Raw genomic sequence first — 226905 nt, 5'->3', positions numbered from 1 at the left:
GACATCGGCCAACGCGCCCGCCGCCATCAGCAAACTGCCGAATGACAACATGAACGCATTGGTGATCCATGCCAGGGCAACGGGGCTGCCGCCCAAATCACGGCCAATGGCGGGCGTCGCCACCGCGCCACCGGTAAAACTCAAAGGCAGTACCAGTGCCGACAGGCACACGGCCGCGAGGATCAGCAGCTTGTTACGCGCGCCTTGCTGTTGAGCGACAGTTGTCATGCATTCATCCTTTAAAGAAATTGCCAGGCAGCGACTTTAAGGCCGTGAGATTGATGCGATAATCCCGGCAATTTTTCATGCCTTTATGAAAGGTATTCACAGATGAAGTCACCCTCGGCGGCAGACCTATCAGTATTCCTCTGTACGGCGCAGCACTTGAATTTCAGCAAGGCTGCCGTCGAACTTGGCCTCACGCCCTCAGCCCTGAGCCATTCGGTAAAGGCTTTGGAGAATCGCCTCGGTGTTCGCCTGTTCAATCGCACCACCCGCAGCGTGGCGTTGACTGAGGCCGGTGAGCGCCTGTACGCGCGCCTGAAACCGGCGTTCCGCGACATTGACGATGCACTGGAAGACCTCAACCATTTTCGCGACAAACCCACCGGCAACCTGCGTATCACCTGCGGACGCCAAGCGTGCGAACTGGTATTGCTGCCGATTGCCAGCGAGTTCTTGCAGACGTACCCGGATATTCGCATGGAGGTAGTCGAGAGCGAAGCATTGCTGGATATCGTCGCTGGCGGATTTGATGCGGGCGTGCGCTTTGGCGATCGACTGGAGGCCGACATGGTCTCGCTGCCGATTGGCCCGGCGATGCGTTCGGTGGTGGTCGCTTCGCCGGCATTCCTCGAACGCCATCCTGCGCCGCAAAAACCCGAAGATCTGCACCACTTGCCGTGCCTGCGCCACCGCTACCCCAGTGGCACGCTGTATCGCTGGGAATTCGAACGCGATGGCATCGCCCAGGAAATCGAGGTCAACGGCCCGTTGACCCTGGGCGACGTCAGCTTGATGGTCGGCCCTGCACTGCAAGGCCTGGGATTGGCGTATGTGTTCGATGACATGGTCAGCGAACACCTGGCATCGGGGCGTCTGTTTCAGGTGTTGGCCGACTGGTGCCCTTACTATCCGGGCCTGCATCTGTATTACCCGAGCCGGCGCCACGTACCGGCGCCGCTCAAGGCTTTTATCGACTTCGCGCGCGAGCGCAGCGGCCACTAAGGCTTACAGATACTTCAGCCAGGCAATATCGCGGCGCCGCGATTTCAGCGCGGAAAACCAGCGCACCGCCGGGTACAGCCCAACCGCCAACAGCACCGATACCAGCCAGATTGCCGGTACCGAGTCGAATCCGAAATGGCTGCCCTGATTCAGTCCGAACAGCGCCAGCGCCATCAGGTACAGCACCTTCAGCACGTACAGGTGCAGCAGATAGAAAAACATCGGTGCGGAACCGAAGACCGTCAGCCAGCGAATCCAGCGACGCGTTTGCAGCCGTTCGAACACCAGCAACAACAGCAATCCGACGCTCACCGTCAGGGTGATGAACAGCAATGATGGCGGATACTTGGTGATGTTGAAAAACGCCATCAGCGTTTGCACGGTCGTGTCTTCAACCGCCCAAGGCTTTTCGCCGTATCCGTTGAGCAGCCGCAGCCCGACGAAACCCAGCAGTCCGGCAATACCAGCCAGCAACAGACACTGCTGACGAACTCCGGCGTCGGCCGCACGGGCAAACCACGGGCCCAGCGCATAACCCAGACCGATCACGCCGATCCACGGCAACAACGGATACGAGGTGCGCAAACGCAGGCTGTCGCCGGCTTCGATCCAGCCGCGGTCATGCAGAATCGCCCATGGCACATGCAGTGCCGACTCCGGCGCGAAATGCAGCCCATCGAGCAGGTTATGCCCGGCAATGATCGCCAGACTCAGCGTCAGCAGCAGCCAGCGCGGCAGCCAGACCAGCAGCGACAACGCAATCATGCTCAAACCAATCGCCCAGATCACCTGCAGATAGATCACGCTCGGCGGCAACTGAAACGTCCAGGCGAAGTTCACCAAGCTGAATTCCAGCGCCACCAGAAACAGCCCACGCTTGAACAGAAAGGCACTGACATCGGCCTTGCCCGCGTACTTCTCGCCAAACAGCCACGCGGACAGTCCAGTCAGCAACACGAACGCCGGTGCACACAGATGCGCCAAGGTGCGACTGAAAAACAACGCCGGCTCGGTGCTGGCGATGTCCATCGGGTCGGTCACCTGGCGGTGCAACAGAAACGTTTCACGCACGTGATCCAGCAGCATGAACAGGATGACCAGACCGCGTAACGCATCAATGGACAGCAAGCGGCCGGTCGGCAGCGGGTTGGAACGGGCACACGCAATCGTCATGGAGATTTCGCCAACGAGTAAATGAATCAGGGGATCGCAACCGCACGCCCCGCCAAAAATTCGCGTTACTCTATAACATTAAAAGTCGATTCCCAACCCAAACGACATTTGCCCAATCACGCCGGGCTTCTATAGTGATCAGGCGCCCCCTGCCCTTTGCGCCTGCTGTCGAGCGTTGCCCATGACCTCAACCGAACACCTGATCATCTGCGAGCATTGCGATTGCGTGTACGAAAAAGTCGCGCTCGGCAAACACCAGAAAACCCTCTGCGTACGTTGCGGCGGCGTGCTGCAGCGCTATAACGGCTTGACCGTCGAGCAGCGCCTGGCCTTGAGTTTCACCGCGGCGATGCTGTGGCTGTTCGCCAATTTCTATCCGGTGATGAGCATCAGCATGAAGGGCCTGAAGAACAGCGCGACGCTGTGGGATTCGGTGCTGGCGCTGAGTCAGGGGCCAATCACGTTCATGGCGATGGTCGCGGCGATCTCGATCATCATCGCCCCGGCGTTTCAACTGGTGCTGTTGATCTGGGTGCTGAGTTTCGCCCTGTCGTCGCGCCGCGCGCCGGGGTTCAAGCTGTGCATGCGCTGGCTGGAAACGCTGCGTCCGTGGAGCATGCTCGAAGTGTGTCTGCTGGGGGCGATGGTCGCGGTGTTCAAACTGGCCGGGCTGCTCGATGTGCTGCCGGGTATCGGCCTGTTTGCCCTGGCCGTGTTGAGCCTGATGATGATCCGCATTGCCGGCCGCGATATTCGTGACCTGTGGGACATTCTATGAAACGACCCGCGACCGCCAGCGAACTGAATCTGTGCCTGTGCCACAGCTGCGGGCTGGCCTGCGATATGACCGATGAGCCGCACCAGTGCCCGCGTTGCGACGCGCCGTTGCATCGGCGCAAGACCAATTCTCTGGCGCGTACCTGGGCCTTCCTGTTTGCCGCGCTGGCGTTTTATGTGCCGGCCAATCTGCTGCCGGTGATGAACACCATGATGCTCGGCAACGGCGCCGACAGCACGATCATGAGCGGCGTGCTGGAGTTCTGGGAGGGCGGCGCGTGGGACATCGCGTTGATCATTTTCATCGCCAGCATCGCGGTGCCGGGCATCAAGTTCGTGGCCCTGTCGCTGCTGCTGATCACCGTGCAGCGCGACAGCGGCTGGGCGCGCCGTGAGCGCTCGAAGCTGTACCGTTTCGTCGAGCTGATCGGCTACTGGTCGATGCTCGACGTGCTGGTGGTCGCGCTGGTCGCGGCGCTGGTGAAGTTCCAGGCGCTGGGCGATATCGAACCACGCCCGGGCATCCTGTTTTTCGGCATGGTGGTAGTGTTCACCATGCTCTCGGCGATGAGTTTCGACCCACGGCTGATCTGGGACAACGCCCCGGACGACGAACCGCTCAGCGACGTACCACCTCAAGCAGCACCTGCAACGGATGGCGCAGCGCCCGATCCGACTGGCGCTTGACCTGACTGCGGCACGAATAACCGGTGGCCAGTGCTTCGCCCTGCTCCGCCGGTGCCTCGACCTGCCGCGCCCACGATTGCTCGTAGATCACCGCCGAGGTTTCACGGTTGCGTGCTTCATGGCCGTAGGTGCCGGACATGCCGCAGCAACCGGTGGCCTGCGTCGCCAGTTTCAAGCCGACCCGTTCGAACACTTGCTCCCACTGACGGGTGGCGGCCGGCGCGTTGGTTTTCTCGGTGCAATGCGCCAGGAGTCGGAATGCACTTGCCGATTTGTTATTCGCCTGCTCCGGCACCACCTTGAGCAGCCATTCCTGTACCAGCGCGACTTCCGGGCATTGGTTCATGCCGGGCACTTTCAAGTATTCCTGGCGATAGACCAGGGTCATCGCCGGATCCAGCCCCAGCAACGGTACGCCAACATCCGCCAGCTCTCGCAGTTGCCGCGCATTGCGCAGTGCCGCGCGGTTGAACGCCGACAGAAAGCCCTGCACATGCAGCGGCTTGCCGTTGGCGCTGAACGGCGCCAGATAAACCTGATAGCCCAGCCGCGAAATCAGCTCCACCAGATCCGCCAGCAGCGGCGCTTCGAAGTAACGGGTGAAGGCATCCTGCACCAGTACCACGCTGCGCTCGCGCTGGGCCTGGGTCAGCGTCGACAGCGTGGAAACCGTCGCCGGCTGCACCTTCCAGCGGCGCATCGCCGCGTGGAAATCAAAGCGGCTGAGCAACGGCACATCGACCATTCCACCGAGACGCTCCAACTGTTGGCGCACGAATGAAGCGCCCATCAAACCGTTGTACAGCGCCGGAATCCGCGCCATGTACGGAATGCTGTACTCCAGCGAAGCAATCAGATAATCCCGCGCCGGGCGCAGATAACGGCTGTGATACAGCTCAAGGAAACGCGATCGGAACTCCGGCACGTTGACCTTGACCGGGCATTGCCCCGCGCAGGATTTACACGCCAGGCATCCGGCCATGGCGTCATACACCTCATGGGAAAAGTCTGCGGCCTGCCCACGGCTGTTGCGCCAGCGCGTCCACAGGTTGCGGAAAAACGCCGGGCGGCGGATCGCATCCGACAGCACATCCACCCCTGCCTCGCCCTGCAAACGCAGCCATTCACGGATCAGTGAGGCGCGGCCCTTGGGCGATTGCGCACGCTCGCGGGTGGCTTTCCACGACGGGCACATGGCGTCGTCGGGATCAAAGTTGTAGCAGGCGCCGTTGCCGTTGCAATGCATGGCGGCGCCGTAACTCTGCCAGACCTTTTCGTCGATCTGCCGATCGAGTTCGCCGCGCAGGGTCACTTCGTCGATCTTCAGCAATGCCGCAGCGGTGTTGGCCGGGGTGGCGATCTTGCCCGGGTTGAACTGGTTGAACGGGTCGAACGCGGCTTTCAGTGCCTGCAACGCCGGGTACAGCTCGCCGAAAAAGGCCGGCGCGTATTCCGAGCGCAGACCTTTGCCATGTTCGCCCCACAACAGGCCGCCGTAGCGTTGGGTCAGCGCGGCGACACCGTCGGACACCGGACGCACCAGCGCCGCTTGCTGCGGATCCTTCATGTCGAGAATCGGCCGCACGTGCAGCACGCCAGCATCGACATGGCCGAACATGCCGTACTGCAAACCGTGGCTGTCGAGCAGTTCGCGCAACTCGGCGATGTACTCGGCCAAGTGCTGCGGCGGCACCGCGGTGTCTTCGACAAACGGCTGCGGCCGCGCTTCGCCGGCAACGTTGCCGAGCAGGCCGACGGCGCGCTTGCGCATGCCATAGACCTTGTTCACCGCCGCCTGACCCACCGCCAAGGTATGGCCGAGACGTTCGACGGTGGTGTCGCTGCTCAAGTGTTCGAGGAAAGCTTCGACCCGGCGTTGCAGATCTTCAGCATCGTCACCGCAAAATTCCACCAGATTGATCCCCAGTGTCGGCCGCTCGGCACTTTCCGGGAAGTATTCGGCGACGCCGTGCCAGACGATGTCCTGCATCGCCAGCAGCAACACCTTGGAATCCACGGTTTCAATCGACAGCGGCTTGAGCGCCATCAGCGCCCGGGCATCGCGCAACGCATCCATGAACCCGGCGTAGCGGATATTCACCAGCATCGTGTGCTTGGGGATCGGCAGCACGTTGAGCTTTGCCTCGACCACAAAGCCGAGTGAGCCCTCGGCGCCGCACAGCACGCTGTTGAGGTTGAAACGCTTGTCGGCCTCGCGCAGGTGCGCCAGGTCGTAGCCGGTCAGGCAGCGGTTGAGATCGGGGAAGCGCTGCTGGATCAGCTCGCCCTGCTCGTCGATGATCTGCCGCGCACAGCGATAAACTTCACCCACTCGATCTTCACGGGCGCACAGCGCTGTCAGGTCGTCTTCCGCCAGCGCGGCGCCGTGCAGGCGTTCACCGCCGCGCAGAACCATGTCGAGTTCCAGCACATGGTCGCGGGTCTTGCCGTAGGTGCAACTGCCCTGGCCGCTGGCGTCGGTGTTGATCATGCCGCCAACGGTGGCGCGGTTGGAGGTCGACAGCTCCGGGGCGAAAAACAGCCCGGCTGATTTCAGCGCGGCGTTGAGCTGATCCTTGACCACCCCGGCCTGCACCCGCACCCAGCGCTGCTCGACGTTGATTTCCAGAATGCGGTTCATGTGCCGCGACAGGTCGACGACGATGCCGTCGGTCAGCGACTGGCCGTTGGTGCCGGTACCACCGCCACGCGGGGTAATCACCACTTGCTGATACGCCGGCTCGGCGATCAGCCGTGCCACCCGCGCCACATCCTCCGCATCCATTGGAAACACCGCCGCTTGCGGCAGACGCTGGTAGATCGAGTTGTCGGTGGCGAGCACTACGCGGCTGGCGTAGTCGGCACTGATCTCGCCACGAAAACCACTGGCTTTCAGGGCGTTGAGGAACAGTTGGTAATCAGTGGTCAATGCAGCGGCGGGTGACAGCTGGGCAATCATCGGTGAGGAAATCTCGGTCAAAATCGGGCCGTGTGGCGGTGAACAGTTGTGCGCAATGAATGATTGCGTCACGCTCCCGCCATCTCATGGTGCTTATGTTCATTGCTTGGCGCCGTCGGGACAAACGTAAAATCGACCCGCAATCCATGACTAAAACGAATGAATCCGCGAACCCTCACCCCTTCCATGTCGTTATTGCTGGCCTTCGAGGCCGCCGCACGCCATGAAAGCTACACCCGCGCCGCCCACGAACTGTCGCTGACGCAAAGCGCAGTCAGCCGTCAGGTGCAGATTCTGGAAAAGATGCTCGGCATGCGCCTGTTCAGCCGCGAAGGTCGGCAAGTGGTGCTGACCGATGTCGGGCGCATGTATCAGCGTGAACTGGCCGAAGCCCTCGGGCAGATCCGCAGCGCGACCCTGCAGGCCATGGCGTTCGGTTCAGGCATCCACAGTTTGCGTCTGGCGACGCTGCCGACCTTCGGCTCGAAATGGCTGCTGCCGCGACTCAAGGACTTCTACACCGCGCACCCCGGCATGACCGTGCACTTGCATTCACGGATCGAAGCGATTGACTTCGACACCAGCGAGATCGATGCGGCGATCTGTGTCGGTGCGGGAGACTGGCCGGGCTTGAGTGCCCTGCCCCTGCACACTGAAGAACTGGTGGTGATTGCCAGTGCGCAGTTGTCATTGGCCGAACGTGATGAAGCGGAACAACACATCGCCGGGCAGTTACTGCTCAATGTCAGCAGCAACGCCCAGGCCTGGGCGGAATGGTTCACGCATCATGGTTTGCCACACCGCAGCATGCGCATAGGCCCGAGCTTTGAAATGACTTCGCACCTGATCCAAGCGGTGCGGGCGAATATTGGCGTCGGGCTGGTGCCGCGGATTCTGGTGGAGGATGAATTGCTTAACGGCGAGCTGCTGCAACTGGGGGAGCCGATCACCAGCCGGCGCAGCTATTACCTGGTGTATCCGCCGCGTAATGAGGCGTTACCGTCACTGAAAGCGTTCAGGGATTGGTTGGTGGATACGCTCTGACCGGAGATCCCACCAATGCACAACATAACGAAACGCCGCTCGATGAGCGGCGTTCGGTCAATCCCGGTACTGGCGCTTTAGCGGTGGCGGCGCACTCGGCCCTTTGACGAGGGGTTTGGCCAGCAGCTTGCCGTCCGGGCCATAAAAGAGGCGCCTGACGCTTGGCGGCATGGGAGTAGGCTCTTTTGCGCTCATGATGAAACCTCTTCGACAGAACTGAATTCGACCCACTGGACTTTCGAGGAATCTATCACCAATATTTCGGCGCCAAAAGGCAACGCCACGCCATCCTCCCCCAGCCAGCCTGGATTCAGCATGATGAACTGCCCCTCCAGGGGGCCGGAAGGCCACTCGACGGGCCAGCCAAACAATCGCCTTTCATCCGTCAAATGCAGCGTAACCAGCCGATTGTGGCGAGCAAAGGTGCTGTACCACTCGCTGGGGTAAGAGTTTTTATTCGTTACATTTTTTCTTCGTAACCATTTGTGCAATTTGTCATTCGAAGCCAGAGCACACGACAACAAGCCAAGCCCCATTGCAACCATAAACGCCCAAATAGCCTGGGCTTTGCCATCCCATTTCCCTACAGAAAAGCCCTTCGAGCCTATCCATAAGCCAATAGCCCCGATCCCCAACACCACCCCATGAATCACAAACGTAAAAATCAACGCCTGCACAATCTGCCCAAAGGTGTCAGGCCGCTTGAACGAAGTGAGCGTGTAAAAAATCCAGGTAGAAACAAATCCGGGAATCAGATACTGCAACAACGGAATAACTTCCTTGACCAGATCATCCATGATCCGTGGCTCCTTGAAAGACTTGCCGGCCCGATAAGTGACCGGCAATCAAAGCCTAGCGCACGCTGAAAAAATGCCGCCGCGCAACTGTCACAGCGCATTACGCCAGCCGCTAAAACCTACGCATCCTGCAAAATCAGATCAGCGCCCTTCTCCGCCACCATCAGCACCGCGGCATGCGTATTGCCCGAGGTCACGTTCGGGAAGATCGACGCATCGACAATTCGCAACCCGGCAAGGCCATGCACCTTCAGACGCTTGTCGACCACCGAAGTCTGCTCATCCGCCCCCATCGCGCAGGAACCACAGAGGTGATAGATGGAGCCACAGTTGTCGCGGAAGTACTGCAACATCTGCTCGTCGGTTTCCACTGCCGGTCCCGGCAGGACCTCATCAACGGTGATGCTCTTGAGCGCCGGAGCGTTCATGATCTTGCGCATCAGGCGACTGCCCTGGATCACCTCGTCAATGTCCTTTTGCGTGCTCAGATAGTTCGGATCGATCAGCGCCGCATCACGCGGATTCTTCGACGCAATTTCGACGTGGCCGCGACTGGTCGGCCGGCACGGGTTGAAGCACAGCAGGAAGCCCGAATACGGCTCCGGCTTGAGGCTGGCCTTGTTGTTTTTCGGAATCTGGTACGACAGCGGGTTGAAGTACAGCTGCAAATTGGGATGCGCCTGCTGCGCGTTGCCACGGAAGAAACCGCCCGCCTGATTGACGCTCATGGCCAGCGCGCCCTTGCGGGTCAGCAGGTATTTGATGCCGAGTTTGAGCTGGCCGAACAGCGAGCTCAGTTCATCGTTCAGCGTCGGGATATTGGCTTTGTAGTAGTAGCTCACGCACAGGTGATCTTGCAGGTTCTGCCCCACTGCCGGCAGGTGCCTGACCAGCGGGATCTGGTGCTTTTCCAGCAACGCGCGATCAGCCACGCCGGACAATTGCAGGATTTTCGGCGTGTCGACTGCGCCGGCACACAGAATCACTTCCTTGCGCGCGGTGAACGTCCGCACCACACCATGCTGGGTGATCGAGATGCCTGTGGCGCGCTGCTGCGTCTCGTCAAACAGTACGCGATCGACCAAGGCGTAATGCTCGACGGTCAGGTTCGGCCGGCTCAGTGCCGGATGCAAATGCGCGAAGCTGCTGGAGCAACGCTGACCGTTTTTGGTGTTGACGTCGTACAGGCCCGCGCCTTCGAATTTTGCCCCGTTGAAATCGTCGCTGCGCGGGTAGCCCAACTCTGAACAGCCTTCGAGGAACACATCGCAAATCGGGTGAGTCTGGCCCTTCATTGGAGTGATGCTGATCGGGCCGCTGCCGCCGTGGTATTCGCTGTCACCCAGCGGATGGTTTTCCAGTTTGCGGAAGTACGGCAGCACGTCCTTGAAGCCCCAGCCGTCGTTACCGTTGGCCGCCCAGTCATCGAAGTCGTGGGCCTGGCCGCGCACGTAAATCATCGCGTTGATCGAACCCGAACCACCCTGCACTTTGCCGCGCGGGGCGTAGATTTCGCGATTGCCCAACTGCTTCTGCGGCTGGCTGTAGTACATCCAATTGAAGGTCGGGTTGTAATACATTTTGGCGAAGCCGACCGGGATCCTGAACCACAGCGAGCTGTCCTTGCCACCCGCTTCCAGCAGCAGCACCGTGTATTGCCCGGAGGCCGAAAGCCGATTGGCCAGCACGCAACCTGCTGCGCCGGCGCCAGCGATGATGTAGTCGTATGTCATGCACGGTTACCGCGTAAGTCGTTGTACAAAAAATCGGATGAGCAACGCATGTCCCCTGTGGGAGCGGGCTTGCTCGCGAAGGCGCTCGGTCAACTGACATTTGTGAACCTGACACACCGCTTTCGCGAGCAAGCCCGCTCCCACAATGGGCCTCTGTCAGCCCTTGGCCGGCGAGGTGTCTTTGACGTCAACCGGAGTCGGTGCCATTTGCAGGTGCAGGCGCTCGCCGGTGTACGGCGAATGCTTGCGCACCACGTCCATGTTCAGCTCCACGCCCAGCCCCGGCTCGGTGGACGGGATGATGTAGCCGTCCTCCCACTGCAACGGCTTCTTCAGGATCTCGGCGTGGAAGCCGCCCCAGGTCTCGATGCTTTCCTGAATCAGGAAGTTCGGTGTGCAGGTCGCCAGCTGGAAACTCGCCGCAGCGCCGATCGGGCCGTTGTAAAGATGCGGAGCAATTTGCGCGTAGTAGGCTTCGGCCATGCTGGCGATCTTCTTCGCCTCGAGCAGGCCGCCGCAGCGGGCGACGTTCATCTGCAGAATCGACGCGCCGCCGGCCTGCAGCAGCTTGAAGAATTCGTACTTGGTGGTCAGGCGTTCGCCAGTGGCAATCGGAATGCTGGTCTTGGCCGCGACTTGCGCCATGGCCTCTTCCTGCCCCGGCGGCACCGGCTCTTCGAACCACAGCGGGTCGTACTTTTCCAGGCGCTTGGCCAGACGGATTGCCGACGACGGCACCATCTGCCCGTGAGTTCCGAACAGCAGGTCGCACTGGTTGCCCACCGCTTCGCGGATCTTGCGACAGAAGGTTTCGCAGCGTTCCAGCACCTGCAGCGAGATCTGGTGCCCGGAGTACGCGGTATATGGGCCGGCCGGGTCGAACTTCAGCGCAGTGAAGCCTTTGTTCATGTTCTCGACGGCGCATTCAGCCGCCAAATCCGGATCGTCGTAGTCGTATTCGCCACGGCTGTTGACCGGGTACAGGTAGGTGTAGGAACGCAGACGTTCGTTGACCTTGCCGCCGAGCAACTCGTAGACCGGTTTGTTCGCCGCTTTGCCGATGATGTCCCAGCAGGCCATTTCCAGACCGCTGACCACGCCCATCATGGTCAGGTCGGGACGCTGGGTGAAGCCGCTGGAATAGGCCTGACGGAAGAAGCGTTCGATGTGGTGCGGGTCATGATTGAGCAGGTAGCGCTCGAACACGTCTTCGATGATCGGCAGCATGGCTTTGGGACCGAACGTCGCCGCGTAGATCTCGCCCACGCCTTCGATGCCGCAATCGGTCTTGAGCTTGACGAACAGCCAGTACATGCCGCCGATGTGCGGTGGCGGAACGGCGACGATATGGGTTTCAAGGGCGATGATTTTCATGTCAGGCACCTGCTTTATCTGAAGTTTTGCGATTGATTCGGGCACGCAGGGTCACGGCAGCCAGGGTACCGATCAGACCAACGGAGGCGATGTAACCGAAGTACAGCTTGTAGCCGAGGGCGCCGGGGAAGTGCTCGGTGAGGTAGCCATTGATCAACGGGATGAAGGCATCCGGCATGTAGCCGACCACCGAGACGATGCCGATGGCCAGGCCGGTGATGCGCAGCGGAATGTTGCAACTGTCGAGAATCGCCCAGTACAAACCGCGAATCGCGTAAGTCATCAGGCCAATGAAAATCACCGTGGCGATCAGCAACCCCATGCTGTTGAGCGCCGGGAATACGATCAGCCCGACAATCGCCAGACTCGCCAGCAACAGCGCGACGATCAGCACCGAGATGTTCGAGAACTTGTCCCCCAGCCAGCCGCCGCCGATGCCGCCGATGGGGCGCATCCACAGCTTGATGGTGGTGATGGTGCCGGCCATGACCGCGGTCAGGCCGCTGCCTTGCAGGTAGTCCGAGAAACTGTAGGTCGCCCAGAAGATGTGATAGCCGCAGAACACGATGGCGGTGACCAGCCACAGCTCGGGAATCTTCACCAGCGTCGCCAGATCGGTGAGCAGGTTGAACTTGCCCTTCTCCACCGGCGGCGTGTCCGCCATCGACTTCGGATCCTTGATCAACACCAGCACACAGCCGATGGCAATACAGGTGAAGGCATAGAGATAGACCACATGCCTGAAGCCTTCGGCTGTGGACTCACCACGGCTTTCGGTGGCGAAGGCAAACAGCGCCAGGGCAACCGTTGCCAGCAACGCCTCGACCAGACCGCGACCACCGTCGAGGATGCCGAAAAAACGCCCTTGCTCGGTAGGGTGAGCAATCATCTTCACCCGCTTGAGCACCGAGGCCCAGAAGGTCAAACCGGTGGTCAGGCCCCAGCAACCGAAGATGATCATCAGCCCGGTCATCGATGGTGCCGTCGAGTACCACAGGCCTAAAGCGCCGGTCGCCACCAGCGAGAAGAAAATCAGAAAGCGTGGCGCAATGCGATCCGCCAACCAGCCGCTGGGCAAGTAGCTGAGGAGGAAAATCGTGCCGAGCATCGAGTACAGATAGCCCAGTTCACTGTGGTTGATCTGGAACACTTCGAGCATCGTGGTCTGGTAGACCTGACGCAGGTACAGAATCGGGTAGATCGCACCGGCGGCCAGCACCAGCAACATCAATTGGAAATAGCGACTTCCCTTGTCGCTCCGGCTTTTCACAGCCGAGTTGGAACCCTGAACAGCGGCAGCAGAGGATGCATGCTTGGACATTGAAGTGACCTCGGGCAACCCGTGCTCCGGGCGCCCCTGATAATTGTTTTTATAGGTGCAGCATGAGGCGTGTTGCGGTGTTTCAGTACTTCATGACCACGAGTCGGGTCTGGGTGAATTCGAGCATCCCGTGCTTGCCGTCATCACCGCCCAGGCCCGAGCGTTTCCAACCGGCGTGGTAGCCCTGATACGGGTCGGCCGGGGTGCGATTGACGTACAGCTCGCCGGCCTCGATGGCGTTGGCGACTTTCTGCGCGGTGCGGTAGTTCTCGGTGTAGAGCACCGACGACAGGCCGAACTGGTGGTCGTTGGCCATGGCCAATGCTTCGTCGATGTCGCGGTACTTGAGCACCGGCAGCACCGGGCCGAAGATTTCTTCCTGAACGATTTCCATGTCCTGGCGGCAGTGGCTGAGCAGGGTCGGCGGATAGAAATACCCCGGGCCTTGCGGCAACACACCACCGCTTTCGAGCACCGCGCCGTCGGCCATGGCACGCTCGACCATGGCGTGAATGTTCCGCTGCGAACTGGCGTTGACCAGTGGTCCCATCAGGCTCGCATCGGTGGCGCGGTCACCGAATTTCACCTCGGCGATTTTGGCCTTGAGCAGCGCGAGGAATCGGTCGTGGACACTTTCCTGCACGTAGACTCTTTCCACCGCCGTGCACAACTGCCCGCAGTGGGTGGTCTTGGAGGCGATGATCGCGCTGGCGGCGGCTTCGAGGTCGGCATCGGCTTCGATGATGGCCGGCGTCTTGCCACCCAGTTCCAGCGAAGGCTTGGCGATGTTGGCCTTGCAGTAATCGAGCACGATGCGCCCGGCATTGACGCTGCCGGTCAAGGTAATCAGGCCAACAGCCTTATGCGTGCACACCGTGGCAGCGGTGGCGTGATCCATGGTCAGAATATTGATCACCCCGGCCGGCATGCCCGACTGCTGCACCGCTTTGGCGATTTCGAATGCCGAGGTCGGGGTGTTGTTGCTCGGGCGCACCACCACGGTGTTGCCGGCAATCAGCGCCGGGGCAATTTTGCGCAGCAAGGTGTAGACCGGGTAGTTGAACGGAATCAGGCACGCGACGACGCCGATCGGCTCGCGGTGCAGAAACAGGTTTTCGTCGGGGCTGTCGCTGGGGATGATCTCGCCTTCGATGCGCCGCGCCCACTCGGCGTGGTAACGGGTGATCTGCGCGGCATAGCGTGCTTCGTTGCTGGCGTCGCTGAGACTCTTGCCGGACTCGGCGGCGAGCGCGGCGCCGATGGACTCGGCACGCTCCTCAAGCGCGGTGGCGAATGCGCGCAAGTGTTCGGCGCGCTCGATGCTGGTCAGTTTGCCCCAGACTTTTTGTGCGGCCGCCGCGGCATCGACGGCTGCGGTGGCTTCTTCGGCGGTGGCAGCCGAGACATGGCCGAGCAGCGCTTGAGTGGCGGGGTTGTACACCGCGATCATTGCCGCGCTGGCCGGCTCGATGAAGTGGCCGTTTACAAAGTTTCGCTCGATTCGCATGTGCATCGCCCATCGTTTGTTTTTATCAATGCCACCAGTCTTGTCATCGGTGGCGGGTTGAACAAACGATTTAAAGGGCGGGGAAACATTCGAAAAATGCAGGTTACCTTCGCATAAGCACACATCCCCTGCAGGCGTGAGCCTGCTCGCGACGGCGGTCTGACTGTGACGTACAGGTGACTGACACACCGCTTTCGCGAGCAAGCCCGCTCCCACAGGGGATTTGCGGGGTGTCAGGTGGCTGCGGTCGAAGGCTCCAGTTGGCGCTGCGCCAGCCAGATTTCCTCCTGCAGCCATTGCGCAAACACCTGCAACTGCGGCATCTCGGTCTGCTCCGGGCGGGTCACCAGCCAGTACGACTGATGCCCCTCCACATGCACATTCAGCACTTGCGTCAATTGTCCGCTGGCCAGTTCCGCCGCAACCATGTGCCAGTCGGCAATGGTGATCCCCAGACCATCGGTCGCTGCCTGAATCGCCAGGTCCAGCAAATCGAATTCGTAACCGCCCTGGGTATCGACGCCACTGATGTGCGCCGCGTCCAGCCAGTGCTTCCAGGTCAGGTAACGCTGATCTTCCTTGGCCAGCACATGCAGCAGGGTCAGGCGATTGAGGTCGATGCCCTGTTCGCTTCCCTCCCGTGCATACAGCGATGGCGCGCACACCGCGATATGCCGCTCCTGGATCAACAGCGAACTGTCGAGACCGTCCCACTCGCCGTCGCCAAAGCGGATCGCGCAATCGAGGGTACTGGTTTCCGCCAGGCTGTCCTGCAAGCGCGTGGTGATGCTCAGTTCCAGCTCCGGGTGCTGCTCGCGCAAACGCCCGAGGCGTGGCATCAGCCAGCGACTGGTGAAGGTCGGCGGTGCGTTGATGTGCAGACGGTTGGAGTGGGTTTTCTGCTGGATGCTGCGCACCGTCAGCTCGATCTTGTCGAACGACTGATGCAGTGCCCGCAGCAGGATCTTGCCGGCGGCGGTCAGCTCCAGATGGTGATGACGGCGCTCCAGCAGACTTTCGCCGAGCTGCTCTTCCAGTTGCCGCACCTGACGGCTGACCGCACTCTGGGTGACATTGAGCAGCTCGGCGGCGCGGGTGAAGCTGCCGGTGCTGCCGGCCACTTCGAACGCCTTGAGCGCGTTCAAGCCGGGCATTTTGCGTTTCATATCAAGGCACTCGAAAACCACTGACAAGTTGCAGAGCATCCCATGAGCGTACCGGACTGTCCTACAGGATTTTTTGAGTAACATGCATTCGATGCAGGTTTGCGCATCGTTTTTATCGTTTGTCCCACGCCCGGCGGATGGCAAGACTGCGCGGCATCTCTAATAAAAACAATCGAGAGCCGCTCCATGCCCTTCTCTGCTTCCTTGCGTTTGCGCACCACCTCAATCGTCCTGTTCTGCAGCGTTGCCGCTCCGGCGATGGCCGTGCAAGTTACCGACAACCTCGACCTGGGTGGCGCCATTCGTGCGCGCTGGGACCTGGACCCGGATCGCGACATTCAGAAGTTCGGTCTCGATACGGTTTTTCTCAGCGCCAAGTACAACTCCGATTCCTGGATCGGCGAGGCGCAATACCGCTTCTATGGTCGCTCCTACCCCTACCAGTACACGAAAAATTACGGCGACATTCAGTTCGCCAAATTCGCCTGGGTCGGCTACAGGTTCAACCCGGACCAGCAGGTGCAAGTCGGCCTGAACACCGTGCCGTTCGGCTTGCAGCCGTACTTCGGCAGCACCTTCTACGAGACCCTGGGCAACGTCATCGGCCTCGAAGACGTGCAACAGGTCGGCGCCAAATACGTTCAGCAAAGCGGCGACTGGAATATCCAGGCCGGTTACTACCTGCGCCCGGCGTGGCAAGGCAAAGGCACCAGCAAGGGCGTGACCTACTCCAGCGTCGTGTCCGAAGCCGACAGCTACGTGGCTGACGGCAGCGCCAACCAGGAACGCAACACCGTGGTGCTGCGCGTGGCGAAAGCCCTGGATCTGGGCCCATGGAAATCCGAAGTGGGGATCTCCGGGCTGACCTCGACCCTGGAAAACAAGGACACCGATAACGACGGTCGGCGCAACGCCGTGGCCGTGCACTACCTGGGCAAGAACGGCCCGTGGGGCGTGCAGTTGCAGGCGGCACGTCAGCAAATGTCGCCGCGCAATGCCGGCACCGATGAGCTGGTGACCCTCGGCGGTTACGACGGCACTTACAACGTCGCCAGTCGCGGCAATCTGTACGTGGCGGATCTGAGTTACGACGTGGCCGGCAAATACCTGTTCGATCAGATCAGCGGCGTCAAGCTTTACGCCAACTACAGCGCCTTCGACAAATCCGCCAGCGGCTTCAAGACCTCGCAACGAATGATCCTCGGCAGCTCGTTTTCAGTGAGCAAATTGTGGGTGGCGACCGAGTGGCTGTTTGGCAAGAACGATCCGTACATCGGTGGTAGCAGCTACACCCAGAGCCTGGGCGCGGGCGGGCTGGATCAGTGGGAAAATCAGGTGTATGTGAACGTCGGTTATTACTTCTGATCCGGATTTTACTGCGCCTGAAAGTCAGCCTTCGCGAGCAAGCCCGCTCCCACAATGGATTTATGTCAGGCACAAAACCTGTGGGAGCGGGCTTGCTCGCGAAGGCGTCCTGCCAAACAACACTTGCATCCGTTCCTCACCAATAGTCAGATAACCCCTACCAACAAAACCTACAAAAATAAAACCGAGCCACACGCTCGACCTGGGGTCCTACCTCCATGCGTCAACTGCCCTCGCTCAACACCCTGCGCGTGTTCGAAGAAGTCGCGCGGCATCGCAGTTTCAGTCAGGCCGCACTCGGCCTGAACGTCACCCAGGGCGCAGTCAGTCGCCAGATCAAACAACTCGAAGACTACCTCGGTGTCGCGCTGTTCGTGCGCACGCCGCAAGGCCTGTCGCTGACCGAGGCCGGCAGCAATCTAAAGCCGCATCTGGCCGAAGCCTTCGACCACATGGAACGCGCCCTGCAAGCCATTCGCGTGCCCAACCTGCGTCAGCGCCTGCGTGTTCTGGCGCCACCGACCTGGGCGACGCGCTGGCTGTCGCCGCACCTGCGTGCCTTCTGCCAGCGCTACCCGGACATCAGCCTCAGCGTGACCAATCAGGCCAGCCACGACAGCCTCGCCGAGATCGATTGCCACATCCGTTTCGGCCTCGCGGCGTCCCCCCAGTGCGCCAGCCAGTTACTGGTGATGGAACGGCACATCGCCGTCGCCAGCCCGGAGTTGTTCAACGGCGCTCAGCCGCCGGATCTGCGGCAATTTCCGCTGCTGCACATCCTGCACGACGGCAAGCGTTTGCAGGTCTGGGAGAACTGGCTGGCGGCCATGGGCCGCGATGATGTCGATGCCGGACAAGGCCTGGAATTCAGCACCCTGGATCAGGTGATCCACACCGCACTGGCCGGCGGTGGCCTGGCAGTGATCGACCGGCAGATGATCGAAAAGGAACTGGCCAACGGCAGCCTGCTGCCGATCACCCCGATTGAAGTGATCGGCCCTTATGGTTATTGGCTGGATGTGGCGAATGACAAGCAGGGTTTGTCGAAGGTGAAGCTGTTTACCGAGTGGCTGAGTCTGGTGAGCAATCCCTGACACAACAGTTACCCTGTAGGAGTGAGCCTGCTCGCGATAGCGGTGTGTCGGTCAGCATTGTTTCAAAAGACCTATCGCTATCGCGAGCAGGCTCACTCCTACAGGGGATTATGGGCTGGCAATCAGATCGGGCTGGCGACTTTGGTCGCGGTAATGACGCCTCCTTCCACCGGACTCTGCGCCTTGCACGCCTGACTCAACGTCAGCGACTTGGTCTCCGGCGCCCACGCCCACGACAGCCATGCGCCAATCGCCAGGATCGCCGCAAGAATGCCCATGGTCGGACTGAGGCCGATCCCCGCCACACTCACCGGCAACAGAAAGGTGCTGATCGCCGAGCCCAGACGACTGACCGCCGTCGCCAGACCAATGCCGCTGGCGCGGACTTCGGTGGGGAAGCTCTCGGCCGGGAACACCCCGACCAGATTGCTCACTGCCGACAGCACCAGGGTAAACACGCCGAACACCAGCACCATCAGCCACGCTGCACTGCCCGGCAACACCGCCAGCAGAAACAGCGCCACCGCGAGGATGATGAACGAGTTGATCAGGAAGCCGCGACGGCTGAACTTGATCGTGCACCAGATGCCGATCAACGCGCCGAGGATCAGCAGCATGTTCAACATCAGTTCGGTGCCGAAGCCTTCGGCCAGGCCCATCTTCTGCAGGATCGACGGCAAAAAGGTGTAGATCGCAAAGTACGGCATCACGATGCAGACGAAGAACAGGCAGTTGAACGCCGTGCGCTTGCGGTACTCACGACTGAACAGCACCGCATAGCCGGAACGGGTTTCCGTGGTGCGGGTTTCATCCAGTTCGACATTGTCACCCAGATGCTTTTTGACGATCGCCCGCGCCTCGGCGATGCGCCCCTGATTGACCAGCCAGCGCGGCGATTCCGGAGTGCCGATGCGGGCGATCAGAATCAGCGCCGCCGGGATCGCCGACGAAGCAAGCATCCAGCGCCAGGCATCGTCGCCAAGGCTGAGCATGGCCGTCCCCACGAACGTAGCGGCGACGTAACCGAAGGTCCAGATCACGCTGAACGAACCGAGCAACACACCGCGATGTTTCTTCGGCGAGAACTCCGCGAGCATCGCGTGACCGACGCTGAAATCGCCGCCCAGGCCAATGCCGATCAACACCCGGCAAAGGAACAGGCTCATCGCGCTTTCGACGTAGAACTGCATCACCGAGGCGATGGTGATCAGCACGAAGCTGACGAGGAAGATTTTCTGCCGGCCGACCTTGTCCGAGATCCAGCCGAAAAACAGACTGCCGAGAAACAGCCCGATCAACGCCGATGCGCCGATCAATCCCTGCCAGAACGCATCCAGGTGCATCTGCGGGCTGAGCAAGGTGAAGGCGATACCGATCAGGCCGAGGATGTAGCCGTCGGTGAAGTGTGCGCCGAAGGTCAGTCCGGCGATCTTGAGGTGAAACCGGCCGATGGGCAGGTCGTCGATTTTTACCGGTTGAGCGGACATGTTCGTCTCCAATTGTTGTTATTGACGGAGAAACGCAGAGCTCTTGCTTGGTTTATGTGGGAGCGGGCTTGCTCGCGAATGCGGTGTGTCAGTCACCATTTGCTCCAACTGATACAACGCTTTCGCGAGCAAGCCCGCTCCCACATGGAGATCTCGGTGGGGGTCAGAGACCACCCATCAACAGGTATTTGATCTCCAGATAGTCATCCAGTCCGTACTTCGAACCCTCGCGCCCAAGGCCCGATTCCTTGATGCCACCGAACGGCGCCACTTCCGTGGAAATGATCCCTTCGTTGATCCCGACCATGCCGGCTTCCAGCCCTTCGGCCATGCGCCAGACCCGACCGATATCGCGGCTGTAGAAGTACGCCGACAAACCGAACGGCGTGTCGTTGGCCCGCGCCAGTACTTCGGCTTCATCCTTGAAGCGGAAACACGCGGCCACCGGGCCGAAGGTTTCGTCCTGGGCGATCAGCATGTCGCCGTTGACTTCGGTGAGGATGGTCGGCTCATAAAAGGTGCCGCCAAGTGCGTGACGACGACCGCCACACAACAGCGTGGCGCCCTTCTCAAGGGCATCGCTGACATGGCTTTCGACCTTGGCCAATGCGGCGGTGTTGATCAGCGGGCCTTGCTCGGTTTCATCGTCCAGCGCACTGCCGACGCGCATCGCCGCAACCGCTTCGGCAAGCTTGCCGGTGAAGGCTTCGTAGACGCTGTCCTGAATGAAGAAGCGATTCACGCACACGCAGGTCTGCCCGGTGTTGCGGAATTTCGAGGCCATCGCGCCTTTGACTGCCGCGTCCAGATCGGCATCGTCGAAGACGATGAACGGCGCGTTGCCACCCAGTTCCAGCGAGACTTTTTTCAGGGTGTCGGCAGCCTGGCGCATCAGCAGTTTGCCGGTGCGGGTCGAACCGGTGAACGACAGTTTGCGCACGATGCTCGATGCTTGCAGCGCACCGCCAATCGCCACCGCATCGCCGGAAACGATGTTGAACACGCCTGCCGGAATACCCGCCTGTTCCGCCAACACCGCCAGGGCGAACGCCGACAATGGCGTCTCCTCGGACGGTTTGAGAATCATCGTGCAACCGGCCGCCAACGCCGGGCCGACCTTGCGGGTGACCATCGCCAACGGGAAGTTCCACGGGGTGATCGCCGCGACCACGCCAATCGCTTCCTTGACCACGATGATCCGCGCATCGGCCTTGTGGCTGGGGATCACGTCGCCATAGGCACGCTTGGCTTCCTCGCCGAACCACTCGAGGAAACTCGCGGCATAGACCACTTCACCCATGGCCTCGGCCAGCGGTTTGCCCTGCTCGCGACTGAGCAGCGTCGCAAGTTCCTTCTGGTTGGCGAGCATCAGATCGCTCCAGCGTTTCAGGCGCTGGCTGCGCTCCTTGGCGGTGAGCTTGCGCCACGCCGGCAGCGCACGATTGGCGGCATCGATAGCCAGATTAGTCGCCTCGGCGCCATCCTTTTGCACCTCGGCAATCAGTTCGCCATTGGCCGGGTTGCGCACCGCATAGGTCGCGCCGCCCTGCCCCCACTGGCCGTCGATGAAGTGGCCGTGACGGATCAGATCGCTCATGCCACCGCTCCCTGCAAAGTGAAGCGCTCCAGCCCCGGACGCGCGGTGCGCAGGATGCGTTTGCCGGCGGTGTAATCGTTGATCACGTCGCACGGGGTGTAATTGCGCTCCAGTTCGTGCAACTCGTCGGCATCCAGCTTGGTTTCCAGCGCTGCCAGGGCACTGTCGAACTGCGCCGTGGTGTCCGCGCCGACCAGCATGCAATCGACGCCCGGATGGTTGGCCACCCACGCCTGGGCGATCTGCGCGTTCGACACGCCACGGGCGCGGGCCACGCGTTGTACCGAATGCGCGATTTCGAAAGAGGCTTCGTCGCTGTACATCTGCTGGGTGAAGAAGTCGGTCTGGTTGCGGGTCGACTGCACGTCGCCGGTCAGCAGGCCGCGCGCCAGCGGACTGAACACCGAGACGCCGATGCCCTGATCGCGGCAGAACGGAATCATCTCGCGCTCTTCTTCGCGATAGGCACAGTTCAGTTGCAGCTGCATGTTGATCGGCTTGACCCAGCCATTGCGCTCGCAGGCCATGAGGATCTTCGCCAGTTGCCCGGTGAGCATGGTCGACACGCCGATGTAGCGGGCCTTGCCGGAGCGCACGATATCGTTCAATGCCGACATGGTTTCCTCGACCGGGGTGTTCACGTCGAAGTAATGCAGCATGAACACGTCGACGTAATCCATGTCCAGACGCTTCAGCGAGGCATCGATGCTGTCCATGATGTGTTTGCGCGAATGGCCGCTGGCATTGATCCCGCTGCGGGTGCCATAGCCGACCTTGGTGGTGATCACCAGGTCTTCGCGACGGGCCAGACGCTTGACGATGCGCCCCACCACTTCCTCGCCGACGCCGGCAGAATAGAAGTCCGCCAGGTCGATGAAATTCACGCCGTTGTCCAGCGCGTGAGCGACGATCGGCTCGCTCTGTTTTTCGTTGAAGATCCACGGTTTCCAGTCCGGGGTGCCCATGTTCATGGTGCCCAGGCACAGGCGGGAAACTTGCAGGCCGGAGTTGCCCAAACGGATGTATTGCATGGCGCGGACCTCAGGCTTTTGGCGTGTAGAAAGGGTTGCTGATGTGGTTGACCACATCGGCCAGTTGCGCGGTTTCCGGCTTGCCGGTCAGGGCGGCGCGGATCGCGGTGCGGCAGGCGTTGTAGTTGTTCAGGTACACCGCATCGAGGTCGTCGCAGGCCGGGTTGACCCAGTTGGCGGTAACGATGGCCCACTCGTCTTCGGCTTCCGGCGGCAAGGTGCCGTCGAGCAGTGCTTCGAGCACGGCTTTGGCGATCCCGGCCTGCGAGGCGCCCCAAGTGGCGTTGCCGTGCAGGTCACTGCTGATTGCGGCCTTGTTCACATACAGGGTCATCGGCTTGACCGGGATGTTCGGCTGGGCGATCACCATGAACGGGCAATGGCCCTGACTTGGCGACGCCAGGCTGTTGGCGAACGCCTGCCCGGCCGGGCCGTTGCGCGGGCCGATCAGAATGTTGATGTGTGCGGCGTTCACGCCCGGGCCTTCGAAACCTTCACCGATGTACAGGTCGAGTTCTTTCATCAGTCATTACTCTTGTGCGATACGAGGGATGTTCGATAGCTCACACGGGCCGAATGGCCGGTGCGCTCAATAACGGGCGTGGGGAGGTGCGGCGGGGAAAATGGGACATGGCTGCAAACGCTCTCTGGTTGTTATTGATGAGCTGTGTTTGCGATTTTTTAACACCGGGGCTGGTGCGGGCTGTAACCATTAAAAATCATGGGGCCATGAGTTTTGCTCATAGCCTGGGGGCGCAGCATCGCGGCCTGCGTGAAAAGCAAAAAAAAGCAGAAACCGACGATACGGTTTCTGCTTTTTTTACGGCTGGCTGCTAAAACTGAAGCGATGCGTCAGAGGCAGTCACGCACCGATTTGCGCAACGACCCGGACTTGGCCCATGGCGGCCCCTGATACAACGAGACCCGGCTGCCGTCCTTGTATTTGATGATGTCGAGAATCTCGTCAGCGGTGACGAGGCTCGGCGCCTTGATCCGGTAGCCGTTGGAAATGGAGGTCTGCGTGGTCTTCGGAATGTCCTGCTGCCACAATGGCAACAAGCACGCGGCATAGTCTTTAGGCGCTTTGGTGGTGGTCTTGCTGAGATTTGGCTCGCCCGGTACCAGCGACGCTGGCAATGAGCAACCTGCCAGTAATGCCAACGCCAAAATCCCGATCCATATCCGCATGGTGTTTCCCTGATCTGAAAAAAAGCGAATGTAACGTGTAACCGGGTGTACATCCACAGCGGACCACGCCCATACGGGGAATTGGACAAATATTTACATACGTTCCGCCGGGTGACAGACGAGCTGTAAAACATCGCCCGGAAATGCGGCTACTCTGTTCTACCGAGAATGTTCCGGAGGTGATCATGCGGCTCAATGAATACGAACACGAACTTCAGCGCGACCTGCAAGCCGTTGCATCGGATCTGAGATGGTCGGCGGTCGACCTCAAACGCATTGCCGAACAGCTGCGCAAGAATGGCAATGAAGCGGATGCCCAGGCGGTCCTGAGGTCTTGCGAGGTGCTGCAGAGTGATGAAGAACGATTGCAGTCATATGCCAAGGAAGTGAAAACCCGCTCCATCAGCCGAACCAAAGTTCACTGATACCGACCTTGCCCTCAACAAGAGCCCCGGCAAGTACCGGGGCTCTTTCGTTACATTTGCATCAACTCGCGGTGTGACTTCGCGCCCGCGCCAAGCGTTGTCTGTAGCCCGGCAACGCAGCGGCATAGGCCATTGATTCTTCTCTGCTACCAAACGATGCAAGCCGCACGCCCTGGCTGCAAACCGCCACGGGCCGTTACTTCGCAGCCAGCGATGTGCCAAATCGCTGGCACTTTCAGCCACGCCAAACGCTCAAAAAACCCGAGGGAACCTATAAACCGGGGCCCGGCTCGAATATTGCAGTTTTGTTTCATTAATGTGGCAAGCAGTGAACAGGTAACAGATGAAAGTACGCGCAACCGTCATTTGCGAGCAGGAACGACACGTTCTCCTGGTGCGCAAACCCCACTGTCGCTGGACATTGCCCGGCGGCAAGGTCGAGCCTGGGGAAACCAAGGCCGCAGCGGCGATGCGCGAGTTGCAGGAAGAAACGGCGCTGAAGGCCGAGCAAATGTTGTATCTGATGGAACTGCGCAGTGGCAGCACCCAGCATCATGTCTACGAGGCCTCAGTGCCCGATCTTGAGCAGTTGCGCCCGCAAAACGAGATCACCGAGTGCATCTGGCATCCGCTGGACGCGGTGCAGAATCTGCCCACCAGCGACGCGACGTTGCGCATCGTGCAGGCGTTTCAGCGGCGCTTGTAAGGTTTCAACCGGCGAATGCCCGGCGCCCGGCGCTCATTTCCGTGCGCAATTCACCAATGAAGTTGGAAATATCGCGGATCGTCACCAGATGTTCCGGCGACACGCCATTGAGCAACAACTCGACTCGACCGGAGTCAGGCTCGTAGACCTTGATCCGCAGCAGTCCCTGCTCCACTTGTGTGCATTCGCATTCAAGCGACGGAAAGCCGGATTCGACAATCCGGCAAATGTCGGCAATGGCTAGCATGAGCGCACGCCTCGCAGGCGATGAGTCGGTCGACCCGATGAGCATAGATGAGCCGTCGGCAACCTGCCGCCCCGGCAACTGCCAACCCGATCACATTTTCAGCGCAGGCTCAGTGGGCATCGCGATCCCAGATCCAGTTCCACATCCCCGGCAATTGCACCGCATCCGAACTTTGCTGAACCGTGCGCGCCAACGCCGCTTTCTGCAGCGCCGCGCGATCATCGTAGAACGGTTTGTCCGCCAGCCTCACACCAGTGGCGGCGGCACTGTCGAGCAGGATCTGCAGGTATTCGCGGGTGTGCCGCGCGGTGTAACGGTTGAGGTCATGAAAGGTCACCACCACCGGAATCACCCCGTCCACGGTAGGGAATTCGCCGAGGGCAATTCGCTCGCGGACTTCCGATAGCTGGCGCAGCATGTTCGCCCGACGTCGGGGGCTGGCATTGAAGCCCCAGATCTTGCCGTCGTTGGCGCTCAAATCGGTCAGCAATACATGCAGGCCGTGCTGTTGATAAGCGGCGAAGGTGCGCTTGTCGTAATTCCAGAATGGCGGGCGCAGCAGGATCGGCGCAGCGCCGGTAATCGCGGCGATATCCGCCGTGCCGTTGCTCAACGACTGCTCCAGCTCTTGCGGATCGAGCGAGCGATGATTGGTGTGCCAATGGGTGGCGGTGTGGAATCCGAGGATGTGCCCTTCGGCGTGCTCGCGCCGCATGATCCCGCGACCGATTTCACTGTTGCCCGCACGCGGCGCACGGGTCTGGACGAAGAACACCGCTTTGATGTCCGGTTGCACCGGGTTGACCTTCAGGCTGTCGAGCACTGTCGCCGAAGGGTTCCAGAAACTCGAAGCGCTAGGGCCGTCATCGAAGGTCAGCAGAAAGCGCACCGGTGCCTGGGCCTTGAGCCGGGTTTCGGTTTGTGCGGTCATCTCGATGGGCGCGGCAATGCAGCCGGCCAACCCAAACGCGATGGCCGCTGCACAGATAAGTTTGAACGCGTATTTCATGTTTTGCCTTTCGCCTGACCCTTGCGGCCCTGTTGTCGACTGGCAAAACCCCCTCGCCCTGATCCATCCCTGCACCCGGCCTCGCGAGCCAAGTCTGGATAGGGTACACAGGCTTTGGTTACGGCGCTCGCTCAGTCGGCCAATGCCCGCTGAAACGAGGTATCGATGACCCCGGCGGTAGCCAGCGGCGCCGGCAGTGCCTTGACCTTGAACAGGAAGTCCGCGGTGCCCTGCAGGTCTGCCGCCGCCTGTTGATCCACCGGCCCGACGGTCATGTGCGCCTGGCGCAACCAGTGTCGCGAAACTTCCTGATCGAGGTTGGCCTTCTTCGCCCACAAGTCTGCGTATTCGTCGGTATGGCTGTCGACCCAGGCTCGAGCGCGCTTCAAACGTCCTAGAAAATCGGCAATCGTTGCACGCTTGCTGTCGATCGACGGCGCCGACGCGGCAATCGCGCTGAGGCCCGGCATCAGGTTTTTCGCGGTGAGAATCGGCCGCGCACCGGAGAACACGATTTGCTGGGAGATGTACGGTTCCCACACCGGGAAGGCATCAATGCTGCCCTGCGGCAACGCAGCCGCCGCATCGATCGGCATCAGCTTGACGAAATCGACGTAATTTTCCGGCAGACCGCCCTGCTCCAGGGCACGCAAGGTCAACTGCTGACTCCAGGCGCCGGGCCAGTAGGCGACTTTCTTGCCCTTCAGATCAGCAATGGTTTTCACCGGCGAATCTTTCGGCACCAGTAACGCGATGGTGTCCGGGTTTTGTCGCGACACTCCGATCAGTTTTACCGGCGCCTGTTTGGCGGCGAGAAACAGGAAACCCGAATCGCCCAGAAAACCCAGATCCAGCGAGCCGGTCTGCAACGCCTCGGCCAATGGCGCAGCGGCCTGGAAGTGCTTCCAGTCAACGGTATAAGGCGCGTCCTTCAACACGCCCGAGGCTTCCACCGAGGCGCGAATGTTGTAGTAGTTCTGATCACCGACATGCAGTACCAACGGCTCGGCGGCGTATGCAAGCGGTGCGGCGAACAGGGCGATCATCAGTGTGCTGCGGAGCAAACGGGAGAGCTTCATGGGAGGTCCTGCGACGGGATTTTTCATAGACCATAACGCTCTTGATAAACCAATTTTAAATTCGATTAATGCATAAGCTCAGTGCTCCGAATGCTCACTGTCCGCTGCGCAACAGTGCGATACCACAGTGTTGCCCAAGCAACAGTTGAAAGGCGCCAAAACGGCTGAAAACCCCGTAACCATTGGCCAAAACGCACATGGCACAGAGCCTGCAATATTCCATTCATGCAGGACGCAGCCGATAAAAATATATTTTTGGACATAAAAAACAGTGCCTTCGCCGGAGCGCCCCCATGACATCGTTCTTTCCGTTTGCCCGCCTCAAAACGCTGCTGGTCGCCAGCGCCGTGGCATTGAGCCTGCAACCTCTGGCCCACGCCACCGAAGCCCCTCCCGCCGAGGTGCATCTGGATTACGCCTACTACTCCCCCGTGAGTCTGGTGCTCAAGCATTTCGGTTTTCTCGAAAAGGCTCTGCCACAGACCAAAGTCAGCTGGGTGCTTAGCCAGGGCAGTAACCGTTCGCTGGAATATCTGAACAGTGGTGGCGTCGATTTCGCCTCCAGCGCCAGCCTTGCCGCTGTGCTGAGCCGGGCCAACGGTAGCCCGATCAAATCGGTCTACGTCTACAGCCGCGCTGAATGGACTGCACTGGTGGTGCGCAAGGATTCGCCGTACCAGAGCGTCGCCGATCTCAAGGGCAAGAAAATCGCCGCCACCAAAGGCACCGATCCGTACCTGTTCACTTTGCGCAGCCTGCAACAGGCCGGGCTGAAGAAAGACGACGTGGAGCTGGTGCACCTGCAACATCCGGACGGCCGCACCGCGCTGGAAAAAGGCGATGTCGACGCCTGGGCCGGGCTCGACCCGCACATGGCCGCCAGTCAAGTGCAGGCCGGTTCGCGTCTGCTGTATCGCAATCCGGCGTTCAACAGCTACGGCGTGGTCAGCGTCACCGAGCAGTACGCCAAGGAGCATCCGCAAACCATCGACACGGTGATCAAAGCCTACGAGCAGGCGCGCGAATGGGCGCTGAAAAATCCCGAAGCGTTCGCCGCGCTGCTCGCCAAAGAGTCCGGTTTGCCGCTGGACGTGGCCAAACTGCAACTGTCGCGCACTGACCTGAGCAGCCCGCAACTGACCGCCAACGACGTGCAGGCCTCGAAGGCGGCGGCACCGATTCTGGTCTCTGAGGAACTGGTGCGGCGTGGGGTGAATGTCGATCAAGTCATCGATCAGTTGCTCGACAGCGGTGTGCAACAAGCCGTCGCCCGCCAGTAATCGACCAGACTCACAGCCCATCCGCGCCAGTTGCGGATGGACTGTGAGTGGAGCCAACGTATGACCACTCGCAGTAACGAACTGCCGGCACCTCGCAGCTTGTCGAGGCCCCGCCCTCCTCTCCACCCGACATGGCGCCGGCGCCTGAAGGGCCTGGCCCTGCCGCTGCTGATCGTGATCGCCCTGGAATTCATCGTGCGCATCGGCTGGCTACCGTCCTATCAGATGCCCGCCCCGAGCGAGATTGCCCTGACCCTCACCGACCTCGCCGAAGGCGCACTGTGGAAACACATCGGCGCGAGCCTGATCCGCGTGTTGCTGGGATTTGCGATTGGCGCCAGCCTCGCGCTGGTGTTTGCCGCCTGGGTCGGCCTGAGCCGTGAGGCCGAGGCGTATCTGGAACCGACGTTCGCCGCCCTGCGTTCGATTCCGAGCCTGGCCTGGGTGCCGCTGTTGCTGCTGTGGCTGGGCATCGACGAAACCTCGAAAATCGTGCTGATCGCCATCGGCGCGTTTTTTCCGGTGTACGTCAACGTGGTCGCGGCGATTCGCAACATCGATCGCAAACTGGTCGAGGTCGGGCATATCTATGGTTTCAGCCGCTGGCAACTGGTGCGGCGGATTCTGCTGCCCGCCGCCCTGCCCGGCCTGTTCACCGGGCTGCGCAGCGGCATGAGTCTGGCGTGGATGTTTCTGGTGGCCGCCGAGCTGATCGCCGCGACCAAGGGCCTGGGTTATCTGCTCAGCGACGGCCGCGAAACCTCGCGACCGGACATCGTGCTGGCGGCGATCATCGTGCTCGCCCTGCTCGGCAAACTCAGCGACGGCCTGCTCGCCATGCTTGAACGCCGCTGGCTGGCCTGGCGCGATACGTTCACCGGTCAGGAGGCGCAGGATTGATTGGCCGCAGCCAACTAAGCTGAAAGCGTCCAACCGGAGATTCAGCGCATGTGCGGAAGACTCTCGCAGTACCGTGGCATTCACGACTTTGTCGCGGTGCTGAGCATCCCCGATGCGCTGATCAATCATGTCGGCGATGCCGCGTTGGAGCGATATAACGCAGCCCCCACCACGTCACTCGCGGTCCTTCATCAACATGATCAACAGCTGTATGCCGACAACCTGCGCTGGGGCTGGCGCCCGCATTGGGCCAAGGACCGCGCCGCACCGATCAACGCGCGGGTGGAGAAAGTCGCCCACGGCCCGTTCTTCCGCGCGATCTGGCGCCATCGACTGATTGTGCCGATCGACAACTGGTTCGAATGGGTCGATACCGAGGAAAAACTCCGCCAGCCGTGGCTGATTCGACGAGCGGATAATGGGCCGATTTTCTGCGCTGCCATCGGTCAACTGCCGACACCCGATGCACCAGCACGGGAGGACGATGGTTTTGTGATCATCACCGCCGACAGTGCCGGTGGCCTGCTCGATATTCACGATCGGCGTCCGATCGTACTCTGCGCCGAACTCGCCCGAGAATGGCTGGACCCGGCCACGCCCGTCGAGCGCGCCGAACAGATGTTGCTGTTCGAAGGTGAAAACAGCGAAACGTTTCTGTGGCACAAAGTCAGCAAAGCGGTGGGCAACCCACGCAATCAGGGTGCCGAACTGATTCAAGCGCTGCCCTAAATAATGGTCGCCATGGCACGTGTATTAAATGTCGCAACGGTCGAAACCTTCGGCGGTGTCTACACATGACCTGCGTCACCATGCAAGTGAAACTGTTTCTTTACACTTAATGTTTCAATATCGATACATCAATTGAAGCAGTCGTTTGATTAAAACCAACCGCTTGTCTGACTCTTCAATCAGCTTAGATACATTTTGTAGCACTACGGATAGCATGCGCGCCGCATTTCCGTTTGGCATACCAGTTGACCAAAGAGTCAACAAAAAACCAGGAATCCCCTACAACTTTTACAAGCCTTGCAGAGAACTAAGTTGCGCGACGATTTTGCAATCAAACAGGCCAACGGCCTGGAGTGTATCTATCTGTCCATGACAGAACGCTTTCAACTCGACTGTTTTATCGGCCACTACATCAAGACCCGAAACCTGCGCTCAGTTCCCGACATTGAACGTATCTTGCGCACCACCCTCAAGAATTATCCCGGCCATCCGCCGGTGATGGTCAACGAGCTCAATGCCTGGATCGACAAAACCCTGGGATATCGGGCTGCACACCCCGATTTCACGCAGTTGGAAGATCTTTGAACCCAAGAAAAAACCCCGCACTGGCGGGGCTTTTTCGTATCTGATCGATCAAGGCTTCAGATCAGGCCATGACAGCTCTTTGCCATCATCGTGTTTCCACGTTTGTTCTTTGCGTTTTTCACGCTCGATCTCTTCTTCGCTCGGCTCATCGACATCTTCGTCTTCATCTGGACGTTCTTGCTCGGTCGTCATGCGCACCCCCGCTTGTATAAAAAGACTGTACATCCTTAAAGCGTAGAACAATTTTACCCGTCCAACTTACAGCCACCAGCGCAGCAAAAAGAAGAACGCCATGCTCAATAGCATGCTCAGCAAGGTATTACGGGTATAGATAACCAAACCTACTGCCACTAATGAACTAAGCAGGTACGGGTTATCCCACTGCAAATTCAGCTGTTTGTCCGGCATGAACACGATCGGCCCGCAAATCGCCGTGAGCATGCCCGGTACGGCAAACCCGAGAAACTGCCGAGCATTACTGCTCAAACGTACCGGCAGGCGCGGTTCAAGAAACACGTAACGGTTGAGGAACACCAGAATCCCCATGCCGAAAATCACTGCCCAGACCATCATGTGCGCCCCCGATACAGCTTGTTGCAGACAAATCCTGCGGTCATCCCGGCCAGCCCTGACAACACCAGCGCCGAGCCCCACTGCCAATAGCTGAACAACACCGAGCAGAACAAAGACACGGCCACGCACACCACGGTCGGCACGTTACGCACCACCGGGGTGATCAACGCGATGAAGGTGGCGGCAATCGAGAAGTCCAGCCCCAGGTGCTCAAGCCCCGGAATGCTGCTGCCCAGGACGATGCCGGCCAGGGTGAAGAGGTTCCAGGCGATATAGAACGTCAGGCCGACGCCCAATGCGTACCAGCGATTGAACTGCTGACGGTCATGCTGGCTGGTCAGGGCGAACAGCTCATCGGTGAGCAAAAAGCCCAGGCCGATGCGCCAGCGTCCGGGCAGCGGCGAAATCACCGGGCGCATGCTCATCCCGTACAGCAAGTGCTGCGAGGTCAGCAGCAGCGTGGTCAACAGAATCGAGAAAATCCCGGCACCGCCCTTGAGCATGCCGATCGCCACCAGTTGCGCGGCCCCCGCGAACACGATGCTCGACAGGCCCTGCCCCTGTAACGGCGTGAGATTGGCTTCAATCGCCATGGAGCCGGCCAGCAGCCCCCACGGCGCCGTCGCCAGTGATAACGGCATGATCGCCGCAGCGCCGCGAAGAAACGCACGGCGCGGCATAAGTGAGTCAGACATAACGCTCTTCAACCGAGGAAACGGTCGCAGACTCTGCCAGCAAATGCACTGTCGCGGCTTGAACAATCTTGCGCACTTGCGCTAAATCTCCGCGCCCCGGTGCGACTGTCGGCGTAGCATGGGAGCCTTCACAACCGCGTCAGGGAGACGACATGCTGTACCGAATCGCAGCCGACGGGCTGGTGCTGTTCCATCTGTCATTCATTCTGTTCGTGCTGTTCGGCGGGCTGCTGGTACTCAAGTGGCCACGCTTGATGTGTCTGCATCTGCCGGCGGCCGCGTGGGGCGTGGCAGTCGAGGTGTTGCACCTGACCTGTCCGCTGACCTACTGGGAAAACCTGATGCGCCACGCCGCCGGGCAGACCGAATACGCCGGCGGCTTCATCGAGCACTACGTCTGGCCGATCATCTACCCCGCCGGCCTGACGCCGCAGATCCAGTTGGCGCTGGGCAGCGTGGTGCTGGTGATCAACCTGCTGGTCTACGGGCGCCTGCTGCGGCGCTGGCAACTGCGCCGCGCCAGCCGTATTCCGTTTTAACGCGTGGCGGGTTTCAAGGCTTGCAGCCAGGCCGGATCCAGGCGCTTCTGGTCGATCTCCAGACCCAGCGCCTGCATCCGCTCCTTGTGCGCCTCGACTTCCCGATGTAATTGCGCATGATCGCTGGAGTTACCGTCCAGTTCGTGCATCTGGGTCAGCCCCAGATGATAGAAGCGCAGCACCTTCATCGCGGTCGGATCGTTCTGCTCCACCGCCGCCGTCACCTGATGCATCACGTTGGTCACGCTCATCAGGCTGCGCTTGAGCCGCCAGCTATAGACCGCCGGGGCCATCCAGGTCTGATGCCAGAACTGCCCGCGCATCAGCGCCGCCGTCAGCAGGAACGCGACGAACACCCCGCCGACATTGAAGCGCAGATTGTCGCCGCCGGGTTCGCCGAACAGCGCCACCGCCGCTGTCGAAAGCACCATCGCCAACACCAGAAACAGCACGGCAATGATCAGCGTGCTGCGGCGGGTCTGCTGGCGAAACGTTGCTGGGTCCATCGGCTGGATCTCGAACATCGGGCATGACTTCCTTGAGCGATAAAAAGGGCAACGGAAAAAACTCGCCGACGCATTATCGCCTCTATCGTAATGCTGTTCACTTAAGCATTTGAGTCTCAGCAGGGCTTACTTGAAAATCCGATGCCAGACCTCTGGCATCGGATTTTTTATGTCTGTTCAGCAAGACCTGCTCGACCTTGGCGATCTTTTTAACTTCTGCGATCTGAGTACCTTTACCCAACATATTCCGGTTGAGTGGGTAGCGTCTGCACTGGATCTCTCCAGTCAGGCGACCATTCGCCGACGTCGCTTGCCCGCCGATCAAGTGCTTTGGCTGGTACTCGGCATGGCGCTGTTTCGTGACGAGCCGGTCCACGAAGTGGCCAGGCGTTTGAACATTTGTGCCCAAGGGCTGGCCTCTGACCAGCTATTAGCACGAAGCGGTGTAACCGAAGCGCGTAAGCGGCTCGGTGCCGATCCTGTTGAATGGTTATTTCGCAAGACAGGTCATCAATGGGGCGCGGAGCGTTATACCGATGATGCTTGGCAGGGCCTGCAAGTGTTTGCAGTGGACGGTGCGCTTTTGCGTACTCCGGATACGCCCGAACTTCGAGATCATTTCGGGTCGGGAAACACCCGGACCGAGCGCCAGACTCCGTTCCCCATGCTGCGCTTGGTGGCGTTGATGAATGTGCGTTCGCACGTAATCCTGGATGCCCAATTGAGCCCTTACCGACGCAGTGAAATGCGCTTGGCCGACGAGTTTTTGCAGCAGGTTCCCGATCACTCGGTGACGTTATTCGATAAAGGGTTCTGGGGTGCCGAACTACTGTCGAATCTGAATAAAGCCGGTACACATCGGCACTGGTTGATTCCAGCCAAAAAAGGCACGGTTTGTGAGGAAGTGGCTCGTTACAACCCGCATGATCGCCTGGTGCGCATGAAGGTCTCACCGCAAGCCAGAGCCCGAAATCCGGCCCTCTCAACACATTGGGAGGCCCGCGAAGTCAGCTATGAAATTCAAGGCAAACTCAAGACAGTCATGACGTCACTGCCGGCGAGCACCTACAGCACCGAAGCCGTTGCCCGGCTTTATCAGGAACGCTGGGAAATCGAGTTAGGCTTCAGAGACATCAAAAGCTCAATGCAGCAGAACGCAGTGACCTTGCGTAGCAAAAAAGTCGACTTGATCTATCAGGAAGTCTGGGGACTGTTGCTGGCTTACAACGTGGTTCGTCGGGAAGCCAGTCAAGCGGCAGTTGCATTGGGTCGCCTCCCTTCGGACATCCGCTTCAAACCAGCCTGTCAGTACATCGCGGTCCAACTGATCGTAATGGCAGCAGCCAATCCGATTTCAGCGACAGGGAGGCGGCTATCAGAGTTGAGGGCAGGTATTGGAGGATTGTTTCTGGATCACCGCCCAAGGCCTTCGAGACCTAGGACGGTGAAAATTTCAAAGACCCGGTTTCCTGTGGATCGTAAGGCTGCTCCACTTAAGTGAACAGCATTACGCCTCTATCGGGGATTTAGCTATGCTGGGGGCCCTTTTCATCTTTTCAGCGTCCAACGGGGGACATGGCGGTACAGCGCAGATCGTGCCATCTTCATTCATGGATACACACTATTCGGATGCCATTTGCCTGCCACTGGAATGACATCGTTTTAAGGATCATTGCATGACCCAACGACACGTAATCAATGCCTCGGTCAGCCCGAAAGGCAGCCTGGAAACCCTTTCTCAACGTGAAGTTCAGCAACTGAGCGAAGCCGGATCCGGCAGCACCTACACCCTCTTCCGCCAGTGCGCCCTGGCCATCCTCAATACCGGCGCGCATGTCGACAACGCCAAGACTATCCTCGAAGCCTACAAGGACTTCGAAATCCGTATTCACCAGCAGGATCGCGGCGTGCGCCTCGAATTGCTGAACGCCCCGGCCGACGCCTTCGTCGACGGTGAAATGATCGCCAGCACCCGCGAGATGCTGTTCAGCGCCCTGCGTGACATCGTCTACACCGAAAATGAACTCGACAGCCAACGCATCGACCTCAGCTCCTCGCAAGGCATCAGCGACTACGTCTTCCACCTGCTGCGCAACGCGCGCACCCTGCGTCCGGGCGTCGAGCCGAAAATCGTCGTGTGCTGGGGCGGTCACTCGATCAACACCGAAGAATACAAATACACCAAGAAAGTCGGCCACGAACTGGGCCTGCGCAGCCTCGATATCTGCACCGGTTGCGGCCCCGGCGTGATGAAGGGCCCGATGAAGGGCGCGACCATCGCCCACGCCAAACAGCGCATCCACGGCGGTCGCTACCTCGGCCTGACCGAACCGGGAATCATCGCCGCCGAAGCGCCGAACCCGATCGTCAATGAGCTGGTGATCCTGCCGGACATCGAAAAACGTCTGGAAGCGTTCGTGCGTGTCGGCCACGGCATCATCATCTTCCCGGGCGGCGCCGGCACCGCCGAAGAGTTCCTGTACCTGCTGGGCATCCTGATGCACCCGGACAACGCCGGCCTGCCGTTCCCGGTGATCCTGACCGGGCCGAAACATGCCGCGCCGTATCTGGAACAACTCGACGCGTTCGTCACCGCCACCCTCGGCGATGCGGCGAAGCAGCACTATCAGATCATCATCGACGACCCGGCCGAGGTCGCGCGGCAGATGACTGCCGGCCTCAAAGCGGTGAAGCAGTTCCGCCGCGAGCGTAACGACGCGTTCCACTTCAACTGGCTGCTGAAGATTGACGAGAGCTTCCAGCGTCCGTTCGATCCGACCCACGAGAACATGGCCAATCTGAAACTGCACCGCGACCAGCCGCCCCACGAACTGGCGGCCAACCTGCGCCGGGCGTTTTCCGGGATCGTTGCCGGCAACGTCAAGGACAAGGGCATCCGCTTGATCGAAGAACACGGGCCGTACCAGATCCGTGGTGACGCGGCGATCATGCAACCGCTCGACGCGCTGCTCAAAGCCTTCGTCGCCCAGCATCGGATGAAACTGCCGGGCGGCGCGGCGTATGTGCCGTGCTATCGCGTGGTGGCGTAACTTTTCAGCCGCCGCATCGGCCAATGTGGGAGCGGGCTTGCTCGCGAAGAGGCCGTGTCAGTCAACAACAATGTTGCCTGACACACCCCTTTCGCGAGCAAGCCCGCTCCCACAATTGTTTTGAGGTCAATCCGATGCTGCCAATCAGCCTTTGTTTCTGACACAAAAGCCCCGTACATTCCTCACGACAGCCACCACCGGCCCGTACTAAGCTTCGCGATCAATTTTTCAGGGACGATTCATGAAACGGATTGCCGCGTGTCTGCTGTCACTCCTGGCCCTGGCGGCCGATGCGGCCGATCTGCAACTGCTTACCGACAACCACCCGCCCCTGCATTTCCAGCAAGGCGATCAATTGGTGGGTTACGGCGTGGATGTGGTGCGCGCGCTGGCCGAACAGACCGGCGACCGGATCGATCTGCAACAAGTGCCGTTGCTGCGCGCCCTGCGCACCGCCAGCGAAACACCCAACACCGGCGTCTTCACCGTCCTGCGTACCGACGAGCGCGATGACCGCTATCAATGGGTCGGGCCGCTGATTGAAGTCGAAACCGCGCTGTATGCCCATGCAAACAACCAGCCGCCGGTAAAAACCCTGCAGCAGGCGGATCAGGCCGGTCGTATCAGCGTGCCGCGCAAATGGCTGATCTACAGCTACCTGCAACAGCAGAACCTGAAGAACCTCGACGGCGTCGAAACCCCGGAACAGATGATGCGGCTGTTCAGCCTTGGCCGAACCGATTTCGTGGTCTCCGACACACTCTCCACCGCCGCGCTGGCCCGCACCCAGGGCATGGAACCGGGACGCTTGCAGTATCAGATTCCGCTGATGAAACAGGACACCTACATTGCCTTTTCGCTGCAGACCGATCCGGGTCAGGTGCAACGCTGGCAGCAGGCACTGGAAACCTTGCGCGCCGATGGGCGAATGGAACAGATTCGCCAGCGCTGGCTGATGAATGCACTGCCGAGATGACTGAGCTGCCCCGTTCAACTGCAGGAGTGAGCCTGCTCGCGATAGCGTCAGCCCCTTCAGCAATGAGGTGACTGACCCACCGCTATCGCGAGCAGGCTCACTCCTACAGGGATCTGTGCAAGCCGGTCTGCTTTCATTCCACCAGCCGCGCCGCCAGCGCCTTCGCCTGCAACGCCACATCCGTCACCGCCGTGCTCTCCCACCACATCCCGCGCAACGGTGGCCCCATCGCAAACAATAGGCTGCCGGTCTGCCCTTCAGCGTCCAGCACCGCACCGTCCACCGCCGCCGCAATCCCCAAGGCCAACGGCCCGGGGCGCACCAGCCCGCGCGCCAACAATTGCTGCGGCAGCGGCCGCGCGACGCGGCGCCAGTCGTACTCGATGCCGCTGGAATTGATCAGCGCTGCCCCCTGTACTACACAGGTTTCCACCTCGCCCCGGCGCCGAATCCGAATACTCACACCCTCGCCCGCCACCGGCTCAAGCCCCTTGAACGACGCCGCCTGAATCCGCAACCGCCCCTCGTTGTGCAAGCGCTCCACCAATGCCGCACTCAACGGTGGCGAACGGTGATGATGACTCTCCCACCACGGCCGTACATGACGTACGAATTGTCGACGCTGCACATCAGTCGCCTGACTCCACAGCCGTCCGATGTGCGCCCGCACCGTGTCCAGCGGCGCCTGCCAATCGATGCCCTGAGCGATCGCCTCGCGGCAATGCCTGCGCAGCTCGCGCAACAACTGTCGCGGCGTGCGAATGCTCTGATCCTCGGCGAGGAAATCCACCCACGCCGGCGGTTGTCGACGCACATGGGGCAACAGTCCATGACGGGAAAACACTTCGATCGGCCCGCGATGCCCGGCCTGCTCCAGCGAAACCACCGCATCAACCATGGTCAGGCCGGAGCCGATGATCAGCACGGTCGATTGCGGATCGAGTTGGCGCATGGCCGCAACATCCCACGGATCAAGCGCAGCGGCGTTCAGGCCACTGGACTCTTTCTGCGGCGTGCGGGCGGCGGGGAACATGCCCGTGGCGAGCACGGCGCGAGCACCGCGCAGCGTCTGCCCATTGCTCAAGCTCAGTTGCACTGAGTCGACATCGGTTTGCACATCGACGGCTTCGGCGCAGATGTGCTCGACCGTCGAACCGTGCTGCGCAACAACGAACCGCGCTTCGGCCAAGCGCTGCTGCACATACACGCCAAACAAGCCACGTGGCGGGAACAGCTCACTGATCGGCACGTTCTGCTTGGCAGATTGCGGCCAGCCGCCAGCGGCAATGTGCGCGGTCAGCCATTGAGTCAGATCATCGGGGTTGTCCGGGTCGACACTCATGCGCGCCGCATTGCCGTTGAGCGTATGCCCCAGTTCGACCGCGCTGTAAGCTTCACCGCGCCCAAGTTCAGCGCGTGGCTCGATGATCAGGATCTGGCGTTGGCCGGGCAGTCGCAGCAATTGCACGGCCAGCATCGTACCGCTAAGGCCCCCGCCGATAATCAGGATGTCTGCGTTCTGATTCATTTCAAATCACCACATTGCGCACAAACCGCACCGCGACCGCTCCGTCATTGCGATAGCCGTGCGGCTGGTTGCTGGCAAACATGAAAAACTCACCGGCAGAAATGGTGTTGGCCACGTCGCCAACCGTTAACGTCAAGCAACCCTCGAATACGTAAATCTGTTCGCTCCAGCCATCGGCGTCTGGTTGCGAGGGATAGACCTCGCCCGGTTGCAGGCACCATTCCCACTGCTCGACTTCACGGGTAGCGGTCGCCTTGGACAACAACACCGCTTTGCTGCCGGGAATCACTCCGGCCCACGCCACCTCGTTGATGCGGCTGGTATCGCGCGCGTCGGGGGCCTGGATCAGGTCGCTGAACGCCACGTCGAGCGCTTCGGCGACCCGGTCGAGGGTGGTCAGGCTGACATTCTTTTCCCCGGCCTCGATCGCCACCAGCATGCGCCGACTGACGCCGGACTTTTCCGCCAGCGCGGTCTGACTCATGTCGGCAGCGTGGCGCAGGCGCCGAACGTTGTGGCTGACGTGTTGCAGGACGGAGGCCCGTTGGCTGGAATCTTTGTGCACTATATTGCTCACTCGGTGGGGTTGGGCAGTATACTGCGCAACGTTGGGCGCATTGTGCGTCCTGCCTTTTATAGTGCGCAAGGTCATGACGTCAGTGAACGGTTCCTCCACCCCTCTTCGCTTCTCCCGCTTCAGCAAGGCCGAATGCGTGCTGGTGCTGATCACCATGGTCTGGGGCGGCACGTTCCTGCTGGTGCAACACGCCATGACCGTCAGTGGCCCGATGTTCTTCGTCGGCCTGCGCTTTGCCGCTGCGGCCGCCATTGTCGCGCTGTTCTCCTGGCGTCACTTGCGTGAACTGACCCTGTTCGAGCTCAAGGCCGGCGCCTTCATCGGCGTGGCGATCATGCTCGGTTACGGCTTGCAGACGGTTGGCCTGCAAACGATCCCGAGCAGCCAGTCGGCATTCATCACCGCGCTGTACGTGCCCTTCGTGCCGTTGCTGCAATGGCTGGTGCTGGGCCGTCGTCCGGGGTTGATGCCAAGCATCGGCATCATGCTGGCGTTTACCGGGTTGATGCTGTTGTCCGGTCCGTCCGGGGCTTCGCTGAATTTCAGCCCCGGCGAAATCGCCACGCTGATCAGCGCCATCGCGATTGCCGCCGAGATCATTCTGATCAGTACCTACGCCGGTCAGGTCGACGTGCGCCGGGTGACCGTGGTGCAGCTGGCGGTGACCTCTGTGCTGTCGTTCCTGCTGGTAGTGCCGACCGGCGAAGCGCTGCCGGATTTTTCCTGGACCTTGCTGGTGACCGCACTGGGTCTCGGCGCAGCGAGTGCGGCGATTCAGGTGGCGATGAACTGGGCGCAGAAGAGTGTTTCGCCGACCCGGGCGACCTTGATCTATGCCGGTGAGCCGGTGTGGGCCGGGATCGTCGGGCGGATTGCCGGGGAGCGCTTGCCGGCGATTGCCTTGGTTGGCGCGGGGTTGATTGTCGCGGCGGTGATTGTCAGTGAGCTGAAGACCAAGGGTAAGGTTGTCGAAGTGGACGCTGAGCTGGAGCGGGAAACCCAAGGTTAATCCGCAATATCTTGAGTGCCTGAACCATAGCTATCGCGAGCAGGCTCACTCCTACAATTGAAATGCGTTTCCCCTGTAGGAGTGAGCCTGCTCGCGATGAGGCCATCCCAAGCGACATCCATCTACCTGAAACAATGCCAAACAGAAAATTCCAGACTACTTTGTAGGATTCTGAGACATCCTCGGGTTTGGTAATCAGTGAGCTGGCACGTATGATGCTTCACAAACTTCCGCAGATTAGAAGCCTATGTCCCTGATAGTTCTACTGCTTCTGCCATTCATTGGCAGCTGTCTGGCAGCGGTGCTGCCACACAACGCGCGTAATACCGAATCCCTGTTGGCAGGTGTGGTCGCTTTGATCGGCACCGTGCAGGTAGCGCTGTTGTACCCGCAAATCGCCCACGGCGGGGTGATTCGCGAAGAGTTCATGTGGCTGCCCAGCCTGGGTCTGAACTTCGTCCTGCGCATGGACGGCTTCGCCTGGCTGTTCTCGCTGCTGGTGCTGGGCATCGGCGCACTCGTCTCTTTATATGCGCGTTATTACATGTCGCCGGACGACCCGGTGCCGCGCTTCTTCGCCTTTTTCCTGGCGTTCATGGGCGCCATGCTCGGGCTGGTGATCTCCGGCAACCTGATCCAGATCGTGTTCTTCTGGGAGCTGACCAGCCTCTTCTCGTTCCTGTTGATCGGCTACTGGCACCACCGCTCTGACGCCCGGCGTGGCGCCTATATGGCACTGATGGTCACCGGTGCGGGAGGATTGTGCCTGCTGGCGGGGGTCATGATCCTCGGCCATGTCGTCGGCAGCTATGACCTGGACAAGGTCCTGGCCGCCGGCGATCTGATTCGCGCACATGCCCTCTACCCTATTCTGCTTCCCCTCATCCTCATCGGCGCCCTCAGCAAAAGCGCCCAGTTCCCTTTCCACTTCTGGCTGCCGCACGCCATGGCGGCGCCCACCCCGGTTTCGGCTTATCTGCACTCGGCGACCATGGTCAAGGCCGGGGTGTTCCTGCTCGCGCGCCTGTGGCCGTCGCTGTCCGGCAGTGAAGAATGGTTCTACATCGTCAGCGGCGCCGGGGCGTGTACGCTGTTGCTCGGCGCGTATTGCGCGATGTTCCAGAACGACCTCAAGGGTCTGCTGGCCTACTCGACCATCAGCCATCTGGGCCTGATCACCTTGCTGCTGGGTCTGAACAGCCCACTGGCAGCGGTCGCGGCGGTGTTCCACATCCTCAATCACGCGACCTTCAAGGCTTCGCTGTTCATGGCCGCCGGGATCATCGACCACGAGAGCGGCACCCGTGACATCCGCAAACTCAGCGGCCTGATCAAACTGATTCCGTTCACCGCCACGTTGGCGATGGTTGCCAGTGCATCGATGGCCGGCGTGCCGTTGCTCAACGGTTTCCTCTCGAAAGAAATGTTCTTCGCCGAAACCGTGTTCATCAACGCCACCGCGTGGGTCGAAGCAGCACTGCCGATTGTCGCGACCATCGCTGGCACATTCAGCGTCGCCTACTCGCTGCGCTTCACCGTCGATGTGTTCTTCGGCCCGACGGCTACCGACCTGCCGCACACTCCGCACGAACCGCCGCGCTGGATGCGTGCGCCGGTGGAGCTGCTGGTGTTCACCTGTCTGGTCGTCGGGATCTTCCCGGCGCAAGTGGTCGGCCCGCTGCTCGCGGCCGCCGCACTGCCGGTGGTGGGCGGCACGCTGCCCGAGTACAGCCTGGCGATCTGGCACGGTCTGAATGCACCGATGATCATGAGCCTGATCGCCATGTCCGGCGGCATCGTGGTCTATCTGCTGTTGCGCAACCAGCTCAAGCGTGGCCGCTTCAAATACCCGCCGCTGGTGGGCCGTTTCAACGGCAAGCGTTTGTTCGAGCGCAGTCTGGTGATCATGATGCGCATGGCCCGTCGGGTGGAACGCCGACTCGGCACCCGACGCCTGCAGATGCAACTGTTCCTGATGGTCCTGGCGGCAGTGCTCGCCGGCCTGATCCCGATGCTGCACAGCAGCCTGAGCTGGGGCGACCGGCCGAAGATTCCGGGTTCCATCGTGTTCGTCACCCTGTGGCTGCTGGCGATTGCCTGCGCCCTCGGCGCGGCATGGCAGGCCAAGTATCACCGTCTCGCCGCCCTGACCATGGTCAGCGTCTGCGGGCTGATGACCTGCGTGACCTTCGTCTGGTTCTCGGCGCCGGATCTGGCCCTGACGCAACTGGCGGTCGAAGTGGTGACCACGGTGCTGATCCTGCTCGGCCTGCGCTGGCTGCCACGACGCATCGAAGAAGTCTCGCCACTGCCATCGAGCCTGCGCAAGGCGCGGGTGCGCCGCTTGCGCGACTTGCTGCTGTCGATTGCGGTCGGCGCCGGCATGGCACTGCTGTCCTACGCCATGCTGACGCGGCAGACGCCCAACGACATTTCCTCGTTTTACCTCAGCCGTGCCATGCCCGAGGGCGGTGGCAGCAACGTGGTCAACGTGATGCTGGTGGACTTCCGTGGCTTCGACACCCTCGGTGAAATCACCGTGCTGGTGGCCGTGGCACTGACCGTGTTCGCCCTGCTGCGGCGCTTCCGTCCGCCGAAAGAAAGCCTGCAATTGCCGGCCCAGCAACGCTTGCTCGCGCCGGATGTGGTCACCGATCTGGTCAACCCGCGTACAGCCAGCGACACCGCGCTCGGGTTCATGATGGTGCCGGCAGTGCTGGTGCGCCTGTTGCTGCCGATTGCGCTGGTGGTGTCGTTCTACCTGTTCATGCGCGGCCACAACCAGCCGGGCGGCGGTTTCGTCGCCGGATTGGTGATGTCAGTGGCGTTCATCCTGCAGTACATGGTCGCTGGCACCCAGTGGGTCGAGGCGCAAATGAGCCTGCGACCGCTACGCTGGATGGGCACCGGCCTGCTGTTTGCCACCGCCACCGGTCTCGGGGCGATGGCGGTCGGCTATCCGTTCCTGACCACCCACACCTGGCATTTCGCATTGCCGCTGCTGGGCGAGATCCATATCGCCAGTGCGCTGTTCTTCGATATCGGCGTGTACGCCGTAGTGGTCGGATCGACGCTGCTGATTCTGACCGCCCTCGCCCACCAATCGGTGCGTGGTCACAAGACCGCGTCGCTGCCCAAGTCCGTCGCCAGCAAAGGAGCCGTCTGATGGAAGAAGTCATCGCAATCGCCATCGGCGTACTCGCCGCGTCCGGTGTCTGGCTGGTGTTGCGGCCACGGACATTCCAGGTGGTCATGGGCCTGTGCCTGTTGTCCTACGCGGTCAACCTGTTCATCTTCAGCATGGGCAGCCTGTTCATCGGTAAAGAGCCGGTGATCAAGGACGGCGTGACCCAGGACCTGCTGCACTACACCGATCCGCTGCCGCAGGCCCTGGTGCTGACGGCAATCGTCATCAGCTTTGCCATGACCGCGCTGTTCCTGGTGGTGTTGCTGGCGTCGCGGGGCCTGACCGGCACCGACCACGTCGACGGCCGGGAGCCCAAGGAATGATGGCGATGACTCACCTGATCGCCGCACCGATCCTGCTGCCGCTGCTGACCGCCGCCATCATGTTGATGCTCGGCGAAAAGCACCGCCCGCTGAAGGCGAAAATCAATCTGTTCTCCAGCCTCGTCGGCCTGTTCATTTCGGTGATGCTGCTGCAGTGGACGCAAACCACTGGTGTGCCCGGTTCCATCGGCGTGTACCTGCCGGGCAACTGGCAGGCGCCGTTCGGCATCGTGCTGGTGGTCGATCGCCTGTCGGCGTTGATGCTGGTGCTGACCGGCATCATCGGTGTCAGCGCCCTGCTTTTTGCCATGGCGCGCTGGGACGGCGCGGGGTCGAGCTTCCACGCGCTGTTCCAGATTCAACTGATGGGCCTGTACGGCGCGTTCCTCACCGCCGACCTGTTCAACCTGTTCGTGTTCTTCGAAGTGCTGCTCGCGGCCTCTTATGGCCTGTTGCTGCACGGCTCGGGTCGGGCGCGGGTGTCGTCGGGGCTGCATTACATCTCGATCAACCTGCTGGCCTCGTCGCTGTTCCTGATTGGCGCGGCGCTGATCTATGGCGTCACCGGCACCCTGAACATGGCCGATCTGGCGCTGAAGATTCCACTGGTGCCGGAAGCCGACCGTGGCTTGCTGCATGCTGGCGCGGGGATTCTTGCGGTGGCGTTTCTGGCGAAGGCCGGTATGTGGCCGCTGAACTTCTGGCTGGTGCCGGCCTACTCCTCGGCGAGCGCACCGGTGGCGGCGATGTTCGCGATCATGACCAAGGTCGGCGTCTACACCCTGCTGCGCCTGTGGACGCTGCTGTTCTCGGGGCAAGCCGGGGCCTCGGCATTCTTCGGTGGTGACTGGCTGATCTACGGCGGCATGGCGACCATGGCCTGCGCGGCGCTGGCGATTCTGGCCGCGCAACGTCTGGAGCGCATGGCCAGCCTGAGCATTCTGGTGTCGGCGGGGATTCTCCTGTCGGCGGTAGGTTTCGCCCAGCCGAACCTGATCGGCGCAGCGCTGTTCTATCTGGTCAGCTCGACCCTGGCCCTGAGCGCACTGTTCCTGTTGGCCGAACTGATTGAGCGTTCGCGTTCGGCCAACGAAATCCCGCTGGAGGACGAAAACGAGTTGTTGCCACGCCCGCAGGAATCCTTGCAACCGCCCAAGGGCATCAACCTCGACGACGAACAGAAAGCGGTGGTCGGTCAGGTCATTCCGTGGACCATGGCGTTTCTCGGTTTGAGCTTCATTGCCTGCGCGCTGCTGATCATCGGCATGCCGCCGCTGTCCGGGTTCATCGGCAAGCTCAACCTGATCGGTGCCCTGCTCAATCCGTTGGGGCTGGGGACTGATGCTCCAATCTCGAATGCTGCATGGGCGTTGCTGGCGCTGCTGATCCTCTCCGGACTGGCCTCACTGATGGCATTCGCCCGTATGGGTATCCAGCGTTTCTGGACACCCGAAGAGCGCCCTTCGCCGCTGCTGCGCAAGCTTGAATGTGCGCCGATCTTCCTGTTGCTGGGGCTGAGCATCGCACTGACCTTCAAGGCCGAGCCATTGCTGCGCTACACCCAGGCCACCGCCGACGCCTTGAACAATCCGCAGCAATACGTAATGGCGGTGCTCGGCACTCGCGCCGTGCCAAGCCCTGAAGCCAAGGCCGCGATGCTGGAGGTGCAACCATGAAGCGTGTATTTCCCGCGCCGTGGCTGTCACTGGCACTGTGGGCCTTGTGGCTCACGCTGAACCTGTCTGTCAGCCCGGGCAATCTGCTGCTCGGTGCAATACTGGGGTTCGCGGCACCGCTGATGATGCGCAAGTTGCGTCCGAAACAGGTACGCATTCGCCGCCCGCTGACGATCCTGCGCCTGTTCCTGCTGGTCGGTCGTGACGTGATCCTCTCCAACCTGATCGTCGCCTGGGGCGTGCTCAACGCCGGTCGCCGACCGCCGCGTTCGCGCTTCGTCAAAGTGCCGCTGGACCTGCGCGACGCCCACGGTCTGGCCGCTCTGGCGATGATCTGCACCGTGGTGCCCGGCACCGTGTGGTCGGAGCTGGCGCTGGATCGCAGCATCCTGCTGCTGCACGTTTGGGATCTGGATGACGAGGCGCACTTCATCCACCACTTCAAGACTGCCTACGAGCAGCCGTTGATGGAGATTTTCGAATGAGCCCGCTGTTGTCGAACGCGATTCTGCTGACGCTGTTTCTATTCTCGCTGGCGATGGTCCTGACCTTGATTCGCCTGTTCAAGGGGCCTTCGGCACAGGATCGGGTACTCGCTCTGGATTACCTGTACATCGTCGCCATGCTGATGATGCTGACGTTGGGCATTCGTTATTCCAGTGACACTTACTTCGAGGCGGCGCTGCTGATCGCGCTGTTCGGCTTCGTCGGCTCGTTTGCCCTGGCGAAATTCCTGCTGCGTGGCGAGGTGATCGAATGAATGCTGAATTGTCGCTGTGGGTCGAGATTCCGGTGGCGATCCTGCTGGTGCTCAGCGGGGTGTTTGCGCTGATTGGTGCGACCGGATTGCTGCGCATGAAGAATTACTTCCAGCGCATGCACCCACCGGCGCTGGCCTCGACGCTGGGCGCCTGGTGTGTGGCGCTGGCATCGATCATCTGCTTCTCGGTGCTCAAGTCCGGGCCAGTGCTGCACGCGTGGCTGATTCCGATTCTGCTGGCGATTACCGTACCGGTGACCACGCTGCTGCTGGCGCGGGCGGCATTGTTCCGCAAACGCATGGCCGGGGATGATGTGCCGGCTGAGGTGAGTAGTCGCAGGACCGATAGTGGTAGTTAGTTTCTACACCTATGGTGTCTGAGCGGGCCTCTTCGCGAGCAAGCCCGCTCCCACATTTGGAATGCATTTCCCCTGTGGGAGCGGGCTTGCTCGCGAAGAGGCCGGTGCTGCCAACCCATGAACCGGGTCAGATCCAGGCCACCGCCAACAACCCCGCCCCCAACACCAGACAAAGCGGCGAATACACCCAGGTATCCAGCCGCGCAAACCGCGATCCCTTTACCTCCTTGAAAAAACCCACCAGATTCGAATCGCCGATCGCCCGGGCAAACATCAACAATGCAATCGCACTGATCACCCATTGCAACGCCTTGTGGTGCACCGCCGGCATGCCCCAGCCGACCCGCATGCACACCAGCGCGGCAATCGCCAATAATGCTGCCGCCACCACCAAGGTAATCCAGCCTGACGGTTTGAACGCCGGTCGCACCGTTGCCACCAGACCTTGCACCGGCACTTGCGGTACCGCCGCCACCGCCGCCCATTGTCCACCCAGCGCCCAATACACATGTACCAGGGCGATCACTGCAAATATCGTCACCAGCCATTGAGCCAACACAAAGGTCATGGTCGAGAATCCTTTCCAGGGATTTGAACAAAACATCCTAGTTGGCATTTTTTGAAGTGCACGACCGATCGGCGGTACGGTAAAGTGCCGCCCCATGAAATTCACCCGTTCCGATCGCTCACTGCTGGCCTGGATGCTCTATTGCTGCGTCCTGTTCAACGTGTTCGCCTGCAGCATCGGTCACGGGCAAATGGTCGGGATGCAGCTCAACGGTATCGGCGGCCAGTTCTGTACGGTCGACCCGGCCACTCAAGCGCCGCTGGCCAGCAATCCCACCGAAGAGCAACTGCCGACCCTGTCCAAGGCGTTCGGCTGTCCTCTGTGCTCGGTCGGCGGCGGCATGGGCCCGGCATTCAACTCCAGCCTGACCCTCGCGGTTCTGCCCGAGCAACACAGCCCGCCGCTGGCACCCATCGTCAGCGCCGATCTCCCTGCCCGCTTCACCTGGCCTTCGGCCAACCCTCGCGCCCCACCGCTCGCCTGAGTGTCTTCGCCCTTTTGATTGTTCAGCCCACTGCGCCAACGCGCGGCGTTCGCCTGTGCGCTGACTCCTAGACAAGCATTCAGGATTCAACGATGAAACATATTCCTCTGCTGGCGAGCCTGTGCGGCTGCCTGTCCCTTAACGCCTGGGCGCAATCCACCGTGGACCTGGCGCCGATCACCATCGACGGCGAATCCACCAGCGAACCGGGCCTGAGCCTCGATCAATCCAGCGGCATGGCCTCGCGCCTCGGCTTGAGCGTGCGCGACACGCCGGCCTCGGTGGCCGTCGCCAATCGCAACGACATCGAACGTCACGGCGCGCAAAACTTCCAGGACGCCGCCAATACCCTGCCCGGGGTCAATGCCAGTGCACCGCCAGGCTTTGGCGGATTCGTCTCCTACCGCGGCTTCACCAGCAGCCAGATTACCCAGATGTTCAATGGCGTCACCGTCTCCGGTGGCCTCGCCCGGCCGGTGGATTCATGGATCTATGATCGGGTCGAGCTGGTGGGCGGGCCTTCGTCACTGATCAACGGCGCAGGCTCGGTGGGAGGTTCGCTGAACTACGTGACCAAACTGGCAACTCGCGACGAACAAGCCGCTGAAGGTCGCGTCAGCTACGGCAGTTACGACACCACCGAAACCGCGTTCGGCCTCAATCACGCGCTGACCGACCCAAGCGCCGACGTGCAGCACTACGCGCGGCTCGATGTCAGCCACAACACCAGCAACGGCTACATCGACCGGCAGGAACGCGATGCCTGGAGCGTGGCGTTCTCGTTGCTCAGCGACCTCACGCCGGATCTGTCGCACACCCTGGCCCTGGAATATCAGGACGAACACGAAGACAGCCCGTATTGGGGCACGCCGGTGCTCAACCCCAAGGCCGGCGAGTTGAAGATCGACAAACACAACCGCTTCAACAACTACAACGTCGAGGACGGGCGCTACGAACAGCGCACGATCTGGGTGCGCTCGATCATCGACTACCGGATCAACGACAGCACCACCCTGCGCAACACGCTGTATCACCTCGACAGCCAGCGCGATTACCGCAACCTCGAGACCTACCAGTACAACGCCGACAACAGCGCGGTGAACCGCTCCACCGCCTATCAAGTACGGCATCAGGGCGAGCAGAACGGCAACCAGTTCGAACTGCGCCACGACAACACCCTGTTCGGCCTCGACACCACCTGGTCCGGCGGTTTCGAGTACAAGGTCAACCAGACCACCAACTCTCCGCTGAATATCAAAGGCGCGAGCACGGTCGATCCGAACCACTACCGTCCGGGGCATTTCTACGACATTCCCGGCACCAACCCGGCACTGATCAGCGACAAGACCAACGAGGTCACCACCAAAGCGCTGTTCGTGGAAAACCGTCTGGCACTGACCGACAAACTGGCGTTGCTCAGCGGCCTGCGTTACGACGACATCGACCTCGACGTGACCAACCATCGCACCGTGACGGCCGCCAATCCGAAGCACCTCAAACGCAGTTGGGAGCCGGTCACCGGGCGCGTCGGCCTGACTTACCAGTTCATTCCAGCGGCCAACGTCTACGTGCAATACAGCACCGCCGCCGAGCAGCCGAACGGTACTCAAGACTTCGATGTTTCAACGGGCAAACAGTGGGAAATCGGCAGCAAGTTCGACTACCTGAATGGCCGTGGTTCGGCGACGGTGGCCGCGTACACCATCGAGCGCAAGGACTTCGCCGTGACCGATCCGCTGGACCCGACCAGCAGCATCCCGGTGGGTCAGCAAACCTCGAAAGGCATCGAGATCGCCAGTTCCCTGCGGATCACCGACAAGCTGTTGGCCGAAGGCAACTTCGCCTGGGTCGATGCGCAGTACGACGACTTCACCGAAAAGAATGCCGCCGGCGTGGTGGTGTCGCGCAAGGGCAACACGCCGACCAACGTTCCGGATCGGGTCGGCAATCTGTGGCTGACTTATGATTTTTCGCCGCAATGGCAAGGCGGGGTCGATGCACGGTATGTGGCGTCGGTGTATGCGGATACGGCGAACACCATGACCGTGCCGTCGTACACGCTGTTCGGCAGTTTCCTCAGCTACAAGGTCGACTCGCACACCACCGTCACCGGTCGGGTGCGTAACCTGACCAATGAGGTGTATGCCGAGTTTGCGCATGTTTCGCCGGCGTACTACCTGGGTACGCCGCGCACCTTTGAATTGGCGGTGCAGACGAAGTTTTAAAAGCGTAAAAGCTTCGCGAGCAAGCCCGCTCCCACAATTGGAACGCGTCCTCCTGTGGGAGCGGGCTTGCTCGCGAAGAGGCCAGCGGACTCACCACCTACTTCAGATCAGCCGCCACCTTCTCCGCCACATCCTTCGGCACCCATGCCTGCCAGACCTCCGGATGCGCCTTCATGAACGCTTCCGCCGCCTGGCGTGGCGCGGTGTGCTTCTCGCTCATCTCGGCCAGCGCTTTGTTCAGCGGTTCGATAGGTAAATCCACCTTGCTGAAGAAAGCCGCAATCTGCGGATACTCTTTCTGGAACGGTGCAGAGACCCCGATCGACAGCTTCGACGCCAGCGAACGGGTCGGTTTCGGATTCGGGTTGTCGGCATCGGTCAACGTCTTCCACGCCTCGGCATCGAACGGTGGCTCCTCCAGCTGCACCAGTTTGAATTTGCCCAGCAGCGGCGTTGGCGACCAGTAATAGAACAGCACCGGTTTGCCCCGACGAATCGATGAGGTGATTTCGGCGTCCAGCGCCGCACCCGATCCGCTGCGGAAATTGGTGTAGTCATCCTGCAGGCCGTAAGCGGTCAGCTTCTGTTTGTTCACCACTTCCGAGGTCCAGCCGATCGGGCTGTTGAGGAAACGACCCTTGCTCGGGTTTTCCGGGTCCTTGAACACGTCCTTGTATTTCTTCAGGTCATTGACACTGCGCAAGTCCGGGGCCATGGGCTTGATGCCCTTGGCCGGATCGCCCTTGATCACGTATTCCGGCACCCACCAGCCTTCAGTGGCACCCTTGACCGTATCCCCCAGGCTGGCGACCTTGCCCTCGGCTTCGGCCTTGACCCACACCGGACTGCGCCCGGCCCACTCTTCGCCAATGACCTGAATGTCATTGTTGGCCAGGGCGGTTTCCAGGGTGATGGTGGTGCCCGGCAGCGTATCGGTCGGCAGGCCATAGCCCTTCTCGACGATGATCCGCAGAACATCGGTGATCAGGCTGCCGCTTTCCCAGTTCAGGTCGGCGAAATGGATGGGCGTCTGCGCCGCCGTTACCGGTTGCGCCAATGCCAGCACACCGAACGAGACCACGCTGGCGGCCAGTAACCGTCGAAATCCTTTCATGCTTTTGCACCTCGTGCTGTTCTCAGCAATAGCAGGATGGCCTGGCAGAAGACCGCAAGCCTCTGAATACTCAGTCAACTGACTGTAGCCGAGGTTCCTGCTTTTTCCGGGACCGGTTCCCGACGAGGTTACGTTTCAGACTTTTCCTGCAAGCTTTGCAGCTCGCGTCTGACCATGCTGGCGTATTCCGCAGGCCGCAAGGTGTAGATCTGCGCTGCCACCCAGTTCAGCCACGCGCCCTGCAACTCGGCTTTGGCGTGAAACAGCCGCAAGGCCTCTTCACGCGCGCGATCAAGGTTCTGCGAATGGAAGTCGGCGCGACTCAAACCACCGCTCACTCGCTGGCCTTGAACGTGATCAGTTCGCCCTTGCGCCACTTCGCCGCTTTACCGGTCACGGCTTTCAGGGTCTTGGTCAGGCCGTCCTGCAATTGCTGATGCGCGGCAAACACCGTCACCACGCTATGGCCTTCCTTGAACAGGATGGCGTGACCGTCCGCGGTATCGACAAAGGCATAGTCGCCCAGGCCATACACCGTCAGTTTGATTTCGCGAAAGCGAATATCCATCTTGCCGCCTTCACGGCTGGGCAGAACGGCCGCGCTGAAATGATCGCCGACCTTGAGCTTGAGCCCCGGTTTGTCATCGACTACCAACGCACTTTCGGTGTCGATCTCGGCCACATAAATGCCTTCGGCGTTCTGTTCGGTGATGTAAACAAAACGCGATTGAAACTGCTTGACCAGCTTTGCACGCAAATCACCCAACACGAACAAAGCATGCATATCGAGATTACTGACTGCCAAAGAAACATCCCCACATCTGAAAAGTACCCTGCGCCAAAACGCGCACGGCAAAAAAAACGGCCAGGCCGATGCTGTTACCGAATGACTTCAGTAAACCTGAAACAAGCAGAACGCCCATTCATCGCGAGTTCGCAAGACTACTGGAAAGTCACGCGAGAAACTTGGCTCGACGTTCGCCAGGCCTTGAAGGAAAAGTCCTCACTTAAGCGTAGTGAAGACGGACTACAAACTTTAGGGAAAAAGCTGACGAAAAAAAGCCTTTTTCCGACATATCACCGGTAAAAAATTGCTTTAGATAGACACCTGTCGCCAACAGGCACTGGCGATTCTAGAGCAGCGATGCTCCTTCCGACTACCCAAACCGACCTGTAACCGTCGGCTACCCCATGAAAAGGACTTCATATGTGCACTCTGACTCACTTTGCCCAGCCTTCCAACCCCGGCATCGATCAACCTTTCGTGCTGCAAGGCGCTGACTTACCGGACCTTGCACCCTACGCACGAAGCGCTTACGCGCCGCGATTTCAGGTAGTACCGGCGGGTAACGCGTTCTTTCATATCAAGGAATCGTCTACCGGACGTGTAAGAGGTTTCCGCGAAGACCATAACGAAGCGTGCGCCCTCGCCCGCTCGCTTGAATCACGAATCGAACTCTTGTCCAACGGCTGCCTCAGATAAAGAGCAAGCGACAGCGCCATTCCGGCACACGCAAAAGGAGTACACGATGGAACTGCCAGCATATGATCTGAAAACCCTGTTCGACCAACTGGGCCTGCCATCGGAAGACGGAGCAATCGACGATTTCATTGAAGCGCATCCGCTGGACGCCAACACCAAGTTGATCGATGCCGACTTCTGGACGCCGCAACAGGCGCAGCTTCTGAAGGAATGGCTGCGCGCCGACGGCGAAGAAGCGGTGATGGTCGATGAATTGAACGTACGCCTGCACGACGGCCGTTAATACATGTCAGTGCAGGCTGTCGCCAGGCTCGGCCATCAGTTGCGCGAGCCAGGCAGCCTTGCACTCCTCCGCCTCGTCGCGACTGGCGAACGCGGTGCCACGCCGCTCACCGTTGAGCAACACCACCCAGCAGACACTGCGGCCCATCGCACGCAATCCGGCGGGCACACCACTGCCAATCATCACTGCGACATCGACTCTGCACATACTGACCTCTCGACTTCATTAGCTACCTAACTAATAGCAATGTTAGTGACTTCGTCGCAGAGGAAACAGCAACGCCCGTGCACAGATTCATTGCACGAGCGGTAACAATCGATCAGCGCGGACTCTCCGGCTTATATCCCAGGCGCAGACCGCCCCAATGCCGCCCCTTGACCATGATCGGCACCGACAGGTCATGCATCAGCTCCCCGGTATCGCGGGTGTAAGTCTGCAGCAACACCGCTTGTTGATGGCTGCCGCAGCGAATCCCGGTGCGATCAGTGAACTTGCGTTTAGTGCGGCTGCCCACCGCGTCCACCTGCGCGTCGCCAGTCAACGGCTGACTGAACGCCAGGTTGTGCGTCGGCACATAACCCTGCTGCGTGCAGGCGATGGCGAACACCAAGCCCTCGTGGCGTGGCAGCAACGGCTCCTGAATCGCCGGCAGCACTTGATCGGTATAGCGATCAAAACGAGTCTGAAACTTCGCCGGTTGCGTGCCGGGAATCGGCTGATACTGACGGTCGAACAGATCCTCGAGGCTGATCCGCCCCTGATCGACATCCGCCTCGAACCGCGACGCAATCTGACTTGCGCCCTCACGCGCCAGGTCATAGACGCGCTGGTGATAGTCATCCAGACCGACTTCGGCCAGACGCTCGCTGATGGTTTCCGCCTGGCCTTCCATCTGTACGGCGGCCTCGGCCAGGCGCCGGGTCTGTTGATCGCTGATCGCCAGATCACTGCGCATCTGCTCAATGGCCTTGAACAGACTGTCGAGCTGCTCACGGTTGGTTTCTGCGCCACGGGCGATTTCACCGACCTGGGTTTCCACCCCGGCCGCCAGCCGCGCGATGTTTTCCAAATGCTGGCCGGTGTTTTCAACTTGTTCGACACCGGTCTGCAAATCGCTGGACAGCTCGCGGATCTGCTCCACCACTTGCGCCGTGCGTTGCTGAATATCGGCGACCATCTCCCCGACTTCGCCGGTCGCCGAGGCCGTCCGGGCCGCCAGACCACGCACCTCATCCGCCACCACTGCGAAACCGCGACCATGCTCGCCAGCCCGCGCCGCTTCGATCGCCGCGTTCAACGCCAGCAGATTGGTCTGGCTGGCGATGGATTGAATCACCAGGGTTACGCGTTGAATGTCATCGCTGCGCAGACTCAGGGCCTCGATCAACTCACGGCTGGCATTGGCGCGTTGACTGAGTTGATGCATACGCGCAATCGAATCCACCAGCTCGGTGCGCCCGGCCGCGCTGCTGTGATGCGCTTCGCTGGCAGCCTCCAGCGCTTCACGGCTGAGCTTTGAGGTGGCGTGTTCGGTGGCGATCATCACTTCGGCGTTGCTGACAATCTGCGCCGCCGCATCGAGTTGCGATTCCAGTTTGCTCGCCAGTTGCCTGACGGAAAACGCCACGCCGGCGGCTGACAGCGCGTTATGACTGGTGGTGTAGGAAAGATCGCGGGTGAGCTCGGAAATCGCACTACCGGTCTCGGCAGGCACAACATCGGCGACGGCACGCGAGCGCAGGCGCGGCAGCCAGACAATCAGCATCGCCAGCGGCATGCCGATGTACAGCGACCATCCACCCAGCGTCATGCCGGCGAGCAACAGCATCAGGGCGATGCTTTGCAGGGTCGGAGCGATCCAGCGGTTTTTCGGCAACAGCACTGGTGCGGGCATAGCCCCAACCAGAGATCCATCTCTCGTCATATCAACACCCCACGCTTGTTCTCATTGTTGTGACTGCATTAAACGCCACTAGAACGCCATTATCCATGGTCCGTTAGTCGTGGGGTCTGCAGCAGGTCAAAGGAACGGCGCGCGAAATATCGCAGACGAACAAATGCAAAGATCGCAGCCCCGTCAGCTCGTGGAGGAGCTGCCGAAGGCTGCGATCTTTTGCAGGCGCCCCCCATTCAGGGGGCAGCCATGGAATCAGGCCTGACGCTGGTGCTTGTCGATCTGCTCGTGACGCTCTTGAGCTTCGATGCAGTACTTGGTGGTCGGGCTGATCAGCAGGCGCTTCAGGCCGATGGCCTCGCCGCTGTCGTCGCACCAGCCAAAGCTGTCTTCCTTGATGCGCTCAAGGGCTTGTTCCAGTTGCGGCAGCATGCGCTGGTCGCGATCAATCGCGTTGACCAGCCAGGTGCGCTCTTCTTCAACCGAAGCCGCGTCCGCCGGGTCGGCCGGAGTGTCCAGGCTTTCGATGGCGATACGGTTTTGCTCAATGCGCTCGTGGGTTTCGACTTTCATGTTCTGCAACAGCTCAGTGAAGAAAGCGTGTTGCTCGGCATTCATGTAGTCATCTGCCGGCATCGCCAGCAACTTGTCCTTTGTCATTGATATCTCTATAAAAAAACGTGCATTAAGGCGAAATAGGGAGCGTTCCGGCGAACCGTGTCCGGTCGACGAAAAGGCATCGTTTATTGCAAACGCCACCCGGCACTCAATTTACGAAGGGGCGGCAGTCTAAGGCCCGTTTGAGGCCTCAGCAACTGTAAATACCGGGAATTTGTCCGACAACAGCCGTAAACAGCTCTGACACAGGCTTCATGGCGGTCATCGGAGTGCGTTTATAGCAAGAAATTCAGTCGAGCGGCTGTATATAGAAGACAAACGGCTAACCGGGCGGCAGTTGGTCGCATTTTTTTCAGCCATGCCGCCCGTGCAGTGCATCGTTTCAGCTGCGCAGACGCCGAAAATCTCCCCTGCCAACTGCCCGCACCCCGCCTATCATCAGGCACACCGCAAATAACTGTGGCGAGGGAGCTCGCTCCCGCTGGGGCGCGAAGCGGCCCTTGCTCTTCAACTTTAAAAAGCAGTGGGCCTGCTTCGCAGTCCAGCGGGACGGTGCGACGATTCGACAAGCTCCCTCGCCACAGCGTGATTTGATCAGCCCGAAGGATAACTTATGCCCCGCCCCGATCTGCCGGCCAACGACGAGCGCCCCCTCGCCAGCCCCCCGATCAATGCCGAGCGTCTGCTGCAACTGATCACCGACGAATACGACACCCTGCCGCGCCAACTCAAGCGCATCGCCACCTACATGAGCCAGCAAAGCGACCGGATCATGGTCGATCGCATCAGCGACATCGCCCGCGAATGCGAGGTGCATCCGTCCGCCATCGTGCGCTTCTCGCAGCGCTTCGGCTTCAGCGGCTTCAGCCAAATGCAGGCGCTGTTCCGCAGCGCCTACACCCATAAAGCCTCGCCAGTGCAGAACTACCAGCAACGCATCCGCAGCATGATCGCCAACCAGTCGCAGCCGGCCAGCGACGGCGACCTCGCCCGCGAATGCATCGACGCCACCCGCTCCGGCATCGAACGCCTGGGCCACGAACTCGACGACGTCGCGTTCGAGAAAGCCGTCGACCTGATCGTCAACGCCGACAACATCTATGTGGTCGGCGTGCGTCGCTCCTTCGCCGTCGCCGACTACCTCGTTTACAACTTGCAACACACTCACAAGCGGATTCACCTGGTTTCCGGGCTGGGCGGCAGTTATCGCGAACAGATGCGCAGCGTGCGTAGCGGAGATCTGGTGATCGCCATCAGCTTCACCCCCTATGCCAAGGAAACCCAACACTGCCTGCGCTACGCCCGCCAGCAACAGGCCAACACCCTGATCCTCACCGACAGCCAGCTCTCGCCTTTGGCTAAAAACGCCAACAGTCTGTTGCTGGTCAATGAGGGCAGCGCACTGGCTTTCCGTTCGCTGAGTGCGACCTTGTGTTTGTGTCAGGCGTTGTTCGTGGCGGTGGCGTATCGGCTGGAATTGAATGTGGACGAGATTCACGAACAAGCCGGTTTTGACGACTGACATTTGCCTCAGGCTCGGCTAGGTTATGCCTTCCCACCGGTTCGACTTGAAGGAACGCGTCATGAAACTGATCGGCATGCTGGACTCCCCTTACGTGCGCCGCGTGGCGATCTCCGCCAAACGCTTAGGCATCGACCTCGAACATGAATCGGTCTCGGTGTTCCGCCATTTCGAGCAATTCCAGCAGATCAACCCGGTGGTCAAGGCGCCCACGCTGATCCTCGATGACGGCGTGGTCCTGATGGACTCCACCCTCATCCTCGACTACCTCGAAGCCGTCAGCGGCAAAAGCCTGCTGCCGACCGACCTCAAACAACGCGCCAACGCGCTGCGCCTGATCGGCCTCAGCCTCGCCGCCTGCGAAAAAGCCGTGCAACTCTATTACGAACGCAACCTGCGCCCGGCCGACATTCAATACCAACCGTGGGTCGAACGCGTCGAAGGCCAACTCGCCGCGGCCTTCACCGCCCTCGAACAGGAACTGGAAAAAACCGGCCTGCCCACCGACGGCACCCTCACCCAGGCCGGCATCAGCCTCGCCGTCGCCTGGAGCTTCACCGACCTCGTCGTCCCCGACCAGATCGACACCCGCCGCTACCCGCACATCGCCCAATACACCGCCTACGCCGAAACCCTCGAAGCGTTCGTCAGCACCCCGATGACCTGACCATGAGCAGCACCGACACCGCCGCCCCGGCGTTAAAGGAAATCTTCAACGCCGAGCGCCTGCAACACATCGCCAGCGAAATGAGCGCCGTATACCCGGCGTTCAAGGCCAAGGCGTTTCTCAAGCACGCCAACCAAGGGCTGGCGGAATTGTCGGTGATGCAACGCATGGCCCGCGTCAGCGAAAGCCTGCACGCCGTGCTGCCACTGGACTACGAAGATTCCCTCGAAGTCCTGCGCGAACTCGCCCCCCGCCTCAACAGCGGATTCGTCAGCATGTGCCTGCCGCACTACGTCGCCAGCTACGGCGGTCACGCGTTCGATACCTCGATGCAAGCGCTGAAATACTTCACCACCTTCGGCTCCTCCGAATTCGCCATCCGCCACTTCCTGCGCAGCGACCTCGAACGCTCGCTGGAACTCATGCACGACTGGACCCAAGACCAAAACCACCACGTCCGCCGCCTCGCCAGCGAAGGCACCCGCCCCCGCCTACCCTGGTCATTCCGCCTGGAAGCCGTGCAAGCCAACCCGCAACTGACCGCCGGCATCCTTGATCGACTGAAAGCCGACGAGAGTCTGTACGTACGTAAGTCCGTGGCGAACCATCTGAATGACGTTACCAAAGAGCATCCGGAATGGGTGCTGGACACGATTGAAGGCTGGTCGCTGGAGAACAAACACACGGCATGGATTGCCAAGCATGCGTTGCGCAGCTTGATCAAACAGGGCGATCTGCGTGCACTAACGGTGATTGGTGCGGGGGCCAAGGCTGAGGTTGAGTTGCTGGACGTGCGGGTTGAGCCGGCGGTGGTGAGGTTGGGTGAGGCGATTACGTTGTCGTTTACGGTGAAGTCGACGGTGGCGCATGAGCAGCGGTTGGTGATTGATTATGCGATTGACTATGTGAAGGCGAATGGCGGGGTTTCGGGGAAGGTTTTCAAGTTGAAGACGGTGGAGTTGGCGGGGTTTGGGGAAGTGGTTGTGGGGAGGCGGCAGGTGATTCGGGATTTTACGACGCGGAAGCATTTTGTGGGGCGACATGGGGTTAGGGTTTTGGTTAATGGGGAGGTTTTGGGGGGTGCTGCGTTTGAGATTGTTGCTGATTGATACCGGTAATAGATTCGGTTGATTTGGCGGTACTCGGACTGATAGGGAATTACGGATGGGGCTGCTTTCGGCCAGAAGCAGTCGCTCACTCAACCGAAAACGTAGCATCTGGTTTGTTCAAGAGATCGCGTGCAAAATCATTGACCCCGTGAGATTTGCTGTCAAAACATCAAGCTCCCCACCACGATCATTATCCAACTGGAGCGTGGCTTCGCGATATTCAGCCTTTGTATAGGGGCCATGCGTTCAGACCTACCTCATGTAGGTTGGGCCTATCAAACGTTTAAATAAATGCTCAAGGAACAGAAGATTTGAATTATTTTTTAGACAGCGAAGCAGATCAAAAAACAACTGATTTCAAGGACGGAAAAGCCTACGGAAGAGTTGATGACGTGGAAGTGCTGGATGAGCAAAGCGGAAGCATCCTGGTCTCTTACAATGCTATTTTAAAATACGATCTGCATGAGTGTGGCATTCAAAGACGCAATAACTATAGGCTCAACGCTAGACTTAATAGCTTTCAAAATAATCCTTATGAGAAAGCAGTCATTTTTAGAGTGGAAATTGAAACCACTTTAAAAAAAGAAGGCTTCAAAGATCTCGACGCACTCGAGCGCTCATATGCGGATAGTTGGTTCAATATCGAAATACTCAAGCACGGTAGGGGGGCGGGTGACGCCAAGCTTTATACAAACATATTTCGCCCCCCTATTGATGCGCATTTATCATTCACAAAAATATACCCGCGCCACCAAAAAAAACTTAACGATGAATTCTCTCTAGCAACTGCTGACACAATTTCACATCTAGAACTTGAACAAGAAATATCTCGACGAACTCCAAGTGCTGAATATTTAGCTGTCTACGATGTAGGGCAAGGCAACGCCAACGCACTAATTTCAAGCGATTATGAAGAATGCCCAGTCATTTATTTTGACATGGGCTGTGGTGTGGGATCGCATGCTTCAACAACACCAGCGAATCTTACATTCTGCACTTGCAACAATCCTTTGGTGATTTTATCTCACTGGGACAAAGATCATTGGGCGGGTGCATTGCTCAGCAAATCCAAAACATTGCCTTTGACTTGGGTCGTACCTCGACAGCAGCTAGATGCTGCTCACAAGAGCTTTGCACATGAAATAATAGCCGCTGGCGGTCGCCTATTAGTTCTGGACATGCCTCAAAAAAATATGGGTGCGTCGACTTTATCTAATGGTCAGCATTTAAAATTTGCACTCGGTGAAGGCACGACCCGAAATGATTCAGGAATAGTATTGGCAATTGAAAACCCCGATGTACAGTTTCCTTCAAGCTGGCTTCTGACAGGTGACTGTTCATATCGATTTTTCCCGAAATCTTTCCAGTACTCGGCGCCGATTGCAGTGGTAGCCCCCCATCACGGGGGCATAACAAAATCAAACAATATCGCACCGTCACCCGCACCTTTTAATGGATATAATCGCTTAATCTACTCCTACGGACCGGATAATAAATTTAGAACCACCCAGCACCCGACTCCAAGCTCGATTAACATCCATAAACTAGCTGGCTGGGATATGGGAAGCTGGAATAGTGCTCCAGGACACTCGACCAGCACCGGAAACATACGAGCGACTTCCAAGCATAGCCCTTCTCCATTCGAGCGAGGTGGTGTAATGGTCGGCTGGGAGCCGATACCGGTTCTTCCTAAAGTATGCGTTCTAGGAGCACCTATATCTAAACACTAAAAACAGACTAAAAAATAATCCACATCCATAGCAACGAAGGATCTCAACACAACATGCTTCGGCTGCAAAGCCCACAGATAGACTGCTGGGCTTTGGGTACAGACAATTTCGAGAGCGGGTTCCGGCCAGAAGCAGTTGACCGACGATCATATTGATGCTCGTATTTCCAGAGACCGACCATTAACTTTGCAAAAGCACAAGCGGAGGGCTTCTCAAAGTCGCGTTCGAGTGACTCCACAATGCCCTACGAGTTGACATCGAGACTTCCAAAGCAGAAATGCCAACCATATCTGTAAATGGAGAAAAAATAAGAGAACGATGCTTCTGGCAACATACATCCAGAGGCATATCCTTATTTTCAGTAGTTTAAAAAGCCCCAAAAAATTTATAACTATTTCTGATTCTCCTCAAAGAAACGATGGGAACAACGATAGCTGCAACAGACAGCTATCGACTAAAAACAGACCTTCGGTTGATAAAGATGATTCAGTTTGCCACGTCATCTACTCAATCAGTGCTTTTGGATTGAGTTCAGCCCTATATCGCATCGCTTCGGCTTCTATGCCTTCGACCGTCCATCCGAATTTTAACCATAGGGGTTCAAGGATGGCTGTTAGTGCGGCATCAGCTTCGTGGAATAGGCTTATGTCTCCGTTCAAGCTGCTTACGACTTCATCAAAACCACCGGAGTAAAGCACGTCCATATTCTTCCGAAAAAAGGTATGGGCGAGGTAGTTTCGACGAGAGTTCGATCTGCGTATAAGGTCATCAAATGCGTCAGGAACGGTGGTCACTTTTTAATGAATGCACCAATGCACCGAAGGTCTTTAAGAAATTTCCATCGAAGAATGCCTCATACTCTTCATCAGTCCATTCGGTTTTTTTTCGAGGTAGAAAATCGAGGAAAAAGAGGGCATTCACTATTCCATGTTCAAGCACCTGTGCCATGTGCATAGCTGCTCCGTAGTACGCACAGACCTCCTTGAATTGGAGGGGGCGAGAGTCAATTTCATCCATTTAGGCGCTCCTAATTTAACCGTTTCAAAAAATCGTGAGTGAACAACCCTTCATTTGTAGATACTACGAAGTATCTTTTTTCCAATAGTGGAGTTGGAACGAGTTTAGCCATCGGTTATTAATTTTCAGGTAGTCTCGGAGGGAATTCACCAGTTAACGCTATTGTTTCGAAGCATGCAATGTATGAGAGAGTCCCCACAATCGCTGAATGCAGAGCAATATTTGACTGTTGCTTAGAAGGGGTTGTCTTGTTGGGTATAGGTGCACATGAAAGAAATCTTTGAATTTTCGCTTCTAATTTTTTTGGTTCCAGGGCGTGTGCTAGCTCATTCCTTAACGAGTTTAAAGCTTCGAGCATTCCCCACACGGTGTCGGTAAGAAGTAGGCCGTTTGGATGAGAATTTCCGATTAGGGCGCGCGCAAGTTTCGCTTTCAAGAAGAATCCAATTTCAATGCCGTCAAGAGCTTCAGGAAAGCGGCATTTGGATTTTATTAAATTTTCTAGGATCTCCTCCGCCAAAAGATGCCCCTTAAGAACCACTAGGGTTGGATCATCTGACGAAGGAAGGTGAGCATCAAAACGCTTGAAACGCTCTTGGACTTCCGGTGGGAGATTTTCAGTCATCTAAATGCCTATTTTTTGTTAACGGCAAATCTTAGCTCTCTAGAAAGTTAAGAACCGAGCAGCTTAAACGTTGCCGTTTTTTACCATGGTGATGCTCAGTGTAAGCCCTCTGGGCATTTGACGTCTTTCAAGTGACCGAAGCGGGCACGGTGCAACCTCTGCTGAGCGACCGCTTCTGGCCGGAAGGTGCCGCTCTAAAATGTCCGCTTCTGGCCGATCTCTAGCAGTTGCTCCCTCGTAGCGAAGGGCTGGAACCGACCATGACTATCATTCAGATAATTGACTGTTGAACTAGATGTACCAACATTTATCCAGCGTTCGGCGAGCTGTTAAGCTTTACAGCCATTGATAGGAAGCGCCGTTGACAAGCTGCTGTCGTGCTTTGTTCGATAGCCATGGGAATCCCGACGCGAGCCGAGCATCTGCAAGCGAGCAGCCATCGGCAAAGTCCTTGCTCGCAAGCCAACCTTCTCTCTCTATTGCAATACCCCAGGCACGCCGCAGTTGTTCGAGGTCATTTTTGTCGAGTGATGGTGCAGATGATATCGACTCATAAAACTCCCATGGCTGCTCCCAGCGATCAAACGCCTCTATTGCTGAAATCAACTTGCGATACGACTTCATTGTGGTACCTAAAGGTTAGAGAAGTGGGCATACGTGGAATCCTCATTGAATGACCCGCTGACGGCCATTTTCCGTCGGCCTTATCGCAAAAATTACTGTTTTGCCACTAGGCTGTGCAAGTACAGCTTTTGGCCGAAAACGGTAGGTCAGGTACGGCGGTTTCCGGCCACATAGCGGTCAGTCAGAAGTAGGAAGAATGCAGTTCAGAATCTGAAAATTCAGCTCGATAATCGCCTGCGTCAGTGCCGCTCCCTAAAACAGTGCATGCATTGACGCGCACGCCAAGTCCTCAACTGCCCTCCGCAGAATGAGCATCGGGCAATTTTTTGCTCGCAAAGAGGCCTCATCCGATGGCGGAAATATTCCCAGACAACATTAGGATCAATATTTTCTCGGAGGACTATCTCATCTACTACCGCCTGATCACCCTTCTCGTGGAAAGCCCCGATGATCGCTAGCGTTTCAATTGATGGACAGTAACCAGTAATTGAATCGCCGCATCGATTACAAACACGTTGACCATAGTCAGTAGTCATAAATTCGTTTCAGTGCCTGGAACTGGAGATGACCTTTTTACTAGACGCTGCGGGCAGTGACAACGTTCGCCCTGGGTCGATTTCGGTCGATTACGACAGACAGCTATTGGCCGAAAGCGAACCTTCGTTGAGCTCAGCATTGACGCGAAAGCTGTCAAAAAGGTGACTCACTCAAGACAACGTCATTAAAAGACAGGCAAGAGAAGTGTCGCCTACCAACTCCCATACGGAATGCCGTACTTTTCGACGTATCGTTTAGCCTTCTCACTTACCGGATAGGCATAACGACCACCGTGCTTCCCTTGTTCCGGCCCCAGAGGCTCTATCTCCCCTTGACCGCGAGAAATCTCAACAGGATTTCGACATGAATCTCTAACCCATGTTTTGAGCACGCCGCCCGGAGCGAGCCCCACGTAAAGTGACGCCATAAAGCGAGCAGTTTTCTCCGGTGTTTCCGGGCAGCGCTGGTGTGTTGACTTCACCATCAGTTGCCTGCCCTCTTCCGGAATTTCGATGAAGCCTTTGTAGGTTTTTTGCTCTGTTATGGATTGCCAGCGGACAAAGATCAGTTTTGGAAGATCGGCGCCTGTCACAGGCATCCCGCTCCCCGACACCGTCCCCCAACCACGGGCCGACTCTGTGCTGATATCGGGCTCTCCGCTGGCTGCAGTGCTCTTGCCAGCTCTAAAGAAGACTCTGTTATTGATGTCTTGGACGGAGCTGTCTTCTACCCAGACCTTCATGTAATTCGGCTGAACGAACACTAATTCCCACCATGGATATTTAGGGTCATTTTCGCCTGTTTCTGGGCCACTGCTTTGGCAGCCGGACAACAATAAAGCGCCCAGCAGTGCAATCGTTGCTTTCATTACAAATGATCCATTCAAGTATTTGTCACGACTACCAACTTCCATATGGAATGCCGTACTTGTCGATATACCGCTTAGCCTTTTCACTCACAGGATAGGCGTACCGCCCTTCGTTCTTACCTTGGCTCGGCCCCAGTGGCTCAATTTCCGCCTGTGCTCGCGCGACCTTGACTGGGTGATGACATGAGTCTCTTACCCAAACCTGCACGACACAGCCGGGAGCCAGGCCGAGATAAACCGATGCCATGAATCTTGCCTGCCGATCGGGAGTTCGCGGGCAGCGCTGATTGACGGACGTCACCATCAACTGCCTGGCCTCTTCCGGAATATCTACCCATGCTTGCCAGGTTTTCTGTTCAACGATTGATTGCCAACGGACCCAGATTCGAACGGGCAGGTCTGCTCCTATCACCCTCCTCCCGCTGCCGCCAACTCCACCTGCCCACCCCCGGGCTGATTCTGTGCCATCTTCAGGCTCTCCCCCAGCTGCGGTACCGCCACCGGTTTTGTAGAAAATCCGGTTGTTAACGTCTTGAACAGAACTGTTTTCAACCCAGACCTTCATATAGTCCGGCTCAGTAAACGCCAGCTCCCACCATTCGGACTTCGGGTCATTTTTGGCTGAGAGTGGATCAGTTTCTTGGCACCCTGAGATCAGCAAAACGCAAAGTATCGTTATGAGTTGTTTCATTGGCTTAAGAATTACCAACTCCCGTACGGTATGCCGAATTTATCGATATACCGCTTGGACTTTTCGCTGACTGGATAGGCATAGCGTCCGCCGTGCTTCCCCTGCTCCGGGCCTAGCGGTTCAAGTTCGCCCTGGGCATGAGCGACTTGGATCGGTCGGTGGCATGAATCTCTGACCCATGCTTGAAGTACCCCACCCGGGGCCAGTCCCACGTAAAGCGAAGCCATGTATCGAGCGGTCCTTTCAGGAGTTTCCGGGCAGCGCTGGTGCGTTGAATCCACCATCAATTGCCTCGCTGACTCTGGAATTTCAATGAAACCCTTGTAGGTTTTCTGCTCTGATATGGACTGCCAACGAACAAAGATGAGTTTGGGAAGATCGGCACCGGTTACCGGAATACCGGAACCACTGACCGTGCCCCAACCACGGGCTGACTCTGTGCCATCTTCTGGTTCACCTCCGGCGGCGGTGCTTCCGCCCGCCTTGAAAAACGTTCTGTTTTTGATGTCCAGGACTGAGCTGTCTTCTACCCAAACCTTCATGTAGTCCGGCTCTACAAATCCTAACTGCCACCAAGGAGATTTGGGGTCACTTTCGCCACTTTCGGCTGCGCCCGTCTGGCAACCCGCCAACAGAAAAATGCCCAATAGAACAATCAATGCTCTCATTACCAAAGCTTCCAATCAGGTACGTGTGGGTGTTGTACGCGAATTGCGTCTGCCGTCGGAGCGTTGATGTAAACGGCCTCGATGCCACTGCCGTCATTTCTTCCGAGGGGATGATTCCAGTTTGCAGAGGTGTGGATGTATTTCAGCTTAAGCAGTGTTTCTTCCACATCAGTGGTTTTGTAATCACCGGCAACAAAACGATCACACAAGGCTTGTAGTTCTTCCGGAACCGCGTACTCATCGCTGTCTGGCATGTCGATGAACTGGACACCCTTTTCCTTTGCCAGTTGATACATGACTCTCAAGTAAACCAGTGAAAGCTTACCGCTGACTGGCCTTTTGAGCTGCAGCGCGGCGTACACGCGTTTTTCTCTAGGAGCCAGTCGATCTTGGTTGTCCCTCGGGAGCACGAGCGCGGTGGGTGTCACAACTTCCAGAAAATGCTCAGGCCACCCTTTGGCAACCCACTGACTTTTCAGGCGTGCAGCATCCCGGTAGATCGACGTAGTCGCGACGTCAGTTTGGACAGAGACATCAAGGGCTTGCATGGGGCTGACCAGCACGCATTCCTCGACTTCATCGAGGTAGCTTCCACCGATATCCGAATGAACGCCGGGAAGGGTGTACTCCGGATGGTCGGGCTTAACACGGCTGAGCGCGAAGTTCACTCGGCACTCATCGCGAGCAACGAGATGGACAACATCTTTGAAGAACCTGCGGTCCAGGTAAAGCTTCACACCGGGAGCAATAGGACTTGTCACTTGACCAAGATTGGTGAAGCCGGCAATGGATGGCACTGTGTCGAACAGGCCTATAAATCCCATCTTGATACCGTTTCCGTACTGGCTATCAAAATTTCGGCTGAAATCTCGGGCGTAGATGTTCAGCAAATTCCCTAGTGAACCCTGCTTGCCTCGCACGATTTCATTAGAGAAGTGCCGGGCAGCTGCGGCGCCACGGCTGAAGCCAAACGTATCAAAAGTCAGAGACACTATTTCACTGCCCGAACTATCTTGCAGGGCCTCATCAATGGTTTGTTTGATTTGCGCGAAAGACGCCTGCACACGCGCTGCAACACCGGTATCACCTCGCCCCGTGCCGGCGCCCACTGTGCTGTCTTTTTTATTGCTGACGGTGCCTATTCCGTCAACATAGACAGGACGTGAAATGCATTTGAAGGCCCCTGAGCCCTCCGCTTTTTCAGTCTTTTTATACAGATCATGCAGTTTTTTAACATTCGTGAGGCCGGCGCCATAACTGCTATCCGGATCACTCATGTAAGGCATGCAACTCGCAGGAATATCCTGCGGCGCAATCGGATGCTGCGCACCACACAGCAACCCTGCTGCCGTGTTGTTCGCATTGTTACCAGTACCATCAAAGAACACCCCAATCCTCAACGCAATGCCGATTTTCTCAGGCTCGCGCGCAGGCTCTTTCCCATGCTTCTCATACTCCGCCCAGCGCTGGGCATGAATATCGACGGGTTTGGCTTCTTCGTAGCGGTAGTTTTTCGGGGGGTTGGGAACGTAGCCACTCAATCCTTGATTCCTTGTTCTGATCCTTGAAGAACGGGCCGAAGGGTGACAGCCGAGGCTTGGGGGTGCAAGCCGTGGCCGTGTGCCAGCTCGGTTGGAATTGCGGGGTGCGACGAGGGTTTAGGCTCGTCGCACCGGGGTGGTCAGTGGGCGATTTCGACGTTGTCGAGGGCCTGGTTTACGGCGAGTTCGCCGAGCATGACGACTTGGGCGATGCCCAGCGCGGTTTTGCGGTGGGAGGTGTCGAGCATGGCGGCGAAGTTGTTGAGCATTTCGCTGGCGGAGCCGAGGGTTTCGCTGGCGTTGGCGAGCAGGGATTCGGTGTCGCACTTCGGGTTGGCGAGGTACATGGGTTCGGGTTTGTGCGGGCTGGCCATGATTTGGGTGGCCGGGGACAGGTAATGGTCGAGGGCGCGTTCGGCGGCTTCGTGGAGTTTTTTGGAATCGAGGGATTCGTAGGGGGATGCGAGGTCGGTTTCTGGCGGGTTGGGTGTTGGTTTGATCATGGTGAAACTCCTGATTGTTCATTAGGAGCTACCGGCATCACTTGCAGATGATGGGTGGCAGCTGTGCGCGGGTCTGCAAGACCGGGAAACCAGGAACCCGGCAGACCCGAAGGTCTCCCGCACAAAGCTGCCATTTTGTAGACGCGAACGAGCGTCCATGTGGCGTGGCTATGCGACTGGTTTTCCGGCGGGCTTGCAGACCCGATCACTGATGAGCAGTGATAGGAATCAAGGTACGGAGGGCGCGCCAGACGCACAAGCCGGCGGATTCTGGCGTACTCGTAGGTAATGACGCAAGGCGTTGTAGGGCTTGGGTGGTTACGGGAGGCTTCGTTTAAACGGTGGTGATTTTTCTGTTTATTTCGGTCAGTGATTGATGGGGTGATTGGGCAGACGTCTTCGCGGGCAAGCCCGCTCCCACAGGGATTTTTGGCTGGATTGAGATTGGTGGGGGATGGACTGGCGCCATCGCGAGCAGGCTCACTCCTACAGAGGGAGGTGGTTCGAATCAGCGGGCATCTCGCTGGATTCGGAATACCAGGCTGGGGGCTTTGCCGGGGACATCGTCCAGTTCGCCGAAGCGGCACATGCCTATCTTTTCCAGGACGCGGATTGAGGCGGTGTGGTCAGGCCTGACCAGACCGAATACCTCGGGCAAGCCGAGATGATTGAAGGCGTGGGTCAGCGCATTTTGTGCGGCCTCTGTCGCATAGCCGTGGCCCCACGCTTCGACGGCGAAGCGATAGCCGAGGTTGATGACCTTTTTGCCCAGGTAGTCGTGGGCGGCGATGCCAGCGAATCCGAGGATGTGCTCAGGGGCTTGTGCGCTGCTGATTGCCCACCATCCGTAGCCGTGGGTTTCCCAGTGTTGCAGCCAGCGATCCAGCAGTGCTTCGGCTTGTGTGATGTCGGTCATGGGGCCGGCGGGGTTGAACAGGTTCGTTTGTGGGTCGCCGAAAATCGCGAAAACGGTGGGCAGGTCTGCTTGTTGTGGGCGTCGGTAGGTCAGGCGTGTTGTGGTGTTTGGCATGCTCGAGACCTTGGTGATTCAGCAGGTTATGTAGCGGTTGGGCGGGCGCCATCGCTAGCAGGCTAGCTCCCACAGGTTCCGCGCAAGGCTCGGGTGCCTGTGGGAATAAGGCGCCAGTGACGGTATCGCAAAGGAGTCTGACGGACTGTCAGTTCTTACAGGTCTCTTACAGTTTGCGCAGGGCTAAGCTAGCCCGACTGTAGGAAAACTGAGGAACTGATCATGGGCCGCATTCGATACTTGTTGCCACTGAGTGCTCTGCTGCTGGCCTTGCAGCCAATAATTGGCTATGCCGGTGCCACCTGGACGTACATTTCGCTCGAGGCGAATTTCCGCTGTGATAACGGCGTCACGACACAAGGCTATAGCGTCTATGCGGTGGGTGATCGGCCGGAGTTAGGGAATTGGGACCCGGCCAAAGCGGTTCGACTCACGCCATCCCCCTACCCCTCCTGGTCCGGAAAGATAAAATTCAGTAACGCAAAACCCGGTGATGTCGTGGAGTGGAAATGTATCGTCCGCAATGACAGCAACCCCAGCGACGCAACCTGGCAAACAGCCCCCAACAATCAAGTAACCATGGCTTTTAGTCCCACACCTCTGGCGACTGGAAGCTTCTGAATCGACCGTATGGTGCCGCGGCTACAAGCTCGAACTCTGGCCTCGACCGCGCGTCATGTTGATCAGCGCCACGCGTCTGCCACCCGGCGCCGCGCGCTCTTCGATGGAGAACGGCACGAAGCCGAGTTTCGGGTAGAGCAGCAACCCCGCCGTGTTTTCGTTGAAACAGGACAGCTGCACTTCCCTTGCCCCGTACTTTTCAAAGCCGACCGCAGTCATTGTTTCGACAATGTAGCGAGCGACGCCCTGGCCACGGGCGTAAGGCGCGACGATGACGTTGCCGATGCAGCAGATGCCGTCGTGTTCAGCGCGGTAGAAGTTGGCGAAACCGACGAACTCGCCGTTGGCCAGAAATGCCGTCGAGTCGAAGCGTTGGCTGATCGCGGTGTGCATTTGCTCTTCCGTCAGCGGGTACTGCGCTTTCGGGAACATGAAGTACAACTCTTGAACGCCCTGCGGAAAGCCGCACAGGGTTTTGACGTCGTCGGCCGTCACTGGTCGGTGGGTAAAGTTCATGGCTGCCCTGCCCTCACTGTTTGCCTGCGGCCAAATGGTGCGCGACCAGCGCGTTGGCATGGCCGTGGCCCATGCCGTGTTCATCCTTGAGCCACGCCACCAGTTCCATGTGTTTCTTGTCGGTGACGCCGGCGAGCAGGTTCAGCCAGTGATCGATGGGCTGGCCGTATTTCTTTTCGATGGAGGCGAAGTACGACGCCGGGCCTTTTACCTTGTTGTCTTCGCTCATGCTGCAAGCTCCTTTCGACGTTTGTGAAGGGACGGCTTCGCATTTTCACTTAATGAAGCCGGTCCTTCCTTTTTCAAGTGATTTCAAGAATTAGGGAAAAAGGTTCCCGAAACCATTGTGTATCTATACGGTAACCGCCCGCTAAGAATGAACGCGTGCTTGACAAGGTTGTGTGGAACCCGCTTCGGGTGCCGTCGTGACCGGCTCTTGGAGGTCATAAGCAGCCAGATCCAGATAGCGTTTTATCCAGCCTTTCTCATAGACCAGGTTGTGAATGCCATCCAAAAACAGCCAATAAATGAACAGCACAGCAAATCCCATTGCCAGCACAAATAAACCTTTTTCCCATTTAAACAGTGATGTGGACTTAATCACCTCCGTGGAAAGCGCAACCATAAAACCAATGAGCGAAGCAAAGCCTAAATTCTGTGATAAGGCCGGCCGCTGCGGCCTAGCCGTTAGATCCACGTATGCCGAAAGCTCTCGAAGCTTCGTAGCCGTATAGCCCTCCAACCGAACTATTTCCAGGAAAAAGGCGTAACAAAGGAAGTTTTCTTTTTCGCGCAAGGACTGCCGGTCGATGGCATGTGCAGCGAATTCGTTTGGAAAAACAGTGCGAAGTGCGTGAAGGCGCGTACGGTACGCCATTACAACCCAAGGAATCAGCGCACCGGCAGCGTAGGGAAGCAGCACCGGGTATTTGTACCCAAAAAATATGAAAACAAGAAATAGTATGGTTAATAGCAGCGCAACCCACATAGACCATGTTTTGCGCACGTTCGCCCACGTGAACAGAATTCTATTTGGTTGTTTCCGGCTAAGTTTGTATAGGGCTTTCAAGTCAGCCCATTCCTTAAGTTTCATGGCTAATATGTATCCTTTGAATAAGCGAAAATGGAATGCACCAAATATCCTAAGTGAGTTGCCTTGCGATTGCAGGCAGTACTATCCATACCGGCTGAATCAGCCATGCAGCAGCGCAGTCGCCGATGACACCACCAGCAACACCGCCAGAATCCGGTTCAGCCACTGCAACTGCGCCGGATTGCTCAGCCAGCGCGCCGCCCCACGCCCCAACAACGCCCAGGCGCCGAGGCACGGCAACGACACCAGAAAGAACGCCAGACACAGCGCATTCAACCCCTGCCCCTGCGCGGTAAACACGCTGATCACGGCAATCGCCATCATCCACGACTTGGGGTTCACCCACTGCAAGAAGGCTGCGCCGATCAAACCCAGTTCAGTCTTGGTTTCCCCCGCTTCCGGGTCGATGGCGGTAACGGGGGCAGTGAAGATCTGCCACGCCAGCCACAGCATCCAGCCCATCCCCAGCGCACTGATCACCGGGCGCACACCGGGCAGCATCAGCGTGCTGGCGCCTGCACCGGCCACCCACACCAACGACGCGGCGCCCGCCCCCGCGCCGAGAATGATCGGCAGGCAAGGCCGCCAGCCGCGTCGGGCGCTGGTGCTGAGTACGATGAGGTTGGTCGGCCCCGGGGTGATCGAGGCAACGAAGGCAAAGAGGATGAACGCAAGCATGGCACGGCCCTGTAGAAAGTCAGGGCTAAGTGTGATGGTCGAGCAAGGTGACGGTCTTGAACGTTTGTTCAGCGTCGAAAGGTGCCGATGGCGCGTTGCTGATAGGCGCCCGGCGTGATGCCGTAGGCACGCACGAACCAGCGGCCGAGATGGCTTTGATCGGCGAATCCGAGGCGGCCGGCCACTTCCACTGGCTGCATGCCGGCGGCAAGCATCTGCCGGCCACGGCTCAGACGCAGCTGGATCAGCCACGCGTGCGGTGCGAGTCCATAGGCTGCCTTGAACGCGCGGGTCAGGCGAAAGCGGTCGGTGCCGCAGACGTCGGCCAGGGTTTGCAGGCTGATGTCCTGTTCGTGGTAGGCCACCAGGTAATCGCGTGCCTGCCGGGCGATCAACGGTGCGCGGTTGGCAGCGCTCGGTTGAGGTCGCCGGTACAGATGAATCGCCAGTCGTTCGAGCAAGGCATCCAGCGCCACGTCGCGCACCATGCGTACGTCCTGCTGATGCAGCGCATTGAACGCAAACAAGGTGGCCCGGGCCAGTTCGGGATCATCGTTGAGCACACTGCCGATCCCCGGCAAGCCACTGCCATAACTGCCCAGATGCACACCATCCAGCGCCTGCTCCAACCATGCCGGTTGCAGATAGAGCATGCGATAGGTGAAGCCGTCCGGGCTCGGCGCATCGCCGTCATGGATGTCGCCGGGTTCCAGCATGAAAACCTTGCCCGGCGTGCTGTCATGCCGCGCCCGACGGCTGTTGAAGCGCTGCACGCCCTGCTCGGTGAAGCCGATCAAATACGTTTCATGCCAGTGCGGATCGTAGGCATGCGCGTGCCCGGCGAAATGCGCGTGCAGGGTTTCGATGCCGGTTTCCCGGTCGCGGGCAAGGTCGATCCAGTTGCTCATGGCGTGCGTACAGTGGTGGGCTGGGGCCAGTAATCCACAATCGGCGGGTTGAGGCTAGAAGGTTTGTGCATTTCAGATCGAGCGCTGATTGACCCGCGCCATCAGTTGCTCGGCACTCTCCTTGCGTTCGGAGTAGCGATCCACCAGAAATTCCTGGCGGTCGCGCAGCAGCGCGGTGAACTTCACCAGCTCTTCCATCACATCGACCACGCGATCATAGAACGGCGAAGGTTTCATGCGCCCCGCCTCGTCGAATTCCGTAAAGGCCTTGGGCACCGAAGACTGATTGGGGATGGTGAACATGCGCATCCAGCGCCCCAGCACGCGCAATTGATTGACCACGTTGAACGACTGTGAACCGCCGCAGACCTGCATCACCGCGAGAGTTTTGCCCTGAGTCGGACGTACCGCGCCGAGCTCCAGCGGAATCCAGTCGATCTGCGCCTTGAACACCGCAGACATCGCGCCGTGGCGTTCCGGCGAACACCAGACCTGACCTTCCGACCACAGCACCAGCTCGCGCAGTTCCTGGACTTTGGGATGGTCGACCGGGGCGTCATCCGGCAATGGCAAACCGGACGGATTGAAGATGCGCGTCTCGGCACCGAAGTGCTCCAGCAAGCGTGCGGCCTCCTCCACCAGCAGACGGCTGAAGGAGCGTTCGCGGGTCGAGCCGTAGAGCAGCAGGATGCGCGGTTGATGTTCGTGCGAAGGTGATGTGATCCGGCCTTCGAACAGGCTGTGATCAAGATTGGGCAGATGCTCTGACATATGTCCTCCGGCTCAGAGGGAGCCAATGCGATCAAGTTCGCGCTGAAGCTCAACGCGGCTGAGTGTTTTGAAAGGAAGACCGAGGAACGTTGCGCAGCGGCGCTCGATGATCGCCACGGTGGCACGGAACGCTTCATCCACTGTCGCCTCATCACCGATCACATCGGATGGATCTTCCAGCCCCCAATGGCATTTGATCGCCGGCCCGAAGTACACCGGGCAGGTTTCGCCCGCCGCCTTGTCGCAGACGGTGATGACGATGTCCGGCGGGTTGCCTTCGAAGGCGTCGTTGCCCTTGCTGTACAAACCGTCGATAGCGATACCAGCCTGTTGCAAAGTCGTCAGGCTGCGTGGCAGCACCTGGCCCTTGGGAAAACTGCCGGCGCTTACCGCCTCGAAGCCCTCCCGCGCCAGATGATTGAACACAGCCTCGGAAAGGATGCTGCGGCAACTGTTGGCCGTGCACATGAACAGGACACGCATGGATAGCTCCGGGAATATTTGAAGTTCAGCAGCACGCGGTTTCGCGGGCAGGACGACCATCCATGTTGTGCAGGCGACAGGCATTGTCCTTGAGCCAATCGGTGTTGGCCGTGGCCGTGACCTTGAGGATCTGCCGAACCCAATCCGGCAGATCCGGGTTGAGCCGGTAATAGACCCACTGGCCCTGACGGCGATCAAGCAACAACCCATTGCTGCGCAGTTGCGCGAGGTGGCGGCTGATTTTCGGCTGGCTGTCGTCGAGGGCGCACATCAGCTCGCAGACACACAGCTCACCCTGCTCGGCAATCAGCAAGGTGGCGCGGACACGGGTTTCATCGGCCAGGCTTTTGAACAGTTCGGTGGGGGTGAGCATGGGGGCGGGCTCGAACATATGGAAAACCGAATATACGGATATCCATATATTATTCAACCCCGGATTCAAGCCACATCGCAGAACCCCCTGTGGGAGCGGGCTTGCTCGCGAAGGCGTAGTGTCAGTCGATACCTATGTCACAGACATACCGCTTTCGCGAGCAAACCCGCTCCCACAGGGGGATTTTTGTGGGGTGGGACTATCCGCGCAACAGCCCCTGCTCCGCTTCGCACAACCCCACCACATAGTCCCAGACTACCCGCAGCCTCACCGATTTGTGCAGCTCGCGCCGGGTACTGATCCAGTAACTGCGCTCGATGCTGTCATCCGGCAGCAACGCCACCAGATCCGGATCCGACGCGGCCATGTAGCAAGGCAACACCGCAATGCCCAATCCCGAGCGCGCCGCTTCCTGCTGGGCGATCACGCTGGTGCTATGAAACACCACGCGCGGACTGCGGCAGAAGCTGTTGAGAAACATCAGTTCCTGACTGAACAGCAGATCATCGACATAGCCGATCCACGCATGTCGCGCGAGGTCTTCGCGGCTGCGCAACGGCGGCGCGTTGTCGAGGTAGCGTTGGCTGGCATAGAGCGCCAACCGATAGTCGGTGAGCTTGCGCGTGACCAGCATGTCGGCCGCCGGGCGCTCCAGATGAATACTGATTTCCGCCTCGCGGTTGAGGATGCTGACGAAGCGCGGCACGGCGACCAGTTCCACCTCCAGCCCCGGATAGCGTTCGAACAGGCCGATCATGCGGCTGGCGAGAAACTTGATACCCAGCCCCTCAGTGACGCCGACGCGGATCTTGCCCAGCGGCGCGGTGGACTGGGTGATTTCTTCCTGAGCCAGCAGCGCGACGTTTTCCATGGCTTCGGCGTGCTTGAGCAGCGCCTCGCCTGCCGGGGTCATTTCGTAGCCTTGGGCGTGCTGGACGAACAGCGCGGTGCCGAGGCTCTTTTCGATGGCCTCGATATGACGGGCCACGGTGGCGTGAGTGGTGTTCAGACGCCTGGCAGCGGTGAGCAGGCGGCCGCTGCGTTGCAACTCCAGAAAGAACCGCAGGTCGTTCCAGTCGAACATGGGGTGTCCTTGTCAGCTATCGTCAATCCAGGCTGTTTGAAAACGCACAGCGGCTGCGCAAAAACTAACATTCTTTTGACGAAAGCTAACAACTAGAGTGTCCGACAATAAAAACAAAAAGCGAGGTCAGGGAATGCAGACTTCCCTTGAAGAATACGACTACATCGTGGTCGGCGCCGGCCCTGCCGGGTGCTTGCTGGCCAATCGACTGTCGGCGGATAAACAGCAGCGGGTGTTGCTGCTCGAAGCCGGCGGGCGCGACAACTATGCGTGGATTCACATCCCCGTGGGTTACCTGTTCTGCATCGGCAACCCGCGCACCGACTGGTGCTTCAAGACCGAGGCGCAACCCGGCCTGCAAGGTCGCAGCCTGAGCTACCCACGCGGCAAAGTGCTCGGTGGCTGCTCTTCCATCAACGGCATGATCTACATGCGCGGCCAGGCCGGCGACTATGACGGCTGGGCGGCCGAGGGCAATCCGGGCTGGGCCTGGAACGATGTGCTACCGCTGTTCAAACACAGCGAAAACCACTTCGCCGGCGCCGCTGAATTTCACGGCGCCAAGGGTGAATGGCGGGTCGAGCAACAGCGCCTGTCGTGGCCGATTCTCGACGCGTTTCGCAGCGCCGCCGAGCAGAGCGGCATCGCCAGCATCAACGACTTCAATCAGGGCGACAACGAGGGTTGCGGCTACTTTCAGGTCAACCAGAAGGCCGGGGTGCGCTGGAACGCGGCCAAGGCTTTTCTCAAACCGATTCGCGAGCGGGTAAATCTGACGGTGCTGACCGGGGTTGAGGTTGATCGCGTGCTGCTGGAAAACGGTCGCGCATCGAAGGTCAGCGCCCGTCACGAAGGCCAGGTGAAAAGCTTCAAGGCGCGCAAGGAGATTGTGTTGTGCGCCGGCGCCGTAGGTTCGCCGAGCATTCTGCAACGCTCCGGGATCGGTCCGCGTCCGTTACTGGAACGCCTCGGCATAGGGGTGATTAATGAGCTGCCGGGGGTCGGCGGCAATCTGCAGGATCACCTGCAACTGCGCCTGATCTATAAACTGCAGAACGCCCGCACCCTGAATCAGATCGCCGGCAGCGTGTGGGGCAAGATGGGCATGGGCCTGCGTTATCTGTATGACCGCAGCGGGCCGCTGTCGATGGCGCCGAGTCAGTTGGGCGCGTTTGCCCGCTCAGGGCCAGAGCAGACTTCCGCCAACCTTGAATACCACGTGCAACCGCTGTCGCTGGAGCGTTTTGGCGAGCCGCTGCACAGCTTTCCGGCGTTCACCGCGTCGGTGTGTGATTTGCGTCCGCAGAGCCGGGGTCGCATTGAAATCCGCTCGGCGGATCCGCAGGACGCACCGCTGATTCAACCGAATTACCTCAGCCATCCCGAGGATTTGCGCGTGGCTGCCGATGCGATTCGCCTGACCCGACGCATCGTCAGCGCCCCGGCCCTGCAAGCGTTCAAACCGGTGGAATATCTGCCCGGCGACAGCCTGCAAAGCGAGGAGCAACTGCACGAAGCGGCGGCGCGCATCGGTACGACGATTTTCCATCCGGTCGGCACCTGTCGCATGGGCAGTGACGCTGACGCGGTGGTCGATGCGCAACTGCGCGTGCACGGCGTGCCCGGCCTGCGCATCGCCGACGCGTCGATCATGCCGCGCATCACCTCGGGCAACACCTGTTCGCCTACGCTGATGATTGCCGAGAAGGCGGCGCAGCTGATCCTTTCAGGACCTGTACACATTCCCCCTGTGGGAGCGGGCTTGCTCGCGAAAGCGGAGTGTCATTCACCCATGATTTGACTGACACGGCCCCTTCGGGAGCAAGCCCCCTCCCACAGGAATCAACAGCAGATTCAAGACATCGCGCTTCACCCGGACACGCAACACCAGTGGAACAACAAAAACAATCACTGTGAGGGATTTCGATATGTCAGAACACGCTCAGCCGCTGGACGCCGCGAGCGGCGCCAGCACCAGCAATGCCACGCAGAAAGTCATCTTCGCCTCGTCTCTGGGGACGGTGTTCGAGTGGTATGACTTTTTCCTCTACGGCGCCCTCGCGGCGGTGATCAGCAAGCAGTTTTTCGCCGGAGTCAACGACACCACGGCGTTCATCTTCGCGCTGATGGCCTTCGCCGCCGGGTTTATCGTGCGGCCGTTCGGGGCGCTGGTGTTCGGTCGGTTGGGGGACATGATCGGGCGCAAATACACCTTCCTCGCCACCATCATCCTGATGGGTATCGCCACGTTCTGCGTCGGCCTGTTGCCGACCTACGCCAGCATCGGCATTGCCGCACCGATCATTCTGGTGGTGCTGCGCATGCTTCAGGGTCTGGCCCTGGGCGGTGAATACGGCGGTGCTGCGACCTATGTGGCGGAACACGCGCCAATCGGCAAACGCGGCTTCCACACCAGCTGGATTCAGTCCACTGCAACCCTCGGCCTGCTGCTGTCGCTGCTGGTGGTGCTCGGGTGCCGTTACTTTACTGGCGATCAGTTTGAAGTCTGGGGTTGGCGTATTCCGTTCCTGCTGTCGATCGTGCTGCTGGGCATTTCCACCTGGATCCGCCTGAGCCTGCACGAGTCGCCGGCGTATCTGAAAATGAAAGAGGAAGGCAAGGCATCGAAAGCACCGATCCGCGAATCCTTCGGCAAATGGGAAAACCTCAAAGTGGTGCTGATCGCCTTGTTCAGCATCAACGCCGGGCAAGCGGTGACCTTCTACGCCGCGCAGTTCTACGTGCTGTTCTTCCTCACCCAGTTTCTGAAAATGGACCCGGCGGTGGCCAACACCCTGCTGATCATCAGCGTGGTGATCGGTGCGCCGTTCTTCATCATTTTCGGCTGGCTGTCGGACAAGGTCGGGCGCAAACCGGTGCTGATGCTCGGCCTGCTGCTGGCGACGGCGCTGTACTTCCCGATTTTCAAATCCCTGGCGCACTATGCCAACCCGGCAATCGATCAAGCCAGCCGTCAGGCACCGATCACCGTGCTGGCCGATCCGGCCACCTGCACCTTCCAGTTCGACCCGGTGGGCAAGGCCAAATTCGACAGCCCGTGCGACAAGGTCAAGACCTTCCTGGTCAAGCAAGGCCTGCCCTACTCCAGCGCCGCCGCCCCAGCCGGCAGCGGCGTGCAGGTCAGCGTCGGCGACGTGAAGATTGACGGCTACGACGAATCCGCCCTGCGCGGCGCCGTCACCCTCGCCGGCTACCCGCAACAGGCCGACCTGCAGCAAATCAACAAACCGATGATCGTCGCCCTGATCGTCGCGCTGATCAACATCTCGGCCATGTGCTACGGCCCGCTGGCGGCGCTGATGGTGGAACTGTTCCCGACGCGCATCCGCTACACCTCGATGTCCCTGCCGTATCACATCGGCAATGGCTGGTTTGGTGGATTCCTGCCCACCGTGTCATTCGCGCTGGTGGTGTACACCGGGGATATTTTCTATGGGCTGTGGTACCCGGTGCTGATCACCGGGGTGAGCCTGGTGGTGGGGATGATCTGTTTGCGTGAGACCAAGAATATCGATCTGGACAAGAACTGATTCCAGATCAACTCAGCTTACCTGTGGCGAGGGAGCTTGCTCCCGCTCGACTGCGAAGCAGTCGCAAAACCTGTAACCCTGGTGTATCTGATGCACCGTAATTGCAGTGTTTAGGGTCGCTTCGCAACCCAGCGGGACGGTGCGACGATTCGACAAGCTCCCTCGCCACAGGTGATTTACTCGGTCACAGACTTGCGTGTCAGGCTTCAGCCTTGATCACTTCAAACTTCACCTGATCCGGATAAAACGCCACATAGTTCTTGATCTGCTCCACCGAGATTTTCGGTTTCTCGTACGTCCACACCGCGTTCGCCCCCTCATGCCCCGGCACTTGCAGGCTGAAGTAGTTGGCGTCGCCCTTGTATGGGCAATAACTGGTGTGGTCGGTGCGGGCGAAGTATTTCTCGTCGATATCCTCGCGGGGAACGTAGTACACCGGCGGATAGTTGGCCTCTTTGAGGACCAGCACATGAGAGGACGCCGCGACCTGGATGCCGTGGAATTTCACCAACAGGCAACCGGAGAGTTCTTCGAGGGTGATGACGGGATTGAGGCCGGTGGTGCTCATGGGGGTTTCTCCTGGTCATGGAAATGACTGTGGCGAGGGAGCTTGCTCCCGCTGGTCTGCACAGCAGACCCAAATCCGGAAATCGCGCTGCATCAGGTATAACGCGATTTCAGGTTTTGCGACGGCTTCGCCGCCGAGCGGGAGCAAGCTCCCTCGCCACAAGCGTCAGGTCGGCCCTGTCATTTCACATCAAACCACGATATCAGTCGCCAGCGCCTGCCCCACCACACCAACGGCAAAGTCGATCTGCCCCTGCCCGCTCAGATCAACCAGCAGCGTGGTCTGACCGCCCTGCGCGTAGTAAGTCAGGATCGCATCGCCCGCATGACCGGTGAAAGCATTGACGAAGTTCAACGTGGCCGCACCCGTGGCGAAACCGGCGATGCCCGAGATGTCGATCTTGTCCACGCCGCTTTTGAAATCCATGATCCAGTCCGGCTGGTTGTTGGTCGAATCGCTGGCTGCACCGAACACAAAGGTGTCTGCACCCTCGCCGCCCCACAACGTATCACCGCCGCCGCCACCGTAGAGAATGTCGTTGCCGGCACCGCCATTCAGAATGTTGACCGCCGAATTGCCGATCAGCAGGTCATTGCCTGAACCGCCAACCGCGTTCTCCACGGTCACGCCATAGGCAATCGATACGTTGCCGACCAGCCCGCCAACGTCAGAGAACGAACCCTCATTGAGGTTGATCTTCTGGTTCTGGGTGAAGCCGGAGAAGTTCAGCGTATCGTTACCGCCACCGTCCCACACTGAGAACACAACTTTCGACGCCGCCGACGTAGCGCTGTAGAAATCGCGGCCGGCGTTGGAGCCGAAACCGTAGGTGGTGTCATCGGCGCGGGTTGCGTAGTTGGCACCGTAGAGTTTCTGCACCGCCACGATATCGTCCAGCAACGGCGCGGAGGCGTAGGCGCCGCTGCCGTCCTTGCTGAAGTTCTGGTCGGTATTGGCTTCGCTCCAGTAGCTCATCAGGCTGTAGCCACGGGTGTCTTCGGCGTACTTTGCGTCATTGTAGGTCGGGTTGCCATTGCCAGCGTTGTAGGCGCCCGGGTGCGACAGGCCGAGGGTGTGGCCGATTTCGTGAGTCAGGGTCTGACGCCCGTAGTTGTTGGTGTCCGGGGTCTTGTTGACCTGATACTGGTTGTTGATCAGGTACCACGACTGGCCATCGTAGCTGCCGCCGCTCGGCAGGTAGGCGAACGCCGCGCCGCCGGTGCTGACATCGTAGTTGCCGAAGGTCATGTGGCCGTCGCCGCCCGTGCCTTCAGTGAATGTCACCTTGGCCACATCGGCCCACGATTGCATCGCCAGTATGGCTTGAGCCTTTTGCTGCGCGCTGAACTGGCTGAAATTGCCGAGGTTCGGGTTGTAGTTCGCCGGTTTCTCGGTGAGGAAGGTGTAGGTCAGGGAGATTTTGCCGTCGCCGTTCTTGTCGTGCCACGACAGGTTTTTGCGCAGGATTTCGTCGGCTGCCTGGTCGGCGGTAAAAGACGGTTTGCCGTTCACCAGGCCGACGCCACGGTCGTACAGGTGGCTGAAGGCATTCACTTCGTCATAGGCGCTGCTGGTTTTCGCTTTGGCTTGGGCCATGGTGGGACTTCCTTGTTTCAGAGTGGTCAGTGCGTTCGGACCGTGGCGATCTTCTGGCGAGATCGTCCTGTCACTCGCGTTTCTTAAAGGCCCGACGAACCTGCCATGCCCGGCAAGCGCGGTGCCATTCGATTTCTCGATAGTCGCCCGCGCCGTCCCGGTAATACCGGTCATTCCCGGCAACGTTTTTATCTGTATATCCATACAGATAAAAGTTGCCCCAGGCGCGAACTCCGGCCATTCTGTGCACCTCCAGTGAACTGATTGACGACGGTGGTTATGCGGCTGTACCTCTGTGAAAAACCTTCCCAGGCCAAAGACATTGCGGCTGTGCTCGGTGCAAAGCGCCGGGGCGACGGCTGTTGGCTGGGAACGGACGTCACGGTGACCTGGTGCATCGGCCACCTGCTGGAAACCGCGCCTCCGGATGCCTATGACGCGCGCTACAAGCGCTGGGTGCTGGCGGATCTGCCGATCATTCCGGACAAGTGGAAAATGACCGTCAAGCCGCGCACCGCCAGCCAGTACAAGGCGGTCAAGCGCCTGTTGGGCGAGGCCAGCGAACTGATCATCGCCACCGACGCCGACCGTGAGGGCGAGATGATTGCCCGGGAACTGGTCGAGCACTGCCGCTATCGCGGGCCGATCCGTCGCCTGTGGCTGTCGGCGCTGGATGAAGCGTCGATCCGCAAGGCCCTGGCCGCACTGAAGCCGGGAGCGGAAACCTTCAGCCTGTATCACTCGGCACTGGGACGCTCCCGCGCGGACTGGCTGATTGGTATGAACATGAGTCGCCTGTTCACGTTATTGGGCCGTCAGTCCGGCTATCAGGGCGTGCTGCCCGTCGGCCGGGTGCAGACGCCGACACTACGGCTGGTGGTGGATCGCGACCGCAGCATCGCCGATTTCGTGCCGGTGCCGTATTGGGCGATCGATGTGCAACTGCTGCACGACGGCACGCCGTTCACTGCACAATGGCGTGCGCCCTCCGACGTTTGCGACGATCAGGATCGCTGCCTGAATCAGGCGTTGGCGCAGCAAGCGGCGGCTGCAATCAGCAATGCGGCCAGCGCACGGGTGGTGAAATTGCGCACCGAGCGCATGCGTGAAGTGGCACCGTTGCCCTTCGATCTGGGCACCCTGCAGGAAGTCTGCTCGAAGAAACTCGGTCTCGGCGCCCAGGAAACCCTCGACATCGCCCAGGCGCTGTACGAAACCTACAAGGTCATCACCTACCCGCGCAGTGATTGCGGCTTCCTGCCGCTGAGCCAGCACAGCGAGGCGCCGGGGATACTCGCTGCACTGCGTCAGGCCGACTCAAGCCTCGATGCGCTGAACGGTCACCTCGACCCGCAACGCCGCTCACGGGCGTGGAACGACGCCAAGGTCAGCGCCCACCACGGCATCATCCCCACCGCGGCGGCGAAAAATCTCGAGCGTTTGAGCGGTAAGCACCGGGCGGTCTATACCCTGATTCGCGCGCGCTATCTGGCGCAATTTCTGCCCAACCACGAATACGATCGCACCCAGGCCGATTTCGATTGCGCCGGTGAAGCATTGCGCGCCGTCGGCAAGCAGATCATCGAACCGGGCTGGAAACGCGCCTTGCCCGAAGCCCTCGCCCCGGCCAAGGGCCGTGAAGCTCCAGCCCCGCAAACCCTCCCGGCGCTGAGTCAGGGTATCGATTGCGCCGTGGCCGGCGTGAACCTCAAGGATCTCTGGACTCAGCCGCCCAAACCCTACACCGAGGGCGATCTGATCAAGGCGATGAAGAACGTCGCCAAACTGGTGGAAGATCCGCTGCTCAAACAGAAACTCAAGGACACCACCGGCATCGGCACCGAAGCCACTCGCGCCTCGATCATTCAGGGCCTGCTGGATCGCGGTTATCTGGTGAAAAACGGCAAGGCGCTGGCCGCGACGCCTGCAGCCTTCAGCCTGATCGACGCCGTGCCCCGGGCGATTGCCGACCCCGGCACTACCGCCATCTGGGAACAGGCGCTGGACATGGTGCAGAGCGGCGAGATGAGTCTGGAAGAGTTCGTCACCAAACAGGCGGCGTGGATGAGCAAGCAGGTCACCCGCTGCTCTGCACTGAGCCTGACCATCAGCGGCCCGCCACCGGCCGGCAAGGCTGCGGCGCAGTGGAAGAAGAAACGCAAATCGACGCGCAGCAAAACCGCCAGTGCAACCAAGCGTACCGCCAAATAACTCAAACCTGCTGAGCTCCTGTGGCGAGGGAGCTTGCTCCCGCTCGGCTGCGCAGCAGTCGCAAAACCTGCAACTATGGTCTATCTGAAACATCGCGATTGCAGGCTTTAGGGCCGCTTCGCGCCCCAGCGGGAGCAAGCTCCCTCGCCACAGGGTTCTTAAGTCTCCCTTTTGGAGTTCATTGACCATGCCCACCATCGAACTGCTAGCCGCCCACCGCGACGAACTGCAAACCATCGAAAACCTCATGCAGTTCTACATGTACGACTTCAGCCAATGGCTACCACTGAAACTCGGCGAACATGGCTTCTTCAGCATTCAGCAGAAGGACGATTACTGGCGCAATCCAGCCACCCAACCGTTCCTGATCCGCGTCGACGGTGAGCTGGCCGGTTTCGTGACCGTGGATGACGAAACCCACATCGACGGCGCCGAACACAACATCGGCTACTTTTTCCTCACCCGACGCTTTCGTGGCCAAGGCGTCGCGCAGTTTGTCGTCTCTGCCCTCTTGAGCCGTCTGCCCGGTCAATGGCAGATTTTCCACATCGACGCCAACCTGCCTGCGCAGCGCTTCTGGGCCAGGTTGATCCCCGAATTGACTGGCGGCGCAGTCACCCGTCAGCAGCGTACCGTGGACGGTTACCCCTGCACCTTCTACGTCCTGAACGTCCCCGCTTCCGTTCTCTGAACGAAACTTTTCTCATTCCAAAACAGCTTTGTCCGACAATATGTAGTGAGCAAAAATAATCACTACAAAACCGTTGACGGCACCGTTTTGCTTTTGCATGATGAAGACGTTCCCCGATCGGGAACATCAGTAACACGCTTGAGCAAACTCGTCTGACCGCCGAGTTGTTTTTTCCGGATACACGCTGCCCACAAGGCAGATTGAAGAAGCTGACCTGGCCTGAACGTCCAGTACAAGGACGAGAAGCGCTGGCGAAAATTCTCAAGACGCTTGTGGCCGACCCTGAAAACGTCGTCAAGGAGCCTCCCGGTTTTCGCTGCTTCTCCTCGTTGTGACGCTATTGCGTAGCAGTTATTCAACACGACTACATGCAACAGATGCATGACCCCGTATTTCACACGGGCGACCGCTGACGTCCTGGTTTCGGTGCCAGGGATCAACTAACCGATGGGCTACCTGTATTAGCGAATCAACTTTGAAAGATCACCAGACTGGTCAAGGGGCAAACATCATGAATCTGAACAATCAACCTACTATCGAAGAACTGGCTCGTATGTTCGCTGCGCAAAAAGACAGCCACGACAGCCACATTCTCTGGATCAGCAAGTCGGGTCAGGTGCATATCGACTGCCTGTCGCCCCACGCTGGTGAAGAAGAATTCGACCGCAGCAACCAGAACCTGCTGGCCCGCCTGAAAATGTACCGCCGCGGCCACGGTTATGTCGGCAAAAAAGCTGCGGCCGACAAGGACTTCATCGGCAATGTGCTGCAGACGCTGAAACAGGCGTGGGATTCGATGCAGAACAAGAATGAAGTTCGGGTGATTGATCGGTTCTACTGAGTTACAACTTCAATAAATAAAAGGGCCTGCTTCCAAAAGAAGCAGGCCCTTTTTACATCTGCGAGTCACCATATAACCCTGTGGGAGCGGGCTTGCTCGCGAATGGGCCGTGTCAGTCACCATCATCTCAACTGAGACACCGCTTTCGCGAGCAAGCCCGCTCCCACAGGGGGGACTGTATCGTTGGTTAGATTTTCGTTTCCAGTACCAGATTCATAAACGCCATCGCCGCCGCACTGTGGTAATTATTGCGCCGCCGCAACAACGCCGCCCCGCGCTGCGGCGCTTCGTTCTCGACCCGCAGCCGACGCAACGCCCGGTCTTCGGTGGCAATCGCCTCCGGCAACATCGTCGCCATTGGCGAATGGCGCACTACCTCGAGCAATGTACTCACCGAGTTCACCTCGATCCGCACCTTCGGCGTAATCCCCTGCTGACGAAAATACTCATCAATCGATAACCGGGTAATGAAGTCTGACGCCAGCAAGGCGAAATCCAGCTGCGCAAGGTCACTCGCCGTCAGCACCGATGTGCTCTCGTACAACGGATGCTCGCGGCCGATCATGATCCCCAGGGTTTCGGTAAACGCCGGAATGCACTCGATGTCCGGGTGGCGCACCGGGGTAAAGGCAATCGCAATGTCCAGCGAGTCATCCGCCAGCCCAACCTCGATGTCGTCCATCGACAGTTCGAAAATCTGCAAATGAATACCCGGATAGCGCGCCGCGAAATCGCGCACCAACGGCCCGACCAGATAGGCCATGAAGGTCGGGGTCATGGCCAGACGCAAGCTGCCACGGGACAGATCCTTCACGTCATGCAACGCCCGCTTGCCCGCCTCCAGTTCCACCAGCACCCGCCGCGCACATTCGATGTAGGCCTCACCGGCATCGGTGGGCTTGACCGTGCGCGAGGTGCGATCAAACAGGTTCACCCCGAGGGTTTCTTCCAGTTGGCGGATCTGTTGCGACAAGGTCGGCTGCGACACATGCAACGCCTCCGCCGCCCGGGTGAAGCCGCCGTGGTCGGCCACGGCCAGCAGATAACGCAAATGTCGCAACAACATGGGATCACCATCTATAGGCAGAGCTTATGCGAAGCATTGTATATCGGTCTTGGACGCTATGGATCAATCGGCAGAAGATTGCTCCCACACAGCAAGCCAACCCTGAAAGGAGTGACACCATGCAACAGTCCCACGCCTACAACGATGCCAGCCTGGCCCTGACCACCCGCATTCTCGACATCAAGGCACGCAAAGGCCTGTCGTGGCAGGATCTGGCCGACGACACCGGCCTGAGCCTGGCCTACGTCACCGCTGCCCTGCTCGGCCAGCACCCGCTGCCACAAACCGCCGCGCAAGTGGTTGGCGACAAACTTGAACTGGACGCCGACGCCGTTGCCGCCCTGCAGATCATCCCGCTGCGCGGCAGCCTCAGCGGCGTGCCGACCGACCCGACCATCTACCGCTTTCACGAGATGATCCAGATCTACGGCACCACCCTCAAAGCCCTGGTCCACGAGCAGTTCGGCGACGGCATCATCAGCGCCATCAACTTCAAGCTCGACATCAAGAAAGTCGAAGACCCGGAAGGCGGCTCCCGCGCCGTGGTCACCCTCGACGGCAAGTTCCTGCCCCTGCGTCCGTTCTGATCCGCCTGGCCCGCACCCCGCGTGCGGGCCGACCGCTCTCTTGTTCAATGAGGACACGCCCATGAAAGCCCTGATCGACGGTTTCCTGAAGTTCCAGAACGAAGCCTTCCCGCAACGCACCGAACTGTTCAAACACCTGGCGACCACCCAGCAACCCGGAACCTTGTTCATCACCTGTTCCGACAGCCGCGTGGTGCCGGAACTGCTGACCCAGCAAGAACCCGGCGAGCTGTTCGTGATCCGTAACGCAGGCAATATCGTGCCGTCCTACAGCCCGCATCCGGGCGGGGTTTCGGCAACGGTGGAATACGCGGTGGCGGTGCTTGGGGTGACTGACATCGTGATCTGCGGCCACTCCGATTGCGGCGCGATGACCGCGATTGCCCAGTGCAAATGCATGGATCATCTGCCCGCCGTCAGCGGCTGGCTGCAACATGCCGAGTCGGCGAAAGTGGTGAACGAGGCGCGGCCGCACGCCAATGACGCGGCGAAATTGAGTTCGATGGTGCGGGAAAATGTGATCGCGCAACTGGCGAATATTCAGACCCACCCGAGCGTGCGCCTGGCCCAGGAGAAAGGCCTGCTGAATCTGCATGGCTGGGTGTATGACATCGAGACCGGCTCGATCGATGCGCTGGCGGCTGACCGCCGTACGTTTGTGCCGCTGGCCGAGCAGCCAGCGACTTGTGCGGTGCAGGCAAACACCAGCGCAGCTGCCTGAAGGAGAACAGTGCAACCCTGTGGCGAGGGAGCTTGCTCCCGCTGGGGCGCGCAGCGGCCCTTGCTTTTTTGGGTCTGCTGCGCAGACCAGCGGGAGCAAGCTCCCTCGCCACAGGTTTGGTGTTCAGATCAGCGTTTTACGGAGAGATCGATCTGGGACATACGACTACGCACCGTAAACACCCCATCCCCTGAAAGAATCGCACTGCGCGCAAACAAGCGCCCGCTCTCCCAGTTCGAAAGCCCCAGCTCCGGCTTGTTCAACGCGTACTGCCCATCGACCCAGCGGGTAATCCCATTGCCCACAAACGGCGCGTTCACCGCGTTGTAAAAGCGTTCCTGAGCGCCAGCATCCTCGCTGATCAGCGACACCGTGAACTGCGGGCTGTAGCGGTTGAACAACGTGATCGCCTGATGCAGATCGTCGACGATCATCAGGCTGACTTCCGGGGTTTCTTCCCATTCCCACTCGCGGCCCAGCTCTGATTCCGCCAGCGCTTCGGCCAGGGCTTCGGTCTGATAACCCTCGGCGCGATAGACCTCGACCGTCGCGTTCTGCCACTCGGCCGGCAGGTAACTTTCGCTGCCTGTGACGATGTGCAATTTGCAGCCCTGCCCGCGTGCGCTGCCGGCCTGCTTCAGCGCATCGAGAAACAGCGGCACCAGTTCGGCAGCACGCTCGCGGTGAATCAGGCAGACGTTCAGGGTGTTGCAGACTTTGCGATCCAGCGAATTGCGTACCACGGCGGCAAAACGTGTGGCATCAGCATCACGGTCAGCAATCAACCAGGCGCCGCCGGTGCCATGCAGGCTGACCGCCGTGCCCGCCTGCTGGGCGATGCTGCCCAACTGGCTGACCGCACGCCCCGAACCCCGGGCCACCGCCAGCGACAGACGCCGGTCGGCGAACATCGCCCACCCGGCCGCGTGATTGACACTTTCCACCAGCGACACCGCACCTGCCGGCAAACCAGCATCGGCCAGCGCCGGGTTCAGCGCGTGAGTGACGATCGCTTGCGCGGTGCCCAATGCGTCGCTGCCAATGCGCAGCACTGCGGTGTTACCAGTGCGCAGTACGCCGGCGGCATCGGCGAACACATTCGGTCGTCCTTCAAACACGAAGGCGACGATGCCCAGCGGCGACACCACTTGCTCGACCTTCCAGCCGTCGTGTTCGACGCAGCTGATGACCTTGCCGCGCGTGGCCGGCGCATCACGCCAGGCGCGCAGACCGGCGATCATGTCGCGGCGCATGCGTTCGTCGGCAAGCAGTCGGGTGGTCGAGCGACCACGGGCCTTGGCGCGCTCGATGTCGGCCAGGTTCGCGGCTTCGATCAAGGTCCAGCATTCCGGGGTTTCCAGGCGTTGCGCGAACAGGTCGAAGAAGCGACTGATGGCTTCGTCGGAAACTGCCGACAATGCAGTGAATGCCGCTTCAGCACGCTCGATTGCCACCGCAGCCGCTTGTTGATCGACCACCGGAATCAGCAACAGCTCGCCACTCACCTGCTCGACCAGCAGGTGGTCACCGGGCTGAAACCGCGCCGCCAGTTCGGGGCTGACCACGGTCACGCGGTTGCCAGCGAAAGGGATCGGCGTGCCAGCAACTAGACGTTCGAGCGCAAGAGACATGAAGCGGATTCACCATATGAGGGGCGGCCGGAAAATGTAGCGGATTCTGCGCTGAAACACACCTTCTACAAACACCACCGAACCTGTGGGAGCGGGCTTGCTCGCGAAGGCGTCGGCACCATCAACATGGATATTGAATGTGCTGGCCTCTTCGCGAGCAAGCCCGCTCCCACAGGTTTCGTGGTGTTTGGAAGATCAGGTCAGAACACCGACCAGCCAATCCGCGAACTGAGCATCTCCAGCGCCGCCATCCCCGCCAGCGAGTTGCCGGCGGCGTTGAGTTCCGGCGACCACACGCACACCGTGAACTGCCCGGGCACCACCGCGACGATCCCGCCGCCGACCCCGCTCTTGCCCGGCAGACCGACGCGGTAGGCGAAGTTGCCGGCCTCGTCATACAGGCCGCTGGTGGCCATGATCGAGTTGACCTGCTGGGTCTGGCGCCGGGTCAGGATCTGTTCGCCGCTGTGCTTGCAGAAACCGTCGTTGGCGAGGAAGCAGAACGCCCGGGCCAGATCGATGCAGTTCATGCGCAACGCGCAGTGGCTGAAGTAGTTGCGCAGCACCGCTTCGACATCGTTGTGGAAGTTGCCGAACGATTGCATCAGGTAAGCCATGGCCGCATTGCGGGCGCGATGCTGGTATTCGGATTCGGCGACCTTGCCGTCGACGATCACCTGCGGATTGCCCGACAGGCGCCGCACGAAGTCACGCATCGACAAGGCCGGCGCGGCGAATCGCGACTGATTGATGTCGCAGATCACCAGCGCCCCGGCGTTGATGAACGGATTGCGCGGACGCCCGCGTTCGAACTCCAGTTGCACCAGCGAGTTGAACGGCTGGCCAGACGGCTCGTGCCCCAGGCGCTCCCAGATCGCCTCGCCGGAGTGCTCGATTGCCTGCACCAGGCTGAACACCTTGGAAATACTCTGCACCGAGAACGGCGTCTCGGCGTCGCCGGCGCAATACATTTCGCCGTCGTTGCCATACACCGCAATGCCCAGCTGATTGGCCGGCACGGTGCCGAGGGCGGGAATGTAGTCAGCCACTTTGCCCTGCCCGATCAGGGGCCGGACAGCGTCAAGAATCTCGTTCAACAGCGCTTGCATGCCGGGTTCCGAAGTCTCGCCCCATGGGATTGCGGGGACACTGGGGCTAGACGCTGCGGACCGGTGCCGAATCACACTGACCGACACACTGAAAATCCAAATGTGGGCGTGGGCTTGCTCACGAAGGAGCCCGTTCATTCAGCATTGATGGCGGCTGGCTTGACGCCTTCGCGAGCAAGCCCGCTCCCACCGGGGATTGTCGGTGGGTCAGGGATTGTCGGCTGGCCGCGATCAAGGGTGGGAGTGGGCTTGCTCACGAAGGAGCCCGTTCATTCAGCATTGATGGCGGTTGACCTGACGCCTTCGCGAGCAAGCCCGCTCCCACCGGGGATCGTCGGTGAATGAAGGATTTACGGCTGGCCGCGATCAAGGGTGGGAGTGGGCTTGCTCACGAAGGGGTCGGTACATTCAGCATTGATGTCGGCTGACCTGACGCCTTCGCGAGCAAGCCCGCTCCCACCGGGGATCGTCGGTGAATGAAGGATTTACGGCTGGCCGCGATCAAGGGTGGGAGTGGGCTTGCTCACGAAGGGGTCGGTACATTCAGCGTTGATGTCGGCTGACTTGACGCTATCGCGAGCAGGCTCACTCCTACAGGGTTGTGTGGATGACTGGGGATCAGTGTGCCCGATCCAACCCGGCCAACAGGGCCTCGTCGCGGCTGTAGATATCCGGCGCATAACGTATCTGCCCATCCTTGCCGACCTGTGCCGTCCAGTAAGTCATCAGGATCGGTACCGGTGCCGACAGGCGGAATTCGTGGGTGCTGCCGGTGGCGAGCAAGGTGTCGGTGCGCGTGCGTTCCGCCGGGGTCAGCAGCAGGTCACGCAGTTGCATCGGGTGCTCGACCCGCACGCAGCCGGAGCTGAATGCGCGCGGCCCCTTGTCAAACAGCGCCTTGCTCGGCGTGTCGTGCAGGTACACCGCGAACGGGTTGGGGAAGCGGATCACCAGTTGCCCCAGCGGATTACGCGGCCCGGCGTCCTGGCGCAGCATGATGTTGCCGGGATTGTCCCAGTCGATATCCGCTGCGGCCAACGGCTGACCATGGGCGTCGAGCACTTGCAGGTTCTGGCGGCTGAGAAAGGTCTGATCCTTGCGGATCGCCGGCAGCTTGTCTTCCTTCCAGATGGTCGGCGGCACGGTCCAGGTCGGGTTCAGGGTCAGGCGCGTGACCCGGGATTTGAGCAGCGGGGTCTGCCGTTCGGCACGCCCGACCTGGGTGCGGGTCTGCCAGACCGGCACTCCCCCCTCATACAGCGTCAGCTCGGCGGCAGCGACGTTGACCAGCAAGCCGTTAGGCTCCATGTCCTGGGCCAGCCAGCGAAAGCGTTCGAGGTTGACCCGCAATTGTTCACGGCGCGTCAGCGGAGTGATGTTGAGTTCGGCAATCGTCCCGGGCCCGACCACGCCGTCAGCCTGCAGCGAATGGTTGGCCTGGAAGCTCTTCACCGCCTCTACCAGCACACCGTCATAGGCATTGCCGGGCGTACCGATGGCGTGGGTCAGATAGCCTTCGCTGTACAACCGTCGGGCCAGTTCCGGAACGCGCTTGTCTTCCATCGCCGGACGCAACAACGGGCCGTTGCCCACCGACTGCCAGTGCGGCAAGGCTTGCAGCCGTTGACTGGCGTAGAGATGGCGCAGGCTTTGGTATTGCGCCAGATGCGGACGGGCCAGATCGAAAGCGGCCTTGATGTCATGCAGGCCGGGTACGGCGATGGCGAGTAATTCGGCCTGCCGATCACGCGGGGCCACATCGGCATGCCACAGCGGCTCGAAATGTGACTGCAGCAGACGACCGTAATGCAGGTCCTGCAGTGCTTGCAGGTAAGAACGACTGATGTCGATATCGGCACACAATTCGCCATCCTGCGGCGGGTTGGCCGCTACCGGATAGCGCTTTGGATCGAGCCCATCATCGGCCAACAGCTGCAACTGTGCGCGCAAGACCGGCAAACGCCCTGTCTCGCTGGCCCACACCGGCAGCCAGTCCTGCTGCTGGTAGAACGCTTGCAGTTGCGACAGCGCCGGGCCGTTCAGATGCGCGGCAATCGCCGGGCACGCCTGCGGCAAACCGATCAGCACCGCTTGCAGCGGACTCTGCGGCTCAACCGGCATTGGCGCCGGTGGCGTCGGCAGGGTCTGCAACGGCGGCAGCGGCTCCTCGGCACAAGCGACAAACGGCGCAGCGAGCAAACAAATGCTCAAGTAGCATGCGTACTTTTTGAACAACTGCTTTACTCCAATCCGTGGCCGCCTCAATGACGGTCAACCTTACATCAGGTGCGCTGAACAGTCAGGCCCGAATCAGGGGTCTGTGGGTATGACTGGGAGTCAGGAGCCAAAGTGCCAAATAAGTAGCAAGTGAGGACACTTTATAAATGTTGACGTTTTTGCGCCGACTTCTGCTGACCACTGCGACTCTCGTCGTCGTGAGCAGCCCAGCTTTCGCCGCCGGCAAGCCATCGCCGGTTCTCTTGACCAGCCTCGCGCACGCCGCGCCGGAACTCAATCCCCAGGCGCTGAAAGGTGCCTTGAACGCTATGCAATGTGCGATCAACAACGGCGCGAAACCCTCCCGCCACCTGGCGATCATCGACTATTCGCAGCCCTCCACCGCCCGCCGGCTGTGGATCTTCGATTTGAGCAGACAGAAGCTGGTGCTGCGTGACCTGGTCGCCCACGGGTCCAATTCCGGGGAAAACTTCGCTACCCAATTCTCCAACCGCGAAGGCAGTTACCAGTCCAGCCTCGGCCTGTTCCGCACGCAGGAAAGCTACAAGGGCACCCACGGTTATTCGCTGCGTATGGACGGTCTGGAGCCGGGTTTCAATGACATGGCCCGCGACCGCGCCATCGTGATCCACGCCGCCGACTACGTGAACCCGTTATGGAGTAAACGTCAGGGCCGCATCGGTCGCAGTCAGGGTTGCCCGGCGGTACGCCCGCAAGTGGCAAGGCAGGTGATCGACAAACTCAAGGACGGCCAGTTCATGTTCTCCTGGTACCCGGACCAGCACTGGCTGAAGTCCTCGCCGTACCTCAACTGCCAGCCACAGCAGGTGGCGAGTATCTTGAGCACCCACGCCAGTTGACGATAAGGGCCATGATCATCAGCACGGCTGCAACACCAAACGTGCTGTGCAAGCCGCGGCCGATCACCTCGGCCGGGGCTTGCGTCGGGTCTCCCGTGGCCAGCGCAAACACCGCCCCCATGACTGCCGCGCCGGTGATCAAGCCCAGATTGCGCGACAGCCCGAGCAAGGCTGAGACCACGCCGCGCTGATCCTGACTGACCGTCGCCATCAACCCGGTATTGTTCGCTGCCTGGAACAACGCGTAACTGCTGGCGATCAGCGCCATCGGCAGCAGATACGCCGGCAGACCGAAACTCATCGGCAACAGCGCCAACAAACTGCAACCGCCAACCATCCCGAGCAACGCCCCCGGCACCACCCGCCGCGCGCCGAAGCGATCCACCAGACGCCCGGCCGGCACCCCGCCGCACGCCGCCAGCAGCGGCCCGACGGACAACGCCAGACCGACCACGGTGCTGCCCAGTCCCAGCCCCCGGCTCAGGTAAAACGGCCCGACCACCAGCGTGGTCATCATCACCGTCGTCACCAGCAACGTCAGCGCGAGGCTGCTGCCCAGTCGCGAGTCGGCGAACAACGACAGACGAATCAGCGGCGCCTTGGCTTTCATTTCGACCGCGATAAACAGGCCTGCGCCGCACAGGCTGAGCAGCAGCAATATCAGGGTGAATCCCTCCAGTGTCATCGCCAGCGCGTAGACCGCCAGGGTCAAAACCAACACCGCAGTGCCGAGATAATCAAACGCCACCCTCGACCGCGTCGGCCGATCCGCCGGCAGATAGCGATAAACCAGCCACGCATTGAGCAAGCCCAATGGCACGTTGAGGACAAAGATCGACGGCCAGCCGACATGCGCGATCAGCAGGCCACCCAACGACGGCCCGAGGCTGGTGCCGGTGGCCGACATGGTTGCCAGCAAACCCATCGCACTGCCCGCCCGCGCCTTGGGCACCGCATCCGCCACCAACGCCACGGTCAAGGCAAACATGATCGCTGCGCCAAGGCCCTGCACCGCCCGTGCGCCGATCAACCAGCCCAGCCCCGGCGCCAGCGCACAGCACAGCGAAGCACTGGTAAAAATGCCGATGCCGATCAGCAGCAGGCGCCGCCGCCCGAACACATCGCCCAGGCGCCCGACACTGACGATCAACGTGGTGACCGCCAGCAGGTACGCCAGCACGATCCACTGCACCTGTTGAAACGTCGCATCGAACGCTGCCGCCAGAGTCGGTAATCCGGCGTTGGCGATGCTGGTGTCCAGCGACGGCATCAACATCGACAGCGCCAGACTGGTCAGCGCCCAGCGGGTTTGAGTGTTCAAGGGTGTTCGGGCCATCGGACGCTCCAACTGATGATCAGACGGCATAGCCTGAGTCTCGACAAGGCAAGGCGCAAGACGCATGCTTTGCACTTGATACCTGCATGGAACGCCATGTTATGAGCACCCCGGATCTGAACCTGTTGATCACCCTCGATGTGTTGTTGCGCGAAAGCAGCGTCGCGCGTGCCGCGCACATTCTGCGGTTGAGCCCGTCAGCGATGAGCCGCGCCCTGGCCCGATTGCGCGAGACCACCGGCGATCCGTTGCTGGTGCGCGCCGGCCGAGGCCTGGTGCCGACCCCACGGGCGCTGGAGTTGCGTGAGCGGGTCAGCCGCCTGGTGCAGGAAGCCGAGGCGGTGTTGCGCCCCGCCGAAGTGCTCGACCCCGGCCAGTTGCAACGCACTTTCACCTTGCGCAACACCGACGGTTTTGTCGAAACCTTTGCCGCCGCGCTGCTCGCGCGCATTGCTGAAGAGGCCCCCGGCGTGCGCCTGCGCTTTGTGCAAAAAGCCGACAAGGACAGCACACCGCTGCGCGAAGGCCGGGTCGATCTGGAGACCGGCGTGGTCGACGACAGCACTGACCCGGCGCTGCACAGCCGCATCCTGTTTGAGGATCAGTGGATCGGTGTGGTGCGCGAAGGCCATCCATTGAGTTCGGGCAAGATCAGCAGCAAACGCTTTGCCGGCGGCCAGCACATTCTCATCTCACGACGCGGGCGCAGCAGCGGCCCGGTCGACGAAGCGCTGCTCGCCGCAGGACTGACGCGGGACATCGTCACTTCATTCGGCGGCTTTTCGGCGGCGCTGACACTGGTCCGCGAATCAGACCTGATCGCCACCGTCCCGGAGCGTCACACCAGCAAGCTGCGCATGGGCCTGCACAGTTTTGCCCTGCCCTTCAGGATGCCGCCGATCAGCGTGTCGATGCTCTGGCACCCGCGCATGGACGCCGACCCGGCGCACCGCTGGCTGCGCAATTGTGTACGGGAGGTCTGCGTCTAGCGCGCATCGCCGCCGGCCGGTTTATAGAAGAGGAATTTGCCGACCTCCGCGGTCTTTCTGTATTCCTTGGCCCAACTCGGATGCACGTTGCGATCATGAAAGTACAGCGCACCATGGGTGCGATCCGGCAGTTGGCGGTTGAGCGCCTTGCCGGCGATGTCCTTGGCCAGGGTGTATTCGGCATCTTCCTTGACCTGATCCGCCTTGCCATCGCACCACCAGGAAAACTGGCAGCTCTTGGTTTCCGAACCTTGTTTGACCACTTCGCACACGGTGCCTGGAAAGCCATCGTGCCCCAGGCGATTCATCACCACATTGGCCACCGCCTCCATTTCCGGGGTGTCGCGACCCTTGGCTTCCCAGTAGATACTGCGTGCCAGGCAGGTGATCGGATCGTCCAGCGGCGCGGTGCCGGCGGGGTCCACGGCTTGTACTTCAGTGGGGGTGATCGCTTCGGATTTGGGTGCCGGTGCGGCGCTGACTTTATCGGCGGCTTTTTCTTCCAGCACCTGGGCTTTCTCTTCGGCCTTGGCCTTGATCGGGGTCTGATCGGTGGCGTTCACAACGCCGGCCATAAGGGTTAATGCGAAACAGCCAGCCAACCATTTCAATCCCATGTCAGTTCTTCCGGCAGCGCCCGTTCCGGGCAAGGTGTTTCGTGGGGGAGACGCCCGGTTCCCGGGGCCTTCGGAGAGTGTAGACGGCAAATACCGCAGTAACGTTCCGCAGAAAAATCCGCTCGGTAAAGAAAAAGACATTGCATTCCCCCGGGCCATTTCGCGCATCATGAGCGCACTCAGCTCAAGGGAGATTTCCATGCGCTTCATGCCATCCGTCTTGCGTTTTGCCACGCTGTCCGTGGGTCTGGTCGTGGCCGCCTCGGCCATGGCTGCCGACGAGTCGCAACTGATCGAGTCGATCAACAACTATCGCAGTCAGCCGCAGCGCTGCGGCAGCCAGGCGTCCAACGAACTGCCACCGCTGTCGGCCGACCCACGGCTGAGACTGCCGGCCAGCGGTGCGGTCGATCTGCAACAGGCCATGGCCAGCGCCAGTTACCCGATGGTCAATGTGCAGGCGATTACGCTCAACGGCCCACGGGATGCGGCATCGGCGATGAAGGCGATTGAGGAAAGTTTCTGTCAGGTGGTGCTGGACCCGCAGTTCGTCGATGTCGGGGTCAGCCGCGCCGATCGCGACTGGCGGATCGTGCTGGCGCGACCGTTGCTCTCGGCGAAGCTCGGTGATGCGCAGGCTGAAGGCCAGAAGTTACTCGAGCAGGTCAACGTGGCCCGCGCCCAGCCACGCCAATGCGGCGGGCAAGCCTTTGCTGCCGCTGAGCCATTGGCCTGGAACGCGAGCCTGGGCACGATCTCTCAGGATCACAGCCGCGACATGGCCAACAACAACTACTTCGACCACAAGGACCGCGACGGCCGCACCCCGGGCGACCGCGCCGAACTGGCCGGCTACGGCGGGCAACTGGTCGGCGAGAACATCGCTGCCGGCCAAGACACCGTGCGCAAGGTCGTCGACGGCTGGCTCGCCAGCCCCGGCCACTGCGCCAACCTGATGAACCCGCAATACAAAGAACTCGGCGCCGCCTACGCGACCGATCCAAAGAGCAACGCCGGGATCTACTGGACGGCGATGTTTGGTGCGCAATAGCCCCCTTCAGAAAACACCGAAGATCCAAGGTGGGAGTGGGCTTGCTCACGAAGAGGCCTTCACATTCAGCATCAATGTCGACTGACCTGACGCCTTCGCGAGCAAGCCCGCTCCCACTGGGGATCGTCGGTGATGAAGGATTTGCGGCTGGCCGCGATCAAGGGTGGGAGTGGGCTTGCTCACGAAGGGGCCGGCGTATTCAGCATCAATATCGACTGACCTGACGCCTTCGCGAGCAAGCCCGCTCCCACTGGGGATCGTCGGTGAATGAAGGATTTGCGGCTGGCCGCGATCAAGGGTGGGAGTGGGCTTGCTCACGAAGGGGTCAGCACATTCAGCATCAATGTCGACTGACCTGACACTTTCGCGAGCAAGCCCGCTCCCACTGGGGATCGTCGGTGATGAAGGATTTGCGGCTGGCCGCGATCAAGGGTGGGAGTGGGTGTGCTCACAAAGGGGCCGGCACATTCAGCATCAATGTCGACTGACCTGACGCCTTCGCGAGCGAGCCCGCTTCCACTGGGGGCATCAGTGATGTTCAGAATTGCGGGCACAAAAAAACCGGAGCCATGGCTCCGGTTTTTTTGGGTCAGTGGGTTCTCATTCCCGCTGCATACATTGCCAGTTTCAGCAGACTCGCCACCACGGCGAGTGACGCTACACTGCCCAGCCAAATCAGCAACAACCAGCCCAGGCGCTTGTACCAGCGGCTGGATCTGACCTCACGCGAATCAATGGTAGCCATCGCCAATCCTCACTTTGCCGCGGAATACGTAGTAGCTCCAGAAGGTGTACATCAGGATCACCGGCAGGATGAACAGTGCGCCGATCAGGGCGAACAACTGGCTGGATGGCGGCGACGCCGCAGCCCACAGGCTCACCGACGGCGGGATGATGTTCGGCCAGATGCTCAGCGCCAGGCCGATGTAGCCGAGCAGCATCAGCACCAGAGTGAACATGAACGGCCAGTGGGTGTGACGCTGACGCAAAGTGCGCAGCAGCCCGAACAATGCCAGCAGTGCCAACCCCACCAACCCGGCGAACACCATCAAGTGCCCATGACTGGACCAGCGCGTGGCCAGTTCCGGGTGCAACTGCAGGGTCCAGACGCCAATCACCACCACCATCGCCAGCAGCAACCACGCCAATGGCCGAGTGAACAGACGCATCCGCGACTCGAGCATGCCTTCGGTCTTGACCAACAACCAGGTGCTGCCCAGCAGCGCATAAGCCACCACCAGACCGACGCCGCACACCAGCGGGAACGGCGCCAGCCAGTCCAGGCCGCCACCGGCAAACTGCCGATCCACCACGGGAATGCCCGACACGTACGCGCCGATCACCACCCCCTGGGAGAACGTCGCCAATAGCGAACCACCGATGAACGCCTTGTCCCACCAGTGACGCTTTTGCGACGACGACTTGAAGCGAAACTCGAACGCCACACCACGGAAAATCAGCCCGCAGAGCATCAGGATCAGCGGCAGGTACAACGCCTCCAGAATCACTCCGTAGGCCAGCGGAAACGCGCCATACAGCGCCGCGCCGCCCAGCACCAGCCAGGTTTCATTGCCGTCCCACACCGGGGCGACGGTGTTCATCATCACGTCGCGCTCCTGCTCATCCGGGATCAGCGGAAACAGGATCCCCAGGCCCAGATCGAAGCCGTCCATGATCACGTACATCATCACCCCGAAGGCGATGATCACACCCCAGATCAACGAGAGATCGATACCTTGAATACCCATGACTCAATGCTCCTTAATCGGGGCGGTAGCCGCCGAAATGGGTCGGCGCGGAGTCTGCAACTGATCGCCCTCCGGTGGATGTTCGTGATGTGGCTGCGGGCCTTTGCGCACCAGTTTCATCATGTAGCCGATGCCCACGCTGAACACCGAGCAGTAGATCACCACGAACAGCAGCAGCGAGGTGCTCATCTGCGCCACCGAGTGATGCGACGCGGCGTCATGGGTGCGCATCAAGCCGTAAACCACCCACGGCTGACGCCCGACTTCGGTGGTGATCCAGCCAGCCAGCAACGCGATCAACCCGCTAGGTCCCATCAGCAACACCAGACGCTGAAAACCACGATGCTGATAGAGCTTGCCGCCACGGCGCAGCGCCAGCCCCAGCAGACCGACGAGGATCATCAACATGCCCAGCCCGGCCATGACACGGAAGCTCCAGAAGATGACGGTCGAGTTCGGCCGGTCCTCTTTCGGGAAGCTCTTGAGCGCCGGGATCTGTTTGTCGAGGCTGTGGGTCAGGATCAGGCTGCCGAGGTACGGAATCTCCAGCGCATATTTTGTCTTCTCCGCCTGCATGTCGGGGATACCGAACAGCACCAGCGGCGTCGGGCCGCTGTCGGCGTTTTCCCAGTGGCCTTCGATGGCGGCGATTTTTGCCGGTTGATGTTCCAGGGTGTTCAAGCCATGGGCGTCACCGACCACCGCCTGAATTGGCGCCACGATCAGTGCCATCCACAACGCCATGGAAAACATCTTGCGCACCGGCGCGGTGTTGTTGCCGCGCAGCAAATGCCAGGCCGCCGACGCACCGACGAAGAACGACGTCGCGACAAACGCGGCAATCGCCATGTGCGCCAGACGGAACGGGAACGACGGGTTGAACACGATCGCCAGCCAGTCCAGCGGCATCACCCGCCCGTCGACGATTTCGAAACCCTGCGGGGTCTGCATCCAGCTGTTGGAAGCGAGAATCCAGAACGTTGAAATCAGCGTGCCGATGGCGACCATCACCGTGGCAAAGAAGTGCAGCCCACGACCGACGCGGTTCCAGCCGAACAGCATGACCCCGAGGAAGCCGGCCTCAAGGAAGAACGCAGTCAGCACTTCGTAGGTCAGCAACGGCCCGGTGATGCTCCCGGCAAAGTCCGAAAAGCCGCTCCAGTTGGTACCGAACTGGTAGGCCATGACCAGCCCCGAGACCACGCCCATGCCGAAGTTGACGGCAAAGATCTTCGACCAGAAATGGTAGAGATCACGATAGGTGTCGTTACGGGTTTTCAGCCACAGGCCTTCGAGTACCGCGAGGAAACTCGCCAGGCCGATGGTGATCGCCGGGAAGATAATGTGGAACGAAACCGTGAACGCGAATTGAATTCGCGCCAGGTCCAGTGCCTCCATGTTGAGCATGATGATGTCCTCATCCAGGCTGAAAAGCGGCAGCACGAACCCGGGCCACCGCCAGACGCGAACGCCTGCAGCCAGTCAAATTGCCAGTGTTTTTATCGGTAGCGGGTTACGCCACCGATGACGGGATCAGGTTGCTGACCTTGGCCGCTTCGAGGCGAATCGCGACGAATTTCGAGGTCGGCGTGTAGGTCCGGTCGCCGTAGCTTTCCAGCGGCACCAGCGGATTGGTTTCCGGGTAGTACGCCGCGGCCTGACCGGGCGGAATGTCGTAGGCGATCAGGGTGAACCCGCTGACCCGACGCTCGCGCTCGTCATCCCACAGCGCCACCAGATCGACCTTCTGCCCCGGTTCGAAACCGAGTCGCTGGATGTCCTGTTCGTTGGCGAAGATCACGTCGCGCATGCCGTAGACCCCGCGATAACGATCGTCGAGGCCGTACAGCGTGGTGTTGTACTGATCGTGGGAACGCATGGTCTGCAGGATCAGATCCGGTTTGACCGCCAGGTTGCGCACGCCTTCGCTGATCAGGTGTTCCGGCAGCACGCACGGGGTGAATTGGGCTTTGCCGGACTCGGTGTTCCAGACGCGGTCCGAGGCATCGTTGCCGAGGTGGAAACCACCCGGGATCAACAGTTTCTCGTTGAATTTCTCGAAGCCCGGAATCACGTCGGCGATCAGGTTGCGGATGCGCCCGTAGTCGCCCACCGCCCATTCCCAGTCGATTGGATGCTTGCCCAAGGTCGCGGCGGCAATCCCGGCAATGATCGCCGGCTCGGACTTCAAGTGCGCCGACTTCGGTTTCAATTGACCGAACGACAAATGCACCATGCTGAAGGTGTCCTCCACCGTCACGCCTTGCGGGCCTTCGGCCTGGATGTCGATGTCGGTACGGCCGAGGCACGGCAGGATCAACGCGTCGCGACCGGTGACCAGATGGCTGCGGTTGAGCTTGGTCGAGATGTGCACGGTCAGGTCGAGTTTGCGCATCGCTTCGTGGGTGCGCGGGGTGTCCGGCGTGGCTTGGGCGAAGTTGCCGCCCAGACCGATAAACACCTTGGCTTCGCCACGCTCCATCGCGCCAATCGCCATCACCGTGTTGTGCCCGTGCATGCGCGGAACTTTGAAGTTGAAGCGTTTTTCCAGGGCGTCCATCAGCGCCTTCGGCGCCAGTTCGTTGATGCCCATGGTGCGGTCGCCCTGCACGTTACTGTGACCACGCACCGGCGACAGACCGGCGCCCGGACGGCCAACGTTGCCGCGCAACAGTTGCAGGTTGATGACCTCCTGCAGGGTCGGCACCGAGTGCACATGTTGGGTCAGGCCCATGGCCCAGCACATGATCACGCTCTTGGCGCGGCCATACATGCGCGCGGCCAGTTCGATGTCGTGCAACGGCACGCCGGACTGCTCGAGGATGTGCTCCCAGGTCGTGGCGTCGACTTCTGCCAGGTAGCTGTCCAGACCCGAAGTGTGCTCGGCAATAAAGGCGTGATCGAACACCGGCTCGCCGCCCGAGGCCTGGGCTTCACGCTCCCACTGCAGGAGGAATTTGACCATGCCGCGGATCATCGCCATGTCGCCACCCAGCGCCGGACGGAAGTACGCGGTGTTGGTCGCTTCCCAGCCGTTGCTGAGCATTTCGAGCGGGTTCTGCGGGTTCTGGAAACGTTCCAGGCCACGCTCTTTCAGCGGGTTGATGCAGACCACTTGCGCGCCACGTTTCACCGCTTCGCGCAACGGTTCGAGCATGCGCGGGTGGTTGGTGCCGGGGTTCTGACCGATGACGAAAATTGCGTCGGCGTGATGCAAATCCTCGTAGACCACGGTGCCCTTGCCCACGCCCAGCGTCTCGCCCATGCTCACCGCACTGGCTTCGTGGCACATGTTCGAGCAGTCCGGGAAGTTGTTGGTGCCGTAGGCACGGACGAACAACTGATAGAGAAACGCCGCTTCGTTGCTGGCCCGGCCCGAGGTATAGAACTCGGCCTCGTGCGGCGATTTCAGGCCCTTGAGGTGTTCGGCGATCAGCGCGAACGCGTCTTCCCAACTGATTTCCACGTAGCGATCGACCCGCGCGTCGTAGCGCATCGGGTGGGTCAGACGCCCCTGATATTCCAGCCAGTAGTCGCTCTGTTCGGCCAGGCTCGACACCGTGTACTTGTTGAAGAACGCCGGGTCGACCAAACGCCCGGTAGCCTCCCAGTTCACCGCTTTGGCGCCGTTCTCGCAGAACTTGAGCATGCTCGCACCGGGCGCCTCACCCCAGGCACAGCCCGGGCAGTCGAAGCCGCCGTTCTGGTTGGTCTTGAGCATGGCGCGGATGTTTTTCAGGGCGTTTTCACTGCCCAGCCAGCTCTTGGTCAGGCTGATCACAGCGCCCCAACCGGCAGCGGCACCCTTGTAAGGTTTGTAACGGTCGACTTGTGACATGGGACATCTCCATGACGATGCACACAGGCGTGAACCTGATCTCGGTTAAATATCCGACCGTCTTTCAACAGTAAAAAGCGGTCGTTTCATTTGCCGGGGCAAGGATATGAACCGATACAAAATATTGTCTAATCGCTATTTATGACCACATTATCGAAACCCTCTATCACGCTGAAAAACCCTTTATTTACGGGGCCTTGCGAAATTAAAGCGGCAACTTTCAAGAAAAAACAATTGATCATCGACGCGCTCAATCAAGCGTTCATAAACAGTGATTGGACGTCCTGCGAAGTTGCCCATAACCTGCGTCAACCTGGTCCGTTAATGCGGACTTCTCACTCCTGCGAGGCTGTCATGTCAGAGCGTGTCTTGATCGATGGTTACAACCGCCGCGTCGACTATCTGCGCATGTCGGTCACCGACCGCTGCGACTTCCGCTGCGTGTATTGCATGGCCGAGGACATGCAGTTTCTGCCGCGCCAGCAAGTGCTGACGCTGGAGGAGATCTATCAACTGGCGCAGAGCTTCGTGGCGCTGGGCACGCGCAAGATTCGCCTGACGGGCGGCGAGCCGCTGATCCGTCCGGGCGTGGTCAAGCTGTGCGAGCAGATCGCCGCCCTGCCCGGCCTGCGTGAACTGTGCATGACCACCAATGGCTCGCAGCTGGGCAAACTCGCCGCGCCGCTGTTCGACGCCGGGGTCAAGCGCCTGAACATCAGCCTCGACAGCCTCGATCCCGAGCGCTTCAGACAGATGACCCGCACCGGTGATCTGGCGCAGGTGATCAGCGGCATCGATGCGGCGCGCAAGGCCGGTTTCACCCGCACTAAACTCAACGTGGTGGTGATGCAGGGGCGCAACGATCAGGAGATCAACGATCTTGTGAGCTTCGCCATCGACCGCCAGCTCGACGTCTCCTTCATCGAGGAAATGCCGCTGGGGATCATCAGCGAACACAGCCGCGCGGAGTCGTTTTTCTCCAGCGCCCAGGTGCGCGCGAAGATCGCCGAGCGCTACACCCTGATCGACTCCGCCGAGTCGACCCAGGGCCCGTCGCGCTACTGGCGGCTGGCGGAAGCACCGGAGATTCGTCTGGGTTTCATCTCGCCGCACAGCCACAATTTTTGCGGCACCTGCAACCGGGTGCGGCTGACCGTCGAAGGGCGCCTGCTACTGTGTCTGGGTAACGAGCATTCGGTGGATCTGAAAGCCGTGCTGCGCGCTCATCCGGGGCAACCGCAGAGGCTGGAGAAAGCCATTATCGAGGCAATGAAACTCAAGCCGTACCGGCACAATTTCGAAGTGAACGACGACGTGCAGGTCGTGCGCTTCATGAACATGACCGGCGGTTGAAACCGCCCTCACCCTGCGTAATCGGGATCGCCCAGCATGATCATCAGACCCAAGGTCAACCAATTCGCCATCCTCTTCACCCTCAAGGGTTCGATTGCCAAACGTATCGCCCTGCGCACCTTGATGGTCACCCTGCTGGCCTCGGCCATCGTCCTGATTGAAATCCTCCACCCGAGCAACTTCACCAAGGTCAATGCCACGCCGTTCACCTTGCTCGGGCTGTCGCTGTCGATCTTCATGAATTTTCGCAACAACGCCTGCTATGACCGCTGGTATGAAGCGCGCAAGGCCTGGGGTGATGTGCTGGTGCACATTCGTTCGGTGATTCGCGAAACCCATGTCATCCGCGAATCCGTGCAGCGCAAGCCGTTGCTGCTGAACCTCTGCGGTTTTGCCCACTCGCTGAACGCGCGATTGCGCCGGGAAAGCGAAGCGGCGGCCAGCCGTGCGTGGATCACCCCGCAACACGATCCGCAGGTGCCGGACTACAGCGGGCGGATTCTGCAGCAGGTCGGCCAGCAGTGTTCCGACCTGCACCAGAGTGGCGAACTGAGCGAGTGGCGCTACATGCTGCTGGCCAATCACCTGACCAGCCTGACCCAGGCGCAAGCGGTGTGCGAACGGATCAAAAACACACCGCTGCCCTTCCCCTACACCTTGCTGCTGCACCGCACGATCTACCTGTTTTGCATCCTGCTGCCCTTCGCCATGGCCGAACCACTGGGCTGGCTGACCCCGCTGTTTACGGCGATCGTGAGCTACACGTTCTTTGGCCTGGATGCGATTGCCGATGAGCTGGAAGACCCGTTCGGCCGCGATGAAAACGATTTGGCGACTGACTCGCTGGTACGCACCATCGAGCGTGACATCCTCAGCGAACTGGGCGTGACCGACCTGCCACCGATGCTGCTGCCGGTGGACTATGTGCTGAGCTGAACCCGCTCTCCTCACCACACAAATACCCTCTGTAGGAGTGAGCCTGCTCGCGATAGCGGTCTTCCAGTCAGTGAAGATGTTGACTGTGCCGCCGTCATCGCGAGCAGGCTCACTCCTACAGGTTTGAGGTACACCCGCAGAATGGATGAACATCACGGGTTTGATTTGTCAGAACAGTTCGCTGAAGGGAATGAAGCGCAGCTCATCCCCGATGCCGTGAGTACTGTTTTCCGGCACTTCCACCAATCCGTCAGCCCAGGTCGCACCGAGCAAAACACCGGAACTCTGGTTCGGATACAACACCGCACGCCCCGCTTCCAGCCGCACCCGCAGATACTCTCGACGGCTGCCAGCTTTACTCCATTCAAATCCGGCATTCACCGTAAAGCTCAACGGCATGACCTCTTCCACGCCCTGAATGCGCAGCAGATACGGCCGCGCCAGCAGGCCGAAGGTCACCAGCGCCGAGGTCGGATTGCCCGGCAGGCCTATCACCGGCACCGTACCGAAATGCCCCACGGTCAGCGGTTTGCCAGGCTTGATCGCGAGTTTCCACAGCAGCGGTTTGCCGTTGTCGCGCAGCACCTGACCAAGGCAATCGGCATCGCCGGCAGACACGCCACCCGTGGTCAGAATCAGGTCGGCCGCCACTTGCAGTTGCTCAAGCTTGAGCCGCGTCTGTGCCGGACGATCCGGCAGAATCCCGGCGTCGATCACCTCGCAGCCCAGTTCCTTCAGCCAGTGGCCAAGCAACACGCGGTTGCTGTTGTAGATGCTGCCGGGACGCAGCGGCAGGCCCGGCTCGACCAGTTCGTCACCGGTGGACAGCAGCGCCACACGCGGGCGACGCGCCACGTGCAGTTGCGCCAGCCCCTGCCCGGCCGCGACCGCCAGTTCGAACGGCCCGAGGCGTTTGCCGGCGCGCAGCAGGATGTCGCCAACGCGATTTTCCTGACCTTGCGCGCGAATGTTCTGCCCCGCTTTCAGCGCCTGCAGGAAGCGCACGCGACCGTCTTCGAGCACTTCGACGTTTTCTTGCATCTCGACGCAAGTGGCGCCGGGTGGCAGCGGTGCGCCGGTAAAGATCCGCGCGCAGGTACCGGGCAATAGCGCGTCCGGCGCCTGGCCGGCGTAGACCTTTTGCGAGACATTCAACGGCTGGCGATGCAGATCGGCCAGGTTCAACGCATAACCGTCCATGGCACTGTTCGGCCACGGCGGCAGGTCGAGTGTCGCCACCAGATCACTGGCCAACACTCGGCCACGCGCCTCGTCGAGCGGCAGTATTTCGCTGTCGGCCAGCCGTTGCTCATTGGCCATGCCGAGCAACTGATCGAGGGCGTCCTCGACCGGCATCAACGCTGCCTTGCTCATCCGCGCGGCCCACAGGCGGCTACTGATTTGAGGTGCGGCACGAAGTTGCACGGGCGATGGCGGTTATCCAGTTGTTCGGCGAGGATGCCTTCCCACGCGGTGCGACAGGCACCGGTCGAACCCGGCAGGCAGCACACCAGCGTGCCGTTGGACAAGCCGGCCAGCGCACGGCTTTGCACGGTGGAGGTGCCGATGTCGAGAATCGAAATCGCGCGGAACAACTCGCCAAACCCATCGATCTGCTTGTCGAGCAGACAGGCCACCGCTTCCGGCGTGCTGTCGCGCCCGGTGAAGCCAGTGCCGCCGGTGATCAGCACCACCTGAATGCTGTCGTCGGCAATCCAGTGGGCGACCTGGGCGCGGATCTTGTACAGGTCATCCTTGAGCAGGTTGCGTTCGCTCAAGGTATGACCGGCCTCCAGCAATCGGCTGACCAGCAATTGGCCGGACGTGTCGCTCGCATAATCGCGAGTATCGCTGACGGTCAGTACGGCAATGTTCAGGGGGACAAACAGGGCATCCGCTTTCGCGCTCATGGGACTCTCCGGCAGTAGTCAATCAGATTGCCGAGCAGCCTAAGTGCCACCTATGAGTACTGTCTAATCACTCTGGCCAACCACATTATCGACCTGCTCTATCGGTGCCGTTGACCTCGGCCAAAGCCTTTGAAACCATGGGCGATAGAGCTGATCGATAGTCTTTTCAATGCTTCCGATTGGACGCAAACACAGGCAAATGAGATCGTCGCACCTCGCGTTTTCCGTGCGCTGCGCGCATCTGCGTCAATACTCCATTCAATTTCTCAACGAGCAGGTGCCTTCGTGGACATCAAACAACTCAAGTTCCTGATCGCACTGGACGAAACCCGACACTTCGGCCAGGCCGCCGCCCGCTGCCACATCACTCAGCCGACCCTGTCGATGCGTCTGCGCAATCTGGAAGACGAGCTGGATCTGGTGCTGGTCAATCGCGGTCAGCGCTTTGAAGGTTTCACTCAGGCCGGCGAGCGGGTGCTGGCCTGGGCGCGCACACTGCTGGCCGCGCATGACGGTCTGTTCGCCGAAGCGGCGGCGTGCCGCGGGCAACTGGTCGGCAGCCTGCGCCTGGGTCTGGTGCCGCTGAGCAACTTCAATCCGGTCAATTACATTCAGGGCTTGTCCGGGACCTATCCCGAGCTGAAATTCAGTCTGTCGTCGGGCAGTTCCGACGAGATCATCGCCGGCCTCGGCAACAATCAACTGGACCTGGGCGTGTGCTACCTCGACCACGTCAACCCGAACTATTTTGATTTTTTCGAGATCGGTGAAACCCGCGTCGGGCTGCTTTACGACAACCGTCACTTCCATTTCGAAGGCTCGGAAATGAGCTGGGAAGACGCCGCCGAACTGCCGTTGGGGATGATCACCACCGGCATGCATTACCGTAAATCCATCGACCTGAGTTTCCGCAGTCGCGGGCTGAATCCGCAGCCGATCATGGAAAGTGATTCGACCTATCAACTGCTGCAGGCGATCCACCAAGGATTCTGCTGCTCGATCATGCCGCTGGACAGCGGGCTGGAAGAGCCGATCGAACACCTGTCGTTCATGCAACTGCCGGATGCCAGCGTGCTCGCGCCGCTGGGGCTGGTGATGCGCAAGACCGAGCCGCGTTCGGCGATTGCCGAAAAGTGCTTTGCCGAGGCGCGGAAAATGTTTGGGGGTGAGGTGCCGGTTGTTTGAGTGACTATCCAGACATTGCTGTTGGACGCCTGGCCGCCTTCGCGAGCAAGCCCGCTCCCACAGGTTGAATGCATTTTAAATGTGGGAGCGGGCTTGCTCGCGAAGAGGCCCGCCCAGCCAACACACATTTCGGACATGACAGCGGTGATCGACCCACCCAATCACCAGATCAGAACAAGCGATTGGACGCACTTTTGACTCCCCCGTAGCCTGAACTCACTTCAGCGCTTCGGGACTTTTCAAGATGCAGTGCCAAGTTGCAACAACCGCCGAACCGGGGGATGCCAATGCCCCCGCACCGCAACCGTCACAGGTGGCCTTTCGCGAATACCTGCAAGACGCCCCGCTCTCTCACGCCGCCCTGGCCGCGGAAATTGCTCTGGCGATCACCTTCAATGGTCTGAGTCAGGCGGTGATGATGGTCTCGCCCGGCAACCTCGAAGACTTCATCCGTGGCTTCAGCCTGAGCAACGCGATCATCGACAGCGTCGACGAGATCTACGATATCCATCTGACGCATTTCGATCAGGCCTGCCAGGCCGATGTGCAGATTTCCAGTCGTGCCTTCTGGGCGCTGAAAGATCATCGTCGGCAGATGACCGGCACCAGCGGTTGCGGCATCTGTGGCGTCGAAGCGCTGGAGCAGGCGCTGCCGCAACTGCAGATCCTGCAACCCTGCGCACTGCCGCCGGCCGCGCATTTCGATGGCATCCGCCAGCGTATCGAACAGGCTCAGCAACTGGCCCGCAGCAGCGGCGCCCTGCACGCGGCGCTGTATTTCGACGCCCGCGGTGAGGCGCTGCTGTGCCGCGAAGACATCGGCCGGCACAACGCCCTCGACAAGCTGATCGGCGCCATGCACAGCGCCGAGGTCGATGCGCGTCAGGGCTTTGTGGTGGTCACCAGCCGTTGCAGCCTCGAACTGATCCACAAGGCCGTGCGCGCCCGCCTCGGCACCCTCGTCAGTCTGTCCGCGCCCACCGCATTGACCGTGCGCTGGGCGCTCAAGCATCACCTGAATCTGATCCACGTTCCGCACCGTAACGCCCCCCGAATCTACAGCCCGATCCAGGAGCTTTCGCCATGAGCAACACCCTCACCCACCTCGACGATCAGGGCCGCGCCAACATGGTCGATGTCAGCGACAAAGCCGCGACTCACCGCGAAGCCACGGCGCAGGCCTGGGTGCAGATGCGCCCGGAAACGCTGCAGATGATCCAGGCCAACGGGCACCCCAAGGGCGACGTTTTCGCCGTGGCGCGCATCGCCGGAATTCAGGCAGCCAAGCGCACCCACGAGCTGATCCCGCTGTGCCATGCGCTGCTGCTCAGCTCGATTCATGTCGAACTCAAGGCCTGCGAACCGGACCGCGTACAGATCACCAGCACCTGCCGCCTCACCGGCCAGACCGGCGTCGAACTCGAAGCCCTGACCGCCGCCAGCGTCGCCGCATTGACGATCTATGACATGTGCAAAGCGGTGGACCGGGCGATGGTCATCGGCGACATCCGCCTGCTGAGCAAACAGGGCGGACGCTCCGGGCATTTTCAATGGGAGGACGCGCAATGATCCTGATCAACTACTTCGCCAGCTACCGTGACCGCCTCAATCTGGGCGGTGAAAAAATCCCCTTGAGCGAAAATCTGCGCAGCATCGAGGACGTGCGGCAATTGCTCATGGCCCGCGGCGAGGAATGGCGCGAAGTGCTCGGCGCCGGCAACCTGATGTGCGCGTTGAATCAGGAACTGTGCCAGCCGAGTGCGGCCATTGAGGACTTCGACGAGATCGCGTTTTTCCCACCGGTCACCGGGGGCTGAGCATGACGGTTCGAGTTCAGTACAAAAGCTTCGACGTCGGCCAGTTGACCGCCGACCTGCATGCGCGCAATCCACGGGTCGGCGCGGTGGTGAATTTCATTGGCTATGTGCGCGATCTGAACATTGGCCAGAGCGTGAACGAGCTGTTCCTCGAGCACTTTCCGGGCATGACCGAAAAAGCCCTCGAACAGATCGCCGACGAGGCTCGCGAGCGCTGGCCGCTGCTGGGAGTGGAGATTGTGCATCGGGTCGGCGCGCTGGCGGTCAGCGAACCGATCGTGTTCGTTGGCGTCAGCAGCAAGCACCGGCACATGGCGTTCGAAGCCTGCGCGTTCATCATGGACGTGCTCAAGACCCGCGCGCCGTTCTGGAAGCGCGAGACCACGGCGCAGGGTTCGCATTGGGTCGAGGCGCGGGAGAGCGACCAGAATGCGGCGCTGCGCTGGAGTCTGGCGCATGCCTGAAGATCAAGAGCCCCTCACCCTAGCCCTCTCCCCGAGGGAGAGGGGACTGATTGGGGGATATTGAAGAAATTCACCGAATTGAAAGATTGGTTCTGAATCCATAATCGACTCGATCTCTCAGGTCGATGGATGACGCCAGACACCTCGGTCGGCCCCCTCTCCCTCTGGGAGAGGGCTGGGGTGAGGGTTGAAAGTCTGATTAGATAGCCACTCCGCCAGGATTAAACTCCGGAGTCTCGTTTGAGCACAGCGCCCAACAACCTGCCCCGCCCCGCTCCCGTCACCCTGCGCCAGGCCTGGCGTTTCTGGCTCAAGCTCGGCTGCATCGGTTTCGGCGGCCCGGCCGGGCAGATCGCGATCATGCATCAGGAACTGGTCGAGCGCCGGCGCTGGATCTCCGAGCGACGGTTCCTGCATGCGCTCAACTACTGCATGTTGCTGCCTGGCCCCGAGGCCCAGCAACTGGCGACCTATATTGGCTGGCTGTTGCATCGCACCTGGGGCGGAGTAATTGCCGGGGCGCTGTTCGTGCTGCCGTCGCTGTTCATCCTGATTGCGCTGTCGTGGCTGTACATCGCGTTCGGTGACGTGCCGGTGGTGGCCGGGATCTTTTACGGAATCAAACCGGCAGTGACTGCGATTGTGCTGCACGCGGCGCATCGCATCGGTTCGCGGGCGCTGAAAAACAGTTGGCTGTGGGCAATCGCCGGGGCGTCGTTCGTGGCGATCTTTGCCTTCAACCTGCCGTTCCCGCTGATCGTCCTCAGTGCGGCGTTGCTCGGCTACTTCGGCGGGCGACTGGCGCCACAGCGGTTCGACAATGGCAGCCAGCGCGGCAGTGCCAAATCCTTCGGCCCGGCGTTGATCGATGACGACACGCCAACGCCCGAACATGCCCGATTCAGCCTGCCGAAGCTGTGGCGTCTGCTGTTGGTCGGCGCGGTGCTGTGGTGTTTGCCGATGGCGCTGCTGACCGCCCTGTTCGGCTGGGACGGCACCTTCACGCAAATGGGCTGGTTCTTTACCAAAGCCGCGCTGCTGACCTTTGGCGGCGCTTACGCGGTGTTGCCCTATGTCTATCAGGGCGCAGTCGGGCACTACGGCTGGCTGACGCCAACGCAGATGATCGACGGCCTCGCCCTTGGCGAAAGTACGCCCGGGCCGCTGATCATGGTGGTGGCGTTTGTCGGTTTCATCGGCGGTTACGTACAACCGGCGTTCGGCGCGGAACATGCGTTCGCCGCTGGCGCACTGGCGGCGACACTGGTGACCTGGTTCACCTTCCTGCCCTCGTTCCTGTTCATCCTCGCCGGCGGGCCGCTGGTGGAATCGACCCACAATGAATTGAAATTCACTGCACCATTGACCGCTATCACCGCGGCGGTGGTCGGGGTGATTCTGAACCTGGCATGTTTCTTCGCTTATCACGTGTTCTGGCCCAACGGTTTTGCCGGGCACACGGATCTGTTTTCCATCGGGCTGGCGCTGCTGGCCGCACTGGCGCTGTTCATTTTCAAGCGCGGTGTGATTGCAGTGTTGATCGTTTGCGCCCTCGCCGGGCTGGGCTTTCATCTGCTGAACTGAGCAGCGGCCAAAGTGGCAGGGGCACAATCATCGGTTTACAGGCCCGCAGATTGCCCCTTACTATCCGGGCACACCGGTCGGCGGGGCCATCTCGCCACCGACGTTTTCCGCCAACGGAAACACGCGTTATGAGTACGTCACCACAACAACCAGAAACGTTGAACGTCTCTCGCTTGCGCGCCCTCTCCCACAGGGGCGGCGTATGAATCGTATCGTCAATCTCCCCATGGCCCTGCGCCGTTCCAAGCTGCGTCACTCCGCACGCCCGCCGGATATCGCCTGCTGATTTTCTCAGTCAACAAAAACTATAGATGCATGACTGTAGTGAGGGGATTTATCCCCGATGGACTGCGTAGCAGTCCTCACAGGTTCTGTGTCACGTCTGACTGATCTCCATTTGATATCCCTGCCGGGACGCCCTCCATGCGTCCGGCCCGATCCTGCGCGCCTGCCCGGCGCCATCGTGAGTGATTGACCATGAAATTCGCAGCCATCGAAGACGCACGCCTGTTCCTTGAACAGAACCCCGATATCGACATGATCGAGCTGTTCATCCTCGACGCCAACGGCGTACCGCGCGGCAAACTGTTGCACCGCGAGGAGCTGCTGGCGGTCTACGAAAGCGGTCGCCCGCTGCCCAGCACCATCCTCGGTTTGACCGTACAGGGCGAGGACGTGGAGAACTCAGGTCTGGTGTGGGACGTCGGCGACATCGACTGCCGCGCCTACCCGCTCGAAGGCAGTCTGGTGCGCCTGCCATGGCGGCAGATTCCAACTGCGGCGGTGCAGGTCAGCATGCACCCGACTGAAGGCCTGCCAGCGAGCATCGCCGACCCGCGTCACTTGTTGATCAAGGTGATCGACGGCCTCAAGGCCGAGGGTTATCACCCGGTGATGGCGTGCGAGCTGGAGTTCTATCTGCTCGACGCCAAACGCGATCACAACGGTCGCCCGCAACCGGCGCTGGACGCCGACGGTGGCCGACCGCGACACACCCAGGTCTACGGTTTGCGTGAATTGGAGCAGATCGAACCGTTCCTCGCCGACCTCTACAGCGCCTGCAAACTGCACGGCATTCCGGCGCGTACGGCGATCTCCGAATACGCGCCGGGCCAAGTGGAAATCACCCTCGAACATGGCGACGCCTTGCTCGCGATGGATCAGGCGGTGCGCTACAAACGTCTGGTCAAAGCGGTGGCGCACAAGCACGGCATGCGGGCGACTTTCATGGCCAAGCCGTTCGATGATCTGGCCGGCACCGGCATGCACATGCACGTCAGCCTCGCCGATGCCGAAGGGCGCAATCTGTTTGCTTCCGAGGACCCGGCCGGTACGCCGCTGCTGCGCACCGCGATTGGCGGCATGCTCGCCTCGCTGCTCGATTCGCTGCTGCTGTTCTGCCCCAACGCCAACTCCTACCGGCGCTTCCAGGCCAACAGCTATGCGCCATTGGCGCCGACCTGGGGCGTCGACAACCGCACCGTCAGCCTGCGCGTACCGGGCGGCCCGGCCAACACCCGGCACATCGAACACCGCATCTGCGGCGCCGACGCCAACCCGTATCTGGCGGCGGCAGCGATCCTCGCCGGGATCCATCGTGGCATTCGCGAAAGTCTTGATCCGGGTGCGCCGGTCGAGGGCAACGGCTATGCGCAAGCCAAGGAATTGCTGCCGACCGACTGGCTGACTTCGCTACAAGCGCTGGAGAATTCCGCGTGGGCACGGGATGCCCTGGGCCAGGAATTTCTCGGGGTGTACCTGGCGGTGAAACGCGCCGAGTACCGGCAGTTCATGGCCGAGGTGGGTGAACAGGATTGGCGCTGGTACCTGACCGAAGCCTGAAGCACAGCATCAATCCCCCTGTGGGAGCGGGCTTGCTCGCGAAGGCGTCGTCACATTCAATATTTCAGTGACTGACCCACCGCATTCGCGAGCAAGCCCGCTCCCACAGGGGATTGCACTCCGAATTCCGAATTTTGTGTGGACACTGACATGACCCAACGCTGCAATTCCTACTACACCGCCACCCTCAACCAGGACACCGACTACCCGACCCTGCAGGGCCGGCACCAGGTGGATGTGGTGATCATCGGCGGCGGTTTCACCGGCGTTGCCACCGCCGTCGAACTCGCCGAAAAAGGCCTGAAAGTCGCCATCGTCGAGAGCAATAAAATCGGCTGGGGCGCCACCGGACGCAATGGTGGCCAAGTCACCGGCAGCCTCTCCGGCGACGGTGCGATGCGTAAACAGATGCGCCCGAAACTCGGTGATGAAGTCGACGATTTCATCTGGCACCTGCGCTGGCGCGGGCATGAAATCATCCAGCAGCGCGTGGCGAAATATGGCATTCAGTGCGACCTCAAACACGGTCATTTGCACGCTGCCTACAAGCGCAGTCACATGACTGATTTGCGCAACGACTACGAAGAAGCCGTGCGTCGCGGCCTGGGTGATCAAGTCAGCCTGCTCGACCGCAGCCAGGTGCGCGACCTGCTGCAAAGCGACCTCTACCACGGCGCGATCAAGAACACCCGCAACATGCACCTGCACCCGCTCAACCTGTGCATCGGCGAAGCGCGGGCGGCGGAGAGTCTTGGTGCATTGATCTTCGAGAACAGTGAAGTGTTGGAGATCATTCACGGCAAAACCCCAGGGGTGCGCACCGCCCATGGCCAGATCGACGCCAATCAGGTGATGCTCGCCGGTGACGTCTATCACAAGCTCGAACCGGGTCAGCTCAAGGGCAAGATTTTCCCGGCCATGGGCGGCATCGTCACCACCGCGCCGCTGGGTGATCTGGCGCGGCAGATCAACCCCGAAGACCTGGCGGTGTACGACTGCCGTTTCGTCCTCGACTACTACCGCCTCACGGCCGACGGGCGCCTGCTGTTCGGTGGTGGCGCCAATTACAGTGGCAAGGATTCACGGGACATCGCCGCCGAGCTGCGCCCGTGCATCGAGCAGACGTTCCCGGCGCTCAAAGGGGTGCAGATCGACTACCAGTGGAGCTGCGCGATGGGCATCGTGATCAACCGCATCCCGCAACTGGGCAAGCTCTCGGACAATGTCTGGTATTGCCAGGGTTATTCCGGACACGGCATCGCGACGACGCACATCATGGGTGAAATCATGAGCCGCGCGATCACCGGGCAGATGGAACAGTTCGACACCTTTGCGCAGTGCCAGCACATTCGGGTGCCGATGGGGGATTTGCTGGGCAATCCGTTGTTGGCGGCGGGGATGTGGTATTACCAGATGCTTGAAAAACTGCATTGATCGCACTGGCCCTTTCGCGAGCAAGCTCACTCCTACAAGGGGAACGCATTCCAACTGTAGGAGCGGGCTTGCTCGCGAAGAGGCCATCAACCTCAGCACAAAATCTCAATCAGGCAACTGCTCCACCACAATCCCCAACCGCCGATAATCCTCGATACTCCCCGACGCCACATGCCGCTCGGTAATCAGCGTATGCAGGCGCGTACACGAAGCCACCACAAACGGCTCCACCGCGCCTAATTTATCCGCGGTGGTCACCGCAATCACCCGCGCCGCGCTGTCGAGCAGCGCCTGCTTCACCGGCACTTCATCAAAATGCAGCGAGGTGATGCCCACCTCCGGATGAATCGCGCAGACCCCGGTAAACGCCAGATCGGCCTTGATCCCGGCCAACAACCGCACCGCCTCATGCCCACCGGCCGACATCGTGCGCGGGTTCAATTGCCCGCCGGCCAGAATCACTTTCACGCCCTTGTATTCGGACAGGGCGATGGCCGTCATCGGCGCGGCGGTCACCGCGGTGATCTGGATATCCGCCCGCAGCGAGCGCGCCACCTGCAACGTGGTCGAGCCGGAATCGAACAGCACGATCTGCCCGTCCTCGACTTTCTGCGCCGCCCATTGCGCCAACCGCACTTTCACCTCGTCAGTCTCATCCAGTCGGGTGAAGAAATCCTTGCCGGAGTCCTTGGGCCTTGGCAGCGCCCCGCCATGCACGCGCTGCACCAGGCCGGCGTTGTCCAGTTCGGCGAGGTCGCGGCGGATGGTGTCTTCGGACACGGCGAAGTGCTGGCTCAACTCGGAGGCCATGACCTTGCCGTCGCGTTCGAGGATCAGGAGGATTTTCTGCCGGCGCAGGGAGGGCAGTTCGGTGACCGAATGATCGTGCATGGTTATGCCTGTTTATGCTTGTAGTTGCAGGTTTTGCCGAGACTAGCGAAAGCCTCGGGCAAACACAAACCGGCCGCTATCAATTGTTTCGATCATTGGAATCAACATGCCGAATTTTTTCTTTGCCGTGCGTCTGTTCAGAATGGCCCCACTCGAAAAAGGCTCAGGATGAACAGCTGATGAATCTCAATTTTGCGTTTGCGTGCATGATCGTGGTGTCTTTTGCGATTGCCCTGGGCCACGCCTGACCCACTACACCGACGCCGCCAGGTGCTCTCGCAACCATTTGTGTGCCGGATCGCGGTGCGCGCGCTCGCCCCAGAACATCGCCATTTCGTAGCCCGGCACCTGCAGCGGCGCGTCGACCACCTGCAACGCCGGGTTGCCGCGCACCAGCCGTGACGGCAGCATCGCCACCAGATCGGTACTCGCCAGCACTGACATCACCATCAGAAAGTGCGGCACCGACAGCACCACTTTGCGCGCCAGACCGACCTCGGCGAGCGCCTTGTCGGTCACCCCGAAAAAGCCCCCGCCCGCACGCGACACCATCACGTGTTCCAGCGCGCAGAACTGTTCACGGTTCGGTTTACGCGTCAACCCCGGATGCCCGACGCGACCGGCCAACACGTAATGCTCGGTGAACAGCACCCGCTGATGCAGATCCAGCGGCGCCTCTTCGGTGATGTGCAGCGCCAGGTCAAACACGCTCTGCTCCGCCTGCTTGACCAATTGCGCCGGCACCAGATCGAGCACCGCCAGCCGCGTGCCCGGCGCCTGAGTGCGCAAACCGCTGAGGGCCGGCAGCACCACCGTCGATTCGCCGTAATCCGTCGCCGCGACTTTCCAGATGTGGCGGGCCTGCGCCGGATCGAAGGCACTGGCCGGCGCCACCGCTCGCTCCAGTGCCTCCAGCGCTTCACGCAACGGCTCACGCAACTCATCGGCCCGCGCCGTCGGCCGCATCCCGCGTGGCCCGGGCAGCAACAGCGGGTCGCCGAAGATCTCGCGCAGCTTGGCCAGGTGCACGCTCACTGACGGCTGCGACAGGCTCAACCGCTCTGCGGCGCGGGTTACGTTGTGTTCTGCCAATAACACGTCTAGGGTCAACAGCAAGTTGATATCCAGACGTCGTAAATTATTCATGGCTATACCTGACATATCAGACATTCATTTCCAATATACCGATCAAGGATTGATCCTGCCTGCATTCAACCAAGGAGCTGCAACATGAATGTGCTACTGGTCTACGCCCACCCTGAACCCACCTCGCTCAATGGCTCGCTCAAGGACTTCACCGTCCAGCGCCTGCAAGCCGCCGGCCACACCGTGCAGGTCTCCGACCTCTACGCGATGAACTGGAAGACCACCCTCGACGCCGACGACGCCCCTGAACGCGACCGCAGCCGCCCGTTTGACGCCTCAGGCGATTCGAAACTGGCCTACGCCCAGGGCACCCAGGCCGCCGATATCGCCGCCGAGCAAGCAAAACTGCTCTGGGCCGACGCACTGATCCTGCAATTCCCACTGTGGTGGTTTTCCATGCCGGCGATTCTCAAGGGCTGGGTCGAGCGCGTGTACGCCTGCGGTTTTGCCTATGGCGTCGGCGAACACTCCGATTCGCGTTGGGGCGAGCGTTATGGCGAAGGGAAAATGAAAGGCAAGCGGGCGATGTTGATGGTCACCACCGGCGGCTGGGATTCGCACTACAGCCCACGCGGGATCAACGGGCCGATTGATGATGTGCTGTTCCCGATCAATCACGGAATCCTCTACTACCCCGGTTTTGAGGTGGTGCCGCCGTTCGTGGCCTATCGCGTCGGTCGAATGGACGAGGCGACATTTGCCGCGACTTGCGAGGAACTGGGCACGCGGCTGGATGAATTGTGGAGCACGCGGCCGATTGCGTATCGACAGCAGAACGGCGGCGATTACGAGATTCCGGCGTTGACGTTGAAGGAAGGTATTGCACCAGGGCTTGAGGGCTTTGCCGCCCACACTCGGTAAAGATAACTGAACCTTTGTGGGGAGGGAGCTTGCTCCCTCCCCACAGGGGGGGTGTGCTTCAGACTTCCTCCCGCGCCCGCCGCACCTGCACCAGCAACGCCGGCGCGAAGTGCAGCAGCACCATCCGCGCCAGGTGGTGCGTGAGGATGAACACCACATTCAGGCCACCGGCAAACGCGACAATCGCAATCGTCTCGATCGCACCCGGCATGTACGCCAGCCACAGCGACAGCGGATCACTGCCCAGCCACCGCGCCGCCACTTCGGCGAAAACCGCCGCCACCACGATCATCAGCCCCACCGACACCAACGCCGTCCGCCCGTGCCGCCCCAATTCCGCAAGGCCGAGCCCCTGAAAGCGCGAACCGATCCGCACGCCAAGAATCAGCGCCGCCAGATTCAGGCTCCAGTCCGGCATGTGGAAGCCGTGCAGCCATCCCGATTTCACAAACACCGCAGTGAGCAGAATCGCCGTCAACATGAACGGCGCCGGCACGCCGATCACCAATAGCAAGCGCCCGATGACGATGCTCAAGCCGATCAGCGCCAGCACCGTCAACGCCATGCCCGTGCTCAATGGAGCGCTTTCCATCACGGCCACCGAGGCCTGCCCGGGAATCAAAAAGCTCACCAACACGGTGATCAACAGCAAGCGCATCAAGTGGACGATGATGACTTTGCTCGAAGCCTTTTCCGATTCGAGCAAATCAAACACCGCCGCCAGTGCGCCGGGGTACACCGCCAACAGCGCATCGGTGCGATTCCATCCTGCGCCGCGGGTCAGCCACCATCCGGCGAGGGCAATCTGCACGGTCAGGCATATCAGCAGAACGCCGAGACTCGGCAACATCGCCGAAGCCGTCGCACTGTCCCACGCCTCGAACATCAGCCCGGTAGCGATGCCCAGCGTGACCTGGATGTAGCCCAAGCCATAAGGCGTCGCGGGGGCAAACCCGAACCTGGTGGCGACCAATGCGGTGACAAGAATCGCCCCCAGCAACAAGCCATGAGGGACACCGCTGACCTGCAACGCAGCGCCAACGACGGCCGCGATCAACAAACACAGAATCGATTTCATATTTTCGCCTTCCTGGCTATTCAACCGTGGCTATTTCATCGGGTCAGGCGCGCAACCGCCCAATCGCCCGCCGATACTTCTCGACCCGCTCCAGATCCTCCCAACTCGGCGAGGCGATCCGCGACAGGTCGCTGTTCTCTTCCAGATCCGCCAGTTTCACCACCCGGCCAATCGGGTTCTGCGCAGCACGCTCGACGAAATCCTCGTAGGACTCGCCGGGCACTTTGGTCACTGATTCAATCGCCGTCAGCACCTCTTCGCTGAAACCTTCCTTGCGCAAGTCATCGAGGCTGACGCCGCAATCCTCGACCACATCGTGCAACACGGCGACGATGCGTTCTTCCAGCGAGTTCATGCGCAACATGACTTTCAGCGGATGCAGAATGTACGGCGCACCGCCCTTGTCCACCTGCCCGGTGTGGGCGGTGGCGGCGATGGCGATAGCGCGTTCGAGGGTTTGAGTCATGCGAGTCTCCGTGGTTTAAACGCCGTAACGGCCGCCGACATGGATATTGCGTTTGAGCCAGTTGCCGATTGTTTTCAAGCGCCCCACTGGCTGGGAATGTTGTTCGAGAATCACGGAAACCAATATCGCCTGATCCGCCCCCGGATGCGCATCGATCACCTGCGCCACCCACGCACAATCGGCTTTCCGCAGATGCTCACGCCACTCGCCGGGCCACGCGTCCAGCTCATCCAGCGCCAGCCACCGCGCCCCGCCCTGATTGGCATGCCCGCCGCCAATCGATTGCTCGAAACAGAACGGCGTCGCCGGTCGGGACAAGTCAATGCTGAAGATGTAGATGTCTTGAGTGGGGTGCTGCGGCGTGGGGGCGTTGTTGCGGCTGCCGATTTCGATCATGCGCGGTTCCGTCCGTGGGTGAGGCGTTACAACTTGTTTCGCAGTCTACGACGTGGTGTCGATGGGGGGAACCTTTGGCGATGAACCGGGGGGTGGCAAGTGAAAAGTTTGACTGGGCAGTCCGGGAATTGCGTTTCAGCCGCCCAGAAAAAAGGGACACCGTTGGGTGTCCCTTTTTTGCGTTTGGATTCAGGCCGACGGGTCAGCGCTTCATGGCTTCGCATTGATTGCGCAGATCATGATCGCCGATTGACGAACAACTACTGCCTTTCTTCGCTTCACAAAAGGCACGTTGGTCATGATCACCAATGCTTGAACAAGAACTGCCTTTCTCCGCTTCGCAGGCCGAGCGCATGTCATGGTCGCCAATGGACGAACAACTACTACCCTTTTTGGCCTCGCAATAAGCACGCTGGTCATGATCGCCGATGCTTGAACACGAACTGCCTTTCTCCGCTTCGCAGGCCGAACGCAGGTCGTGGTCGCCGATGGAAGAACAGCTGCTGCCTTCCTGCCTGGCCTGGCAATAACTGCGTTTGTCGTGATCATTGATGCTGGAACAACTGGCGGAAACGTAGCCGCTGAACAGCAACAACATCGCAAGAATAAGTTTCATCTCACACTTCCCTGGATTGCCAGGAAACAGCCTGGCACTGCTTGATGCAATCACTGAGCGATTTATTGCTTCAACGTTTCATGGCTTCGCACCGGGTGCGCAGGTCATGGTCGCCAATATTTCCGCAACTGCCGCCGCCGGTCGTGGCATTGCAATAAGCTCGTTGATCATGGTCATCGATGTTCCCGCAAGAACTGCCGCCCTGCTCCGCGTTGCACCGCGCACGCAAGTCGTGATCATCGATATTGCCGCAACTGCTGCCGCTCTTTTTGGCGTTGCAGTAGGCGCGCTGGTCATGGTCGTCAATGTTGCCGCAGGAACTGCCGCCCATCTCCGCGTTACACGCCGCCCGCATATCGTGATTGTCGATATTGCCGCAACTGCTGCCGCTCTCCCTGGCATTGCAATAGGCCCGCTGATCGTGGTCATCGATGTTGCCGCAACTGGCGAACGTGTAGCTGCTGAACATCAACAACATGGCGAGTAATAGTCTCATCACACACTTCCCTGGGTTGCCAGGAATCAGCCTGGCACTGCTTGATCCATTCTCAATGAGCGTCGCGACACGCCATCAAATTGACATTGTTTTTTAGGAAAGTTCAAACAGGCAAATGAGATCCGCGCAGATTTTTGAGTCTGAAAAATGGGTAGGAAAACACCACCTGTGGTGAAGGGATTTATCCCCGACGGGCAGCGAAGCAATCCCAACCTGGCAAGTCGGTTTCTCCCGGCACCCGCGCCGAGCCGAATTACGCCGACTGCCTCGAACGGGAGCAAGCTCCCTCGCCACAGGGTTGGGTAGGCATCCTACAAGTCGGTTGTGATGGCTGAAAGGCTGACTAGAGTGGGGTTGTCGCTGACCGCAGTCAGCGATGGGTTTCACGCCATTACGCTCACATGTGCCGCCCGCCAACTAACCACCCGGTTCTAGGCACTCAAGAATGTTCACACACTCGCGTCCTCCCGACCCGTAAGAATTTTCTGAATATCGCAAAAAGCAAATAGTTTTCTGTCCAGCCACGCTTAATTGGATGGTTATTCTTCATCCAAAGTAATTCCTTCAATAAAGCAGAAGCATCCATGGCGAACCACAGCTATATGAGCATTACCGGAAATCGACAGGGTTTGATCTCCGCCGGCTGCTCCGACATAAACTCGATCGGCAATAAATGCCAGTTAGGCCATCTCGATGAAATCATGGTTCTTTCCTACTCGCACAACATGAGCACAGGCAATGACGGCGGCGTTACCGCCGACCGTGGTAAACACCTGCCGATCATGATCACCAAGAACATCGACAAGTCCTCCCCCCTCCTCTCCGCTGCACTTCACGAGCGCGAAGTGCTGGACTGCACAATCTTCTTCTACCGAACCTCCGCGGCAGGCACACAAGACAAATACTTCAAAATCCACATAACCGGCGCAAAGATCGCTCACATCAACCTCCAGGTTCCTCACGCCATCCATTTGAACGACGCCCAGCCTCAGGAGTTGGTGTCATTCACTTACCGCGAAATCAGCTGGACCCATATCCAGGCGGGCACATGCAGTTTCAGCAGTTGGGGAAATGACGATGAATGAGGATTCGTGTGACATCAACGACGTCACACGGGCAGCTTCTGATCTAGTCGCATTCGGGTGCCAGATTGGTGCGACTCAGTTGTACGACAGTTTTAGCCAGATTCGATTTAGCGAGATCGTTTCGGATTATGCGAATGAGATTATTCGGACGGTGGATGAAGGTTTCATTAGTGCCAAGCAAGGATTGCAGAAACTCAGGGATGAGTATTCAGAGCTTTCTGCCAAATCCATGTTTTATTTTCAGAATGGGGTGAGCATTGCTGCGGGAAGCATGCAACTTCAGGCTGGCGCCTTAGCGATTGGAGCCACCCGAGGCAAGGCTGGCGTTACGGGCATTGCCTTAATCGGGCACGGCGTCAACAACATTTATGAGGGTGTGGGAAACATCTACAACGGCCCTGACAAACCAAGTGTTGTGGGTCCTATCAGGATGGGTTATCAGAAAGCTTTCGGCATCAGAAACGGTAATTCCACCTATTACACCGTAGATCTCTATCTGTCTATTCGAGGCATGATACATCTCGTCCGAAAGCCAGATTCGGTGCAACTTTTCAATAGAGACCCTATAAACTACGAACGGGCCCACAAGCAAATGGGAATACCAACCTTAGCATTCGAAGCTTTAACTGACAGCTTCACGCTAAACTCAATTAAAGAATTAAGCCTTGAAAAGCAATCACACAAACACTCCACTAACGGCGAGAGTGAAACGAACGCTGAAAAAAACTCAAATAGCAAAACAATCCAAAAAACAACACGAACAGAAAAAACACTATCACCCAGTACGAAACACCATTAAAAAAATCGAACCCCATCATAAAAGGAACAAAAGCAATGGCCAACACCATAGACATAAAGACCATTTCGATTAACACCCATCGTAAAGAATAGTGCTTTTCTTCGATCATTTTCCTATCGAGCATATTGCGAAGTGATGGAACAGAAAAAACAAAACCATACAAAGAAAATAGAATAAAAACAACCAAAATCACTAGCCAGACCAAGTCCCCCTCAAGCTCTATAAACTGACCAATACAGTTTACAACCATTACACTCCAGAAAAATGAAGAAGCAAGAATCAGACAATAAACACGAAAAAAACACTGAAGATAATTTAATTGCACAGCCCACCCCTCACATAGCTATAACACCAAAAATCAAGCTCTACGGACAATCAAAAATGACCTCCGATCAATTACCACGCAGTGTAAACATGCTAGAAGAGCCATAACATCCTTAATCTCGCATCATCACGCACCAACTCAGAACCTTCCTACAAATAAAAACCCTATACCCTACAAATATTTCTTCCACGAAAAAAACCGACACCCAATAAAAGATGTCGGATTTATTTACAACGTATGCCTAATCTAAACAGCGATCAGAAGTTAGCCGGCGTATTCGCACTAATAATCTCAGCCTCATCCGCCCCGATGTTCCGGAATTTATGCGGCAACGTCGTAGGGAAGTAATACCCATCCCCGGCATTCAACACGCTCACTTGCCCGTCCACGGTCAACTCAACAGTGCCGCGCGTAACAAGCCCACACTCCTCGCCTTCCGCATGCACGATTGGCTCCTCGCCGGAGCTCGCGCCCGGTGCGTATTGCTCACGCAGCAAGCGCATCTGGCGGCTTGGGACGGAGGCGCCGATCAGCAGCAGGCGCAGGCCGTGGCGGCCGAGGTCGGGTTGTTCGTTGGCGCGGAAGACGTATTGGTGTTCGCGCGGGGGTTGGTCGAAGGTGAAGAAGTCGGCCAGGGACATGGGGATGCCTTCGAGCAGCTTTTTCAGGGAGCTGACGGAGGGGCTGACGCGATTCTGTTCGATCAGGGAGATGGTGGCATTGGTCACGCCGCTACGCCGGGCCAGCTCGCGCTGGGAGAGTTTGTAGCTTTCGCGTACTAGTTTGAGTCGAGAACCCGTATCCATGACAGCCTTATGTGAGTAGTACTTAAGGGCAATGGGGGTGGGTGGCGGGTGCCGCGCAAGGCGCGCGGATCACGTTGCTCCCGTGTCCCGGAACCGTGAAAGGCGGCTATTAAATCACGTTTGCCGGTGTTGCTCAGCAGGTTCGATGGACGGTGGGATAAAAGTCCTTCTGGCCTTGGTAATACCGCCACTGTGGGAGCGGGCTTGCTCGCGAAAGCGCTGTGTCAGACGACATGTGCGTTGGCTGAACTGGCCCCTTCGCGAGCAAGCCCGCTCCCACAATTGGATCTGTTTTGTGTCATTTGGCTGGGTAGCGGTTGTCAGGCCGCCATCGGCGGTGTTGCTACAGCATTAAAAAACCGGCGGGGTCTTGGGGGCCGCCGCCGGGGAGGTAACCTAGATGCCGAAGCGGTCGCGCAGTGAGTAGTAGACGGCGCCGAGGGCGGTCAACGGGGCGGAGAAGGTGCGGCCGCCGATCATGGGCATGTGCGGCAGCGAGGCGAACGCGTCGAAGCGTTCGGCGTCGCCACGGATCATTTCCGAAATCAGTTTGCCGGCCAGGTGCGAGCAAGTGACGCCGTGGCCGCTGTAGCCTTGCATGTAGTAGGCGTTTTTCTCGATGCGGCCGAATTGCGGCATGCGTGACATGGTCAGCAGGAAGTTGCCGGTCCAGCGGTAGTCGATTTTCACGTCCTTGAGCTGCGGGAAGGTCTTGAGGATCTTCGGCCGGATCAGTTGTTCGATGTCGTCCGGCTCGCGTGCGCCGTAGACCACACCGCCGCCGTAGAGCAGACGGTTATCGGCCGTCAGACGGTAGTAGTCGAGCAGATAGTTGCAGTCTTCGACGCAGTAGTTATTGGTGATCAGGCTGCGCGCCTGCTTCTCGGTCAGTGGCTCGGTGACGACGATCTGCGAGCCGCAGGGCATGCTTTTCGCGGTCACGCGGTTGTCCAGACCTTGCGGCAGGTAGGCGTTGCCGGCGATCAGCAGGTACTTGGCGCGCACCTGGCCTTTGGCAGTACGCACGACGTTCGGCTCGCCGTATTTGATTTCCACGGCAGCCGATTGCTCGTAAATCTTGCTGCCCAGACGCACGATGGCCGCGGCTTCACCGAGGGCCAGGTTCAGCGGATGCACGTGGCCGCCCTGCATGTCCAGCAGGCCGCCAACGTAGGCGTCGGAGCCGACTTCGCGACGGATGTCAGCGGCGTCGAGCATCTTCAGGTTCTTGTTGCCGTAACGTTCCCAGCTGCGCTTCTGCTCGGCCAGACCGTTGAGTTGTTTTTTGTTCATCGCAGCGAAGATGCCGCCCGGGCGGTAGTCGCATTTGATGTCGTATTCCTTGATCCGCGAACGGATGATGTCGGCGCCTTCGAAGATCATGCTGCCGAGGATTTCTGCCGTCTTGTCGCCGTAGCGCTCTTCGATCACGTCGACGTCGCGGCTGTAGGAGTTAACCAGTTGCCCGCCGTTGCGACCGCTGGCGCCGTAGCCGACTTTCGCCGCTTCCAGCACCGTCACTTTGTAGCCGGCCTCGGTGAGGAACAGTGCCGAGGACAGGCCGGTGTAGCCGGCGCCGATGATGCAGACATCGCACTCGACCGACTCTTCAAGGGTCGGGAAGTCGATGACTTCGTTGCGGGTGGCGGCGTAGTAGCTGTTGACGTGTTGTTGCTTCATTTTATTGTTCTCCGAGGGTCGCCCGTAGGAGCGACCACCGTTGTAAAAGAGTTAGAGCTTGATCCAGGTCGCTTTCAGCTCGGTGTACTTGTCGAACGCGTGCAGCGATTTGTCGCGACCGTTGCCCGACTGTTTGAAGCCACCGAACGGCGCGGTCATGTCGCCGCCGTCGTACTGATTGACCCAGACGCTGCCGGCGCGCAGGCCACGGGCGAAGGTATGCGCCTTGCTCAGGTTGCTGGTCCAGACGCCGGCGGCGAGACCGAAGATGCTGTCGTTGGCGATCTGCAGCGCTTCTTCAACGGTGTCGAAGGTGATCAGCGACAGCACCGGGCCGAAGATTTCTTCGCGGGCGATGGTCATCGCATTGGTTACGCCATCGAAGATCGCCGGTTGCACATAGAGGCCACCGGTTTCTTCGAGGGTACGCTGGCCGCCGGCGATCAACTCGGCGCCCTGCTCGCGACCGATGCTGATGTAGCGCAGCACGTTGTCCAGTTGACGCTGATCAACCACCGCGCCGACGGTGGTCGCAGGATCCAGTGCGTGCCCCGGTTTCCACGCTTGCAGCGCTTCCACCAGCAGCGGAATGAATTGCTCGCGGATCGAACGTTCGACCAGCAGACGCGAACCGGCGGTGCACACTTCGCCCTGATTGAAAGCGATGGCGCCGGCCGCAGCCTGGGCTGCCGCGCGCAAGTCCGGGGCGTCGGCGAACACCACGTTCGGGCTCTTGCCACCGGCTTCGAGCCAGACGCGTTTCATGTTGCTTTGCCCGGCATAAATCATCAACTGCTTGGCAATCGCCGTGGAGCCGGTGAAGGCCAGCACGTCGACGTCCATGTGCAGCGCCAGCGCCTTGCCGACGGTGTGGCCGAAGCCCGGCAGGACGTTGAACACGCCTTTCGGAATCCCCGCCTCCAGCGCAAGTTGCGCGATGCGGATTGCGGTCAGTGGCGATTTTTCCGAAGGCTTGAGGATGAACGAGTTGCCGGCGGCCAGGGCCGGGGCGAACTTCCAACTGGCCATGATCAGCGGGAAGTTCCACGGCACGATGGCGGCGACTACGCCGGATGGCTCGCGGGTCACCAGACCGAGTTGATCGTGCGGCGTGGCGGCAACTTCATCGTAGATCTTGTCGATCGCTTCGGCGCTCCAGCGGATCGCGTTGGCGGTCGCCGGGATGTCGATGCTCATTGAGTCGCTGATTGGTTTGCCCATGTCGAGGGTTTCCAGCAGCGCCAGTTCTTCCTGGTGTTGCAGGATCAGATCGGCGAAGCGGATCAGGATGCGCTTGCGCTCGGCCGGAGCTTTGTTGGCCCACACGCCGGAGTTGAACGATTGGCGGGCGACTTCGACGGCGAGGTTGGCGTCGGCTTCATCGGTGCTGGCCACGGAGGCGAGGAAACGGCCGTCGACGGGGCTCAGGCATTCGAAAGTGGCGCCGCTGATTGCCGGGCGGTATTCACCGTTGATGAACGCGCGGGATTCGATGGTCAGGGACTGGAAGCGTTGTTCCCAGTCGTTGCGGGTCATGGTCATGGGGGTGACTCACACAGGAGAATTGGTGACCGATATCCCTGTGGGAGCGAGCTTGCTCGCGAATACGGTGGGTCAGTCACCTTCAATGTTGAAGGTGATGGCCTCTTCGCGGGCAAGCCCGCTCCCACAGGGTTTTGCGGTGTTAACGGGATCGCGCTTGAGCGTCAGACCGTATGCAGATACCAGTTGTACTCAAGGTCAGAGATCGAGTTTTCGAACTCGGCCAGCTCGCTTTCCTTGCACGCGACGAACACGTCGATGTACATCGGGTCGATGTAGCGGGCCATGACTTCGCTGTCGTCCAGCTCGCGCAACGCGTCGCGCAGGTTGTTCGGCAGGCTCTGTTCATTCTGCTCGTAGCTGTTGCCTTCAACGGGCGCGCCTGGCTCGATCTGGTTGGTCAGGCCGTGGTGAATACCGGCCAGCACCGAGGCCATCAGCAGGTACGGGTTGGCGTCGGCGCCGGCAACACGATGCTCGATGCGCACGGCGTCGGCCGAACCGGTTGGCACACGGACTGCAACGGTGCGGTTGTCGATGCCCCAGCTCGGCGAGTTCGGCACGTAGAACTGCGCACCAAAACGGCGGTACGAGTTGACGTTCGGGCAAAGGAAAGCCATTTGCGCAGGCAGGGTCTCCAGCACACCGCCGATCGCATGTCGCAGCGCGGCGTTCTGCTCGGGATCCTCGCTGGCGAAGATGTTGTTGCCTTCTTTGTCCAGGATCGAAATGTGCACGTGCAGACCATTGCCCGCCTGGCCCGGATACGGCTTGGCCATGAAGGTGGTGTCCATCTCGTGGTCGTAGGCGATGTTCTTCACCAGACGCTTGAGCAGAACAGCGTAGTCGCAGGCCTTGATCGGGTCGGAGACGTGATGCAGGTTGACTTCGAATTGCGCCGGGGCGCTTTCCTTGACGATGGCGTCAGCCGGAATGCCCTGCTCTTTCGCGCCTTCGAGGATGTCTTGCAGGCAGTCGACGTATTCGTCGAGATCGTCGATCAGATAAACCTGAGTCGACACCGGGCGCTTGCCGGAGACCGGCGAACGTGGCGACTGCGGACGGCCGTTCACGTTGTCCTGGTCGATCAGGTAGAACTCCAGTTCGAACGCGGCGCAGATGGTCAGGCCCAGTTCATCGAACTTGCGCACGACGTTGGCCAGCACTTCACGCGGATCGGCGAAGAACGGCTCGCCTTCGATCTCGTGCATGGTCATCAGCAGTTGTGCGGTTGGACGCTTCTGCCACGGCTCGATGCTCAGGGTGCCCGGGATCGGGTAGCAGATGCGGTCGGCGTCGCCGATGTCCAGCCCCAGGCCGGTGCTTTCCACCGTGGAGCCATTGATATCCAGAGCAAAAAGAGAGGCCGGCAGGTTGATGCCTTTCTCGTAAACCTTGTGGAGGCTGGTGCGTTCGATGCGCTTGCCGCGCACCACACCGTTCATATCCGCAATCAGAAGGTCGACGTACAAAACCTCAGGATATTTCTTAAGGAATGCGTTTGCTTCGTTGAGTTGAACGGTACGCAGAGGGACCGACATGATGCACCTATTTAGCTGTTAATTATTATGTTCACTGCTGTTTCGCCGAGCCAGTCAATCCGAAAGGCAAAGTGATGTCAATAGCGAACACCTGGCCGCTCAGCGTTTATTTTTCGGGCTTTTTTTAACACTCACGTGCCAATGCAGGCGCCACAAGGCCGGGAATCATGAAGATTTGATGAACGGCGTTTAGAATTTTTTACATGGCAGTTGTTAATTAAAATCAACGAGGCTAAGCTCCGGAAAAGCTCGTTCAAGTGTCAAACTTCGAGGTGAATAAAAATGGCATTCAAGCCATTGATCGGCGTTACTGCGTGCGTCAAACAGATTGGCCTGCACCCCTATCACATCAGCGGCGACAAATACGTTCGCGCTGTCAGCGTTGCGGCGCTGGGGCTGCCGGTGGTCATTCCTTCCCTTGGCAAACTGACTGAAATCGAAGACCTGCTCGGTCAACTCGACGGTCTGTTGCTGACCGGCTCGCCCTCGAACGTGGAACCCTTCCACTATCAAGGCCCGGCCAGCGAACCCGGCACGGATCACGATCCGGCGCGGGACGCCACCACCCTTCCTCTATTGCGTGCAGCCATTGCGGCGGGCGTTCCGGTACTCGGCATCTGCCGTGGCTTCCAGGAAATGAACGTGGCCTTCGGCGGCAGCCTGCACCAGAAAGTGCATGAGCTGCCGGGCATGCTCGATCACCGCGAAGCCGACAGCCCGGACGTGGCCGTGCAGTACGCACCGGCGCATGCCGTGAGCGTGCTCGCTGGCGGTGTGTTCGAGGCGCTGGAGTTGCCCCGCGAGTTCCAGGTCAACTCGATTCACAGTCAGGGCATCGACCGCCTCGCGCCCGGCCTGCGTGCCGAAGCGGTGGCGCCGGATGGCCTGATCGAGGCGATCTCGGTCGAGCACAGCCCGACCTTCGCCCTCGGTGTGCAGTGGCACCCGGAATGGCAGGTGCTGGACAACCCGAACTACCTGCGGATTTTCCAGACGTTCGGCGAGGCTTGCCGGCAACGGGCGGCGCGACGCAACCAGCGCTGACTCAACTCAGGATTTCAAAACTGTTTACTGCCCCCACGGGGTCGGCGGTTGCGCGTGGGCGCATCCGTCATCCGTGAAAACAACAAACCGTAATAACAACAAGTACGACCCAGGCAGCCAGGACGGCGGCGCCGACCAAGCCGGATCGTAGGAGCAGTGCCCGTCAGGACAACGCAAAACCCTGTGGGAGCGGGCTTGCTCGCGAAAGCGCTGTGTCAGGTAACAACGATGTCGACTGACACGACGTCTTCGCGAGCAAGCCCGCTCCCACAGGGGAAAGTGATCCGACAGGAAATGCGCTTACAGGCTTGCAATCCACTTAAGCCCGGCCACGTTGGCCGAGCGAACGAAACCTGTTGGGAGTTTCACATGGCAAACGCCTCCAGCACTTACCGGAAGGCACTTGAAGGCCACCAGCAACCGAAAAAGGTTCTGGTGAAAGTCGATCGTGTTACCAAGAAGTTCGACGAAACCACGGCAGTGGACGATGTGTCCCTGGAGATCCACCAGGGCGAAATCTTTGCCCTGCTCGGTGGCTCCGGTTCGGGCAAATCGACCCTGCTGCGCATGCTCGCCGGTTTCGAGCGGCCAACCGAAGGGCGGATTCTGCTCGACGGTGTGGACATCACCGACATGCCGCCGTACGAGCGGCCGATCAACATGATGTTCCAGTCCTACGCGCTGTTCCCGCACATGACCGTGGCGCAGAACATTGCCTTCGGCCTCAAGCAGGACCGTTTGCCCGCCAGCGAAATCGACGCCCGCGTCGAAGAGATGCTGCGCCTGGTGCACATGACCCAATACGCCAAACGCAAACCCCATCAGCTGTCCGGCGGCCAGCGCCAGCGCGTTGCCCTCGCCCGCTCGTTGGCCAAGCGTCCGAAGCTGTTGCTGCTCGACGAGCCGATGGGCGCGCTGGATAAAAAACTGCGTTCGCAGATGCAGCTGGAACTGGTGCAAATCATCGAGCGCGTCGGCGTGACCTGCGTGATGGTGACCCACGACCAGGAAGAGGCCATGACCATGGCCGAGCGCATCGCGATCATGCACCTCGGCTGGATCGCCCAGATCGGCAGCCCGGTGGACATCTATGAAGCGCCGGTCAGCAGAATGGTCTGCGAATTCATCGGTAACGTGAACGCCTTTGACGGCACCGTGGTGGAAGACCTTGAAGGTCACGCGATCATCCACAGCCCGGACCTGCAGCAGAAGATCTACGTCGGCCACGGCGTCAGCACGTCGGTGCAGGACAAGTCGATCACCTACGCGATCCGTCCGGAAAAAATGCTCGTCAGCACCATCAAACCCGAAGTCCGCTACAACTGGTCCGAAGGCAAGGTGCATGACATCGCCTACCTCGGCGGCCACTCTGTGTTCTACGTCGAGCTGCCGGGCGGCAAGATCGTCCAGTCGTTCATGGCCAACGCCGAACGCCGTGGCGCGCGTCCGACCTGGGACGACAAGGTCTACGTGTGGTGGGAAGACGACAGCGGCGTGGTACTGCGCTCATGAGAACCTTCAATCAGCAATTCCTGCGCCTGGTGCCCAGCGGGCGAAAGTTCGTCATCGGCATCCCGTTCATCTGGCTGTTCCTGTTCTTCATGCTGCCGTTTTTCCTGGTGATGAAGATCAGCTTCTCGGAAGCCGCGCTGTCGATCCCGCCGTACTCGGAGATCTACACCTACGCCGAACAGAAATTCCAGCTGATGCTGAACATCGGCAACTACACCATGCTCGGCGAAGACGAACTGTACCTGTCGGCCTACCTCGGTTCGCTGAAAGTCGCGGCGCTGAGCACGATGATGTGCCTGGTGATCGGTTTCCCGATGGCCTATGCGATCACCAAGGCGAGCAAGGAAGCGCAAAACGTCCTGCTGCTGTTGATCATGATGCCGACCTGGACCGCGATCCTGATCCGCGTTTACGCGTGGATGGGCATCCTCAGCAACAACGGTCTGCTCAACGCGTTTCTGATGTGGACCGGGCTCACCGATCACCCGATCGAGATCCTCAACACCAACACCGCGGTGTATATCGGCGTGGTGTATGCGTACCTGCCATTCATGGTGCTGCCGCTGTACGCCAACCTGGTGAAGCACGACGGCAGCCTGCTGGAAGCCGCGTCGGATCTGGGGTCGAGCAACTTCAACAACTTCTGGAAAATCACCGTGCCGCTGGCCAAGAACGGGATTATTGCCGGTTGCATGCTGGTGTTCATTCCGGTGGTCGGTGAGTTCGTGATCCCGGAACTGCTGGGTGGCCCGGAGACGCTGATGATCGGTCGCGTGCTGTGGCAAGAGTTCTTCAATAACCGCGACTGGCCGGTGGCGTCTGCGCTGGCGGTGGTGATGCTGTTGATCCTGATTGTGCCGATTCTGCTGTTCAACCGCAGCCAGGCCAAAGAGATGGAGGCACGGGGATGAAACGCTTCGGTTTTTCCAAGTTCATGTTGATCTTCGGCCTGATATTCATTTATCTGCCGATGTTGATTCTGGTGATCTACTCGTTCAACGCCTCGAAACTGGTGACGGTGTGGGGCGGCTGGTCGGTGAAGTGGTACGTCGGCCTGCTCGACAACACGCAACTGATGGGCTCGGTGGTGCGCTCGCTGGAAATCGCCTGCTACACCGCCATCGCTGCAGTGGCGTTGGGCACCCTCGCCGCGTTCGTTCTTACACGAGTGACGCGCTTCAAGGGGCGCACGCTGTTTGGCGGTCTGGTCACCGCGCCACTGGTGATGCCTGAGGTGATCACCGGTCTGTCGCTGTTGCTGCTGTTCGTGGCGATGGCGCAGTTGATCGGATGGCCGCAGGAGCGTGGCATCGTCACGATCTGGATCGCCCACACCACGTTTTGTGCCGCCTATGTGGCGGTGGTAGTCTCCGCCCGCCTGCGTGAACTGGATCTATCGATCGAAGAAGCCGCGATGGATCTGGGGGCCAAGCCGTTCAAGGTGTTTTTCCTGATCACCATTCCAATGATCGCGCCGTCGCTGGCAGCGGGCGGGATGATGTCGTTCGCCCTGTCGCTGGATGACCTGGTACTGGCGAGCTTCGTCTCCGGCCCGGGCTCGACCACGCTGCCGATGGAAGTGTTCTCGGCGGTGCGCCTGGGCGTGAAACCTGAGATCAACGCGGTGGCCAGCCTGATTCTGCTGGCGGTGTCGCTGGTGACCTTCCTGGTCTGGTACTTCGGCCGCAAGGCAGAAGCCAACCGCAAGAAGGCGATTCAGGAAGCGATGGATCAGACGGCGAATGAGTCGTGGCAGCAGCCGCAACGCGCCGCGACTGCCTAAGCAAACACGAGGAACACTGTGGGGAGGGGATTTATCCCCGATGGGTCGCGAAGCGGCCCCAATCCAGGCACTTGAGTTGTATCAGAAACACCGCATGCAATGGTTCGGCGACTGCTTCGCAGCCGATCGGGGATAAATCCCCTCACCACAGCAAGCTCCCTCGCCACAGGTTTTACGCACACCCGGTTTATGTTTTTGAATAAAAAGAATGGAGTTGTACCGATGAAAATGTTTGGCAGGACTCTGCTGACACTGTCCTTAATGGGCGCAATCGCCACGGGCGTCCAGGCCAACGACAAGGTGCTGCGTGTTTACAACTGGTCCGATTACATCGCGCCGGACACCGTCAAGAAGTTCGAAGACGAGACCGGTATCCAGGTGACCTACGACGTGTTCGACAGCAACGAAACCCTTGAGGCGCGTTTGCTGGCGGGCAAATCCGGCTACGACATCGTCGTGCCGTCCAACAGTTTCCTGGCCAAGCAGATCAAGGCCGGGGTCTATCAGCCGCTCGACAAAACCAAGTTGTCGAACTGGAAAAATCTCAACCCGGTGCTGCTGAAAAACGCTGCCGCCAGTGATCCGGACAACGCCCATGCGTTTCCGTATATGTGGGGCTCGATCGGCATCGGTTTCAACCCGGCCAAGGTCAAGGAAGTGCTCGGCGCCAATGCCCCGACCAACTCCTGGGACTTGCTGTTCAAACCGGAAAATGCAGAGAAACTGAAGGCGTGCGGCATCAGCTTCCTCGACTCGCCGACCGAGATGATCCCGGCCGCCCTGCACTACCTGGGCTACCCGGTGAACGACAAGGACAAGGCGCACATCCTCGAAGCCGAAGCACTGTTCATGAAGATCCGCCCGTACGTGGCGTACTTCCATTCCTCGAAGTACATCTCGGACCTGGCCAACGGCAATATCTGCGTGGCGGTCGGTTACTCCGGTGACGTGCTGCAGGCCAAGGCCCGCGCGGTGGAAGCCGGCAACAAGGTGCAGATCGACTACAGCATTCCGAAGGAAGGCGCCGGCAGTTTCTACGACATGGTCGCGATCCCGCGCGATGCAGCGAACGTCGACAATGCCTACCTGTTCATGAACTTCCTGATGCGCCCGGACATCATCGCCGAGATCACCAACAGCAACGGCTACAGCAACGCCAACTCGGCCGCCACGCCGCTGGTGGACGAAGCTATCCGCAACGACCCGGGTTCGTATCCGTCGCAGGCAGTGATGGCGACGTTGTATGCGGTGCCGGATCAGCCGATTGCCACCCAGCGAATCATGACTCGCGGCTGGACCCGGGTGAAGCTCGGTAAATAACCGAATAACCCTGTAGGAGTGAGCCTGCTCGCGATGGCGGCATGTCAGGCAGCAATGATGCTGAATGTGCCGACGTCATCGCGAGCAGGCTCACTCCTACAGTGGATCTGTGTTGTGACACAAAGAACTGATGGTTTTCCGTTCCCGCAGCGCCTTACCACCGCTGCACTCGCATGAACGGCCTCACCTGGCTCCCTCGGCTCAGGTGAATTTCAGGCGCCCTCGGGCGCCTTTTTTTGTGGCTCAGATCAGCGGCCAATCCTGCAGAATCCGGTAGCGGCCCTTGTGCGATTCGAACAGGGCAAATCGCTCGGCACGCAGGAAAAATTCCGGCGGCGTTGGGGATTCCGGCGCCTGCGCGCGAAAATCCCGAGCCAATGTCAGGTGGGGCCTATACTCGCGATTCGCCTCTTCAAAGCCGAACGGCAACATGGCCTGCTCCAGCGCATAGACCAACCGCAACAACGCTTGCGGAGCCTGTTCAGGCGCCAGCGACAACACCCCTGCCTTGTGCCAGACCTGCAGCCGATCCAGCGCAATCCGTAGCGCTTCGCCTGGAGTGCGCACTTTGTCTGCGGCCTCACACACCTCACCTATCTGCGCCAACGGCACCGCCCCGAGAAACAGCAGCGTCAGGTGGAAGTTATCCGCAGGCACCGCTTTGCCGGTGCGCAAACCCAGATCGGCGCGCCACTGAGCGATGGCCTTGCGTTGTGGCGGTGGGCAGTCGAGGGCGAAAAACAGTCGCTTGAACGGTTCATCCCTGCGCGCATCATCGGTCATGGCCCTGCTCCTTCGCTCGTCGATCGGCCGATTCTACACAGCCTTCTCTGACGACTGGCGACACCCGGCTATAGTTCAAGGATTGCCATCGAACCGGAGGTCGCCATGCGCGAGATCCTCAGCAAAGAACCGTGGTGGGCCCGACCACCCTCCCCCGGGCAGGATGAAAGCGAGCTGGAATGGGGCTGGCTGGTGCATTACAGCGAGGGTGAACCGCGTTTCGAATTCGTCCACGAGCGGCCAACGGAAGAGCAAATCCGCAACCGCAAAAGCTGCCGGATCACCCCCTCCCCAGAGTGATCACCCTCCCATGTGGGAGCGAGCCTGCTCGCGAAAGCGGTGGGTCAGCCATGAAGATATAGGCTGTGTTGACGCCATCGCGAGCAGGCTCGCTCCCACAGTATTTATGGCGTACGGACAATCATGGCATCTCAGCAGAACCTGTGGGAGCGTGGCTTGCCCGCGAAAGCGTCCGCACATTCAGCCTCACATTGCCTGACACGCCGCTTTCGCGAGCAAGCCCGCTCCCACACTGGATTTGTGGCGTGCCCATGATCGTCGCCATCCGCAAAACCCTGTGGGAGCGTGGCTTGCCCGCGAAGAGGCCGGCACATTTTGCAAACCCGCTGACTGACACACCGCCATCGCGAGCAGGCTCACTCCTGCACGGAATCTGGTGAGTTTCAGGATTCAAGAATGTTCTTGAAGCCACCAAAGATCATGCGCTGGCCATCAAATCCCATCGGGTTGACGTCTGGTTGCATGCGCGGGTCTTCCATCATTTTTGCCATGCCGGCATCGCGGGTGGCCTTGTCTGGCCAGATCAGCCAGCCGGACGACACCGTCTCGCCCTCCTTGAGTTTTACCGCCATCGGGAATGACGTGACTTTGCCCTCCGGCACGTCATCGCCCCAGCACTGAACCACCTCCTTCGCTCCGTATTCCTTGAACAGTTTCGCGGCGATCTCACAGTGTTTTTTGTACTGTTCGCGATTGGCAGTCGGCACGGGTGCTACAAAAATATCGATGTAAGCCATGATCACTCTCCTTGCACGTCGGGTTCGATCTGCTGGGTAGTCGATTCCGGCGGCCGCCATTCGACACGGTTGACGCCCAGTCCGACCGACGGTTGCTCTGCCCCGCCGAGGCTGCCTTCGACCTGCCCGGCGATATGCAGCGTACCGGCCATGACCCCGGTGGTCGGGTTCTGCAGTAGTTTCAGCCAGGCCTTGTCGAACGTGCTGCCAAGGCTGCTGCGAATCAGCGCTTCGCTGTCGGGCCGGTCACTGGCCTGGATGATCGCGCGGATGCCCGCCACACCGATCGAGATCACCCCGCCGACCAACTTGCCCGCCGCAGCCGCCACGGCACTCGCCGCCCCGCGTGGGGCCATCTCCGCTTCCATCCGCTGGCTGGCGCGCTTGGCAACCGGCGCCATGCCGGCGTCGGTTCCAGCGATGCCCTTGCTGCCGCCCTCGGTGTGAATCTTGTCGATCAGTGCGGCATACGCCGGCAGCGTGTTCAGCGGTTCGGTGCTGACGATCTGATACAGCGAAGCATCCCGTGCGGGCGGCGGCCCGAGGGCGATGGCCGGGACTTTCTGCAGGTGCCCGTAGAGCTGGGCCACCGGCACACCGTAACGCTGGGCGATGAGTGGCATTTGCTTGGCCATCAACTGCGCATAAAACGCCGTGGCCTGACCGAGGATCGCGTCCGGATCGATCTCTACCGCCACCGGCGCCAGCACTCTTTTCTGATATTGCTCAAGCAGATAGGTCGCCAGGCGCTTGGTCGACGCATCCTGTTCGCCGCTGGCGCTGATGGTGTACCAACTGACTTTCATCGACAGCCATTCCTGGGTCCAGTAGCTGCTGAACCACGGAATGAAATTTTCTTCAGTTTGCTCATAGACGCGAATACGCCAATGTTCCATCGAACCTTGGGCAAACACCCTGACCTGCTCGGTGGACCGCTGCGAGGCGCTGACAATGTCGCGGTCGATCTGCTGCCAGGTGGCGGGTGAAACCACCACGGCAGGCGGCGTCACCGGGGCCCGCGCCGAGGAGGCGCAGCCTGCCAGCAGCAACAGTGCGGCGACGCTCAGCGCACGCAGGTTCACGGTGGTGGAGTCCTTGAATGGAGGGAGACAGCATTGAGTATAGGTGTGTCAGTTTCCGGGGATGTTGGCTGTACCGCCGCCATCGCTGGCAAGCCAGCTCCCACAGAGTCCTTCAGTGGCCATGAAGCCAATGAACACCCGAAAACCTGTGGGAGCTGGCTTGCCAGCGAAGAGGCCAGTCAATCCCCCCCTCTCTCAACCATCAACGCCGTCGATATTCACCATCGCCACGATTGCCTTCCGCCCGCCAGCCGGCAGAGGCACGATTCACCCATCCGAGACGCAACGAGGAGTACCCATCATGATTCGCACCATCACCCTCTCCGTGAGCTTCCCGGTGTTCGGCAGCAACTACTACGACCAGCAGGTCGTCTCGCGCAAGACCCAAGCGCTGCTGTTCAACGAAGATTTCGACGATGTGCTGATGCCCGCCGCGAGCAATCACTTCAGCAATGAAGTGGTCGGCATCAACGATCAGTTCCGCTTTCTGAGCGACATACTCGCCACCCATTTGCTGGATCTCGAGGCCACCGCGCCTGCGCATTCCAGCGTCCGGGCGAGCGCTCACTTTTAATTGCCCTTCCCCTGCAGAAAACGCCAAAGGCTGGTTCTGCAGGGGCTTTTAATTCATGAGCCCTTCGCATAACTCTATAGCGAAAATCCGCAAAAACCTTTTCCTCTGATCATGGGTCAGTCTTGAAATGAGACTGGCAAACATGCCGGCGCGCCCGTTTGGGTCATTCAATACCCTGCCGCCTGATAGAGAGGAATTGAAGCATGACGCTTTCCAGACGCAAATTTCTGATCCTGGGCGCCGTAACGGCCGTGGCGTTTGCCATGCCGCCCTTCATCAGCCTCAAGGCCTATGCGGCCAATCTGGAGCAATCGGCCATGAGTAAAGTGACGATTCAAGTCAACGGTAAACCGCAATCCCTGGAAGTCGACAACCGCACCACCCTGCTCGACGCCCTGCGCGAGCACCTGCATTTGACCGGCAGCAAAAAAGGCTGCGATCACGGCCAGTGTGGCGCCTGCACGGTGATCGCCGACGGCCGCCGAATCAATGCCTGCCTGACCCTCGCGGTGATGCAAGACGGCAGCGAGATCACCACCATCGAAGGCCTCGGCATGCCCGACGCACTGCATCCGATGCAGGCCGCGTTCATCAAGCACGACGGTTACCAGTGCGGCTATTGCACGCCGGGGCAGATCTGTTCGGCGGTGGCAGTGCTCAAGGAAATTCGCGATGGCATTCCCAGCCACGTCAGCCCGAGCCTGACCGAAGCTCCACAATTGATCGCCAGCGAATTCCAGGAGCGCATGAGCGGCAACATCTGCCGTTGCGGCGCCTACTCGAACATCATCGAAGCGATCACTGAAGTCGCGGAGGTGCCGGCATGAGAGCGTTCAATTACAGCCGCGCCGACTCCCCCGCCGCAGCCGCTGCACTGGCGGCACAGGTCGAAGGCGCGAAGTTCATCGCCGGCGGCACCAACCTGCTGGACCTGATGAAACTCGACATCGAAACTCCGCCGCACCTGATCGACATCAACCACCTGGGCCTCGACCAGATCGAGGCCACCGCCGAGGGCGGCTTGCGCATCGGCGCGCTGGTGCGCAACACCGATCTGGCCGCCGACACCCGCGTACGCAAGGACTACGCCCTGCTCTCCCGCGCCTTGCTCGCCGGGGCCTCGGGCCAGTTACGCAACATGGCGAGCACCGCCGGCAACCTGCTGCAACGCACTCGTTGCCCGTACTTCTATGACGTCAATCAGGCCTGCAACAAACGCCAGCCCGGCAGTGGCTGCGCAGCGATTGGCGGGGTCAGTCGGCAACTGGGGCTGATCGGCGTCAGCGACGCCTGCATCGCCACCCACCCGAGCGACATGGCGATTGCGATGCGCGCTCTCGATGCACAGATTGAAACGGTCAAACCCGACGGCAGCACGCGCAGCATCGCCATCGCCGATTTTCATCAGTTGCCGGGCAACACGCCGAACATCGAAACCAGCCTCACGCCTGGCGAGTTCATCACTTCGGTAACCCTGCCCGCCCCGGTTGGCGGCACGCACATTTATCACAAGGTGCGCGATCGCTCCTCCTATGCCTTTGCGCTGGTGTCGGTCGGTCTGATCCTGCAAAAGGACGGCAGCGGCCGTGTGGCGGTCGGTGGCATCGCGCCGAAACCGTGGCGGGTCGAAGCCGCCGAAGCATTGCTGCCTAAAGGCGCAAAAGCCGTCAGCGAACGCCTGCTCGACGGCGCTACGCCGACCCACGACAATCAATTCAAACTGACCCTGGTCGAGCGCACGCTCGGCTCGGTGTTGGCGCAAGCGAGGGACGAAGCATGAAATTCGACACGCCCGCCACCACCAATCCGATCGACCAGTTGAAGGTGATCGGCAAACCCACCGACCGCGTTGAAGGCCCGCTGAAAACCAGCGGTCAGGCGCCATATGCCTACGAGCAACATCAGGCTGTGGCGAATCAGGCTTACGGTTTCATGGTCGGCTCGGCCATCGCCAAGGGCCGCATCAGCCACATCGATCTCGACGCTGCCGAAGCGGCGCCCGGCGTGCTGGCTATCGTCACCGCCGCCAATGCCGGCAAGCTCGGCAAAGGCAAATACAACTCGGCGCCGCTGCTCGCCGATTCCGAGGTGCAGCACTATCACCAGGCTGTGGCACTGGTGGTCGCCGAGACGTTCGAACAGGCCCGCGCCGCGGCGCAGCTGGTCAAGGTCGACTATGTCACGGCCAAAGGCGAATTCGAGCTGGCCAACGTGCGCGACCAAGGTGTCGAAGACGACGAGTTGCCCGACGTCACCCACGGCGATTTCGACTCGGCTTTTGCCGCCGCGCCGGTGCAGTTCGACCAGACCTACACCACACCCGACCAGTCCCACGCGATGATGGAACCGCACGCGACACTGGCCGCGTGGAAAGGTGATCAACTGACCTTGTGGACGTCCAACCAGATGATCGCCTGGAGCGTCGGCGACGTCGCCACCACTCTTGGCCTGCCCAAGGAAAACGTGCGCCTGATCTCGCCGTACATTGGCGGTGGCTTCGGCGGCAAACTGTTCATTCGTGCGGACGCGATTCTCGCCGCCCTCGGTGCGCGCCTGGCCAATCGCCCGGTGAAAGTTGCCCTCGCTCGCCCCCAAATGGCCAACAACACCACCCACCGCCCGGCCACGATCCAGCGCATTCGCCTGGGCGCGACGGCGGACGGCAGGCTCAGCGCGATTGCCCACGAAGGCTGGTCGGGCAACCTCAAGGACGGCAAGGTCGAAGTCGCCGCGCAGCCGAGCCAGTTGCTGTACGCCGCCGAGAACCGCCGAGTGACCATGCGCCGGGCGCCACTGGATTTGCCCGAGGGCAACTCCATGCGCGCGCCGGGTGAAGCGCCGGGGTTGATGGCGCTGGAAATCGCCATGGACGAGATGGCCGAGCAGCTCAAGCTCGACCCGATCCAGTTTCGCATCCTCAACGACACGCAGGTCGATCCGGTGAAAACCGAGCGCCCGTTCTCCCAGCGCCGACTGATCGAATGCCTGCAGACCGGCGCGGAAAAATTCGGCTGGAACCAGCGCAACGCCACACCCGGCAGCCGTCGCGAAGGTCGCTGGCTGATCGGCATGGGCGTCGCGGCAGCGATCCGCAATAACCTGTTGCTCAAGTCCGGCGCACGGGTGCGGCTGGAGCACGATGGCAAGGTCTCGGTGGAAACCGACATGACCGATATCGGCACCGGCAGCTACACCATCATCGCCCAGACGGCCGCCGAGATGATGGGCGTGCCGCTGGCGGATGTGACCGTGCGTCTGGGCGATTCAACCTTCCCGGTGTCGTCCGGCTCCGGCGGCCAGTTCGGCGCCAACTGCTCGACCGCCGGCGTCTACGCCGCATGCATGAAACTGCGCGAAGCAGTGGCGACGAAGCTGGGCATGACCGGGGGTGACGTCGAGTTCGCCGACGGTCAGGTAAGCGCCGCCGGCAAGACCCTGCCGCTGCGTGACGCCGCAAAAAATGGCGCCGTCGAGGCCGAGGACAGCATCGAGTTCGCCGACCTTGCCAAGCAGTATCAGCAGTCGACGTTCGGCGCGCATTTCGTTGAAGTGGCAGTGGATGCAGCGACCGGTGAAGTCCGCGTGCGACGCATGCTTGCGGTGTGCGCGGCGGGACGGATTCTCAACCCGAAAGCCGCGCGCAGCCAGGTGATCGGGGCGATGACCATGGGCGTTGGCGCAGCGTTGATGGAGGAGCTGGCAGTGGACAAGCGCCTGGGCTTTTTCGTCAATCACGATCTGGCCGGATACGAGGTGCCGGTGCATGCCGACATCCCGCATCAAGAGGTGATTTTCCTCGACGAGACCGACCCGATTTCTTCACCGATGAAGGCCAAGGGCGTGGGGGAACTGGGGATTTGTGGTGTGAGCGCAGCGGTGGCGAATGCGATCTACAACGCCACCGGGGCGCGGGTGCGCGAGTATCCGATTACGCTGGACAAGATCCTCTCTTCGTTGCCGCCGATGATCTGAAGCAGCTGCACAGAATCGCCCCTCCCTGCGCAGAGAGGGGCGTTCTCCATCACCAGCGATACGTCGCCGATGCCACTGCGGTGCGCGGATTGCCATACAGGCAACGGGTCGCGTCGTAGCAACCGGAGATGTAGTCGTCGTTGGTCAGGTTGGTGACGTTCAGCGCCAGTTTCCACGGCCCGGTCACATAGTGCGCCGAGGCATCGAACACGGTGTACGACGGGATGTTCAGCGAGTTGTCCGCCGCTCCCGGATTGCGTCCGACATAACGTACCCCAGCGCCAAGACCGAAGTTCTTCAACCAGCCGTCATGGAAGGTGTAGTCGCCCCACAGCGACGCCATGTTGCGCGGGATCGGGATGAACGTCGGGGTCTTGCCTTCGCTGACGTCATTGGCCTTGGTGATCTTCACGTCCTGATAGGTGTAACTGGCGATCACGTCCAGCTCACGGCTCATGCTGGCCGTGCCTTCCAGCTCGAAACCTCGGGAGCGGATTTCACCGGTCTGCACCGAGTAATTCGGGTTGACCGGGCCGGGCGTCAGCACGTTGGTCTGGGTGATCTGGAACACTGCGGCGGTCACCGAAGCGTTGGTGTCCTTGGGCGCGAACTTGATCCCGGCTTCGTACTGCTTGGCCTCGGTGGGGTCGAACGGTTTGCCGTTGGCATCCAGACCGGCGTTCGGGGTGAACGCGGTGGAGTAACTGACGTACGGCGCCAGGCCGTTGTCCGCCAGATACACCAGACCGGCACGGCCGCTGAAGGCTTCATCTTTCTGGTTGGTCGTGGTGTGTGCCAGATGATCCTGGGTTTCGCTGGTGGCCCAGTCATAGCGACCGCTGAGGGTCAGGCGCCAGTGGTCGTCGAATTTCAACTGATCCTGCAGGTACAGACCGGTCTGATTCAAAGTCGAATCGATGTTGCTCGGGTAACTTTTGTCCGGGTCGTTGAACACCGAACGGTCGAACGGCACGAATACCGGGTTATACGCATTGACCGGTGCCGCGAGGGCATAGACCTCTTTGTCGGTGGCATCCTGATGCTGGTAATCCAGACCCAGCAGCACCGTGTGATCGATGCCGCCAACGCTGAAATCGGCCTGCGCCTGATTGTCCACGGTCCAGCGTTTGTAGGTGAAGTCGGCGATGCCGGCCCAACGGTCGATGGTCGTCAGCGAGCCTTCCTGGAAGCCGCCGCCGTAGATCATGTTGTCGTTCAGATCGAGGTGCGAATAACGCAGATTCTGCCGCACTTGCCAGGTGTCGCTCAGGCGTTTGGAGAATTCATAACCGAATGAGTACTGGCGCTTTTCGTACTTCTGGAAGTCTTTGTCGGCCTCAAAGATGTTGCGCTTGATGTGGCCGTTGGGGTTGTAGTCGATGGTGCCAGCCGACGGATAGAAACCGTCTCCGGAGTTGCTGTCGTCGTACAGATAACTGGCCAGCAAGGTGAAGCGGGTGTCGTCGTCCGGCGCGAAGGTAATCGACGGCGCCAGCGCCTGGCGTTTGTCCTGCCACGGGGTGTCCTTGATGTCCTGATCGCGCAGCACGCCGACCATGCGGTACGACCACACGCCCTGATCGTCGAGCGGGCCGGTGCTGTCGAAGTTGATCTGCTTGCGCGCATCGGTGCCGTACTGCACGCCGACTTCGTTGGCTGCCACCGCGCTCGGACGCTTGGACACCTGGTTGATCACGCCACCAGGATCACCTTGCCCGTAGAGCACGCCGGCCGGGCCACGCAGCACTTCAACGCGTTCGAGCATGTACGGATCGACCATCCAGCTCGCCAGGTTGATGGTGGTCGGCAGTTGCAGGCTGTCGAGGTAAGTGGTCGGCGAGAAACCGCGAATCACTGTGTACCAGTCCGAACGATTGTTGGCGCCATAGCTCGACACGCCCGGGGTGTAACGCAACGCTTCGTTAACCGACTGCACGCCTTGCGCTTCCATTCGCTCGCGGGTGATGACCGAAATCGATTGCGGGGTTTCGTGGATCGGCGTGCCGGTCTTGGTCGCGCTGATGCTGTTCTGCGCGACGTAGCCGTCAACCGGCCCGAACGGTCCATCGACCACTTCCGGCGCACTGATCGACAGACTGTCGAGTTGCACCTGGCCGGCCCCCGACGGCAATGCCTGCAAGCGGTAAGTCGAACCGACCTGCACGGCTTCCAGACCGCTGCCACTGAGCAGCCGCGCCAGCGCCATTTCCAGGGTGTAGCGACCGTTCAGGCCCGGGGTCTGCTTGCCACGGGTCAGCGCCGGATCGAACGCCTGCGCCACCCCAGCCTGCTCGGCCAACGTACTCAGAGCCACGCTCAGGTCACCGGCCGGCACCGCGAAGGTTTGCACGCGGCTCTGGGCGACACTGGCGTCGTCAGCGACCGCCGGCAGCGCGGCACCGGCGAGAAAGATCGGAAACAGCGCGGCAGCGAGTGGATGCAGCCGGACAACGGGGCGGGTCATGGGTGGATTCCTGGAAGTTGTTTTGGTTTCTCAGGCCATGACGGGTGAGTTCGGGAAAGGGACAGTGGACCGTTGATTTATTTTTTCAGACCACCGAAATTCACTGTAGGAGTGAGCCTGCTCGCGATGGCGGCGTGTCAGTGAAATTGATCTCGACTGACATGACGCCATCGCGAGCAGGCGCACGCCTGCAGGTTTTGTATCGGGTTCAGGATTCGGGTTTGATCAACACCAGCCAATCGGTAAAACGCTGCACGCGGATCGGCAGGTTGGTCTGCAAGGCCGCCAGCGCCGCGTTGCTGTCACCGAGCGGAAACGAACCCGACACTCGCAGTCCGGCCAGCGCCTGCCGATCAAAATGCATGACGCCCGAGCGATATCGCGCCAGCTCATCAAGCACTTCCACCAACGGACGGTCGTCAACCTTGAGCACGCCGCGTGTCCAGCTCGCCGGGTCGCTATGGCCCAGTGACGTCGGGCTGTCGACATGGTCGGCAAACACCGTGGCCTGCTGACCGGCCGCGACACGCACAGCGTTCTCCGGATGCTCGACCGGGCGTGCGGCAATCGCCGATTCCAGTACGGTAACCCGGGTCTGCCCGGCTTCGCGACGCACCAGAAACTGTGTGCCAAGTGCTGTCACGGTGCCGTGCTCGGTGCGCACCACGAATGGCCGCTGCGGGTCCTTCGCCACCTCGACCCACAGTTCGCCGCGCTTGAGATCGATCAGCCGTTGCTGGCCGTCGAAATGCAGGTCCACCGCCGAGTCGCTGTTGAGCTTCAAATGACTGTGATCGGCCAGCATCAAATCGCGCCGCTCGCCCACGGCAGTACGTTGGTCCGCCAGCCACACCGGCCCCTGCCGCACGCCTTGCCACGCCACGCTTGCGGCGATCAGCACAGCCAGGCACGTGCCGGTGCGGCGCAGGGTGCTGCCGCGTTTCGATGTCAGCACCCGGTCAAGGGTCTTGCGCGCGCGGCCCTTGGGCAAGCCGTCAAAACGCCCCCATAACAACGCCAGGCGTGACGCCGCCAGCGCATGACTCGGGTCGGCCTCACGCCATTGGGCGAATGCCTGACGCTGCTGCTCACTGGCCTCGCCGGAATGCAGCAGCGACAGCCATTGCGCCGCTGCGACCACCGTTTCATGACTCGGCTCCGACCCGCTGATCACGGCGCACCGCCATACAACGCGACATAGCAATGCACCATGACCTGAGCGATGTACTGCTTGATCATGCTTTTTGATACGCCGAGATGTTCGGCAATTTCGGCGTGGCTCCAGCCATCCAGACGATTGAGCAGAAACGCCCGGCGCGGTTTCTCCGCCAGACCTTCGAGCAGACGCGCGATGGATTCGAGCAATTCGATGATCTGATGGAAATCTTCCGGGCTGATCGCCGCCGCGTCTTCGCTTTCATGCGCGAGCACCGCCAGATACACCCGCTCCAGCTTGCGCCGGCGCTCGCCATCGATCAGCAGACGAATGGCCGTGGTCGTCAGGAAGGCCCGTGGCTCCTGCAAACGCTCGGGCTCGGCGAGAGTCAGCACGCGGATAAAGGTGTCCTGCGCCAGATCCGCCGCCCGTTGCGAACAACCAAGTTTTTTGCGCAGCCAGTTCTGCAACCAGCCGTGATGGTCGCTGTAAAGCAACGACAGCAACTGATTGCGCGGGGATTGGGCGGAAGGAAAATCAGCGGGCACAGCGGCATCCTGGAGGGGGGCAACCTACATGAATGCGAATATATTTCATTTGGTAACAAGTGTCACTACGCACGAAAAACGCTAGCGCACTTGCATGGGGTACTAGGGGTCAGGGCGTCATTCCGCTTTCTGATACTGCGCATCAGTGACCTGCTCCATCCAGTCCACCACCTTGCCATCGAGCACTTCGGCGATCGCTATATGGGTCATCGCGGTATTCGCCGCAGCGCCGTGCCAATGCTTGGCACCGGGAGCGATCCATACGGTATCGCCAGGGCGAATCTGCCGAACCGGCTGACCCCACTCCTGTACAAAACCGGCGCCGGCGGTGACGATCAACGTCTGCCCCAATGGATGGGTGTGCCACGCCGTGCGCGCGCCCGGCTCGAAGGTCACCGTGGCGCCGCTGACGCGGGCGGCATCGCTGCCCTTGAATGGCGCGTCGACACGCACCGTGCCGGTGAACCAGTCTGCCGGGCCCTTGGCCGAGGGCTGAGAACCGTTGGCGGTGACGATTACACGTGGGACCTGCGCAGTTGCAATTGAATTCATCACAAGACTCCAAAGTTGTACGAGAGCTCCTACAGGGAACTTGCGTCACTTTAACGAGCCAGACTCTTCAGATAATCGACTAGAATTCGAAAAAACTTATGCAGGACACTCATCAATGCTTCGAGAAAACGCCAGTGACCTGCTCGCCTTCCTCGCCGTGGCCCGCGAGCGCAGTTTCACCAAAGCCGCGGCCAGACTCGGCGTCTCGCAATCGGCGCTCAGCCATACCATCCGCGCCCTCGAAGCGCGCCTGGGCCTGCGCCTGCTGACCCGCACCACGCGCAGCGTCTCCCCGACCGAGGCCGGCGAACATCTGCTGCAGACCATCGGTCCGCGCTTCGAAGAGATCGAACTGGAACTGGCCGCCCTGAGCAACCTGCGCGAAACCCCGGCAGGCCGGATCCGTATCAGCGCCACCGACCATTCGCTGAACTGGCTGTTGCGTCCGGTGCTCAAGGAATTTCTGCCCAAGTACCCGGACATCTCCGTCGAGGTGTGCTGCGACTATGGCTTTGTCGACATCGCCGGGCAGGGCTTTGACGCCGGCGTGCGCCTGGGCGAAGACGTGGCACAAGGCATGATCGCCACCCGCATCGGCCCCGACATGCGCATGGCAGTGGTCGGCTCGCCGGCCTACTTCACCAAGCGTGAAAAGCCGCAAACGCCACGGGACCTGACCATCCACGCCTGCAACAACCTGCGCCTGCCGACCAACGGCGGGCTGTACACCTGGGAGTTCGAGAAGGACGGCGAAAGCCTCAAGGTGCGGGTATCCGGGCAGGTCACCCTGAACGGCGTCTACCCGCTGCTCGACGCCGCACTGGACGGTTTTGGTCTGAGCTACATCCCGGAAAACATCGTCGCTCCGTATCTCGCCGACGGGCGTCTGCTGCAAGTGCTGGCAGACTGGTGCCCGACCTTCGCCGGTTATCACCTGTACTACCCGAGCCGACGGCAGGCGGCGCCGGCGTTTGCGTTGTTGGTGGAGGTGCTGCGGTATCGCGGCTGAGTTCACCACAGCGCTTTGGTGTAGGTGATGAGGATCCGGGTTTCATCGGCATCGCGGCTGAACGACGAGCGATAAGTCGCATTGCGCAAACGCAAGGCAACGTCCTTGAACGTGCCGCTCTGGATCACGTACTTGACCTCGGTATTGCGTTCCCATTCCTGGCCGGTCTTGCCGGCCACTTGCGCATGATCGGCATCGATGTAGCGGCTCATGAAAGTCAGGCCGGGAATGCCCAAGCGCTCGAAATCGAAGTCATAACGCACTTGCCACGAGCGCTCCTTCGCTTCGGCGAAATCGCCGATCTGCGCATAGTTGACCAGGTAAGCATCGCTGCCTTCGACATAGGGAAACGCGCTGTCGCCGAGCATCGCCTGATAGCCGACGCTGACCTTGTGCCCGCCCGCGGCGTAACCGATCAGGCCGTTGAGCGACTGATTGCGGATCTTTCCGGCCTTGGCCGCGCCCTGGCTCTCGCTGGAGAAAAACCGCAGGTCGCTGCTCACCGTGCCGCCGGCCATGGGCCGCGTATCGGTGAAGCCGACGAAGTGTTGATCGTAGACATCGCTCAGCGACGCGTAGTGATAACTGACCTTGAGGTTGTCGTTCACCTGCCGATCCACGCCGACCAGATTCAGGTGCGCGCCCTGGGCATTGGTGACGAAGCGGTTGTTCTTGTTGTTCAGCGCAATCGGCTCGTAGCTGGTGTCATTGCGCCCCTTGACCCGATCCAGTTGCCCCGCCGTCAGCACCACACCCGGCAGATCCTGCGAGACCACCATCGCACCCCGAAACGACTGCGGCAGGATCATCCCGTCCTGCGGGCGCAGTGTCGGCAGGACCGGGATCAACGACCCGGCCTTCAGCTCGGTTTTGGCGATTTTGACCTTGGCCGTCACCCCCAATTTGCCGTACTCGCTGGCTGCGCGCCCATCGCTGCGCACCGGCAACAAACCGCTGCCGGCGCGATCGGGACTGGAATCCAGACGCACACCAACCATGCCCAGCAGGTCGACCCCAAACCCCACCAACCCCGGCGTATACCCGGACTCGAACTTGAGCATCAGGCCCTGTGCCCACTCCTCGCGTTTTGATTGCAGGGTTGATGGGCCGTCACGGAAATCCCGATTGAAGTAGACGTTGCGGGTTTCGAACGACGCATGAGAGTCGGCGAAAAAATCCGCGTGAGCTCCGTTGCTCAAACTTGCCAACAGCAATGCGCCGGCCAGGGTCGACAATCCATTGCGCATCCCCGAATGAATGAATGCAGTCACGGCGACACCTATGAAGTTGTTCGTAGAAGACTCAGGCAAACCCGTATCCCCCTGTGGGAGCGGGCTTGCTCGCGAAAGCGCTGTATCAGGCAATGAAGGTGCTGGATGCGCTGACGCCTTCGCGAGCAAGCCCGCTCCCACAGGGCAGATTCGCGGGTCAGAAAGACCGGGCGAGCATCGCGATCAGCCGCTCACCAAACAGCGTCAGGGCCACGCCCAGCAGCACCACCACTGCGCCCGCGATCTTGATCGATGCCGCCGGACGGACCACTGCGCCCAGCCAGCCGAAGTGATCGATCGCCACCGACGACAGCAACTGCCCGGCGATGACCAGCACCAGCAGATTCGCCAGACCGATACGCGGCGCCAGCCACACGGTGCAGAAAATCGCCCCGGCACCGAGCACGCCACCGACCAGACGCCAGCCGGGTTGCGCCGGGATCACACTCAAGGCATCGCCCAGACCACCGCGCATCCATGCCAGTGCACCCAGCACCAGCATGCCGCTGAGAAACGAGTAGAACGCCGCTGCCAGCGTGTTGCCGGTCATGGCCCCGGCCAACTGACTGTTAACCGCCGCTTGCACGGCAATCGCCACACCGGCCAGCAAGGCCAGCACAAAGGAAATCAGGATCATGACCGTGCACCTCTCAGTGGGCATGCAGCGGGGCGAAATGCTCCGCGAAAGGATCAGGGCTGTAACCGGCGGCATTGAACAGGTAGCTGCGCGACTCTTCCGTGGCCCGGTTCAGTTGTTCGCGATCCACGCCCAGCACCACACCGGCCTGTTTGCGGATGCGCCCGGCAATGATCACGGTGTCGATATCGCCACGTTCGGCGGCATGCACCACCGTGCCCAGCGCGTTGTTCGACGGGTAGACGCTGAGGTTGTCGGTGCGGATCAACACAATGTCGGCCTGCTTGCCCGGAGTGATGCTGCCGATGCGCGTCTCGAGTCCGGCACACGCCGCGCCATCAAGGGTGGCGGCTTTGAGCAGTTGCGCGGCGCTGACCAGTTCCGGCGCAGGCTGACCATGGAAACGCGCGCTGTGCGCCGCCGCCCGTTGCAGGTAAAACGCCACGCGCATTTCACCGAACATGTCGCCGCCGTAAGAGCTTTCGTTGTCGACGCTCAGGCCCGGATGCAGGCCGTGATCGACAGCTTTCTGCCAGGCGAACACGCCGTCTTCGAGCCCGTAGTGCGCGTCGGAGCGCGGGCAGACGTTCACCTTGACCCCGGCGTGGCGCAGGATCGACCAACCGTGATCCGGCAGGCAGGTGCAGTGGTTGAAAATATTGTCCGGGCCCAGCAGGCCCTCTTCGTGCAGCGCATCCAGCTCCGCCGCCATACCGGCGCCGAAGAATTCGGTGACGATATTCAGGCCCAATTCGCGGGCAACTGCCCATTGTTCGCGGTCGAGTTGCGCCATCATCGCCAGGGTCACCAGCGAGTCGGGCGAACCGGCGTACTTGTCTTTGATACGGCGCAGATCGCCCGGCCACTGCGTGGACTCCCACTCACCGGACAACGGCGCACCCGGCGCATGCACCGCGCGGATGCCGGCGTCGTGCAAAGCGTCGATGGCCGCATCGGAATGCGCGCCGCTGCGGGCGTTGTGTGAGTTATCGATGATGGTGGTGATGCCGGCGTTGATCGCACCCAGCGCCGTCAGCAGGTTGCCGACGTACATATCTTGCGGACGGTAGTATTTGGCAAAGGAAAAATGCGTGGCGTTGCAGTAGTCTTCAAGCGTCGGCGAGTTCGGGTTGATCCGGCGCAACTGACCTTCCCACGCGTGGCGATGGGTATCGACCATGCCGGGAATCACGATCATGCCTTTGGCATCGATGACTTCAGCGTCGTGAGCATTGAGTCCTACGCCGACCTCGACGATTTCCGTGCCACGAATCAGCACATCGCCTTCGATGAAATTGCCCAGGCGTTCGTCCTGGGTGACCAGGGTTCCGCCCTTGATCAGTAGCAAGCGTTGAGCATCGGGCAACGGTTTGAGCGCGGAAGTCAAAACATCGAAATGAGCATTGAAAGACATGGTGGGCTCCAGGGGGACGGTCGGCGCATTGGCCTGTAGCCGCATTGTCTGACCCGGAAGCTTTATTTAGAATGCCAAAACATCTACAAACATTGTGAAGCTGGGCATACATAATGCGCGACCAAGAGTTTGGCCATCTCAGGGCGTTTTTCGCCGTCGCCCGCGAGCGTAATTTCTCCCGAGCGGCGCAGGCACTGGGGGTTTCGCCATCGGCACTGAGCCAGACCATCAAGGGTCTGGAAGAGCGTCTGGGGGTACGCCTCCTCAATCGCACCACGCGCAGCGTGTCGACCACCGAGGCCGGGAGTAAATTGTTCGAACGCCTGGGCGAGATCTTTGCCGATCTGGACGCAGCGCTGGAACAACTCAACGACTACCGCGACACACCGGTCGGCACCCTGCGCATCTGCGCGCCGCAGGTAGCGATGCTGCACTTCATCCAACCGATCCTGCCGGCATTTCAAGCGACCTACCCGGACATCAAGCTCGAACTGACCACCGACGACAGCACCGCCGACATCGTTTCCCAAGGCTACGACGCGGCGATTCGTCTGGGTGAGTTCATCGAACAAGACATGGTCGCGCTCAAACTCAGCGAACCGCTGACGCAGATCGCCATCGCCTCGCCCGACTACCTGCAAGGCAAACGTCGCCCGCACGAGCCGGCCGACTTGCTGGATCACCGCTGCGTAAACTGGCGGCGCTCCGGGGAGTCCGGGCTGTACAAGTGGCGGTTTTTCCGCGATGGCATGCCGTTCGAATTGAGCGTGAAAGGTTCTCTGGTGGTCAGTGACTGCGCCGTTGCCATGCAATCGGCGCTGGATGGGCTGGGTATCACGGTATGGATCCGTGAGTGGATCAAGGACGAACTCGACAGCGGTGCACTGGTGGCGCTGCTGGAAGAGTGGTCGACACCCTTCCCCGCGTTCTACCTGTATTACCCGAGCAATCGCCAGATGTCGTCAGCGTTGCAAGCCTTTATCGGCGCCCTGCGCAAGGCGCACTAGGCGACGCTTGCCCCGCTCAGGTTCGGGCACTCTTCACGACCGCCATAGAACATGGCCTTGGCGCCAATCGTCAGCAACGACAGCAGCGCAAACAGCAACCCGCACCAGATCGTGCCCGGCAGGCCCCAGGTGTCGATAAACACCCCACCGATCCACGAACCGAGGGCGATCCCGGCATTGGCCGCCGACACATACAGGCTGGTGGCGAACGAATGCGCCTCGGGCGCGGCGCTGGTCAGCCACATCTGGGTGATGATCATGCCGCTGGTGTGAGTCGCGCCCCACAGCAGCACGATAAGCAACATCGAGCCCAGCGAAGCACTGCCGAACACCGCCAGAATCAGGTAGGCGATGCTCAACAGAATCGGAAACAGCAACGCAGTCGCCACCAGATGTGTGGCCAGTGCGCGCCCGGCCAACAGGTTGCCCAGCACCCCGCCGACACCGAAGATCACCAACAGGAAACTGATGGTTTCACCGTCCAGGCCGGTCTGGTTTTTCAGGTATTCGGCGGCGTAGCTGTACACCGCAAACTTGGTGGTGAACACCAGCACCGTGGCGATGATCGCCAGCCACACCGGCGGCTTTTTCAGGATCGACAGCTGACTTGCGAAGCTCTCCGGCGCAGCATTCTGCCGAGGCAGCCTGAGCAGCAATCCGAGCCCGGCGAGCAACGTCGCGACGGCGCAGAACAGAATCGACGCCTCATAAGAAAACCGCCCGGCGACCCATGCGGTAATCGGCACACCGAACACCAGTCCGAGGGTGGTACCGATGAAGGCGACCGTGGTCGCGTGGGTCGCACGCTCCCTGGGGTACAGCGAAATCGCCGCAGCAAACGCCGCCGAGAAAAACACCGGGTGCAACATCGCCGGAACAATGCGCAGCGCCATCAACGTCGAATAGTTCGGCGCATAGGCCGACAGCACGCTGCTGACGGAAAAACACAGCAGCGCACCGACCAGCACTTTCTTGCGGTCGAACCGCGAGAACACCAGCACCAGAAACGGCCCGGACAGCGCGACGATGAACGCGAACAGGCTCATCAGCAAACCGGCCTGGGCGACACTGACACCGAAACGCTCGACGATCAGCGGCAGAATGCCGACCACGCCGAGTTCCAGGGTGTACAGCCCGAACAGGCCCAGAATGATGAAGGGCATGACGGACATGGGATGGGGGGAACGGTTCATAGACTCTCATCAAAAAAAAAGAAAAATTACCCAGACAACACGGCCCCTTGTAGGAGTGAGCCTGCTCGCGATGGCGGTGTGTCATTCGGCATCATCGGTGACTGATTCAACGCCATCGCGAGCAGGCTCACTCCTACAGGTGGTTTCAGGCCTTGTTGAAATCGACCACAACCTTGCCGAACGCCCCGCGATTGAGATGGGCGAACGCTTCAGTCACCTGATCGAAGGCATAGGTCGCATCGATCACCGGTTTGATCCCGTGGTGATCGATCATCCGCACCATGTCCTCCAGCGCCCGACGCGGGCCGACGGCCACCGCAACGATTGAAGCGCGGCTGCCGAGCAGCGGCATGATCGGCGTGCGCAACTCGTCAGAATCGAGCAGGCCGATGATCGACACCCGACCTCCAGGCACCACTGCCTGCAGAGAGCGCCCGAGGTTGTCGCCGCCGGCCATCTCCAGAATGTGATCGGCGCCGCGCCCGTCGGTCAGTTCCAGCACAGCGGTGTGCCAGTCCGGTGTGGTGCTGCGGTTGATGCCATGAGTGGCGCCCAGGGCGATGGCCTGGGCGATCTTGTCGTCGCTGCTGCTGGTGACGATGACGTTGGCGCCACTGGCCGCCGCCAGTTGCACGGCAAACAGCGAAACCCCGCCAGTGCCTTGCACCACCACGGTTTGCCCGGCGTGCAGATGACCCAGTTCGATCAACGCCATCCACGCAGTCAGTGCGGCAATCGGCAGTGTGCTGGCCTCGACTGCACTGAGGGTTTTCGGCGCGCGCACGCACCAGTCGGCCGGCGTGGCAACGTACTGCGCCAACATGCCGGGAATCGGCCCACCCTGGGTCGGCATCTCGGCCCAGGTTTTCGGATTGCCGTCGATCCAGTTGGTAATGTAGGTGGAGATGACTTTGTCGCCACTCTGAAAGCGCGTGACGCCCTCGCCGACCGCGACCACGGTACCGGCCATGTCCGAGGCTGGCGTGAAGGGGAATTTCAACGCCGCGGTCATGCCGTTTTCCGCGACTTGGGTATCACGGTAATTAAGCGAAACCGCATCGATCTTGACCAGGATTTCTCCGGCTTTCGGGGTTGGTCGCGGGGCCTGGACCTGGCTGAGGTTGGCGAGGCCAAACGCGGAAATTTCCCAGCGCTGCATAATGTCGGACATGGCGATAATCTCGGTAGAGGACTGTGGCGCCGATGATAGAAGCCATGCCCCCGGCTGATTAAGTGGGTCGCCACTCCGTTATATACGGACGTTTTGTTCCGCAATGACTAAGGTAAATTGAACCCCACCGGTGAAATCGAGAATCGTGATGGACAGCCTTAATGCGTTGAATGTGTTTGTGTCGGTGGCGGAAACTCGCAGCTTTGTCGCCAGTGGGCGCCTGCTTGGCGTGTCGGCTTCGGCAATTGGCAAAAGCATCGTGCGCCTGGAAGAACGCTTTGGCGTGCGCCTGTTCAATCGCAGCACGCGCAGCATCACGCTGACCGAGGACGGCACGCGGTTTCTCGAACGCAGTTTGCGCATCCTTGCCGAGATCGAAGCAGCGGAAATGGAGTTTTCCCAGACCAACGCCGCCCCGCGCGGGCGTCTGAAGATCAGTTTGCCGCTGGTGGGCGAGCCGTTTTTACCGGTGCTGGCACGGTTCAAGAAAACCTACCCGACGGTGGATCTCGACCTGACGTTCGATGACCGCCGGGTCGATGTGATCGAGGAAGGCTACGACGCGGTGTTGCGGGCCGGAGATGTCCCGGATTCCAGCCTGACCTCGCGCCTGATCGGTAGCTACCGGATGATTCTGGTGGGGGCGCCGCTCTACTTTCAGGCCCATGGCGTACCGCAGCAAGCCACCGATCTGCTCAGTCATTCGTGTATTCAGTTTCGCTTTCCCAACACCGGCAAGCTGCAGGTCTGGCCGTTGCGCGAAGCCGGCCAGGAAGTCGATCTGCAAGTGCCGACCTCGATGGTCTGCAACAACCTCGAAGCGCGGATCTGCTTTGCCCTGCAAGGCCTGGGCATCGCCTATCTACCGGACTTCTGCGTCAGCGAGGCCTTGGCCGATGGGCGCTTGCAACGGATTTTGCCCGACTGCGCAGAGACAGGCGTCTACCGGATCATGTGGCCCTCGGGCAAGCATCCACAGCTGAAACTGCGGGTGTTCATCGACTTCCTCAAGGAGCATCTGTTTCCGCAGCAGACGCCGGCTTAGCCAATCAACGCTATCAACTGATACCGCTGCGCATCGGTCAACATCGGCCCGAACCCGGCGCCGGCGTTGTCGGCCATATAGCGCGGATTGCCGGTGCCGGGGATCACGCAAGTCACCGCCGGATGCGAAAGCAGATATTTCAGCGCCAGTTGCGGCCAACTGTTGACCTGCACATCCGACACCCAACCCGGCAGCGGCTTGCCCTTGAGCCGTGTCAGCAAGCCGCCGCCACCGAACGGCCGATTACAGATCACCGCCACCCCGCGCTCGCGGCACAACGGCAGAATGCGTTTCTCCACACCACGGTCATCGAGGGCGTAGTTGATTTGCAGGAAATCCAGTTGTTCGGCCCCGAGCACTGCCTCGACTTCTTCATAGGCCGACGGCGTGTAATGGGTGATGCCGATGTAGCGAATGCGTCCCTGCGCTTTCCATTCGCGCAGGGTCGGCAGATGGCTTTGCCAGTCCAGCAGGTTGTGGATCTGCATCAGGTCGATGCGTTCGGTGCGCAGCAGGCTGAAGGATTGCTCCATCTGCGCGATGCCCTCCTTGCGCCCGCGGGTCCACACCTTGGTCGCCAGAAATGCCGGCGAGCGTGGTTCGTGGATCGACAACAGCTCGCCAGTGGTTTGCTCGGCGCGGCCATACATCGGCGAGCTGTCGATCAGCGTGCCGCCCTTTTTGAACAGTTCATCGAGCACCGCCGGCAGTTGTTTATAGACGGGGTCGCCGGGCGCAACATCGAAGCCGCGGTACGTGCCCAGGCCCACCATTGGCAACAGCTCGGAGCTTGAAGGGATGGCGCGGGTCTGCATGGTCTGGTCTCCTGCCGTGCTGGGCGAAGTGGCCGGCGGCGGCGTGGCGGTGGCCAACGCCCGGTCAAAGGTGAAGACCGCCGAAACCCCGGCAGCCAGTTTGAGCAACCGGCGCCGGGAGCAACCCTCAGTGTGGCTCATGCTGGTTCCCCTGCTGCGTGAAGCTGTTGAACGTTGTGTGCGACGGCTGCCCGTCCACTGCGCTGGACTACACTGCGACAGCGAACACCCGCGCCCGGTTAAAGTTAGTCGAATGTCCAGAAAACTGATGTCACTCGTCGCCTTGCTCATCGCCCTCTACCTGCTGCTGTGCGGGGCGCTGTTCGTATTTCAGCGTTCGCTGATCTATTTCCCCCAGCCTGACAGCGCCGTCGCCACGACGGATTCGCGGTTGAAACTGACGATGCCGGATGCCGATGTGTGGGTAGCCACGCGCGCACATGTCGGGCCGAAGGCACTGATCTACTTTGGCGGCAATGCCGAGGACGTGTCGCGCAATCTGCCGTCGTTCAGCGAGGCCTTTCCCGACTACGCGATGTTTTTGCTGAACTATCGGGGTTTCGGTGGCAGCAGCGGCTCGCCCTCGGAGGAAGCGATCGCCGAAGATGCGTTGGCGCTGTTCGATCAGGTGTACGCCAGCCATCCGCAGATTGCCGTGATCGGCCGCAGCCTGGGTTCGGGGGTGGCGGTGCGCCTGGCGAGTCAGCGCCCGGCGAAACAACTGATTCTGGTGACGCCGTACAACAGCCTTGAAGACATCGCCGTCCGCCAATATCCGTGGATGCCGGTGAAGTGGCTGCTGAAGGATCGCTTCGAGTCGGGCCGCTATGCCGCGCACATTCGCGTGCCGACGTTGCTGTTGGCGGCCAGCGATGACGAGGTGATACCACGGGACAGCACGCAGCGACTGCTACAGAGTTTCCCCAAAGGCGTGGCGACGCTGCGGGTGGTACCGGATGCGGGGCACAACTCGATCTCCGAGCGGGCGCAGTATCTGCAGTGGATGGAGGATGTGCTTGATCGCTGATAGCCGGTTATTGCGTTGTCTGGACTGGCCCCTTCGCGAGCAAGCCCGCTCCCACAGTGGTTCAGCGTCAACCGGACAAAATGTGGGAGCGGGCTTGCTCGCGAAGAGGCCAGAAGAGACTGAAATCGAGATCTTCGCCGGATCTCAAACGAGCAATCCTGCGCTCTTCAGCAGCTCATGCAATCCCTTTGGAACCAATGGCGCGTGCTCGCTGAAACTTGAGCTGTCATGCCAGCGGATGGTGAAGGGAGCCCCGTCACTTTCATGGCCATGGATTTGTGCAAGTTCATACGCGTCAGGATCAGCAAACGTCGCATCGTAGACCTGGACAATTTCATGCCCCGGTTTGCCGTTGTAGACGAACAGACTTTCAAGTGTGCCGAGCAGTCGTAAGTCGGTCACGGACAGGCCCAGCTCCTCCTGTACTTCACGCACGACAGCCTCCGCACTGGTCTCGCCGAACTCGATACCACCGCCAACAGGCCGAAAACAGATTTGCTGGCTGACCGGGTCACGAAATTCATTAACCAGAATTTTGCCGTTATGGTGAAAAACACAGATTGCGAGCGGGCGAATACGTCGTTCGGCCATAGGATGAAGTCCATTTACGGATGTGAGGCGCGGAATTTAACCACGATTCGCGCTGCACATCGGTGGACGTCTATTGCAACAGGCCACCTCAGACCGGAGAAATCGTCGCAAGCATTCCGATCAGAATGGTCAACGTCAGAAACCCACCCAGGAAAATCGCCATCTTGTTCATGCTGCTCTCCTCAATACTGAGCTGGCGGTGCACCGGGCGCTTCGGGATGAAGGACTGCCGCGGGTGACCGAACTGCCGGGCTATTCTGAGCGTCTGACTGAACCGGTTACAGAGGCAGATCCAACAGAAAAATACGGATCAGATGCCCATCTGATCCGCTCCGGCCATGGTCTGGTATTCAGATCGACGCACAACGGTCCCTGATCCGCCGCTTTGAACTAGAGTGAGTGCCGTCGCGCGAAGAACAACAACAATCCCAGGAGTGGTCAATGTCCGAACTGAACCTGCACCCCAACGCCGCCGAATCCCTGAAGCACTGGCACGAGATGATCCGCACCGGCAACCTCAAGCCCTTGCCCGAACTGCTCGATCCGAACGCGGTATTCCGCTCGCCGATGGCCCACTCGCCCTACCCCGGCGCGCAAGTGGTGACGATGATCCTCAACACCGTGTTCAACGTCTTTGAAGATTTCAAATACCACCGCGAACTGGCGACTGCCGATGGTTTGAATGTGGTGCTGGAGTTCAGTGCGAAGGTGGGCACGAAAGAACTGAAAGGCATCGACATGATTCGCTTTGATGAGAGCGGGAAAATTGTCGAGTTCGAGGTGATGGTGCGGCCGTTGAGCGGGTTGCAGGCGCTGGGGGAAGAGATGGGGCGGCGGCTTGGCGCCTATCTGGCAAAAGCGAAACCTGTGTAGGAGCTGCCGAAGGGGGGTTGTGGCATAAAAAAGCCCACTGACCGTTACCGGTGCAGTGGGCTTTTGCGTATCTGGCGTCTAGTTACAGAGCCATGTCACGTGCAGCATTTACCTTCGGCGCCGCAGCTTTTTCAGCAGCAGGTGCGGCCGGAGCAGCAGCCTGACCAATCACCGGAGGCGTCGGCAGTTCGAGGATTTTGGCGGTGTACGCCCACTCTTGTGCCACTTTGGCCGGATCGCTGTTCAGCTGGGTGCCGTAGCTTGGCACGATCTGGTGCAGCTTGGCTTGCCACTCAGGGGTGGCGACTTTGTCTTTGAAGACTTTCTGCAGCACGCTCAGCATGATCGGTGCAGCGGTAGACGCGCCTGGCGATGCGCCCAGCAGGCCGGCGATGGAGCCGTCTTGTGCAGCAACGATTTCGGTGCCCAGTTTCAGCACGCCGCCAGCGGCTTCATCACGCTTGATGATTTGCACGCGTTGGCCGGCTTGCCACAGGCGCCAGTCTTCGGCTTTGGCGTTCGGGAAGTATTCCTTCAGCGCGTTCATGCGGTCTTCATCCGACAGCATCAGTTGACCGGCCAGGTACTCGACCAGCGGGTATTCCTTGATGCCGACCTTGGTCATAGGCCAGATGTTGTGGGTGGTGGTGCTAGTCAGCAGGTCCAGGTACGAGCCTTCTTTGAGGAACTTGGTGCTGAAGGTCGCGAATGGGCCAAACAGGATGACGCGCTTGCCGTCCAGAACACGGGTGTCCAGGTGCGGAACCGACATCGGCGGTGCGCCAACCGAAGCTTTACCGTAGGCCTTGGCCAGGTGCTGCTCGGCGATGGCCGGGTTATCGGTCACCAGGAACGAGCCGCCGACCGGGAAGCCAGCGTATTCCTTGGCTTCAGGAATGCCCGACTTCTGCAGCAGATGCAGAGCGCCGCCACCGGCGCCGATGAACACGAACTTGGCGTCGGTTTCGGTCTTGGTGCCGTCTTTCAGGTTTTTGTAGCTGACGCGCCAGGTGCCGTCGGCGTTCTTGGTGATGTCTTCGACTTCACTCGACAGCTTCAGATCGAAGTTAGGCTTGGTCTGCAGGTAACCGGCGAACTGGCGGGTGATTTCGCCGAAGTTCATGTCGGTACCCAGCGGGCTCCAGGTGGCCGCGATTTTCTGGTTCGGGTCACGCCCTTCCATCATCAGCGGAACCCACTTCTTGATCACAGCCGGGTCTTCGGAGTACTGCATGCCGGCGAACAGCGGGCTCGCTTGCAGGGCTTCGTAGCGCTTTTTCAGGAACTTGATGTTGTCATCGCCCCACACGAAGCTCATGTGCGGAGTGGTGTTGATGAACGAGCGAGGGTTCTTCAGAACGCCTTGCTGAACCTGCCAGGCCCAGAACTGACGGGACACCTGGAACGCTTCGTTGATCTCGACGGCTTTCGGGATCGTTACGTTGCCTTTGTCGTCTTCCGGGGTGTAGTTCAGCTCAGCCAGGGCGGAGTGACCGGTACCGGCGTTGTTCCAGCCGTTGGAGCTTTCCAGGGCGACGCCGTCCAGGCGCTCGACCATTTCCATCGACCAGCTTGGCTCCAGCTCATTGATCCACACACCCAGGGTGGTGCTCATGATGCCGCCGCCGATCAGCAGTACATCTACTTTCTTCGCTTCTGCAGCATTGGCGGAAGACATCCCCATCGCCAAAGCCAGCCCCAGCAAGGCCGTGTTCACTTTCTTAAACATCTGTTGCACCTATGATAAAACGCCTTCCGCCCGCCGCTGTTGTACGTGTGGGAGCCTTTTTCGCGACACTCAGGCCAGGGTCGCGAGCACCTTCACACTGCAATTTTGACGGGTGGGCACACAAGGCCGACGGACTGCATCGACCTCAGTTAATGTCCCTTCTGAACTGACTTCTTATCATTATTGGCTTCAGCTACTTGAGCGACAGGGATTCCGTCAGCCCGCCCAAGGGCAGGCAAACTGAATTAGGTCAAACCAAGTTGGCGCGAAGAATATCACGTCAGGGCAAACCCGCGCGTCTGTTCCCGACTTGAGAGTCTTTTTCCGCTCTGGGCTTTATCGGCCGGCCTGGGCGGAACATGACCCTGCGGCCGCTCTGGCTGAAGTCTTTCAGCGATTCGCGCAGGGCTGGCAGGCAAATCGGGTCTACAGTTAATAGCAGGTGCCTTGCTCACCAGGCGCTCACTGAGTCCTGTGCTTCGATGGAACTCCCTCCTTTCGCACACCTCTCACGCTATGTAGTACTTCCCTTTTGCTTCGCGCTTGTGGAGGAACACCGTCATGCGCAAGTTATTGCTCGTTTCGTCGTTAATCTTATGCCTGCCATTCGGCTCGGCCATGGCCCGTGTGGATGCCAAGGACGTCGCTACCTCGGCCGGGGTATCCGCTTCGCTTTATTCAACCTTCAAGGACCACAAGATGGTCATCCCCGCCCGTGACGACCTGACGGCATTTGTCGCCAGCGACGGTGCGATCCGAGGGGTCTATCTGGAGTCTGTATTGCAACAGGTGCGGCAGGACAATCCCGGCATCAACGCCAGTGATGAAGAGCTGGCCAACGCGATACTGGCGCATTACGAAGGCCTGAATCAGTAACAGCCCCGTACAGTACCGCCGATGGATGGGAACTGAGCGACCATGGGCAAATTGGCCAAACGGCCTCTATGATGGAGGCCATGACGACTCCTTTGCCCATTCGCTCGCCCTGTCCACCCGGCGCCTGTATTTGCGGGCGCGATCCGTTGCTGGAAACGCCCGGCGCGGATATGCGCATCTTGCTGCTGACCCGGCAGGAAGAAAAGCGCCTGCTCGAACGTTTGGAAAACCTGCAGAGTCTGGCCGATCTCGAACGCCTGCAGCGCAAGATGTTCGAGCAGTTGGGCATTCGCGTGGACGTCGCACCGGGCTTCAATGAGGTGCGCACCATGCGCGGCATTGCAATCGTCATCGACGAACTGCCCGGCCTGTGCCGCAAAACCCGGCAAGCAATCCCGGCGGCGATCCGCCGAGGTCTGGAAAATCGACCGGAAATTGCTTTCGAGCTACTCAACGCTCATGACTTGCTGCGCGACGCCTGATTACTTTTTCAGGCCCAGCCGTTTGCGCATGTCTGCGGTGATGCTCTGGCGGGTTTTCTTCAGGTCTGCCCACGGCTCGTCACCGACCTCCGCCAGGCGCTGGTGGACGTTGCTCACGTTCCACTGATCGGCCCCCTTCAGCTCGGCCACCTCTTCGCGATAAATCGGCACCGATACCGGCAAGCCTTCACGGGTGCGCGCGGCGTAAGCGCAGATCGTCGTCGCGCCAAGACCGTTACGCAGATAGTCGATGAAGATCCGTCCAACCCGATTCTTCGGCCCCGAAACCGCAGAAAACCGTTCAGGCAACAGCTTGGCCATATGGCTGACGATCGCATGGCTGAAGTCCTTGACCTCATCCCAGCCAAGTTTGCGCGTCAACGGCACCACCAGGTGAATGCCCTTGCCGCCGCTGGTCTTGAGGAACGCCTTGAGTCCCAGTTCATCGAGTACGGTCAGGGTCAGTGCCGTGGCTTCCACCATGCTTTTCCATGGCAATGCCGGGTCGGGGTCGAGATCGAGGACAAACCGGTCAGGCTTGTCCAGATCGACCGTGGTGGCGTTCCAGGTGTGCAACTCGACCGTGCTCATCTGCACCGCGCCGATCAACGCTTCGGCGTTGTTGATCAGCATCACCGGCTGGCCAGTGACGTCCTTGTCCAGCGTGGTGATGCCGGGAATCGCCAGATGCTCGGCGTTTTTCTGGAAGAACAGCTCGCCGGCGATGCCGTCCGGCGCCCGCACCAGCGCGACCGGGCGATCCTTGAGCTGCGGCAGAATCCACTCGGCGACGCTGGCGTAATACTCGGCCAGTTGCATCTTGGTGGTGCCGCTGACCGCATCGATCACCCGATCCGGGTGAGTGATACGCACCTTGCCGCTGGCGAGGCCAAGCTGTGATGGCGCCGGTTCGGCTTTCTTTGACTCAGCCGCTTTGTTTGATTCGCTAGCTTTCTTTGACGCGGCAGCTTTTTTCGCAGGGGTGGCTTTCGCTGAAGTTTTCACGGGTTTCGCTCGCTCCTCGGTAATCGCCTTGGCCGGTTTGTCATTGCGCAGACCATGGAACACGGCGTGGCGTACCGAGCCGTCCTTGGTCATTTCAGCGAACGCCACTTCTGCCAACAGATTCGGTTTGAGCCAATGCACGCCTTTGGCTTCGAAGCCGCTCGGCGGATTGACCACCGCCGCCTTCTTCACCTGCAACGGTTTGAGCTGGGCGAGGATGCTTTTCAGCGTGGTTTCGTTGAACCCGGTGCCGACCTTGCCGGCATAGCGCAACTCGCCGCTGTCGCGATCATGCAGGCCCAGCAGCAACGCGCCGAACGCACTGCGCGAACCTTTCGGATCGGTGTAGCCGACGACCACGAATTCCTGCCGATGCTTGCATTTGAGCTTGATCCAGTCACTGCTGCGCCGCGACACGTAAGGCGAGCCGAGGCGTTTGCCGATCAACCCTTCCATCTGCATCTGGCAGGCGCTGTTGAGCAGTGCGTCCGCCGTTTCGTCGAAGGCTTCGGAGAAGCGCAGCAACGGCTGTTCATGCCCACCGAGCACCGTGGACAACGCGGCGCGGCGCTCCTCGACCGGCACTTCGCGCAGGTCGACACCGTTGAGGTACGGCATGTCAAACAGGTAGTACATGATGCTGGCGCTGCGCCCGGCTTCGAAGGCGTTTTGCAGCGCCTGAAAGTCCGGTACACCGCGCTCGTTGGTGACCACCACTTCGCCGTCCAGCCATGCGGATTCAAGGCCAAGCTCAGCGAGGGCTTGCGCCTGTTGCGGCAGTTTGTGCGTCCAGTCGTGACCGTTGCGGGTGAACAGTTGCACCTGATCGTGATCGATGCGCGCCATGATCCGGTAGCCATCGAATTTGATCTCGTAGCTCCACTGCCCTTCGGGTGCGCTGTCGACCAGGGTCGCCAGTTCCGGCTTGAGTTGCGCCGGCAGTTTGGCCTTGCGTGCTCCGGTGAGTGTTCCGGACGCCGCTTTGCGAGGTTTGCCCGCAGACTTTTTCACAGGTTTGGCTTGCTCGGCGGCGAGCCTCGGTTTGCTGATCAGGGTACGCTCGCTGAGCACACTGTCCGGCTCTGCACTGAGCACGTCATAGTCGTCTTGCGGGCGGGCGGCGCTGTCCTGATGTTTGATCAGAAACCAGTTTTCCTTCTTGCCCGGCATGTGCGTGCGCACCAGATTCCAGATGCCGGACAGCTTTTCGCCTTGCAGTTCGAACTTGAGTTTGCCCTTGGCGTAGGCCTTGGCCGGATCCTCCAGCGGAATCCACACGCCGCGATCCCAGACGATCACATCGCCCGCGCCATAATGCCCCTCGGGAATGCTGCCCTCGAACGTCGCGTAATCCAGCGGATGGTCTTCGACGTGCACCGCCAGGCGCTTGACCTTTGGATCGAGCGACGGCCCCTTCGGCACCGCCCAGCTCTTCAGCGCGCCATCGAGTTCCAGGCGAAAGTCGTAATGCAGGTGCGAAGCGTCGTGCTTCTGAATGCAGAACTGCAGCGCATGGTCACTGGCCTTGCTGCGGCCACGGCGTTTGACGGCGGCGGGCTCGGACGTCGCCGAAAAATCGCGCATGCGGTTGTAGTCGTCGAGGTTTCGGGTCATGGCGCACCTGCCTTGTGTCAGCCAATGCGGGTCACGGTCAGCGCGACCACCGCGATCCGGTCCACTCGCTGGTAACCGGGGTTCAACAACTCTTCACCGAACACGTCCGGGTCCAGTTCGCGATAGGTCCAGGCGAATCGCGTCGAATCCAGGCGCGGCACCACGGTGTCGAAAAACGGATCGCGGCCATCGACCATGGCCACGCCGGTGTACAGCAGCAACGAGCCACCGGGGGCCAGCCGATTGAGCGCCTGCTCGACGATACGCAGCGACAATCCGGCGCCGAGCGAGCCACCGCCATGCCGATAGGCACGCCCGGCCGGGTCGGCCATGTACGGCGGGTTGGCGACAATCAGGTCGAAGCTGCCTTCGGTGCCCTGCAACACATCGCTGGCCTGCACCTCGACATTGGCGACCTCGGCCAATGCCGCGTTGATCGCGGTCAGGCGCAGCGCGGCGGGGTTGATGTCCACCGCCAGCACTTGCGCTTCACGCCGGGCGCGGGCAATCAGAATCGCCCCGACACCGGCACCGCAGCCGATGTCCACGGCACGCTGGATCGGCGCAAAACTCTGCTGCAGATGCGCGTGAATCAGTTGCGCAAAACGATAGGTGTCGGGACCGAAAAATACCGAGTCGGCGGCGTCGGTGGGAAAGCCCGAATGCACGAACAGCAAGTCATCCAGACTCGACCAGCGCACCCGGCTCTTCAAGCGGCCGTCGTAGACGTCAATCACTTGCGCATCCTGCAATTGCCGTTGTTCGTCGGCAGACAACAGCCCCGGCTCGAACGGGCGCGACCAGCCGAAGACGTCGCGCAGGGTGTCGGCGACCTGCCCTTCGTCACGCTGGTTGACGCGCTGATGAGTCAAGGGCGTCGGCGTGACGAAACGGTAGCCGTCAGCCTGCAAGCGCCGGCCGAGTTGCAGCAGTGTCAGGTCGTTGGCGGACAGTTGTTCTTCCTGATTCATGGGGATTTCCTTAGCGCAGACTGGATTTGAGTTCGATGAAGCGACGTGTCGCCAGCAGACCCGCCGGGTGCGCGTGCCGGGCCGGTGACAACCATGGGATCAGCGTCGCCATTTGCGCGTGACCGTCCTGACCTTGCAGCGCAGATGTCAGGCGCTGCACATCGGGATCGTGTTCGGGCACGGCGGCGTCCGGGGTGGCGACCTGACGAGTGCGTCTTGGCGCCTGGGCTTTCTCGGACGGCGTCCAGTCGCCGGCAATCCAGTCGTGCAGCAGCTGCTTTTCATAAGGGCTGAACACGCCGAACATCGCCGCACCGTCACCATCGATCAACTGCCAGAAACGGCTGGCCTGCGGGTCTTGATTGCGTTTGATCCAGCCTTTGTCCTGCATCGCCTGAAGGAATCCGGGCAATTGCTCGGGGGTGGCCAGCCACTGATTGACGGTTTTGCCTTCGAAGCGGCAGTAGTCGGAATGCATGTGCTGACCGAACGGACGTTTGCGCTCGAGCATCGCCAGCACTTCCTGTTCAAGGTTGAAACCTTCGATGATCGCACGGCTGCCCTGTCCCAGGTCATTGAGTCGATAGCCCAAAGACACCCGGCGCAAGAATTCGCCACGATCAGCTTCCAGTGGCAGCAGGTCGAGCACCGACTGCACGGCTTTTTGCGCATGACCGGTGCTGGCGTTGTCGATGGTCACGTGGAGGGTGAAGTAGTACGGATCGATGCCCAGCTCGCTGAGTTCATAGGCACTGATCAGCAAGTGCAGCGGCAATTGTTCGTAGCCGAGGTTGTAGCCGATCACCTCGGGCAGAAAGCTTTCGCCACAGGCGCCGAGCGCCAGTTGCAGCGCGCCTTGCAGATAGCGTTCGTCAGCGATGGCGCTGGCGTCCTGCAAACCATGCTCAGCGAGCAGTTTGCGATAGATCACCACATGATTCTGCGCAGGATTGCCGTCGCCGAGTTCTTCCAGATAGGTACACAGCAACCCGTCGAAACGCGGGTCGCGCCACTGCGGCAACAAACCGTACAACCACGCGCCATCCACCAGTTTGGTCGGCGCCACGGCTTGCAGAAAATACAGCGCATGGGCCTTGTTGCTGAAGAACTGGCGCGGCCCGCCAGCCTTGCGCTGTTGCAGGTAGTCGGCGTATTGCCGGGCAACGTCGGTGCAATGTCGGGCGACCCAGGCCTGCCAGGCAGACGGATCCTGCGGCAATTCCTCGGGTAGCAGCGCGGCACGCTGCAACTGCTCGGCGAGAAAATCCTGCGCAAGATTTTCAGGCTGATCCTCGAGCAGCAGTGCCTCATAAATACGCCGCAATTCACCGTTGGCAGTGATGGGCTGGTGCTGCGCACTCGGCGCATGCAGAGGGGTCAGGGCAGTCATGTCAGTGTTCTCGCTCGGTTGGCCGGTCAGGGCGTTGTTTCACGCCTCTACAGCAGCAGAGCAACCGTTACGGAGAAAAATTCAATCGACATGAAAATTGCCCTGACGGACGGCGAAGCCTAATTGATGTGCTCTCCGTCTGCCGATCGAAAACCCCTTAGGTTCAGACTACTCGTTGCACCTCTGCAAAAATCTCTGTGATCGGCCGATGCCGCTGGCGTTTTTGCATCTGTCGCACCTGATCACTCAGTCGCAGCAACTCCTCACTCGGCTTGGCCCATTGATCTTCCGGCAGCGGCTCCGACCACTCGCGCATGACCTCAGGCAGGGTTTGCTTGCCGATTCTTCCGAGGCGGCGCACTTCCCATTCGACGAGGCGGTTGGGAATCGTCCATAGGGTCATGACGTGATACAGGTACCAAAAGAAGCCGGACAGCCGCGTGCGTGAGCCGTCGCGAATCTGCTGGTGCATGCGTGCGCGGGCGTTGTGGAAGGTGTGCAGGCCTTCGTGGGGCGGGTCGTCGGGGCCTTGCAGGTCTTGTAGATCCTGAATCGATTTGAGGTCGTTGACCTCGTATTCCATGTAGCCGCGAATGGCTTCCCAATGGCTGATGGCGAGGGGCAGCGCGGCGCAGGGGAATTCGAGGCTGGTGAGGGTTTCGCCGTGGTAGAAGCCGATGCCCATGCCGTATTGGCGGTGGATGCCGTATTGGGTCGCGCCCTGGGCTTCGATGATCCAGGCGGAAAGGGATTCCCATGGGACGAAGACAGGTTCGGTGGCACCTTCGGGCATGAAGCAGACTTCGCGGCGTTGGCGGTTGAAGCGGGTTGGGATGAGGGTGGCGCGTTTTTTGTGGTTGTGGTGCCAGACGCTGAGGCCGATAAGGAGCATTAAACATCCCACCAGGAATGAAACCCCTTTGCCTTCATTGAAAAGCCCTTCTATTGCGTGAGAAACGTCATCCCACCCCATCCCGAACAAAAAGAACAGGAAGCCGCCGATTAGCGGAAATAAGAACGCCGCCGAGAAGGCAACGCTTAGTGGTCCACCCAAAATGACTTGCCATGAAAACACCTGCGGTGATCCCAACCCAAAATCCATGTACACATCATTCAACTCTCCGATATGCGGGCCGTAGGGTGGCATTAGTGTTGGTAATGGCAGTGGAGAGAGATAAGTAATTTTTCCGCTCGGAAACGGCTCGATATCGCCTGCTTTTCTGGGTTGTTCAAGCTGCGGTATACCTAATGGCTCGACGAGATTATTCGGCATGATCGGCCCGCTCTAAAAACTGAGTTTCGACAAGCAAAATCGGTGGTTTTTCTTTGACCAACTCAGGAACAATCACTGAAAAGTGACCATCGCCTCTCGGATCCAGATGGATCACGCGAGTTCGCGACGCCCACTCGCCTTTGTCGTTCAATTCTTGAATGCAAACTGCCAGTTCCAGAGTTTCCTTGGCTGGAGTGAACTCAGAGTCGGGATCCACCGGATACTGAAGACAGAGCACCAATTTTTCAGGGGTGGACTCGACGATGCGTAGGCTACTGACGACCTCATCACTGATGACCTCTTTGCGTTCTCGTGGCGTTCCTTGGCTGTGTAAGGGCAGGGAAATACGGTGAGCGCCGATGCCTAAACGATGTGTCGACTTACCGCCAAGAGGAGGCAGCAGATCATTCAGCGTCAGTCTGGGCAGCACCAGATGGATATCGCTGGGTTTGGCTTTAAACAGCAGGTTTTTCAGCCAGGAATCGTACGGGTTAGGCCCCAGTTGCGCGTAAGGTGCATGGATCAGAAAGGCTAGATAGCTTTGATAGTCATGCAGTGAGTGATCGCCGCGCATCTCGTCATCCCTGCTCCAAGGAGTAATTTTCAGCCATTTATCGTGAACACTGAGGTTGTAGCGGTTATATAGCCAAGTACCACTGAGTTCCAAAACGGTGAACAGCGCACCCGCCAGATTGAAGCGAAAAAACACGGTTGAAAGGCGTGTACCGGCGGCGGCCCAGGCAGCAGTTCGCGCGGCCTTGTTCGGAGCAGTCAATACAGTGAAAGTGGCGTGAACGGTATGACTTAATCCATACGCGTTAACCGTTACCATGCCGCCAGCGCCTAATGTGGCCAGCGCGGCGGCACCTTGAGCCGAGTGGTCTCCACTGCGAATCGCCTGCTGCCAATTTTTGTACTGGTTGTTAAGACTGATCGCTGATGACACTAATCCGAAACCATAGTTGAAAGCGCCCAGCCCAATATGCAATTTCCCCATTTGCACATGGACGTGCTGCAAGGCATGGGGTTGAAGCGCAGCAACAAGCGCAGTACTACGAGCTTTCATTGCTGTATCAGCAAGACTTTGAGCCGCCGTGAACCCCGCCGCCCCAGTACTTGCCAATGCACCGTAAAGTGGTGCCCACGTGCGCTTATTTTTGGTTCTTCACGGATTACCGGGAAAGACGCTCTTGATCTTCATGAAAAAGAATTCGCTATCCCGGTAACCGTACGCCATCCGCTTGATGACCTTTATTCGATTGTTTATTCCTTCCAACTGACCGGTGTGCATCGGCCAGCGAACCCGGCTCACGATGCCCCGCCAGTAACCCTTTAGCCGTGTGGCGAACTGGATCAGAGCTGGAATTTCGCTTTCATGCGCATGGCGCAGCCATTGCTTCCAGGCCGCTCGCCAACCCCAGGCAGTACTCGGAGTCCAGAGTGTTTTGAGTTCAGCCTTCATCAAATAGACCGTCATCAACGCTTGGTTGGCCGCCAGCAGATCCTCCAGGCGGACCTGTTGTTCCGGCGTTTTCAAGTTCTGCGGATTGCGCAGCAACAGCCATCGCGCCTGCTTGATAACCTTGCGGGCCGGCTTGTCGTGACGCAACCGGTTAGCCTCGTCGACGCGAACCCGATCAATCACCTCTCGGCCATATTTGGCCACCACATGGAAGAGGTCGTAGACCACTCGCGCGTTGGGACAGTGCTGACGAACCTCCAGGTCAAAAGCGGTGTTCATGTCCATCGCCACCGCTTCGATGCGAGCGCAACCCTCTGGCCCCAATTCTTCGAAGAAAGGCCTGACCGCTGCTCGGCTGCGGCCTTCACCGATCCACAGCACGCGGCGTGTATCCGCATCCAGCACCACGCTGGCGTAACGATGACCTTTGAACAGGGCGAATTCGTCCATCACCAGACGTCGCGGTTGCGCCTTTGGCAAAACGCTCAACGCCGCTTGCAAGGCTCGACGCTCCAGCAACCGAACGGTGTCCCAATGCAACCCGAACAGTTGAGCCACATGCAGTGTGGGGAGGCGTTCGCAGGCCTGAATGACCGCCTCGGCCAAACGCCGCGTCATGCGGGCATAGCGGTCCAGCCAACTGACGGCCTCCATACGTTTACCACAGTCACGACAGACAACACGCCTGAGCAACACGCTGAGGCGCACCGCACGGCCGAGAATCGGTAAATCGCGGACGGTTCGCTCGCAATACTCATGCGTGGTTGAACAGGTTTTTTGGCAGCCGCTACAGGAAGGGAATCGGGTGGCGTGGGGAATCAGGTCGATCTGAAGCGCGTCGCCATCAGGCTTGATCGTGACAACAGAAAAGCCCTCCCAAAAAGGAAGGAAAGTATTAATATCGCGCATAAGAACGCCGGTTTGTTAGATGTGTTTGCTCGCACGAACATCATCAATCAAATCGGCGTTCTTGTTTCTGTGTTTCCCGGGATTCCGTGAAGAACCTTATTTTTGGCTTGTTTAGTCAGTTCTTTAATAGCCCCCACCAAGTTCACCACCTGCACCAAAACCACCACCAACCCCATCCCTTCCGTCTTCACCAGACTGGTCCTGGACAGCCCTCCGATCCCCAACCGAATATTCCCCAACAAACTCCGCAACTCCCCCTGCTGTGCCGGAGGAAACATCACTGTCACCCCCGCTCTTGCAGGCGTGGCGCCGTACAACCGGGCCGAGCGATCCGGTAGCTCTTCAATCGGGCTCAACGCCGCCGCCAGCCGTCCTTCCACCTGGGTCAGTTGCGCCCGCACCCGCACAATCTCTTCCTGCAACTCCACCGCCCTTGGCGTCTTGTGGCCCGGGCGATTTTTGTTGTGGGTGAGCTGGTTGCGTTCGCGGTTGAGGGTTTTCAGGTATTCACGTTCGCGCAGCAGCTCTTTGATCACGGTTTGCAGCGCGGCCTGTTCTGTGGGGCTGGCGACGGTGAAGGTCACGCCGCTGGTTTTTGCCGCGTCGAAGAGGCGCAGGCGCAGTGCTTTGGGCAGGCGCTGGAACAGTTCATCGAGGTCGGGGATTTTCTCGCCCGCAAGGTCGAAACCTTCCAGCGCCCGGTCAAGGCCCAGGTTCAGTGCCGGGCTGTAGGTGTCCTGCACGGCAGCCGCGACAACACGGGTGTGTTCGGGCATATCGTCGAGGGCCGGCAGTTGCGGTTGTTCGATCTTTTTCAGTTTGGCCAGCCAGTCCGGCAGGTTGTTGAACGTCGCCATACCGGCGTTGATCAGCGTCGAGTATTGCCCGCTCTGCTCCGATTGCAGGCGCAGCGGCAAGGTGTAGAAGGCGGTTCGGGTCAGTTCCGGGTGTTGCTCCACAAACCCGAGCATTTTCTCGCTGGCTTCGTCGCTGCGGCATAGATCCTTGAGGCAGGCGTACTCGGCGCTGAGCGCTTGATGAAGTTGCGCCGCCACTTGCGCGTCGTAGTACCAGGCGGCGCGGTGGAAGCGTCCGGCGAGCAGCAGTTGCGTGCGGTCGACGGTGATGCGTTCGAGCAGGCGATTCCAGCGGCCGAGATCGTCGCGCAGCAGGTTCAGTCGCTCGTCCATGGCCGGGCGGTCGATCAGGTCGTTGACCCCGCGTTTGCCGCTGAGCAGCGGGCCGTCGAGCACATCCTTGATGCGACGCTCCTGATCCTTGCCGAGGCTGAGCAGGATTTCCAGGTGCCGTTCGACAAAGTCCTCAGGGGCGACTGCAAGAAAGTACCGCCGCGTGTAAAAACGCCGATCCACCTCAGCCGTGGGCGCGGCACGGTTGGGTTGCATTTCGTCGTCGATCCCCTTGGCACGCAATTTTTGCAGCTCGGGCGGTGCCGGCGTATCGGGCTGGATATCCCCGCCCTTGTTCAGATAGTCGAGCAACGCCCGGCGCGTGTTCTCCCGATCCGGCTCGGGCAGTTGTTCCAGATCGGCAAACAGCGCCTTGGCCTGCGGTTGCTCACTGGCCTTGGCCAGACCGTCGAAGTCCTGATCACTGAGCTGACTCAAGGACTCGATGTAACTGGCCAGCAGGTAATCGCGCGCGTTGTTGCCACTGCTGCTCCATTCATCGACCCAACCGACCACAGTGTCCTGATACTCGGCCAGGTCGCGCATCACCCCCAGATCGTCGTCGACCAGCAGAAACAATGTGTCGTCCTGATAGGGCCCGCGTACCCGGCCGAGAAATTCGCCGATGTGTGCCGCGCGAAAACGCTGCGGCTGCTCCCACAGATAAGGTTCGCGTTCGTGCTCGGGGGCGTCGCTGACCTGCACGGTCGGCATGCGCGTGGCGTCACCTTCAGCGACAGGTTCCGCACCGGTCGCCACCTCCGCCAGCCACTGTCGGGTCTGGGCGACGGTCAGTAAATGCTCGCCGCCGGTCAGACAATGCACCGGCCCGAGATCGACCGCTTGCATGAAGTGGTCTCGCTCCTCGCGGCTGTCCAGCACCTGATGGCATTTGCCTGCCGTCCACTGCACTTCGGCGAAGGTCACGTACAGCGTGCTTTGGCGGGAGAAGATCAGCGCCGGACGCTCCTCGATGGCGGCGCGCTGAACCTCAGCCACCGTTTTGCCCTGATGCAAAAGCGCGGTGACGATGCCGTCGAGCATTCGGTACTCGTACAACTCGCCGCTGAGGCTGTCGATGATGTACAGCCAGCCGTCGCGCAAGCGGCGAATTCCCAGCGGGCGGGCGGTCAGGGTGTACGGCAACTTCAATTCCGTGCTCGGATCGAACGCCCTTTCCACCAGACCGTAGCTCAACGGCAGCAACTGCACGTGGGTTTGCTGTAGCGGGCAGCTGTCGAGGGAGCCGAAGGGTTTCTTGGAGGCTGCGGCGGCGTCGAGGATGGCCGGGTGTTGCTTCATGGCCGCCACCTACTGATGGCACCTTTGATTGCGACGGGATAGGCCGCGGTAGGCATTCACATGTCCTCGTGTCTTTTCAGACACAGGACTTTGCATGGGTCAGCAGATTGCTGCAGTCGGGCGAATCGCTTTTGTGTGTAGGACGTATCTGGGAAGCCGAATCAGAAGGCGATGACAGTCACAGAGAGAATGGCAGGCTGGCCTGTTATCGCAGAGTAGCCTGCCGACGTTCGGGATTATTGGCCTTTGCTTCAGACCTGACCCTTGGCCTGTTGCTCCAGATGCACCTGCAATTGCGGATCGATCTGCAGCGCCGCAGCCAGTTCATCCAGGTAGGTGCGTTCGGCGTCTTGCTGGTCGTCCACCAGGATCACGCTGACCAGGTACATTTCGGCGGCCGTCGCCGGGTCGCCTTTGGCCGCCTGCGCGACTTCGTTCGCATCCAGCGGTTTGGCAACTTCAGCGTTAAACCATTGCTGCAATTCTGGATCGTCGGTGTGTTTGCCAATCTCTTCATCGATCATCTGCCGTTCCCGGTCATCGATCTCACCATCAGCCTTGGCTGCCGCGATCAGCGCCCGCAGCACAGCATGCCCGTGTTCCTCAACTTCGGGCCCGGCCAGCAGGTTCGCGGTTGGTGGAATCTGCTGTGGTGCGGCCGATGCCTGGCTGCGTTGCCAGGCCTGATACGCCTGGAACGCCATCATCCCCAGCGAGGCCAGTGCCGCATAATTGGTGCCGCCGGAACGACTTTGTGTACCGCCGCCACCGAGTGCCCCGCCCAACGCGCCGCCCAATCCACCGCCGCCACCGCCGCCACCGCCGCCAAGTAAGCCCCCAGCAATCCACCCAAACCGCCCAGCCCACCGGACTGCGCGCCACTGGCGCCGGTACTCGCGCCGCCGCCCAACAGGCCTCCGAGCAAGCCGCCCAGTCCACCCAGCCCACCGCCGGCCGAACCAGCACCTTGTTGTCCCGCCGAGGCCTGGCCTCGCAGCAGTTGTTCGAGCAAATCGCTGGTGTTCATGATCTCGTCCTCAGGCATTGGCAATAACTGCGTCAGGCAACGATAGACCGCCGACGCCGGCGCGCCAGCACCGTTTGGCTGACACCGGCTGCCGTCGGCGGATTTCGCCGAGGTATTTTTTGTGCGGCCAGCTAAGATTCAAAGGTGATGAACCTTATCCCGGCCTGACCGGTCGATAGCTGCAACCCGACCCGGTTTGCCGGCGCCCTTTGCCAAAGGGTGATAACCGGCTTGCTTCATTTATCTGGAGAACGCCCCTGTGATATCGACCGTACACATCGCCAGGCTCAAAGCATGGGGCGCCCATGGTTTTACCGCGACCGGCGTGGTCACTGCATTTCTGGCGACCCTCGCCCTGCTGGAGAACCAGCCGACCCATTGCCTGATGTGGCTGGGCGTGGCATTGATCGTCGACGGCCTCGACGGGGCGCTCGCACGCAAGGTCAACGTGCAATCGGTGCTGCCGAGTTTCGATGGTTCGATCCTCGATTTGGTGATCGACTACCTGACCTACGTGTTCATCCCGGCCTTGTTCATCTATCGCTACATTCCCCTGCCCGACTACACCTTTCTGCTGAGCGTGTCGCTGATTCTGGTGTCGTCGCTGTTCTGTTTCTGCAACGTCAACATGAAGAGCAAGGACAACTATTTCGTCGGCTTCCCCGCCGCGTGGAACGTGGTTGCCCTGTGCCTGTACATCATCAATCCGGGGCCGTGGATCACCTTTTTGACCATCATCGGTCTGGCGCTGTTGACCGTCACCCGCATGAAATTCCTCCACCCGTTCCGCGTGCGCCGGTTCATGCCGATCAACATCGCGGTCACGGCGATCTGGCTGCTGTGCAGCCTGTCGCTGGTGCTCAATCACCCGGTGATCAATCCGCTGGTGATGGGTTTGTGGCTGCTGGCGTCGGCGTACTTCCTGGGGATCTGCATCTGGCGTACGGCGCTGGAGTGGGTTGATGGGGCGCATTTGAAATAGCGCCATACCTGCCAAACACCATTCCCCTGTAGGAGTGAGCCTGCTCGCGATGGCGGTGTGTCAGTCGGATATTTTTCTACTGACACACCGCCATCGCGAGCAGGCTCACTCCTACAAAGGTTTCATTGATCTTTCAGCGTTTGGTGATGACCACCTCCAGATACTCGCTCGGCACCACCAGCGATCGCTCTCCCACCCGGTTCGAGCGGTTGAGCAGGTCCGCCAGGTCACTCTCCAGCGCCTGCCCGCTTTCCGGCGGCAGTGCCGCAAAGGCCTTGTGCACCGGCCCGTACCAGTGGCGAAAAATGTCGATGAAATGCGCCGCCGAGCGATAGCGGAAGTTGAACGTGCGCCGCGTGACCTGCAGCAGGAACTGGCGCTCATCGAAGTGGCTGTGCAACCACGCTTCGGTGCCCCAGTTCGACGGCGGCTGGGCCACGGCGGGCGGCGGCACGTGGCGGCCGAGGACTTTGAACATCTGGCCGACAAAGCCTTCCGGCGTCCAGTTCGCCAGGCCGATCCGCCCGCCCCGTCGGCAGACCCGCGCCAATTCCGCAGCCGCGGTGGCCTGATCCGGGGCGAACATCACGCCGAACGTCGAGAGCACCGCGTCGTAACTCTCGTCGGCGAACGGCAATGCTTCGGCATCGGCGACCTGAAAAATCACATCAAGATGCTCGGCCCGCGCCCGATCCTGTCCACGCTCCAGCAGCGCCGCGACATAGTCGGTCGAGGTCACCTGACAACCGCGCCGCGCCGCCGCCAGAGTCGCATTGCCATTGCCGGCGGCGACATCCAGCACCTCCTCATCGCAGCGCAAGTCGCAGGCCTCGGCGAGGTTTTCGCCGACGATCTGCAAGGTGGTGCCGATCACCGCATAATCGCCGCTGGCCCAGGCGACTTTCTGGCGCTCTTTCAGGCCCGTCAGATCAATGGGGGTACTCATCAATCGTGCTCCGCTGCAGGTTGGGGGGACTGGCCCACTCACCCCACTATCGCGCCGAGGGTCAACGGCGTCCCAGTCAATCGTCCGAAGAGCCGCTAAAACAGTGGCCGGGCCGATGAGTGGCGGGATTTTGTAAAGCCCTCGAAACACTGGTGGGATTGCCACGACCGTGCTGGAGCGCTTTCGGGCCTGGGACAACGATCAATGGCTGATGGTGCGCGACCTGTGAACGGGCCGCGACTGGCGCTAAACGGCGGAATGGAGCATCACAAATCCCCTGTGGGAGCGGGCTTGCTCGCGAATGCGGTGTGTCAGCTAGCCGATTAGTTGACTGATACAACGCCTTCGCGAGCAAGCCCGCTCCCACAGGGGGATTGTGTGTGCCACAAACGCTGCATCTTGCTCCAGCCCGGCTAGACTGATTCATTACCCGGTCGAGGGGGAATGCAGGACGGAGTCAGCTGTGCCCTGCCCACTTCTGTGACCACTGCCCTGCGGCCCATGCCTCGACATCGTTTTGCCACCGGACGGTGATCCTGTATCAGGAGCACTCGTGATGGACGAATCAAGGCTCAATGCATTCATGGGCAAACTGGTCAACGACATGGGCGGCGCCGCAATGCTGGCGAACGTGATCGTTGGCGAAGAACTCGGGCTGTACCGGGCAATGGCCGACAGTCAGCCGATTACCCCGCAAGCCCTCGCCGAAAAAACCACCTGCAACCCGCGCCTGGTGCGCGAATGGCTCAGCGCCCACGCCGCGTCCGGCTATATGGAACACCACGATGGTCAGTTCCGTCTGCCGGAAGAGCAGGCGCTGGCCCTGGCTGTCGAAGACTCGCCGGTGTATGTCGCCGGCGGACTCGGTGTGGTGGCGTCGTTCTTCCACGACAAGGACAAACTGGTCAAAGCCATGCGCGGCAACGGCGCCCTGCCCTGGGGCGATCACCACCCCTGCATGTTCAGCGGCACCGAACGCTTCTTTCGCCCCGGCTACAAAGGTCACCTGATCGCGGAATGGCTGCCGGCGCTGGAAGGCGTGATCGCCAAACTTGAAGACGGCGCCAAAGTCGCCGACATCGGCTGCGGCCACGGCGCCTCGACGGTGATCATGGCGCAGGCGTTTCCCAACTCGCAATTCGTCGGCTTTGACTTCCACGCGCCGTCGATCACCGTCGCCACCCAGCGCGCCGAAGAAGGTGGCGTCAGCAGCCGGGCGAAATTCCTCCAGAGCACTGCCAAAAGTTACCCCGGCAGCGACTACGACCTGATCTGCTACTTCGACTGCCTGCATGACATGGGCGACCCGGTCGGCGCTGCGCGGCATGCGTTTAAATCGTTGAAGGATGACGGCACGGTGCTGCTGGTCGAGCCGTTTGCCAACGATGCACTGGACGACAACATCAACCCGGTTGGACGACTGTTTTACGCGGCCTCGACCTTTATCTGCACGCCGAATTCGCTGTCGCAGGAAGTCGGCCTGGGGCTGGGTGCGCAGGCCGGTGAAATGCGCTTGCGCAAGGTGTTTGCCGAGGCCGGGTTCAAGCATTTCCGCCGGGCGACGCAGACGCCGTTCAATCTGATTCTGGAGGCGCGCAAATAGATCACCGCTATCACCTGTGGCGAGGGAGCTTGCTCCCGTCGGGTTGCGAAGCGACCGCAACAACAGGCCTGCTGCGCAGTCCAGCGGGAGCAAGCTCCCTCGCCACAAGATTAATGCTAACCTGCGGGCATCGTCCTCCCCGGAGTGCTGACCATGCTCGACAGCCCGACCCGCGAACACCTCGATACCTTGCACCAGGCCATGGCCGATGGCGATTTCCTGGTGCTGACCGGCGCCGGTATCAGCACGCCGTCGGGCATCCCGGATTACCGCGACAGCGAAGGAGTGCGTCGAGGCCGGCAGCCGATGATGTATCAGGAATTTCTCGCCGCCCCGGAATCCCGTCGTCGCTACTGGGCGCGGGCCATGCTTGGCTGGCCGCGGGTGCGTCAGGCGCGACCGAATGCGGCGCATGCAGCACTGGCCGAGTTGCAGCGCCAGGGACTGATCAGCGCCTTGATCACGCAGAACGTCGACACCCTGCACGATCAGGCCGGCAGTCAGGACGTGATCGAACTGCACGGCAGTCTGCACCGGGTGTTGTGCCTGGATTGCGGCCAGCGCAGCGCGCGTGACGACATTCAGCAGCGGATGGTCGAGCAGAATCCGTATCTGGCCGGGGTCGACGCGGTGCAGGCGCCGGACGGCGATACCCTGCTCGACCCGGCCTTCGAAGCACGCTTCCAGACACCGCAGTGCCCGTATTGCGCCGGTGAACGGATGAAGCCGGACGTGGTGTTTTTCGGCGAGAACGTGGCGCAACCGACAGCGGCGCGAGCCATGGCGGCGGCAGAGAATGCTGCGGGATTGCTGGTGGTGGGTTCGTCGCTGATGGCGTATTCGGCGTTTCGTCTGTGCCGGGTGATTGCTGATCGGGGCAAGCCGTTGCTGGCGATCAATCTGGGCAAGACCCGCGCCGATGATCTGCTGGATCTGAAGATCGAGGCGTCATGCGAGCAACTGCTGCCGCTGCTGGTGCAACGCTTGACTTCCTGAATGCCGAAAATCCCCTGTAGGAGCTGCCGAAGGCTGCGATCTTTTGACTTTGTTTTTTTAAAAGCAAGATCAAAAGATCGCAGCCTTCGGCAGCTCCTACAGGGATGGGATCGCAGTTCAGGGTTCAGTGTTCAGTGTTCGGCTTTGAGGATGTCGAACAGTGCCTGCGCCGCTGCCGACAGTTCATTTCCCGGTTCCGTGAGTACACCAATCGCCCGTTCTACCGAGTCATTCAAGGTCAGGCAACACGCACCCAGCTCCTGCATCTGCTCGGCACACAACGCCGGTACCGCACTGACTCCCAGCCCGCTGGCGACCATGCGCCCGACCGTTGCCAGTTGATGGCTTTCGAATTCCACCGGCAGTTTCAGACCCCGGGCCTGCAAGTGTTCTTCGAGCATCACCCGTACCGTCGACGGCCGTTGCAGGGTGATGAACGGTTCCTGCAGCAAGGTCTGCCAGTCGATTTCGCCAAGCCCGGCCAGCGCTGAATCCTGTGGCACCACGGCGACAAAGCGGTCCATGTACAGCGGGGTAAACGTCAGTGAGGTGTTCTGCATCGGCTCGAACGCCACGCCCAGCTCCACCTGCCGGTCGCGGACCATTTCCAGCACTTGCTCGTTGATCACGTCGTTGACCGTGACATTGACGTTCGGATAGCGCGCGCGGAACGTCTTGAGGATCGGCGGCAGCAGGTTGCCGGCAAACGATGGCATCGCCGCCAGCGTCACCCGTCCGCGTTGCAGGCTGAAGCGCTGGCGCATTTCGTCTTCGGCGTTGTCCCAGTCGGCGATCAGGCGCCGGGCCAGCGGCAGCAGCGATTCGCCCTCGGCAGTCAGCGCCACGTTGCGCGTGTTGCGGCTGAACAGCCGCCCACCCAGCCCCTCTTCCAGCGCCTTGATGGTCAGGCTCAGTGCCGATTGCGACAGGTGCAGGCGCTCACAGGCCACAGCGAAGCTCAGGCTCTGGGCCACGGCGAGGAAGGCGCGGATCTGTTTGATGGTCATACTGGATACCTTACCGTTTCAACGTCGTACCTACTGTAGGAGCTGCCGAAGGCTGCGATCTTTTGATCTTGATCTTAAAAAACAAAATCAAAAGATCGCAGCCTGCGGCAGCTCCTACAGGGATAGCGTCAACTATTGAGCTTTATCAATCAATCAACCTTAAAAATCAACTTAACAAATATATCCCTCAGCGAGACACTCCAGTCATTCGGCTAGCCAGCCGCCCGACAAACAATAAAAGAGGTGCATATGGCAGGTTTCGACAAGCGCGTGAGTTCCTACGAGGAAGCTCTGGCGGGTCTGGAAGACGGCATGACCGTGATCGCCGGCGGCTTCGGCCTGTGCGGCATCCCGGAAAACCTGATCGCCGAGATCAAGCGCAAGGGCACCCGCGACCTCACCGTGGTTTCCAACAACTGCGGCGTCGATGGTTTCGGCCTCGGTGTGCTGCTGACCGACCGCCAGATCAGCAAGGTGATCGCCTCCTACGTCGGCGAAAACAAACTGTTCGAAGAGCAACTGCTCAAGGGCGACATCGAAGTCATCCTGACCCCGCAAGGCACCCTCGCCGAGAAAATGCGCGCAGGCGGCGCCGGCATCCCGGCCTTCTTCACCGCCACCGGCGTCGGCACCCCGGTCGCCGAAGGCAAGGAAGTGCGCGAGTTCAACGGGCGCAAATACCTGATGGAAGAGTCCATCACCGGCGACTTCGCCATCGTCAAAGGCTGGAAAGCCGACCATTTCGGTAACGTCATCTACCGCCACACTGCGCAGAACTTCAACCCGCTGGCCGCCACCGCCGGCAAGATCACTGTGGTTGAAGTCGAAGAAATCGTCGAGCCCGGCGAGCTGGATCCGTCGCAGATCCACACCCCCGGCGTCTACGTCGACCGGGTCATTTGCGGCACGTTCGAAAAGCGCATCGAACAGCGCACCATCCGCAAATAATTCAGGCTGACGGAGAATAAAAACATGGCACTTACCCGCGAACAAATGGCTCAGCGCGTCGCCCGCGAAATGCAGGACGGCTACTACGTCAACCTCGGCATCGGCATTCCGACCCTGGTCGCCAACTACATTCCCGAAGGCATGGAAGTCATGCTGCAATCGGAAAACGGCCTGCTCGGCATGGGGCCTTTTCCGACTGAAGACACCATCGATGCCGACATGATCAACGCCGGCAAACAGACCGTGACCGCGCGCATCGGTGCATCGATTTTCAACTCCGCCGAATCCTTCGCGATGATCCGCGGTGGGCATGTCGACCTGACCGTGCTCGGCGCGTTCGAAGTCGACGTCGAAGGCAACATCGCTTCGTGGATGATTCCCGGCAAACTGGTCAAGGGCATGGGCGGCGCGATGGATCTGGTGGCTGGCGCCGACAACATCATCGTGATCATGACCCACGCGTCCAAGGACGGTGAGTCCAAACTGTTGGCCAAGTGCAGCCTGCCGCTGACCGGCGCCGGCTGCATCAAGCGCGTACTGACCGACCTCGCCTATCTGGAAATCGAAAATGGCGCTTTTGTCCTCAAGGAACGCGCACCTGGCGTCAGCGTCGAGGAAATCGTCGCCAAAACCGCTGGTAAACTGATCGTCCCGGATCACGTACCGGAAATGCAGTTCGCTGCCCAGTGAGGAATTCGAAAATGCAAGAAGTCGTAATTGTTGCCGCCACCCGCACCGCGATCGGCAGTTTCCAGGGTTCGCTGGCCAGCGTGTCCGCGGTGGATCTGGGCGCTGCGGTGATTCGCCAGTTGCTCGAACAGACAGGCCTGGACGGTGCGCAGGTCGATGAAGTGATCATGGGTCAGGTGCTGACTGCCGGCGCCGGCCAGAACCCGGCGCGTCAGGCCGCGATCAAGGCCGGCCTGCCCCACGCCGTGCCGGCCATGACCCTGAACAAGGTTTGCGGCTCGGGCCTGAAAGCCCTGCACCTGGGCGCGCAGGCGATCCGTTGCGGCGATGCCGAGGTGATCATCGCCGGTGGTCAGGAGAACATGAGCCTGTCCAACTACGTGATGCCGGGCGCACGCACCGGTCTGCGCATGGGGCATGCGCAAATCGTCGACACCATGATCAGCGATGGTCTGTGGGATGCGTTCAACGATTACCACATGGGCATCACCGCCGAAAATCTGGTCGATAAATACGACATCAGCCGCGAGCAGCAGGACGCCTTCGCCGCCGCTTCGCAGCGCAAAGCGGCGGCGGCCATCGAGGCCGGGCGCTTTGTCGATGAGATCACGCCGATCCTGATCCCACAGCGCAAAGGTGACCCGGTAGCGTTCAAGGTCGACGAACAACCACGCGGCGACACCACCGCCGAATCGCTGGCGAAACTGCGTCCGGCGTTCAAGAAGGACGGCAGTGTCACCGCCGGCAACGCTTCGTCGCTGAACGACGGCGCCGCTGCGGTGATCCTGATGAGCGCCGAGAAAGCCAAGGCCCTGGGCCTGCCGGTGCTGGCAAAAATCGCCGCGTACGCCAACGCCGGTGTAGACCCGGCGATCATGGGCATCGGCCCGGTCTCGGCCACTCGCCGCTGCCTGGACAAGGCGGGCTGGAACATCGGCCAACTCGACCTTATCGAAGCCAACGAAGCTTTTGCTGCGCAATCGCTGGCAGTGGCCAAGGATCTGCAATGGGATCTGGACAAGGTCAACGTCAACGGCGGCGCCATCGCCCTCGGTCACCCGATCGGTGCGTCGGGTTGCCGGGTGCTGGTGACACTGCTGCACGAAATGATCAAGCGTGATGCGAAGAAAGGTCTGGCGACCCTGTGCATCGGCGGTGGTCAGGGTGTAGCGCTGGCGCTGGAACGCGCTTAACCCAAGAGTTCACAGCGCGCGGTGGATCCACGACATCCGCTGCTCGCTGGCAACAAAAACCCGGTGCGACTTGCGTTGCACCGGGTGTTTTTTTGTCCTTTGAAATTTGCAGTGAATGTTCCTCCCTCTTCGCGAGCAAGCCCGCTCCCACAGGGGAATGCATTCCAAGGTGGGAGCGGGCTTGCTCGCGAAGGGGCCAGCTCAGGCAACAGAAAAATCAGACTTACACCGCCATCTGCAAGATCAACCAGGCATTCGCCCCACTGATCACCGCAAACAGCCCCCAAGCCAGCACCCGGGTCGGCAGTCTATTTACAAACGGCCCCATCAGCTGTTTGTCGCTGGTCATGCGAATCAGCGGGTACAGCGCAAATGGCAGTTGCAGGCTGAGCACCACCTGACTCAACACCAGCAACTTGCCCACCGCGTTATCCCCCATCAGCCACACGCCGAGGAACGCCGGGATCAGTGCCAGTCCGCGAGTGATCAAACGCCGCTGCCAGCAGGGAATCCGCAGGTTCAGATAACCCTCCATGATCACCTGTCCGGCGATGGTCCCGGTGAACGTCGAACTCTGCCCCGACGCCAGCAATGCGACGCCGAACAGCACACTGGCCAGCGCGCCGCCGACCAGCGGGTCGAGCAGGTGGTAGGCGTCCTGGATGTCGACCACGTCGGAATGCCCTGACTGGTGAAACGCAGCCGCCGCCAGTATCAGAATCGCCGCGTTGACCAGCAGCGCCAGTGCCAATGAACCGATGGTGTCGATGCGTGCCAGGTTCACCGCGTCCTGCTTGCTTGCCAGGTCCTGGCCGATCATCCGCGTCTGCACGATCGAGGTGTGCAGGTAGAGGTTGTGCGGCATTACCGTGGCGCCGAGGATGCCGATCGCCAGATACAGCGGTGCGGCATCGCTGATCGCCGAAAGCGACGGTTTGAAGCCAGCGAACACGTCTGGCCAGTAGGGTTTGATCAGTACCAGTTCAACGAAGAAACACACGCCGATGGTCGCCACCAGCACCAGCATGATCGCCTCCAGCCGACGGAAGCCACGGTTCTGCAGGGCCAGTACCAGCAGCGTGTCGAAGGCCGTCAGGGCGATGCCGAAAGTCAGCGAACAGCCGAGCAACAAGTGGAATGCCAGGGCGCAACCGAGCACTTCGGCCAGATCGGTGGCGATGATCGAGATTTCCGCCAGCACCCATTGCAGGCGTGCGGCCGGCGTGCTGTAGCGCTCGCGGGACAGCTGCGCCAGATCGCGACCGGTGGCAATCCCCAGGCGCGAACACAGGCACTGCACAACCATCCCCGCCAGACTCGCCAGCAGCACCACAAACAGCAAACTGTAACCAAAACGCGAACCGGCCTCGATGGCTGTCGCCCAGTTGCCCGGGTCCATGTAGCCGATCGACACCAGCAATCCGGGCCCGGCAAAACGCAGCGCACGTTTGAAAAACGAGGCGCGGGGATCGACTTCCACACTGCCGGCCACTTCCGGCGGGCAGAACGGCGCAGTGGCAATTTTGGGTAAGCTGAATTTCACGCACACATCCAGAAACAAGTCGGAAAGTCGCAGCTTAGACGTTTCAGTTGAACCCTTGAAGAGCAAAAGATCGCAGCCTTCGGCAGCTCCTACATTGGAATGCGTTGCACTGTAGGAGCTGCCGAAGGCTGCGATCTTTTGATCTTAACGACTCACACCCAATAACTGCTGACGCAACTCGGGGTTACGGGTACGCGGATCAAGCCAAATGTTGAAAAACGCCCGGGCAAACTGCGGATCATCGATTTCATGCTGCAACTGCTGACCGACAAAAAACCGTGCGCCCTGCCCCGGCAGATACACGCCTGTAATCCGTGTGCCAGCCTGCACATCGACGAACGATTGCTGCATTTGCCCTTGCCACGCGGCCAGTTGTGCCGGACTGACTCCCGAGCCGGCCAGCCGTTTGATTTCATCGACGCTGGCCTGTACCAGATCATCGCGCGAGATCTTGCGCCGGTAGATCAGCTCCAGAGCGAAGGGTTGTTCGGTCGACAACGGGCGTGCCGCGCTCCACAACCGAGCGTTGTAGACGTCGAAACCGAACACACTGAAATCCCCGGTGCCGATGATTTGCGCGCCGGGCACGGCGTCCTGCCAATTGGCCCAGATCGGGGTGAGTAACAACGCCCACAAGCCGATGCCACAGCACCCACGCAGCAACTTTGATGGTTTGCTCATCGCGGTATCGACTCCGGTAAACCCTGATCTTCAGAGCATAGCGGATATCACCCGCAGACTTTGTATACAAAAACTGTCGATCAATGCGCCAATCGGTTACCTTGGCCACTTCCTTCCCCGAGGCCTCCCGCGTGCTGATTCTCAAATTACTGCTGATCCCCGGATTTCTCCTGCTGATTTCCCTCGCCGGCAAGCGCTGGGGGCCGAGCGTGGCCGGTTGGCTGTCGGGGTTGCCGGTGGTGGTCGGGCCGATTCTGTTTTTCCTCGCCATCGAACAGGGGCCGCAGTTTGCTGCGCAATCGGCGGTCGCGGCGCTGTCAGCGATGTTCGCCATGATCGCCTTCTGCATCACCTACGCGCAGGTGGCGCAGCGGGCGAACTGGCCGTGGGCGTTGACGGTTTCGCTGTCGGTTTGGGCGGGACTGGCGCTGGTGTTGTCGCTGATTCCGCCGTCGCTGCCGTTCTCGATCGCTGCGGCGGCGATTGCCCTGTTGGCAGCGCCGCACCTGTTTCCCGTCGTGCAACCGGTGTTGAATGGCCCGGCGCCGAAGTCGGACAAACTGATCTGGCGCATGATTGCCGGCGCGGCGCTGACGCTGCTGGTGACGATGCTCGCGAGTACCGTGGGTGAGCGCTGGAGCGGCCTGCTCGCGGTGTTCCCGGTGCTCGGCAGTGTGATGGCGGTGTTCTCGCAGCAGACCCGCGGCCCGGCGTTTACCGCAGCATTGCTGCGGGCGACGGCGATCGGCATGTACTCGTTCTCGGCATTTTGCCTGGTGTCGGCGCTGACCCTGCCAAGCCTGGGCCTCAGCGGATTCATCGCCGGTGTCGCGGTGTCGGTGGCCATGCTCGGCGTCACTCGCAAGTTGCTGGCTCGACAGGTCCCGGCAAAGGCTAACCATCCCAAGGCTGACGCAAACGCCTGACAAACCGCGCTGGAATGCCTGGCATGCTCCGTGGGATCATCGCCGCCCTGGCGCGACCATCCCTCGGAGATTCACATGTCATTGCTCAGCAAGAAAGCCGTCGTCCTGTTGCTGGCGGCGGTCGCCGGTTTCGGCGCCCTCAACGCCCAGGCAGCCAAGCCCAAGGAAAAAGCCTCGACCAACAACGTGTCGATGCTCGACGGCAAGTTCACCTTCGTCCTGCCCAAAGGCTTCACCGCCGACCCGCTGCCGGCCGGGCCAACCGGTGCCAAGGGCACGATGTACACCAATCAGGCGACCAAGACTGTGGTCATCGCCGCCGAAAACCAGATCGCCGGTGGCGCCAGCGTCAAGGACAACGACAACGAATTTCTCGATGGCAGCCTGGCGAGTTTCATTGATGATCAACGCAAGGCTCTGCCGGATTTCAATAAGCTCAGTGAAAAAAGCCTGACCCAGAAAAGCAGCGGCCTCGGTGTGCGTCAGGTCGACAGCACCGCCACTCAGGGCGGCGGCCAGACACTCAACACCACCCTGCTCGCCGCCTCCGGCAAGCGCATGGCGCTGGTCCAGGTGATTTCCCGGGCCAACGACAAGAGCGGTCACGATGCGCTGGTGAAAACCATCCTCAAGGACAAGTGATCGTCACGGATTGAGCTGCTGCAGCCAGGCATTCAAGTCGCGCAACTCGGCCGCGCTGATGCTGTGGCCGACGCCGGGATAGGCGTGAAACTCGGGTGTGTAGGCGAGTTTTTGCAGCAGCGCATTGGCCGCGGTGCCGTCGCGGTACGGCACCCGATCATCGGCGGTGCCGTGGCCGATGAAGATCTTCAGCGGCAACGGTTGTTGCTGCGCCTTGAGCTCGGTTTTCAATACCGGCAACAGCCGTCCGCTCAACGCCGCGATGCCACCGACCGCCACGGGCGGACGCAAGCCCACTTCGTAGGTCATCATCGCGCCCTGGCTGAAGCCGATCAGGTACACCTTGTCCGGGCTGGCGTGATATTTCTGCGCCGCCTGCGCGATAAAATCCCGCAACTTCTGACCGCTGGCCTTCAGATCATCGGTCTCGCCGTTGTAGGCACCTTCGCCTTTCTTGCGAAACCACTGGAAACGCCCTTCGCCCAACGCCAACGGCGCCTGCACCGACAAGTAGTTGTACTGCGCCGGCAGCTGAAACTTCATACCGATCAGATCGGCTTCGTTACTGCCGTAGCCGTGCAGGAAAATCACCAGTGGCCGGGTGTTCGCGTCCGGGTGAACCTGTTCGATGTACTTCAGCGGCAAGTCGCTTTGCAGCGTGGTTTGCGCATGGACGGCGCTGGACGCCAGGAGGGTTAACAGGGCAAACGCCTTCAACATAAATCCTTCCTTCACAGAGTGACGGGTTCGTCGGTGAGCCTAACACTCTCTGAAGATTGTAGTGCTGGCGAGACCGCTATCGCGAGCAGGCTCACTCCTACAGGGACAACGCATTCCAAATGCAGGAGTGAGCCTGCTCGCGATGAGACCGGAAAATCCAAGGAAATCTGTCAGTCGTTGATCAGCTTGCCCACCCGAATCGGCGCACGCCCCGCCACCTTGGCCTGCCAGATCCCCGGCTGGGTGTAACGCCCGCGATCAATCGCAAACAGCACGCCGCTGGTGCCGGCGCGCACGGTAGTCAGCCGGTCATTCAACGGATCCACCACCTCGAACAGCGCATCGCCCTTCTCGACCCATTCCCCGGCATTGCGCAGGAAGCTGACCACGCCATGGTGCGGCGCAAACAGGTATTCGGTGCCTTCAAACGGCATGCCTTCGCAGCACTCGGCCGGTGCCGCCGGCCATTCGCCGCTGATGAAGCCCTGCTCGGCGAGAAAGCCGAGAATCGCTTCGCAATTGGCCCGGGCCTGATCGACCCGCGTGTCGCCCATGCTGCCCAGTTCCAGGGTGGTGGCAAGGTTCGCCGGGGGAATCGCCGCGTTCGGGAACGCCCGCGCCAGGCGCAGCCACGGCGACGAGCACGATTCGTCGAACGAACTGCCACCGGAGTCTTCACACAACAGCGCAACGCCAGCCTTCAGTCGCGCCGCCAGCGATTGCCAGCGCGGCCAGTGTTGGGGCAGCGCGTAAATGTGAATCGCCGCTTCAAAATCGCAATGCAGGTCAAGAGTGATGTCGGCGTCGCAGGCATGGCGCAGCAGCAAGCGGTGCAGTGCTTCCAGTTGCGAGGCCGGGGCTGGCAGCTCATCGAGCACCTGCCCCATGGTCTGACGGATCAAGGCGATGTTGGCCGCGGCATCGCTGCCCAGCTGCTCACCGATTCGCGCCGCCACCGGCGCACTGAGTTCAACAAACGAGCGGTTGAAATTCTTCCCGCTACCCAGCTCGAAGCGGCCCATGTGGCTGCCCTGCAGGTGTTGGTCGAGGCCGATCGGATTGGCCACCGGCACCAGCTCGATCACGCCTTGCAGACGACCCTGCTGTTCCAGCTCGTTGAGGCGTTGTTTGAGTTCCCATGCGGTGCGCATGCCCGGCAGTTCGTCGGCGTGCAGACTGGCCTGGATGTACACCTTGCGAGTGCCCGCGCCGTAACGGAAGATGCTGAGGGAACGTTCGCTGCCCAAGTGGCTCCAGGGCAGAACATGGTCGATGCGTTGCATGGGTAACTCCTGAAAATTGAATCGGCGAAAATCCCCTGTGGGAGCGGGCTTGCTCGCGAAGGCGGTGTATCAATCAATGATTATGTTGAATGTTATACCGCCTTCGCGAGCAAGCCCGCTCCCACAGGGGGTCTTTGTCTTCAGGGAAAGAGCACAAAAAAAGTGGCCACCGCGCAAACGGGGCCACTTTTTTCTACAGCGTATTAATGACCGTACACATCAAAGTCGAAGTACTTGTCCTGGACTTTCTTGTACTCGCCATTGGCGCGGATTTCGGTGATGGCCTTGTTGAATTTCTCGGCCAGTTCGGTATCGCCCTTGCGTACGGCAATCCCGGCACCGCCGCCGAAGTACTTGGCGTCTTCGTAGGTCGGGCCGACGAATTCGAAGCCTTTACCGGCGTCGGTCTTCAGGAAACCGTCGCTGAGGTTGACCGAGTCCGCCAGCATCGCGTCGAGACGGCCGGATTTCATGTCCAGGTTGGCTTCCTGTTGCGAGCCATAGCGCACCACTTCAAACCCGGCGTCCTTGGCCATGTCGGTGGCATAGCGGTCGTGGGTACTGGCGCGCAGCACGCCGACTTTCTTGCCCTTGAGCTCGGTCAGCGGGTCTTTGACACCGGAGCCTTCCTTCATCACGAAGCGCGCCGGGGTGTGGTAGTACTTGATGGTGAAATCGACGTTTTTCTTGCGGTCGTCAGTGATGGTCATCGAGGACAGGATCGCGTCGATCTTCTTCACTTTGAGTGCCGGGATCAGGCCATCGAACTCCTGCTCGACCCACACGCATTTGACGTCCATCTGTTTGCACAGGGCATCGCCGATATCGACGTCGAACCCGGTGAGTTTGCCATCAGCGGTTTTCATCGAGAATGGCGGGTAAGCGGCTTCGATCCCCAGACGAATCGGTTTGGCGTCTTCAGCCACAGCGGTCAGGGACAACATCGACAGTGCCAGGGCACCGAACATCACTAGCTTCTTCATTTATTACTCCTGTGTGCGGAGGCTTTTATTGGCAGCTTTCGATAGAACGTTCGGTCATGGCTTTTTGAAAGCAAAAACCGAAGTGGCCGGCAGTCTATGGCGACGCGCATAGGGCAAATTGTGTTTAAGCGACAAATACTTACAGAAAATCGGCGCCACCGTTGACCGGGATCAACGGTGCGCCGACATGGTGCAAAGGCTGTAGGACAAACCCTCGAAAAGGGTACCTATTACTCATGTAGGAGCTGCCGAAGGCTGCGATCTTTTGCTCTTGTTCTTAAAAAAAGTCAAAAGATCGCAGCCTTCGGCAGCTCCTACAAAACCATTCAGCATTCGCAGGCGATGGGGGTTTTGGCGGGTTGTTCGACGCTCAGCGAAAAGCCTTCATCCAGCCATCCGGTCACGCCGCCGATCATTTCCTTGACCGGGTAACCCAACGCCGCCAGTTTCACCGCTGCCTTGTTGGCGCCGTTGCAGTGCGGGCCGGCGCAATAGACCACGAACAACGTGTTCTTCGAGTACTGCGCCAGGCCTTCTACGGTCAGCAAACGTGTCGGGATATTGATGGCACCCGGCACATGACCGCGCTCGAACGCCAGCGGCCCGCGCACATCGACCAGCACAAAATCGACTTCGCCGGCCTCCTGGCTGCTGAAGACGTCGGAACAATCGGTCTCGAAGGTCAGACGGTTGCTGAAATGCATCAAGGCAATCGCTGACGGTGCGGCAGGAATTTCGCGAACCAGGCTGGTCATGCTGTTTAGCTCCTACATCTGTTGGGGGTGTGAACAGACTTTATCGGGCCAGCACTTGGCGCTACAGTGGCGGGCAAGACACTCACCGGGAATTTTCCGCCAAATGCCAAATTCACCTGGATTGGTCGCGATTCTGGCCTACGACGGCCTCTGTACGTTCGAGTTCGGCATCGCCGTGGAGATTTTCGGCCTGGCCCGGCCTGAGTTCGATTTCCCGTGGTACGAGCATCGCATCGTCGCCGTCGACCAAGGGCCGATGCGCGCCATGGGCGGGATTCAGGTACTGGCCGACGGCGGCCTGGAACTACTGGCACAGGCGCGCACCATTATTATTCCCGGTTGGCGTGACCGTGATGCCGAGGTGCCGCCGGCCCTGATCGACGCCTTGCGACAGGCCTACACCCAAGGTGCGCGGCTGCTGTCGATCTGCTCCGGGGTGTTTGTGCTGGCCGCCAGTGGCTTGCTCGACGGCCGCGGCGCGACCACACACTGGCGCTACACCGATGAACTGGCGCGGCGCTTCCCGGCGATTGCGGTGGATCCGGATGTGCTCTACGTCGACTCCGGCCAGTTGATTACCTCGGCGGGCAGCGCCGCCGGGATCGATGCGTGCCTGCATCTGGTGACACGGGATTTCGGTACCCAGGTCGCCAACGCGGTGGCCCGGCGTCTGGTGATGTCGCCGCAACGCACTGGCGGTCAGGCACAGTTCATCCCCACGCCGGTCAGCCCGACGCCACGCAACGACTTGTCGCGGGTGATGCAGTGGGCCCGCGAGCGCCTGCACCAACCACTGGAAGTTCGCGATCTGGCCAGCGAAGCGGCCATGAGCGAGCGCACTTTTCTGCGGCGTTTCACCGAGGCCAGCGGGCAATCGCCCAAAGCGTGGCTGCAACACGAGCGACTGGCCCGGGCGCGGGAGCTGCTGGAAAGCACCGTGCACAACACCGAACAGATCGCCCAGCGCTGCGGTTATCGCTCGGTGGAAAGTTTTCGCGTGGCGTTTCGCAGCGTGGTCGGGGTGCCGCCGTCGGTGTATCGGGAGCGGTTTGGGCGTGGGGTCACAGCCATTTCCTGATGGTGACCTTGAGGACGCTATCGCGAGCAGGCTCACTCCTACAGGGGTAAGCATTCCAAATGCAGGCCTTCGCCTGCTCGCGATGAGGCCGGATCATTCACCCGAGATTTCCGACTTGCGCAACAGATAGGTATCCATGATCCACCCATGCTCAGCCCGGGCAGCCTTGCGCACCCGCTCGATCTCGGCCGCCACATCCTTGAGCTTGCCACTGATCAGAATTTCATCCGGTGTGCCCAGGTAGGCCCCCCAATAAATCTCTGTCTGCTGATCCGCCACATGGCGGTAGGAATCTTCCGCATCGAGCATCACCACCAGACTGTCGGTGTCGCTGACCTGCCCCGCCGCCAGCCGCCGGCCAGTGGTGATTTCAATTGACCGGCCAATGCTGTTCAACGGCACCTTATGTTGCGCGGCCAGCGCCTGAACACTGGTAATCCCGGGGATTACTTCAAACTCGAAAGTACAGCGGCCCGACGCGAGAATCGCCTGCAGGATACGAATGGTGCTGTCGTACAGCGCCGGGTCGCCCCACACGAGGAATCCGCCGCACTGCTCGTCAGCCAATTCTTTATTGATCAGTCGTTCGAAGGTTTCTTGCTTGGCGCGATTCAGATCATCGACCGCGCGGGTGTAGTCCACGTCGCCGCGCGCGCGCTCGGGGCTGTGGGATTCGACGAAGCGATACGCAGGATCGGTGATGTAACGCGCACAGATATCGCGACGCAGATCGATCAGTTTGTCCTTGCTCTGGCCTTTATCCATCAGAAAGAACACGTCCACCTGATTCAGCGCCTTCACCGCCTGCATCGTGATGTAGTCGGGATTGCCGGCGCCGATGCCGATGACCAGCAGTCGTTTCATCAAAGTGCTCCCGCAAGATCGATACCCGGCAAGCGTAGCCGCCAGATGCCGTTGAACCGCAGCTCAACCACTGACAGCGGTTCAACATCAATGGCGTTGAATCCGGCGCCCTGCACCACCTGCATCAATGCTGCGCGCACCACGAACGGATGAGTGATGGCGACGATGTGCCCCGGCACTCCTTGCAGGCTGGTCAGCCACCGCGCTACGCGTTCGCCCAATTGCATTACCGACTCACCACCATGGGGTGCCGCCTGTGGATCACTGATCCACGCCTGCAAGGCGTCAGCCTCGTGCACTTGCAGATCCTTGATCGCTTGCCCGTGCCAGCGCCCCCAATCGCAATCACGCAGCGCTGCGTCCACTTGCGGCGCCGCACCGAACCACTCAGCCGTCTGCCGGGTGCGCAACTCCGGCCCGCACGACAAAAGGCTGGCATTAGCGAATTGAGTCGCCAGCGCACCGAGCTTCAAAGGCTGATTTTCAACAGGTTCGTTCGTAGGAAAACGCGCCAATTTCTGTGCGACGGTTCGAGCATGGCAAATCAAAGTCAAACGGGTAGATAGCAAAGCACTGCACTCGATGAACATCAGGTAAATCGGCGGCAAGCGGCCGGTCTTGCGGCAATTGTGCCGTAAACCGGGCCGTTCAGGGGGCCTTGCAAGCTTGCCGTCCAACACACTGAAAGAGAAAAAACGGCAATGTCTGACACACCAATGGGCAATGGACTACAAGGGCCGTCGTCATCCGTGTAGGCCTTGTGACACAGGGGTCTGACGTTATTTAAACGCTGAATCGCTACCGCTAAAAATTCACTAGACATGTAACCTGAGTTACATAAATACTGTTTTAACGGATTATGAAACGAATTCAACACCCCCCTTCATCCAGCAGGAGCCCGGATGCCCCCTCTCAGAGACTTGATCACCGATCCCGGCCTGGAGCTGACGCCGTCTGAGCGCAAAGTGATTCGCGCCCTGCTCGACCAGTATCCACGCAACGGCCTGGGTCCGATGGCGCGTCTGGCCGAGCACGCCGGCGTCAGCGATCCGACCATCGTGCGGCTGGTGAAGAAGCTCGGATTCGGCGGTTACGCCGAGTTTCAGGACGCCCTGCTCAGCGACATGGACCACCGTCTGCGTTCGCCGCGCACCCTGCTACAGCCGCGTTCGCACCTGAACAAGGACGATGCCTGGGGCCATTATCTGGCCGACAGCCAGCGTCTGCTGGTGGAAACCCAGGCCCTGACGCAACCCGAAGACGTGCGCATTCTGCTCGACTGGCTGCTCGACACCCGGCACCAGATCTACTGCTTCGGCGGGCGCTTCAGCAGCCTGATGGCCAACTATCTGCTCAACCACTTGCGGCTGCTTCGACCCGGCTGTTTTGCCCTGGAAGACAACGCACAACTGCCCGACCGCCTGTTCGATCTGCAACGCCAGGACGTGGTGCTGCTGTTTGATTACCGGCGCTATCAGTCCCAGGCCCTGCGGGTGGCCTCGGCGGCGAAGAACAACAACGCGCGGGTGGTGCTGTTCACCGACATCTATGCCTCGCCGCTGCGTGAACTGGCTGACCTGATCATCAGCGCCCCGGTGGAATCGGCCTCACCGTTCGACACCATGGTGCCGGCGCTGGCCCAGGTCGAGGCGCTGATTGCCTGCCTGACCCTGCGCACCCCCGATCTGGCCGATCGCCTGGAAGGCATCGACGCCCTGCGCAACGACTTCAACACCCACCTGCTGGAGGATAAATAAGGATGTTCAGCCTTCCCCACCGCTCGCCGCGGGACTTGCCGTTTGTCACCGACCACACCGCGTTGCTGCTGGTGGACATGCAGCGTGCCTGGCTCGAACCGCAGTACGACCCGCACCTGAACGGCCCGGAAGCCGAATATTTCCTGACCCGCGCGCACATGCAGGTGGTGCCCAACCAGCGCCGTTTGCTCAGCGCCTTTCGCGAAGCGCGGCAGAACGTGCTGCACACGATTATCGAGAGCCTGACCGCCGACGGTCGCGACCGCTCGCTGGATCACAAGCTGTCAGACATGCACCTGCCCAAGGGCAGCACCCAGGCGCGGATCATCGACGACCTGACGCCAGTGGAAAACGAGATCGTGTTGCCGAAAACCTCGTCCGGGGTGTTCAACTCGACCAACATCGATTACGTCCTGCGCAACCTCGAAACCCGCCACCTGATCATCGCCGGCATCGTCACTGACCAGTGCGTCGACATGGCCGTGCGCGATGCCGCCGACCGCGGTTATCTGGTGACGCTTGTCGAAGACGCCTGCGCCACCTACACCCCGGCGCGGCATGACGCCTGCCTCAACGCGATCAAGGGTTACTGCTGGATCACCGACACACAAACCGTGCTCGGCCGCTTGCAGGAGATGCGCCCATGAGCGAGCGCCTGACGCCGTTGCCGATGACCACCATCGTCACCACCGACCTGATTGGCATCACCCGTGGCCGCTCGTTTCCCACCGATCAACTGGAGCATTATCACGCCGCCGGTTGCGGCTGGGTGCCGGCCAACAGTGCACTGACGCCCCAGGACATCATCGCCTCGACCAACCCATGGGGCGCTTATGGTGATTTGCGATTGATTCCGGATCTGAGCAGCCGCGTCACCGTCGGCAACGGCCCGGACGCCGCGGCACCAGCGCTGGACTTCATCCACGGCGACATTCGCGAGACCGATGGCCGCCCGTGGAGCGCCTGTCCGCGCACGTTGTTGCGCGATGAAATCGAGCGCTATCGCGACAACCTCGGCTTGCAGGTCAACGCCGCGTTCGAGCACGAATTCAACCTGCATGCCGGCTTTGCCGAGCATTTGGCGTTTTCCCTTGAAGCCCAGCGTCAGGGCGCCGAATTCGGCGGCTGGCTGCTCAGCGCCCTGCGCGCCGGCGGTGTCGAGCCAGAGATGTTCCTGCCCGAATACGGCAAGCACCAATACGAAATCACCTGCCGGCCGACGCTCGGTGTGGCGGCGGCGGATCGTGCGGTCAACGTGCGCGAGATCACTCGCGAAATCGCCCGGCAAATGGGCGTCGACGTCAGTTTCGCGCCGAAAACCAAGGCCGACGCGGTGTGCAACGGTGTGCACCTGCACGTCAGCCTGCTCGACCTGCAAGGTCTGCCGCTGCTTTACGACGCCGGCACCAGCAACGGTCTGTCAACCCTCGGCCAGCATTGGGCCGCGGGGATCCTGCATTACCTGCCAGCGCTGTGTGCGTTCACCGCGCCGACGCCGGTATCGTATGAACGCCTGCAGCCGCATCACTGGAGCGCGTCCTATGCGTGTCTGGGGCAGCAGAACCGTGAAGCGGCGTTGCGTATTTGTCCGACCGTGAGCCTGGGCGGCAAATCCGTGGCGGCGCAGTACAACCTGGAATTCCGCGCCATGGACGCTACCGCCTCGCCGCATCTGGCGATGGCCGCGCTGCTGATTGCCGGACGCCTGGGCATCGAACAGCGCCTTGCGCTGAACGCGATCACCGACGACATTCCCGATTCACTCAATGACGAGCAGCGCAAGGCCCGGGGCATCGTTGCCCTGCCCGCCTCGCTGGCGCAGGCGCTGGATTGCCTGCGTGACAGTGCAGCCTTCAATCAATGGCTGCCCAAGCCGTTGCTCGACACTTACCACGCCCTTAAAACCGAGGAACTGGCGCTGACGGAACAGCTCTCGCCCACTGACCTGTGTGAGCACTATGCACGCCTGTACTGAATCCGCCGAGCAGGGGTTGTACACCCGCCCGGTCTACAACCTGAGCCGCGAAGATTCATCGTATCCGTTGATCCTGGTGTGTGAGCACGCCAGCCGCTACATCCCCGAGGCCCTGAACAATCTGGGCCTGGACGATGCAGCCGCACGCGAACACATCGCCTGGGACATCGGCGCACTACAACTGGCTGAAAAGCTCTCGGAGAGACTCGGCGCGACGCTGTTGAGCGCTAACTATTCACGGCTGCTGATCGACCTCAATCGGCCCCGGCATGCCCCCGACAGCATTCCGGCGCAGAGCGAGATTTATCAGGTGCCCGGCAACCGCGACCTGGACGAAGCCACTCGCGAGTACCGGCGCCAGAGCTTGTTCAAACCGTTTCATGCCCGGCTGCAGACCCTGATCGACCAACGCGTCGCACAAGGCCAAGCGGTACGGGTGGTAGGGATTCACAGTTTTACCCCGGTGTATTACGGCCAGCCGCGGCCGCTGGAAGTCGGCGTGCTGTTCGGTCAGGCCAAAACGTACGCCCAGCGGGTGATCGATGGCCTCGGCCAGCACCCGCTGAAAGTCGCGGGCAACCAGCCGTACCGGATTGATCCGCTGGGTGACATGACCGTGCCGGTGCATGGCGATGCCCGAGGACTGGAATCGGTGTTGATCGAGGTGCGCAACGACCTGCTGCGCACTCCGGAAGCGGTATCGCTGTGGGCCGAACGCCTGGCACCGCTGCTGTAAAGACTGCTGACGCTGTAAACGATGGACCGATATAACAACTAAAAACGTTCGATAGGCTGACAAGGAGTTGCGCTTCATGGAAATAGAACAGTTCGGCTACAAACAGGAGTTGAAACGTAGCCTGACACTGACCGACCTGGTGGTGTACGGGATGATCTTCATGATCCCCATCGCCCCGTTTGGCGTGTATGGCTACGTCAATGCCGAGGCGCCCGGGATGGTGCCGCTGGCTTATATCATCGGCATGGTCGCGATGCTGTTCACTGCACTGAGCTACGGCAGCATGGCCAAGGCGTTTCCGATCGCCGGTTCGGTATATTCCTACGCGCAACGCGGCCTCAATCAACACGTCGGGTTCATCGCCGGCTGGCTGATGCTGCTCGACTACCTGCTGATTCCGCCGCTGCTGTACGTCTACGCGGCAATGGCCCTCAACCATCTGTACCCGGACATTCCGAAGGTCGGTTTCATTCTGGCGTTCCTGGTCAGCGCGACATTCGTCAACCTGCGCGGCATCACCTTCACCGCACGGATGAACATCATTTTCCTGCTGGCGCAGCTGGTGGTGCTGGGGATCTTCCTGTTCTACGCCTGGAATGCCCTGCACAACGGCGGCGGCAACGGCGAGCTGACCCTGGCGCCGCTGTATCACCCGGAAACATTCAACTTCGCTCTGCTGATGCAGGCCGTGTCGATTGCCGTACTGTCGTTCCTCGGCTTCGATGCAATCTCGACCCTCGCCGAAGAAATCAAGGGTGACCCGGGCAAAAGCGTCGGCCGTGCAGCGCTGATCACCCTGGTGGTGATGGGCGTGATTTTCGTCGCGCAAACCTGGATCGCCACCGATCTGGCCGCCGGCATGGGCTTCAAATCCGCCGACACCGCGTTCTATGAAATCGCCGAAATCGCGGCCGGCAGCTGGCTGGCAACCCTGACCGGTGTCGCCACGGCGCTGGCCTGGGGCGTTGCGGTGGCGATTACCTCGCAAGCCGCGGTGTCGCGCCTGCTGTTTGGCATGGCCCGCGATGGCAAGTTGCCGAAAGTGCTGGCCAAGGTGCACCCGAAGCACAACACCCCGTACCTGAGCATTTATCTGGTGGCGGTGCTGTCGCTGGTGATCTGCTACCTGTTCATCAACTCGGTGGACACCCTGACCTCGCTGGTCAACTTCGGAGCCCTCAGCGGTTTCATGCTGCTGCACCTGACAGTGATCAACTACTACTGGCGTCGGCAGAAGTCCGGTCAGGTCGTGCGCCACCTGATCTGCCCGGTGATCGGCTTCATCATCGTCGCCGCCATCATGTACAACATGGGCGTCGATGCGCAGAAACTCGGCCTGATCTGGATCGCTCTGGGTCTGGTGTACCTGTTCTTCCTGAACAAACTCGGCGCCAGCACCGCGCTGCCTGACCCGAGCAATGGCTGACAAGAAAAAGAGCGGCGTCTGACAACAAATCAGGCGACCGCCGCTTTAAAGCGTGGCAACCGACAGTGATAGTCAGGTTCGGTGGGGATCACCGGACCCTTTGATACAGGAGTGCATCCATGCTGGTCTTACGCCCAGTCGAGCCAACCGACCTGCCGCAATTGCAGCAACTGGCCCGCGACAGTCTGGTCGGCGTTACGTCGCTGCCGGACGACAGCGAACGCCTGCGCGAAAAAATCGCCGGTTCCTGCGCCTCGTTCGACAGTGACATTCAGGCGCAAGGCCCGGAGAACTACTTCTTCGTACTGGAAGACCTCGACACTCAGCGACTGGTCGGCTGTTCGGAGATCCTCGCCACTGCCGGTTTCAACGAACCGTTCTACAGCCTGCGCAACCGCCACTTCACCAGTGCCTCGCGGGAGCTGAACATCGAGCACGGGGTGCCGGCGCTGTCGCTGTGTCACGACCTCAACGACCACACCCTGCTGCGCGGTTTTCACATCGACAACGCGCTGGTGCGCAGCGCCTTTTCCGAATTGCTGTCGCGGGCGCGGCTGCTGTTCATCGCCGCTCACGCACAACGTTTCGCCGATGCGGTGATCACCGAAATCGTCGGCTACAGCGACGAGAACGGTCATTCGCCGTTCTGGGATGCACTGGGCAAGCACTTCTTCGACCTGCCCTACGTCGAGGCCGAGCGCCTGTGCGGTCTGCAAAGTCGCACGTTTCTCGCCGAACTGATGCCGCAGTACCCGATTTATGTGCCGATGCTGCCCCTGGCGGCGCAGGAATGCATCGGCCGGATTCACCCGGATGGCCAGGAAGCGTTCGACATCCTCGAACGTGAAGGCTTTGAAACCAACAGCTACATCGATCTGTTCGATGCGGGTCCAACCCTGTATGCGCGCACCGCGAACATCCGTTCGATCGCCCACAGCCAGACCGCCACCGTGCGCCAGCAAGCGCCGATCGACGCGCGTGGCCGTTATCTGTTGAGCAACGACGCACTGCACGGCTTCCGGGCCATCGTCGCCGAACTGGATTACCAGCCTGAGCAACCGCTGTCGCTGACGCCGGATCTGTGTGCCGCACTGAAGGTCACCGATGGCAGCACGATCAGGCTGATAGCCCTGTGAACCGCCCCCGGCTGCACAACCAACGACAGTGCCCGAACAGGCGCGTACAAGGAGTTACCGCATGATCGTCCGTCCGGTCAAAGTCAGCGACCTGCCAGCGCTGATGACCCTGGTGCAACAGGCCGGCCCGGGGTTCACCACCCTGCCGGCCAATGAGGATCGCCTCGCCCACCGGGTGCGCTGGGCCCAGCGCGCGTTCGCCGCACAGGTAGAACGCGCCGATGCCGATTATCTGTTCGTGCTCGAAGACGACGACCTGCGTGTGGTCGGCGTCAGCGCCCTGACCGGCGCGGTCGGCCTGCGCGAGCCGTGGTACAACTACCGGGTCGGCCTGACCGTGAGTTCGGCACCGGATCTGGGCATTTCGCGGCAGATCCCTACACTGTTTCTCAACAATGAGCTGACGGGCCAGTCGGAACTGTGTTCGCTGTTCCTGCACCCTGAACACCGCCATGGCAGCAACGGTCGATTGCTGTCGTTGGGGCGCCTGCTGTTCGTCGCCGAATTCCCGCAGCTGTTTGGTGAGAAGATGATCGCCGAACTGCGCGGCAGTGCCGATGAACTCGGTTGCTCGCCGTTCTGGGACAGCCTCGGCCGGCACTTTTTCAAGATGGATTTCAGCCACGCCGACCACTTGTCGGGCCTGGGCAACAAGTCGTTCATCGCCGAACTGATGCCGCGCCAGCCTTTGTACACCTGCATGCTCACCGAGCAGGCGCAAGCGGTCATCGGCCAACCGCACCCCAACACCGAACCGGCGCTGAAGATCCTGCGCGCAGAAGGCTTCACGCATAAGGGCTACATCGACATCTTCGACGGCGGCCCGGTGATCGAAGCGCCGATCGGCGGCATTCGTACCGTGCGCGACAGCCTGGCGCTGACTCTGAGCCTAGGCACGCCAGACGAACAGGCCCCCTTATGGCTGATCCACAACCGTCGCCTGGAGAACTGCCGCATCACCGTGGCCGCCGGTCGTCTGGTCGGCAATACCCTGGTGGTCGACCGCCTCACCGCCAAGCGCCTGCAACTGCAACCGGGCAATTCGGTGCGCGCTGCGTTGCTGCCCAGGCAACAGCAACAGGCGGTAGCGGCCTGAACTCGGGCCCTGCCACTGGAAATCCGCTGATTGCAGATGAAACCTTTCAGCCGCTGGAACCATCATCAACGCCTCACTCGCAAATTCGTCATGAACCTTGACCCATTCGCGTGATAGCCTTTTCATTCTTCGGCGTTGACACCTTTGCTCAAGCCGTTCCATTCCTTTGTATTGGTGGAACTCGTATGACCAGGCTTTCCCATCAAGATTTGCGCCGTAACTTCCGTCAATTGCTGGCTTCGGACACCTGCTACCACACCGCCTCGGTGTTCGATCCGATGTCCGCGCGCATTGCCGCTGACCTGGGTTTTGAAGTGGGGATCCTCGGCGGCTCCGTGGCCTCGCTGCAAGTGCTGGGCGCCCCCGACTTTGCCCTGATCACCCTCAGCGAGTTCGCCGAACAGGCCACCCGCATCGGCCGCGTCGCCCAACTGCCGGTGATCGCTGACGCCGACCACGGCTACGGCAACGCCCTTAACGTGATGCGCACCATCGTCGAACTGGAACGCGCCGGCGTCGCCGCCCTGACCATCGAAGACACCCTGCTGCCGGCGCAATTCGGCCGCAAATCCACCGACCTGATCTCGGTCGCCGAAGGCGTCGGCAAGATCCGCGCGGCGCTGGAAGCCCGGGTCGATTCGGAAATGGCGATCATCGCCCGCACCAACGCCGGGATCCTGCCAAATCAGGAAATCATCAGCCGTACCAAGCAATACCAGGCTGCCGGTGCCGATGGCATCTGCATGGTCGGCGTGCAGGACTTCGATCAGCTTGAGCAAATTGCCGAGCACCTGAGCGTCCCGCTGATGCTGGTCACTTACGGCAACCCGGCGCTGCGCGACGACAAGCGCCTGGCTGAACTCGGCGTACGCGTGACCATCGACGGCCATGGCGCCTATTTCGCGGCGATCAAGGCAACGTACGACAGCCTGCGCGAACAGCGGCAGATCTTCACCCAGGCCTCCGACCTGAGCGCCACGGAACTCACGCACACCTACACCCAGCCTGAGGATTACATTCTCTGGGCGAAGGAATACATGAGCGTGAAGGAATGATTGCCCTCTGATCCGAAGAGCCTCGGGCAACTCTAAAGATGGCCGGTAGACGCAATGTCACCGGCCAGTTGCGAGGACAGGCGAATTAATTGCCGCCAACTTCTACCCAGCGATACACACCCACAAACAAACACCAACATTTAACAACAACTACTGAGTTGATATTAACTATCGCCTCCTTATAATCGCAAACCGTTAAACAGCAAAAACTTTAACACCCGAACATCAAACTTAAATTTATATACCGAGCAATATTCCGCTCAACTCACGACAAGGATTCGTCATGAAAACCGTTACTGCCAATTGGCATACAACGCCTCTGCTGCGCGCAGAAACCAAAGTCATCAACATGCCAACCAAGTCCGCCCACGCGGCCAACTGCCCGGGCTGGGACGGCCTGCGATTTAACGTCGGCAACCTTCACGAGATCAAGAAACTCCGTACGCTGCCCGCTCAGGCTTAACCCCCGGGGCTGTACCGCAGATGTCAGCGTTCAGGCAACTTCAGCGCTGACATCTGCTGACCAAAACAAAATAACAAACCCTGATTATTGCGCCTGATCAAATATTCGCAAACGTACATTTGACAGCACAAAAACAAAGCGACTTCCCATGATAAAAAACCTGCTCAACCCAGACTTGACGCCTGACCAGCTTATTACCTGCATCAAGACAACAAACATGGGGAACGAAGTAAAGCGTCTGGCCGACCAGTTATCCGAACCTGCAACAGATACCGAGAATTTATCCCGTCACGCCGCGATCATGAAAGCGACGAACATCCACACTGGAACGTTGACGTTATATTGCAACAAAGATGGAAACATCAGCCTCAAGGCACCTGATAACGCACCCGCGCCTGAGCAATTCTATTCCGTACCCGGAAACAGCGTTTTGTTCGCCATCAACGGGCAATCGTATTCCATTCAGCTTTATCGGCTGGACGGTGAATATCTGACTCGCGCAGAACAGGTGATCGTGGATGCCGAAAATCCGTTGTTCATCGACGGCAGCAAAACGCTGTACGACAGCAATCCCGAAGGAAACGGGCACCCGGCGTTTATCGGCAGCATCAATCTGCCCGATAGAACCGCAGACATCAGTGTGTTCGACCCTCGCTCATTGCGCAAAATCGGCTGGTTCCCTCATGACGACAGCGCCGCGCGCTTTCTGGTGAGTCTTGAATTGCTTGAAGCGGCACAGGACCCCGGAGCCTGCAAAGTGGCTCAGGAGTTGATTTATCACTATCACCCCGCTGTCGCCTGGAAGGCCTTTCAGATGATCAGTAGAACGGATCGACAGACCGCGCTGAATTGCGCCCCGCTGTTGAGAAACCTGCAAGACAGTCGCCTGAACCATTTACTCGACCAGTGTGAGGCGGCATGAAACTGCAGACATTTATTGAGCGTATGGCGACTTACGACCTGCAGACGGACAGTTCAAGGATCGTGGAAGATCTGCGTCAACTGGCAACTAACCGCACGTTGTTGAGCGAGTACCTCTACACCACGATTCAACAGGACGGTTTCAGTACCAAAAACAGGCTTTACGGGGCCTATGCATTTGTCCTGCACTCCAACGATCTGTTTACCGTTCGCCTGGGTTTCTGGTCGCCGGTCACGTCACGGGACGAAAGGGAAACCTTTATCTACGACCTCAACCACAGCCATGACTTCGAACTCTATTGCGTGGGTTACAGCGGTGACGGCTACACCACCGTTTCGCGAGAGATTCTGAATCAGGCGCCGCTGCAGGCTGGCAGAAGGCCCGAGCTCGGCGAAGAACGAATCCTTAAACTTATTCCGGGTGAGGTGCTGCACATGCTTCCACTAAAGGAAGTACACAAACAGCTCCCCCCTGAAACGATGTCCGCCTCGCTGAGTTTGCTTATTCATCCTCCGCAGGCAGCCAAAACCGAAGAAGCCTGGTGCTTCGACGACAATCTGGTGCCGACTTATCCCGGCATCGCCCGCCAGGAGACAGCGCTCTATGACAGCCTGCTGTCCCGGCTACAACGTGAGCAGACTTCACTGCTCACTCAATCAGAAAGGAAATCTGCATGAACAAGCAACTCGATAACTGGAACCACACCCCACTGCTGCACGCCGGCGCCAACGTCATCAACACACCGGTTGCAACCGCTGCGGCATCGCCATGTGCAGGCATCATTCCACGGTACAACGTGGGCAACATTCACGAAATCAAGCAGTTCTGGAACATGCCGCAATCCGCTTGATTTTTGCTGGCCCGGCGCACTATGAGGTTCAAGAAGTAGTGCGTCGGCCGGCCTGACGCCATCGCGAGCAGGCTCACTCCTACAGTGGATCTGTGTCGAACACCAATGCTGTGTTCACTGAAGATCCTCTGTGGGAGCGGGCTTGCTCGCGAAAGCGTCAGTTGCAGCACCGCCCAACCGCGGGAGTCAGCGCTTGGCCAGCTCCATGATCATCCGCGACAACAGATAAATCCGTGGCGTCACGCTCGCCACTTCGGCGTATTCCTCCGGCGTATGAATATTGCCGCCGACTATCCCGAAACCATCCAGCGTCGGCGTGCCCACGCCGGCTGACAGGCTGGCATCCGCCGCCCCACCACTGCCCTCCTCGGTCAACTTGCGGCCGATCTCGCCGTAAATCCCCTGGGCCATGGCCATCAAGCGATCCGACTCCGCCGTCTGCGGCATCGGTGGCAACCCGCGCTTGAGGCTGGTGGTCACTTCAGTTTCCGGAATCAGCTTGTCCTGCGACACCCGCGCCAGGTCTTTCTCGATCCGGTCGAATTCTTCCGGCACGGCTGCGCGCACGTCAGCCTTGGCGATCGCATGATCCGGGATCACGTTGGTGCGATCTCCGGCCTGGAGCACAGTGAAGTTGATCGTGGTTTTCTTCGCCTCGTCGCCGAGTTTGCCCAACTGCAGAATCTGGTGCGCGGCTTCCATCGCCGCGTTACGCCCCAGTTCCGGTGCGACCCCGGCATGCGCCGCTTTGCCCTTGACCTCGATCAGCGCCGTCGCGCTGCCCTTGCGCCACACCACCAGACCATCGGCCGGCCGCCCTGGTTCGAGGTTGAGGGTTACGTCATGCGCCTTGGCGGTTTTCTTGATCAGGTCGGTGGCGACGTCCGAGCCGGTTTCTTCGCTGGCATCGAGCAGGAAGGTGATTTGCGCGTAGTCCTTGAAGTCGAGACTCTTCAGAATCTTCAACGCGTAGATCCCGGCGACGATGCCGCCCTTGTCGTCCATCACCCCCGGCCCGTAGGCACGCCCGTCCTTGATGTGGAACGGGCGCTCGGCGGCGGAGCCTTCCTTGAACACCGTGTCCATGTGCGCCATCAGGAGGATTTTCGCTTTGCCGGTGCCTTTGAAGGTGGCCAGCACGTGATTGGATTTTTCCGGGGCATTGGGCACTAGCTCGATGGTGGCGCCGAGTTTTTTCAACTCCTCGATGGCGATCTCGCTGACTTGCTTGAGCCCAGGCTCATAACCGGAACCGGAGTCGATGTTGACCAGCCGTTCCAGCAGTTTCAGGGCTTCGGGTTGATACTGTTCGGCGTCGGCCAGCACTTGTTTGTGCGGTTCGGCGAAGGCGCCGGCAGCACTGAAGGCGAGGGACAGGCCGAGGCTGGCGGCCAGCAGGGAGCGGGGGAATGCGAACGTCATGAATCGATCCTTGTTTCGCGTCGGGGGGACTCAAACCGTACCTGACATCGACGCAAGGCTCTATACCGGATGCGACATCTCTGCGGCCGACACCGAACACTTGTAGGCCTTCGCCTGCTCGCAATAGCGGAGTGTCAGCCGACATCAATGCCGCTGACAGAACGCCTTCGCGAGCAAGCCCGCTCCCACAGGGGACGGCGGTGATAGATCAGACCGAATCGAGCAGTTCCTGCTTCGGCAGATCGTCACTGTTGCAGATCACCCGATTGCGCCCGGTCGCCTTGGCCTCGTACAGCGCCTGATCGGCCTCATTGAGCCAACGGGTCGCGTCGCCATGCGCCGGATCGTACGCCGCCAGACCAATGCTCAGACTGACCTTGAGCGCCGGGTTCTGCTCGTAACCCAGGGTGGCGAAACGCTCGCGCAAGGCTTCCATGGCCTGCGCGGCATTGAACAACGGCAGGTCGGGCAGGATCACGCAGAACTCGTCGCCGCCATAGCGCCCGGCGACATCCGCCGCACGCAGGTTCTGTTTGAGCATTTTGCTCAACTGGCGCAGCACGATGTCACCTGCCACGTGGCCATAGGTGTCGTTGATCGCCTTGAAATGGTCGATGTCGATCAACGCAATCGCCGCGCCTTGCTTCTGTCGGCGGCAACGTTGAAATTCGACTTCCAGTTGATCCTTCCAGGCGCCGTGATTGAGCAGCCCGGTTAGGCTGTCGGTGCGGCTCAGGGCCAGCAACTCACGCTTGTGCAGGCCCAGCGTAGAGGCCTGGCGAAAGCAGATCCAGCCCAGCGCCAACGGGTACAGCATCAGCAACGGCAGGCACGCATACAGCTGCAAGGGTGAGGTTTGCGGGATAAACGCCGGGGCGAAAACCACCAGGCCGACGCCGATCCCGAGGATCTGCGCCGCCAGGCCCGCCGCGAGAAAACGCAAACCGCCGATGGCGACATTATTCATCGCCATCATCGAAACGGTGGTGGCACTGGGCAGCGGATTGAACTGCATGGCGGCGACCCAGAAGCCGCCCATAAAGGCGTCAACCAACAGATTGCGGTGTTCCGCATGGTAAGGAACGCTGGAACGACGGGCCCATTGAAACGCCAGATGCGGCCAGACCAAGCCATTGAACAGCATCAACGCCCAGACCCACAGCGGCGGGTCGAGCGGGTACATCGCCGCGCTCACGCACAACAGCCCCAGCACCAGCCCGAGGGTTCGCGATGTATAAAGCCTCCTGGCCAATGAAAGTCCCTTTCCCCCCTTGTTTCGCATAAGGGCCTCGAGCACTCAACGGAACCTGCGAACACCGTCAGACGGATGTGCTGGAAGTCTAACAGGCAGCCGTTAAATAGCCATCACCGGCCAGCCCGCTCCCACAATGCAAATTTTTAGCTATACCTGAAAGGACGAAAACGGAAAAACGACTATAAGAAGGAAGCTCATGCGGACCTACCGAGTGTTGATCATCGGCAGCGGATTTGGCGGCCAATGTGCGGCGGTCAACTTGCTCAAGGCCGGGATCGACGATTTTCGCCTGCTGGAACGACGGGATTTCTTCGGCGGCACCTGGTGCCAGAATACCTACCCCGGCGCAGCGGTGGATGTGCCGTCGCCGCTCTACTCGCTGTCGTTTGCACCATTTCCCTGGACGCAGATGTTCGCAACCCAGGCCGAATTGCATCGCTACACCGAACACGTCATCGAGCGCTTCGGTCTGCGCGAACGCGTGGAGCTGCAAACCAACGTCGAACGCATCGAATGGAACGACGCCGAAAAGCGCTGGGCGGTGCACACCAGCCAAGGGATTTTCTACGCGCAGTTCGTGATCAACGCCTCCGGGCCGCTGAGCCAACCGGTGATCCCACCCTTCCCTGGCCTGGATCGCTTTCAGGGCAAGACGTTTCATACAAACAATTGGGATCACAGCTACGACTACAAGGGTAAACGCGTGGCCATCGTCGGCAGCGGCGCCAGTGCCGCGCAGGTCATTCCGGCGATAGCCCTTGAGGTCGAGCAACTGCATGTGTTCCAGCGCACGCCACATTGGGTGCTGCCGCGCGCCGATCGCCGCTTCGGCCGTTTCCAGCGCTGGCTGCTGGGGGTGAAACCGGCCTACAAGCTGCTGCGCTGGCTGCTCTACTGGCAATTCGAAACCCGGGTCATCGCCTTCAAATACTCAAAACCGGCGATTCATTTGGTCCAGCGCCAGGCCCTGCGTTTTCTCAAGCAACAGGTGCCGGACCCGGTATTGCGCGCAAAACTCACCCCGGATTTCACCATCGGTTGCAAGCGCATCCTGCTTTCCAGCACCTATTATCCGGCGCTGACCCGGCCCAACGTCACACTGCACAGCCGCGAGCAAGGCATCGCCGCGCTCGACGAAACCGGCATCCTCACCCAGGACGGTCAACACATCGACGTCGACCTGATTGTCTGGTCCACCGGCTACGACGCCACCGACGGCGTGGTCTCCTATCCGGTGACCGGCAAGCACGGCGTGCAACTCAAGGATGTCTGGGCGCAGTACCCGCGCGCCTACCTGGGCACCAGCCTGCCGGACTTTCCCAACCTGTTTATCGTCACCGGGCCCAACACCGGCATCGGGCATACCTCGGCGCTGTTCATCATCGAAGCGCAGATGAACTACATCCTCGACTGCATCCACACCTTGCAGTCAAAAGGCCTGCACAGCATCGAAGTGCGCCCCGAGGCGGAACGTACCTACACTGCAATGATCCACCGTGAGATGGAACGCACGGTATGGAAGTCCGGTGGCTGTCACAGTTGGTATCAGAGCAAGAGCGGTCATGTGATCGCGATATTTCCGGGCTTCAGTTTCAGCTACTACCGGTTGACCCGGGCGCTGAAACCGGCTGACCACATTCTGTCCTGAACACGTAAAAGGAAGACGTCGATGCTTGTGCTGTTTGTCGCTCTCGCGGTTTTCGTGGCCTGGAGCTGGTTGAGTTACCCGGCGGTCGGGCATTGGCTGTATGACCTGAGCACGGCGCTCGAGGCCAAGTTGTACAAGTTGCACAAAATCGAGGTGCCGATTGCCGAAATGACGGTATCGACCTGGCAAGGTGGCCCCTATGAGGCGGCCAGCGCGATCCTGATGCTGCACGGCTACAGCGCCGAGAAAAATCTGTGGCTGCGCTTCGCCAGGCACTTTGTCCGCCAGTACCGGGTGATCATCCCGGACCTCGCCGGCCACGGTGAAACCGGGTTCAAGGCCGGTGGCGGCTACGACATTCCGCTGCAGGCCAAGCGCATGATCCAGTTGCTCGACGTCTGCGGCGTGGAGAAGGTCCACGTGATCGGCAACTCGATGGGCGGCTACATCGCGGCGTGGCTGGCAGCGACCTATCCCGAGCGGATCGCCTCGGTGGCGCTGATCGACCCGGCCGGCGTCACCGCGCCGGAAGCCAGCGACATGGAGCGCCATCTGGCTCGTGGGCATAACCCGTTCCTGATCAATTCGAGGGAAGAGTTCCGGCAGTTTTATGCCATGACCATGGCCTCGCCGCCGTGGGTGCCCGGGCTGGTACTGGACGCCATCGCTCAGCGATACGAGCGTCAGCGTGATGAACTGGAAGAGATCTTCCGCGACTTTCGCGCCAGCCCGCCGATGGAGCCGAAACTGGCCGAGATCAAATGCCCGGCGCTGCTGTTGTGGGGCCGCAAGGATCGCTTGATCGACGTCAGCAGCGTGCCGGTGTGGAGCAAGGGTATCGCCAATCTGCGGGTCGAAGTGTGGGACGGCGTCGGGCACATGCCGATGGTCGAACAGCCGGGGAATACTGCGCGGTTGTATCGGGAGTTTCTGGGCAATCAGCGATGACAGCCACCACTACCCTTGTGGTGAGGGGATTTATCCCCGATGGGTTGCGGAGCAACCCCAGTTCCAGCACTAAGCTGAATCAGACACACCGCATTCTCTGGGTTGGGGCTGCTGCGCAGCCCATCGGGGCGGTGCGACGTTTCGCTAAATCCCCTCACCACAATGAATTTCCTCACCACCTTAAGTCTCACTCATCCAAAGAATTGAGGTTGGCAGAAGGTTATGTGAAATGAACATTCTCTACGACGAACGCCTCGATGGCCCGCTACCGGAGGTGAACAAGGCTGAACTGCTGAAAACCCTGCGGCATGCCGTTCCGGACCTCGACCTTCTCTGGCGCGAAGACGAACTCAAGCCGTACGAGTGCGACGGCCTCTCGGCCTACCGCACCACGCCAATGCTGGTGGCCCTGCCCCGGCGACTCGATCAGGTGCAGGCCCTGCTCAAGCTCTGTCATCAACACAACGTGCCGGTGGTTGCCCGTGGCGCTGGCACCGGGTTGTCGGGCGGCGCGCTGCCGCTGGAAAAAGGCCTGCTGCTGGTGATGGCGCGGTTCAACAACATCCTGCACATCGACCCGGCGGCCCGCAACGCGCGGGTGCAACCCGGGGTGCGCAATCTGGCGATCTCCCAGGCAGCCGCGCCGTTCGGCCTGTATTACGCGCCGGACCCGTCTTCGCAGATTGCCTGCTCGATCGGCGGCAACGTCGCGGAAAACGCCGGCGGCGTGCATTGCCTCAAGTACGGTCTGACCGTACACAACCTGCTGAAAATCGAAGTGCTGACCATCGAAGGCGAACGCCTGACGCTGGGCAGCGACGCCCTCGATTCGCCGGGTTTCGATTTGCTGGCCCTGTTCACCGGTTCCGAGGGCTTGCTGGGGATCATCACTGAAGTAACGGTCAAACTGCTGCCCAGACCGCAGGTCGCCAAAGTGCTGCTGGCCAGTTTCGACTCGGTGGAAAAGGCTGGCCGCGCCGTGGCTGACATCATCGCCGCGGGGATCATTCCCGGTGGCCTGGAGATGATGGACAACCTCGCCATCCGCGCCGCCGAAGACTTCATCCACGCCGGTTACCCGGTCGATGCCGAGGCAATCCTGTTGTGCGAACTCGATGGCGTCGAAGCCGATGTCCACGACGATTGCCTGCGGGTCCGCGAGGTCATGACCCGGGCCGGTGCCAGCGAAGTGCGTCAGGCCCGCGATGAAGCCGAGCGCGTGCGCTTCTGGGCCGGGCGCAAAAACGCTTTTCCGGCGATCGGTCGCTTGTCGCCGGATTACTACTGCATGGACGGCACCATCCCGCGCCGCGAGTTGCCCGGCGTGCTGCAAGGCATCGCCCGCCTCGGCGCCGAATACGGCTTGCGCGTGGCCAACGTGTTCCATGCCGGCGACGGCAACATGCACCCACTGATCCTGTTCGACGCCAACCAACCGGGCGAACTGCATCGCGCTGAAGCGCTGGGCGGGAAGATTCTCGAACTGTGCGTGCAGGTCGGCGGCAGCATCACCGGCGAACACGGGGTCGGCCGCGAGAAAATCAATCAGATGTGCGCGCAATTCAACAGCGCTGAACTGACGCTGTTCCACGGGGTAAAAGCCGCGTTCGACCCGCAAGGCCTGCTCAATCCCGGCAAGAACATCCCGACCCTGCATCGCTGCGCGGAATTCGGCGCCATGCACATTCATGCCGGGCAACTGCCATTCCCCGAACTGGAGCGCTTCTGATGGCTGATTTCGACGCCAGCGGCGCGCTGCTCGATCAGGTCAACGAGGCCCGGGCCAACGCCACGCCGTTGAAGATTCAGGGCGGCAACAGCAAGGCGTTTCTCGGCCGCGAAGTGGCCGGTGAAGTGCTCGACGTCCGCGCGCATCGCGGCATCGTGCGTTATGAACCGACGGAGCTGGTGGTCAGCGTGCGCGCCGGCACGCCGTTGCGCGAGTTGCTCGCGGCGCTTGACGCGGCCGGGCAGATGTTGCCCTGCGAGCCGCCGGCCTTCGGCGACAGCGCCACGGTGGGCGGGATGATCGCCAGCGGTTTGTCCGGGCCACGGCGGCCCTGGTCAGGTTCGGTGCGCGATTTTGTTCTCGGCACTCGGGTCATCACCGGGCTCGGCCAACACCTGCGCTTCGGTGGCGAGGTGATGAAAAACGTTGCCGGCTACGATCTCTCGCGCCTGTTGACCGGCAGTTTCGGCTGCCTCGGCGTGCTCACCGAAGTGTCGCTGAAAGTCCTGCCGAAACCGCGTCAGTGCCTGAGCATCCGCCTCGACCTCGATTGCGCCCGGGCGCTGGCGCGGCTTGCCGAATGGGGCCAGCAACCGTTGCCGATCAGCGGTGCCTGCCATGACGGACAAAGCCTGTATCTGCGCCTTGAGGGTGGCGAAGGTTCGGTCACCGCCGCCCATCAACGCCTCGGCGGTGAACCGCTGGACTCGGCTTTCTGGCGCGACTTGAACGAACAACGCCTGGGCTTTTTCGACGAAGGCCTGCCGCTGTGGCGCCTGTCGCTGCCAAACAATCTCGGGCCGCAGGACTTGCCCGGCCAGCAGTTGATCGACTGGGCCGGTGCGCAACGCTGGCTGAAATCCGATCACGAGCACATCCAGATCCTCGCCCAGGAACTCGGCGGGCACGCCACCTGCTTCACTCATGGCGCCAGCGACACACCGTTCCAGCCGTTGCCGCGCACGCTGATGCGTTATCACCAGCAACTCAAGGCGCAACTCGACCCGCAAGGGCTGTTCAACCCCGGCCGGATGTACGCGGAGTTCTAGCCATGCAAACCACCCTCAGCGAACAGTCCCGACGCCTGCCGCGCGCCGCCGAGGCAGAAAAGATCCTCCGCACCTGCGTGCATTGCGGGTTTTGCAACGCCACCTGTCCGACCTACCAGTTGCTCGGCGATGAACTCGACGGGCCGCGCGGACGCATCTATCTGATCAAACAAGTGCTCGAAGGCGCCGCGGCCACCGCGCAGACTCAACTGCATCTGGATCGCTGCCTGTCCTGCCGCAATTGCGAAACCACCTGCCCTTCCGGCGTCGATTATCACAACCTGCTCGACATCGGCCGGGCAGTGGTCGACAAGGCCGTGCCGCGCCCTGCTGCCCAACGTCTGTTGCGCGAGGGTTTGCGCGCACTGGCGCCGAATCCCGGCGTGTTCAAGGGCTTGCTGCGGGTCGGCACGACGTTCCGGCCTTTGCTGCCGCGCCTGTTCGAAAGCAAATTGCCGCAGCGCTCGTCAGCATCCGGCCCACGCCCTGCTCCGCGCCATGCGCGGCGGGTGTTGCTGCTCGAAGGTTGCGTGCAACCGGGCCTGTCGCCGAACACCAACGACGCGACGGCGCGGGTGCTCGATCGACTGGGGATCAGCGTCACTCCAGTGGCCGAGGCCGGTTGCTGTGGCGCACTGGACTATCACCTCGACACCCAGGCCAAAGGCCTTGACCGCGCGCGGCAGAACATCGACGCCTGGTGGCCGCACCTGGAAAACGGCGCCGAAGCCATCGTGCAGACGGCCAGCGGTTGCGGCGCGTTCATCAAGGATTACGGGCATTTGCTGGCGCAGGATCCGCGCTACGCCGACAAGGCGCGGCAGATCAGCGAACGGACACTGGATCTGGTGCAGATGCTCGCGCAGGAACCTCTGGAGAAAGTGTGCGCCGCCAGCCAACGCCGGATCGCCGTGCATTGCCCCTGCACTCTGCAACATGCGCTGAAACTCGGCGGCGCGGTGGAGACACTGTTGACCCGGCTGGGCTTCAACCTCACGGCGGTGCCGGACGGGCATTTGTGCTGTGGTTCGGCCGGCACCTATTCGCTGACGCAACCGACCCTTGCCCGGCAACTGCGCGACAACCGCCTCAATGCCTTGGAGAGCGATCGCCCGGACCTGATCGTCACCTCCAACATCGGTTGCCAGAATCATCTGGCCGGCGCCGGGCGCACCCAGGTTTTGCACTGGATCGAACTGGTGGATCAGTCGTTGGCAGAATGAAGTTCGTAGGATTCTTCGTTTGCCGCCGTCGGCGAAGGCTGCGATCTTTTCCTCCATCCATTAAGTGACCGTGGCAGGAATTTTTTTCATGACCGTGCAGCCTTTCGTCAGCCCCGACCTGATCCGCCAACGCTTCTCCAAAGCGATGTCCGACATGTACCGCGAAGAAGTGCCGCTGTACGGCGCGCTGATGGAACTGGTGGTACAGACCAATCGCGAAGTGCTCGCGGCTCAGCCGGACATCGCACGGCAGCTCGACAGTACCGGTGAAATCGAACGGCTGGACATGGAGCGCCACGGCGCCATCCGCGTCGGCACGGCTACAGAGCTGGCGACCCTCGCCCGGCTGTTCGCGGTGATGGGCATGCAACCGGTGGGTTATTACGACCTGACTCCGGCGGGTGTGCCGGTGCACTCCACGGCGTTTCGCGCGGTGCATGAAGCGGCGCTGCAGATCAGTCCGTTTCGGGTGTTCACCTCGTTGCTGCGCCTGGAACTGATCGAGGATCCCGAGCTGCGCGCGTTTGCCGAATCGGTGCTGAACCAGCGTTCGATCTTTACCCCTACGGCATTGCGTCTGATCGAGCAGGCTGAGTCAGCTGGTGGGCTGAATGAGGATGAAGCGGCCCAATTCGTCCTACAGGCACTGGAGACCTTTCGCTGGCATCACAGCGCAACCGTCACCGCCGCGCAGTACCAGACCCTCAGCGCCCAGCACCGTTTGATCGCCGATGTGGTGGCGTTCAAAGGCCCGCACATCAATCACCTGACCCCGCGCACCCTGGACATCGACATCGTCCAGGCGCAGATGCCGCTACATGGCATCACCCCGAAAGCAGTGATCGAAGGCCCGCCGCGCCGGCAATGCCCGATCCTCCTGCGCCAGACCAGTTTCAAAGCGCTCGACGAGCCGATTGCCTTCACCGATAAGACTGATACCCACGGCAGCCACAGCGCGCGTTTCGGCGAGATCGAACAACGCGGTGCGGCGCTGACTTCCAAGGGGCGAGCGCTGTATGACCGTTTGCTGAATGCCGCGCGCGATGAACTCGGTGATTTCCCCAACGAAGGCAACGCCGCACGTTACAACGCGCTGATGACTCAGCACTTTGGCGAATTTCCTGACAGCGTCGACGGCATGCGTGAACAGGGACTGGCGTACTTTCGCTACTTCCCTACGGAAAAAGGCCTGGCAGCGGGTAGTCTTAAGTCGGCATCGCTGGAGGATTTGCTCCGCGATGGCCATGTGAAAGCTGAACCGTTGGTGTACGAAGATTTCCTGCCGGTGAGTGCGGCAGGGATTTTTCAGTCGAATCTTGGGGATGCCGCGCAGACGCACTATGGCGAACACTCCAACCGTCAGGCATTCGAACAGGCGCTTGGGCGTGCGACGATTGATGAGTTGGGGTTGTATGCCGAGACGCAGCGGCGCTCGATTGAAGAATGTGCGCAAGTACTAGGGTTGAAGCTGATCTGACTGTGGCGAGGGAGCTTGCTCCCGCTGGGCTGCGAAGCGGCCCTCGTTTTGGCAGCGCTGCGCACTCCAGCGGGAGCAAGCTCCCTCGCCACAGAATCAAATGTTGCTTCTAGCGCAACCGCGACAACAACGCGAACGCCGTCTCCTCGGACGATGCCGGATTCTGCCCCGTCAGCAACAACCCGTCTTCACGGGTATAGCTCGACCAATCGGCGCCCTTGGAGAAAATCCCGCCCTTGGCCTTGAGCTCATCCTCCACCAGAAACGGCACCACGTTGGTCAGCCCAACCGCCTCCTCTTCGCTGTTGGTGAAACCGGTCACCTGCTTACCGTTGACCAGCGGCTGACCGTCCGCACCTTTGACATGGCGCAGCACACCGGGCGCATGACACACCGCTGCAACTGGTTTGCCACTGTTGTAAAACGCTTCGATCAACGCAATCGAATGGCGGTCTTCAGCCAGATCCCACAGCGGACCGTGGCCGCCGGGATAGAACACGGCATCGAAATCCGCAGCCTTCACCGTGTCCAGTTTGACCGTGGAGGACAGTGCCGACTGGGCGGCGGAATCCTTGCGAAAGCGCTCGGTCGCGGTGGTCTGTGCGTCCGGTTCGTCACTCTTCGGGTCCAGCGGTGGCTGGCCGCCCTTGGGCGAGGCCAGCGTCAGTTGCGCGCCGGCATCCTTGAATACGTAATACGGCGCGGCGAATTCTTCCAGCCAGAAACCGGTTTTCTTGCCGGTATCACCCAATTGATCGTGGGACGTTAAAACCATCAGGATTTTCATATCGTTCTCACTCGCTGTGGGGAAGGTGCGGACGCCGTTGGCGCGGTCGTGAGTGATTGACCGTCGCGCAGGGCGAATCGTTTCAAGCGCTCGACGCTGGCACTTGGCCTTACTGCGCAACTTCTTGCGCACTCGCTCGGCGAAAAAGACCGATCATCGCGCTGTAGGCCTTGACTGGCTTGGCTTACAGCCATGTGCGCAACTTCTTGCGCAGTACTGCGCAAGAAGTTGCGCACTTTCCACCTCGATTCAGCAAAAAACATCGGTCATAACGCAGGCTGGAGCCGCTTTACCCCCGGCTACCGGGACCTTCGATAAACCTGGCACGCTCCTTGATAACAGTCAGGCACCCACCGGGCGATTTCGCCTCCCGGGCACCCTAAATTTATCCGCAAGGAGAGCACCCCATGGCAACACCAGCGTACATGTCGGTTACCGGCGAAAAACAAGGCCTGATCACTGCCGGCGCCTTCACCGCCGACTCCGTTGGCAACACCTACCAGGAAGGCCACGAAGACCAGGTCATGGTTCAGGCTTTCAGCCACGACGTGATCATCCCGCGTGACCCGCAATCCGGTCAGCCAACCGGTCAGCGCGTTCACAAGCCAGTGATCATCACCAAGGTCTACGACAAGGCTTCGCCTCTGCTGCAAGCTGCTCTGACCTCCGGCGAGCGCATGAGCGAAATCGTTATCCAGTGGTACCGTACTTCGGCTCAAGGTACTCAAGAGCACTACTACACCACCAAACTGGAAGACGCGATCATCGTCGCCATCAACAACAAAATGCACAACTGCCAGGATCCAGGCAACTCGCACTTCACCCACCTGGAAGAAGTGCAGTTCACCTACCGCAAAATCACCTGGACCCACGAAGTATCCGGTACTTCGGGTTCCGATGACTGGCGTGCTCCAGTCGTTTAATTACGGCTGATCGTTACAAGCATCGACCAGCCCTGCTGGTCGATGTTGTTTACGCCCCTCCAGAATTTCGCGTGCGTTGAACCGCCTTGCGGTTGTCGACGAACGCCGCTGTACAGCACGAGGAACAAGGGATGTTCGCGCCGGCCAATGAAACCCACTTTGCCCTGACCATCGAAGGGCTCTCCGCCGATTTTCAGGTATTCACCCTGACCGGCCGGGAAGCCATCAGCCAGCCTTTTGTGTTCGAGGTGGAGCTGGTCAGTGAGCAGCCGTCGCTGGACCTCGAAACCCTGCTGCACAAACCGGCCTTTCTGCAGCTGTCGCCCGATGGCAGCGGCATCCACGGCCAGATCTACCGCGCCGCTCAGGGCGATTCCGGCAAACGCCTGACCCGTTATTCGGTGACCCTGCGCCCGCAATTGTCGTACCTGGCGCACCGCGTCAACCAACGGATCTTCCAGAACCTCACGGTGCCGAAAATCATCGGCATGGTTCTCGAAGAGCACGGCATCCAGAGCAACGCCTACGAATTCAAGACCGGTTCGATCTATCCCGAGCGCATCTACTGCGTGCAATACGATGAATCGGACCTGCATTTCATCCAGCGTCTGTGCGAGGAGGAAGGTATTCACTACCACTTCCAGCACAGCGCCACAGCGCACAAGCTCGTCTTCGGCGATGACCAGACGGTGTTCCCGAAACTCAAGCCAGTGGCCTACCAGCAAGACTCCGGCATGGTCGCCAGCAACCCGGTGATCAAGCGTTTCGACCTGCGCCTGGAAACCCGCACCAGCCGCACCACCCGTCGCGATTACGACTTCGAAAAACCGCGCCTGACGCTGGAAAGCGAGAACCGTGGCGACGCCCTGCCCGATCTCGAAGACTACGACTACCCGGGCCGCTTCATCGACCGCGAGCGCGGCAAACACCTGGCCAAACGCGCCCTCGAACGTCACCGCAGCGACTTCCAGCTCGCCGAAGGCAAGAGTGATCAGCCACTGCTGGTCAGCGGTCATTTCCTTGCCCTGACCGAACACCCGAAGGCCAAGTGGAACGACCTGTGGCTGCTCACCGAAGTCCTGCACGAAGGCAAACAGCCGCAAGTGCTCGAAGAGTCGGTGACCAGCGACACCACCGCGCTGAAAGACGATTTCCATCAGGGCTATCGCAACCGCTTCCAGGCGACCCCGTGGGACGTGCCGAACCGTCCACCGCTGCGCCACCCGAAACCGCGCATCCTCGGCAGCCAGAGCGCCGTGGTCACCGGCCCCAAAGGTGAAGAGATCCACTGCGACCAGTACGGCCGGGTCAAAGTGCAATTCCACTGGGACCGCGAAGGCCAGGCCGACGACAAGACCAGCTGCTGGCTGCGCGTCTCTTCCGCCTGGGCCGGCGCCCAGTACGGCGGCATCGCCATCCCGCGCATCGGCATGGAAGTGCTGGTCACCTTCCTTGAAGGCGACCCCGATCAACCACTGATCAGCGGCTGCCTGTACCACAAGGAAAACACCGTCCCCTACGCACTGCCGGCGAACAAGACCCGCAGCACCTTCAAGACCCTGAGCTCGATGGGCGGCGGTGGCTACAACGAACTGCGCATCGAAGACAAGAAAGGTCAGGAGCAGATCTACCTGCACGCCCAGCGCGACTGGGACGAAAACATCGAGCACGACCAGAAAATCCGCGTCGGCAACGAACGCCACGACACCGTCGAGCAAAACAGCTACACGGAATTCAAGGCCGAAGAACACCACACCGTCTACGAAGACCGCAAAGTCGAAGCCCGCGCCAACGACCACCTGACCGTGGGTGTCAACCAGCACATCAAGATCGGCACCGGCCAGTTCATCGACGCCGGCCAGGAAATCCACCTGAGCAGCGGCATGAAAGTCGTGCTCGAAGCCGGCGCCGAGCTGACCCTGGTCGGCGGCGGCAGCTTCATCAAGATCGACGCCGGCGGCGTGACCCTGAGCGGCCCGACGATCAACATCAACTCCGGCGGCAGCCCCGGCAGCGGCACTCCCGCCGCCCCGCTAATGCCCGGCGTGCTGAAACAGGCCGACGCCGACAAGGCCGGCCAGGTCCTGACCCCGGCCCAGATCAACACCCTCAAACGCAACGCGCCGTTCTGCGAAGAATGCGAAAAATGCAAGGCAGGTGCCTGTGCCATCTGATCGACTGACACCCAAGGACTGGCTGGCACAACAGCCGTTGCAGACTGGCGAACGCCTGTACCTGATCATCAGCGCCGCGAGCGATGCCGACGCGCTGAAAACCCTGTACCTGACCGAACCCACCGCCCAGCTCCTGCCAATCTGGGGCGGCACGCCCTACTCCACCTGGCAACCAGTGATGCCCTACGTCACCGAACTCAAACCCAACTCGGCATTCCTGCCGTGGATCGCCGAAACCGACGCCCTCGACTGGGGCTGGCTGGCGGTCTCACGCGCCGAACCGAACGACGTGTTCGAGCACCTGCGCAGCCTGACTCAGGTGAAGATGCCGGACGGGACCGAGGTGTTTTTCCGGTTCTGGGATGGGCGGCATATCTACCCGATTCTGAAGGGGCTTGGGGAGAAGGCTGGGGAAGTAATGCCGATGTTTGAGCGGTATTTGATTAATGGGCAGACGCTGGAGGTTGGGACGCGGGTGTTGCCGAAGGTGAAGGATTGGCCGTGGTGGGAGGTGCCGAAGGATTTGCTGGATGGTCTGATGGCCGAGAATCCATCGACGATTATTGGCAACATGATGCAGTGGTTGCGTGAAGACTGCCCCGAGCTTTATTTCGCCTTTCCTGAAAACAACCTGCACCGCAAAGTCGAACGCTTCGTCCGACATCAACCGAATACAGAAGATATGGCAGAGCGCCTCGCCGCCCAGCTGACAAAGGAAGTCAATGCATGATTAGCAGCCCACTGGGAACCTTGGTTCTTCAGGTACTGGACGCCAAAGCACCCGACGTCAACCTGATCCTCAAAGACTTCAATAATTGCCTAAGCGACTACAAAAATTGGGCGGATGGCTTCTGGACGGGCTGGGCTATGGACGTCGACCAGAAATTCAAGGTCGGCAACGAAGTCAGCGTTACGCAACGCAGGACCAGGACAGGGGCCGTCGAGACCTTTGCAGTATGTCCTAAGGACGGCAAGTTTACGCTGATCCATGCATTCGAGACTGCGCGCTACGTGCCCATCGGTAATACCCCGGTGCGCGTCGAACAGGTAGAAAAAGCACTGATTGGCTACTCCGTGGTGGGAGCACCGATCAATAAAATGATTGGTCCCAGTGGTATCGAAACCATCGAAAACTGCATGCCGGGAAAACAATATCGCATCACTTTTTTTCCAGATGTCTCTGAAGGCGATGTTAAAGCCCTTTATGGTTCTTATAAGGGCGTGATCAGCGACCTCGACGGCTGGCTGAAAAGTGAGTGGGCGAGCAAGTTCCAAGCGCAATGGAGTTCCTACTCCGCGGCAGATCGTTCGGGTCGCGTGATGATTTTGCTTCAAGAGGCGCTCGATAGCTTCGAGCAGGCATTGCTAAGTTTATGGGATGACCTGAAAGAGCTTATAGGACTTCTAGCCGACCCCATAGGCAACGCCAAAAAGCTTCGTGACTACTTGTCAGAGCTTGAACTCGAAAAGCTCTATGCCACTTCCAAAGAAGCCATTGCCTCAGCCTTGTTGATACTCAACGATGAACCACTAATGTTCATCTACATCTCGGCGATTGTCGCCTGGGTGGGCATGCTGCCGCCGCAAGTAATCGTCAACGTGATCGCAAGTATCGGCGTCGAGTTCCTGATTAACGTGGTCATCGGAATTTGCCTAACCGGCGGCGCCGGCCTGGCCGTACGCCTGGGCACAAAGGCCCTAAGTAAAATGAAGCCTGGGGGAGCTCTCAAATACCTTGAGGATTTGGCTGAGCAACTGATGACGGCCAGTACCAAGCATAGTCTTCCGGCCCATACACAGCTATCCAAACCTGTGATGCTCAAGGCTAAAGATGCTCCGTTGAACGCTAGCAAGAAGGCCCCACTTTCTATCAGCCCCTTGGATGCTGGCGGTGGCCCTGTGCCTCTGCCCAAGACGGTCGACACTCCCACACTGAAGGAGCCGAACGCCTCGGTGTTTACCCGGAAGAAAACAGAACCTCAAAGCCTACTGGTCAAAGAAGAGCCGATTAAGGATGTGCCCAAGCAGCCCGAGAATCCCGCAGGGCAAGCAACACAATGTACGAAGAACACCCGCTGTGAGGGCGACCCCGTCTCGATGGTCACCGGTGAGGAACTGTTGACCCTCACTGACGGTGAACTCGACGGCCTGTTGCCCCTGGAATGGACGCGGCTGTATCGCACCAGCGCAGTGGAAATCGACAACCGTCTGGGTTTCGGCTGGAGCCATTCGCTGTCCCATCGGTTGCAAATCAACGATGAAGGGGTGCTGTGGACTGACAACGAAAACCGCCAGACCCAGTTTCCACTGCCAAATCAACAACGTCCGGCCATTACCAACAGCTTGGGCGAAGCGTCGATTTTCCTAGGCGATGTGCCAGGTGAACTGATCCTGACCCAAGCCGGACAAGGTGCGCGCTTCTATCGCTTCCGTGCCGGGCGCCTGATCGCAATCAGCGACGCGTATGACAACCAACTGCACATCAGCTATGACCTGGTTGATCGTATCCAGCGCATCGACAATGGCGCCGGGCGCAGCCTGTTCCTGCGCTATGAAGACCGCCATATCACAGCAGTGGACTATCAGCAGCGCCGCCCCGAGTACGACGAACGAGGTGAGCGTCAAGAGCCGTGGCTGACGGTACAGACCCTGGTGAGCTACCAGTATAATGAACGCAACCAGCTCATCAGTGCCACCAACGCCGCAGGGGAAGTCGAACATTATCGCTATGACGAGCAGCATGTCATTCAGCAACGTCAACTGGCCGGCGGTGCAAGCTTTTCCTGGGAGTGGGAGCGTGAAGGCAAGGCAGCCCGCTGTATCCGCCAGTGGTCCAACCTTTCGCAAATCGATTCCCGGTATGTGTGGGACGACCAAGGCAAAGTCACCGTCATCAACGTCGATGGCAGCGAGCAGGTTTACGTACACGACGAAAATGCTCGACTGGTCAGCCAGACCGCCCCTAACGGCGCGAAAACGCAAAAAGCCTACGATGAAAAAGGCCGGCTGATTGCCGAGAAAGACCCGCTCGGCGCCGTCACCCAATATCAATACAACGAAGCCGGGCGCTTGGTCGCAATAATCCCTCCCGAAGATGAACCGACCACCTACCAGCACCACAACGGTTTCGTACGAGTGGTCCGTCGGGGCAAGGCCACCTGGAAATACCAGCGCAACCTCCAGGGCGACATCACGCAACAGACCGACCCCGACGGCAACGAAACCTACTATCGCTACGACAGCCAAGGCCGCCTGCTGGAAATCAGCCACGCGGACGGCAGCCGCCACCAACTGGGCTGGAACGGCCTAGGCCAACTGCTGGAAGAGCGGCTGCCCGACGGCGGTCAACGCAAATACCGCTACGATGTCCTTGGCCGGCAGATCACTCTCCAGGACGAAAGCGGCGCCATCACCCACTACCAGTGGGACGCCGCCAACCGATTGGCGCAGATGACACTGCCCGGCGGCGCGACCCGCGCCTTCAGCTACAACGCCTACGGCAAAGTAACCGCCGAACGCGACGAGATGGGCCGCATCACCCGTTACGAATACGCTGAAAACCTGCACCTAGTCAGCCGTCGTATTAACCCGGACGGTAGCCAACTGCGCTACCGTTACGACAACTCACAACTCAACCTCACCGAGATTGAGAACGAGCGCGGCGAACGCTATCAGCTCGACTACTACTCAAATGGCCTGATCCAGCAAGAAACCGGCTTCGACGGTCGCCGCACTGCCTACGAGTACGACCTCAACGGTCAATTGCTGAAGAAAACCGAATTCGGCGACGACGGCAGCGAACTCGTTACCGGATACCAGCGCGATGCTGCCGGCCGTCTGTTGGTTAAGACCCTTCCTGATGGCGAAGAGGTTCACTATAGCTACGACGGACTGGGTCGCCTCGTAAGCGTTGACGACGGCCATTGGCCGCTTGCCTATGAATACGACATCCAGGACCGCCTGATCACTGAACACCAGGGCTGGGGCACCACACGTTACGAATACGACAGCGTCGGGCAATTGAGCCGCTGTCGCCTGCCGGATGGCAGCAAACTTGACTACCGTCACCAGCCCGGCGGACGTTTGAGCAGCATCGACCTCAACGGTTCGCGCCTGACCAGCCACCAGTTCAATGCCGGTCGCGAACTGCAACGTCATCAGGGCCTGCTGCTCAGCCAGTACCAGTACGACGACCAGAACCGACTGCAGGCCCACAGCGTCAGCCAGAGACTGCACGACCAGCATCACAACCTTTACCGGCGCGCCTATGCCTACGACGCCAACGGCAACTTGGCCGGTATCGACGATAGCCGCAAGGGTAACCTGCGCTATCACTATGACCCGCTGGATCGCCTGATCAACGTCCGGGGTGCGACACCAGAGAGCTTCGCCCACGACCCCGCCGGCAACCTGCTCGGCCAGAACAACGAAGGCACGGCCAACCTCGCCAACGTAAAAGGCAACCGCCTGCTGATGCAGGGTGACCGCCACTACGACTACGACGCCTACGGCAACCTGATCCGCGAACGCCGTGGCGCTGGCCAAAAACTCGTCACCGAATATAGATACGACTGCCAGCACCGTCTCATCGGCGTCAGCCTGCCGGATGGCAGCACCGCGTCCTACAAATACGACGCCTTCGGAAGACGCATTGAGAAAACCGTTGACGGCCACACTACCGACTTCCTGTGGCAAGACGATCGGCTGCTAGCCGAGAGCGGTGAAAATCGCTATCGCACTTACCTCTACGAACTCGGCACCTTCCGCCCCCTGGCCATGCTTGATGGCGAAGGCCCGGCCCAGGCCACGCCGTACTATTACCAACTCGACCACCTCGGCACCCCACAGGAACTGACCGCCTACAGTGGCGAGATCATGTGGTCGGCGAAGTACAGGGCATATGGCAATCTAGCTGCGCTGGACATTTCCGAAATCGACAACCCACTGCGTTTCCAAGGCCAGTACTTCGATGCGGAAACCGGGCTGCACTACAACCGCCATCGCTACTACAATCCGAGCTCTGGGCGATTTTTGACCCCAGACCCGATCAAGCTAGCGGGTGGGTTGAATAACTATCAGTACGTGCCTAACCCTACGGGATGGGTGGATCCGTTGGGGTTGAATACACAGTGCCTCGAAAGTAAAGACACCCCAATCCGGGGCAAATCAGATGAACCTGAAGCACCTAAGCTTTCTAGAAATGGAGCGTTTAAACAGGCAAAATCTGATGCCGGCATACCGCGCTCGCAACAACCTGACCTTGTATATGATCCCCGGCGAGGCATGGAGCATCAGTATAAATATGTGGCCATGACTGATAAAGCTGGTGATGAGATATTAGGAAAAAATGGAAAGCCTATTATTACGCGAGAATACCAGTACACACGAGCAGACGGATCAAAAATAGTTATTCAAGATCATAGTGCAGGGCATACCTACAACGATGTTAACGGAGTAGGAGATCAGGCTGCGCACCTAAATCTTCGACCCTTTAATGACACTAGGAACGGGAAAGTACCCGGCACCAAAGAACACTACCCCTTCAAGGAAAAAAAATGAAAACCTGGAATGAATTTGATGGCAACACCTTATTCAATAGAGTATTCACCAAACCTACTAAAATTAGCACGATAAAGTTATTCCAAATAACAATCGACAACAACAGACCTAACATAACCTTCGAATTCGATATCCCAGAAATCCCCGACTCCGCACCTGAAAAATGGATAAAGATGGGATTCAACACTTGCCGCATTGGCTTGAGCTGCAACGGAGTCAAGGAATTACTCTTAAAAAACATACCTACTCGAGAGAACCTCACTATCAAAATAGAGAAGATTGACGAGTATTTTTTAATCCGTGCAGAAAATGAAAACTCTCTATTGGAGTTCAAAACAAAATACCCATTACTTTGCGGCCCTTCGGTTTACATGAGCACCCATGAATAAACATCAAATCACACTCACCAATAACTGGACCGCCACCTTCGAAAACAACGGTGAATTCCGCATGGGAGCCGAAGGCTGGAGCTTGCTCCTGCAAGGACCTGACGGCAGAAATATCAATTACTTCGCGGACAAGATCATTTTGGTCAACGATGACGACGGCACCCAGGCTAATTCGTGCATTCGTCTATCCAGCGACGGTGTCTACGGTTATTTGAGCACAGCCGTTGACAGCTGCTGGGTGATCGATTTCTCGCGGTGCATGATCGCCCCGCACCGAGTGAGCATCCATCACTACCATGACGCCTATGACGAAAGCGTGGCAGCTTACGAACAACCCGCCTTCAAGCGTGTGAGGCAATACATCAGTGTGGTTGGAAGGCACATCTATCTGACCTTCCCGCTGACCAAAGATGAAGACTTCCCCAAGGTATGGGAAGAGTATCTATCCATACGCAAACGCCAACTGGATGAGCTCTATTTCACAAACTGATCAGTGGGCGCCAATATCATCGTAGCTATTTTTGCGCCCTACCGGATCAACTCGTCCATCACCTCATACTTAACCACCACCCGATTCCGATACAACCTCACCCTCTCCACCAATTCCCCCACCTGCCCCTTCTCCCGCACCTCCCGCCAGATCTCATTCTCCCGATACACCCGCTCCCCCTCCCGCACAAACCGGTGCCCTTCCTGAAACACGTGATACCGATACTCCCGCACCCGATCGCACAACAACTCCCCCTCCAGCTGCGTGTCCCCCACGTTCAACTTCAACTGAAAAGTCCGATCCGTCGGGTTATGCAGTACCAGGTCAACGTAGTTGTAGAAAATCGCCGCGCCGGAGCCGAATGGCAGCACTCGCCCCTCGTCCGGGAATGGGTCGAAGCTGTGGTTGGAGCGTTCAACGACTATCAGAGGTGAGTGGATCGCCATCCAGTGGATCAGGTTGCTGAGTTGGCAGATTCCGCCGCCGATACCGCGTCGCGCTTCGCCGAAGGACAATTCCATGCCTTCGACGTAGCCGCGTTTGCGGGTTGGGCGGCCGACGAGGCGGCAGAAGGAGAAGTGTTCGCCGGGGGCGATGATGAGGCCATCGATGGCGGCGACGGCTAGTTTCAGATTGATGACTTTGTTGTGTTGCAGGGCGAGGTCGGAGTCGCCGAGTTTGCGGATGAGTTTCGAGGTGTGTTTGAGGTAGCGGAATGGCAGACGGTCAGCGTCGGCAACAAGGCGCGAATAGCGTTTGCTGGAGCAACGCCAGGCGATCTGGCGCAACAGTCTTTTTTGCCACACGCGCAGCCAGTACAGGGCCGGGTGGTAGAGGGAGAGTGGTTTCATCCGTGAGGCGACGGCGAAATGCCGTTTCTTCCTTGAAGCGTGCAAGAGGGGTGCGCAGTTTAGCGTATGTCGCGCGCGAGGTGTCTTGGCTCGACACACTTCGAATTGCTTGCTGAACGCCGAATTAAGCTTCAACTAAGCTTGCGTCGCTAGCATCCCGGCCCGAGAGACACCTGTCGCCGATCAACCGCGGATGAGCTTCCCGAATGAGCCAGTTTGATTTACCAGCCGTTACGCAGCCGAATTTCAGTCTTGTATTGGTAAATTACAAAACCCCGGACATCACCCGGATGTGCCTGGAGTTGTTGCGTCAGCACGTTCAGGCGCAGCGCATTCCGGTTTGGGTGGTGGACAATGATTCGGCGGATGCCAGTCTGGATTATTTGCGTTCGCTGGACTGGATCAATCTGATCGAACGTCCCTCCCCCGGCAAAGAAGCGGGACATATTGCGCATGGCAAGGCGCTGGATCTGGCGCTGGAAAAAGTTGAAACCGACTATCTGTTTCTGCTGCACACCGACACCTTTGTCTACGACAAGGAAGTCTTTGCAATGATGCTGCGTGAGTGCATAAAGTCTGCGGACGTCGCCGCAGTCGGGTGTGTCGAGCAAATCAATCGTGGGATTGTGAGAGACACCTGGCGGTTAACTTCGCGATTTTGCAAACACTATATTCGCCGAGCGAAAACTGCGTTGGGTTTGCGCAGTAAAGAGCCGAAACCTTATCGGGAAACTCACCTCAAGAGTTTCTGCACTTTGTGGAACGCCAAGTTGATGAAGTCTCGCGGACTGCACTTTTGCATGGATGACCGGGTGCCCGGTTATACCCTGCAGGATCGAATGACAGCGTTGGGCTACGGCATCAAGCTGTTGGCGCCGCGCAAGATTTTCCGCTATCTGGATCACATCCAGGCAGGAACCGTCGCAGCTGCTGGAACCTACGGCAAAAACCACCGCCGCACCAAGATGTATGAAGCCACCCTCAAACGCTTTGAGGGGCAGGCATCGGCATAATCGCGAACACAAAAAAGGGCGACTTGAAAGTCGCCCTTTTTTTATCTGAAATTGTATACATCCGCTCCGAAGAGGTGTTCGCCCAGTGTAATGGCCTGGCAATCCATGCACCGGTAAAGAGCCCTGACACTGGGCGAACGGGAAGGATTTTAATAGAAGTTGGCGGATATGTCGTCATACATAAAGGTAAATTTTATGTACGAAAAAGTTAATAGATATTTATCGACGAAATCCTTTCGCGAAACTTTCAAAGCACGGCTCAACTCCTTTCAGATGATTGTTCTCATACAATAATCTGTACAAGAACAACCATCTTGTAGAGTTAATGCTCAGCTTTCATGCTGACTGGTCACTTTTAATACATCGGTATAAGTGACAACTACGCTCTGCCCGACTTTCAGATCTTTCAGCTTGGCTTGAATTTCAGGCTTTTTAACGTCGAGGACTTTCGACTGGCCCGCCGGATTTTCCAGGGTCACCTGATTTTGCTTCAAATCAATTTTGGTGATTTTCAATTGCACCTGAATCTGGCGGTAGGCCTCGCCGCCCGGGTTTTCAGTGCCTGGAGCGTTGCGCAGCTCGCCGCTACGCTCGACTGTGCCAGGCAGACCTTTATCCACATCGGTATCGAGGTAGGCCGCCACGGAACGCTGCACTTCGACTTTGACCAGGTCACCGACCTTGAGGTTGGCGAGGTTTTTCGCCTTGTCGCTGAGCTGAACGTGAACCTGACGACCTTCGGCGCCTTCCAGCACGACCTGGTGGTTGGCCGCATCGACGGCCAGCACTTTGGTCGTGACTTGATCGGCTTCGACAGTGGCAGACAGCGGAATATCGGCCGCCATTGCGCCGAAGCTGGTGGCGGACAGAACGGTTGCGAGGGTGATGGCCTTGGCCAGAGCATGGAGCTTCATAAGCGGTACTTTCCCTGTAATGAATGGCAGCACCCGGCGCCGACAAGTGGTTGACGGCGGATGTGCCACTGAGCATAGACGCTGTTCAGGGCTTGGCTGTTGTTTGTGACGGTTCGTCAGGCTTCGGGGTCATCCAGTTCGTTGGCGACGTTCACGGCTGGCGAATTCTTATGCAGGTCATCGGCCTTGGCGCGCAGGATCTGCCACTGCTCCAGATCGATCGCGCCCTGGGCGAGCAGGTCGTCGGCGATGTGTTGCAGGTCGAGGTAGTGAGCGTCGGGGGATTGCTGCCAGTAGGTCTGATCGTCGAACAGGCGCTGCCACGTGGTGAGGTCGGGGGGTTGCAGGTCGTCGCTCATGGGGGGAGTCCTCGCCGGGGCCTCGAAATGGGCCGGGATTGATCGGTAGAGGATGGTAGACGGGGCGGAGTTCCGGGCAATTGCTCTGTGGGTGACTGTACCGGCGCCTTCGCGGGCAAGCCCGCTCCCACAGGGGGTTGCGACGAAACTCAGTACCCGGTCATCTCCAGATAGCCGCGCCCGCCATGGCTGCCGTTGATCCGCACCGGCCCTTCCCAGTAAGGGATGCGCAGGTTCATCCAGGCATTGGGATT

222 protein-coding genes and 2 pseudogenes (2 of these 224 running past the window's edge) are annotated in these 226905 nt (G+C 60.0%); 108 read left to right on the top strand and 116 right to left on the bottom strand.

Going from position 1 to position 226905, the window contains the following annotated elements:
* Window positions 1-228, bottom strand: the start of a protein-coding gene (locus tag JFU48_RS19220) for an MFS transporter (protein WP_201137326.1). Its footprint begins 1317 nt before the window's first position; 228 of the gene's 1545 nt are visible here — the first part of the coding sequence; its start codon is at window positions 226-228; its stop codon lies beyond the left edge, outside the window.
* Between the two features lie 102 nt (window positions 229-330).
* Between JFU48_RS19220 and JFU48_RS19215 the strand changes: the two genes are divergently transcribed.
* Entirely contained in the window at window positions 331-1227 is an 897-nt protein-coding gene (locus tag JFU48_RS19215; protein WP_201137325.1) for a LysR family transcriptional regulator, read from the top strand.
* 3 nt (window positions 1228-1230) lie between these two features.
* Here the strand turns inward: JFU48_RS19215 and JFU48_RS19210 are convergent, their stop codons facing one another.
* Window positions 1231-2400: a DUF1624 domain-containing protein gene (locus JFU48_RS19210; RefSeq protein WP_201137324.1), complete on the bottom strand. Its 1170-nt coding sequence runs from the start codon at window positions 2398-2400 to the stop codon at window positions 1231-1233.
* A 181-nt stretch (window positions 2401-2581) separates the two neighbouring features.
* On the opposite strand from JFU48_RS19210, the gene JFU48_RS19205 reads away from it, so the two are divergent.
* Both JFU48_RS19205 and JFU48_RS19200 read left to right on the top strand, forming a co-directional pair.
* The gene (locus tag JFU48_RS19205) at window positions 2582-3178 is read left to right on the top strand and encodes a paraquat-inducible protein A (RefSeq protein ID WP_201137323.1); all 597 of its coding nucleotides are present in this window, start codon (window positions 2582-2584) and stop codon (window positions 3176-3178) included.
* Window positions 3175-3864: a paraquat-inducible protein A gene (locus JFU48_RS19200; RefSeq protein ID WP_003225888.1), complete on the top strand. Its 690-nt coding sequence runs from the start codon at window positions 3175-3177 to the stop codon at window positions 3862-3864. Before JFU48_RS19205 ends, JFU48_RS19200 begins: the two co-directional genes overlap by 4 nt.
* Here the strand turns inward: JFU48_RS19200 and ydiJ are convergent.
* On the bottom strand, window positions 3797-6823 hold the full coding sequence (ydiJ, locus tag JFU48_RS19195; RefSeq protein ID WP_201138498.1) for a D-2-hydroxyglutarate dehydrogenase YdiJ: 3027 nt from the start codon (window positions 6821-6823) through the stop codon (window positions 3797-3799). The genes JFU48_RS19200 and ydiJ overlap by 68 nt on opposite strands.
* Before the next feature lie 159 nt (window positions 6824-6982).
* On the opposite strand from ydiJ, the gene JFU48_RS19190 reads away from it, so the two are divergent.
* Entirely contained in the window at window positions 6983-7867 is an 885-nt protein-coding gene (locus JFU48_RS19190; protein ID WP_045122511.1) for a LysR substrate-binding domain-containing protein, read from the top strand.
* A 191-nt stretch (window positions 7868-8058) separates the two neighbouring features.
* Here the strand turns inward: JFU48_RS19190 and JFU48_RS19185 are convergent, their stop codons facing one another.
* The 6 genes from JFU48_RS19185 to JFU48_RS19160 form a co-directional block, all read right to left on the bottom strand.
* Window positions 8059-8664, bottom strand: a complete 606-nt coding sequence (locus JFU48_RS19185) for a DUF6338 family protein (RefSeq protein ID WP_201137322.1) — start codon at window positions 8662-8664, stop codon at window positions 8059-8061.
* A gap of 119 nt (window positions 8665-8783) precedes the next feature.
* Complete coding sequence (locus JFU48_RS19180) at window positions 8784-10397, bottom strand: GMC family oxidoreductase (RefSeq protein ID WP_201137321.1); 1614 nt, start codon at window positions 10395-10397, stop codon at window positions 8784-8786.
* Window positions 10398-10553: 156 nt separating this feature from the next.
* Window positions 10554-11771 carry a mandelate racemase/muconate lactonizing enzyme family protein gene (locus JFU48_RS19175; protein ID WP_103484175.1) on the bottom strand — a complete coding sequence of 406 codons (1218 nt, stop codon included), beginning with the start codon at window positions 11769-11771 and terminating at the stop codon, window positions 10554-10556.
* Window position 11772: 1 nt separating this feature from the next.
* Window positions 11773-13092, bottom strand: a complete 1320-nt coding sequence (locus JFU48_RS19170) for an MFS transporter (protein WP_201137320.1) — start codon at window positions 13090-13092, stop codon at window positions 11773-11775.
* An 82-nt stretch (window positions 13093-13174) separates the two neighbouring features.
* Window positions 13175-14599, bottom strand: a complete 1425-nt coding sequence (gene aldA, locus JFU48_RS19165) for an aldehyde dehydrogenase (RefSeq protein ID WP_201137319.1) — start codon at window positions 14597-14599, stop codon at window positions 13175-13177.
* A 233-nt stretch (window positions 14600-14832) separates the two neighbouring features.
* Window positions 14833-15765 (bottom strand): LysR substrate-binding domain-containing protein, encoded by a 933-nt coding sequence (locus JFU48_RS19160; protein WP_045122512.1) that lies wholly within the window; start codon window positions 15763-15765, stop codon window positions 14833-14835.
* 186 nt (window positions 15766-15951) lie between these two features.
* Here JFU48_RS19160 and JFU48_RS19155 point away from each other — a divergent pair, with 186 nt between their 5' ends.
* Together JFU48_RS19155 and JFU48_RS19150 are read left to right on the top strand one after the other, a co-directional pair.
* Window positions 15952-17130 (top strand): hypothetical protein, encoded by a 1179-nt coding sequence (locus JFU48_RS19155; RefSeq protein ID WP_201137318.1) that lies wholly within the window; start codon window positions 15952-15954, stop codon window positions 17128-17130.
* 218 nt (window positions 17131-17348) lie between these two features.
* Window positions 17349-18224, top strand: coding sequence for a LysR substrate-binding domain-containing protein (locus tag JFU48_RS19150; protein WP_045122513.1), 876 nt, complete (start codon window positions 17349-17351; stop codon window positions 18222-18224).
* Window positions 18225-18346: 122 nt separating this feature from the next.
* Here the strand turns inward: JFU48_RS19150 and JFU48_RS19145 are convergent, their stop codons facing one another.
* From JFU48_RS19145 to fae, 4 genes are all read right to left on the bottom strand, one after another.
* On the bottom strand, window positions 18347-19711 hold the full coding sequence (locus JFU48_RS19145; protein WP_201137317.1) for an MFS transporter: 1365 nt from the start codon (window positions 19709-19711) through the stop codon (window positions 18347-18349).
* A gap of 163 nt (window positions 19712-19874) precedes the next feature.
* The gene (locus tag JFU48_RS19140) at window positions 19875-21308 is read right to left on the bottom strand and encodes an NAD-dependent succinate-semialdehyde dehydrogenase (protein WP_201137316.1); all 1434 of its coding nucleotides are present in this window, start codon (window positions 21306-21308) and stop codon (window positions 19875-19877) included.
* Window positions 21305-22339: an aldo/keto reductase gene (locus JFU48_RS19135; RefSeq protein ID WP_201137315.1), complete on the bottom strand. Its 1035-nt coding sequence runs from the start codon at window positions 22337-22339 to the stop codon at window positions 21305-21307. The genes JFU48_RS19140 and JFU48_RS19135 overlap by 4 nt, the downstream gene beginning before the upstream one ends.
* Window positions 22340-22349: 10 nt before the next feature.
* A complete protein-coding gene (gene fae / locus JFU48_RS19130; RefSeq protein WP_008043405.1) occupies window positions 22350-22862 on the bottom strand; it encodes a formaldehyde-activating enzyme in 513 nt (170 codons plus the stop codon).
* Window positions 22863-22969: 107 nt separating this feature from the next.
* On the opposite strand from fae, the gene JFU48_RS19125 reads away from it, so the two are divergent.
* Entirely contained in the window at window positions 22970-23176 is a 207-nt protein-coding gene (locus JFU48_RS19125; protein WP_201137314.1) for a hypothetical protein, read from the top strand.
* Between the two features lie 15 nt (window positions 23177-23191).
* On the opposite strand, the gene JFU48_RS19120 is transcribed toward JFU48_RS19125, so the two are convergent.
* Window positions 23192-23527 carry a hypothetical protein gene (locus tag JFU48_RS19120; protein ID WP_103484181.1) on the bottom strand — a complete coding sequence of 112 codons (336 nt, stop codon included), beginning with the start codon at window positions 23525-23527 and terminating at the stop codon, window positions 23192-23194.
* A gap of 185 nt (window positions 23528-23712) precedes the next feature.
* Here JFU48_RS19120 and JFU48_RS19115 point away from each other — a divergent pair, with 185 nt between their 5' ends.
* Complete coding sequence (locus JFU48_RS19115) at window positions 23713-23952, top strand: hypothetical protein (protein WP_003225914.1); 240 nt, start codon at window positions 23713-23715, stop codon at window positions 23950-23952.
* Window positions 23953-24013: 61 nt separating this feature from the next.
* Here the strand turns inward: JFU48_RS19115 and JFU48_RS30005 are convergent.
* Window positions 24014-24195: pseudogene (locus tag JFU48_RS30005) on the bottom strand (DUF2188 domain-containing protein).
* 100 nt (window positions 24196-24295) lie between these two features.
* Between JFU48_RS30005 and JFU48_RS19110 the strand changes: the two are divergent.
* Window positions 24296-24658, top strand: coding sequence for an NUDIX hydrolase (locus JFU48_RS19110; protein ID WP_103484182.1), 363 nt, complete (start codon window positions 24296-24298; stop codon window positions 24656-24658).
* Window positions 24659-24662: 4 nt separating this feature from the next.
* Here JFU48_RS19110 and JFU48_RS19105 read toward each other — a convergent pair whose 3' ends face one another.
* From JFU48_RS19105 to JFU48_RS19095, 3 genes are all read right to left on the bottom strand, one after another.
* Window positions 24663-24905, bottom strand: a complete 243-nt coding sequence (locus tag JFU48_RS19105) for a DUF1652 domain-containing protein (RefSeq protein ID WP_003225919.1) — start codon at window positions 24903-24905, stop codon at window positions 24663-24665.
* Between the two features lie 109 nt (window positions 24906-25014).
* On the bottom strand, window positions 25015-25914 hold the full coding sequence (locus tag JFU48_RS19100; protein WP_201137313.1) for a polysaccharide deacetylase family protein: 900 nt from the start codon (window positions 25912-25914) through the stop codon (window positions 25015-25017).
* A gap of 131 nt (window positions 25915-26045) precedes the next feature.
* Entirely contained in the window at window positions 26046-26993 is a 948-nt protein-coding gene (locus JFU48_RS19095; RefSeq protein WP_201137312.1) for an ABC transporter substrate-binding protein, read from the bottom strand.
* A 293-nt stretch (window positions 26994-27286) separates the two neighbouring features.
* Here JFU48_RS19095 and JFU48_RS19090 point away from each other — a divergent pair, with 293 nt between their 5' ends.
* From JFU48_RS19090 to JFU48_RS19075, 4 genes are all read left to right on the top strand, one after another.
* Window positions 27287-28273 carry an aliphatic sulfonate ABC transporter substrate-binding protein gene (locus JFU48_RS19090; RefSeq protein ID WP_201137311.1) on the top strand — a complete coding sequence of 329 codons (987 nt, stop codon included), beginning with the start codon at window positions 27287-27289 and terminating at the stop codon, window positions 28271-28273.
* A 60-nt stretch (window positions 28274-28333) separates the two neighbouring features.
* On the top strand, window positions 28334-29173 hold the full coding sequence (locus JFU48_RS19085) for an ABC transporter permease (RefSeq protein WP_201137310.1): 840 nt from the start codon (window positions 28334-28336) through the stop codon (window positions 29171-29173).
* Between the two features lie 48 nt (window positions 29174-29221).
* The gene (locus JFU48_RS19080; protein WP_201137309.1) at window positions 29222-29902 is read left to right on the top strand and encodes an SOS response-associated peptidase; all 681 of its coding nucleotides are present in this window, start codon (window positions 29222-29224) and stop codon (window positions 29900-29902) included.
* 312 nt (window positions 29903-30214) lie between these two features.
* Window positions 30215-30487: a hypothetical protein gene (locus tag JFU48_RS19075; protein WP_103484188.1), complete on the top strand. Its 273-nt coding sequence runs from the start codon at window positions 30215-30217 to the stop codon at window positions 30485-30487.
* A gap of 48 nt (window positions 30488-30535) precedes the next feature.
* On the opposite strand, the gene JFU48_RS19070 is transcribed toward JFU48_RS19075, so the two are convergent.
* The 3 genes from JFU48_RS19070 to JFU48_RS19060 all read right to left on the bottom strand — a co-directional run bounded on the left by JFU48_RS19070 (window position 30536) and on the right by JFU48_RS19060 (window position 31755).
* Complete coding sequence (locus JFU48_RS19070; RefSeq protein WP_177434724.1) at window positions 30536-30679, bottom strand: hypothetical protein; 144 nt, start codon at window positions 30677-30679, stop codon at window positions 30536-30538.
* A gap of 66 nt (window positions 30680-30745) precedes the next feature.
* Window positions 30746-31057 carry an AzlD domain-containing protein gene (locus tag JFU48_RS19065; RefSeq protein ID WP_177434727.1) on the bottom strand — a complete coding sequence of 104 codons (312 nt, stop codon included), beginning with the start codon at window positions 31055-31057 and terminating at the stop codon, window positions 30746-30748.
* The gene (locus JFU48_RS19060) at window positions 31057-31755 is read right to left on the bottom strand and encodes an AzlC family ABC transporter permease (RefSeq protein WP_135296056.1); all 699 of its coding nucleotides are present in this window, start codon (window positions 31753-31755) and stop codon (window positions 31057-31059) included. The genes JFU48_RS19065 and JFU48_RS19060 overlap by 1 nt, the downstream gene beginning before the upstream one ends.
* A gap of 152 nt (window positions 31756-31907) precedes the next feature.
* Here JFU48_RS19060 and JFU48_RS19055 point away from each other — a divergent pair, with 152 nt between their 5' ends.
* Window positions 31908-32294 carry a DUF2784 domain-containing protein gene (locus JFU48_RS19055; RefSeq protein ID WP_201137308.1) on the top strand — a complete coding sequence of 129 codons (387 nt, stop codon included), beginning with the start codon at window positions 31908-31910 and terminating at the stop codon, window positions 32292-32294.
* Here JFU48_RS19055 and JFU48_RS19050 read toward each other — a convergent pair.
* Complete coding sequence (locus tag JFU48_RS19050) at window positions 32291-32818, bottom strand: DUF3087 domain-containing protein (RefSeq protein ID WP_201137307.1); 528 nt, start codon at window positions 32816-32818, stop codon at window positions 32291-32293. The genes JFU48_RS19055 and JFU48_RS19050 overlap by 4 nt on opposite strands.
* Before the next feature lie 151 nt (window positions 32819-32969).
* Here JFU48_RS19050 and JFU48_RS19045 point away from each other — a divergent pair, with 151 nt between their 5' ends.
* The 3 genes from JFU48_RS19045 to JFU48_RS19035 all read left to right on the top strand — a co-directional run bounded on the left by JFU48_RS19045 (window position 32970) and on the right by JFU48_RS19035 (window position 36826).
* Window positions 32970-34301, top strand: a complete 1332-nt coding sequence (locus JFU48_RS19045) for an IS4 family transposase (RefSeq protein ID WP_201136773.1) — start codon at window positions 32970-32972, stop codon at window positions 34299-34301.
* Between the two features lie 175 nt (window positions 34302-34476).
* Window positions 34477-35850, top strand: coding sequence for a nucleotide 5'-monophosphate nucleosidase PpnN (gene ppnN, locus JFU48_RS19040; protein ID WP_003225941.1), 1374 nt, complete (start codon window positions 34477-34479; stop codon window positions 35848-35850).
* A gap of 241 nt (window positions 35851-36091) precedes the next feature.
* Window positions 36092-36826: a substrate-binding periplasmic protein gene (locus tag JFU48_RS19035; protein WP_103484192.1), complete on the top strand. Its 735-nt coding sequence runs from the start codon at window positions 36092-36094 to the stop codon at window positions 36824-36826.
* Between the two features lie 133 nt (window positions 36827-36959).
* On the opposite strand, the gene JFU48_RS19030 is transcribed toward JFU48_RS19035, so the two are convergent.
* The gene (locus JFU48_RS19030) at window positions 36960-38354 is read right to left on the bottom strand and encodes an FAD/NAD(P)-binding protein (RefSeq protein ID WP_201137306.1); all 1395 of its coding nucleotides are present in this window, start codon (window positions 38352-38354) and stop codon (window positions 36960-36962) included.
* A 1-nt stretch (window position 38355) separates the two neighbouring features.
* Window positions 38356-38919 (bottom strand): helix-turn-helix domain-containing protein, encoded by a 564-nt coding sequence (locus JFU48_RS19025; RefSeq protein WP_003225948.1) that lies wholly within the window; start codon window positions 38917-38919, stop codon window positions 38356-38358.
* Between the two features lie 85 nt (window positions 38920-39004).
* Here JFU48_RS19025 and JFU48_RS19020 point away from each other — a divergent pair, with 85 nt between their 5' ends.
* From JFU48_RS19020 to JFU48_RS18990, 7 genes are all read left to right on the top strand, one after another.
* Entirely contained in the window at window positions 39005-39940 is a 936-nt protein-coding gene (locus JFU48_RS19020) for a DMT family transporter (RefSeq protein ID WP_201137305.1), read from the top strand.
* Between the two features lie 247 nt (window positions 39941-40187).
* Window positions 40188-43106, top strand: coding sequence for a monovalent cation/H+ antiporter subunit A (locus JFU48_RS19015; RefSeq protein ID WP_201137304.1), 2919 nt, complete (start codon window positions 40188-40190; stop codon window positions 43104-43106).
* Window positions 43106-43450, top strand: coding sequence for a Na+/H+ antiporter subunit C (locus JFU48_RS19010; RefSeq protein WP_003225953.1), 345 nt, complete (start codon window positions 43106-43108; stop codon window positions 43448-43450). Before JFU48_RS19015 ends, JFU48_RS19010 begins: the two co-directional genes overlap by 1 nt.
* Window positions 43447-45126 (top strand): monovalent cation/H+ antiporter subunit D, encoded by a 1680-nt coding sequence (locus JFU48_RS19005; RefSeq protein WP_003225955.1) that lies wholly within the window; start codon window positions 43447-43449, stop codon window positions 45124-45126. Before JFU48_RS19010 ends, JFU48_RS19005 begins: the two co-directional genes overlap by 4 nt.
* On the top strand, window positions 45123-45611 hold the full coding sequence (locus tag JFU48_RS19000; RefSeq protein ID WP_201137303.1) for a Na+/H+ antiporter subunit E: 489 nt from the start codon (window positions 45123-45125) through the stop codon (window positions 45609-45611). Before JFU48_RS19005 ends, JFU48_RS19000 begins: the two co-directional genes overlap by 4 nt.
* A complete protein-coding gene (locus JFU48_RS18995; RefSeq protein WP_003225959.1) occupies window positions 45608-45886 on the top strand; it encodes a K+/H+ antiporter subunit F in 279 nt (92 codons plus the stop codon). The genes JFU48_RS19000 and JFU48_RS18995 overlap by 4 nt, the downstream gene beginning before the upstream one ends.
* Complete coding sequence (locus JFU48_RS18990; RefSeq protein WP_201137302.1) at window positions 45883-46245, top strand: Na+/H+ antiporter subunit G; 363 nt, start codon at window positions 45883-45885, stop codon at window positions 46243-46245. The genes JFU48_RS18995 and JFU48_RS18990 overlap by 4 nt, the downstream gene beginning before the upstream one ends.
* A gap of 127 nt (window positions 46246-46372) precedes the next feature.
* Here the strand turns inward: JFU48_RS18990 and JFU48_RS18985 are convergent, their stop codons facing one another.
* Window positions 46373-46813: a DUF3995 domain-containing protein gene (locus tag JFU48_RS18985; RefSeq protein WP_003225962.1), complete on the bottom strand. Its 441-nt coding sequence runs from the start codon at window positions 46811-46813 to the stop codon at window positions 46373-46375.
* A 94-nt stretch (window positions 46814-46907) separates the two neighbouring features.
* Between JFU48_RS18985 and JFU48_RS18980 the strand changes: the two genes are divergently transcribed.
* Together JFU48_RS18980 and JFU48_RS18975 are read left to right on the top strand one after the other, a co-directional pair.
* Window positions 46908-47297, top strand: coding sequence for a DUF2946 domain-containing protein (locus JFU48_RS18980; RefSeq protein WP_003225964.1), 390 nt, complete (start codon window positions 46908-46910; stop codon window positions 47295-47297).
* A gap of 92 nt (window positions 47298-47389) precedes the next feature.
* Complete coding sequence (locus JFU48_RS18975; protein WP_201137301.1) at window positions 47390-49522, top strand: TonB-dependent receptor; 2133 nt, start codon at window positions 47390-47392, stop codon at window positions 49520-49522.
* 97 nt (window positions 49523-49619) lie between these two features.
* Here JFU48_RS18975 and JFU48_RS18970 read toward each other — a convergent pair whose 3' ends face one another.
* From JFU48_RS18970 to JFU48_RS18960, 3 genes are all read right to left on the bottom strand, one after another.
* Window positions 49620-50636, bottom strand: coding sequence for an ABC transporter substrate-binding protein (locus JFU48_RS18970; protein WP_201137300.1), 1017 nt, complete (start codon window positions 50634-50636; stop codon window positions 49620-49622).
* 128 nt (window positions 50637-50764) lie between these two features.
* Window positions 50765-50962, bottom strand: a complete 198-nt coding sequence (locus JFU48_RS18965) for a hypothetical protein (protein ID WP_103484200.1) — start codon at window positions 50960-50962, stop codon at window positions 50765-50767.
* Between the two features lie 8 nt (window positions 50963-50970).
* Entirely contained in the window at window positions 50971-51441 is a 471-nt protein-coding gene (locus JFU48_RS18960; protein ID WP_201137299.1) for a hypothetical protein, read from the bottom strand.
* Between the two features lie 402 nt (window positions 51442-51843).
* Here JFU48_RS18960 and JFU48_RS30000 point away from each other — a divergent pair, with 402 nt between their 5' ends.
* Both JFU48_RS30000 and JFU48_RS18955 read left to right on the top strand, forming a co-directional pair.
* A complete protein-coding gene (locus JFU48_RS30000; RefSeq protein ID WP_242486683.1) occupies window positions 51844-52119 on the top strand; it encodes a hypothetical protein in 276 nt (91 codons plus the stop codon).
* 46 nt (window positions 52120-52165) lie between these two features.
* Complete coding sequence (locus tag JFU48_RS18955) at window positions 52166-52402, top strand: DUF2789 family protein (RefSeq protein WP_003225976.1); 237 nt, start codon at window positions 52166-52168, stop codon at window positions 52400-52402.
* A gap of 6 nt (window positions 52403-52408) precedes the next feature.
* On the opposite strand, the gene JFU48_RS18950 is transcribed toward JFU48_RS18955, so the two are convergent.
* From JFU48_RS18950 to JFU48_RS18940, 3 genes are all read right to left on the bottom strand, one after another.
* A complete protein-coding gene (locus JFU48_RS18950) occupies window positions 52409-52609 on the bottom strand; it encodes a hypothetical protein (protein ID WP_003225978.1) in 201 nt (66 codons plus the stop codon).
* A gap of 112 nt (window positions 52610-52721) precedes the next feature.
* Window positions 52722-53945, bottom strand: a complete 1224-nt coding sequence (locus JFU48_RS18945) for a methyl-accepting chemotaxis protein (protein ID WP_446739784.1) — start codon at window positions 53943-53945, stop codon at window positions 52722-52724.
* Between the two features lie 606 nt (window positions 53946-54551).
* Window positions 54552-54956: a TraR/DksA family transcriptional regulator gene (locus tag JFU48_RS18940; protein WP_003225981.1), complete on the bottom strand. Its 405-nt coding sequence runs from the start codon at window positions 54954-54956 to the stop codon at window positions 54552-54554.
* A gap of 571 nt (window positions 54957-55527) precedes the next feature.
* Between JFU48_RS18940 and JFU48_RS18935 the strand changes: the two genes are divergently transcribed.
* The 4 genes from JFU48_RS18935 to JFU48_RS18920 all read left to right on the top strand — a co-directional run bounded on the left by JFU48_RS18935 (window position 55528) and on the right by JFU48_RS18920 (window position 59942).
* Window positions 55528-56436 (top strand): MurR/RpiR family transcriptional regulator, encoded by a 909-nt coding sequence (locus JFU48_RS18935; RefSeq protein WP_045122516.1) that lies wholly within the window; start codon window positions 55528-55530, stop codon window positions 56434-56436.
* 61 nt (window positions 56437-56497) lie between these two features.
* Complete coding sequence (locus JFU48_RS18930; RefSeq protein WP_201137297.1) at window positions 56498-57103, top strand: glutathione S-transferase; 606 nt, start codon at window positions 56498-56500, stop codon at window positions 57101-57103.
* 2 nt (window positions 57104-57105) lie between these two features.
* The gene (locus JFU48_RS18925; RefSeq protein ID WP_201137296.1) at window positions 57106-58212 is read left to right on the top strand and encodes a DNA alkylation repair protein; all 1107 of its coding nucleotides are present in this window, start codon (window positions 57106-57108) and stop codon (window positions 58210-58212) included.
* Between the two features lie 311 nt (window positions 58213-58523).
* Window positions 58524-59942 (top strand): hypothetical protein, encoded by a 1419-nt coding sequence (locus JFU48_RS18920; protein WP_201137295.1) that lies wholly within the window; start codon window positions 58524-58526, stop codon window positions 59940-59942.
* Window positions 59943-60445: 503 nt separating this feature from the next.
* On the opposite strand, the gene JFU48_RS18915 is transcribed toward JFU48_RS18920, so the two are convergent.
* The 10 genes from JFU48_RS18915 to JFU48_RS18870 all read right to left on the bottom strand — a co-directional run bounded on the left by JFU48_RS18915 (window position 60446) and on the right by JFU48_RS18870 (window position 68046).
* A complete protein-coding gene (locus tag JFU48_RS18915; RefSeq protein ID WP_103484207.1) occupies window positions 60446-60646 on the bottom strand; it encodes a hypothetical protein in 201 nt (66 codons plus the stop codon).
* A gap of 73 nt (window positions 60647-60719) precedes the next feature.
* Window positions 60720-60959 (bottom strand): hypothetical protein, encoded by a 240-nt coding sequence (locus JFU48_RS18910; RefSeq protein ID WP_201137294.1) that lies wholly within the window; start codon window positions 60957-60959, stop codon window positions 60720-60722.
* Between the two features lie 118 nt (window positions 60960-61077).
* Window positions 61078-61584, bottom strand: coding sequence for a hypothetical protein (locus JFU48_RS18905; RefSeq protein WP_146774692.1), 507 nt, complete (start codon window positions 61582-61584; stop codon window positions 61078-61080).
* A 336-nt stretch (window positions 61585-61920) separates the two neighbouring features.
* A complete protein-coding gene (locus JFU48_RS18900; protein ID WP_146774691.1) occupies window positions 61921-62208 on the bottom strand; it encodes a hypothetical protein in 288 nt (95 codons plus the stop codon).
* A 748-nt stretch (window positions 62209-62956) separates the two neighbouring features.
* Window positions 62957-63613 (bottom strand): DUF2931 family protein, encoded by a 657-nt coding sequence (locus tag JFU48_RS18895; protein WP_103484209.1) that lies wholly within the window; start codon window positions 63611-63613, stop codon window positions 62957-62959.
* A gap of 31 nt (window positions 63614-63644) precedes the next feature.
* Window positions 63645-64304: a DUF2931 family protein gene (locus JFU48_RS18890; RefSeq protein ID WP_201137293.1), complete on the bottom strand. Its 660-nt coding sequence runs from the start codon at window positions 64302-64304 to the stop codon at window positions 63645-63647.
* 11 nt (window positions 64305-64315) lie between these two features.
* The gene (locus JFU48_RS18885; protein ID WP_201137292.1) at window positions 64316-64972 is read right to left on the bottom strand and encodes a DUF2931 family protein; all 657 of its coding nucleotides are present in this window, start codon (window positions 64970-64972) and stop codon (window positions 64316-64318) included.
* Window positions 64972-66513: a T6SS phospholipase effector Tle1-like catalytic domain-containing protein gene (locus JFU48_RS18880; RefSeq protein ID WP_103484212.1), complete on the bottom strand. Its 1542-nt coding sequence runs from the start codon at window positions 66511-66513 to the stop codon at window positions 64972-64974. The genes JFU48_RS18885 and JFU48_RS18880 overlap by 1 nt, the downstream gene beginning before the upstream one ends.
* A gap of 140 nt (window positions 66514-66653) precedes the next feature.
* Window positions 66654-67016, bottom strand: coding sequence for a DUF6124 family protein (locus tag JFU48_RS18875; protein WP_096796364.1), 363 nt, complete (start codon window positions 67014-67016; stop codon window positions 66654-66656).
* Window positions 67017-67524: 508 nt separating this feature from the next.
* Window positions 67525-68046: a GNAT family N-acetyltransferase gene (locus JFU48_RS18870; RefSeq protein WP_201137291.1), complete on the bottom strand. Its 522-nt coding sequence runs from the start codon at window positions 68044-68046 to the stop codon at window positions 67525-67527.
* A 222-nt stretch (window positions 68047-68268) separates the two neighbouring features.
* On the opposite strand from JFU48_RS18870, the gene JFU48_RS18865 reads away from it, so the two are divergent.
* Window positions 68269-68667: a carbohydrate-binding module family 20 domain-containing protein gene (locus JFU48_RS18865; RefSeq protein WP_201137290.1), complete on the top strand. Its 399-nt coding sequence runs from the start codon at window positions 68269-68271 to the stop codon at window positions 68665-68667.
* Between the two features lie 21 nt (window positions 68668-68688).
* Here JFU48_RS18865 and JFU48_RS18860 read toward each other — a convergent pair whose 3' ends face one another.
* The 9 genes from JFU48_RS18860 to JFU48_RS18820 form a co-directional block, all read right to left on the bottom strand.
* On the bottom strand, window positions 68689-69183 hold the full coding sequence (locus tag JFU48_RS18860) for a GNAT family N-acetyltransferase (protein ID WP_201137289.1): 495 nt from the start codon (window positions 69181-69183) through the stop codon (window positions 68689-68691).
* A 13-nt stretch (window positions 69184-69196) separates the two neighbouring features.
* On the bottom strand, window positions 69197-69412 hold the full coding sequence (locus JFU48_RS18855) for a DUF4287 domain-containing protein (protein WP_201137288.1): 216 nt from the start codon (window positions 69410-69412) through the stop codon (window positions 69197-69199).
* Between the two features lie 141 nt (window positions 69413-69553).
* On the bottom strand, window positions 69554-70276 hold the full coding sequence (locus tag JFU48_RS18850) for a hypothetical protein (protein WP_201137287.1): 723 nt from the start codon (window positions 70274-70276) through the stop codon (window positions 69554-69556).
* Between the two features lie 99 nt (window positions 70277-70375).
* Complete coding sequence (locus JFU48_RS18845) at window positions 70376-70954, bottom strand: LysE family translocator (protein ID WP_201137286.1); 579 nt, start codon at window positions 70952-70954, stop codon at window positions 70376-70378.
* Between the two features lie 68 nt (window positions 70955-71022).
* Window positions 71023-71862, bottom strand: coding sequence for a helix-turn-helix domain-containing protein (locus JFU48_RS18840; protein WP_201137285.1), 840 nt, complete (start codon window positions 71860-71862; stop codon window positions 71023-71025).
* Window positions 71863-71934: 72 nt separating this feature from the next.
* Window positions 71935-72633: an arsenical resistance protein ArsH gene (gene arsH, locus JFU48_RS18835; protein WP_201137284.1), complete on the bottom strand. Its 699-nt coding sequence runs from the start codon at window positions 72631-72633 to the stop codon at window positions 71935-71937.
* Between the two features lie 12 nt (window positions 72634-72645).
* A complete protein-coding gene (locus tag JFU48_RS18830; protein WP_201137283.1) occupies window positions 72646-73116 on the bottom strand; it encodes an arsenate reductase ArsC in 471 nt (156 codons plus the stop codon).
* Between the two features lie 25 nt (window positions 73117-73141).
* Window positions 73142-73489: a metalloregulator ArsR/SmtB family transcription factor gene (locus JFU48_RS18825; RefSeq protein WP_103484235.1), complete on the bottom strand. Its 348-nt coding sequence runs from the start codon at window positions 73487-73489 to the stop codon at window positions 73142-73144.
* A gap of 199 nt (window positions 73490-73688) precedes the next feature.
* A complete protein-coding gene (locus JFU48_RS18820; protein ID WP_045122518.1) occupies window positions 73689-74573 on the bottom strand; it encodes a LysR family transcriptional regulator in 885 nt (294 codons plus the stop codon).
* Between the two features lie 133 nt (window positions 74574-74706).
* On the opposite strand from JFU48_RS18820, the gene JFU48_RS18815 reads away from it, so the two are divergent.
* Window positions 74707-76374 carry a GMC family oxidoreductase gene (locus tag JFU48_RS18815; RefSeq protein WP_201137282.1) on the top strand — a complete coding sequence of 556 codons (1668 nt, stop codon included), beginning with the start codon at window positions 74707-74709 and terminating at the stop codon, window positions 76372-76374.
* Window positions 76375-76501: 127 nt separating this feature from the next.
* Complete coding sequence (locus tag JFU48_RS18810; protein ID WP_201137281.1) at window positions 76502-78124, top strand: MFS transporter; 1623 nt, start codon at window positions 76502-76504, stop codon at window positions 78122-78124.
* A gap of 199 nt (window positions 78125-78323) precedes the next feature.
* Here JFU48_RS18810 and JFU48_RS18805 read toward each other — a convergent pair whose 3' ends face one another.
* The 3 genes from JFU48_RS18805 to JFU48_RS18795 all read right to left on the bottom strand — a co-directional run bounded on the left by JFU48_RS18805 (window position 78324) and on the right by JFU48_RS18795 (window position 80529).
* Window positions 78324-78692: a DUF427 domain-containing protein gene (locus tag JFU48_RS18805; RefSeq protein ID WP_201137280.1), complete on the bottom strand. Its 369-nt coding sequence runs from the start codon at window positions 78690-78692 to the stop codon at window positions 78324-78326.
* A 189-nt stretch (window positions 78693-78881) separates the two neighbouring features.
* On the bottom strand, window positions 78882-80288 hold the full coding sequence (locus tag JFU48_RS18800; RefSeq protein WP_201137279.1) for a serralysin family metalloprotease: 1407 nt from the start codon (window positions 80286-80288) through the stop codon (window positions 78882-78884).
* 70 nt (window positions 80289-80358) lie between these two features.
* Window positions 80359-80529 carry a hypothetical protein gene (locus JFU48_RS18795; protein ID WP_201137277.1) on the bottom strand — a complete coding sequence of 57 codons (171 nt, stop codon included), beginning with the start codon at window positions 80527-80529 and terminating at the stop codon, window positions 80359-80361.
* A gap of 38 nt (window positions 80530-80567) precedes the next feature.
* Between JFU48_RS18795 and JFU48_RS18790 the strand changes: the two genes are divergently transcribed.
* The 3 genes from JFU48_RS18790 (at window position 80568) to JFU48_RS18780 (ending at window position 84031) form a co-directional block, all read left to right on the top strand.
* Entirely contained in the window at window positions 80568-82499 is a 1932-nt protein-coding gene (locus JFU48_RS18790) for a DNA topoisomerase III (RefSeq protein WP_201137276.1), read from the top strand.
* Window positions 82500-82686: 187 nt separating this feature from the next.
* Window positions 82687-83190 carry a GNAT family N-acetyltransferase gene (locus JFU48_RS18785; RefSeq protein ID WP_201137274.1) on the top strand — a complete coding sequence of 168 codons (504 nt, stop codon included), beginning with the start codon at window positions 82687-82689 and terminating at the stop codon, window positions 83188-83190.
* 511 nt (window positions 83191-83701) lie between these two features.
* On the top strand, window positions 83702-84031 hold the full coding sequence (locus JFU48_RS18780; protein ID WP_007966852.1) for a hypothetical protein: 330 nt from the start codon (window positions 83702-83704) through the stop codon (window positions 84029-84031).
* 187 nt (window positions 84032-84218) lie between these two features.
* Here JFU48_RS18780 and cynR read toward each other — a convergent pair whose 3' ends face one another.
* On the bottom strand, window positions 84219-85097 hold the full coding sequence (cynR, locus tag JFU48_RS18775; protein ID WP_201137272.1) for a transcriptional regulator CynR: 879 nt from the start codon (window positions 85095-85097) through the stop codon (window positions 84219-84221).
* Window positions 85098-85216: 119 nt separating this feature from the next.
* Between cynR and cynS the strand changes: the two genes are divergently transcribed.
* On the top strand, window positions 85217-85684 hold the full coding sequence (cynS, locus tag JFU48_RS18770; RefSeq protein ID WP_003226042.1) for a cyanase: 468 nt from the start codon (window positions 85217-85219) through the stop codon (window positions 85682-85684).
* 61 nt (window positions 85685-85745) lie between these two features.
* Window positions 85746-86405 carry a carbonic anhydrase gene (locus JFU48_RS18765; protein WP_201137271.1) on the top strand — a complete coding sequence of 220 codons (660 nt, stop codon included), beginning with the start codon at window positions 85746-85748 and terminating at the stop codon, window positions 86403-86405.
* Window positions 86406-86533: 128 nt separating this feature from the next.
* Here JFU48_RS18765 and JFU48_RS18760 read toward each other — a convergent pair whose 3' ends face one another.
* From JFU48_RS18760 to JFU48_RS18750, 3 genes are all read right to left on the bottom strand, one after another.
* Window positions 86534-88036, bottom strand: coding sequence for an aldehyde dehydrogenase family protein (locus JFU48_RS18760; protein WP_201137270.1), 1503 nt, complete (start codon window positions 88034-88036; stop codon window positions 86534-86536).
* Between the two features lie 200 nt (window positions 88037-88236).
* Entirely contained in the window at window positions 88237-89145 is a 909-nt protein-coding gene (gene glsB, locus JFU48_RS18755) for a glutaminase B (protein ID WP_201137269.1), read from the bottom strand.
* 618 nt (window positions 89146-89763) lie between these two features.
* Entirely contained in the window at window positions 89764-91380 is a 1617-nt protein-coding gene (locus JFU48_RS18750) for a L,D-transpeptidase family protein (protein WP_201137268.1), read from the bottom strand.
* 149 nt (window positions 91381-91529) lie between these two features.
* Here JFU48_RS18750 and JFU48_RS18745 point away from each other — a divergent pair, with 149 nt between their 5' ends.
* Entirely contained in the window at window positions 91530-92243 is a 714-nt protein-coding gene (locus JFU48_RS18745) for a murein L,D-transpeptidase catalytic domain family protein (RefSeq protein WP_003226055.1), read from the top strand.
* Here JFU48_RS18745 and JFU48_RS18740 read toward each other — a convergent pair.
* On the bottom strand, window positions 92191-93579 hold the full coding sequence (locus JFU48_RS18740) for an MFS transporter (RefSeq protein ID WP_201137267.1): 1389 nt from the start codon (window positions 93577-93579) through the stop codon (window positions 92191-92193). The genes JFU48_RS18745 and JFU48_RS18740 overlap by 53 nt on opposite strands.
* A gap of 101 nt (window positions 93580-93680) precedes the next feature.
* Between JFU48_RS18740 and JFU48_RS18735 the strand changes: the two genes are divergently transcribed.
* Window positions 93681-94568, top strand: a complete 888-nt coding sequence (locus JFU48_RS18735) for a LysR family transcriptional regulator (protein ID WP_201138497.1) — start codon at window positions 93681-93683, stop codon at window positions 94566-94568.
* Here JFU48_RS18735 and JFU48_RS18730 read toward each other — a convergent pair.
* On the bottom strand, window positions 94565-95185 hold the full coding sequence (locus JFU48_RS18730) for a cell wall hydrolase (RefSeq protein WP_201137266.1): 621 nt from the start codon (window positions 95183-95185) through the stop codon (window positions 94565-94567). The two genes, JFU48_RS18735 and JFU48_RS18730, sit on opposite strands and share 4 nt — an antisense overlap.
* Window positions 95186-95384: 199 nt before the next feature.
* Between JFU48_RS18730 and JFU48_RS18725 the strand changes: the two genes are divergently transcribed.
* Window positions 95385-96236 (top strand): CAP domain-containing protein, encoded by an 852-nt coding sequence (locus JFU48_RS18725; protein ID WP_201137265.1) that lies wholly within the window; start codon window positions 95385-95387, stop codon window positions 96234-96236.
* 589 nt (window positions 96237-96825) lie between these two features.
* On the opposite strand, the gene JFU48_RS18720 is transcribed toward JFU48_RS18725, so the two are convergent.
* The 4 genes from JFU48_RS18720 to JFU48_RS18705 form a co-directional block, all read right to left on the bottom strand.
* Window positions 96826-96981: a DUF2474 domain-containing protein gene (locus JFU48_RS18720; RefSeq protein WP_103486414.1), complete on the bottom strand. Its 156-nt coding sequence runs from the start codon at window positions 96979-96981 to the stop codon at window positions 96826-96828.
* Window positions 96968-97984 carry a cytochrome d ubiquinol oxidase subunit II gene (cydB, locus tag JFU48_RS18715; protein ID WP_201137264.1) on the bottom strand — a complete coding sequence of 339 codons (1017 nt, stop codon included), beginning with the start codon at window positions 97982-97984 and terminating at the stop codon, window positions 96968-96970. The genes JFU48_RS18720 and cydB overlap by 14 nt, the downstream gene beginning before the upstream one ends.
* A gap of 3 nt (window positions 97985-97987) precedes the next feature.
* Window positions 97988-99391 (bottom strand): cytochrome ubiquinol oxidase subunit I, encoded by a 1404-nt coding sequence (locus JFU48_RS18710; protein WP_201138496.1) that lies wholly within the window; start codon window positions 99389-99391, stop codon window positions 97988-97990.
* A 106-nt stretch (window positions 99392-99497) separates the two neighbouring features.
* Complete coding sequence (locus tag JFU48_RS18705) at window positions 99498-101822, bottom strand: FdhF/YdeP family oxidoreductase (protein WP_201137263.1); 2325 nt, start codon at window positions 101820-101822, stop codon at window positions 99498-99500.
* Between the two features lie 354 nt (window positions 101823-102176).
* On the opposite strand from JFU48_RS18705, the gene moaA reads away from it, so the two are divergent.
* Window positions 102177-103175, top strand: coding sequence for a GTP 3',8-cyclase MoaA (moaA, locus tag JFU48_RS18700; RefSeq protein WP_201137262.1), 999 nt, complete (start codon window positions 102177-102179; stop codon window positions 103173-103175).
* A 36-nt stretch (window positions 103176-103211) separates the two neighbouring features.
* Window positions 103212-104111: a bestrophin family protein gene (locus tag JFU48_RS18695; RefSeq protein ID WP_201137261.1), complete on the top strand. Its 900-nt coding sequence runs from the start codon at window positions 103212-103214 to the stop codon at window positions 104109-104111.
* Between the two features lie 168 nt (window positions 104112-104279).
* Here the strand turns inward: JFU48_RS18695 and JFU48_RS18690 are convergent, their stop codons facing one another.
* Together JFU48_RS18690 and moaB are read right to left on the bottom strand one after the other, a co-directional pair.
* Window positions 104280-105485 carry a molybdopterin molybdotransferase MoeA gene (locus tag JFU48_RS18690; protein WP_201137260.1) on the bottom strand — a complete coding sequence of 402 codons (1206 nt, stop codon included), beginning with the start codon at window positions 105483-105485 and terminating at the stop codon, window positions 104280-104282.
* Window positions 105482-106021: a molybdenum cofactor biosynthesis protein B gene (gene moaB / locus JFU48_RS18685; RefSeq protein WP_027611709.1), complete on the bottom strand. Its 540-nt coding sequence runs from the start codon at window positions 106019-106021 to the stop codon at window positions 105482-105484. The genes JFU48_RS18690 and moaB overlap by 4 nt, the downstream gene beginning before the upstream one ends.
* A gap of 285 nt (window positions 106022-106306) precedes the next feature.
* Between moaB and JFU48_RS18680 the strand changes: the two genes are divergently transcribed.
* The 8 genes from JFU48_RS18680 (at window position 106307) to JFU48_RS18645 (ending at window position 114347) form a co-directional block, all read left to right on the top strand.
* Window positions 106307-107206, top strand: a complete 900-nt coding sequence (locus tag JFU48_RS18680; RefSeq protein WP_103486408.1) for a LysR family transcriptional regulator — start codon at window positions 106307-106309, stop codon at window positions 107204-107206.
* 244 nt (window positions 107207-107450) lie between these two features.
* On the top strand, window positions 107451-108293 hold the full coding sequence (gene fdhD, locus JFU48_RS18675; RefSeq protein WP_201137259.1) for a formate dehydrogenase accessory sulfurtransferase FdhD: 843 nt from the start codon (window positions 107451-107453) through the stop codon (window positions 108291-108293).
* Window positions 108290-108775, top strand: a complete 486-nt coding sequence (gene moaC, locus JFU48_RS18670) for a cyclic pyranopterin monophosphate synthase MoaC (protein ID WP_201137258.1) — start codon at window positions 108290-108292, stop codon at window positions 108773-108775. Before fdhD ends, moaC begins: the two co-directional genes overlap by 4 nt.
* Window positions 108772-109023 (top strand): MoaD/ThiS family protein, encoded by a 252-nt coding sequence (locus JFU48_RS18665; protein ID WP_201137257.1) that lies wholly within the window; start codon window positions 108772-108774, stop codon window positions 109021-109023. Before moaC ends, JFU48_RS18665 begins: the two co-directional genes overlap by 4 nt.
* 2 nt (window positions 109024-109025) lie before the next feature.
* Window positions 109026-109487, top strand: coding sequence for a molybdopterin synthase catalytic subunit MoaE (gene moaE / locus JFU48_RS18660; RefSeq protein ID WP_201137256.1), 462 nt, complete (start codon window positions 109026-109028; stop codon window positions 109485-109487).
* A 240-nt stretch (window positions 109488-109727) separates the two neighbouring features.
* Window positions 109728-111071 (top strand): chromate efflux transporter, encoded by a 1344-nt coding sequence (gene chrA / locus JFU48_RS18655; RefSeq protein WP_201137255.1) that lies wholly within the window; start codon window positions 109728-109730, stop codon window positions 111069-111071.
* A gap of 477 nt (window positions 111072-111548) precedes the next feature.
* A complete protein-coding gene (locus JFU48_RS18650; protein WP_201137254.1) occupies window positions 111549-112913 on the top strand; it encodes a glutamine synthetase family protein in 1365 nt (454 codons plus the stop codon).
* Window positions 112914-113063: 150 nt separating this feature from the next.
* On the top strand, window positions 113064-114347 hold the full coding sequence (locus JFU48_RS18645; RefSeq protein ID WP_201137253.1) for an NAD(P)/FAD-dependent oxidoreductase: 1284 nt from the start codon (window positions 113064-113066) through the stop codon (window positions 114345-114347).
* Window positions 114348-114452: 105 nt separating this feature from the next.
* On the opposite strand, the gene JFU48_RS18640 is transcribed toward JFU48_RS18645, so the two are convergent.
* Complete coding sequence (locus tag JFU48_RS18640) at window positions 114453-115238, bottom strand: DeoR/GlpR family DNA-binding transcription regulator (RefSeq protein ID WP_103486402.1); 786 nt, start codon at window positions 115236-115238, stop codon at window positions 114453-114455.
* Window positions 115239-115490: 252 nt separating this feature from the next.
* Complete coding sequence (locus JFU48_RS18635; RefSeq protein WP_201137252.1) at window positions 115491-116384, bottom strand: LysR family transcriptional regulator; 894 nt, start codon at window positions 116382-116384, stop codon at window positions 115491-115493.
* An 84-nt stretch (window positions 116385-116468) separates the two neighbouring features.
* Between JFU48_RS18635 and JFU48_RS18630 the strand changes: the two genes are divergently transcribed.
* Complete coding sequence (locus tag JFU48_RS18630; protein ID WP_103486400.1) at window positions 116469-117245, top strand: NAD(P)H-dependent oxidoreductase; 777 nt, start codon at window positions 116469-116471, stop codon at window positions 117243-117245.
* Window positions 117246-117303: 58 nt separating this feature from the next.
* Here JFU48_RS18630 and JFU48_RS18625 read toward each other — a convergent pair whose 3' ends face one another.
* From JFU48_RS18625 to JFU48_RS29995, 5 genes are all read right to left on the bottom strand, one after another.
* Window positions 117304-118323, bottom strand: coding sequence for an AbrB family transcriptional regulator (locus JFU48_RS18625; protein ID WP_201137251.1), 1020 nt, complete (start codon window positions 118321-118323; stop codon window positions 117304-117306).
* A gap of 43 nt (window positions 118324-118366) precedes the next feature.
* Complete coding sequence (locus tag JFU48_RS18620) at window positions 118367-118789, bottom strand: HD domain-containing protein (RefSeq protein WP_003226088.1); 423 nt, start codon at window positions 118787-118789, stop codon at window positions 118367-118369.
* A 15-nt stretch (window positions 118790-118804) separates the two neighbouring features.
* Window positions 118805-119185, bottom strand: a complete 381-nt coding sequence (locus JFU48_RS18615) for a hypothetical protein (protein WP_201137250.1) — start codon at window positions 119183-119185, stop codon at window positions 118805-118807.
* Window positions 119186-119387: 202 nt separating this feature from the next.
* Window positions 119388-119801 carry a hypothetical protein gene (locus JFU48_RS18610; RefSeq protein ID WP_103521496.1) on the bottom strand — a complete coding sequence of 138 codons (414 nt, stop codon included), beginning with the start codon at window positions 119799-119801 and terminating at the stop codon, window positions 119388-119390.
* A gap of 70 nt (window positions 119802-119871) precedes the next feature.
* Window positions 119872-120297, bottom strand: a complete 426-nt coding sequence (locus tag JFU48_RS29995) for a hypothetical protein (protein ID WP_003226094.1) — start codon at window positions 120295-120297, stop codon at window positions 119872-119874.
* A gap of 584 nt (window positions 120298-120881) precedes the next feature.
* Between JFU48_RS29995 and JFU48_RS18600 the strand changes: the two genes are divergently transcribed.
* Together JFU48_RS18600 and JFU48_RS18595 are read left to right on the top strand one after the other, a co-directional pair.
* Window positions 120882-121382: an Hcp family type VI secretion system effector gene (locus tag JFU48_RS18600; RefSeq protein WP_201137249.1), complete on the top strand. Its 501-nt coding sequence runs from the start codon at window positions 120882-120884 to the stop codon at window positions 121380-121382.
* Complete coding sequence (locus JFU48_RS18595) at window positions 121375-122181, top strand: DUF4225 domain-containing protein (RefSeq protein ID WP_201137248.1); 807 nt, start codon at window positions 121375-121377, stop codon at window positions 122179-122181. The genes JFU48_RS18600 and JFU48_RS18595 overlap by 8 nt, the downstream gene beginning before the upstream one ends.
* A 582-nt stretch (window positions 122182-122763) precedes the next feature.
* On the opposite strand, the gene JFU48_RS18590 is transcribed toward JFU48_RS18595, so the two are convergent.
* The 4 genes from JFU48_RS18590 to JFU48_RS18575 all read right to left on the bottom strand — a co-directional run bounded on the left by JFU48_RS18590 (window position 122764) and on the right by JFU48_RS18575 (window position 128075).
* Window positions 122764-123312 (bottom strand): cupin domain-containing protein, encoded by a 549-nt coding sequence (locus tag JFU48_RS18590; protein WP_003226097.1) that lies wholly within the window; start codon window positions 123310-123312, stop codon window positions 122764-122766.
* Window positions 123313-123708: 396 nt separating this feature from the next.
* A complete protein-coding gene (locus tag JFU48_RS18585) occupies window positions 123709-124992 on the bottom strand; it encodes an NAD(P)/FAD-dependent oxidoreductase (protein ID WP_201137247.1) in 1284 nt (427 codons plus the stop codon).
* Between the two features lie 51 nt (window positions 124993-125043).
* Window positions 125044-126534, bottom strand: coding sequence for an aldehyde dehydrogenase (locus JFU48_RS18580; protein ID WP_103521498.1), 1491 nt, complete (start codon window positions 126532-126534; stop codon window positions 125044-125046).
* A 164-nt stretch (window positions 126535-126698) separates the two neighbouring features.
* On the bottom strand, window positions 126699-128075 hold the full coding sequence (locus tag JFU48_RS18575) for a glutamine synthetase family protein (RefSeq protein ID WP_003226100.1): 1377 nt from the start codon (window positions 128073-128075) through the stop codon (window positions 126699-126701).
* A gap of 282 nt (window positions 128076-128357) precedes the next feature.
* Between JFU48_RS18575 and JFU48_RS18570 the strand changes: the two genes are divergently transcribed.
* From JFU48_RS18570 to JFU48_RS18550, 5 genes are all read left to right on the top strand, one after another.
* Window positions 128358-129119: a gamma-glutamyl-gamma-aminobutyrate hydrolase family protein gene (locus JFU48_RS18570; RefSeq protein WP_201137246.1), complete on the top strand. Its 762-nt coding sequence runs from the start codon at window positions 128358-128360 to the stop codon at window positions 129117-129119.
* A 369-nt stretch (window positions 129120-129488) separates the two neighbouring features.
* Window positions 129489-130631 carry an ABC transporter ATP-binding protein gene (locus JFU48_RS18565; protein WP_003226103.1) on the top strand — a complete coding sequence of 381 codons (1143 nt, stop codon included), beginning with the start codon at window positions 129489-129491 and terminating at the stop codon, window positions 130629-130631.
* A 29-nt stretch (window positions 130632-130660) separates the two neighbouring features.
* Window positions 130661-131542 carry an ABC transporter permease subunit gene (locus tag JFU48_RS18560; RefSeq protein WP_371260449.1) on the top strand — a complete coding sequence of 294 codons (882 nt, stop codon included), beginning with the start codon at window positions 130661-130663 and terminating at the stop codon, window positions 131540-131542.
* The gene (locus JFU48_RS18555) at window positions 131539-132414 is read left to right on the top strand and encodes an ABC transporter permease subunit (RefSeq protein ID WP_201137245.1); all 876 of its coding nucleotides are present in this window, start codon (window positions 131539-131541) and stop codon (window positions 132412-132414) included. Before JFU48_RS18560 ends, JFU48_RS18555 begins: the two co-directional genes overlap by 4 nt.
* 222 nt (window positions 132415-132636) lie before the next feature.
* On the top strand, window positions 132637-133734 hold the full coding sequence (locus JFU48_RS18550; RefSeq protein WP_201137244.1) for a polyamine ABC transporter substrate-binding protein: 1098 nt from the start codon (window positions 132637-132639) through the stop codon (window positions 133732-133734).
* 243 nt (window positions 133735-133977) lie between these two features.
* Here JFU48_RS18550 and thpR read toward each other — a convergent pair whose 3' ends face one another.
* Window positions 133978-134517 (bottom strand): RNA 2',3'-cyclic phosphodiesterase, encoded by a 540-nt coding sequence (gene thpR, locus JFU48_RS18545; RefSeq protein WP_201137243.1) that lies wholly within the window; start codon window positions 134515-134517, stop codon window positions 133978-133980.
* Between the two features lie 105 nt (window positions 134518-134622).
* Here thpR and JFU48_RS18540 point away from each other — a divergent pair, with 105 nt between their 5' ends.
* On the top strand, window positions 134623-134817 hold the full coding sequence (locus JFU48_RS18540) for a hypothetical protein (RefSeq protein WP_103521551.1): 195 nt from the start codon (window positions 134623-134625) through the stop codon (window positions 134815-134817).
* 383 nt (window positions 134818-135200) lie between these two features.
* Here the strand turns inward: JFU48_RS18540 and JFU48_RS18535 are convergent, their stop codons facing one another.
* On the bottom strand, window positions 135201-135554 hold the full coding sequence (locus tag JFU48_RS18535; RefSeq protein WP_201137242.1) for a DUF1428 domain-containing protein: 354 nt from the start codon (window positions 135552-135554) through the stop codon (window positions 135201-135203).
* 2 nt (window positions 135555-135556) lie between these two features.
* Window positions 135557-136636, bottom strand: coding sequence for a hypothetical protein (locus JFU48_RS18530; protein ID WP_201137241.1), 1080 nt, complete (start codon window positions 136634-136636; stop codon window positions 135557-135559).
* Window positions 136637-136937: 301 nt separating this feature from the next.
* Here JFU48_RS18530 and JFU48_RS18525 point away from each other — a divergent pair, with 301 nt between their 5' ends.
* The 4 genes from JFU48_RS18525 to paoC all read left to right on the top strand — a co-directional run bounded on the left by JFU48_RS18525 (window position 136938) and on the right by paoC (window position 141182).
* Window positions 136938-137210: a hypothetical protein gene (locus JFU48_RS18525; RefSeq protein WP_003226119.1), complete on the top strand. Its 273-nt coding sequence runs from the start codon at window positions 136938-136940 to the stop codon at window positions 137208-137210.
* 203 nt (window positions 137211-137413) lie between these two features.
* Window positions 137414-138037, top strand: a complete 624-nt coding sequence (gene paoA / locus JFU48_RS18520) for an aldehyde dehydrogenase iron-sulfur subunit PaoA (RefSeq protein ID WP_103484837.1) — start codon at window positions 137414-137416, stop codon at window positions 138035-138037.
* Window positions 138034-138990, top strand: a complete 957-nt coding sequence (locus JFU48_RS18515; RefSeq protein WP_201137240.1) for an FAD binding domain-containing protein — start codon at window positions 138034-138036, stop codon at window positions 138988-138990. Before paoA ends, JFU48_RS18515 begins: the two co-directional genes overlap by 4 nt.
* Complete coding sequence (paoC, locus tag JFU48_RS18510) at window positions 138987-141182, top strand: aldehyde oxidoreductase molybdenum-binding subunit PaoC (RefSeq protein WP_201137239.1); 2196 nt, start codon at window positions 138987-138989, stop codon at window positions 141180-141182. Before JFU48_RS18515 ends, paoC begins: the two co-directional genes overlap by 4 nt.
* A 49-nt stretch (window positions 141183-141231) precedes the next feature.
* Here the strand turns inward: paoC and JFU48_RS18505 are convergent, their stop codons facing one another.
* The 4 genes from JFU48_RS18505 to JFU48_RS18490 form a co-directional block, all read right to left on the bottom strand.
* Entirely contained in the window at window positions 141232-143646 is a 2415-nt protein-coding gene (locus JFU48_RS18505) for a TonB-dependent siderophore receptor (RefSeq protein WP_201137238.1), read from the bottom strand.
* A 208-nt stretch (window positions 143647-143854) separates the two neighbouring features.
* A complete protein-coding gene (locus JFU48_RS18500) occupies window positions 143855-144817 on the bottom strand; it encodes a FecR domain-containing protein (RefSeq protein WP_177434726.1) in 963 nt (320 codons plus the stop codon).
* Window positions 144817-145350 (bottom strand): sigma-70 family RNA polymerase sigma factor, encoded by a 534-nt coding sequence (locus tag JFU48_RS18495; RefSeq protein ID WP_201137237.1) that lies wholly within the window; start codon window positions 145348-145350, stop codon window positions 144817-144819. The genes JFU48_RS18500 and JFU48_RS18495 overlap by 1 nt, the downstream gene beginning before the upstream one ends.
* 117 nt (window positions 145351-145467) lie before the next feature.
* Window positions 145468-145902: a (R)-mandelonitrile lyase gene (locus JFU48_RS18490; protein WP_003226131.1), complete on the bottom strand. Its 435-nt coding sequence runs from the start codon at window positions 145900-145902 to the stop codon at window positions 145468-145470.
* A 115-nt stretch (window positions 145903-146017) separates the two neighbouring features.
* Between JFU48_RS18490 and JFU48_RS18485 the strand changes: the two genes are divergently transcribed.
* Window positions 146018-146911, top strand: a complete 894-nt coding sequence (locus JFU48_RS18485; protein ID WP_201137236.1) for a LysR family transcriptional regulator — start codon at window positions 146018-146020, stop codon at window positions 146909-146911.
* 2 nt (window positions 146912-146913) lie between these two features.
* Here JFU48_RS18485 and JFU48_RS18480 read toward each other — a convergent pair whose 3' ends face one another.
* From JFU48_RS18480 to JFU48_RS18470, 3 genes are all read right to left on the bottom strand, one after another.
* The gene (locus tag JFU48_RS18480) at window positions 146914-148158 is read right to left on the bottom strand and encodes an OprD family porin (RefSeq protein ID WP_045122529.1); all 1245 of its coding nucleotides are present in this window, start codon (window positions 148156-148158) and stop codon (window positions 146914-146916) included.
* Between the two features lie 181 nt (window positions 148159-148339).
* Window positions 148340-148819, bottom strand: coding sequence for a DMT family transporter (locus tag JFU48_RS18475; RefSeq protein ID WP_003226134.1), 480 nt, complete (start codon window positions 148817-148819; stop codon window positions 148340-148342).
* Window positions 148820-148832: 13 nt separating this feature from the next.
* A complete protein-coding gene (locus JFU48_RS18470; protein ID WP_003226136.1) occupies window positions 148833-150233 on the bottom strand; it encodes an amidohydrolase family protein in 1401 nt (466 codons plus the stop codon).
* Window positions 150234-150346: 113 nt separating this feature from the next.
* Here JFU48_RS18470 and JFU48_RS18465 point away from each other — a divergent pair, with 113 nt between their 5' ends.
* Complete coding sequence (locus tag JFU48_RS18465) at window positions 150347-151240, top strand: LysR family transcriptional regulator (protein WP_201137235.1); 894 nt, start codon at window positions 150347-150349, stop codon at window positions 151238-151240.
* Here JFU48_RS18465 and JFU48_RS18460 read toward each other — a convergent pair.
* Both JFU48_RS18460 and JFU48_RS18455 read right to left on the bottom strand, forming a co-directional pair.
* Entirely contained in the window at window positions 151237-152433 is a 1197-nt protein-coding gene (locus tag JFU48_RS18460) for an MFS transporter (RefSeq protein WP_201137234.1), read from the bottom strand. The two genes, JFU48_RS18465 and JFU48_RS18460, sit on opposite strands and share 4 nt — an antisense overlap.
* A 145-nt stretch (window positions 152434-152578) precedes the next feature.
* Window positions 152579-153604, bottom strand: coding sequence for a zinc-dependent alcohol dehydrogenase family protein (locus JFU48_RS18455; protein WP_201137233.1), 1026 nt, complete (start codon window positions 153602-153604; stop codon window positions 152579-152581).
* Window positions 153605-153752: 148 nt separating this feature from the next.
* On the opposite strand from JFU48_RS18455, the gene JFU48_RS18450 reads away from it, so the two are divergent.
* Complete coding sequence (locus tag JFU48_RS18450; protein ID WP_045122531.1) at window positions 153753-154649, top strand: LysR family transcriptional regulator; 897 nt, start codon at window positions 153753-153755, stop codon at window positions 154647-154649.
* Here JFU48_RS18450 and JFU48_RS18445 read toward each other — a convergent pair.
* Complete coding sequence (locus JFU48_RS18445; RefSeq protein ID WP_201137232.1) at window positions 154646-155605, bottom strand: aldo/keto reductase; 960 nt, start codon at window positions 155603-155605, stop codon at window positions 154646-154648. The two genes, JFU48_RS18450 and JFU48_RS18445, sit on opposite strands and share 4 nt — an antisense overlap.
* Before the next feature lie 112 nt (window positions 155606-155717).
* Between JFU48_RS18445 and JFU48_RS18440 the strand changes: the two genes are divergently transcribed.
* A complete protein-coding gene (locus JFU48_RS18440; protein ID WP_201137231.1) occupies window positions 155718-156491 on the top strand; it encodes an alpha/beta hydrolase in 774 nt (257 codons plus the stop codon).
* Window positions 156492-156635: 144 nt separating this feature from the next.
* Here the strand turns inward: JFU48_RS18440 and JFU48_RS18435 are convergent, their stop codons facing one another.
* Window positions 156636-157082, bottom strand: coding sequence for an NUDIX hydrolase (locus JFU48_RS18435; RefSeq protein WP_003226146.1), 447 nt, complete (start codon window positions 157080-157082; stop codon window positions 156636-156638).
* Window positions 157083-157155: 73 nt separating this feature from the next.
* On the opposite strand from JFU48_RS18435, the gene JFU48_RS18430 reads away from it, so the two are divergent.
* Together JFU48_RS18430 and JFU48_RS18425 are read left to right on the top strand one after the other, a co-directional pair.
* Window positions 157156-157458 (top strand): hypothetical protein, encoded by a 303-nt coding sequence (locus tag JFU48_RS18430; RefSeq protein WP_201137230.1) that lies wholly within the window; start codon window positions 157156-157158, stop codon window positions 157456-157458.
* A 65-nt stretch (window positions 157459-157523) separates the two neighbouring features.
* The gene (locus JFU48_RS18425) at window positions 157524-157955 is read left to right on the top strand and encodes a nuclear transport factor 2 family protein (RefSeq protein ID WP_201137229.1); all 432 of its coding nucleotides are present in this window, start codon (window positions 157524-157526) and stop codon (window positions 157953-157955) included.
* Between the two features lie 82 nt (window positions 157956-158037).
* Here the strand turns inward: JFU48_RS18425 and mqo are convergent, their stop codons facing one another.
* Window positions 158038-159684, bottom strand: a complete 1647-nt coding sequence (mqo, locus tag JFU48_RS18420) for a malate dehydrogenase (quinone) (protein WP_201137228.1) — start codon at window positions 159682-159684, stop codon at window positions 158038-158040.
* A 561-nt stretch (window positions 159685-160245) separates the two neighbouring features.
* Between mqo and JFU48_RS18415 the strand changes: the two genes are divergently transcribed.
* Window positions 160246-160560 (top strand): DUF2388 domain-containing protein, encoded by a 315-nt coding sequence (locus tag JFU48_RS18415; RefSeq protein ID WP_003226153.1) that lies wholly within the window; start codon window positions 160246-160248, stop codon window positions 160558-160560.
* An 80-nt stretch (window positions 160561-160640) separates the two neighbouring features.
* Window positions 160641-161042, top strand: a complete 402-nt coding sequence (locus JFU48_RS18410; protein ID WP_045122535.1) for a hypothetical protein — start codon at window positions 160641-160643, stop codon at window positions 161040-161042.
* Here the strand turns inward: JFU48_RS18410 and ligD are convergent, their stop codons facing one another.
* The 8 genes and pseudogenes from ligD to JFU48_RS18370 all read right to left on the bottom strand — a co-directional run bounded on the left by ligD (window position 161043) and on the right by JFU48_RS18370 (window position 173185).
* The gene (gene ligD, locus JFU48_RS18405) at window positions 161043-163661 is read right to left on the bottom strand and encodes a DNA ligase D (RefSeq protein WP_201137227.1); all 2619 of its coding nucleotides are present in this window, start codon (window positions 163659-163661) and stop codon (window positions 161043-161045) included.
* A 17-nt stretch (window positions 163662-163678) separates the two neighbouring features.
* A complete protein-coding gene (locus JFU48_RS18400) occupies window positions 163679-164632 on the bottom strand; it encodes a methyltransferase (protein ID WP_103484851.1) in 954 nt (317 codons plus the stop codon).
* Between the two features lie 10 nt (window positions 164633-164642).
* Window positions 164643-166022 carry an iron-containing redox enzyme family protein gene (locus tag JFU48_RS18395; RefSeq protein ID WP_201137226.1) on the bottom strand — a complete coding sequence of 460 codons (1380 nt, stop codon included), beginning with the start codon at window positions 166020-166022 and terminating at the stop codon, window positions 164643-164645.
* Between the two features lie 163 nt (window positions 166023-166185).
* A complete protein-coding gene (locus tag JFU48_RS18390) occupies window positions 166186-167295 on the bottom strand; it encodes a SoxR reducing system RseC family protein (RefSeq protein ID WP_201137225.1) in 1110 nt (369 codons plus the stop codon).
* Window positions 167285-168361, bottom strand: a complete 1077-nt coding sequence (locus JFU48_RS18385) for a hypothetical protein (RefSeq protein WP_201137224.1) — start codon at window positions 168359-168361, stop codon at window positions 167285-167287. The genes JFU48_RS18390 and JFU48_RS18385 overlap by 11 nt, the downstream gene beginning before the upstream one ends.
* A gap of 99 nt (window positions 168362-168460) precedes the next feature.
* On the bottom strand, window positions 168461-169666 hold the full coding sequence (locus JFU48_RS18380; protein WP_201135813.1) for an ISL3 family transposase: 1206 nt from the start codon (window positions 169664-169666) through the stop codon (window positions 168461-168463).
* 47 nt (window positions 169667-169713) lie between these two features.
* The gene (locus tag JFU48_RS18375; protein ID WP_201137223.1) at window positions 169714-172158 is read right to left on the bottom strand and encodes a toxin VasX; all 2445 of its coding nucleotides are present in this window, start codon (window positions 172156-172158) and stop codon (window positions 169714-169716) included.
* A gap of 251 nt (window positions 172159-172409) precedes the next feature.
* A pseudogene (locus JFU48_RS18370) lies at window positions 172410-173185 on the bottom strand (tellurite resistance TerB family protein).
* A gap of 259 nt (window positions 173186-173444) precedes the next feature.
* Between JFU48_RS18370 and pcsA the strand changes: the two are divergent.
* Window positions 173445-174167: a phosphatidylcholine synthase gene (gene pcsA, locus JFU48_RS18365; RefSeq protein WP_201137222.1), complete on the top strand. Its 723-nt coding sequence runs from the start codon at window positions 173445-173447 to the stop codon at window positions 174165-174167.
* A 133-nt stretch (window positions 174168-174300) separates the two neighbouring features.
* On the opposite strand, the gene JFU48_RS18360 is transcribed toward pcsA, so the two are convergent.
* Window positions 174301-175113, bottom strand: coding sequence for a class I SAM-dependent methyltransferase (locus JFU48_RS18360; protein ID WP_201137221.1), 813 nt, complete (start codon window positions 175111-175113; stop codon window positions 174301-174303).
* Window positions 175114-175669: 556 nt separating this feature from the next.
* Between JFU48_RS18360 and JFU48_RS18355 the strand changes: the two genes are divergently transcribed.
* On the top strand, window positions 175670-176716 hold the full coding sequence (locus JFU48_RS18355; protein ID WP_103484856.1) for a class I SAM-dependent methyltransferase: 1047 nt from the start codon (window positions 175670-175672) through the stop codon (window positions 176714-176716).
* A 153-nt stretch (window positions 176717-176869) separates the two neighbouring features.
* Window positions 176870-177712: an NAD-dependent protein deacetylase gene (locus tag JFU48_RS18350; RefSeq protein ID WP_103484857.1), complete on the top strand. Its 843-nt coding sequence runs from the start codon at window positions 176870-176872 to the stop codon at window positions 177710-177712.
* A gap of 131 nt (window positions 177713-177843) precedes the next feature.
* Here the strand turns inward: JFU48_RS18350 and JFU48_RS18345 are convergent, their stop codons facing one another.
* The gene (locus JFU48_RS18345; RefSeq protein WP_045122537.1) at window positions 177844-178719 is read right to left on the bottom strand and encodes a LysR family transcriptional regulator; all 876 of its coding nucleotides are present in this window, start codon (window positions 178717-178719) and stop codon (window positions 177844-177846) included.
* 249 nt (window positions 178720-178968) lie between these two features.
* Between JFU48_RS18345 and JFU48_RS18340 the strand changes: the two genes are divergently transcribed.
* From JFU48_RS18340 to JFU48_RS18330, 3 genes are read left to right on the top strand one after another with little or no spacing between them, the layout of a single operon-like run.
* Complete coding sequence (locus tag JFU48_RS18340; RefSeq protein WP_201137220.1) at window positions 178969-179667, top strand: CoA transferase subunit A; 699 nt, start codon at window positions 178969-178971, stop codon at window positions 179665-179667.
* 24 nt (window positions 179668-179691) lie between these two features.
* Window positions 179692-180357 carry a CoA transferase subunit B gene (locus JFU48_RS18335; RefSeq protein ID WP_003226176.1) on the top strand — a complete coding sequence of 222 codons (666 nt, stop codon included), beginning with the start codon at window positions 179692-179694 and terminating at the stop codon, window positions 180355-180357.
* Between the two features lie 11 nt (window positions 180358-180368).
* Window positions 180369-181550, top strand: a complete 1182-nt coding sequence (locus JFU48_RS18330) for an acetyl-CoA C-acetyltransferase (RefSeq protein WP_201137219.1) — start codon at window positions 180369-180371, stop codon at window positions 181548-181550.
* 223 nt (window positions 181551-181773) lie between these two features.
* Here JFU48_RS18330 and JFU48_RS18325 read toward each other — a convergent pair whose 3' ends face one another.
* Window positions 181774-183093, bottom strand: coding sequence for an Nramp family divalent metal transporter (locus JFU48_RS18325; RefSeq protein ID WP_201137218.1), 1320 nt, complete (start codon window positions 183091-183093; stop codon window positions 181774-181776).
* A gap of 144 nt (window positions 183094-183237) precedes the next feature.
* A complete protein-coding gene (locus JFU48_RS18320) occupies window positions 183238-183774 on the bottom strand; it encodes a chalcone isomerase family protein (protein ID WP_201137217.1) in 537 nt (178 codons plus the stop codon).
* A gap of 131 nt (window positions 183775-183905) precedes the next feature.
* On the opposite strand from JFU48_RS18320, the gene JFU48_RS18315 reads away from it, so the two are divergent.
* Together JFU48_RS18315 and JFU48_RS18310 are read left to right on the top strand one after the other, a co-directional pair.
* Entirely contained in the window at window positions 183906-184700 is a 795-nt protein-coding gene (locus tag JFU48_RS18315) for a hypothetical protein (protein WP_201138495.1), read from the top strand.
* Between the two features lie 75 nt (window positions 184701-184775).
* Window positions 184776-185342, top strand: coding sequence for a hypothetical protein (locus JFU48_RS18310; protein ID WP_103485104.1), 567 nt, complete (start codon window positions 184776-184778; stop codon window positions 185340-185342).
* 3 nt (window positions 185343-185345) lie between these two features.
* Here the strand turns inward: JFU48_RS18310 and JFU48_RS18305 are convergent, their stop codons facing one another.
* The 4 genes from JFU48_RS18305 to JFU48_RS18290 form a co-directional block, all read right to left on the bottom strand.
* Window positions 185346-186062: an alpha/beta hydrolase gene (locus JFU48_RS18305; protein ID WP_201137216.1), complete on the bottom strand. Its 717-nt coding sequence runs from the start codon at window positions 186060-186062 to the stop codon at window positions 185346-185348.
* 170 nt (window positions 186063-186232) lie between these two features.
* Complete coding sequence (locus tag JFU48_RS18300) at window positions 186233-187345, bottom strand: succinylglutamate desuccinylase/aspartoacylase family protein (protein ID WP_201137215.1); 1113 nt, start codon at window positions 187343-187345, stop codon at window positions 186233-186235.
* A gap of 203 nt (window positions 187346-187548) precedes the next feature.
* Complete coding sequence (locus JFU48_RS18295; protein WP_003226194.1) at window positions 187549-188328, bottom strand: ABC transporter substrate-binding protein; 780 nt, start codon at window positions 188326-188328, stop codon at window positions 187549-187551.
* Window positions 188329-188654: 326 nt separating this feature from the next.
* A complete protein-coding gene (locus tag JFU48_RS18290) occupies window positions 188655-189083 on the bottom strand; it encodes a rhodanese-like domain-containing protein (protein WP_201137214.1) in 429 nt (142 codons plus the stop codon).
* Between the two features lie 103 nt (window positions 189084-189186).
* Here JFU48_RS18290 and ftrA point away from each other — a divergent pair, with 103 nt between their 5' ends.
* Window positions 189187-190161: a transcriptional regulator FtrA gene (ftrA, locus tag JFU48_RS18285; protein WP_103485100.1), complete on the top strand. Its 975-nt coding sequence runs from the start codon at window positions 189187-189189 to the stop codon at window positions 190159-190161.
* A 93-nt stretch (window positions 190162-190254) separates the two neighbouring features.
* Here ftrA and cobF read toward each other — a convergent pair whose 3' ends face one another.
* A complete protein-coding gene (gene cobF, locus JFU48_RS18280; RefSeq protein ID WP_201137213.1) occupies window positions 190255-191025 on the bottom strand; it encodes a precorrin-6A synthase (deacetylating) in 771 nt (256 codons plus the stop codon).
* Complete coding sequence (locus JFU48_RS18275; RefSeq protein ID WP_201138494.1) at window positions 191025-191615, bottom strand: histidine phosphatase family protein; 591 nt, start codon at window positions 191613-191615, stop codon at window positions 191025-191027. The genes cobF and JFU48_RS18275 overlap by 1 nt, the downstream gene beginning before the upstream one ends.
* Before the next feature lie 312 nt (window positions 191616-191927).
* Between JFU48_RS18275 and JFU48_RS18270 the strand changes: the two genes are divergently transcribed.
* The 12 genes from JFU48_RS18270 (at window position 191928) to JFU48_RS18215 (ending at window position 202441) form a co-directional block, all read left to right on the top strand.
* Window positions 191928-192782 carry a MurR/RpiR family transcriptional regulator gene (locus tag JFU48_RS18270; RefSeq protein ID WP_045122540.1) on the top strand — a complete coding sequence of 285 codons (855 nt, stop codon included), beginning with the start codon at window positions 191928-191930 and terminating at the stop codon, window positions 192780-192782.
* A 2-nt stretch (window positions 192783-192784) separates the two neighbouring features.
* Window positions 192785-193429: an isochorismatase family cysteine hydrolase gene (locus JFU48_RS18265; protein WP_003226202.1), complete on the top strand. Its 645-nt coding sequence runs from the start codon at window positions 192785-192787 to the stop codon at window positions 193427-193429.
* Complete coding sequence (locus JFU48_RS18260) at window positions 193426-194757, top strand: glutamine synthetase (protein ID WP_201137212.1); 1332 nt, start codon at window positions 193426-193428, stop codon at window positions 194755-194757. Before JFU48_RS18265 ends, JFU48_RS18260 begins: the two co-directional genes overlap by 4 nt.
* Window positions 194741-195493: an N-formylglutamate amidohydrolase gene (locus JFU48_RS18255; RefSeq protein ID WP_003226206.1), complete on the top strand. Its 753-nt coding sequence runs from the start codon at window positions 194741-194743 to the stop codon at window positions 195491-195493. The genes JFU48_RS18260 and JFU48_RS18255 overlap by 17 nt, the downstream gene beginning before the upstream one ends.
* 76 nt (window positions 195494-195569) lie before the next feature.
* Window positions 195570-196919 (top strand): APC family permease, encoded by a 1350-nt coding sequence (locus tag JFU48_RS18250; protein WP_103485096.1) that lies wholly within the window; start codon window positions 195570-195572, stop codon window positions 196917-196919.
* A 119-nt stretch (window positions 196920-197038) separates the two neighbouring features.
* Window positions 197039-198055: an arginine N-succinyltransferase gene (locus JFU48_RS18245; RefSeq protein ID WP_201137211.1), complete on the top strand. Its 1017-nt coding sequence runs from the start codon at window positions 197039-197041 to the stop codon at window positions 198053-198055.
* Window positions 198056-198116: 61 nt separating this feature from the next.
* Window positions 198117-199151, top strand: coding sequence for an arginine N-succinyltransferase (gene astA, locus JFU48_RS18240; protein ID WP_201137210.1), 1035 nt, complete (start codon window positions 198117-198119; stop codon window positions 199149-199151).
* Between the two features lie 185 nt (window positions 199152-199336).
* Complete coding sequence (locus tag JFU48_RS18235) at window positions 199337-200206, top strand: isocitrate lyase/PEP mutase family protein (RefSeq protein ID WP_003226214.1); 870 nt, start codon at window positions 199337-199339, stop codon at window positions 200204-200206.
* Between the two features lie 283 nt (window positions 200207-200489).
* Complete coding sequence (locus JFU48_RS18230) at window positions 200490-200669, top strand: hypothetical protein (protein WP_201137209.1); 180 nt, start codon at window positions 200490-200492, stop codon at window positions 200667-200669.
* 148 nt (window positions 200670-200817) lie between these two features.
* Window positions 200818-201591 carry a hypothetical protein gene (locus tag JFU48_RS18225; RefSeq protein WP_201137208.1) on the top strand — a complete coding sequence of 258 codons (774 nt, stop codon included), beginning with the start codon at window positions 200818-200820 and terminating at the stop codon, window positions 201589-201591.
* On the top strand, window positions 201588-202268 hold the full coding sequence (locus tag JFU48_RS18220) for a transposase (protein WP_201137207.1): 681 nt from the start codon (window positions 201588-201590) through the stop codon (window positions 202266-202268). Before JFU48_RS18225 ends, JFU48_RS18220 begins: the two co-directional genes overlap by 4 nt.
* Window positions 202265-202441, top strand: a complete 177-nt coding sequence (locus JFU48_RS18215) for a hypothetical protein (RefSeq protein ID WP_003226222.1) — start codon at window positions 202265-202267, stop codon at window positions 202439-202441. Before JFU48_RS18220 ends, JFU48_RS18215 begins: the two co-directional genes overlap by 4 nt.
* Before the next feature lie 186 nt (window positions 202442-202627).
* Here JFU48_RS18215 and JFU48_RS18210 read toward each other — a convergent pair whose 3' ends face one another.
* Window positions 202628-203863 carry a M20/M25/M40 family metallo-hydrolase gene (locus tag JFU48_RS18210; RefSeq protein WP_201137206.1) on the bottom strand — a complete coding sequence of 412 codons (1236 nt, stop codon included), beginning with the start codon at window positions 203861-203863 and terminating at the stop codon, window positions 202628-202630.
* A 208-nt stretch (window positions 203864-204071) separates the two neighbouring features.
* The gene (locus JFU48_RS18205) at window positions 204072-205145 is read right to left on the bottom strand and encodes a diguanylate cyclase (protein ID WP_201137205.1); all 1074 of its coding nucleotides are present in this window, start codon (window positions 205143-205145) and stop codon (window positions 204072-204074) included.
* A gap of 169 nt (window positions 205146-205314) precedes the next feature.
* On the opposite strand from JFU48_RS18205, the gene JFU48_RS18200 reads away from it, so the two are divergent.
* From JFU48_RS18200 to hglS, 6 genes are all read left to right on the top strand, one after another.
* Entirely contained in the window at window positions 205315-206766 is a 1452-nt protein-coding gene (locus tag JFU48_RS18200; protein ID WP_201137204.1) for a flavin-containing monooxygenase, read from the top strand.
* A 21-nt stretch (window positions 206767-206787) separates the two neighbouring features.
* Window positions 206788-207714 carry an alpha/beta fold hydrolase gene (locus tag JFU48_RS18195; protein WP_201137203.1) on the top strand — a complete coding sequence of 309 codons (927 nt, stop codon included), beginning with the start codon at window positions 206788-206790 and terminating at the stop codon, window positions 207712-207714.
* 229 nt (window positions 207715-207943) lie between these two features.
* Entirely contained in the window at window positions 207944-209443 is a 1500-nt protein-coding gene (glcD, locus tag JFU48_RS18190; protein WP_201137202.1) for a glycolate oxidase subunit GlcD, read from the top strand.
* Window positions 209443-210492, top strand: a complete 1050-nt coding sequence (gene glcE, locus JFU48_RS18185) for a glycolate oxidase subunit GlcE (RefSeq protein WP_201137201.1) — start codon at window positions 209443-209445, stop codon at window positions 210490-210492. The genes glcD and glcE overlap by 1 nt, the downstream gene beginning before the upstream one ends.
* A 2-nt stretch (window positions 210493-210494) precedes the next feature.
* On the top strand, window positions 210495-211715 hold the full coding sequence (glcF, locus tag JFU48_RS18180; protein ID WP_201137200.1) for a glycolate oxidase subunit GlcF: 1221 nt from the start codon (window positions 210495-210497) through the stop codon (window positions 211713-211715).
* Window positions 211716-211803: 88 nt separating this feature from the next.
* Complete coding sequence (gene hglS, locus JFU48_RS18175; protein ID WP_201137199.1) at window positions 211804-213192, top strand: 2-oxoadipate dioxygenase/decarboxylase HglS; 1389 nt, start codon at window positions 211804-211806, stop codon at window positions 213190-213192.
* A 109-nt stretch (window positions 213193-213301) separates the two neighbouring features.
* Here the strand turns inward: hglS and JFU48_RS18170 are convergent, their stop codons facing one another.
* Window positions 213302-213979 carry a type 1 glutamine amidotransferase domain-containing protein gene (locus JFU48_RS18170; protein ID WP_201137198.1) on the bottom strand — a complete coding sequence of 226 codons (678 nt, stop codon included), beginning with the start codon at window positions 213977-213979 and terminating at the stop codon, window positions 213302-213304.
* 407 nt (window positions 213980-214386) lie between these two features.
* Here JFU48_RS18170 and JFU48_RS18165 point away from each other — a divergent pair, with 407 nt between their 5' ends.
* The 6 genes from JFU48_RS18165 (at window position 214387) to JFU48_RS18140 (ending at window position 223514) form a co-directional block, all read left to right on the top strand.
* Entirely contained in the window at window positions 214387-214902 is a 516-nt protein-coding gene (locus tag JFU48_RS18165) for an Hcp family type VI secretion system effector (RefSeq protein ID WP_003226246.1), read from the top strand.
* Window positions 214903-215033: 131 nt separating this feature from the next.
* The gene (gene tssI, locus JFU48_RS18160) at window positions 215034-217076 is read left to right on the top strand and encodes a type VI secretion system Vgr family protein (RefSeq protein WP_201137197.1); all 2043 of its coding nucleotides are present in this window, start codon (window positions 215034-215036) and stop codon (window positions 217074-217076) included.
* Entirely contained in the window at window positions 217066-217806 is a 741-nt protein-coding gene (locus JFU48_RS18155; RefSeq protein ID WP_201137196.1) for a DUF4123 domain-containing protein, read from the top strand. Before tssI ends, JFU48_RS18155 begins: the two co-directional genes overlap by 11 nt.
* Window positions 217803-222635 (top strand): RHS repeat-associated core domain-containing protein, encoded by a 4833-nt coding sequence (locus JFU48_RS18150; protein ID WP_207199221.1) that lies wholly within the window; start codon window positions 217803-217805, stop codon window positions 222633-222635. Before JFU48_RS18155 ends, JFU48_RS18150 begins: the two co-directional genes overlap by 4 nt.
* The gene (locus tag JFU48_RS18145) at window positions 222632-223024 is read left to right on the top strand and encodes an Imm50 family immunity protein (RefSeq protein WP_201137195.1); all 393 of its coding nucleotides are present in this window, start codon (window positions 222632-222634) and stop codon (window positions 223022-223024) included. The genes JFU48_RS18150 and JFU48_RS18145 overlap by 4 nt, the downstream gene beginning before the upstream one ends.
* Window positions 223017-223514 carry a hypothetical protein gene (locus JFU48_RS18140; protein ID WP_201137194.1) on the top strand — a complete coding sequence of 166 codons (498 nt, stop codon included), beginning with the start codon at window positions 223017-223019 and terminating at the stop codon, window positions 223512-223514. Before JFU48_RS18145 ends, JFU48_RS18140 begins: the two co-directional genes overlap by 8 nt.
* A 38-nt stretch (window positions 223515-223552) precedes the next feature.
* Here the strand turns inward: JFU48_RS18140 and JFU48_RS18135 are convergent, their stop codons facing one another.
* A complete protein-coding gene (locus JFU48_RS18135; RefSeq protein WP_201137193.1) occupies window positions 223553-224365 on the bottom strand; it encodes a VanW family protein in 813 nt (270 codons plus the stop codon).
* A gap of 206 nt (window positions 224366-224571) precedes the next feature.
* Here JFU48_RS18135 and JFU48_RS18130 point away from each other — a divergent pair, with 206 nt between their 5' ends.
* Window positions 224572-225378: a glycosyltransferase family 2 protein gene (locus tag JFU48_RS18130; protein ID WP_201137192.1), complete on the top strand. Its 807-nt coding sequence runs from the start codon at window positions 224572-224574 to the stop codon at window positions 225376-225378.
* Window positions 225379-225707: 329 nt separating this feature from the next.
* On the opposite strand, the gene JFU48_RS18125 is transcribed toward JFU48_RS18130, so the two are convergent.
* The 3 genes from JFU48_RS18125 to JFU48_RS18115 all read right to left on the bottom strand — a co-directional run.
* Window positions 225708-226292, bottom strand: a complete 585-nt coding sequence (locus tag JFU48_RS18125; RefSeq protein WP_103521775.1) for a hypothetical protein — start codon at window positions 226290-226292, stop codon at window positions 225708-225710.
* A 116-nt stretch (window positions 226293-226408) separates the two neighbouring features.
* Window positions 226409-226651 (bottom strand): hypothetical protein, encoded by a 243-nt coding sequence (locus JFU48_RS18120; protein ID WP_103483573.1) that lies wholly within the window; start codon window positions 226649-226651, stop codon window positions 226409-226411.
* A gap of 149 nt (window positions 226652-226800) precedes the next feature.
* Window positions 226801-226905, bottom strand: partial view of a lipocalin-like domain-containing protein gene (locus tag JFU48_RS18115; protein WP_201137191.1) — the end only. Its footprint extends 966 nt past the window's final position; 105 of the gene's 1071 nt are visible here — the last part of the coding sequence; its start codon lies beyond the right edge, outside the window — the gene reads right to left on this strand; the stop codon is at window positions 226801-226803.

Origin of the sequence: Pseudomonas sp. TH49, from assembly GCF_016650625.1 — a bacterium.
In the GTDB taxonomy this organism is placed as follows: Bacteria; Pseudomonadota; Gammaproteobacteria; order Pseudomonadales; family Pseudomonadaceae; genus Aquipseudomonas; species Aquipseudomonas fluorescens_H.
Note: the sequence above shows the minus strand (reverse complement) of the source record. Positions and strands in the feature narration are given on the sequence as shown.

Coding starts and splice junctions, on each gene's coding strand:
- JFU48_RS18120 (WP_103483573.1), bottom strand. CDS start 226,651: ATGAGCGACGACCTGCAACCCCCCGACCTCACCACGTGGCAGCGCCTG.
- glcE (WP_201137201.1), top strand. CDS start 209,443: ATGGCTGATTTCGACGCCAGCGGCGCGCTGCTCGATCAGGTCAACGAG.
- JFU48_RS18780 (WP_007966852.1), top strand. CDS start 83,702: ATGAATCTGAACAATCAACCTACTATCGAAGAACTGGCTCGTATGTTC.
- JFU48_RS18310 (WP_103485104.1), top strand. CDS start 184,776: ATGTCATTGCTCAGCAAGAAAGCCGTCGTCCTGTTGCTGGCGGCGGTC.
- JFU48_RS19060 (WP_135296056.1), bottom strand. CDS start 31,755: ATGTCTGACTCACTTATGCCGCGCCGTGCGTTTCTTCGCGGCGCTGCG.
- JFU48_RS18950 (WP_003225978.1), bottom strand. CDS start 52,609: ATGTGCAGAGTCGATGTCGCAGTGATGATTGGCAGTGGTGTGCCCGCC.
- JFU48_RS18535 (WP_201137242.1), bottom strand. CDS start 135,554: ATGGCTTACATCGATATTTTTGTAGCACCCGTGCCGACTGCCAATCGC.
- JFU48_RS18645 (WP_201137253.1), top strand. CDS start 113,064: ATGACCCAACGCTGCAATTCCTACTACACCGCCACCCTCAACCAGGAC.
- JFU48_RS18150 (WP_207199221.1), top strand. CDS start 217,803: ATGATTAGCAGCCCACTGGGAACCTTGGTTCTTCAGGTACTGGACGCC.
- ftrA (WP_103485100.1), top strand. CDS start 189,187: ATGCCAAATTCACCTGGATTGGTCGCGATTCTGGCCTACGACGGCCTC.
- JFU48_RS18875 (WP_096796364.1), bottom strand. CDS start 67,016: ATGATCAAACCAACACCCAACCCGCCAGAAACCGACCTCGCATCCCCC.
- JFU48_RS18635 (WP_201137252.1), bottom strand. CDS start 116,384: ATGAATAATTTACGACGTCTGGATATCAACTTGCTGTTGACCCTAGAC.
- JFU48_RS18820 (WP_045122518.1), bottom strand. CDS start 74,573: ATGTTCGACTGGAACGACCTGCGGTTCTTTCTGGAGTTGCAACGCAGC.
- JFU48_RS19215 (WP_201137325.1), top strand. CDS start 331: ATGAAGTCACCCTCGGCGGCAGACCTATCAGTATTCCTCTGTACGGCG.
- JFU48_RS18410 (WP_045122535.1), top strand. CDS start 160,641: ATGACGACTCCTTTGCCCATTCGCTCGCCCTGTCCACCCGGCGCCTGT.
- JFU48_RS19005 (WP_003225955.1), top strand. CDS start 43,447: ATGATGGCGATGACTCACCTGATCGCCGCACCGATCCTGCTGCCGCTG.
- JFU48_RS18810 (WP_201137281.1), top strand. CDS start 76,502: ATGTCAGAACACGCTCAGCCGCTGGACGCCGCGAGCGGCGCCAGCACC.
- JFU48_RS18930 (WP_201137297.1), top strand. CDS start 56,498: ATGAAACTGATCGGCATGCTGGACTCCCCTTACGTGCGCCGCGTGGCG.
- ydiJ (WP_201138498.1), bottom strand. CDS start 6,823: ATGATTGCCCAGCTGTCACCCGCCGCTGCATTGACCACTGATTACCAA.
- JFU48_RS18415 (WP_003226153.1), top strand. CDS start 160,246: ATGCGCAAGTTATTGCTCGTTTCGTCGTTAATCTTATGCCTGCCATTC.
- JFU48_RS18435 (WP_003226146.1), bottom strand. CDS start 157,082: ATGGCCGAACGACGTATTCGCCCGCTCGCAATCTGTGTTTTTCACCAT.
- JFU48_RS18555 (WP_201137245.1), top strand. CDS start 131,539: ATGAAACGCTTCGGTTTTTCCAAGTTCATGTTGATCTTCGGCCTGATA.
- JFU48_RS19170 (WP_201137320.1), bottom strand. CDS start 13,092: ATGTCCAAGCATGCATCCTCTGCTGCCGCTGTTCAGGGTTCCAACTCG.
- JFU48_RS18215 (WP_003226222.1), top strand. CDS start 202,265: ATGAACAAGCAACTCGATAACTGGAACCACACCCCACTGCTGCACGCC.
- ppnN (WP_003225941.1), top strand. CDS start 34,477: ATGACCCAACGACACGTAATCAATGCCTCGGTCAGCCCGAAAGGCAGC.
- JFU48_RS19190 (WP_045122511.1), top strand. CDS start 6,983: ATGAATCCGCGAACCCTCACCCCTTCCATGTCGTTATTGCTGGCCTTC.
- JFU48_RS18985 (WP_003225962.1), bottom strand. CDS start 46,813: ATGACCTTTGTGTTGGCTCAATGGCTGGTGACGATATTTGCAGTGATC.
- JFU48_RS19010 (WP_003225953.1), top strand. CDS start 43,106: ATGGAAGAAGTCATCGCAATCGCCATCGGCGTACTCGCCGCGTCCGGT.
- JFU48_RS18275 (WP_201138494.1), bottom strand. CDS start 191,615: ATGTTCATCGAGTGCAGTGCTTTGCTATCTACCCGTTTGACTTTGATT.
- glcD (WP_201137202.1), top strand. CDS start 207,944: ATGAACATTCTCTACGACGAACGCCTCGATGGCCCGCTACCGGAGGTG.
- JFU48_RS18900 (WP_146774691.1), bottom strand. CDS start 62,208: ATGAAGTCGTATCGCAAGTTGATTTCAGCAATAGAGGCGTTTGATCGC.
- JFU48_RS18230 (WP_201137209.1), top strand. CDS start 200,490: ATGAAAACCGTTACTGCCAATTGGCATACAACGCCTCTGCTGCGCGCA.
- JFU48_RS18425 (WP_201137229.1), top strand. CDS start 157,524: ATGTCCGAACTGAACCTGCACCCCAACGCCGCCGAATCCCTGAAGCAC.
- tssI (WP_201137197.1), top strand. CDS start 215,034: ATGTTCGCGCCGGCCAATGAAACCCACTTTGCCCTGACCATCGAAGGG.
- JFU48_RS18975 (WP_201137301.1), top strand. CDS start 47,390: ATGAAACATATTCCTCTGCTGGCGAGCCTGTGCGGCTGCCTGTCCCTT.
- JFU48_RS18345 (WP_045122537.1), bottom strand. CDS start 178,719: ATGACCATCAAACAGATCCGCGCCTTCCTCGCCGTGGCCCAGAGCCTG.
- JFU48_RS19065 (WP_177434727.1), bottom strand. CDS start 31,057: ATGGTCTGGGCAGTGATTTTCGGCATGGGGATTCTGGTGTTCCTCAAC.
- JFU48_RS18800 (WP_201137279.1), bottom strand. CDS start 80,288: ATGGCCCAAGCCAAAGCGAAAACCAGCAGCGCCTATGACGAAGTGAAT.
- JFU48_RS19070 (WP_177434724.1), bottom strand. CDS start 30,679: ATGACGACCGAGCAAGAACGTCCAGATGAAGACGAAGATGTCGATGAG.
- JFU48_RS18830 (WP_201137283.1), bottom strand. CDS start 73,116: ATGCGTGTCCTGTTCATGTGCACGGCCAACAGTTGCCGCAGCATCCTT.
- JFU48_RS18915 (WP_103484207.1), bottom strand. CDS start 60,646: ATGGACGTGCTTTACTCCGGTGGTTTTGATGAAGTCGTAAGCAGCTTG.
- JFU48_RS18165 (WP_003226246.1), top strand. CDS start 214,387: ATGGCAACACCAGCGTACATGTCGGTTACCGGCGAAAAACAAGGCCTG.
- JFU48_RS18265 (WP_003226202.1), top strand. CDS start 192,785: ATGTTCAGCCTTCCCCACCGCTCGCCGCGGGACTTGCCGTTTGTCACC.
- JFU48_RS18940 (WP_003225981.1), bottom strand. CDS start 54,956: ATGACAAAGGACAAGTTGCTGGCGATGCCGGCAGATGACTACATGAAT.
- JFU48_RS18905 (WP_146774692.1), bottom strand. CDS start 61,584: ATGACTGAAAATCTCCCACCGGAAGTCCAAGAGCGTTTCAAGCGTTTT.
- JFU48_RS18895 (WP_103484209.1), bottom strand. CDS start 63,613: ATGAAAGCAACGATTGCACTGCTGGGCGCTTTATTGTTGTCCGGCTGC.
- ligD (WP_201137227.1), bottom strand. CDS start 163,661: ATGACCCGAAACCTCGACGACTACAACCGCATGCGCGATTTTTCGGCG.
- JFU48_RS18445 (WP_201137232.1), bottom strand. CDS start 155,605: ATGAGCCACACTGAGGGTTGCTCCCGGCGCCGGTTGCTCAAACTGGCT.
- JFU48_RS18235 (WP_003226214.1), top strand. CDS start 199,337: ATGACCAGGCTTTCCCATCAAGATTTGCGCCGTAACTTCCGTCAATTG.
- JFU48_RS19110 (WP_103484182.1), top strand. CDS start 24,296: ATGAAAGTACGCGCAACCGTCATTTGCGAGCAGGAACGACACGTTCTC.
- JFU48_RS18300 (WP_201137215.1), bottom strand. CDS start 187,345: ATGCAACGCATCGACCATGTTCTGCCCTGGAGCCACTTGGGCAGCGAA.
- JFU48_RS18505 (WP_201137238.1), bottom strand. CDS start 143,646: ATGACCCGCCCCGTTGTCCGGCTGCATCCACTCGCTGCCGCGCTGTTT.
- paoC (WP_201137239.1), top strand. CDS start 138,987: ATGAAATTCGACACGCCCGCCACCACCAATCCGATCGACCAGTTGAAG.
- hglS (WP_201137199.1), top strand. CDS start 211,804: ATGACCGTGCAGCCTTTCGTCAGCCCCGACCTGATCCGCCAACGCTTC.
- JFU48_RS18710 (WP_201138496.1), bottom strand. CDS start 99,391: ATGCTCAACATGGAGGCACTGGACCTGGCGCGAATTCAATTCGCGTTC.
- JFU48_RS18870 (WP_201137291.1), bottom strand. CDS start 68,046: ATGCCAAACACCACAACACGCCTGACCTACCGACGCCCACAACAAGCA.
- JFU48_RS18730 (WP_201137266.1), bottom strand. CDS start 95,185: ATGGGATTGAAATGGTTGGCTGGCTGTTTCGCATTAACCCTTATGGCC.
- JFU48_RS18935 (WP_045122516.1), top strand. CDS start 55,528: ATGCCCCGCCCCGATCTGCCGGCCAACGACGAGCGCCCCCTCGCCAGC.
- JFU48_RS18255 (WP_003226206.1), top strand. CDS start 194,741: ATGCACGCCTGTACTGAATCCGCCGAGCAGGGGTTGTACACCCGCCCG.
- JFU48_RS18850 (WP_201137287.1), bottom strand. CDS start 70,276: ATGAAACTTAAGGAATGGGCTGACTTGAAAGCCCTATACAAACTTAGC.
- JFU48_RS18980 (WP_003225964.1), top strand. CDS start 46,908: ATGAAATTCACCCGTTCCGATCGCTCACTGCTGGCCTGGATGCTCTAT.
- paoA (WP_103484837.1), top strand. CDS start 137,414: ATGACGCTTTCCAGACGCAAATTTCTGATCCTGGGCGCCGTAACGGCC.
- JFU48_RS29995 (WP_003226094.1), bottom strand. CDS start 120,297: ATGAGACTATTACTCGCCATGTTGTTGATGTTCAGCAGCTACACGTTC.
- JFU48_RS18330 (WP_201137219.1), top strand. CDS start 180,369: ATGCAAGAAGTCGTAATTGTTGCCGCCACCCGCACCGCGATCGGCAGT.
- JFU48_RS18210 (WP_201137206.1), bottom strand. CDS start 203,863: ATGACGTTCGCATTCCCCCGCTCCCTGCTGGCCGCCAGCCTCGGCCTG.
- JFU48_RS18340 (WP_201137220.1), top strand. CDS start 178,969: ATGGCAGGTTTCGACAAGCGCGTGAGTTCCTACGAGGAAGCTCTGGCG.
- cydB (WP_201137264.1), bottom strand. CDS start 97,984: ATGGGTATTCAAGGTATCGATCTCTCGTTGATCTGGGGTGTGATCATC.
- JFU48_RS18380 (WP_201135813.1), bottom strand. CDS start 169,666: ATGCGCGATATTAATACTTTCCTTCCTTTTTGGGAGGGCTTTTCTGTT.
- cobF (WP_201137213.1), bottom strand. CDS start 191,025: ATGAAACGACTGCTGGTCATCGGCATCGGCGCCGGCAATCCCGACTAC.
- JFU48_RS19145 (WP_201137317.1), bottom strand. CDS start 19,711: ATGTCCGCTCAACCGGTAAAAATCGACGACCTGCCCATCGGCCGGTTT.
- JFU48_RS19000 (WP_201137303.1), top strand. CDS start 45,123: ATGAAGCGTGTATTTCCCGCGCCGTGGCTGTCACTGGCACTGTGGGCC.
- JFU48_RS18735 (WP_201138497.1), top strand. CDS start 93,681: ATGAGCACCCCGGATCTGAACCTGTTGATCACCCTCGATGTGTTGTTG.
- JFU48_RS19120 (WP_103484181.1), bottom strand. CDS start 23,527: ATGCGGATATGGATCGGGATTTTGGCGTTGGCATTACTGGCAGGTTGC.
- JFU48_RS18760 (WP_201137270.1), bottom strand. CDS start 88,036: ATGTCTCTTGCGCTCGAACGTCTAGTTGCTGGCACGCCGATCCCTTTC.
- JFU48_RS18620 (WP_003226088.1), bottom strand. CDS start 118,789: ATGACTCAAACCCTCGAACGCGCTATCGCCATCGCCGCCACCGCCCAC.
- astA (WP_201137210.1), top strand. CDS start 198,117: ATGATCGTCCGTCCGGTCAAAGTCAGCGACCTGCCAGCGCTGATGACC.
- JFU48_RS19050 (WP_201137307.1), bottom strand. CDS start 32,818: ATGTTCGAGATCCAGCCGATGGACCCAGCAACGTTTCGCCAGCAGACC.
- JFU48_RS18195 (WP_201137203.1), top strand. CDS start 206,788: ATGCTTGTGCTGTTTGTCGCTCTCGCGGTTTTCGTGGCCTGGAGCTGG.
- JFU48_RS18855 (WP_201137288.1), bottom strand. CDS start 69,412: ATGAGCGAAGACAACAAGGTAAAAGGCCCGGCGTCGTACTTCGCCTCC.
- JFU48_RS18290 (WP_201137214.1), bottom strand. CDS start 189,083: ATGACCAGCCTGGTTCGCGAAATTCCTGCCGCACCGTCAGCGATTGCC.
- JFU48_RS18570 (WP_201137246.1), top strand. CDS start 128,358: ATGGCATTCAAGCCATTGATCGGCGTTACTGCGTGCGTCAAACAGATT.
- JFU48_RS18690 (WP_201137260.1), bottom strand. CDS start 105,485: ATGAGCAAGGCAGCGTTGATGCCGGTCGAGGACGCCCTCGATCAGTTG.
- JFU48_RS18565 (WP_003226103.1), top strand. CDS start 129,489: ATGGCAAACGCCTCCAGCACTTACCGGAAGGCACTTGAAGGCCACCAG.
- fae (WP_008043405.1), bottom strand. CDS start 22,862: ATGAAAGAACTCGACCTGTACATCGGTGAAGGTTTCGAAGGCCCGGGC.
- JFU48_RS18460 (WP_201137234.1), bottom strand. CDS start 152,433: ATGAACCGTTCCCCCCATCCCATGTCCGTCATGCCCTTCATCATTCTG.
- thpR (WP_201137243.1), bottom strand. CDS start 134,517: ATGACCGATGATGCGCGCAGGGATGAACCGTTCAAGCGACTGTTTTTC.
- JFU48_RS18575 (WP_003226100.1), bottom strand. CDS start 128,075: ATGTCGGTCCCTCTGCGTACCGTTCAACTCAACGAAGCAAACGCATTC.
- moaB (WP_027611709.1), bottom strand. CDS start 106,021: ATGAGCGCGAAAGCGGATGCCCTGTTTGTCCCCCTGAACATTGCCGTA.
- JFU48_RS18135 (WP_201137193.1), bottom strand. CDS start 224,365: ATGAAACCACTCTCCCTCTACCACCCGGCCCTGTACTGGCTGCGCGTG.
- JFU48_RS18990 (WP_201137302.1), top strand. CDS start 45,883: ATGAATGCTGAATTGTCGCTGTGGGTCGAGATTCCGGTGGCGATCCTG.
- JFU48_RS18745 (WP_003226055.1), top strand. CDS start 91,530: ATGTTGACGTTTTTGCGCCGACTTCTGCTGACCACTGCGACTCTCGTC.
- JFU48_RS19080 (WP_201137309.1), top strand. CDS start 29,222: ATGTGCGGAAGACTCTCGCAGTACCGTGGCATTCACGACTTTGTCGCG.
- JFU48_RS18595 (WP_201137248.1), top strand. CDS start 121,375: ATGAATGAGGATTCGTGTGACATCAACGACGTCACACGGGCAGCTTCT.
- moaA (WP_201137262.1), top strand. CDS start 102,177: ATGTCAGAGCGTGTCTTGATCGATGGTTACAACCGCCGCGTCGACTAT.
- JFU48_RS18250 (WP_103485096.1), top strand. CDS start 195,570: ATGGAAATAGAACAGTTCGGCTACAAACAGGAGTTGAAACGTAGCCTG.
- JFU48_RS18885 (WP_201137292.1), bottom strand. CDS start 64,972: ATGAGAGCATTGATTGTTCTATTGGGCATTTTTCTGTTGGCGGGTTGC.
- JFU48_RS19090 (WP_201137311.1), top strand. CDS start 27,287: ATGACATCGTTCTTTCCGTTTGCCCGCCTCAAAACGCTGCTGGTCGCC.
- JFU48_RS18245 (WP_201137211.1), top strand. CDS start 197,039: ATGCTGGTCTTACGCCCAGTCGAGCCAACCGACCTGCCGCAATTGCAG.
- JFU48_RS30000 (WP_242486683.1), top strand. CDS start 51,844: ATGTGCACTCTGACTCACTTTGCCCAGCCTTCCAACCCCGGCATCGAT.
- JFU48_RS18470 (WP_003226136.1), bottom strand. CDS start 150,233: ATGTCTTTCAATGCTCATTTCGATGTTTTGACTTCCGCGCTCAAACCG.
- fdhD (WP_201137259.1), top strand. CDS start 107,451: ATGCAGTGCCAAGTTGCAACAACCGCCGAACCGGGGGATGCCAATGCC.
- JFU48_RS18260 (WP_201137212.1), top strand. CDS start 193,426: ATGAGCGAGCGCCTGACGCCGTTGCCGATGACCACCATCGTCACCACC.
- JFU48_RS18840 (WP_201137285.1), bottom strand. CDS start 71,862: ATGAGCAACTGGATCGACCTTGCCCGCGACCGGGAAACCGGCATCGAA.
- JFU48_RS18350 (WP_103484857.1), top strand. CDS start 176,870: ATGCTCGACAGCCCGACCCGCGAACACCTCGATACCTTGCACCAGGCC.
- JFU48_RS18585 (WP_201137247.1), bottom strand. CDS start 124,992: ATGAAGCAACAACACGTCAACAGCTACTACGCCGCCACCCGCAACGAA.
- JFU48_RS19125 (WP_201137314.1), top strand. CDS start 22,970: ATGGCTGCAAACGCTCTCTGGTTGTTATTGATGAGCTGTGTTTGCGAT.
- JFU48_RS19055 (WP_201137308.1), top strand. CDS start 31,908: ATGCTGTACCGAATCGCAGCCGACGGGCTGGTGCTGTTCCATCTGTCA.
- JFU48_RS18270 (WP_045122540.1), top strand. CDS start 191,928: ATGCCCCCTCTCAGAGACTTGATCACCGATCCCGGCCTGGAGCTGACG.
- JFU48_RS18395 (WP_201137226.1), bottom strand. CDS start 166,022: ATGACTGCCCTGACCCCTCTGCATGCGCCGAGTGCGCAGCACCAGCCC.
- JFU48_RS18225 (WP_201137208.1), top strand. CDS start 200,818: ATGATAAAAAACCTGCTCAACCCAGACTTGACGCCTGACCAGCTTATT.
- JFU48_RS19210 (WP_201137324.1), bottom strand. CDS start 2,400: ATGACGATTGCGTGTGCCCGTTCCAACCCGCTGCCGACCGGCCGCTTG.
- JFU48_RS18765 (WP_201137271.1), top strand. CDS start 85,746: ATGAAAGCCCTGATCGACGGTTTCCTGAAGTTCCAGAACGAAGCCTTC.
- JFU48_RS18355 (WP_103484856.1), top strand. CDS start 175,670: ATGGACGAATCAAGGCTCAATGCATTCATGGGCAAACTGGTCAACGAC.
- JFU48_RS18170 (WP_201137198.1), bottom strand. CDS start 213,979: ATGAAAATCCTGATGGTTTTAACGTCCCACGATCAATTGGGTGATACC.
- JFU48_RS18145 (WP_201137195.1), top strand. CDS start 222,632: ATGAAAACCTGGAATGAATTTGATGGCAACACCTTATTCAATAGAGTA.
- JFU48_RS19205 (WP_201137323.1), top strand. CDS start 2,582: ATGACCTCAACCGAACACCTGATCATCTGCGAGCATTGCGATTGCGTG.
- JFU48_RS19150 (WP_045122513.1), top strand. CDS start 17,349: ATGCGTCAACTGCCCTCGCTCAACACCCTGCGCGTGTTCGAAGAAGTC.
- JFU48_RS18130 (WP_201137192.1), top strand. CDS start 224,572: ATGAGCCAGTTTGATTTACCAGCCGTTACGCAGCCGAATTTCAGTCTT.
- JFU48_RS18390 (WP_201137225.1), bottom strand. CDS start 167,295: ATGCCGAATAATCTCGTCGAGCCATTAGGTATACCGCAGCTTGAACAA.
- cynR (WP_201137272.1), bottom strand. CDS start 85,097: ATGTTGTTGCGACATTTGCGTTATCTGCTGGCCGTGGCCGACCACGGC.
- JFU48_RS18375 (WP_201137223.1), bottom strand. CDS start 172,158: ATGAAGCAACACCCGGCCATCCTCGACGCCGCCGCAGCCTCCAAGAAA.
- JFU48_RS19115 (WP_003225914.1), top strand. CDS start 23,713: ATGCGGCTCAATGAATACGAACACGAACTTCAGCGCGACCTGCAAGCC.
- JFU48_RS18615 (WP_201137250.1), bottom strand. CDS start 119,185: ATGATCGAAATCGGCAGCCGCAACAACGCCCCCACGCCGCAGCACCCC.
- JFU48_RS18890 (WP_201137293.1), bottom strand. CDS start 64,304: ATGAAACAACTCATAACGATACTTTGCGTTTTGCTGATCTCAGGGTGC.
- JFU48_RS18970 (WP_201137300.1), bottom strand. CDS start 50,636: ATGAAAGGATTTCGACGGTTACTGGCCGCCAGCGTGGTCTCGTTCGGT.
- moaE (WP_201137256.1), top strand. CDS start 109,026: ATGACGGTTCGAGTTCAGTACAAAAGCTTCGACGTCGGCCAGTTGACC.
- JFU48_RS18465 (WP_201137235.1), top strand. CDS start 150,347: ATGCGCGACCAAGAGTTTGGCCATCTCAGGGCGTTTTTCGCCGTCGCC.
- JFU48_RS19085 (WP_201137310.1), top strand. CDS start 28,334: ATGACCACTCGCAGTAACGAACTGCCGGCACCTCGCAGCTTGTCGAGG.
- JFU48_RS18200 (WP_201137204.1), top strand. CDS start 205,315: ATGCGGACCTACCGAGTGTTGATCATCGGCAGCGGATTTGGCGGCCAA.
- JFU48_RS18475 (WP_003226134.1), bottom strand. CDS start 148,819: ATGATCCTGATTTCCTTTGTGCTGGCCTTGCTGGCCGGTGTGGCGATT.
- JFU48_RS19180 (WP_201137321.1), bottom strand. CDS start 10,397: ATGACATACGACTACATCATCGCTGGCGCCGGCGCAGCAGGTTGCGTG.
- JFU48_RS18320 (WP_201137217.1), bottom strand. CDS start 183,774: ATGAGCAAACCATCAAAGTTGCTGCGTGGGTGCTGTGGCATCGGCTTG.
- JFU48_RS18695 (WP_201137261.1), top strand. CDS start 103,212: ATGATCATCAGACCCAAGGTCAACCAATTCGCCATCCTCTTCACCCTC.
- JFU48_RS18945 (WP_446739784.1), bottom strand. CDS start 53,945: ATGATCGCCACCGAACACGCCACCTCAAAGCTCAGCCGTGAAGCGCTG.
- JFU48_RS18640 (WP_103486402.1), bottom strand. CDS start 115,238: ATGCACGATCATTCGGTCACCGAACTGCCCTCCCTGCGCCGGCAGAAA.
- JFU48_RS19015 (WP_201137304.1), top strand. CDS start 40,188: ATGTCCCTGATAGTTCTACTGCTTCTGCCATTCATTGGCAGCTGTCTG.
- JFU48_RS18845 (WP_201137286.1), bottom strand. CDS start 70,954: ATGCTTGCGTTCATCCTCTTTGCCTTCGTTGCCTCGATCACCCCGGGG.
- JFU48_RS18515 (WP_201137240.1), top strand. CDS start 138,034: ATGAGAGCGTTCAATTACAGCCGCGCCGACTCCCCCGCCGCAGCCGCT.
- JFU48_RS18360 (WP_201137221.1), bottom strand. CDS start 175,113: ATGAGTACCCCCATTGATCTGACGGGCCTGAAAGAGCGCCAGAAAGTC.
- JFU48_RS19200 (WP_003225888.1), top strand. CDS start 3,175: ATGAAACGACCCGCGACCGCCAGCGAACTGAATCTGTGCCTGTGCCAC.
- JFU48_RS18540 (WP_103521551.1), top strand. CDS start 134,623: ATGCGCGAGATCCTCAGCAAAGAACCGTGGTGGGCCCGACCACCCTCC.
- JFU48_RS19100 (WP_201137313.1), bottom strand. CDS start 25,914: ATGAAATACGCGTTCAAACTTATCTGTGCAGCGGCCATCGCGTTTGGG.
- JFU48_RS18305 (WP_201137216.1), bottom strand. CDS start 186,062: ATGTTGAAGGCGTTTGCCCTGTTAACCCTCCTGGCGTCCAGCGCCGTC.
- JFU48_RS18455 (WP_201137233.1), bottom strand. CDS start 153,604: ATGTCCGACATTATGCAGCGCTGGGAAATTTCCGCGTTTGGCCTCGCC.
- JFU48_RS19030 (WP_201137306.1), bottom strand. CDS start 38,354: ATGAATCAGAACGCAGACATCCTGATTATCGGCGGGGGCCTTAGCGGT.
- JFU48_RS19160 (WP_045122512.1), bottom strand. CDS start 15,765: ATGAAACGCAAAATGCCCGGCTTGAACGCGCTCAAGGCGTTCGAAGTG.
- JFU48_RS18485 (WP_201137236.1), top strand. CDS start 146,018: ATGCTTCGAGAAAACGCCAGTGACCTGCTCGCCTTCCTCGCCGTGGCC.
- JFU48_RS18335 (WP_003226176.1), top strand. CDS start 179,692: ATGGCACTTACCCGCGAACAAATGGCTCAGCGCGTCGCCCGCGAAATG.
- JFU48_RS18625 (WP_201137251.1), bottom strand. CDS start 118,323: ATGAAATCGATTCTGTGTTTGTTGATCGCGGCCGTCGTTGGCGCTGCG.
- JFU48_RS18995 (WP_003225959.1), top strand. CDS start 45,608: ATGAGCCCGCTGTTGTCGAACGCGATTCTGCTGACGCTGTTTCTATTC.
- JFU48_RS18955 (WP_003225976.1), top strand. CDS start 52,166: ATGGAACTGCCAGCATATGATCTGAAAACCCTGTTCGACCAACTGGGC.
- JFU48_RS18440 (WP_201137231.1), top strand. CDS start 155,718: ATGTCCAGAAAACTGATGTCACTCGTCGCCTTGCTCATCGCCCTCTAC.
- JFU48_RS18665 (WP_201137257.1), top strand. CDS start 108,772: ATGATCCTGATCAACTACTTCGCCAGCTACCGTGACCGCCTCAATCTG.
- JFU48_RS18815 (WP_201137282.1), top strand. CDS start 74,707: ATGCAGACTTCCCTTGAAGAATACGACTACATCGTGGTCGGCGCCGGC.
- JFU48_RS18725 (WP_201137265.1), top strand. CDS start 95,385: ATGCGCTTCATGCCATCCGTCTTGCGTTTTGCCACGCTGTCCGTGGGT.
- mqo (WP_201137228.1), bottom strand. CDS start 159,684: ATGTTTAAGAAAGTGAACACGGCCTTGCTGGGGCTGGCTTTGGCGATG.
- JFU48_RS18205 (WP_201137205.1), bottom strand. CDS start 205,145: ATGCGAAACAAGGGGGGAAAGGGACTTTCATTGGCCAGGAGGCTTTAT.
- JFU48_RS18860 (WP_201137289.1), bottom strand. CDS start 69,183: ATGAACTTTACCCACCGACCAGTGACGGCCGACGACGTCAAAACCCTG.
- JFU48_RS18785 (WP_201137274.1), top strand. CDS start 82,687: ATGCCCACCATCGAACTGCTAGCCGCCCACCGCGACGAACTGCAAACC.
- JFU48_RS19175 (WP_103484175.1), bottom strand. CDS start 11,771: ATGAAAATCATCGCCCTTGAAACCCATATCGTCGCCGTTCCGCCACCG.
- JFU48_RS18705 (WP_201137263.1), bottom strand. CDS start 101,822: ATGTCACAAGTCGACCGTTACAAACCTTACAAGGGTGCCGCTGCCGGT.
- JFU48_RS19035 (WP_103484192.1), top strand. CDS start 36,092: ATGAAACGGATTGCCGCGTGTCTGCTGTCACTCCTGGCCCTGGCGGCC.
- JFU48_RS18600 (WP_201137249.1), top strand. CDS start 120,882: ATGGCGAACCACAGCTATATGAGCATTACCGGAAATCGACAGGGTTTG.
- JFU48_RS18550 (WP_201137244.1), top strand. CDS start 132,637: ATGAAAATGTTTGGCAGGACTCTGCTGACACTGTCCTTAATGGGCGCA.
- glcF (WP_201137200.1), top strand. CDS start 210,495: ATGCAAACCACCCTCAGCGAACAGTCCCGACGCCTGCCGCGCGCCGCC.
- JFU48_RS18480 (WP_045122529.1), bottom strand. CDS start 148,158: ATGCGCAATGGATTGTCGACCCTGGCCGGCGCATTGCTGTTGGCAAGT.
- JFU48_RS19095 (WP_201137312.1), bottom strand. CDS start 26,993: ATGAAGCTCTCCCGTTTGCTCCGCAGCACACTGATGATCGCCCTGTTC.
- JFU48_RS18790 (WP_201137276.1), top strand. CDS start 80,568: ATGCGGCTGTACCTCTGTGAAAAACCTTCCCAGGCCAAAGACATTGCG.
- JFU48_RS18630 (WP_103486400.1), top strand. CDS start 116,469: ATGAATGTGCTACTGGTCTACGCCCACCCTGAACCCACCTCGCTCAAT.
- JFU48_RS18490 (WP_003226131.1), bottom strand. CDS start 145,902: ATGAATTCAATTGCAACTGCGCAGGTCCCACGTGTAATCGTCACCGCC.
- JFU48_RS18590 (WP_003226097.1), bottom strand. CDS start 123,312: ATGGATACGGGTTCTCGACTCAAACTAGTACGCGAAAGCTACAAACTC.
- JFU48_RS18910 (WP_201137294.1), bottom strand. CDS start 60,959: ATGGATGAAATTGACTCTCGCCCCCTCCAATTCAAGGAGGTCTGTGCG.
- JFU48_RS18140 (WP_201137194.1), top strand. CDS start 223,017: ATGAATAAACATCAAATCACACTCACCAATAACTGGACCGCCACCTTC.
- JFU48_RS19140 (WP_201137316.1), bottom strand. CDS start 21,308: ATGAGCGATCTGATCCGTCACGGCCACTTCATCGACGGCCAGTGGGGG.
- JFU48_RS18650 (WP_201137254.1), top strand. CDS start 111,549: ATGAAATTCGCAGCCATCGAAGACGCACGCCTGTTCCTTGAACAGAAC.
- arsH (WP_201137284.1), bottom strand. CDS start 72,633: ATGTCAGAGCATCTGCCCAATCTTGATCACAGCCTGTTCGAAGGCCGG.
- JFU48_RS18805 (WP_201137280.1), bottom strand. CDS start 78,692: ATGAGCACCACCGGCCTCAATCCCGTCATCACCCTCGAAGAACTCTCC.
- JFU48_RS18865 (WP_201137290.1), top strand. CDS start 68,269: ATGGGCCGCATTCGATACTTGTTGCCACTGAGTGCTCTGCTGCTGGCC.
- JFU48_RS18525 (WP_003226119.1), top strand. CDS start 136,938: ATGATTCGCACCATCACCCTCTCCGTGAGCTTCCCGGTGTTCGGCAGC.
- JFU48_RS18400 (WP_103484851.1), bottom strand. CDS start 164,632: ATGAATCAGGAAGAACAACTGTCCGCCAACGACCTGACACTGCTGCAA.
- JFU48_RS18925 (WP_201137296.1), top strand. CDS start 57,106: ATGAGCAGCACCGACACCGCCGCCCCGGCGTTAAAGGAAATCTTCAAC.
- JFU48_RS19155 (WP_201137318.1), top strand. CDS start 15,952: ATGCCCTTCTCTGCTTCCTTGCGTTTGCGCACCACCTCAATCGTCCTG.
- JFU48_RS18295 (WP_003226194.1), bottom strand. CDS start 188,328: ATGAAGAAGCTAGTGATGTTCGGTGCCCTGGCACTGTCGATGTTGTCC.
- JFU48_RS18125 (WP_103521775.1), bottom strand. CDS start 226,292: ATGAAGCTCCATGCTCTGGCCAAGGCCATCACCCTCGCAACCGTTCTG.
- JFU48_RS19185 (WP_201137322.1), bottom strand. CDS start 8,664: ATGGATGATCTGGTCAAGGAAGTTATTCCGTTGTTGCAGTATCTGATT.
- JFU48_RS18825 (WP_103484235.1), bottom strand. CDS start 73,489: ATGCTCACCCCCACCGAACTGTTCAAAAGCCTGGCCGATGAAACCCGT.
- JFU48_RS18720 (WP_103486414.1), bottom strand. CDS start 96,981: ATGGCTACCATTGATTCGCGTGAGGTCAGATCCAGCCGCTGGTACAAG.
- JFU48_RS18385 (WP_201137224.1), bottom strand. CDS start 168,361: ATGAAAGCTCGTAGTACTGCGCTTGTTGCTGCGCTTCAACCCCATGCC.
- JFU48_RS18740 (WP_201137267.1), bottom strand. CDS start 93,579: ATGGCCCGAACACCCTTGAACACTCAAACCCGCTGGGCGCTGACCAGT.
- cynS (WP_003226042.1), top strand. CDS start 85,217: ATGCAACAGTCCCACGCCTACAACGATGCCAGCCTGGCCCTGACCACC.
- JFU48_RS19020 (WP_201137305.1), top strand. CDS start 39,005: ATGACGTCAGTGAACGGTTCCTCCACCCCTCTTCGCTTCTCCCGCTTC.
- JFU48_RS18795 (WP_201137277.1), bottom strand. CDS start 80,529: ATGGCCGGAGTTCGCGCCTGGGGCAACTTTTATCTGTATGGATATACA.
- moaC (WP_201137258.1), top strand. CDS start 108,290: ATGAGCAACACCCTCACCCACCTCGACGATCAGGGCCGCGCCAACATG.
- JFU48_RS18450 (WP_045122531.1), top strand. CDS start 153,753: ATGGACAGCCTTAATGCGTTGAATGTGTTTGTGTCGGTGGCGGAAACT.
- JFU48_RS19135 (WP_201137315.1), bottom strand. CDS start 22,339: ATGCAATACATCCGTTTGGGCAACTCCGGCCTGCAAGTTTCCCGCCTG.
- JFU48_RS19105 (WP_003225919.1), bottom strand. CDS start 24,905: ATGCTAGCCATTGCCGACATTTGCCGGATTGTCGAATCCGGCTTTCCG.
- JFU48_RS18610 (WP_103521496.1), bottom strand. CDS start 119,801: ATGAAACTTATTCTTGCGATGTTGTTGCTGTTCAGCGGCTACGTTTCC.
- aldA (WP_201137319.1), bottom strand. CDS start 14,599: ATGCGAATCGAGCGAAACTTTGTAAACGGCCACTTCATCGAGCCGGCC.
- JFU48_RS19045 (WP_201136773.1), top strand. CDS start 32,970: ATGTCTGTTCAGCAAGACCTGCTCGACCTTGGCGATCTTTTTAACTTC.
- JFU48_RS18220 (WP_201137207.1), top strand. CDS start 201,588: ATGAAACTGCAGACATTTATTGAGCGTATGGCGACTTACGACCTGCAG.
- JFU48_RS18580 (WP_103521498.1), bottom strand. CDS start 126,534: ATGACCATGACCCGCAACGACTGGGAACAACGCTTCCAGTCCCTGACC.
- glsB (WP_201137269.1), bottom strand. CDS start 89,145: ATGCAAGCGCTGTTGAACGAGATTCTTGACGCTGTCCGGCCCCTGATC.